Source organism: Streptomyces sp. 1-11 (assembly GCF_007176755.1).
In the GTDB taxonomy this organism is placed as follows: Bacteria; Actinomycetota; Actinomycetes; order Streptomycetales; family Streptomycetaceae; genus Streptomyces.
Map to the genome: position 1 here is coordinate 279336 of NZ_BJTV01000003.1, position 230686 is coordinate 510021.

The 230686-nt window shown below is 72.0% G+C and carries 203 protein-coding genes, 6 tRNA genes and 1 riboswitch (2 of these 210 only partly in view); of the genes, 96 read left to right on the forward strand and 113 right to left on the reverse strand.

Features of this window, described 5'->3' with window-relative positions:
- Positions 1-136, forward strand: partial view of an N-acetylmuramoyl-L-alanine amidase gene (locus tag TNCT1_RS08325; protein WP_143629987.1) — the end only. 1820 nt of this gene lie to the left of the window's left edge; 136 of the gene's 1956 nt are visible here — the last part of the coding sequence; its start codon lies off the left edge, out of view; it ends in the stop codon at positions 134-136.
- A gap of 164 nt (positions 137-300) precedes the next feature.
- On the forward strand, positions 301-1290 hold the full coding sequence (locus TNCT1_RS08330; RefSeq protein ID WP_143629989.1) for an NAD(P)-dependent oxidoreductase: 990 nt from the start codon (positions 301-303) through the stop codon (positions 1288-1290).
- 140 nt (positions 1291-1430) lie between these two features.
- On the opposite strand, the gene TNCT1_RS08335 is transcribed toward TNCT1_RS08330, so the two are convergent.
- Positions 1431-2543, reverse strand: a complete 1113-nt coding sequence (locus tag TNCT1_RS08335; RefSeq protein ID WP_143629991.1) for a sensor histidine kinase KdpD — start codon at positions 2541-2543, stop codon at positions 1431-1433.
- A 1-nt stretch (position 2544) separates the two neighbouring features.
- Positions 2545-3282, reverse strand: a complete 738-nt coding sequence (locus TNCT1_RS08340) for a response regulator transcription factor (protein ID WP_143629993.1) — start codon at positions 3280-3282, stop codon at positions 2545-2547.
- 87 nt (positions 3283-3369) lie between these two features.
- On the opposite strand from TNCT1_RS08340, the gene TNCT1_RS08345 reads away from it, so the two are divergent.
- From TNCT1_RS08345 to TNCT1_RS36185, 3 genes are all read left to right on the forward strand, one after another.
- Positions 3370-4107, forward strand: coding sequence for a glycosyltransferase family 2 protein (locus TNCT1_RS08345; RefSeq protein ID WP_174266194.1), 738 nt, complete (start codon positions 3370-3372; stop codon positions 4105-4107).
- A 63-nt stretch (positions 4108-4170) separates the two neighbouring features.
- Positions 4171-4782 (forward strand): DUF2064 domain-containing protein, encoded by a 612-nt coding sequence (locus tag TNCT1_RS08350; RefSeq protein ID WP_143629996.1) that lies wholly within the window; start codon positions 4171-4173, stop codon positions 4780-4782.
- Positions 4779-5510, forward strand: a complete 732-nt coding sequence (locus tag TNCT1_RS36185; RefSeq protein ID WP_143629998.1) for a methyltransferase domain-containing protein — start codon at positions 4779-4781, stop codon at positions 5508-5510. The genes TNCT1_RS08350 and TNCT1_RS36185 overlap by 4 nt, the downstream gene beginning before the upstream one ends.
- 343 nt (positions 5511-5853) lie before the next feature.
- Here the strand turns inward: TNCT1_RS36185 and TNCT1_RS08365 are convergent, their stop codons facing one another.
- Positions 5854-7092 carry a molybdopterin-dependent oxidoreductase gene (locus tag TNCT1_RS08365; RefSeq protein WP_143630000.1) on the reverse strand — a complete coding sequence of 413 codons (1239 nt, stop codon included), beginning with the start codon at positions 7090-7092 and terminating at the stop codon, positions 5854-5856.
- A 113-nt stretch (positions 7093-7205) separates the two neighbouring features.
- Between TNCT1_RS08365 and TNCT1_RS08370 the strand changes: the two genes are divergently transcribed.
- Positions 7206-8603, forward strand: a complete 1398-nt coding sequence (locus TNCT1_RS08370; RefSeq protein WP_373920463.1) for a hypothetical protein — start codon at positions 7206-7208, stop codon at positions 8601-8603.
- A gap of 129 nt (positions 8604-8732) precedes the next feature.
- Here the strand turns inward: TNCT1_RS08370 and TNCT1_RS08375 are convergent, their stop codons facing one another.
- From TNCT1_RS08375 to TNCT1_RS08405, 7 genes are all read right to left on the reverse strand, one after another.
- Positions 8733-9677: an MIP/aquaporin family protein gene (locus TNCT1_RS08375; RefSeq protein ID WP_143630002.1), complete on the reverse strand. Its 945-nt coding sequence runs from the start codon at positions 9675-9677 to the stop codon at positions 8733-8735.
- A gap of 100 nt (positions 9678-9777) precedes the next feature.
- A complete protein-coding gene (locus tag TNCT1_RS08380) occupies positions 9778-10452 on the reverse strand; it encodes an SDR family NAD(P)-dependent oxidoreductase (RefSeq protein ID WP_143630003.1) in 675 nt (224 codons plus the stop codon).
- A gap of 75 nt (positions 10453-10527) precedes the next feature.
- Positions 10528-11244, reverse strand: coding sequence for a DUF4328 domain-containing protein (locus TNCT1_RS08385; RefSeq protein WP_235902424.1), 717 nt, complete (start codon positions 11242-11244; stop codon positions 10528-10530).
- Between the two features lie 25 nt (positions 11245-11269).
- Positions 11270-12574, reverse strand: a complete 1305-nt coding sequence (locus TNCT1_RS08390) for a hypothetical protein (RefSeq protein ID WP_143630005.1) — start codon at positions 12572-12574, stop codon at positions 11270-11272.
- 54 nt (positions 12575-12628) lie between these two features.
- On the reverse strand, positions 12629-13126 hold the full coding sequence (locus TNCT1_RS08395; protein WP_143630007.1) for a SigE family RNA polymerase sigma factor: 498 nt from the start codon (positions 13124-13126) through the stop codon (positions 12629-12631).
- 145 nt (positions 13127-13271) lie between these two features.
- Positions 13272-15830 (reverse strand): hypothetical protein, encoded by a 2559-nt coding sequence (locus TNCT1_RS08400; RefSeq protein ID WP_143630009.1) that lies wholly within the window; start codon positions 15828-15830, stop codon positions 13272-13274.
- A gap of 79 nt (positions 15831-15909) precedes the next feature.
- Positions 15910-16596 (reverse strand): DUF6445 family protein, encoded by a 687-nt coding sequence (locus TNCT1_RS08405; RefSeq protein ID WP_143630012.1) that lies wholly within the window; start codon positions 16594-16596, stop codon positions 15910-15912.
- Between the two features lie 331 nt (positions 16597-16927).
- Here TNCT1_RS08405 and TNCT1_RS08410 point away from each other — a divergent pair, with 331 nt between their 5' ends.
- On the forward strand, positions 16928-17671 hold the full coding sequence (locus TNCT1_RS08410; protein ID WP_235902426.1) for a DUF4142 domain-containing protein: 744 nt from the start codon (positions 16928-16930) through the stop codon (positions 17669-17671).
- Positions 17672-17704: 33 nt separating this feature from the next.
- Here TNCT1_RS08410 and TNCT1_RS08415 read toward each other — a convergent pair whose 3' ends face one another.
- Positions 17705-19351, reverse strand: coding sequence for a glycoside hydrolase family 13 protein (locus TNCT1_RS08415; protein ID WP_143630014.1), 1647 nt, complete (start codon positions 19349-19351; stop codon positions 17705-17707).
- 256 nt (positions 19352-19607) lie between these two features.
- On the opposite strand from TNCT1_RS08415, the gene TNCT1_RS08420 reads away from it, so the two are divergent.
- Positions 19608-20564: an LAETG motif-containing sortase-dependent surface protein gene (locus tag TNCT1_RS08420; RefSeq protein ID WP_143630016.1), complete on the forward strand. Its 957-nt coding sequence runs from the start codon at positions 19608-19610 to the stop codon at positions 20562-20564.
- Positions 20565-20864: 300 nt separating this feature from the next.
- On the opposite strand, the gene TNCT1_RS08425 is transcribed toward TNCT1_RS08420, so the two are convergent.
- The gene (locus tag TNCT1_RS08425; protein ID WP_143630018.1) at positions 20865-21851 is read right to left on the reverse strand and encodes a nucleoside hydrolase; all 987 of its coding nucleotides are present in this window, start codon (positions 21849-21851) and stop codon (positions 20865-20867) included.
- Positions 21852-22059: 208 nt separating this feature from the next.
- Here TNCT1_RS08425 and TNCT1_RS08430 point away from each other — a divergent pair, with 208 nt between their 5' ends.
- On the forward strand, positions 22060-22839 hold the full coding sequence (locus tag TNCT1_RS08430; protein ID WP_143630020.1) for a hypothetical protein: 780 nt from the start codon (positions 22060-22062) through the stop codon (positions 22837-22839).
- Positions 22840-22896: 57 nt separating this feature from the next.
- On the opposite strand, the gene TNCT1_RS08435 is transcribed toward TNCT1_RS08430, so the two are convergent.
- A complete protein-coding gene (locus tag TNCT1_RS08435) occupies positions 22897-24240 on the reverse strand; it encodes a helix-turn-helix transcriptional regulator (protein ID WP_143630022.1) in 1344 nt (447 codons plus the stop codon).
- A gap of 112 nt (positions 24241-24352) precedes the next feature.
- On the opposite strand from TNCT1_RS08435, the gene TNCT1_RS35960 reads away from it, so the two are divergent.
- The 3 genes from TNCT1_RS35960 (at position 24353) to TNCT1_RS08445 (ending at position 26495) form a co-directional block, all read left to right on the forward strand.
- Positions 24353-24559: a hypothetical protein gene (locus tag TNCT1_RS35960; RefSeq protein WP_216856604.1), complete on the forward strand. Its 207-nt coding sequence runs from the start codon at positions 24353-24355 to the stop codon at positions 24557-24559.
- A gap of 179 nt (positions 24560-24738) precedes the next feature.
- The gene (locus TNCT1_RS08440; protein WP_143630025.1) at positions 24739-26313 is read left to right on the forward strand and encodes an LCP family protein; all 1575 of its coding nucleotides are present in this window, start codon (positions 24739-24741) and stop codon (positions 26311-26313) included.
- Complete coding sequence (locus TNCT1_RS08445) at positions 26310-26495, forward strand: hypothetical protein (RefSeq protein ID WP_143630027.1); 186 nt, start codon at positions 26310-26312, stop codon at positions 26493-26495. Before TNCT1_RS08440 ends, TNCT1_RS08445 begins: the two co-directional genes overlap by 4 nt.
- 6 nt (positions 26496-26501) lie before the next feature.
- Here TNCT1_RS08445 and TNCT1_RS08450 read toward each other — a convergent pair whose 3' ends face one another.
- Both TNCT1_RS08450 and TNCT1_RS08455 read right to left on the reverse strand, forming a co-directional pair.
- Positions 26502-27638 (reverse strand): hypothetical protein, encoded by a 1137-nt coding sequence (locus TNCT1_RS08450; protein ID WP_143630028.1) that lies wholly within the window; start codon positions 27636-27638, stop codon positions 26502-26504.
- Positions 27639-27714: 76 nt separating this feature from the next.
- Positions 27715-28866 (reverse strand): PP2C family protein-serine/threonine phosphatase, encoded by a 1152-nt coding sequence (locus TNCT1_RS08455; RefSeq protein WP_143630030.1) that lies wholly within the window; start codon positions 28864-28866, stop codon positions 27715-27717.
- Positions 28867-29009: 143 nt separating this feature from the next.
- Here TNCT1_RS08455 and TNCT1_RS08460 point away from each other — a divergent pair, with 143 nt between their 5' ends.
- Both TNCT1_RS08460 and TNCT1_RS08465 read left to right on the forward strand, forming a co-directional pair.
- A complete protein-coding gene (locus TNCT1_RS08460; protein WP_174266197.1) occupies positions 29010-29498 on the forward strand; it encodes a hypothetical protein in 489 nt (162 codons plus the stop codon).
- Positions 29499-30003: 505 nt separating this feature from the next.
- Positions 30004-30945 carry a hypothetical protein gene (locus TNCT1_RS08465; RefSeq protein ID WP_143630032.1) on the forward strand — a complete coding sequence of 314 codons (942 nt, stop codon included), beginning with the start codon at positions 30004-30006 and terminating at the stop codon, positions 30943-30945.
- Here TNCT1_RS08465 and TNCT1_RS08470 read toward each other — a convergent pair.
- Complete coding sequence (locus TNCT1_RS08470; RefSeq protein WP_143630034.1) at positions 30845-32191, reverse strand: PLP-dependent aminotransferase family protein; 1347 nt, start codon at positions 32189-32191, stop codon at positions 30845-30847. The genes TNCT1_RS08465 and TNCT1_RS08470 overlap by 101 nt on opposite strands.
- Positions 32192-32279: 88 nt before the next feature.
- Here TNCT1_RS08470 and TNCT1_RS08475 point away from each other — a divergent pair, with 88 nt between their 5' ends.
- The 9 genes from TNCT1_RS08475 (at position 32280) to TNCT1_RS08515 (ending at position 43098) form a co-directional block, all read left to right on the forward strand.
- Positions 32280-33083, forward strand: coding sequence for an alpha/beta fold hydrolase (locus TNCT1_RS08475; protein WP_143630036.1), 804 nt, complete (start codon positions 32280-32282; stop codon positions 33081-33083).
- 126 nt (positions 33084-33209) lie between these two features.
- Positions 33210-35159: a VWA domain-containing protein gene (locus TNCT1_RS08480; RefSeq protein WP_143630038.1), complete on the forward strand. Its 1950-nt coding sequence runs from the start codon at positions 33210-33212 to the stop codon at positions 35157-35159.
- Between the two features lie 139 nt (positions 35160-35298).
- The gene (metG, locus tag TNCT1_RS08485) at positions 35299-37014 is read left to right on the forward strand and encodes a methionine--tRNA ligase (protein WP_143630040.1); all 1716 of its coding nucleotides are present in this window, start codon (positions 35299-35301) and stop codon (positions 37012-37014) included.
- A gap of 209 nt (positions 37015-37223) precedes the next feature.
- Positions 37224-38129 carry a hypothetical protein gene (locus TNCT1_RS08490; RefSeq protein ID WP_143630042.1) on the forward strand — a complete coding sequence of 302 codons (906 nt, stop codon included), beginning with the start codon at positions 37224-37226 and terminating at the stop codon, positions 38127-38129.
- 69 nt (positions 38130-38198) lie between these two features.
- Positions 38199-38942: a hypothetical protein gene (locus TNCT1_RS08495; protein ID WP_143630044.1), complete on the forward strand. Its 744-nt coding sequence runs from the start codon at positions 38199-38201 to the stop codon at positions 38940-38942.
- 177 nt (positions 38943-39119) lie between these two features.
- Entirely contained in the window at positions 39120-39701 is a 582-nt protein-coding gene (locus tag TNCT1_RS08500; RefSeq protein WP_143630047.1) for a hypothetical protein, read from the forward strand.
- A 21-nt stretch (positions 39702-39722) separates the two neighbouring features.
- Complete coding sequence (locus TNCT1_RS08505; RefSeq protein ID WP_143630049.1) at positions 39723-41144, forward strand: peptidoglycan-binding protein; 1422 nt, start codon at positions 39723-39725, stop codon at positions 41142-41144.
- Positions 41141-41887 carry an ABC transporter ATP-binding protein gene (locus tag TNCT1_RS08510; protein WP_235902428.1) on the forward strand — a complete coding sequence of 249 codons (747 nt, stop codon included), beginning with the start codon at positions 41141-41143 and terminating at the stop codon, positions 41885-41887. The genes TNCT1_RS08505 and TNCT1_RS08510 overlap by 4 nt, the downstream gene beginning before the upstream one ends.
- On the forward strand, positions 41884-43098 hold the full coding sequence (locus TNCT1_RS08515; protein WP_143630051.1) for an ABC transporter permease: 1215 nt from the start codon (positions 41884-41886) through the stop codon (positions 43096-43098). The genes TNCT1_RS08510 and TNCT1_RS08515 overlap by 4 nt, the downstream gene beginning before the upstream one ends.
- A 121-nt stretch (positions 43099-43219) precedes the next feature.
- On the opposite strand, the gene TNCT1_RS08520 is transcribed toward TNCT1_RS08515, so the two are convergent.
- Positions 43220-44836: a cell wall metabolism sensor histidine kinase WalK gene (locus tag TNCT1_RS08520; RefSeq protein WP_143630053.1), complete on the reverse strand. Its 1617-nt coding sequence runs from the start codon at positions 44834-44836 to the stop codon at positions 43220-43222.
- Positions 44833-45555: a response regulator transcription factor gene (locus TNCT1_RS08525; protein WP_143630056.1), complete on the reverse strand. Its 723-nt coding sequence runs from the start codon at positions 45553-45555 to the stop codon at positions 44833-44835. Before TNCT1_RS08525 ends, TNCT1_RS08520 begins: the two co-directional genes overlap by 4 nt.
- Positions 45556-45938: 383 nt before the next feature.
- Here TNCT1_RS08525 and TNCT1_RS08530 point away from each other — a divergent pair, with 383 nt between their 5' ends.
- Positions 45939-46295, forward strand: coding sequence for an SH3 domain-containing protein (locus tag TNCT1_RS08530; protein WP_143630059.1), 357 nt, complete (start codon positions 45939-45941; stop codon positions 46293-46295).
- Positions 46296-46394: 99 nt separating this feature from the next.
- Here the strand turns inward: TNCT1_RS08530 and aspS are convergent, their stop codons facing one another.
- Complete coding sequence (gene aspS, locus TNCT1_RS08535) at positions 46395-48158, reverse strand: aspartate--tRNA ligase (RefSeq protein ID WP_143630060.1); 1764 nt, start codon at positions 48156-48158, stop codon at positions 46395-46397.
- Between the two features lie 177 nt (positions 48159-48335).
- Between aspS and TNCT1_RS08540 the strand changes: the two genes are divergently transcribed.
- Positions 48336-50456 carry a SpoIIE family protein phosphatase gene (locus tag TNCT1_RS08540; RefSeq protein ID WP_143630062.1) on the forward strand — a complete coding sequence of 707 codons (2121 nt, stop codon included), beginning with the start codon at positions 48336-48338 and terminating at the stop codon, positions 50454-50456.
- Here the strand turns inward: TNCT1_RS08540 and TNCT1_RS08545 are convergent.
- The 3 genes from TNCT1_RS08545 to TNCT1_RS08555 all read right to left on the reverse strand — a co-directional run bounded on the left by TNCT1_RS08545 (position 50426) and on the right by TNCT1_RS08555 (position 53274).
- The gene (locus TNCT1_RS08545; protein WP_143630064.1) at positions 50426-51472 is read right to left on the reverse strand and encodes an AI-2E family transporter; all 1047 of its coding nucleotides are present in this window, start codon (positions 51470-51472) and stop codon (positions 50426-50428) included. The two genes, TNCT1_RS08540 and TNCT1_RS08545, sit on opposite strands and share 31 nt — an antisense overlap.
- 203 nt (positions 51473-51675) lie before the next feature.
- A complete protein-coding gene (locus TNCT1_RS08550; RefSeq protein ID WP_143630065.1) occupies positions 51676-52653 on the reverse strand; it encodes a pirin family protein in 978 nt (325 codons plus the stop codon).
- Positions 52654-52800: 147 nt separating this feature from the next.
- Positions 52801-53274 (reverse strand): SseB family protein, encoded by a 474-nt coding sequence (locus TNCT1_RS08555; RefSeq protein WP_143630067.1) that lies wholly within the window; start codon positions 53272-53274, stop codon positions 52801-52803.
- A gap of 143 nt (positions 53275-53417) precedes the next feature.
- On the opposite strand from TNCT1_RS08555, the gene TNCT1_RS08560 reads away from it, so the two are divergent.
- The 4 genes from TNCT1_RS08560 (at position 53418) to TNCT1_RS08575 (ending at position 57594) form a co-directional block, all read left to right on the forward strand.
- On the forward strand, positions 53418-55244 hold the full coding sequence (locus TNCT1_RS08560; RefSeq protein WP_143630069.1) for an acyl-CoA dehydrogenase: 1827 nt from the start codon (positions 53418-53420) through the stop codon (positions 55242-55244).
- Between the two features lie 112 nt (positions 55245-55356).
- Positions 55357-56655 (forward strand): M18 family aminopeptidase, encoded by a 1299-nt coding sequence (locus TNCT1_RS08565; RefSeq protein WP_143630071.1) that lies wholly within the window; start codon positions 55357-55359, stop codon positions 56653-56655.
- A 131-nt stretch (positions 56656-56786) separates the two neighbouring features.
- A complete protein-coding gene (locus TNCT1_RS08570) occupies positions 56787-57041 on the forward strand; it encodes a DUF6458 family protein (RefSeq protein ID WP_143630073.1) in 255 nt (84 codons plus the stop codon).
- A 61-nt stretch (positions 57042-57102) separates the two neighbouring features.
- On the forward strand, positions 57103-57594 hold the full coding sequence (locus TNCT1_RS08575) for an LURP-one-related/scramblase family protein (RefSeq protein WP_143630075.1): 492 nt from the start codon (positions 57103-57105) through the stop codon (positions 57592-57594).
- 173 nt (positions 57595-57767) lie between these two features.
- On the opposite strand, the gene TNCT1_RS08580 is transcribed toward TNCT1_RS08575, so the two are convergent.
- Positions 57768-58586, reverse strand: a complete 819-nt coding sequence (locus tag TNCT1_RS08580; protein ID WP_143630077.1) for a carbon-nitrogen family hydrolase — start codon at positions 58584-58586, stop codon at positions 57768-57770.
- Positions 58587-58803: 217 nt separating this feature from the next.
- Between TNCT1_RS08580 and TNCT1_RS08585 the strand changes: the two genes are divergently transcribed.
- Positions 58804-59628: a maleylpyruvate isomerase family mycothiol-dependent enzyme gene (locus TNCT1_RS08585; RefSeq protein ID WP_143630079.1), complete on the forward strand. Its 825-nt coding sequence runs from the start codon at positions 58804-58806 to the stop codon at positions 59626-59628.
- A gap of 114 nt (positions 59629-59742) precedes the next feature.
- Positions 59743-60498 carry a cyclopropane-fatty-acyl-phospholipid synthase family protein gene (locus TNCT1_RS08590; RefSeq protein WP_143630081.1) on the forward strand — a complete coding sequence of 252 codons (756 nt, stop codon included), beginning with the start codon at positions 59743-59745 and terminating at the stop codon, positions 60496-60498.
- Positions 60499-60644: 146 nt separating this feature from the next.
- Here the strand turns inward: TNCT1_RS08590 and TNCT1_RS08595 are convergent, their stop codons facing one another.
- Both TNCT1_RS08595 and TNCT1_RS08600 read right to left on the reverse strand, forming a co-directional pair.
- Positions 60645-61940 carry a nitrate/nitrite transporter gene (locus TNCT1_RS08595; RefSeq protein ID WP_143630084.1) on the reverse strand — a complete coding sequence of 432 codons (1296 nt, stop codon included), beginning with the start codon at positions 61938-61940 and terminating at the stop codon, positions 60645-60647.
- Positions 61937-62587 carry a GntR family transcriptional regulator gene (locus tag TNCT1_RS08600; protein ID WP_143630086.1) on the reverse strand — a complete coding sequence of 217 codons (651 nt, stop codon included), beginning with the start codon at positions 62585-62587 and terminating at the stop codon, positions 61937-61939. The genes TNCT1_RS08595 and TNCT1_RS08600 overlap by 4 nt, the downstream gene beginning before the upstream one ends.
- A gap of 188 nt (positions 62588-62775) precedes the next feature.
- Here TNCT1_RS08600 and TNCT1_RS08605 point away from each other — a divergent pair, with 188 nt between their 5' ends.
- The 4 genes from TNCT1_RS08605 (at position 62776) to TNCT1_RS08620 (ending at position 66357) form a co-directional block, all read left to right on the forward strand.
- Positions 62776-63681 carry a D-alanyl-D-alanine carboxypeptidase family protein gene (locus TNCT1_RS08605; RefSeq protein ID WP_143630088.1) on the forward strand — a complete coding sequence of 302 codons (906 nt, stop codon included), beginning with the start codon at positions 62776-62778 and terminating at the stop codon, positions 63679-63681.
- 182 nt (positions 63682-63863) lie between these two features.
- Positions 63864-63938: transfer RNA gene (locus tag TNCT1_RS08610), tRNA-Lys, on the forward strand.
- 1 nt (position 63939) lies between these two features.
- Positions 63940-64012, forward strand: a tRNA-Pro gene (locus tag TNCT1_RS08615).
- Between the two features lie 2 nt (positions 64013-64014).
- Positions 64015-66357 carry a hypothetical protein gene (locus tag TNCT1_RS08620; protein ID WP_143630091.1) on the forward strand — a complete coding sequence of 781 codons (2343 nt, stop codon included), beginning with the start codon at positions 64015-64017 and terminating at the stop codon, positions 66355-66357.
- A gap of 144 nt (positions 66358-66501) precedes the next feature.
- Here the strand turns inward: TNCT1_RS08620 and TNCT1_RS08625 are convergent, their stop codons facing one another.
- The 3 genes from TNCT1_RS08625 to pdhA (TNCT1_RS08635) are packed head-to-tail and all read right to left on the reverse strand — an operon-like array spanning position 66502 to position 70095.
- Positions 66502-67917: a dihydrolipoamide acetyltransferase family protein gene (locus TNCT1_RS08625; protein ID WP_143630093.1), complete on the reverse strand. Its 1416-nt coding sequence runs from the start codon at positions 67915-67917 to the stop codon at positions 66502-66504.
- Positions 67918-67928: 11 nt separating this feature from the next.
- Positions 67929-68906, reverse strand: coding sequence for an alpha-ketoacid dehydrogenase subunit beta (locus tag TNCT1_RS08630; protein ID WP_143630095.1), 978 nt, complete (start codon positions 68904-68906; stop codon positions 67929-67931).
- Position 68907: 1 nt separating this feature from the next.
- Complete coding sequence (pdhA, locus tag TNCT1_RS08635) at positions 68908-70095, reverse strand: pyruvate dehydrogenase (acetyl-transferring) E1 component subunit alpha (protein WP_143630097.1); 1188 nt, start codon at positions 70093-70095, stop codon at positions 68908-68910.
- Between the two features lie 503 nt (positions 70096-70598).
- Here pdhA (TNCT1_RS08635) and TNCT1_RS08640 point away from each other — a divergent pair.
- The gene (locus TNCT1_RS08640) at positions 70599-71642 is read left to right on the forward strand and encodes a phosphotransferase (protein WP_174266198.1); all 1044 of its coding nucleotides are present in this window, start codon (positions 70599-70601) and stop codon (positions 71640-71642) included.
- An 80-nt stretch (positions 71643-71722) separates the two neighbouring features.
- Here TNCT1_RS08640 and TNCT1_RS08645 read toward each other — a convergent pair whose 3' ends face one another.
- A complete protein-coding gene (locus TNCT1_RS08645) occupies positions 71723-73303 on the reverse strand; it encodes a protein kinase (RefSeq protein WP_143630099.1) in 1581 nt (526 codons plus the stop codon).
- Positions 73304-73646: 343 nt separating this feature from the next.
- On the opposite strand from TNCT1_RS08645, the gene TNCT1_RS08650 reads away from it, so the two are divergent.
- Positions 73647-75251 (forward strand): Stk1 family PASTA domain-containing Ser/Thr kinase, encoded by a 1605-nt coding sequence (locus tag TNCT1_RS08650; RefSeq protein WP_143630101.1) that lies wholly within the window; start codon positions 73647-73649, stop codon positions 75249-75251.
- A gap of 107 nt (positions 75252-75358) precedes the next feature.
- On the opposite strand, the gene TNCT1_RS08655 is transcribed toward TNCT1_RS08650, so the two are convergent.
- Positions 75359-75895, reverse strand: coding sequence for a bacterial proteasome activator family protein (locus TNCT1_RS08655; RefSeq protein ID WP_143630103.1), 537 nt, complete (start codon positions 75893-75895; stop codon positions 75359-75361).
- Positions 75896-76059: 164 nt separating this feature from the next.
- On the opposite strand from TNCT1_RS08655, the gene TNCT1_RS08660 reads away from it, so the two are divergent.
- Positions 76060-76680, forward strand: a complete 621-nt coding sequence (locus TNCT1_RS08660; protein WP_143630105.1) for a hypothetical protein — start codon at positions 76060-76062, stop codon at positions 76678-76680.
- A 63-nt stretch (positions 76681-76743) separates the two neighbouring features.
- On the opposite strand, the gene TNCT1_RS08665 is transcribed toward TNCT1_RS08660, so the two are convergent.
- Genes TNCT1_RS08665 through pdhA (TNCT1_RS08695) form a run of 7 tightly spaced genes read right to left on the reverse strand, consistent with a single transcriptional unit; the run spans position 76744 to position 84683 of the window.
- Positions 76744-77724 carry an NAD(P)H-quinone oxidoreductase gene (locus tag TNCT1_RS08665; RefSeq protein WP_143630107.1) on the reverse strand — a complete coding sequence of 327 codons (981 nt, stop codon included), beginning with the start codon at positions 77722-77724 and terminating at the stop codon, positions 76744-76746.
- Between the two features lie 47 nt (positions 77725-77771).
- Complete coding sequence (locus TNCT1_RS08670) at positions 77772-78869, reverse strand: TrkA family potassium uptake protein (protein WP_143630109.1); 1098 nt, start codon at positions 78867-78869, stop codon at positions 77772-77774.
- On the reverse strand, positions 78866-80215 hold the full coding sequence (locus TNCT1_RS08675) for a molybdopterin molybdotransferase MoeA (RefSeq protein ID WP_143630111.1): 1350 nt from the start codon (positions 80213-80215) through the stop codon (positions 78866-78868). Before TNCT1_RS08675 ends, TNCT1_RS08670 begins: the two co-directional genes overlap by 4 nt.
- Entirely contained in the window at positions 80212-81120 is a 909-nt protein-coding gene (locus TNCT1_RS08680) for an NTP transferase domain-containing protein (RefSeq protein ID WP_143630113.1), read from the reverse strand. Before TNCT1_RS08680 ends, TNCT1_RS08675 begins: the two co-directional genes overlap by 4 nt.
- A gap of 46 nt (positions 81121-81166) precedes the next feature.
- Positions 81167-82537, reverse strand: a complete 1371-nt coding sequence (locus tag TNCT1_RS08685) for a dihydrolipoamide acetyltransferase family protein (RefSeq protein WP_143630115.1) — start codon at positions 82535-82537, stop codon at positions 81167-81169.
- Positions 82537-83541, reverse strand: a complete 1005-nt coding sequence (locus tag TNCT1_RS08690) for an alpha-ketoacid dehydrogenase subunit beta (protein WP_143630117.1) — start codon at positions 83539-83541, stop codon at positions 82537-82539. The genes TNCT1_RS08685 and TNCT1_RS08690 overlap by 1 nt, the downstream gene beginning before the upstream one ends.
- The gene (gene pdhA, locus TNCT1_RS08695; RefSeq protein WP_143630119.1) at positions 83538-84683 is read right to left on the reverse strand and encodes a pyruvate dehydrogenase (acetyl-transferring) E1 component subunit alpha; all 1146 of its coding nucleotides are present in this window, start codon (positions 84681-84683) and stop codon (positions 83538-83540) included. Before pdhA (TNCT1_RS08695) ends, TNCT1_RS08690 begins: the two co-directional genes overlap by 4 nt.
- Positions 84684-84873: 190 nt before the next feature.
- Between pdhA (TNCT1_RS08695) and TNCT1_RS08700 the strand changes: the two genes are divergently transcribed.
- On the forward strand, positions 84874-85356 hold the full coding sequence (locus TNCT1_RS08700) for an Lrp/AsnC family transcriptional regulator (protein WP_143630448.1): 483 nt from the start codon (positions 84874-84876) through the stop codon (positions 85354-85356).
- 41 nt (positions 85357-85397) lie between these two features.
- Here TNCT1_RS08700 and TNCT1_RS08705 read toward each other — a convergent pair whose 3' ends face one another.
- Entirely contained in the window at positions 85398-85985 is a 588-nt protein-coding gene (locus TNCT1_RS08705) for a TetR/AcrR family transcriptional regulator (protein WP_143630121.1), read from the reverse strand.
- Positions 85982-87496, reverse strand: a complete 1515-nt coding sequence (locus tag TNCT1_RS08710; protein WP_143630124.1) for a 3-hydroxyacyl-CoA dehydrogenase — start codon at positions 87494-87496, stop codon at positions 85982-85984. The genes TNCT1_RS08705 and TNCT1_RS08710 overlap by 4 nt, the downstream gene beginning before the upstream one ends.
- Before the next feature lie 160 nt (positions 87497-87656).
- On the opposite strand from TNCT1_RS08710, the gene paaN reads away from it, so the two are divergent.
- Entirely contained in the window at positions 87657-89363 is a 1707-nt protein-coding gene (gene paaN, locus TNCT1_RS08715) for a phenylacetic acid degradation protein PaaN (RefSeq protein ID WP_143630127.1), read from the forward strand.
- Here paaN and TNCT1_RS08720 read toward each other — a convergent pair.
- From TNCT1_RS08720 to TNCT1_RS08730, 3 genes are read right to left on the reverse strand one after another with little or no spacing between them, the layout of a single operon-like run.
- A complete protein-coding gene (locus TNCT1_RS08720; RefSeq protein ID WP_143630129.1) occupies positions 89360-90133 on the reverse strand; it encodes an RNA methyltransferase in 774 nt (257 codons plus the stop codon). The genes paaN and TNCT1_RS08720 overlap by 4 nt on opposite strands.
- Positions 90130-91401: an HTTM domain-containing protein gene (locus TNCT1_RS08725; RefSeq protein ID WP_235902430.1), complete on the reverse strand. Its 1272-nt coding sequence runs from the start codon at positions 91399-91401 to the stop codon at positions 90130-90132. The genes TNCT1_RS08720 and TNCT1_RS08725 overlap by 4 nt, the downstream gene beginning before the upstream one ends.
- The gene (locus TNCT1_RS08730) at positions 91398-92072 is read right to left on the reverse strand and encodes a DUF5819 family protein (RefSeq protein WP_373920465.1); all 675 of its coding nucleotides are present in this window, start codon (positions 92070-92072) and stop codon (positions 91398-91400) included. Before TNCT1_RS08730 ends, TNCT1_RS08725 begins: the two co-directional genes overlap by 4 nt.
- An 899-nt stretch (positions 92073-92971) precedes the next feature.
- On the opposite strand from TNCT1_RS08730, the gene paaA reads away from it, so the two are divergent.
- From paaA to TNCT1_RS08755, 5 genes are read left to right on the forward strand one after another with little or no spacing between them, the layout of a single operon-like run.
- On the forward strand, positions 92972-94000 hold the full coding sequence (gene paaA / locus TNCT1_RS08735) for a 1,2-phenylacetyl-CoA epoxidase subunit PaaA (RefSeq protein WP_143630133.1): 1029 nt from the start codon (positions 92972-92974) through the stop codon (positions 93998-94000).
- Complete coding sequence (gene paaB / locus TNCT1_RS08740) at positions 93997-94284, forward strand: 1,2-phenylacetyl-CoA epoxidase subunit PaaB (RefSeq protein ID WP_143630135.1); 288 nt, start codon at positions 93997-93999, stop codon at positions 94282-94284. Before paaA ends, paaB begins: the two co-directional genes overlap by 4 nt.
- Entirely contained in the window at positions 94281-95000 is a 720-nt protein-coding gene (paaC, locus tag TNCT1_RS08745) for a 1,2-phenylacetyl-CoA epoxidase subunit PaaC (protein ID WP_143630137.1), read from the forward strand. Before paaB ends, paaC begins: the two co-directional genes overlap by 4 nt.
- Positions 94994-95518, forward strand: a complete 525-nt coding sequence (gene paaD / locus TNCT1_RS08750) for a 1,2-phenylacetyl-CoA epoxidase subunit PaaD (protein ID WP_143630139.1) — start codon at positions 94994-94996, stop codon at positions 95516-95518. Before paaC ends, paaD begins: the two co-directional genes overlap by 7 nt.
- Positions 95518-96582: a 2Fe-2S iron-sulfur cluster-binding protein gene (locus tag TNCT1_RS08755; RefSeq protein WP_143630140.1), complete on the forward strand. Its 1065-nt coding sequence runs from the start codon at positions 95518-95520 to the stop codon at positions 96580-96582. The genes paaD and TNCT1_RS08755 overlap by 1 nt, the downstream gene beginning before the upstream one ends.
- 154 nt (positions 96583-96736) lie before the next feature.
- On the opposite strand, the gene TNCT1_RS08760 is transcribed toward TNCT1_RS08755, so the two are convergent.
- The 6 genes from TNCT1_RS08760 to TNCT1_RS08780 form a co-directional block, all read right to left on the reverse strand.
- Positions 96737-97084: a rhodanese-like domain-containing protein gene (locus TNCT1_RS08760; protein WP_143630142.1), complete on the reverse strand. Its 348-nt coding sequence runs from the start codon at positions 97082-97084 to the stop codon at positions 96737-96739.
- Positions 97085-97114: 30 nt separating this feature from the next.
- Positions 97115-97927 (reverse strand): hypothetical protein, encoded by an 813-nt coding sequence (locus TNCT1_RS08765; protein WP_143630150.1) that lies wholly within the window; start codon positions 97925-97927, stop codon positions 97115-97117.
- A 49-nt stretch (positions 97928-97976) separates the two neighbouring features.
- Positions 97977-98120, reverse strand: a complete 144-nt coding sequence (locus tag TNCT1_RS36190) for a hypothetical protein (RefSeq protein ID WP_235902432.1) — start codon at positions 98118-98120, stop codon at positions 97977-97979.
- Positions 98117-98452, reverse strand: a complete 336-nt coding sequence (locus TNCT1_RS08770; protein ID WP_235902434.1) for a hypothetical protein — start codon at positions 98450-98452, stop codon at positions 98117-98119. Before TNCT1_RS08770 ends, TNCT1_RS36190 begins: the two co-directional genes overlap by 4 nt.
- A 24-nt stretch (positions 98453-98476) precedes the next feature.
- Positions 98477-99904: a DUF2252 domain-containing protein gene (locus TNCT1_RS08775; RefSeq protein ID WP_143630151.1), complete on the reverse strand. Its 1428-nt coding sequence runs from the start codon at positions 99902-99904 to the stop codon at positions 98477-98479.
- Positions 99905-100119: 215 nt separating this feature from the next.
- Positions 100120-100203 (reverse strand) — tRNA-Leu (locus TNCT1_RS08780).
- A 405-nt stretch (positions 100204-100608) separates the two neighbouring features.
- Here TNCT1_RS08780 and TNCT1_RS08785 point away from each other — a divergent pair.
- The 6 genes from TNCT1_RS08785 (at position 100609) to pknB (ending at position 108788) form a co-directional block, all read left to right on the forward strand.
- Positions 100609-101460 carry a DUF3662 and FHA domain-containing protein gene (locus TNCT1_RS08785; protein ID WP_143630153.1) on the forward strand — a complete coding sequence of 284 codons (852 nt, stop codon included), beginning with the start codon at positions 100609-100611 and terminating at the stop codon, positions 101458-101460.
- A gap of 10 nt (positions 101461-101470) precedes the next feature.
- On the forward strand, positions 101471-101986 hold the full coding sequence (locus TNCT1_RS08790) for an FHA domain-containing protein (RefSeq protein WP_143630155.1): 516 nt from the start codon (positions 101471-101473) through the stop codon (positions 101984-101986).
- Between the two features lie 132 nt (positions 101987-102118).
- Entirely contained in the window at positions 102119-103657 is a 1539-nt protein-coding gene (locus TNCT1_RS08795) for a Stp1/IreP family PP2C-type Ser/Thr phosphatase (RefSeq protein ID WP_174266215.1), read from the forward strand.
- Positions 103658-103684: 27 nt separating this feature from the next.
- A complete protein-coding gene (locus tag TNCT1_RS08800; protein ID WP_143630157.1) occupies positions 103685-105136 on the forward strand; it encodes an FtsW/RodA/SpoVE family cell cycle protein in 1452 nt (483 codons plus the stop codon).
- Positions 105133-106611 carry a penicillin-binding transpeptidase domain-containing protein gene (locus TNCT1_RS08805; protein ID WP_143630158.1) on the forward strand — a complete coding sequence of 493 codons (1479 nt, stop codon included), beginning with the start codon at positions 105133-105135 and terminating at the stop codon, positions 106609-106611. The genes TNCT1_RS08800 and TNCT1_RS08805 overlap by 4 nt, the downstream gene beginning before the upstream one ends.
- Positions 106612-106784: 173 nt before the next feature.
- A complete protein-coding gene (pknB, locus tag TNCT1_RS08815; RefSeq protein WP_143630160.1) occupies positions 106785-108788 on the forward strand; it encodes a Stk1 family PASTA domain-containing Ser/Thr kinase in 2004 nt (667 codons plus the stop codon).
- A 101-nt stretch (positions 108789-108889) separates the two neighbouring features.
- Here the strand turns inward: pknB and TNCT1_RS08820 are convergent, their stop codons facing one another.
- From TNCT1_RS08820 to TNCT1_RS08840, 5 genes are all read right to left on the reverse strand, one after another.
- Positions 108890-109642 carry a class E sortase gene (locus TNCT1_RS08820; RefSeq protein WP_143630163.1) on the reverse strand — a complete coding sequence of 251 codons (753 nt, stop codon included), beginning with the start codon at positions 109640-109642 and terminating at the stop codon, positions 108890-108892.
- Positions 109643-109655: 13 nt separating this feature from the next.
- Positions 109656-110714 carry a class E sortase gene (locus tag TNCT1_RS08825; RefSeq protein ID WP_174266199.1) on the reverse strand — a complete coding sequence of 353 codons (1059 nt, stop codon included), beginning with the start codon at positions 110712-110714 and terminating at the stop codon, positions 109656-109658.
- Positions 110711-111349: an aminodeoxychorismate/anthranilate synthase component II gene (locus tag TNCT1_RS08830; protein ID WP_143630165.1), complete on the reverse strand. Its 639-nt coding sequence runs from the start codon at positions 111347-111349 to the stop codon at positions 110711-110713. Before TNCT1_RS08830 ends, TNCT1_RS08825 begins: the two co-directional genes overlap by 4 nt.
- On the reverse strand, positions 111346-111507 hold the full coding sequence (locus TNCT1_RS08835) for a hypothetical protein (RefSeq protein ID WP_143630167.1): 162 nt from the start codon (positions 111505-111507) through the stop codon (positions 111346-111348). Before TNCT1_RS08835 ends, TNCT1_RS08830 begins: the two co-directional genes overlap by 4 nt.
- 221 nt (positions 111508-111728) lie before the next feature.
- Entirely contained in the window at positions 111729-112517 is a 789-nt protein-coding gene (locus TNCT1_RS08840; RefSeq protein WP_143630169.1) for a DUF881 domain-containing protein, read from the reverse strand.
- A 140-nt stretch (positions 112518-112657) separates the two neighbouring features.
- Between TNCT1_RS08840 and crgA the strand changes: the two genes are divergently transcribed.
- Positions 112658-112912: a cell division protein CrgA gene (gene crgA, locus TNCT1_RS08845; RefSeq protein WP_143630171.1), complete on the forward strand. Its 255-nt coding sequence runs from the start codon at positions 112658-112660 to the stop codon at positions 112910-112912.
- A gap of 260 nt (positions 112913-113172) precedes the next feature.
- On the opposite strand, the gene TNCT1_RS08850 is transcribed toward crgA, so the two are convergent.
- Positions 113173-114060 (reverse strand): rhomboid family intramembrane serine protease, encoded by an 888-nt coding sequence (locus TNCT1_RS08850; RefSeq protein ID WP_143630174.1) that lies wholly within the window; start codon positions 114058-114060, stop codon positions 113173-113175.
- A 120-nt stretch (positions 114061-114180) separates the two neighbouring features.
- Entirely contained in the window at positions 114181-114714 is a 534-nt protein-coding gene (locus tag TNCT1_RS08855; RefSeq protein ID WP_143630175.1) for a peptidylprolyl isomerase, read from the reverse strand.
- A 240-nt stretch (positions 114715-114954) separates the two neighbouring features.
- Here TNCT1_RS08855 and TNCT1_RS08860 point away from each other — a divergent pair, with 240 nt between their 5' ends.
- A complete protein-coding gene (locus tag TNCT1_RS08860; protein ID WP_143630177.1) occupies positions 114955-115653 on the forward strand; it encodes a DUF5324 family protein in 699 nt (232 codons plus the stop codon).
- Between the two features lie 186 nt (positions 115654-115839).
- Here the strand turns inward: TNCT1_RS08860 and TNCT1_RS08865 are convergent.
- Positions 115840-115912: transfer RNA gene (locus TNCT1_RS08865), tRNA-Ala, on the reverse strand.
- A 181-nt stretch (positions 115913-116093) separates the two neighbouring features.
- Between TNCT1_RS08865 and TNCT1_RS08870 the strand changes: the two genes are divergently transcribed.
- Both TNCT1_RS08870 and TNCT1_RS08875 read left to right on the forward strand, forming a co-directional pair.
- Positions 116094-116642: a DNA-binding protein gene (locus TNCT1_RS08870; protein ID WP_143630179.1), complete on the forward strand. Its 549-nt coding sequence runs from the start codon at positions 116094-116096 to the stop codon at positions 116640-116642.
- 140 nt (positions 116643-116782) lie between these two features.
- Positions 116783-118462, forward strand: a complete 1680-nt coding sequence (locus TNCT1_RS08875; protein WP_143630181.1) for a serine/threonine-protein kinase — start codon at positions 116783-116785, stop codon at positions 118460-118462.
- On the opposite strand, the gene TNCT1_RS08880 is transcribed toward TNCT1_RS08875, so the two are convergent.
- Complete coding sequence (locus TNCT1_RS08880; protein WP_235902436.1) at positions 118426-119778, reverse strand: hypothetical protein; 1353 nt, start codon at positions 119776-119778, stop codon at positions 118426-118428. The genes TNCT1_RS08875 and TNCT1_RS08880 overlap by 37 nt on opposite strands.
- A 311-nt stretch (positions 119779-120089) precedes the next feature.
- Complete coding sequence (locus tag TNCT1_RS35965) at positions 120090-120218, reverse strand: DLW-39 family protein (protein WP_003999697.1); 129 nt, start codon at positions 120216-120218, stop codon at positions 120090-120092.
- A 349-nt stretch (positions 120219-120567) separates the two neighbouring features.
- On the opposite strand from TNCT1_RS35965, the gene TNCT1_RS08890 reads away from it, so the two are divergent.
- Both TNCT1_RS08890 and TNCT1_RS08895 read left to right on the forward strand, forming a co-directional pair.
- Positions 120568-120912 carry a DUF6344 domain-containing protein gene (locus TNCT1_RS08890; protein WP_143630182.1) on the forward strand — a complete coding sequence of 115 codons (345 nt, stop codon included), beginning with the start codon at positions 120568-120570 and terminating at the stop codon, positions 120910-120912.
- Between the two features lie 271 nt (positions 120913-121183).
- Positions 121184-121942 carry a glycosyltransferase gene (locus TNCT1_RS08895; RefSeq protein ID WP_143630452.1) on the forward strand — a complete coding sequence of 253 codons (759 nt, stop codon included), beginning with the start codon at positions 121184-121186 and terminating at the stop codon, positions 121940-121942.
- 20 nt (positions 121943-121962) lie between these two features.
- On the opposite strand, the gene TNCT1_RS08900 is transcribed toward TNCT1_RS08895, so the two are convergent.
- A complete protein-coding gene (locus TNCT1_RS08900; RefSeq protein ID WP_143630184.1) occupies positions 121963-122148 on the reverse strand; it encodes a ferredoxin in 186 nt (61 codons plus the stop codon).
- Positions 122149-122642: 494 nt separating this feature from the next.
- On the opposite strand from TNCT1_RS08900, the gene TNCT1_RS08905 reads away from it, so the two are divergent.
- Complete coding sequence (locus tag TNCT1_RS08905; protein WP_143630186.1) at positions 122643-127388, forward strand: WD40 repeat domain-containing protein; 4746 nt, start codon at positions 122643-122645, stop codon at positions 127386-127388.
- A 419-nt stretch (positions 127389-127807) separates the two neighbouring features.
- Here TNCT1_RS08905 and TNCT1_RS08910 read toward each other — a convergent pair whose 3' ends face one another.
- From TNCT1_RS08910 to dnaA, 10 genes are all read right to left on the reverse strand, one after another.
- Positions 127808-128602, reverse strand: a complete 795-nt coding sequence (locus TNCT1_RS08910) for a maleylpyruvate isomerase family mycothiol-dependent enzyme (RefSeq protein ID WP_143630188.1) — start codon at positions 128600-128602, stop codon at positions 127808-127810.
- Positions 128603-128785: 183 nt separating this feature from the next.
- Positions 128786-128859: transfer RNA gene (locus TNCT1_RS08915), tRNA-Ile, on the reverse strand.
- Between the two features lie 111 nt (positions 128860-128970).
- Positions 128971-129717, reverse strand: a complete 747-nt coding sequence (locus TNCT1_RS08920; RefSeq protein WP_143630190.1) for a DUF3566 domain-containing protein — start codon at positions 129715-129717, stop codon at positions 128971-128973.
- 18 nt (positions 129718-129735) lie between these two features.
- Positions 129736-132330: a DNA gyrase subunit A gene (gyrA, locus tag TNCT1_RS08925; protein ID WP_143630192.1), complete on the reverse strand. Its 2595-nt coding sequence runs from the start codon at positions 132328-132330 to the stop codon at positions 129736-129738.
- A gap of 42 nt (positions 132331-132372) precedes the next feature.
- Positions 132373-134454 (reverse strand): DNA topoisomerase (ATP-hydrolyzing) subunit B, encoded by a 2082-nt coding sequence (gene gyrB, locus TNCT1_RS08930; RefSeq protein ID WP_143630195.1) that lies wholly within the window; start codon positions 134452-134454, stop codon positions 132373-132375.
- A 378-nt stretch (positions 134455-134832) separates the two neighbouring features.
- Complete coding sequence (locus TNCT1_RS08935; protein WP_143630197.1) at positions 134833-135366, reverse strand: DUF721 domain-containing protein; 534 nt, start codon at positions 135364-135366, stop codon at positions 134833-134835.
- Positions 135363-136484, reverse strand: coding sequence for a DNA replication/repair protein RecF (gene recF / locus TNCT1_RS08940; protein ID WP_143630199.1), 1122 nt, complete (start codon positions 136482-136484; stop codon positions 135363-135365). The genes TNCT1_RS08935 and recF overlap by 4 nt, the downstream gene beginning before the upstream one ends.
- Before the next feature lie 52 nt (positions 136485-136536).
- Positions 136537-137412: a phosphogluconate dehydrogenase (NAD(+)-dependent, decarboxylating) gene (gene gnd / locus TNCT1_RS08945; RefSeq protein ID WP_143630201.1), complete on the reverse strand. Its 876-nt coding sequence runs from the start codon at positions 137410-137412 to the stop codon at positions 136537-136539.
- A gap of 208 nt (positions 137413-137620) precedes the next feature.
- Complete coding sequence (gene dnaN, locus TNCT1_RS08950; RefSeq protein ID WP_143630203.1) at positions 137621-138751, reverse strand: DNA polymerase III subunit beta; 1131 nt, start codon at positions 138749-138751, stop codon at positions 137621-137623.
- A 1133-nt stretch (positions 138752-139884) separates the two neighbouring features.
- The gene (dnaA, locus tag TNCT1_RS08960; RefSeq protein WP_143630207.1) at positions 139885-141858 is read right to left on the reverse strand and encodes a chromosomal replication initiator protein DnaA; all 1974 of its coding nucleotides are present in this window, start codon (positions 141856-141858) and stop codon (positions 139885-139887) included.
- Positions 141859-142254: 396 nt separating this feature from the next.
- On the opposite strand from dnaA, the gene rpmH reads away from it, so the two are divergent.
- The 6 genes from rpmH (at position 142255) to rsmG (ending at position 145788) form a co-directional block, all read left to right on the forward strand.
- Entirely contained in the window at positions 142255-142392 is a 138-nt protein-coding gene (gene rpmH, locus TNCT1_RS08965; RefSeq protein WP_003956500.1) for a 50S ribosomal protein L34, read from the forward strand.
- 21 nt (positions 142393-142413) lie between these two features.
- Positions 142414-142785, forward strand: coding sequence for a ribonuclease P protein component (gene rnpA, locus TNCT1_RS08970; RefSeq protein ID WP_143630209.1), 372 nt, complete (start codon positions 142414-142416; stop codon positions 142783-142785).
- The gene (gene yidD / locus TNCT1_RS08975) at positions 142782-143147 is read left to right on the forward strand and encodes a membrane protein insertion efficiency factor YidD (protein ID WP_143630211.1); all 366 of its coding nucleotides are present in this window, start codon (positions 142782-142784) and stop codon (positions 143145-143147) included. Before rnpA ends, yidD begins: the two co-directional genes overlap by 4 nt.
- Positions 143148-143150: 3 nt before the next feature.
- Positions 143151-144428 (forward strand): membrane protein insertase YidC, encoded by a 1278-nt coding sequence (yidC, locus tag TNCT1_RS08980; RefSeq protein WP_143630213.1) that lies wholly within the window; start codon positions 143151-143153, stop codon positions 144426-144428.
- 15 nt (positions 144429-144443) lie between these two features.
- Entirely contained in the window at positions 144444-144956 is a 513-nt protein-coding gene (locus tag TNCT1_RS08985; RefSeq protein ID WP_143630216.1) for a R3H domain-containing nucleic acid-binding protein, read from the forward strand.
- Between the two features lie 115 nt (positions 144957-145071).
- On the forward strand, positions 145072-145788 hold the full coding sequence (rsmG, locus tag TNCT1_RS08990; protein ID WP_143630218.1) for a 16S rRNA (guanine(527)-N(7))-methyltransferase RsmG: 717 nt from the start codon (positions 145072-145074) through the stop codon (positions 145786-145788).
- Between the two features lie 77 nt (positions 145789-145865).
- Here rsmG and TNCT1_RS08995 read toward each other — a convergent pair whose 3' ends face one another.
- Positions 145866-146213: a hypothetical protein gene (locus TNCT1_RS08995; RefSeq protein ID WP_143630220.1), complete on the reverse strand. Its 348-nt coding sequence runs from the start codon at positions 146211-146213 to the stop codon at positions 145866-145868.
- A 463-nt stretch (positions 146214-146676) separates the two neighbouring features.
- On the opposite strand from TNCT1_RS08995, the gene TNCT1_RS09000 reads away from it, so the two are divergent.
- The 3 genes from TNCT1_RS09000 (at position 146677) to TNCT1_RS09010 (ending at position 149772) form a co-directional block, all read left to right on the forward strand.
- Positions 146677-147750 (forward strand): ParA family protein, encoded by a 1074-nt coding sequence (locus TNCT1_RS09000; protein WP_143630453.1) that lies wholly within the window; start codon positions 146677-146679, stop codon positions 147748-147750.
- Positions 147747-148844 (forward strand): ParB/RepB/Spo0J family partition protein, encoded by a 1098-nt coding sequence (locus tag TNCT1_RS09005; protein ID WP_143630222.1) that lies wholly within the window; start codon positions 147747-147749, stop codon positions 148842-148844. The genes TNCT1_RS09000 and TNCT1_RS09005 overlap by 4 nt, the downstream gene beginning before the upstream one ends.
- Positions 148845-149154: 310 nt before the next feature.
- On the forward strand, positions 149155-149772 hold the full coding sequence (locus tag TNCT1_RS09010) for a GNAT family N-acetyltransferase (protein WP_143630224.1): 618 nt from the start codon (positions 149155-149157) through the stop codon (positions 149770-149772).
- A gap of 102 nt (positions 149773-149874) precedes the next feature.
- Here TNCT1_RS09010 and trxA read toward each other — a convergent pair whose 3' ends face one another.
- The 7 genes from trxA to TNCT1_RS09045 form a co-directional block, all read right to left on the reverse strand.
- Positions 149875-150207, reverse strand: a complete 333-nt coding sequence (gene trxA, locus TNCT1_RS09015) for a thioredoxin (RefSeq protein WP_143630226.1) — start codon at positions 150205-150207, stop codon at positions 149875-149877.
- A 48-nt stretch (positions 150208-150255) separates the two neighbouring features.
- Complete coding sequence (gene trxB, locus TNCT1_RS09020) at positions 150256-151227, reverse strand: thioredoxin-disulfide reductase (protein WP_143630228.1); 972 nt, start codon at positions 151225-151227, stop codon at positions 150256-150258.
- 170 nt (positions 151228-151397) lie between these two features.
- Positions 151398-152330, reverse strand: coding sequence for a hypothetical protein (locus TNCT1_RS09025; protein ID WP_143630230.1), 933 nt, complete (start codon positions 152328-152330; stop codon positions 151398-151400).
- Complete coding sequence (gene sigM / locus TNCT1_RS09030; RefSeq protein ID WP_143630232.1) at positions 152327-153052, reverse strand: RNA polymerase sigma factor SigM; 726 nt, start codon at positions 153050-153052, stop codon at positions 152327-152329. Before sigM ends, TNCT1_RS09025 begins: the two co-directional genes overlap by 4 nt.
- A gap of 22 nt (positions 153053-153074) precedes the next feature.
- Positions 153075-154775: a protein kinase family protein gene (locus tag TNCT1_RS09035; RefSeq protein ID WP_143630234.1), complete on the reverse strand. Its 1701-nt coding sequence runs from the start codon at positions 154773-154775 to the stop codon at positions 153075-153077.
- A gap of 118 nt (positions 154776-154893) precedes the next feature.
- Entirely contained in the window at positions 154894-157254 is a 2361-nt protein-coding gene (gene murJ / locus TNCT1_RS09040; protein WP_143630236.1) for a murein biosynthesis integral membrane protein MurJ, read from the reverse strand.
- A gap of 46 nt (positions 157255-157300) precedes the next feature.
- Positions 157301-159670: a DUF6049 family protein gene (locus TNCT1_RS09045; RefSeq protein ID WP_143630238.1), complete on the reverse strand. Its 2370-nt coding sequence runs from the start codon at positions 159668-159670 to the stop codon at positions 157301-157303.
- A 256-nt stretch (positions 159671-159926) separates the two neighbouring features.
- Here TNCT1_RS09045 and TNCT1_RS09050 point away from each other — a divergent pair, with 256 nt between their 5' ends.
- Positions 159927-161393, forward strand: coding sequence for a CCA tRNA nucleotidyltransferase (locus TNCT1_RS09050; RefSeq protein WP_143630240.1), 1467 nt, complete (start codon positions 159927-159929; stop codon positions 161391-161393).
- 49 nt (positions 161394-161442) lie between these two features.
- Here TNCT1_RS09050 and TNCT1_RS09055 read toward each other — a convergent pair whose 3' ends face one another.
- The 3 genes from TNCT1_RS09055 to TNCT1_RS09065 all read right to left on the reverse strand — a co-directional run bounded on the left by TNCT1_RS09055 (position 161443) and on the right by TNCT1_RS09065 (position 164679).
- Positions 161443-162759: an MFS transporter gene (locus TNCT1_RS09055; RefSeq protein WP_143630242.1), complete on the reverse strand. Its 1317-nt coding sequence runs from the start codon at positions 162757-162759 to the stop codon at positions 161443-161445.
- Between the two features lie 110 nt (positions 162760-162869).
- Entirely contained in the window at positions 162870-163952 is a 1083-nt protein-coding gene (locus TNCT1_RS09060; protein WP_143630244.1) for an inositol-3-phosphate synthase, read from the reverse strand.
- A 43-nt stretch (positions 163953-163995) separates the two neighbouring features.
- Complete coding sequence (locus TNCT1_RS09065) at positions 163996-164679, reverse strand: PadR family transcriptional regulator (RefSeq protein ID WP_143630247.1); 684 nt, start codon at positions 164677-164679, stop codon at positions 163996-163998.
- A gap of 717 nt (positions 164680-165396) precedes the next feature.
- On the opposite strand from TNCT1_RS09065, the gene TNCT1_RS09070 reads away from it, so the two are divergent.
- Complete coding sequence (locus TNCT1_RS09070; RefSeq protein WP_143630249.1) at positions 165397-167685, forward strand: transglycosylase domain-containing protein; 2289 nt, start codon at positions 165397-165399, stop codon at positions 167683-167685.
- A 131-nt stretch (positions 167686-167816) separates the two neighbouring features.
- The gene (locus tag TNCT1_RS09075; RefSeq protein ID WP_174266201.1) at positions 167817-169349 is read left to right on the forward strand and encodes a glycosyltransferase family 87 protein; all 1533 of its coding nucleotides are present in this window, start codon (positions 167817-167819) and stop codon (positions 169347-169349) included.
- A gap of 103 nt (positions 169350-169452) precedes the next feature.
- Here TNCT1_RS09075 and TNCT1_RS09080 read toward each other — a convergent pair whose 3' ends face one another.
- The 3 genes from TNCT1_RS09080 to TNCT1_RS09090 form a co-directional block, all read right to left on the reverse strand.
- A complete protein-coding gene (locus tag TNCT1_RS09080) occupies positions 169453-170484 on the reverse strand; it encodes an alanine racemase (RefSeq protein ID WP_143630251.1) in 1032 nt (343 codons plus the stop codon).
- 84 nt (positions 170485-170568) lie between these two features.
- Positions 170569-171690, reverse strand: coding sequence for a peptidoglycan bridge formation glycyltransferase FemX (gene femX, locus TNCT1_RS09085; protein ID WP_143630254.1), 1122 nt, complete (start codon positions 171688-171690; stop codon positions 170569-170571).
- Between the two features lie 178 nt (positions 171691-171868).
- Positions 171869-172186 (reverse strand): hypothetical protein, encoded by a 318-nt coding sequence (locus tag TNCT1_RS09090; protein WP_143630256.1) that lies wholly within the window; start codon positions 172184-172186, stop codon positions 171869-171871.
- A 286-nt stretch (positions 172187-172472) separates the two neighbouring features.
- On the opposite strand from TNCT1_RS09090, the gene rpsF reads away from it, so the two are divergent.
- From rpsF to rplI, 4 genes are all read left to right on the forward strand, one after another.
- Positions 172473-172763, forward strand: coding sequence for a 30S ribosomal protein S6 (gene rpsF, locus TNCT1_RS09095; RefSeq protein WP_004985983.1), 291 nt, complete (start codon positions 172473-172475; stop codon positions 172761-172763).
- A 73-nt stretch (positions 172764-172836) separates the two neighbouring features.
- Complete coding sequence (locus TNCT1_RS09100; protein ID WP_143630258.1) at positions 172837-173424, forward strand: single-stranded DNA-binding protein; 588 nt, start codon at positions 172837-172839, stop codon at positions 173422-173424.
- Between the two features lie 41 nt (positions 173425-173465).
- The gene (rpsR, locus tag TNCT1_RS09105; protein WP_003949403.1) at positions 173466-173702 is read left to right on the forward strand and encodes a 30S ribosomal protein S18; all 237 of its coding nucleotides are present in this window, start codon (positions 173466-173468) and stop codon (positions 173700-173702) included.
- An 18-nt stretch (positions 173703-173720) separates the two neighbouring features.
- Complete coding sequence (rplI, locus tag TNCT1_RS09110) at positions 173721-174167, forward strand: 50S ribosomal protein L9 (RefSeq protein ID WP_143630260.1); 447 nt, start codon at positions 173721-173723, stop codon at positions 174165-174167.
- A gap of 139 nt (positions 174168-174306) precedes the next feature.
- On the opposite strand, the gene TNCT1_RS09115 is transcribed toward rplI, so the two are convergent.
- Positions 174307-175644, reverse strand: a complete 1338-nt coding sequence (locus TNCT1_RS09115; RefSeq protein ID WP_143630262.1) for an MATE family efflux transporter — start codon at positions 175642-175644, stop codon at positions 174307-174309.
- Between the two features lie 459 nt (positions 175645-176103).
- Here TNCT1_RS09115 and dnaB point away from each other — a divergent pair, with 459 nt between their 5' ends.
- Together dnaB and TNCT1_RS09125 are read left to right on the forward strand one after the other, a co-directional pair.
- Complete coding sequence (gene dnaB / locus TNCT1_RS09120; RefSeq protein WP_143630263.1) at positions 176104-177582, forward strand: replicative DNA helicase; 1479 nt, start codon at positions 176104-176106, stop codon at positions 177580-177582.
- Between the two features lie 85 nt (positions 177583-177667).
- The gene (locus TNCT1_RS09125; protein WP_143630265.1) at positions 177668-179056 is read left to right on the forward strand and encodes a serine hydrolase; all 1389 of its coding nucleotides are present in this window, start codon (positions 177668-177670) and stop codon (positions 179054-179056) included.
- A gap of 55 nt (positions 179057-179111) precedes the next feature.
- On the opposite strand, the gene TNCT1_RS09130 is transcribed toward TNCT1_RS09125, so the two are convergent.
- Together TNCT1_RS09130 and TNCT1_RS09135 are read right to left on the reverse strand one after the other, a co-directional pair.
- Positions 179112-179564, reverse strand: coding sequence for a GNAT family N-acetyltransferase (locus tag TNCT1_RS09130; RefSeq protein ID WP_143630268.1), 453 nt, complete (start codon positions 179562-179564; stop codon positions 179112-179114).
- 9 nt (positions 179565-179573) lie between these two features.
- On the reverse strand, positions 179574-180032 hold the full coding sequence (locus TNCT1_RS09135; RefSeq protein WP_143630269.1) for a MarR family winged helix-turn-helix transcriptional regulator: 459 nt from the start codon (positions 180030-180032) through the stop codon (positions 179574-179576).
- A gap of 144 nt (positions 180033-180176) precedes the next feature.
- Here TNCT1_RS09135 and TNCT1_RS09140 point away from each other — a divergent pair, with 144 nt between their 5' ends.
- Together TNCT1_RS09140 and TNCT1_RS09145 are read left to right on the forward strand one after the other, a co-directional pair.
- On the forward strand, positions 180177-181385 hold the full coding sequence (locus TNCT1_RS09140; RefSeq protein ID WP_143630271.1) for an MFS transporter: 1209 nt from the start codon (positions 180177-180179) through the stop codon (positions 181383-181385).
- 124 nt (positions 181386-181509) lie between these two features.
- Entirely contained in the window at positions 181510-181929 is a 420-nt protein-coding gene (locus TNCT1_RS09145) for a heme-binding protein (RefSeq protein ID WP_143630273.1), read from the forward strand.
- A 50-nt stretch (positions 181930-181979) separates the two neighbouring features.
- Here TNCT1_RS09145 and TNCT1_RS09150 read toward each other — a convergent pair whose 3' ends face one another.
- From TNCT1_RS09150 to TNCT1_RS09175, 6 genes are all read right to left on the reverse strand, one after another.
- A complete protein-coding gene (locus TNCT1_RS09150; RefSeq protein WP_143630275.1) occupies positions 181980-182846 on the reverse strand; it encodes a GNAT family N-acetyltransferase in 867 nt (288 codons plus the stop codon).
- Between the two features lie 178 nt (positions 182847-183024).
- On the reverse strand, positions 183025-183507 hold the full coding sequence (locus tag TNCT1_RS09155; RefSeq protein ID WP_143630277.1) for an NUDIX domain-containing protein: 483 nt from the start codon (positions 183505-183507) through the stop codon (positions 183025-183027).
- An 86-nt stretch (positions 183508-183593) separates the two neighbouring features.
- Positions 183594-184499, reverse strand: coding sequence for a LysR family transcriptional regulator (locus TNCT1_RS09160; protein WP_143630279.1), 906 nt, complete (start codon positions 184497-184499; stop codon positions 183594-183596).
- Positions 184500-184713: 214 nt separating this feature from the next.
- Complete coding sequence (locus TNCT1_RS09165; protein WP_143630282.1) at positions 184714-185862, reverse strand: cystathionine gamma-lyase; 1149 nt, start codon at positions 185860-185862, stop codon at positions 184714-184716.
- Complete coding sequence (locus TNCT1_RS09170; protein WP_143630284.1) at positions 185859-186350, reverse strand: low molecular weight protein-tyrosine-phosphatase; 492 nt, start codon at positions 186348-186350, stop codon at positions 185859-185861. Before TNCT1_RS09170 ends, TNCT1_RS09165 begins: the two co-directional genes overlap by 4 nt.
- A gap of 7 nt (positions 186351-186357) precedes the next feature.
- Entirely contained in the window at positions 186358-186735 is a 378-nt protein-coding gene (locus tag TNCT1_RS09175) for a phage holin family protein (protein ID WP_143630286.1), read from the reverse strand.
- Between the two features lie 57 nt (positions 186736-186792).
- Between TNCT1_RS09175 and TNCT1_RS09180 the strand changes: the two genes are divergently transcribed.
- The 4 genes from TNCT1_RS09180 (at position 186793) to TNCT1_RS09195 (ending at position 189137) form a co-directional block, all read left to right on the forward strand.
- Positions 186793-187110, forward strand: a complete 318-nt coding sequence (locus TNCT1_RS09180; protein WP_143630288.1) for a cupin domain-containing protein — start codon at positions 186793-186795, stop codon at positions 187108-187110.
- A gap of 165 nt (positions 187111-187275) precedes the next feature.
- Positions 187276-187488, forward strand: a complete 213-nt coding sequence (locus tag TNCT1_RS09185; RefSeq protein WP_143630290.1) for a DUF5326 family protein — start codon at positions 187276-187278, stop codon at positions 187486-187488.
- 312 nt (positions 187489-187800) lie between these two features.
- The gene (locus tag TNCT1_RS09190; protein WP_235902441.1) at positions 187801-188598 is read left to right on the forward strand and encodes an IclR family transcriptional regulator; all 798 of its coding nucleotides are present in this window, start codon (positions 187801-187803) and stop codon (positions 188596-188598) included.
- A gap of 101 nt (positions 188599-188699) precedes the next feature.
- The gene (locus tag TNCT1_RS09195; protein ID WP_143630291.1) at positions 188700-189137 is read left to right on the forward strand and encodes an SsgA family sporulation/cell division regulator; all 438 of its coding nucleotides are present in this window, start codon (positions 188700-188702) and stop codon (positions 189135-189137) included.
- Between the two features lie 91 nt (positions 189138-189228).
- On the opposite strand, the gene TNCT1_RS09200 is transcribed toward TNCT1_RS09195, so the two are convergent.
- Complete coding sequence (locus TNCT1_RS09200; protein WP_143630292.1) at positions 189229-190629, reverse strand: YibE/F family protein; 1401 nt, start codon at positions 190627-190629, stop codon at positions 189229-189231.
- A 71-nt stretch (positions 190630-190700) separates the two neighbouring features.
- Positions 190701-190876, forward strand: a riboswitch (TPP riboswitch).
- Between TNCT1_RS09200 and thiC the strand changes: the two genes are divergently transcribed.
- Positions 190869-192653: a phosphomethylpyrimidine synthase ThiC gene (gene thiC / locus TNCT1_RS09205; protein WP_143630295.1), complete on the forward strand. Its 1785-nt coding sequence runs from the start codon at positions 190869-190871 to the stop codon at positions 192651-192653. Its footprint overlaps the riboswitch before it by 8 nt.
- A gap of 151 nt (positions 192654-192804) precedes the next feature.
- Here thiC and TNCT1_RS09210 read toward each other — a convergent pair whose 3' ends face one another.
- From TNCT1_RS09210 to TNCT1_RS09220, 3 genes are all read right to left on the reverse strand, one after another.
- Complete coding sequence (locus TNCT1_RS09210) at positions 192805-193668, reverse strand: hypothetical protein (protein ID WP_143630297.1); 864 nt, start codon at positions 193666-193668, stop codon at positions 192805-192807.
- 181 nt (positions 193669-193849) lie between these two features.
- The gene (locus TNCT1_RS09215) at positions 193850-194926 is read right to left on the reverse strand and encodes a metallophosphoesterase (protein ID WP_143630299.1); all 1077 of its coding nucleotides are present in this window, start codon (positions 194924-194926) and stop codon (positions 193850-193852) included.
- Positions 194927-195233: 307 nt separating this feature from the next.
- A complete protein-coding gene (locus TNCT1_RS09220; protein WP_143630301.1) occupies positions 195234-196346 on the reverse strand; it encodes a LacI family DNA-binding transcriptional regulator in 1113 nt (370 codons plus the stop codon).
- 440 nt (positions 196347-196786) lie between these two features.
- Between TNCT1_RS09220 and hisC the strand changes: the two genes are divergently transcribed.
- The 4 genes from hisC (at position 196787) to cydD (ending at position 204261) form a co-directional block, all read left to right on the forward strand.
- Positions 196787-197866 (forward strand): histidinol-phosphate transaminase, encoded by a 1080-nt coding sequence (gene hisC / locus TNCT1_RS09225; RefSeq protein WP_143630304.1) that lies wholly within the window; start codon positions 196787-196789, stop codon positions 197864-197866.
- A gap of 285 nt (positions 197867-198151) precedes the next feature.
- Positions 198152-199660, forward strand: coding sequence for a cytochrome ubiquinol oxidase subunit I (locus tag TNCT1_RS09230; RefSeq protein WP_143630306.1), 1509 nt, complete (start codon positions 198152-198154; stop codon positions 199658-199660).
- Positions 199661-199675: 15 nt separating this feature from the next.
- Positions 199676-200680 carry a cytochrome d ubiquinol oxidase subunit II gene (gene cydB / locus TNCT1_RS09235; protein WP_143630308.1) on the forward strand — a complete coding sequence of 335 codons (1005 nt, stop codon included), beginning with the start codon at positions 199676-199678 and terminating at the stop codon, positions 200678-200680.
- 59 nt (positions 200681-200739) lie between these two features.
- Entirely contained in the window at positions 200740-204261 is a 3522-nt protein-coding gene (gene cydD, locus TNCT1_RS09240) for a thiol reductant ABC exporter subunit CydD (protein WP_143630310.1), read from the forward strand.
- A gap of 160 nt (positions 204262-204421) precedes the next feature.
- On the opposite strand, the gene TNCT1_RS09245 is transcribed toward cydD, so the two are convergent.
- The 5 genes from TNCT1_RS09245 to TNCT1_RS09265 form a co-directional block, all read right to left on the reverse strand.
- Entirely contained in the window at positions 204422-205309 is an 888-nt protein-coding gene (locus TNCT1_RS09245; protein ID WP_174266202.1) for an HAD hydrolase family protein, read from the reverse strand.
- Between the two features lie 109 nt (positions 205310-205418).
- Positions 205419-206321 (reverse strand): LLM class flavin-dependent oxidoreductase, encoded by a 903-nt coding sequence (locus TNCT1_RS09250; protein WP_174266203.1) that lies wholly within the window; start codon positions 206319-206321, stop codon positions 205419-205421.
- A 108-nt stretch (positions 206322-206429) separates the two neighbouring features.
- Positions 206430-206978: an RNA 2'-phosphotransferase gene (locus TNCT1_RS09255; protein ID WP_143630316.1), complete on the reverse strand. Its 549-nt coding sequence runs from the start codon at positions 206976-206978 to the stop codon at positions 206430-206432.
- Between the two features lie 314 nt (positions 206979-207292).
- Entirely contained in the window at positions 207293-209047 is a 1755-nt protein-coding gene (locus tag TNCT1_RS09260; protein WP_174266204.1) for an SDR family oxidoreductase, read from the reverse strand.
- A complete protein-coding gene (locus TNCT1_RS09265) occupies positions 209044-209886 on the reverse strand; it encodes a M24 family metallopeptidase (RefSeq protein WP_143630317.1) in 843 nt (280 codons plus the stop codon). Before TNCT1_RS09265 ends, TNCT1_RS09260 begins: the two co-directional genes overlap by 4 nt.
- A gap of 239 nt (positions 209887-210125) precedes the next feature.
- On the opposite strand from TNCT1_RS09265, the gene TNCT1_RS09270 reads away from it, so the two are divergent.
- From TNCT1_RS09270 to TNCT1_RS09295, 6 genes are all read left to right on the forward strand, one after another.
- Entirely contained in the window at positions 210126-211091 is a 966-nt protein-coding gene (locus TNCT1_RS09270) for an ABC transporter ATP-binding protein (RefSeq protein ID WP_143630457.1), read from the forward strand.
- Positions 211081-211998: an ABC transporter permease gene (locus TNCT1_RS09275; RefSeq protein ID WP_143630320.1), complete on the forward strand. Its 918-nt coding sequence runs from the start codon at positions 211081-211083 to the stop codon at positions 211996-211998. Before TNCT1_RS09270 ends, TNCT1_RS09275 begins: the two co-directional genes overlap by 11 nt.
- A complete protein-coding gene (locus TNCT1_RS09280; RefSeq protein ID WP_143630321.1) occupies positions 211995-212906 on the forward strand; it encodes an ABC transporter ATP-binding protein in 912 nt (303 codons plus the stop codon). The genes TNCT1_RS09275 and TNCT1_RS09280 overlap by 4 nt, the downstream gene beginning before the upstream one ends.
- 10 nt (positions 212907-212916) lie before the next feature.
- The gene (locus tag TNCT1_RS09285; RefSeq protein ID WP_143630323.1) at positions 212917-213636 is read left to right on the forward strand and encodes an ABC transporter permease; all 720 of its coding nucleotides are present in this window, start codon (positions 212917-212919) and stop codon (positions 213634-213636) included.
- 88 nt (positions 213637-213724) lie between these two features.
- Entirely contained in the window at positions 213725-213967 is a 243-nt protein-coding gene (locus TNCT1_RS09290; protein WP_143630325.1) for a hypothetical protein, read from the forward strand.
- 274 nt (positions 213968-214241) lie between these two features.
- Positions 214242-214326 (forward strand) — tRNA-Ser (locus TNCT1_RS09295).
- 43 nt (positions 214327-214369) lie between these two features.
- On the opposite strand, the gene TNCT1_RS09300 is transcribed toward TNCT1_RS09295, so the two are convergent.
- The 9 genes from TNCT1_RS09300 to TNCT1_RS09340 form a co-directional block, all read right to left on the reverse strand.
- Positions 214370-215173 carry an HAD family hydrolase gene (locus TNCT1_RS09300; RefSeq protein WP_143630327.1) on the reverse strand — a complete coding sequence of 268 codons (804 nt, stop codon included), beginning with the start codon at positions 215171-215173 and terminating at the stop codon, positions 214370-214372.
- Positions 215170-216447 carry a serine--tRNA ligase gene (gene serS, locus TNCT1_RS09305; protein ID WP_143630329.1) on the reverse strand — a complete coding sequence of 426 codons (1278 nt, stop codon included), beginning with the start codon at positions 216445-216447 and terminating at the stop codon, positions 215170-215172. Before serS ends, TNCT1_RS09300 begins: the two co-directional genes overlap by 4 nt.
- Positions 216448-217010: 563 nt before the next feature.
- Positions 217011-217943, reverse strand: a complete 933-nt coding sequence (pheA, locus tag TNCT1_RS09310) for a prephenate dehydratase (RefSeq protein WP_143630331.1) — start codon at positions 217941-217943, stop codon at positions 217011-217013.
- A 102-nt stretch (positions 217944-218045) separates the two neighbouring features.
- Positions 218046-219344, reverse strand: a complete 1299-nt coding sequence (gene efeB / locus TNCT1_RS09315) for an iron uptake transporter deferrochelatase/peroxidase subunit (protein WP_143630333.1) — start codon at positions 219342-219344, stop codon at positions 218046-218048.
- Positions 219345-219352: 8 nt separating this feature from the next.
- The gene (locus tag TNCT1_RS09320) at positions 219353-221344 is read right to left on the reverse strand and encodes a copper resistance protein CopC (protein ID WP_143630335.1); all 1992 of its coding nucleotides are present in this window, start codon (positions 221342-221344) and stop codon (positions 219353-219355) included.
- 13 nt (positions 221345-221357) lie between these two features.
- Positions 221358-221837 carry a copper chaperone PCu(A)C gene (locus tag TNCT1_RS09325; RefSeq protein ID WP_143630337.1) on the reverse strand — a complete coding sequence of 160 codons (480 nt, stop codon included), beginning with the start codon at positions 221835-221837 and terminating at the stop codon, positions 221358-221360.
- Positions 221834-222487 carry an SCO family protein gene (locus TNCT1_RS09330; RefSeq protein ID WP_143630338.1) on the reverse strand — a complete coding sequence of 218 codons (654 nt, stop codon included), beginning with the start codon at positions 222485-222487 and terminating at the stop codon, positions 221834-221836. The genes TNCT1_RS09325 and TNCT1_RS09330 overlap by 4 nt, the downstream gene beginning before the upstream one ends.
- A gap of 90 nt (positions 222488-222577) precedes the next feature.
- Entirely contained in the window at positions 222578-223318 is a 741-nt protein-coding gene (locus TNCT1_RS09335) for a YcnI family protein (protein ID WP_143630340.1), read from the reverse strand.
- A 175-nt stretch (positions 223319-223493) separates the two neighbouring features.
- Positions 223494-224324 carry a hypothetical protein gene (locus TNCT1_RS09340; RefSeq protein WP_174266205.1) on the reverse strand — a complete coding sequence of 277 codons (831 nt, stop codon included), beginning with the start codon at positions 224322-224324 and terminating at the stop codon, positions 223494-223496.
- A 242-nt stretch (positions 224325-224566) separates the two neighbouring features.
- On the opposite strand from TNCT1_RS09340, the gene TNCT1_RS09345 reads away from it, so the two are divergent.
- On the forward strand, positions 224567-225013 hold the full coding sequence (locus tag TNCT1_RS09345; RefSeq protein WP_143630342.1) for an ATP-binding protein: 447 nt from the start codon (positions 224567-224569) through the stop codon (positions 225011-225013).
- A gap of 90 nt (positions 225014-225103) precedes the next feature.
- On the opposite strand, the gene TNCT1_RS09350 is transcribed toward TNCT1_RS09345, so the two are convergent.
- The gene (locus TNCT1_RS09350; protein ID WP_143630344.1) at positions 225104-226591 is read right to left on the reverse strand and encodes an aminopeptidase P family protein; all 1488 of its coding nucleotides are present in this window, start codon (positions 226589-226591) and stop codon (positions 225104-225106) included.
- Between the two features lie 212 nt (positions 226592-226803).
- Complete coding sequence (locus TNCT1_RS09355) at positions 226804-228240, reverse strand: PP2C family protein-serine/threonine phosphatase (RefSeq protein ID WP_143630347.1); 1437 nt, start codon at positions 228238-228240, stop codon at positions 226804-226806.
- Between the two features lie 604 nt (positions 228241-228844).
- Here TNCT1_RS09355 and TNCT1_RS09360 point away from each other — a divergent pair.
- Together TNCT1_RS09360 and TNCT1_RS09365 are read left to right on the forward strand one after the other, a co-directional pair.
- Positions 228845-229510 carry a bifunctional DNA primase/polymerase gene (locus TNCT1_RS09360; protein ID WP_143630349.1) on the forward strand — a complete coding sequence of 222 codons (666 nt, stop codon included), beginning with the start codon at positions 228845-228847 and terminating at the stop codon, positions 229508-229510.
- Between the two features lie 55 nt (positions 229511-229565).
- Positions 229566-230180, forward strand: a complete 615-nt coding sequence (locus TNCT1_RS09365; RefSeq protein ID WP_235902443.1) for a hypothetical protein — start codon at positions 229566-229568, stop codon at positions 230178-230180.
- 256 nt (positions 230181-230436) lie between these two features.
- Here the strand turns inward: TNCT1_RS09365 and TNCT1_RS09370 are convergent, their stop codons facing one another.
- On the reverse strand, positions 230437-230686 hold the 3' end of the coding sequence (locus tag TNCT1_RS09370) for a DUF5926 family protein (RefSeq protein ID WP_143630351.1). Its footprint extends 716 nt past the window's final position; the window shows 250 of its 966 coding nt (coding positions 717-966); the start codon falls outside the window, past its right edge — the gene reads right to left on this strand; the stop codon is at positions 230437-230439.

Genomic DNA, 230686 nt, shown 5'->3' on the forward strand with positions numbered 1-230686 from the left:
GAAGGGCCGCGAACGCTACTACGAGATCCAGTTGGGGCACCGCCTCGCCTTCGTCCGGGAGCAGGACGTGGACCTGGTCAAGGCGCCGTCCGCGAAGACCCCGGACCCCGCGACGGCGGCCGGCCCCCGGGACTGACGCCTCCCTTTCCGGCGGACGCCCGGTGCTCCGCCGCGCCGGCACCGTCCTGGTGGCCCGCCGCGCCCGTCCCGTCCCGGCCGCCGGCGGGGGAACCCTTACGGACCCGTGACGCGCCGCCCGCCGGACGGGGCCGGCGGGCGGACGCGGCCTAGCGTGGACGTATGCGCGTACTGGTCACCGGCGGCGCCGGGTTCATCGGGTCCCATGTCGTCGACGCCCTGCGGGCACACGGGCACGAGCCGGTCGTGTACGACGTCCGGGACGACCCCGGTGCCGACGTCCGCGACCCGGCGGCGGTCGCCCGCGCGCTCGCCGGGATGGACGCGGTCTGCCACCAGGCCGCTATGGTGGGCCTCGGCGACGGCGTCGCGGACGCGGCCGGGTACGTCTCGCACAACGACCTGGGCACCGCCGTCCTGCTCGCCGCGATGGCCGGGGCGGGCGTGCGGCGGCTGGTGCTGGCGGGCTCGATGGTGGTGTACGGGGAGGGCCGCTACGAGTGCCCGGCGCACGGCGTCGTACGTCCCGGACCGCGCGCCGAAGCCGGGCTGGCGGCCGGCCGCTTCGAACCGGACTGCCCGCTCTGCGGCGCCGAACTGGCCCCGGGACTGGTCGCCGAGGACGCCCCGGCCGACCCGCGCAACGTCTACGCCGCCACCAAGCTCGCCCAGGAGCACCTGTCCGCCGCGTGGGCGCGCTGCACCGGCGGCACGGCCGTCTCGCTGCGCTACCACAACGTGTACGGCCCCCGGATGCCCCGCGACACCCCCTACGCGGGCGTCGCCTCCTTCTTCCGCTCGGCCCTCGAACGCGGTGAGCCGCCGAGGGTGTTCGAGGACGGGCGGCAGCGCAGGGACTTCGTCCACGTGCGTGACGTGGCCGCCGCCAACGTGACCGCGCTGGAGGCCGGCGGGCGCCCCGGGACGCTCACCGCGTACAACACCGGCAGCGGTGAGCCGCACACGGTCGGCGAGCTGGCCGCCGCCCTGGCCGCGGCGCACGGCGGCCCCGAGCCGCTGGTCACCGGCGAGTACCGGCTGGGCGACGTCCGCCACATCACGGCGGACTCCTCCCGCCTGCGCGCGGAACTCGGCTGGCGGCCGAAGACCGGCTTCGAGGCGGGCATGCGGGAGTTCGCCCGCAACCGCTGAGCCGGCGCGGGCGGCGCGGCCGTGCGCCGACGCCCCGCGGGTGCCCCGGCGGGGACGCGCTCCGGTCCGTGCCGGGCGGCCGCGTTCACCCTGCGCCCGGCCGGCGCGCGGGCGGGCGGACGCGTCCGCGGACCCCGGCTCTACGGCCCGGCCGCCGGCAGGGTCACCTCGAAGCGGCAGCCGCCGGGGATGTTGCGCACCGAGGCGTGGCCCTGGTGTGCCTCCACGATGCCGCGGACGATCGCGAGACCGAGCCCCGCCCCCGCCGGGGGCGTCCGGGCGTCCGTGCCCCGCCAGCCGGTGTCGAAGACGCGGGGCAGGTCCTCCTCCGGGATGCCGCCGCAGCCGTCCGACACCGACAGCAGCACGCCCCCGGGCGCGCGTTCGGCGGCGACGGCGACCGTGCCGTCGGCGGGGGTGCGGCGGATCGCGTTCACCAGCAGGTTGGCCAGCACCCGGCTCATCTCCCTGCCGTCGACCTCCACCGGCACCGGCTCCACCCCGTCCCCCACCAGCCGCACGCCGTGCTCGCGGGCGAGCGGGCCGACGCCCGCGAGGGCGTCGCCGACCAGGTCGTACACGGAGACGCGGGCCGGACTGAGGGGGAGCGTGCCGGCGTGGATGCGGGAGAGCTCGAAGAGGTCGCCGACCATGTCGTTGAGGCGCTCCACCTCGGTGCGGATCTGCCTGAGGTAGCGGTCCGGGTCGGTGGCCACCTTGTCCTCCAGGGCCTCCGACATGGCGCGCAGCCCGGCGAGCGGGGTGCGCAGGTCGTGCGAGATCCAGGCGACCAGCTCGCGCCGGGAGGTCTCCAGCGCGCGTTCGCGGTCCCGGGACGCGGCCAGCCGGGCGCTGGTGGCGGCCAGTTCGCGGCTGAGCGCGTCCAGTTCGGCGGTGGCCGGGGCGGCGGGCGCGGCGAAGGCGCCGCCGTCGCCGAAGTTCCGTGCCGCGTCGGTGAGTTCCCGGCTGCGGGCGACCACCCAGCGGCCCAGCAGCAGTGCGGTGGCCAGCGAGACGACGGCCGCCATGGCGACCACCGCGGTCACGACCCGCAGGTCGTGGGCGGACAGGAACATCGCCCGGGCCACCGCCATGGTCCCGGCGAGCATGGCCACCACCCCGACGGCGGCCACCACGGCGAGCGAGACGGTGAGCGAGCGCCTGCGGATCAGACGCAGCACGGCCGCGCCCGCGAGGCCGGTGGCGGCGGCGCCGAGGAAGGCGTAGAGGGCGATGAGGAGGTTGTCGCGCACGTCAGACCGCCTCCTTGCCGGCGGTGTCGAAGCGGTAGCCGACGCCCCACACGGTCTGGATGAGCCGGGGCCGGGCCGGATCGTCCTCGATCTTGCCGCGCAGCCTGCGGACGTGGACGGTGACGGTCGACAGGTCGCCGAAGTCCCAGCCCCACACCTCCCGCATCAGCTCCTCCCGGCCGAACGCCCGCCCCGGGTGCCGCAGGAAGAAGGCGAGCAGGTCGAACTCGCGCAGGGTGAGCAGTAGTTCGTCACCGTCCTTGGTGGCGCGGCGGGCCTCCGGGTCGACGGTCAGGCCGGCCGCGGCGAGCCGGCCGCGCGGCACGGCGGGCCGGGCGCGGCGCAGCACCGACTCGACCCGCAGCACCAGTTCGCGCGGGCTGAACGGCTTGGTGACGTAGTCGTCGGCGCCGACCTCGAGGCCGAGGACGCGGTCGTCCTCGTCGCCGCGCGCGGTGAGCATGACGACCGGCACCTGACCCCGCTCGCGCAGCCGGCGGCACACCTCCAGGCCGTCCATGCCGGGCAGCATCAGATCGAGCACCACCAGGTCCGGCCGGTGCCCGGCGGCCCGCTCGAGCGCGGCGGGACCGTCGCCTGCGCGGTCCACGGCGAACCCGGCGCGGTCCAGATACCCCGCGACGACCTCGGCGACGGTCGGGTCGTCGTCGACGACGAGGATCCGGCCCCGGGTGTCCGGCCGCCCCCCGGTGTCCGGTGTTGTGTGTGGCTGCTGCATGTCCCCCACCCTGGCACCGCGCCGCCGCGGCGGCCCGGTGCCGGGCGCGACGTCCGGGTTTCGTAAGGAGCGGGTGTCCGGTTCGTCATGGTTCGGCTCCGTAAGGTGAACGCCGTGACCACCTCACCGTCCTCCACCGGCGTGGATGTCGTCCTGCCCTGTCTGAACGAGGCCGGGGCGCTGCCCTGGGTCCTGGAGCGCGTGCCGCCCGGCTGGCGCGCCCTCGTCGTCGACAACGGGTCCACCGACGGCTCCGCCGCCCTCGCCCGTTCCCTCGGCGCCACCGTGGTGCGCGAGGAGCGGCGCGGTTTCGGCGCCGCCTGCCACGCGGGGCTGCTGGCCGCCACCGCGGACGTGGTCTGCTTCTGCGACTGCGACGCCTCCCTCGACCCCGCGCACCTGGTCCCGTTCGTCCGGGAGGTGCGTGAAGGCGGGGCCGATCTGGTCCTCGGCCGGCGCCGCCCGCAGGCCCGGGGCGCCTGGCCGGCCCACGCGCGCGCCGCCAACCTGGTGCTCGCCCGCCTGCTGCGCCGCCGCACCGGGCTGCGCCTGCACGACCTCGGCCCGCTGCGCGCCGCCCGCCGGGAGGCGCTGCTGGACCTCGGCCTCACCGACCGGCGCAGCGGCTACCCCCTGCAGATGGTGGTCCGCGCCGCCGACGCCGGCTGGCGTGTCGCCGAGCACGACGTCCCCTACCTGCCCCGCGCCGGCGCCTCGAAGGTCACCGGCACCTGGCGCGGCACGTGGCACGCCGTGCGGGACATGAGGGCGGTCCTGGGCGAGCCGCCCGTCGCGCGGCCCCGGCCGCGGGCCGGCGGTGGCTGACCGCGCCGTGTCCCGTGTCCCCGAGGAGTCGCACCGCCCCGCGCCGCACAAGGAGAGCCCACCATGACCGTCCTCCTGGTCATCGCCAAGGAGCCCCTCCCCGGCAGGGTCAAGACCCGCCTCACCCCGCCCTTCAGCCCCGCCCAGGCCGCCGCCCTCGCCGAGGCGGCCCTCGCCGACACCCTGCGCGCCGTGGCCGGGGCCCCCGCCGGCCGCAGGCTCCTCGTCCTGGACGGCCGCCCCGGCCCCTGGCTGCCGCCCGGCTTCGACGTCGTGCCCCAGTGCGCGGGCGGCCTCGACGAACGCCTCGCCGACGCCTTCGCCCACTGCTCCGGGCCGGCCCTGCTGATCGGCATGGACACCCCGCAGGTCACCCCCGCCCTGCTCACCGTGGACTTCTCGGACTGCGACGCCTGCTTCGGCCCGGCCGAGGACGGCGGGTTCTGGGCGCTGGGCCTGGCCCGCCCCGAGCCCGCGCTGCTGCGCGGTGTGCCCATGTCGACGCCGGTGACCGGGGCCGTGCAGCGGGAGCGGCTGGTGTCCGCCGGGCTGCGGGTGCGCGACCTGCCGCGGCTGCGGGACGTCGACACCGCCGCCGACGCCCGCGCCGTCGCCGCCCTCGCCCCGCACGGCGCCTTCGCCGCGCGGCTGGCCGACTGCGCGGCGGGCCGGTGAGCCCGGCCGGCGCCCCGCCCGCCTGGGCGGCCTCCGACCCGTACGCGGCCGCCCTGCGCAGCGGCCGGGGCCCGCTGTTCCTGCGCCGCGCCGACGGCCGGCTGCTGCCGCTCGACGTGGAGCGCTGGTGCGCGCGGGCGGACGCCGTGGACCGGGCGGTGCTGGCCCGCTGCGAGGGCGCCGTGCTGGACGTCGGCTGCGGCCCGGGCCGGCTGGTCGCGGAACTCGCCGCCCAGGGCCGCACGGTCCTCGGCGTCGACGTCTGCGAGGCCGCCGTCACCCGGACCGTGACGGTGGGCGGCCAGGCGCTGCGCCGCTCGGTGTTCGGCCCGCTGCCCGGCGAGGGCCGCTGGGGGACCGTGCTGCTCATGGACGGCAACATCGGCATCGGCGGCGACCCGCCCGCGCTGCTGCGGCGGATGCGCCGGCTGCTGCGTCCCGGCGGCCTGCTGATGGCCGAGACCGACCCGGCGGACGTCGACGAGCGCGCCGAGGTGCGGGTCGTCGGCCACGGCCGGGAGGCGTCCGGGGAGCCGTTCCCGTGGGCCTGGACCGGCGCCCCGGCCCTGCTCGGGGCGGCGGAGCGGGCCGGGTGGCGGACGGTCGCTCAGTGGACGGCGGGCGGGCGGTGCTTCGTCGCCCTGCGCGCCCTGAGTCCCCGCAGCGCCAGCAGCAGCGCCGAGCCGCCGAAGAGCACCGCCGTCATCAGCAGCCAGCGGCCGAGGTAGACGTCCGCCGACTGCCCGGTGGCCAGGCGGTACCGCTCGTCCACCAGGTTCAGCACCAGCGGGAACCACACGAGCAGCAGCAGTCCCGACAGCAGGGCCGGCACCCGCACGTAGGAGGTCAGCTCGCGCCGCCCGGCCGCGCCGAGCCCGCGGACGACCGCCCGGTCCGCCGCCGTGTACAACGGCAGCAGCACCAGGTCGTGCAGCAGCGCCGCCCCCGCGATCCACAGTGCGATCGCGCGCCAGTCACCGGCGAACAGCCGCACCCCCGCATACCCGGCGACCGCGAACGTGCAGGCCAGCAGCAGCAGTTGGAACGGACTGCCGACCGGAGGGCGGCGCATCACAGGTCTCCGAAGGTCAGCCGGGCCACCCACTTGGTGTTGAGCACGCCGGGCGCTGCGGGCACGATGACGCGCGCCGGGCTGCCGTGGTCCAGGGACAGGTCCTCGCCGTTGACCGACAGGGCGAGCAGGGAGCGGCCGTCGGCCACCTGGTTGGCGCGCAGGGCCGCGCGGCGGAAGGCGCCGTGCCGCTGCAGGGACTCGACCAGCACGTCCGGCGCCGCGCCGTCGTGGCCGACGAGCGCCGCGAGATCGCGCAGCCGCACCCCGCGCCACCACTGGTCGGCGGTCGACCAGCCCTCCACGCAGGCGATGGGCAGCGACGAGCTGTGCTGGGGGAGCCGCAGCAGCTCGGCCCGGCTGAGGCGCACCGTGCCGGTCCGCCCGGTGACGACGAGCCGCCACGCCTCGGCGCCGGTCTCGGCCGGGTCGATCCCGGCGTACGCCGCCGTCTTGTTGATCTGGAAGCCGTTCGGACCGCCGCCCGGGTCGGGGCCGCCGTGCGGCGCGAGCGGCGCGGTACGCCGCAGCGGGCCGCCCAGGCTCTGGCCCACGGTGGTCAGGAACAGCAGCAGCGAGCCGCCGCCGGCCAGCCACAGCGCTCCGCGCCGGGAGACGGTGGGCGGGTCGGGGCGCGGGGCGGTCAGGTCGCTCTCCGGCTGCTCGCGCAGCCGCCGCCGCACGGTGCGCACGGCGGCCGGCGCCTTCAGCACGGCGTGCGCCGCGAACGCGGCGAAGAACACCCAGGCCCCGTAGAAGTGCAGCGGGTAGAAGGAGCCCGGGAAGACGTAGGCGAGCTGGATGTTGAGCACCCCGGTGGTGAACTCGAACAGCCCGCCGCCGACGAGCAGCAGCAGCGAGAGCCGCTCCAGCGCGTGCGCGAGGGAACGGGCCGGCGGCAGCGTGAACAGCCGCGGCACCACCGACCAGAGCTTGGCCAGCAGGACCGGGACCAGGGTGACGCCGAGGGTGACGTGGACGCCCTGGGTGAACCGGTACAGCCACACCGGGCCGGTCGGCCAGGGGAACAGGTAGAACCCGAGGACGCCCTTGTCCGGCGTGGTGTCGTTCACCGGGGACAGGTCCGGGTTGTAGGCGGCGTACGACACCAGGCCGGTCACGAACAGCACGGTGACGCCCGCGAGCAGCACGAGACCGAGTACCGAGGTGAACCAGGGCCCGCGCAGGGGGCTGCGCCAGAAGCCGGGGGCGGTGGGAAGCCGGGGATGGTCGCGCATGCCCCGACGGTAGGCCGCGAGGAGCCCCGGAAAGGCGCCTCGACCGGTGACGAAACGCTGACATCCGCCCCGTACGACGGCTTCGGCGCGGCCGTGCGGCCTAACGTGCCGACGTGACCCGCTCCCTCCGCAGTGACGCCGGCCGCGACCCGCGCCGTGCTCCCGGCCGCGGCCCGCGCGGCGACGCCGGCCGCGGCACGCGCCGTGACCTGTACGCGGCCTGCGCCGCCGCCCTGCTGGTGACGGCCGCCGTGCTGGCGGGCCGCCGCATCCAGGCCACCCGCCACACCCTGTTCGTGCACTGGCCGCCGCTGCTGGCCGAGTGGGACCCGCACCTGGGTCCCGGCACCCCGGCCGCCGTGCTCCTCGCCGCGGCCGGGGTGGCGTACGGGCCGTCGCTCGCCGCCCGCCTGCCCTGGCGCGCGCTGCTCGCGGCGGCCTGGGCGGCGGCGACGGCCTGGATCCTCTCCCTCGCGCTGGTCGACGGCTGGCACCGGGGCGTCGCGGGCCGGCTCACCACCCGCGAGGAGTACCTCCGGGTCATCGGCCGCTTCCACGACCTCCCGGCCGCCCTGCGCGACTTCAGCGGGCACATCGTCGCCGGCGCCCCCGAACCCTGGCCCGCCCATGTCGCCGGGCACCCGCCCGGTGCCACGCTCACCTTCGTCCTGCTCGACCGGGCCGGGCTGCACGGGGGCGGCTGGGCCGGACTGTGGTGCGTGCTCACCGGCGCCACGGCCTGCGTCGCCGTCCTGGTCGCGGTGCGGGCCCTGGCCGGTGAGACGCTCGCCCGCCGCGCCGCGCCCTTCCTGGTCCTGGCCCCGGCCGCGGTCTGGACGGGCACCTCGGCGGACGGCTGGTTCGCGGCGGCCGCCGCCTGGGCGGTGGCCCTGCTGGCGCTCGCGGTCACCCGGCGCTCCCTGCCGTGGGCGGCCGCCTCGGGCCTGCTGTTCGGCCTGACCTGCTACCTGTCGTACGGGCTCACGCTGATGGCCCTGCCCGGCGCCGCGGTGCTGTGGGTGGCCCGCGACGGGGTGCGCCGGCGTCCCGCGCTGCTCCTGGCCCTGCTCGCCGGACTGGCCGTCGTACCGGCGGCGTTCACGCTCGCCGGATTCGACTGGTGGACGGCGTACCGGCTGCTGGAGATCCGTTACCGCCAGGGCGTCGGCGGCATCCGGCCCTACGGCTACTGGGTGTGGGCCGATCTGGCCGCCGCCGTGCTCATCACGGGCCCGGCGACGGCCGCGGGCCTGCGCCGGACCGCCACGGTCCTCGCCCACCGCGCGCCCCCCGCCGCCGTCCGCCTCGCCGTCCTCGTCTGCGCCGCCCTCCTCGCCCTGCTGGCCGCCGACCTGTCCGGGATGAGCAAGGCCGAGACCGAGCGGATCTGGCTGCCGTTCGCGGTGTGGCTGCTCGCGGCCTGCGCGTACCTTCCGCGCCCCCGGGCCTGGCTCACGGCCCAGGTGCTGCTCGCCCTGCTCCTGAACCACCTGCTGCTGACCGGATGGTGACGGGGCGGAGCCCGGTGCCCGTGAAAGGGCGGGGAGCCGGTCCACAGGCTGTGGACGACGGCGTCCGGGTCCCGTCGCGAAGTCGGCCTCCTCACCCGGAGGGCGGCCGCTTCCGTGACCCGACAGGCCTCAGTAGCCCTCCTCCTCCACCGGCCGGCTGCGGCCCGGCTCGGGCAGTTCGGCCATCTCGGACCGCACCACCAGCACGTCGCCGATGAACAGGTCGTAGACCAGGATGCCGATCACGCCGCCGACCAGCGGCCCGACGATCGGGATCCACCAGTACGCGCTGTACGAGCCGGCCACACTGCCCGGGAAGGCCAGACTGTTCCAGCCCGCCGCCCAGGTGAACAGCCGCGGCCCGAAGTCGCGGGCCGGGTTGATGGCGTAACCCGCGTTCGCGCCGTACGACATGCCGATCGCGACGACGACGAAGCCGACGATCAGCGGTGCGAGGTTGGCCTTCACGGCCTGGTTGCGCAGGTCGAGGACGGCGGCGATCAGCATCAGCAGGAAGGCGGTGCCGACGATCTGGTCGATCAGCGGTCCCCAGATCCCGCCGTGGAAATACGGGGCCGGGAAGGTCGCGAAGATGGAGAACGTGGCGTTGGTGTGCCCGTTCACCTTCGGGCCCGGGACCGCGGCGTCGAAGGCGTTGATCGCCTGGTGGTAGACCAGGTAGACCAGCGCGGCCCCGGCGAACGCGCCCACGATCTGCGCGAACCAGTACGGCAGCACCTTGACCCAGGGGAACCCGCGGCGCACGGCCATGGCCAGCGTCACCGCCGGGTTGATGTGGGCGCCGCTGACGCCTCCGGCCACGTAGACGCCGAAGACGACGGCGAAGCCCCAGCCCCAGGCGACCAGCAGCCAGTCACCGGCCGCGAGGAAGATCGTCGTGGGGGTGGCGGCACGGCCCGAGCCGGGCAGTGCCGCGACGGCCATCGCGACCACGCCGCAGCCGAAGGAGATCAGGACGAAGGTCCCCAGGAACTCCGCCAGGCACTCGCCCAGCAGACCTCCCCGGCTTCTGAGCCGGGAGGGCTTGATGAGCGAAGGTATTTCCACAGCCATTGAGGCCCCCTCGAAGAGAGCGATGCGGCCAACATCACCATATTGGCCCACAAATGCTCTTCACGCAGGGCAGCGCTCGGTGGCCCGTCCGCCTGCGGCTTCAGCTGTCGAGGTCGTCGGCGTAGTGCCGGAACCCGCGCCGGTCGCGGTGCATGGCCCACAGGGTGTCCGCCAGCACGGACGGGTCCTTGCGCACGTGACCCGGCGTGATCGACCCCGGGATCACCAGTTGGGCGACGTGGATGCCCTCACCGGCCAGCCGGTCGTGCAGCAGGTGCCCGTAGGCGCTCTCCGCGGCGAACGCGATGGAGGTGCCGGCCCGGTCCGGATGGGGCACGGCCGCCGTACCGCCGTTGACGAGGAGGATGGTCCCGCGGCCCAGCTCCCGCATGCCGGGCAGCACCTGCTGCACCGCCGCGACCGGCCCGTACACCGAGAACTCGATGGGCCCGAGCAGGTCCCGGGGCCCGGTCTCCAGCACCGGCCGCATGAAGTCCCGGTGCGGCACCGGACTGTACTGCAGCACCTCCACGGTCCCCAGGGCGGCGCCCGCGTCGCGCAGCGCGGCCGTCAGCTCCTCCGGCCGGCGCACGTCGGCGGCGAAACCGCGCGCGGTGACCCCGTCCCCGGCCAGCTCGCGGACCAGGTCGTCCAGCCGGCCCGGATCGCGCGCGAGCAGCGCGACGTCGTACCCCTCGCGCCCGAACCGGCGGGCGACGGCGGCCCCGAGCCCGGGCCCGGCCCCGACGACGGCGATGACACTCACGCCAGGCATCCTCCTCGTACCGCGGCCGCCCCACCACCCGCACGCCGGCGGGACCGCCGTCCGGGCCGCGGCGCGGGTACCCCGTCACCCGCCGGCGACGCCCGCCAGCCCCTGCCGCGCGTCCTCTTCCCGGCCCTGCCGGATCCGCTCCACCTGCGCGGCGCTGACGGCCCGCACCGCGACCGCCCCCGCCACGGCGGCCCCGACCACGGCGGCGTCGGCGGCGAGCAGCGGCCATATCCCGTGGTAGGCCCGCGCGATGGTCTCGTCGGGGGAGTCGCGGGACACGATCCCGGCCCCGCCGAACATGCCGGCCAGCCAGAGCGCCCACCACACGTTGACGGAGCGGGGCAGCCTGCGTTCCGGGGCGGTGGCCCGGAAGGCGTCCGCGACAATCCCGCGCGGGAACCAGAGGTTCACGACGGGCACGATCCACCCGAGGTACACCCAGATCCCGAGGTACTTCGGCGTCCGCCCCGACAGCATCCGCGCGTTGTCCCGCACCCGCCACAGCCAGGCCAGGAACAGCAGCGCGCACACGAAGGCGACGCCACCGTCCACTGAGGTCACGACGTGGTACGAGTCCTCCAGCCCGTTGAGCGGCCGGTGCAGGCCGTCGCCCTGGTCCGGCGGCCCCGAGGCGGGCTCCCCCGCCGCGGCCAGCCTGATCTCCCAGATCCCCCGCACCAGCCAGGCGGCCCCGGCGGCCAGCAGCGCGCCGGCGGTCAGCGCGCCGAACGTCCGGACGGGCCGCGTCCCGGGCCGCACGCGCGCGGCCGCCTCCCCCATGTCTTCGTCCACGGGCCCATCCTGACGCATCGCCCGCTCAGCTCGTGAAGAACCCCTCGTCGAGCGCGATCTCCTGCAGCCGGTCCAGGCTCAGCTCCGGGCGGGGGCGGGTCACCGGAGTGCTCTCCGCATAGGAGTTGATCTCGCGGACCGTCACCCGGCGCCCGTCGGGGCGGAGGGTGTCGACCAGCCAGACCGAGGCGGGGCCGCCCTTCTCCGAACGGGTCCTGACCCGCTTGATCCGGGTGCCGTCGGGCAGGGTCCCGGCCTCGCAGCCGTCCGGAGCGCCGGCGCAGCCCATGCGGCGGGCGAGGAGCGCGGTCATGCCGTACTGGACGTCGACCTCCACCATGTTCCTGCCCCGGCCGTCGTCGTGGACCAACTGGACCAGCCCGGCGCCGCTGTTCACGTCGGAGACGGTGCCCCGGGGCAGGTGGGACCGCAGGACCCTGGTCAGGCGGGCGCCGTCGGCCCGGTCGGTGCGGGCCGGGCCGCCGGGGGCGCCGTCCCGGGCCGGCAGCGCGTCGATCGCCCTGTCCCACGCCGGGCTGCGCACGATCGCCGTGAGCTGGGCGGTCGACAGCAGCGGGTCGGCTCCCCCGGTGGCGCCCTTCTCACCGCCGCCGCCGAACTCCTGTGCCGTGACCTGCGCTCCGCCGGCGGTCGTCAGGACCACGTACCAGCGCTTCTGGCCGGTGTCGCTGCTGGGATAGGTGAAGGACTCGGTGGTGCTGAGCACGGCGCCGCCGGGGAGCCTGCGGGTGGTGCACTTGTCGTAGGGCCGCGCCTCCACCGGCAGGCACCCGCTCGCGCCCTGCTGGTCGGCGGGGAGGCCGGGGGACAGCCGCGCGACGCTGACGTCGACGCCGGACGATCCGGCCGCGGTGGAGTAGGTGAGCTGGGCCCTGGGCCAGACCTCCGGTCCGTCGGACCGGGAGCCCTGGCCCGAGGCCGCGGACACCGTGCCGCCGGGGGGCAGCAGGCTCTTCAGGATGCGGACCATCTCGTCGCCGCTGATCGACGACGGTGCCTGGGCGGAGGAGCCGGAGGAGCCGGGGGCGGAGGAGCCGGGGGCGCCCGCCGAGGCCTCGGCGCCGGTCCGGCCGCCGGTTCCGCGCCAGGTGCCGAGGGCGTCCGTGGCCGTCAGCGTGCCGCCCACGGCGACCACCGTGACGGCCGCGGCGGCGATCCGGGCGGCGCCGAGCAGGCGCATCCGGCGGCCCCGGGCGACGGAGCGCTTCACCAGGTCGGCCGAGTGGGGCGGGAACTCGTCGCTCGCCCCGCGCAGGGCGTGGGTCACGCGTTCCTCGAAGTCGTCGGTGCGGTCCTCGTCGCGTCGCATGGCGGGTGTGGTCTCCGTTCGTCGGGGGAGGTAGGTGGGACGGCGCCGGATCCGTCAGGCGGCCAGGTCGGCCAACTGGCCGCCGAGGAGCGTGCGCAGCCGTTGCAGGGCGCGCTTGCTCTGGGCCCGGACGGCTCCGGGGGACATCCGCAGGACCTGTGCGGTGTCGTCCACCGAGCGGTCCTCCCAGTAGCGGAGCACCAGCACGGCGCGGTCCCTGGCGGTCATCCGCGCGAGCCCGTCCAGCAGGGCCATGCGCAGTTCCGCGTCCCGGGCAGGTCCGGCGGCGTCCGGCAGCCGGTCGCTGGGGCGCTCGGTGGAGCTGCGGAGCCGGCGCTGGGAGAGGAAGGTCCGCACCAGCACGGTGTCGGCGTAGGCCACCGGTGAGCCCGCGCGGCTGACCCGCCGCCAGGAGCGGTACATCTTGGCCAGGGTCTCCTGCACCAGGTCCTCGGCGAGGTGCCAGTCGCCCGTGAGCAGGCACGCGGTGCGGAACAGCGGTCCGCTGCGGGCGATCGCGAACTCCAGGTAGTCCGCTGGTGCTTCCCTCACCGTGTGTCCCTTCGTGGTCGGACGTCACCCCTTACACGCGACGGGGGCACCGCCGCGTTACGGGTCCGCGGCCACCGCCCGGAAAAAGGCCCCGGCCCGGGCACCGTCGTGCGGTGTCCGGGCCGGGGCCCCGGTGCGGGAAAGGTCAGGTTCTGACCGTGAGGTGGAGCCAGGAGCTCCAGGTGGACAGGTTGGCGGTGTCCGTCTTGCCGTGCACGTACTCGGTGCGGACGCGGAAGCGGTGGCCCGTGGCGTTGGTGAGGGTCAGCTTCGTCACCGCGGTGCTGTGCGCGTCGAGGGCGAAGCAGCCCGACGTGGTGAGCGTGTGCCAGGCGCCGCCGTAGTGCTCCTGGGCCTGGAAGCGCTGGCACTGGCCGGGCTTGGCGGGCGTCACGGTCGCGGTCACCTGCGGCTTCACCGTGTGGTGGTAGACGCGGTAGGTGGTGCCGCCGTACGTGGTGCTCGTGTAGTAGCCGCTGAGCTTCCCGGTGACCTTCGCGTAGGCGGAGACGGCGCGGGCCGCGGTCGCCGGGGCGTAGCGGTAGTCGCCGGCGTAGGACGCCGTGAAGGTGGTGCCACGGCTGAGCCGGTACGTCGCCGACAGGTTGCCCTTGCCGTCCACCGTGCCGGTCTTCAGCAGGGTCTTGGCGCCGCCGCCGGGCTGGGCGTACAGCGAGACCGTGCGGCCGTTGTACGTGGTGCCGAGGTGGGCGGTGACGGTGGCCGTCGCGCCGTACGCGTACGTGGACGCGCCGGTCGAGACGGTCAGGGCCGTCCTGGCCCGGGAGACCTGGACGATCGCGGAGGCGGTGGCCGCCTGGTGGGAGGCGTCCCCGGGGTAGCCGACCGTGTAGGTGGCGGGGCCGCCGACGGTCGGTGTGTCCTCGACGGTGAGCGTGCCGTCGGTGCCCACGGGCGCGGTCCAGGTCACGGGCGTCGTGGTGTGCGCGGCGTCCGTGCGGGAGACGGTGACCTTCTCACCCGCGGTGTAGGGCGCGTCGTCGAGCGAGCCGGTGAAGGACAGGGCGGCGGCGCGGGCGGCGGTGCCGGGCGCCTTCAGCGTCAGCGCCGGGGCGTACGGCGAGACCTGCACGGACGCGTCGGAGGACGTCGGCTGGTGCGTGAAGTCCCCCGCGTACGACAGGTGGTAGGTGAACCTGCCGGAGGCGCCGGGGGCGTCCCGGACGGTGAACTCGGTGGTGGCCGGGTCCACCGGGACCGGCGGGAGGTCCTCGGTGTCCTGGGTGTCCTCGTTCGTCCTGGACACCTGGACGGTGGTGCCCTGCGGCAGGCTGCCGAGGCCGAACTGGCTGGTGAGCGAGCCGGTGAAGGCCACCGCGTGCGGCGACGCCGAGCTGATCTCCGGGAACGGGATGCTGGTGGCCAGCCGCGCCACGTGCACCGTCAGCGAGGCCGAAGCGGCCCGGTGCGCGGCGTCGCCCGCGTAGCTCACCTGGTAGGTGTACGCGCCCTCCTCCGGCCGGGTGTCGCCGATGGTGAACGATCCGTCGGCGCCGACCCGGGCGTCGGGCAGCGCCGTGCCGTCGCGGGTGACCTGGAGCGGGGCGCCGGCGGGGACGGCGCCCCCGGTGCTCAGCGACCCGGTGACCGTGTACTGCTCGGTGGGGACCGCGTACCCGGGGTGGGTCAGCGAGAGCTCGGTGTCGGTGAGCTTGGCGCCGCCGAGCACGTTGAGGGCGTAGGCGCCCGCGGAGTCCCGGGTGACGGCGTAGAGGGTCGCCCCGTCGGCTCCCCAGGCCAGCCCGTCCGGGGCCAGGGTGCCGGACGGGAAGGTGAGGTGGTTCTCCGCGACGGTCTTCGAGCCGGCGTACACGTAGACCCCGGCGCCGGAGCCGGCCGAGCTGCCCACGGCGATCGTCCCGTCGGCGTCGGCCGCGAGGGAGTTGGGGCCGGAGTACATCCCGCCGGCGTAGTACACGGCGGGATCGGCGGGGCTCAGGTCCGAGGTGCCGTAGACGTGCGGGGCCGGCTGCTGGACGGCGGCGAGCAGGACCCGCCCGCCGTCGCCGGTGACCTGGAAACCGGTCGCCGTGCCGCCGTACACCTCGGTGTCCGCCCTGACCGACGCGGTCGGGGCGGAGACGTCGAAGGTGGCCACGTGGCTGAGGTTGCCCTGCGGCTCCTCGGCCGCGAGCACTCCGCCGCCGGCGGCGAGCAGGGGCGCGACCGCCCACTGCGACATCGACGGCTGCCCGGTCGCGACCGGGTCGGCGGCCGACGGGTCCACGGAGCCGATGGCCCCCTTGCCGCCGGCCGTGTGCCCGTACCAGACCCGGCCGCCCGCCACCGCGACGGAGACCGGGGCGCTGCCGGCGCCGGTCGGCCAGCGGGTGGACTCGCTGAGGTTCGCCGTGTCGACGGCGGCGACGGCGTCCCCGTCGGCCAGGGCCGCGAAGAGGGTGCCGCCGTCGGCCGACAGGGCCAGGCCGGTGGCGCCCTGCTCACCGGTGATGGTGGTGACCGGGGCGCCGTTCAGGTCGGTCACCACGATGCCGTCCGAACCGGCGCCCTGGCTGAGGAAGATGTGCCGGTGGGCGGTGTCCACCAGCATGTGGGAGTAGTGGGCCAGCGGCAGCGGCGCGGTGCCGTCGGCCTGGGCGGCGGCTCCGGTGAGGCCCACGGTGGCAGTGGTCAGCCCCGCGACGACCGATATCGCCGTCGTGAGCGGGACCCGCTTGTGCATGGTGTTCCTCGGCTCGGGTGGAGTAGTGGATCAGGTCCGGACGATAGCGCCCGGCGCCGACAGCCCCGGGCGGCACGGCTCAGGCCATCCAGAAGAAGACCGCCGTCATCCGCTTCCGCGCCTGCTCGCGGCCGAAGTAACCCGTCGCGCTGTGCACCAGGTTGGCGTTGTACAGGAGCAGCCGGTTGTACCGGTGCGGGACGCGGACGTCCTCCTCGAAGGCGTCGGCGGCCACGAAGCGGGTGCCCAGCGCCTCTACGAGGTTGTTGTGCGGCGCCTGGACGACGTTGCCGCCGAGCCGGCCGCCGGGCAGGGACTGGCGGTAGAAGCTGGTGCCGCAGTCCCTGGGCCCGTCCGGGTTGAGGTACAGCACGGCCGCGTACCGGCACAGCGCGCGCGAGTCGGTGTGCGGGCGGGGCTCGCTCTCGCCCTCGCCGACCACCTGTACGCAGTTGTGGTTCAGGGTGCCGCCGCCCGGGGCCTGCTGGACCCACAGCCTCCCGGCCCCGGTCGCCTGCCGCACCAGCCGTTCCACGCGGGCGAGTTCCGGGGCTTGAAGGCCGGGCATGGCGCGCAGTCCGGGCCAGGTCTCGGCGGTGTACGGATAACCCCTGGTCCAGTCGTCCCGGGCCAGGCACCGCTCGCGTACGGCGCCGGGGTCGGGGAGGACGTCGTCCAGCACCCAGTAGTCACGGCCCCTGGTGGGCTTGCGGTAGGGCAGCACGGGCAGCGCGGCGGGCGTCCCGGGGGACGGCGGTGGGGGCATGCCGCGAATCTAGGACCGCCCCCGGTCTGCCTTCTCCCGGCGGAGGGTCAACCTTCGCCCAACCGTTTGCCATCTACATCTATCGATCGCCAACGGATCGCAATCACCGGGCGCCGGCGCCCCGCGCGGGAACCGCTCGGAGGGTCGCCGGGCCCCGCCGCCGGAACCGCGCGGAGTTTTTGCCCTCGGCACAGAGACGATCGGCCTCCGCGTCCGTACTGCTGTGCGTCCGAACTGCCCGCGTAGCGAAGGGGGCAGGCTCCACGACCGGGCAGGAGGCACGGTGCGCTTTTCGCGGAACGCGACGGGAACTCTCTTCGTGGGCGGTGCGATGGCCCTGACACTCGGCGCGCTCGCCTACCCGAGCATGCTCGGCCTGAACACCGTCTCCACGTCCCAGACACGGATCATCGCCCAGACCCAGTGGGGGCCGCTCACCGAGGGCGACCGGGACTTCGTGGTCAGGGTGCGGGCCGCCGGCCTGTGGGAGTACCCGCTCGGCCAGATCGGGCTGCAGAAGGGCGCCTCCAAGGGCGTCCTGGAGGCCAGCAAGCACCTGGTCGACGGGCACGCCGCACTGGACGCGAGCTGCCGCAAGATCGCGCCGATGCTGAACATCACCCTGCCCAACGTGGCCAGCCCCCAGCAGGAGGGCTTCGTCACCCAGCTCAAGGCGGAGAGCGGCAAGGCGTTCGACACCGACTTCGCCAACATCCTGCGGATGACGCACGGCTCCATCTTCAACTCGATCGCCAAGATCCGCTCCACCACCAAGAACTCGCTGGTGCGCGCCCTCGCGGACCAGGCGAACGACACCGTGCTGGACCACATGACGGTGATGGAGAAGACCGGCCTGGTCGACTTCGACCAGACCATCTTCCAGCAGACGACCCCGCCGAAGCTGCCCTCCGACAACCTCACCCCGCCCCCGCCGCCCGCGGGCCAGCCGGAGGTGGTGCTCACCCCGCCGCCGAACGCCACCTCCACCCCGCTGAACCTCAGCGGCCTGACCGGCGACGGCGGCGGCTCCGGCGGCAACGCCCCGGCGCCCACGCCCACTCCGACCGTGGGCTAGGTGTATTGATCACGAGGGCTCCCGCCGGATCCCCTAGCCCAGCCACACCGTGGTGTCCGGCGGGAGCGACCCGGCCGCCGGGAGCGGGGTGCTGGCGAGCAGCACCTCGCCCGGCGGCAGCGGCACGGGCCGGCCGGTGAGGTTGGTGACGCAGCGCCAGGTGTCGGTGCGGGCGAAGTCGAGGACGCCGGCCGGGGCGCCGGGCGTCCAGGTCAGCGCCTCGCCCTCCAGCAGCTTGCGGCGCAGCCGCAGCGCGGTGCGGTACAGCCCCAGGGTGGAGCCCTCGGCGCCGGCCTGCGCCGCCACGGCGTACGCGGCGAAGGACTCCGGCTGCGGCAGCCAGGCGGCCCCCGGGCCGAAGCCGTACGACGGCCCGTCCGGCGTCCAGGGCAGCGGCACCCGGCAGCCGTCGCGGCCCTTGCGGACGCGGCCGGTCTGCTCCCAGATCGGGTCCTGCAGCACCTCGGTGGGCAGGTCGGCGACCTCGGGCAGGCCGAGTTCCTCGCCCTGGTAGACGTACGCGGAGCCGGGCAGCGCCAGCATCAGCAGGGTCGCGGCCCGGGCCCGGCGCAGACCGGCCTCCGGGTCGACGGCGGGGGCCCTGCCGCCGGACAGCAGCCAGGCGTTCTCGTCGGTGCCGGGCGGCAGCAGCAGCCGGGAGGCGTGCCGTACGACGTCGTGGTTGGAGAGCACCCAGGTGGCCGAGGCGCCTGCGGTGCGGGCGGTGGCGAGCGAGCCGGCGATGACCTCCCGCAGCTCATCGGCGTCCCATCCGGCCTGCAGGTACTCGAAGTTGAATGCCTGGCCCAGCTCGTCGGAGCGGGCGTACAGCGCGCGGCGGCCGCCGGGGACCCAGGCCTCGGCGACCGCGGTGCGGGGCGGGGTGTAGGCGTCGAAGATCTTGCGCCAGTCCCGGTAGATCTCGTGGACCTCGTCGCGGTCCCAGTACGGATGGCTGCCGGGCGCCACCCGCAGCAGGGCCTCCTCGCCGGTCGCGCCGACGCCGCCGACGTCCCGGAGCGGTTCGGTGAGGTCCTTGGCCAGGCCATGCGCGACGTCGACGCGGAAGCCGTCGACACCGCGGTCGGACCAGAACCGCAGCGTGGTGCGGAAGTCGGCGCGCACCTCCTCGTTCTCCCAGTTCAGGTCGGGCTGTTCGGGCGCGAAGAGGTGCAGGTACCACTCGCCGTCGGCGGTCCGCCGCCAGGCGCTGCCGCCGAACACCGACTGCCAGTCCGTGGGCGGCAGTTCGCCATGGGCGCCGCGGCCGGGCCGGAAGACGTAGCGGTCCCGGGCGGCGGAACCGGGGCCGGCCCGCAGGGCCTCCTGGAACCAGGGGTGCCGGTCCGAGGTGTGGTTGGGGACGATGTCGACGACGACCTTCAGGCCGAGCCGGTGCGCCTCGGCCGCCAGGGCGTCGAAGTCGTCCAGGGTGCCGAGCCGGGGGTCGACGCCCCGGGGGTCGGCGACGTCGTAGCCGCCGTCGGCCAGTTCGGAGGGGTAGAAGGGGCTCAGCCACAGGGCGTCCACGCCGAGCGTGGCGAGGTGGTCCAGGCGCTGGGTGACGCCCCGGAGGTCGCCGAGCCCGTCGCCGTCGGCGTCGGCGAAGCTGCGCGGATACACCTGGTAGACGACGGCCTGGCGCCACCAGTCGGGGTTCCGGGACGAGAGGTCTGCCATGCGGGCTCCCTTCGGGAAGACGACAGTACAGAGACTGTCCACATTGCCCGGAAAGGGAACCTTCGGGTGCTGGGGGGAGGATCCTTCCCCGTGTGATGGAGTTGTGACGGCCCCATGAACGATCCCTGGATTCGCGCAGGTTGACAGGTTTCGGCAGGGCCGATCACCATGGCCTCACACTGTGGCGCATGTGACCAATGGGCCGCGTGTCTCTCTGACTTCTTTCGCTCACTCGAGCTTCTGCGATGGGATATCCATGTCCATAGCCAGACGTGTCACCGCGCGCCGCCTGCTGGGGACGGGCGCCGCGTCGCTCGCCCTGTGCGCCGCCTCGGTCGCCGCCGCCTCCGGCGCCTGGGCCCACGGCGGGCACGGCGGTGACGGCTGGAAGACCGGCGGCCACTACACGCCCGGCACCGGCGCGGGCACCGAGACCGTCACCGACCGCTGCCAGTTCTCGCTGGACGGCGTGAACTTCTTCGACTCGGTGAAGGTGGACGACCAGAACCTCCGGCCGACCGAGGACGGCAAGGTCCACATCAAGGTCCGGGCCGCCGGGGACGCGGCCGGCTGCACCGCCTCCCTCGCCTCCTACCTCGCCCACGGCGCGAGCTTCGCCACCTCCGGCGAGCAGGTCTTCGTCGACTTCGACACGGTGAACCTCAAGCCGGGCGCGACCGACTCCCTCGACATCGCGGTCCCGGACGCGGGCTGCTTCGCGCAGATCGACCTCTACCGTGGCGCGGTCAAGTTCGACGGCAGGACCGACGCGAACGACGGCTTCGAGCACGGGGACCTGCCCAAGGGCCCGGACCACCCGGTCATCAAGGACAAGCTGATCGCGGCCTGGAACGGCGGCACGAAGGACTGCACCGGCGCCGAGGAGTCGCAGTCCCCGTCGCCCAGCGCCCCCGCCGAGGAGACGGGCACGCCCACGCCGGGCGCCTCGGAGTCCTCCACGACGCCGTCCCCGGCGGCCACGGAGTCCGCGCCCGCCCCGTCCGCCTCCGAGTCCGCGCCCGCGCCGTCCGCCTCCGAGTCGCAGGCCGGCTCCGCTCCCACGCCGAACGGCGGCGGTGACACCGGTGGCGACCTCGCGGAGACCGGTGGCGGCGGCAACTCGGGCCTGATCGCGGGCGGGGCCGCCGTGCTGGTCGCCGGCGGCGCCGCGTTCGTGCTCCTCGCCCGCCGCAAGCGGGGCGCCCAGAGCTGACCGCTCCCCGCGGGACACGCTCCGCGGGGCACGCCCACAGGGCCGAGCGCCCGCCACGACCCCCGTCACCCGAAGCGGCCGCAAGGCCCACGGGCGGCGGGGGTCGTCGTGCTGGGCGGGCCTGACCGGCGGCGCGGGCGGCCGCTCCCCGGGAAGCGGCACGAGCGCGACGGCGGGCGGCCCGGCCTCCGGGGAGCGGCGCGGGCACTGCGGCGCGCGGGTGGGCAACGCCGTCCGGCGGAGCGCCCGCCACGACCCCCGTCGCCCGAAGCGGGCGGTCCCGGTCCCCCGGCCGGCGCCTCAGCCCGCCGTTCCCCGAGGTCCCTCGACGGTCTCCAGGTACAGCTTCACGTACCGGTCCACGTCCACCTGCAACGCCACGTCCACCAGGGCCTGTTCGCGGGCGCCCTCGTGGATCTCGGACTCGCCGGGGCGGGGGCGGCGGTCGACCAGCGTCTGCCCGCGGGCCGGGCCGGGGGCCAGGGAGACCTCGACCGGCAGGAGGCGGGTGGCGATGCCCGCCGGATCGGCGACCGCGCACACCGCGCCCGCGTCACCCAGTCCGCCCGCCTCCTCGGCCTCCGGCTCGCCGCCCTGCGCGGTGGGCCGGTGGGCGAGGAGTTCCCCGGCCAGCCGGGTGCCCGGGTCGGCGGCGGAGCGCAGCCGGTGCACATCGGCGCCGGGCACGACGACCCGCATGAACACGTCCAGTCCGTACATGGTGATCGGCACCCCGGCGGTGAGCAGCACCGCCGCCGCCTCGGGGTCGTGCCAGACGTTGAACTCCGCCACCGGGGTGGCGTTTCCGGTGGCGACCGCGCCGCCCATGAACACGATCCGCTCGATGTTGCGGGTCACCTCCGGGTGGGTGCGCAGCAGCAGGGCGATGTTGGTGAGCGGGGCCGTGGGCACGAGGGTGACCGGGCGGGGGGAGGCCAGGATCTCCCGGCGGAGCAGGCTCACGGCGTCCACGTCGGCCGGGGCGCGCCTGGGCGCGGGCAGGCCCAGGTCGCCCATGCCGTCCGCACCGTGCACGTGCCGGGCCGGCCGGGCCGGCTCGATCAGCGGGCGCTCGGCGCCGCGCGCCACCGGGATGTCGGGGGCGCCGGCCTGCTCCAGCACGGTCAGGGTGTTGCGGACCACCCCGTCCACGTCCGTGTTCCCGGCCACGCAGGTGACGGCCCGCAGGTCCAGCCCCGGATGGCGGACGGCGAACAGCAGGGCCAGGGCGTCGTCGACGCCGGTGTCACAGTCGATGATCACAGGAATACCGGACTGCCCGGTCACGACGGTCTCCTTCCCCCCACCCGGGGAACGCACCACGAAAGCCCCCTCAGCCTACGGCCGCCCGGCGTGCCCGGCCGCGCGGCGGCAGCCCGGAGCCGGGCGCGGGCGAGGGCCCCTCACCCGGACGGCCCGGAGCGCTGGTGGGCCGGTGGCAGCGGTGGTGGCGTGAGAGGTGGCACCACCACCGGCCCGCCCAGGAGGCCCCCCGATGACCGCCGCGATACGCACCCGCGCCCTCCCGCTCGCCGCTCTCGCGGCCGGCCTCCCCGCCCTCTCCGGCTGCGCGGCCCTCGGTCTGGAGCACCCGCCGACCGCGGAGCAGCCGCTGCCCACCGTGGCCGCGGCCTCGCCCACACCGAAGGCGTCCGGCGGCGCCGGGGTCCTGCTCAGCGACGATCAGGCCCGGGCCGCGCTCCTCACGCAGAACGACCTCGGCGCCCCGTGGACGGCCACGGGCGGGGCGGCCACCTGGCGCGACGGTCTGCTGAAGGCGTCGACCACGACGGCGGAGTGCCAGCGCCTGCTCGACGCGCTCTACACCGACGAACTCCTCGGCGCCCCCGCACGGGCCGCCGTCGGCCTGGACGACCCCGACACCGACGCCCAGCTCCGCTACCAGATCGGCGCCCGCCGCCCGGCGGACGTCGACGCCGCCCTCGCCTGGCTGCGCACGATGCCGGAGCGGTGCGCCCGGTTCACCGCCACCACGCAGAACGGCCTGGTGGAGGACGTCCAGGTGCAGGAGGCTCCGCTGCCGGAGGTCGGTGACGCGCGCCAGGGCCTGCGGCTCAGCCTCTACACCACGACGTCCGACAACCAGGACGTCACCCTCACCATGGACGTGGCCGCCGTCCGCGTCGGGCAGGACAGCCTCGCCCTCACCAACGGCGGCCTGGGCGACGTGCCGAACGAGGCGACCCAGGCCGCGGTCCAGGTCGGCGCGCTGCGCCTGGCGGCCGTGCGCAAGCAGGGCCGGGCCGAGGTCTGAGGCACCCCGGGCACCCCGGGCACCCGAAGGCCAGCCGGCCCGCCCCGCCGGAAGGGGTCACAGCGGGGGCTGGGCCGGGGCCGGGCCGAGGGTGGTGGTGCCGGGGGCGGTGCGGTGGCCCAGGCCGGTGCGGTAGGCGTCGAGGGCCGCCTCGACCCGGCCGGTACGGCGCAGCAGGTCGCCCAGCAGACGGCACAGGTCGGCGAGGTCACCGGCCGCACCGGCCCGTTCCAGCAGGCTGAGGGCGCGGACGTAGTGCTCCTCGGCCGCCTCGGTGTCGCGGGCGTCCTCGGCGATGATGCCGAGGAGGCGGTGCGCGGCGGCCGCGTGGACGGCGCCGCGCTCGGAGGAGAAGTCGCCGAGGACCCCGTTCAGCAGCTCGGCCGCCTCGGCGGACTCGCCCCGCCGGTGCAGCACGTCGGCGAGTTCGACGGCGGCCTGGCTGCGGTAGAGCGCCGCCCGGGTCTGGGAGAGCATGGTGAGGGCCTGGCGCAGCTCCGCCTCCGCGCGGTCCAGCTCGCCGTTCTGGGCGCAGACGTAGCCGCGCATCCAGTGGCAGTTGGCGAGTTCGGTGCGCAACTGGAGCTGCCGGTTCAGCTCGGCCGCCTTGGCCAGGGAGGCGTCCGCCTCGGCGAGGCGGCCCTCGGCGAGCAGGGTGCGGGCGACCGAGCGGTGCATGCGGGCGACCAGCGCGGGGTCGGCCACCTGCGGGGCGAGCGCGAGGGCGAACTCGGCGGCCTGCGCGGCGCGGGCGTGGGCGCCCATGTCCATGTACGGGCCGATGACACCGGCGTACAGGAGCAGCAGGGCGTCCGGGTCGTGCAGGCCGCCGCGGTTCAGCTCGTCGAGCGCGGACTCCAGGAGGTAGACGGCGTAACGGAGTTCGCCGGCGAGGTAGTGGGAGACCGCACGGCCGCGCACGGCCGGCACCCGGGCGGGCAGCGACTCACCGGCCAGGCGTTCCTCGGCCCGCTCGAAGTGCTCACGGGCCCGTTCCAGCTCTCCCGCCTGCAGGGCGGTCTCTCCGAGCCCGAGCAGCGCGGTGGCCTGCTCGGCGGGCAGCCCGTGGGTCTCCGCCTCGGCGAGCAGCCCGGTGTACCGGGTGGCCGCGTCCTCGCAGTCGCCGTCGGCGAGGGCGCGCTGGGCCTCGGCCAGCCGCAGCCGCAGGGCGGTGGCCAGGTGGGCGGGCCGGCCGACGGCGAGTTCCTCGAAGGCGACCCCGAGCCGGCCCGCGATGTGCCGCAGCGCCTCGTCGGAGGCGCGGACCCGGCCCGCCTCCAGGGTGGAGATGTAGGCGGGTGTGTAGGCGGGCTCCGCCAACTGCCGCTGGGTCAGGCCCCGTTCGGTGCGCAGTTGCTGTACGCGCCGCCCCACGACCTGCGGATCGTCTCGTTCCGGCATCGTCCCGCCGCCCCCAACTCGCCTGCCAGCCCTTGCCGTTAGCCCACGGCTGCCTCTAGGTTAAACGGCGGATTAAGCATGTTTAACAAGCCGCTGTCGTAGCGAGGTCGCCGTGCCCGGACGTACATCCGAACCCTACGGACGCCCCGTCGCACCGGCACCCGTCCGGCTCCGCCCGGGCGGCCGGACACCCACCGCCCGCGGAGTGGCCGCGGCCGTGCTCGCCGTCGCGGCGCTGGTCACGGCGGCCAACGTGGGACCGGCCAGGGGGGCCGACCTCCCGCCGGACCCGCCGGCCGTGGGCCAGACCCTGCCCTGACATCCCCGCACTCCCGAACAGCCGCAGTATCCAACCGAGTTCGTCAACCCCTTCGAAGGTTGTACGGCAGTGGCATATCTCACCAGCCACCCCAACTCATCCAGTCACGCCGATAATGTGTGCGATCCGGTGCAGCCGGAGACGCGGCAGGCGCCGTCGTCGGGGTGGGAAGGCAGAGGATGACGCTGGACGCACAGGCGCGGCCGGACGGCCACGGCGGGCACGACGAGGGCCACGGGGACGGCCGCGAGGACGACGACACCTCCGGCAGACCGCGCCGCTGGCGGCGGATACTGCGCTGGTCGGCCCTGGCCCTGGCGGTCCTCCTGTTCGGGGGCGCGGGCGCCGGCTACCTCTACTACGAGCACCTCAACGGCAACATCACCAAGGCCAGGCTGAACCTCGGCGACTCCGCGCCGCCCCAGGCGGCGCCGAACGCCGCGGGCCAGACCCCGCTGAACATCCTGCTGATCGGCTCGGACAGCCGGAACAGCGCGGCGGACCTGAAGCTCGGCGGCTCCAAGGCCGACGTGGGCCGCCCGCCGCTCGCGGACGTCCAGATGCTGCTGCACGTCTCGGCCGACCGCAGCAACATGTCCGTGGTCAGCCTGCCGCGCGACACGATGATCCCCGTCCCCAGGTGCACCGGCGCCGACGACGGCAAGGTGTACGGCGCGCTCACCCTGGCCATGGCCAACGAGTCGCTGGGCCGCGGCGGCCCGGGCTGCACGGTCGCCACCTGGCAGAAGCTCACTGGCATCCGCGTCGACCACTTCATGATGGTCGACTTCTCCGGTGTGGTCGCGATGGCCGACGCCATCGGCGGCGTCCCGGTGTGCGTCAAGGAGAACGTCTGGTCGCACACCGCCGAGGGCCACGGCTCGGGCCTGAAGCTGAAGGCGGGCACCACGTACGTCAAGGGCGAGCAGGCCCTGCAGTGGCTGCGCACCCGTTACGGCTTCGAGGACGGCACCGACGTCGGCCGCACCCACGCCCAGCACATGTACATGAACGCGATGGTCCGCCAGCTGCGCGCGAACGCGACCCTGGGCAACCCCGCCGAGATGCGCCGGCTCGCGGAGACCGCGACGAAGGCGCTCACGGTCGACGAGGGCCTCGGCACGGTCAAGAAGCTGTACGACCTGTCCACCGAACTGCAGAAGGTCCCCACCGAGCGGATCACGATGACGACCCTGCCCACCGTGCAGTGGTCCCAGGACCGCAACCGGCTGGTGCCCGCCGCGGAGGACGCCGACCAGCTCCTCGCCATGGTCCGCACCGACACCCCGCTCGACGGCAGGGCCGCGGCGCAGCTCACCGAGCAGGTGTCGGACGACCCCGCGGCCCCCGCCGGCACCCTCGCCGTGCGGGTCCGCAACGCCACCGGCACCGCCACCGAGGCCACCGTGCCGCGCCGGGCGGACGCGGTCGTCCGGGCGCTGCGCGCGAAGGGGTTCACCAAGGCGGAGGCGGGCGCCGCGGCCGCACCGGCGGCACGGACGCTTGTGCAGTACCCGGACCACCACCTGGAGGGCGACGCCCAGGCCGTGGCCAAGGCCCTCGGCATCCCGCTGACCCAGGTGCGCGTCTCCGCCGACGTCACGGGCGTCACCCTGACCGTGGGCGCCGACTGGCGCACCGGCGCCACCTATCCGAAGTCCGCGGCCCCGGCCAAGGCACCCGAGTCCGCCGCCGTCCTGAACGGCGACAAGACCGACGCCTGCATGCCGGTGCAGCCGGGTTTCACCTGGTGAGGCGGCTTCTCCGGGAAGAGGGAAACCCGGGGGCCAGCGGCACTCTCGTCGCACCGCCCTGCCGGCGGACGCGCGCCCGCTCCTCCTACTACGACTTCTCGTCCCACTACGACTTCTCGTCCGGCGACAACGTCAACTCGACGACGCACGGCGCCTGGAAGTACTTCGTCTTCACCGGCTGAGCAGGGTCAACCCGCCTGGAGCTGGCGCAGGTGCCGCTGGACGTTCTCCAGTGCGCCCCGGCGGCGGCCCGGTACCCGCAGCCTCAGCTCCGCGAGCGCGGGCCCGAGTTCACGGGCTCGCGCCGCGTCCTTCACACGGCTCCACTGGTGGTGCGCCCGGTCCACGGCAGCCTCCACGGCGGGCGCGTCCGGCGCCTGTCCCGCCGCCAGCCGCACCTGGGCCACCGCCAGCCAGGCCCGGCAGCTGCGTGCCGCGTCCCCGGCGAACATGGCGAGGTCCGCCCGGACCTCGGCCCAGTGCAGGGCCTCCCCGGAGGCGGGCCCGAAGGCGCGCACGGCGGCCTCCTCCTGCCGCGCGGCGAGCGAGTCGGCCTCGGCGTGCCGGCCGGCCCGGACGGCGCCGCTGATGGCCGCGTGCGGATCGCCCTGCGCGGCCGGCGGCGCGGCCACCGGGGCGCCCGGCGTGTACGGGCGGGGCATCACGGGCAGGTGGGCGGGCGCTTGGACGGGACCCCCGGGGCCGGCCAGCACCAGATCGCGTCCGGCGCCCTGCTCGGTGAGCCGGGCCAGCGCCTGCTCGTGCAACCGGGCGAGCGGTGGCCGGTGCCCACTGCGCAGCAGCGTCGCCACCGCCTTCATGTACGCCGGCTCGGCCGGGCCCCGTCCCCTGGCCGGGGGCGCGATCCGGCCGTAGACCGCGGTCGTGCGCCCGGAGTCCAGGGGGTGCTCGGCCAGCCGGCGCCAGGTCTCCGCGTCCGCGTGCAGGTCCACCAGGAGCGCGGTGTCGGCGGCGGAGCGCAGCCGCAGCTCCTCCCGGATCCAGTCCCAGGGCAGGGCCGTGTAGCGGACGGTCGCCGGGGTGGTGCGGGCCAGCGCGAGGTGGGGCCGGCGCTGACGCCGGTCCAGGTGGAGCTGTCCGGTGACGTAGACGGTGAGCGGCCCGGGCGCGGCCGCGGCGGCGCGCAGCCGGGTGAGGACGGCCTGCGGTTCGAGCGGGTCGGCGAGCTCGACCACGTTCGCGGTGTCGGTGCCGGACAGCACCGCGGGGGCGACCGCGGCCAGGACGGGCAGCACGCCGGCCGCGTCCACCAGACGCCCCCGGCCCAGCGGCGAGGCCGCGAGCAGCAGCACGGTTCCGGGCATCGTCCCTCCCCTGTGGATCGCCCCTGTGGCTCGCCTACAGCCAGCACCGTAGCCGCTGCTGCTGCAAAGGGTCGGCTCAGGACCGCAAACGTCCCTGTTCGGGTTGTTCGGGTGCCCGCCGGACCGCGAACGCCGTGGTGTCGTCCTCCAGATGGCCGCGGGTGTGTGCGAGCACGCCGTCGCGGACCCGGCGCACGAGGCGGTGCGGTTCGGCCCGGCGCGGGTCGGCCGCGACCGCCCGGGCCACCTCGGGGACGAGCGGGTAGAACTCCCCGGCCTCGTTCCGGGCCTCGGTCACCCCGTCGGTCACCATCAGCAGGGTCTCCTCGCGGCCGAACCGCACCCGGTGCAGCGGCGGGCGGCTGCCCGTCAGGTCGCCGAGCCCGAGCGGCAGGCCGTCCCCGGCCGGCAGCTCGCGCACCCCGTCCGGGCCGACCGCGAGCGGCGGCTCGTGGCCGAAGTTGATCAGCTCGACGGTCTCCGGGGCGTCGTCGGGGAAGCCGAGCAGCACGGCGGTGGAGAAGCGGTCGCCGTCGTCGGCGCCCAGCGCGATGCGGTGCATGCGGTGCCGTGTCATACGGGTCTCCAGCCGCTCGGCGACGACCGCCAGATCCGCCTCGTGGTAGGCGGACTCGCGGAAGGTGCCGAGCAGCGCGGCGGCCGTCTCCACCGCGCCGAGCCCCTTGCCCTGGACGTCCCCGACGAGGACCCGGGTGCCGTGCGGGCCGGGCTGGATGTCGTAGTAGTCGCCGCCGACCCGGGCGTCCACGTCGGCGGCCAGGTAGACGCCCGCGTGCTCCAGCCCGCCGAAGTCCGGTGGCAGCCTGCGCAGCACGGTGCGGCGGGTGGTGTCGGCGATGTCCCGCATGTGCAGCATCTGCCGCTCCCTGCGCACCCGCGCGATGGAGGCCAGGGTGGCGAGGGCGCCGCCGAGGGCGACCAGCAGGAAGTCCGGGAGTCCCGCCCGGTGCTCGCTGGGCCAGACGCGGTCCACGGCGACGTACGTGACCAGCGAAAGCACCGCGTACCCGGCGGTCGTCCACGCCCCGCAGACGGCCGCGGCCGTGCCCGGGACCAGCACGATCCAGGAGACGATCCGGAACCACTGCCCCGTCTCCAGGTCCAGCACGGTGATACCGGCGAGCAGCAGCAGAGGCAGCAGCTGCAGCGCGGTCCGCCCGAGTGACCACAGCGGCTGCCGCCGGCGCCGGGACTCCACTTGTGTCACGGCGGGCAGCGCTCCATGCCGTTCAGCGAAACACGGGATCACCACGGCCGCATCCGGGCACCCGGCCCGTCCGGCCGACTTGCCGGGCCGTCCCCCCAGGTGTGCCCTGGAGAGCGGGGGCGAGGAGCGAGAGGAGTGCTCTCATGGCTCATGCGGCACCCGCACCCGGCGGAATGCCCCAGCGGACGACGACGCCCCGGCCCGGCGGCCGGGACACCGGCGCGGTCCGCCGGCTGCCCGACGTCTTCAGCGAGCGGACCCACGCGGTCGCGCGGTGGGCGCTGCCCATCGTGCTCGGTGTGGTCTACGGCTACTGGGCGGCCGCCAACACCCGCTACGGCGGTCCCATCACCGGCTGGAACGTGCTGTTCGGCGTGGTGACGGGCGTCGTCTTCTTCGCCGTCTTCCGGGCCCTGGAGTCCTACGCCGTACGACGCCGGCGCGAGGTGCACGCGGTGCTGTGGGCGGCCTTCACGGGCATCGCCGTCGGCTTCCTTTACAGCCTGAGCGGGCGCGGCCACGGCGTGCTGGAGTCCGCGGTGCTGGCCCTGGCGGTCGCCGTGCCCACGTTCGTGGTGCTGTTCTACCGCTACTACACGCACGAGGACGCCGCGGGCCACCGCATCCGGTGACGGCCGGGGCCGCCCGCGCGCGCGGGCGGGCGGGCGGGCTGTGGACACGTACCGCGCGCCGTGCGGCACCGCGTCCGCCGGCGCGCGGTGAGCGCGCGGGCCCCGACCGGTGCGCGGTGAGCACGCGGGCCCCGGCCGGGCGATCCGGCCGGGGCCTGCGCCGGCCGTCGTGCCCGCGCCGTCACCGGTCGCCGGACCCGCGCACGCCGCTGTGCCCGCCGCCCTGACCGGTCGCCGGACCCGCGCACGCCGCTGTGCCCGCCGCCCTCACCAGTCGCCGGACCCGCGCGCCCCGCTGTACCCGCCGCCCTCACCAGTCGCCGGACCCGCGTCGCGGCGGCTCTCCCCGGCGCCGGTGCGCACCCGCCCGGGTGAACCCGCCGCCGGAAGCGCGGTCACCCGGATCCCGGCGGCGGGCGGCCCGGCTGGCCCGTTCGGTGGACTCCGTCCCCCGAATGCAGTCGTCCCGCTCGCGCGCCCGGGCACGCGGCTCTTGCCTTGAAGGGTGCCCCCACGCCTCAGGAGCGCCCTGTCGGCCGCCCTGATCGCCGTGTCCTGCCTCCTCGTGCCGTTCGGCGCGCTGGCGGCCTGGGCGGCGTACGGACTAGCCGACACGGGCCGGTACGTCACCGCGATGGCCCCGCTCGCCGCCGACCCCGACGTGCGGGAAGCCGTCGCGGACACCGTCGGGGACGGCATCCTGCGCGAGGTGGACCAGCGGATGCACGTGCGCCCGCTGGAGGGCTCGGTCACCCCGTTCGTGCACGACGCGGTGCGCTCCTTCACCCAGACCCGGGCCTTCCGGATCGCCTGGGACACCGGCAACCGGGTCACCCACGACGCCGTCCTGCGCGCCCTGCGCGAGGACGCGGGATCCGGCGCGGCGGACGCCGGCCCCGTCACCGTCGACCTCGCCCCCGTCACCGCCCAGGTCAAGCAGCAGCTCGCCGACGACCACATCACACTCGCCGAGCGCATCCCGGTCGAGCACACCGTGGTGCCGGTGCTCGAGGCGCACGAGGTGGCCCCGCTGCGGAAAGGATTCCACGTGCTCGAAGTCGCCGGTTTCTGGTGCCCGGTCGCGGCCGTCGTCTTCGCGGTCGCCGGAATCGCCCTGGCGGTCCACCGCCGGCGCGCGATCGTGGCGACCGCGCTGGGCACGGCCCTGGGCGGCGGGCTGCTCGCCCTCGCCCTCGTCGTCGGCCGCGGCCTCACCCTCGACGGCCTGGCCGACGGCGTGTCCCGCCCGGCCGCGGGAGCGGTCTACGACGCCCTGACCGGCACCCTGCGCACGGCCTCCTGGCTGCTGATCGGCCTCGGCCTCGCGGTCGCCCTCGCCGCTCTGCTCACCCGCCGGCTGCGGTCGTCCCGTCCCGCGCGACGCCGGCGAGGGTCCGCAGCGCCCACGCCAGCCGATGCTCCGGAGCCGAGCCGAGCCCGAGTCTGACCGCGTCCGGCGTACGGCTCGGGTCCACCCGGAAGGCCGTGCCCGGGGTCACCGCGATCCCGTGCGCCCGGGCCGCCGCGGTGAAGGTGTCCGCCCGCCAGGGCGCGGGCAGCCGCCACCAGGCGAAGTAGGCGGCCGGGTCGGACCGTACGGCGAAGCCGGCCAGCTCCTCGGCGACCAGCCGCTGCCTGCGGGCGGCGTCCCGCCGCTTGGCGTCGACCAGCCGCGCCACGGTCCCGTCGCCGATCCACCGTACGGCCGCCTCCAGCGCGAAGGAACCCGCGCTCCAGCCGCCGGACCTGATCGCGCGCGCCACCGCCTCCGCCCGCCCGGCCGGCACCGCGGCGAACCCCGCCGTGAGCCCTGGCGCGACCCGCTTGGACAGCCCGTCGACCAGGTGCACGAGGTCCGGGGCCAGGGCGGCCAGCGGCGGCGGTCCGGCCGGTCGCAGGAAGGACCAGATCCGGTCCTCCACGACCGGTATCCCCAGGCTGTGGACGACGTCGGCCAGCCGGGCCCGGCGCTCGGCGTCCATGGTCAGCGAGGTCGGGTTGTGCAGGGTCGGCTGGAGGTAGAGGGCGGACAGCGGGGCGGTGCGGTGGGCCGCCGCGACCGACTCGGCGAGCGGTCCGCCGTCGTCGGCCGCGAGCGGGACGAGGACGCAGCCGAGCCGGCCCGCGATCTCCTTGACCAGCGGATACGTCAGCGGCTCCACACCGACCCGGCCGCCCGGCCGGACCAGGGAGGCGAGGGTGGCGGCGATGGCCTGGCGGGCGTTGCCGGTGAAGAGCAGCCCCGCCGGGTCGGGCCGCCAGCCGTCCGTGGCCAGCAGCGCGCCGACCGCCTCCCGGGCGGCCTCGGTGCCGGCGGCCGCGGCGGGCCGCAGCGCCCCGGTCAGCGCGTCCGGCCGCAGCAGCGACGCGAGCGCGGGGGCCAGCAGCTCCGACTGGCCGGGCGCCGACGGGTAGTTCAGCTCCAGGTTCACGGGCGTGGCCGCGGACGCCTCGGTCAGCGACCGGCCCGGCTGCCCGTCCGGCTCGGCGGCCCGCACGAACGTGCCGCGCCCGACCTCGCCCACCACCAGCCCCCGGCGCACGAGTTCGGCGTACACCCGGCCCGCCGTCGAGGCGGCGATCCCGTGCCGCCTGGCGAACGCCCGCTGCGGCGGCAGCCGTTGTCCCGGCCGGAGCCGCCCGGAGCCGATGTCGGCGGTGATCCGGTCGGCGATGCGCCGGCAGTCCTCCACAAGTCCCCCTGTCGGCAGTCGCCTTGGATTGCACCGAGGGCAAAGATTTTATTGCACCGAGAAGACGGGGAACCCTAGGGTCGATCACATGCCCCCCTTCCTCGCATACGATGACAAAAACCTCGGAACCTCCGCCCGCACCCCGCTCGTGCTCGTCCACGGCCACCCCTTCGACCGCACGATGTGGGCTCCGCAACTGGCCTCGTTCGCAGACGGGCGCCGGGTGATCGCCCCCGACCTGCGCGGCTACGGCGCCTCCCCGGTGACCCCCGGCACCGTCCCGCTCTCCCGCCACGCCCGAGACATCGAGGAACTGCTCGGCTTCCTGGAGGTGGACGCCTTCGTCCTGGCCGGGCTGTCGATGGGCGGCCAGATCGCCATGGAGTGCTGCGCCCGCCTCGGCGACCGCGTACGGGGCCTGGTCCTCGCGGACACCTTCCCCGACCCCGAGACACCAGAGGGCAGGCGGGCCCGCACCGCCCTGGCCGGCCGGCTGCTCGCCGAGGGCATGCGCGGCTACGCCGACGAGGTCCTGGAGAAGATGGTCGCCCCCTACGCCGACCCCCAGGTCAAGGCCCATGTGCACGGCATGATGACGGCCACCTCCCCGGAGGGCGCCGCGGCCTCCCTGCGCGGCCGCGCCGAACGCCCCGACTACCGCCCGCTGCTGACCCGCGTCACCGTTCCGGCACTGGTCGTGGTGGGCGCCGACGACACCTTCACCCCGGTCGCCGACGCGCGGGCCATGCACGCGCTGCTGCCCGACTCCACCCTGCACGTGTCCGAGGGCGCTGCCCACATGCCGAACCTGGAGCGGCCCGAGGAGTTCAACGAGGTGCTGGGACGGTTCCTGGCCCGGCTGGACGCGGCGCCCACAGGCCCCACCGGGTGACCGTCACCCCGGCCGACGCCGCCCCCGGCTGTCGCAGGGACCGAAAAGCAACCTCGGGCCGCTAACCTTACGTGTCCGTCCTGGCCAGGGATTAACGGGTACCAACTCACGCAAAGGGTTGCGCACATGGGCATTCTCACTCTCCTGCGGAACGCATTCGGCCGGGGGCGCAAGGCGCGCACCGCCGAAGCAGAGGGTGCGGACCGACGTCCGTCGCAGGAACCGGAGCCGACGACCACCACCGACCCGGCCCCTACCGCCCAGGTCCCCGAGCCCCGCACCTCGTCCCCCGACGAGCACGAACTGGTCTCGGCCGCCTTCGACAACATCACGGTCCCCCACCAGGCCACCGACCGCGCCCCGGAACCCGAACTCGTCCTCGACCTCACCCCGGAACCGGCCCCCGAGCCGGAGCCGACAGAGGCAGCAGCCGAGGCCACCGAGGCAGCGGCCCAGGCCGAGACGGCAGCGAAGGCGGAAGCGACGACCGAGCCGGAGCCGACACCTCAGCCGGCCACCGACCCCGCCCCGACCGAACCCAAGCCCAACCCGACAGCCGAGGCCGAGCCGAAGACCGAGGCCACGCCGGAGGCAGAGGCCGAGGCAGAGGCAGAGGCCGAGGCAGAGGCAGAGGCCGAGCCTGAGGCGGAGGCCACGCCGGAGGCAGCAGCGGCAGAGACCGAGCCGGACGAAGCCAAGGCGGAACCGAAGGCCAAGGCCAAGGCCGAGCCTGAGGCGGAGGCCACGCCTGAGGCAGCAGAGGCAGAGCCGAGCGAAGCCGAGGCGGAGCCGAAGGCCGAGGCCGAGCCCGAGGCGGACGCGAGCGAGGCGAAGCCGAACGAGGCGACTGACGCAGACCCGGCGGCGGAAGCGAAGGCTGAGGCCGAGCCGGAGCCGGAGCCGGAGCCGGAGGTTAAGGCCGAGACCGAAGCCGAGGCGAAGCCCGAGCCCGAGCCCGAGGCTGAGCCGGAGCCCGAGCCCGAGGCGAAGCCCGAAGCCAAGCCGGAGCCCGAGGCAAAAGCTGAATCGAAGGCCGAGCCGGAGGTGAAGCCCGAGCCCGAGGCGAAGGCCGAGGCCAAGCCGGCCCCCGAGACGACGCCAGAGCCCGTGGCAGAGCCCGAGCCGACCCCGCAGTCCGTCTCGGAACCGGCCAAGGCGGCCACGGAGCCGGAGCTCCCCGCATCGACGCCGACGCAGGCCGAGGCGGAGCCGAAGGCCTCCACCCCCGAGCCGCAAGCCGCCGACGGCGAGGACACCCCACAGGCGTCACCCGCACCCGACAACGAGAGCCGCACGGGTGGTGCGGGTGGGAACGATCCCGCCGAAGGCGAAGCCGAGGCGACCGAGCCGCAGGCACCCTCCGCCGAAACAACTCCGGCACCCCCCGCCGAATCAACCCCGGCACCCGAACCCGCAACCCCCCTCACCAAAATCAACTCCCGCACCCCCTCCCTCACCACCGCCTACAACGCAGCCACCACCACCCTCGAAAAGCACAACCTCACCGGCACCCGAGCGAAGCTCTACCTCGTCCTCGACCGCTCCGCGAGCATGCGCCCGTACTACAAGGACGGCTCCGCCCAGGCCCTCGCCGACCAGACCCTCGCCCTCGCCGCGCACCTCGACCCCGAGGCCACGGTCCACGTCGTCCTCTTCTCCACCGAGATCGACGGCACCACCGACCTCACCCTCGCCGAGGGCCACGAGACGAAGATCGACGACATCCACGCGAGCCTCGGCCGCATGGGCCGTACCAGCTACCACGCCGCCGTGGAAGCCGTACTCGCCCACCACGAGAAGAACAACGAAGCCGGTACCCCCGTCCTGGTGGTCTTCCAGACGGACGGCGCCCCCGACGCCAAGACCCCCGCGACCCAGTCCCTCACCGAGGCCGCGAAGAAGCACCCCGGCGTCTTCTTCTCCTTCGTCGCCTTCGGCGAGCACGACAACAAGGCCTTCGACTACCTGCGCAAACTGAAGACCGACAACACGTCCTTCTTCCACGCCGGCCCCACCCCCCGCGAGCTCACGGACACCGAGCTCTACGAGGGCCTGCTGGCGGCCTGGCGCCCGTAACACCCGGTAGCAAAGCACAACGCGCCGGCACGACGGATGCCGCCCGCTTCTCACCCCGCAAAACGGGAGGCGGGCGGCATACACATGTCGGCTACGATTTCAAGGTTCGCAAAACAACCCGACCTGGGAGCAGCCCCCGATGGCTCGACACCTCATCACCAGCGCCCTTCCGTATATCAACGGGATCAAGCACCTGGGCAACATGGTGGGGTCCATGCTCCCGGCGGACGTGTACTCCCGGTACCTTCGCCAGCGCGGCCACGACGTCCTGTACATCTGCGCCACGGACGAGCACGGCACCCCCGCCGAGCTGGCCGCGAAGGAGCAGGGCCTCGCGGTGGACGCGTTCTGCGCCCAGGCGCACGACGCGCAGAAGGCGGTGTACGACGGTTTCGCGCTGGCCTTCGACTACTTCGGCCGCAGCTCCTCCGCGGAGAACCGGGACATCACCCAGCACTTCGCACGCAAGCTCAACGAGAACGGCTTCATCGAAGAGCGCGCCATCCGCCAGGTGTACAGCCCCGCCGACGGCCGCTTCCTCCCGGACCGCTATGTCGAGGGCACCTGCCCTCACTGCGGCTACGACAAGGCCCGCGGCGACCAGTGCGAGAACTGCACGCGTGTCCTGGACCCGACCGACCTGATCAACCCGCGTTCGGCGATCTCCGGCTCCACCGACCTGGAGGTCCGCGAGACCAAGCACCTCTTCCTGCTGCAGTCGAAGCTGCAGCACGAGGTCGAGGAGTGGGTTGCGCGGCACGAGGACGACTGGCCGCAGCTCGCCTCCTCCATCGCCCGCAAGTGGCTGAACGAGGGCCTGCACGACCGCGCGATCACCCGTGACCTGGACTGGGGTGTCCCCGTGCCCGCCGACACCTGGCCGGAGCTGGCGGCCGAGGGCAAGGTCTTCTACGTCTGGTTCGACGCCCCGATCGAGTACATCGGCGCGACGAAGGAGTGGGCGGACCAGGACCCGGAGAACCGGGACTGGAAGTCGTGGTGGTACGACGTGGACACCGAGGTCCGCTACACCGAGTTCATGGCCAAGGACAACGTCCCCTTCCACACCGTGATGTTCCCGGCCACCGAGCTGGGCGTGCGTGAGCCGTGGAAGAAGGTCGACTACGTCAAGGCCTTCAACTGGCTCACGTACTACGGCGGCAAGTTCTCCACCTCGCAGAAGCGGGGCGTCTTCACCGACCAGGCGCTGGACATCCTGCCCGCCGACTACTGGCGCTACTTCCTGATCGCCAACGCCCCCGAGTCGGACGACTCGTCCTTCACCTGGGAGCACTTCACCGCCACGGTCAACAAGGACCTCGCCGACACCCTCGGCAACTTCGTCAACCGGGTCCTGTCCTTCTCCCGCAAGCGCTTCGGCGACGACGTGCCCGCGGGCGGCGAGCCCGGCGAGGCCGAGGCGAAGCTCGGCGAGGAGATCGCACGCCTCCTGGCGGAGTACGAGGTGCAGATGGAGGCGCTCCAGTTCCGCAAGGCCGCGGCCGCCCTGCGCGCCCTGTGGTCGGCGGGCAACTCCTACCTCGAGGAGAAGGCCCCCTGGCTGGAGATCAAGACGAACAAGGACGGCGCGGCCCTCACCCTGCGCACGGCGATGAACCTGATCCACCTGTACGCGGTGGTCTCCGAGCCCTTCATCCCGACGACGGTGAAGGCGATGCGCGAGGCGTTCTCCCTCGAGAACGACACGGCGACGTGGGTGACGGCGGCCGAGGCGAAGTCCCTCCGCGCCGTCCCCGCCGGCACCCCCTTCACCGTCCCGCCGGTCCTCTTCGCCAAGCTCACGGACGAGGACCTGGCGAACTACAAGGAGCGCTTCGGCGGCGAAGAGGGCTGACCGTGACGGTCACCGGGGAGGCACTCCTCTCCCGGCGGCCGGCGTAACCCATCCGCACATCGGCAGAGGCCCGGAAACATCTCGTTTCCGGGCCTCCGCGTGTTCCCGGACCCCGGACAAGGAGACGTGAACGTTCCTTCCTTACCCGAACGGGTGAACCATCCTCATAGCGCAACATCGGGGCCCCTTGACCTGCCTACGTTGGCCGCATGGTCACATCCACCCACGAGGCGTCACACCGGATCTTCCAGGACAGACCGGAACTCCTCGCCCCCGTCTTCGACCTCCTCGGAGTCCCGATGTCCGCCAAGGCGTCGGTTTCGGTGCTCAGCGCCGACGTGACGGAGATCCAGCCTCTGGAGAGACGCGTGGACACCGTCCTGCGCGTCGAACCGTCCGACGGGGACGCCTTCCTCCTCGCCGTCGAGACGCAGGGCCGGCGCGACAACCGCAAGGCGACGAGCTGGTCGTACTACGTGGCATACCTCCAAGAGAAGTTTTGCCTTCCGGTATTGCTCCTCGTCACCTGCACCGACCGGAGCACGGCGGGGTGGGCGAGCGGCCCGTTCACCTGCGAGGTGCGGGGCTGGACCACTCACAGCACCCATCCGCTGGTTCTGAGCCCGGACAACGTACCGATGATCACCGACCGGCGCACGGCCGCCCGAAACCTGGCGATGGCGACGTTCTCCGCCATCACGCATAGCAAGAACCCGAAGGCCACAGCCATACTGGAGGCCCTGTTCGGCGCCCTACGGGAGACAGACCCGCTGACGGCTGTGTACTTCAGCGGCCTACTGGAGATCGGCCTTGGAGACACTCCGGCCCGACAGACATGGAGAAAGCTGATGGGTTTCACCAACTTCTTCCCCGGCCGGGGCACCCTGCTGGAGGAGACCTTCCTCGAGGGCGAAGCCAGGGGCGAAGCGAAAGCCATTCTTCGCTTCCTCGAAGCACGCGGCATCTCCGTACCCGAGGAGGCCCGGGACCGCATCGCCAGCTGCACCGACCTCGATCTTCTGAACCACTGGCTGGACCGAACGCCTCACGTGGAGAGCGTCGACGACCTCTTCGCCGAGGACCCGGAGGCCACCGTGGACCATGGCGGAGCCTGACCGCACGGCGCCGTCCTCCGGGCGGGGCGTCCACGCGTTCTGCCCGGCTTCTGGCAGAGTACGGATGCCGTGACCCCTTCCGAGCCCCAGCGGCGGCTTCTCGCGGACGTTCTCGGCGCAGGCAGCCCGTATGCGCTGGTGATCGCCGGCGGTTATGCCCTGCAGGCGCACGGGCTGGTGTGCCGTCCGCACGGCAACGTCGACTTCGCCACCGAGAGCCCCAAGGTTATGGAGCACATCGTGGCCGCCGTCGATTCCGCCCTGGAGGCGCGTGGGCGCCGGGTGCGGGTCGGGGCCGTCACCGCGCGCACCGCACAGCTCACCGTCACCGACCCGCCGAGCGGGGAGCCCCTCGTGCTCGCGCTGCACAAGGAGGCCTTCTGGCAGCCGCCCGAGCTGACCGGGTACGGGCCCGCCCTGTCCCTGGAGGACGCCGTCGGCACGAAGATCCGCGCGCTGTACGACCGGGGTGCGGCCGTGGATCTCGTGGACGCGCGGGCCGCCGCCGCCCGGTTCTCCCTGCCCCGCCTGGAGGAACTGGGCCGCCGCCACGCCCACGACCCCTTCGACCTGACCACCCTGCAGTCCCGGCTCACCGGCACGGACTTCTACGCCGACTCCGACTTCCGCCGTTACGGCCTGGACGAGCCCCAGGTGCTCGCCCTGCGCGCCTGGGCCCAGCACTGGTCCGACGACATCGCCGAACGGCTGATGGAGGACGGCGCGTCCCCGGACACCGAGCCCGATTCCGAGCCGGACCCGGACACGGACCCGGAGGCGGAGGCGGAACCCGGTCCGGACACCGGTGCCTGACCAGGCGCCCTCGGTGCCTGGTCAGGCACCGAGGGCGCCGGAAGAGCTCCCGGGAAAGCCCCTGCCGGAACAGTTCTTGACGGCTTCTTCATAGGTCCTTCATCACCCCCGATCTACATTCGTCGCCGCCCGGCCGGAACAGGCCGGGCGGCGACGGCGTGAAGGGGGCACGGGGTGATGAGTGCGCGGCGGCGGTTCGGGGCGCGGACCTGGCTGGTCGGGGTGGCGGTGGCGGCCGTGGTGGGCGTCGCCGGCTGCGGCGGTGACGGCGACAGCGGCGGCGAGGTCGCCTCGGCCGGCGGCGGCAAGGCGGGCGAGGGCGCCTCCAAGAACGCGTCGAGCGAGCTGACCGGGTACGTCGACGCCCAGCGCAAGTGGGTCGAGTGCCTGCGCGGCGCCGGACTCGACGCGCCCGACCCCGACGCCCAGGGCAAGGTGGACCTCGGCGACCAGTCCAAGTGGAAGCGCGACCCCAAGGCCCTCAAGGCGCAGGAGAAGTGCGCGGACCTCAGCGTGCCCGTCCCGGACAGCGTCGAGAAGGCCCAGCAGCCCGAGCTGTCCAAGGCGGAGATCCGCAAGAACCAGAAGTACGCCAAGTGCATGCAGGAGCACGGCGCCGCCGACTTCCCTGACACCGACTCCGGCGGCCACTTCCGCGACGTCACCTGGGACTCCACGTCCGCGGGCGCCAAGCGGGCGGCGCGCCAGTGCGCCTCCGTCATCGGTGTGCCGACCGACGCGCCCTCGGCCCAGGGCTGACGGGCCGGTGCCGTGGACGTGATGAAGGACGGTCCCCGTGATCCGGTGGCGGGCGCGGCGGGTCCCGGGGACCCCGAGGACGCGGGCCGGGACCGGGCCGTCGCCCGCCGGCGCAACAGGCTCGCTCTCGTCGTGGCCGGCTTCCTCGTCGTGACCGGCGTCAGCGTGGCCGGCGCCCTCGGCCTCGGCGGCGGCGACGGCCCGGACCACGGTGGCGGGGCCCCGAACCGCAGCAGCGAGGTCGTCCACGTCACCCGGGCGACCCTCACCGACCAGACCGAGATCGACGGACAGCTCGGCCACGGCCCCCAGGTCCCCTTCCCGGTCAGGGCGAAGGGCACGGTGACCTGGCTGCCGTCCACCGGCACGACCCTGCGGCGCGGTCAGGCGGTGATGCGGGCCGACGACCGTCCCGTGGTGCTGCTGTACGGCAGCCTGCCGATGTACCGCGACCTGGGCGTCGTCGAGCCGGAGCGCTCCAGCGCCACGGGCACGGGTGCGGGCGCGGGCGCCGCCACGGACGCGGGCACCGGCACCGGCACCGGCGACGGCGGATCGGCGGGCGGCAAGTCCCCGGCCGGGAAAGCTCCGTCCGCCCCGGCCGCCTCGGTCACCCGCCCGGCCGCGGACGCCGCGGCGCCCCTGCACGGCATGGACGTCAAGCAGTTCGAGAGCAATCTCAGCGCCCTCGGCTACTCGGGCTTCACCGTCGACGAGTCGTACACCGAACTGACCGCGAACGCCGTCAAGCGCTGGCAGAAGGACCTCGGGCTGCCGCAGACGGGCCGGGTCGGCGCCGGCGACGTCGTGTACGCGCCCGGTCCGGTCCGGGTCGCGGGCATCGGCGCCCGCGTCGGCGACGAGGCCGCCGTCGGCCAGGTCAGCTACACCAGCACCGCCCGCATGGTGACGGTCGCCGCTCCGGCCGCCGACACCGACTGGGCGCGGCGCGGCAGCGGGGTCACCGTGGACCTGCCCGACGGCCGCTCGGTCAGGGGGACCGTCGCCAGCCTGGGCTCGGACGCCTCGTCGGCGTCCGGCGGGGGCGGTGACGGCACCGGCGCGGGCGACGGCGGCGCGGGCGACGGCGGCGGCACGGACGGCGGGTCCGGCGGTGGTGCGGGCGGCAGGTCCGCGACGGTCTCGGTCGTGATCACCTTCGACGACCAGGACTCCCTGGGCCGGCTGCAGAGCGGACCGGTGACCGTCCGCTACACGCGCAAGCAGCGCAAGGACGTCCTCACCGTGCCGGTCGCCGCGCTGACCGCGCTCGCCGAGGGCGGCTACGGCCTCGAACTCGCCGGTGACGGCCCCCGGGGCGGCGGGGACGCCGGCGGCCCGGGACGTTTCGTCCCGGTGCGGACGGGGCTGTTCGCCGGGGGCAGGGTGGAGGTCAGCGGCCCCGGCGTGCGCGAGGGCATGAAGGTGAGGATCCCCAAGTGACCCAGCAGGACGTCGAGTACGCGGCTCCCGTCGCCCCCGTGGTCGAGTTCGCGGGCGTCTCCAAGACGTACGCCGGGGGCGTCCGGGCCGTGGCGGACGTCGACCTGAGCATCCGGTACGGCGAACTGGCCTGTGTGGTGGGCCCGTCCGGCTCGGGCAAGTCGACCGTGCTGCACCTGATGGGCACCCTCGACCGGCCGTCCGCCGGGCGCATCGTCATCGACGGCTACGAGGTCGCCGGCCTCTCCGACCGTGAGCTGTCCGCGCTGCGCGCACAGCGCGTCGGGTTCGTGTTCCAGCAGTTCCACCTCGCGGTCGGGGTGCCCGTGCTCGACACGGTCGCGGACGGCCTGCTCTACACCGGGGTGCCGCTGCGCGAGCGCAGACGCCGGGCCGCGCGGGCGCTGGCCCGCGTCGGGCTCGACCACCGGCTCGGCCACCTCCCGCACCAGCTCTCCGGCGGCGAGCGGCAGCGGGCCGCGGTGGCCCGCGCGGTGATCGGCGAACCGGCGCTGCTGCTGGCCGACGAGCCGACCGGCAACCTCGACTCGGCCTCCGGGGCGGCGGTGCTGGCTCTGCTGCGGGAGCTGCACGCGGCCGGCACCACGGTCGTCGTCATCACGCACGACCGGGAGATGGCCGAGGTGTTCGACCGCAGGGTGGAGATGCGCGACGGCCGCGTCGTGGCCGACAGCGGCAGCGGCCCGCGCACGTCCCCGGCGGGCACGGGGGAGCGCCGGTGAGGCCGGGCGTCGCGAGCGGGGGGACGCTCCGGCCGGCCCGGCTGCGGCCCGCCGACTTCCTGCGGCTCGGCGGCACCGGGCTGCGCACCCGGCCGCTGCGCGTCTTCCTCTCCGCGCTGGGGATCGCGATCGGGGTGGCCGCGATGGTCGCCGTGGTCGGCATCTCGTCCTCCAGCCGGGCGGAGGTGGACCGCCGGCTGGACGCGCTGGGCACCAACATGCTGCGGGTCGCTCCAGGGCGGACCCCGGACGGCACGGCGACCCGGCTGCCCCAGGAGGCGGTGCCGATGATCCGCCGGATCGGGCCGGTGGACAAGGTCGCGGCGACCGGTGAGGTCAGGGACGCGGCGGTCTACCGCAACGAGCACATACCGGTGGGGCGCACCGGCAGCGTGGAGGTGGCCGCGGCCGGGGCCGGGCTGCTGCCCGCGGTCGGCGGCGAGGTGCGCATCGGGCGCTGGCTGACCGAGGCGACCCAGGAGTACCCGGCGGTGGTGCTGGGCGCGCAGGCCGCCCGCCGGCTCGACGTCTACACCCCGGGCACCCGCCTGTGGCTCGGCGGCAAGTGGTTCTCCCTGGTGGGTGTGCTGGAGCCGGTGCCGCTCGCACCGGAGATCGACGGCTCGGCGCTGGTCGGCTGGCAGGCGGCCCGGACGTACCTGGGCTTCGACGGCCATCCGTCGACGGTGTACGTACGGGCCCGCGACGACCGGGTGGGCCAGGTGCGGGCGGTGCTCGCGGCCACCGCGAACCCGGAGAAGCCGAACGCCGTGCTGGTCTCCCGGCCGTCCGACGCGCTGGCCGCCCGGGAGGCCACCGAGTCGACGCTGACCGGGCTGCTGCTCGGCCTCGGTTCGGTGGCCCTGCTGGTGGGCGGCGTCGGGGTGGGCAACACCATGGTGATCTCGGTCCTGGAACGCCGCCCGGAGATCGGGCTGCGCCGCGCGCTGGGCGCCACCAGCGGGCAGATCAGGGGCCAGTTCGTCTCGGAGTCGCTGCTGCTGTCCGCGCTGGGCGGCCTGGGCGGCACGGTGCTGGGCACGGCGATCACCGCGGTCTTCGCGTCCGTACGGGGCTGGCCGACGCAGGTCCCGGTCTGGGCGACGGCGGCGGGGGTGGCCGTCACCCTCCTCATCGGAGCGCTGGCCGGCCTGTACCCGGCGGTCCGTGCGGGCCGCCTGACCCCGACGGAGGCCCTGGCGGCACCGTGAGCCCCACGACCGGCGGCCGTCCGTACGACGCCCGGCCGCCGGCCCTCCCCCTGAGCGGCCGCCCGGCCCCCTCGCCCTCGACACCCCCGGCGCCCCGCCTCCGTCGGCCGTGCCGCGCTCCTCACTCCACCGCGTCGAGCGTCACCGTGAACGTGGTGCCCGTGCCCGGTCGGCTCGTGGCCTCGATCGTGCCGTCGTGGTCCGTGACGATCTGGCGGGCGATGGCGAGGCCGAGGCCGCTGCCTCCCGTGGTCCGGCCGCGTGCGGCGTCCGCGCGCCAGAAGCGGTCGAAGAGGTGGGGCAGTTGCTCCGCGGGGATCCCCGTGCCCGTGTCCCTTACGCGGAGCACCGCCGTGCCGTCGAGGCGCTCGGCGCTCAGGGTCACCGTGCCGCCGGGCGCGGTGGCCCGCAGCGCGTTGCCGACCAGGTTGCCGACCACCTGCCGCAGCCGGTCGGCGTCGGCGTGCACCCGTACCGGCCGGGGCGCCTCCGTCCGCAGCGTCACGCCCGCGGTCTCCGCCTGGGCGAGGTGAGCGGTGCGGCTGGTCTCCAGCAGCTCGCCGAGGTCCACGACGGCCCGGTGGTAGGTGAGCGCGCCCGCCTCGGCCAGCGCCAGGTCCTGGAGGTCGTCGACGATCCGCTGCTGGAGCATCGCCTCCTCGTGCAGGGAGTCCAGCAGTTCGGGCGTCGGTTCGACCACACCGTCGCGCAGCGCCTCCAGGTAGCCGCGCAGATTGGCGAGCGGGGTGCGCAGTTCATGGGCGATGTCGGCGGTGAGCCTGCGCTGGCGCTCCTCGGCGGCCTGCAGCGAGCGGGCCATGCGGTTGAACGCCCGGCCCAGTTCGGCCATCTCGTCCCGCCCCGAGACCGGCACCCGCCTCTCCAGCTCGCCCTCGCCGAGGTCCCGGGCGGCCGAGGTCAGGGCCCGTACCGGGCGCAGCACCGCCCGGCTGAGCAGCAGCGCGCCGAGCACCGCGACCAGGGCGACGCCGGAGGCGACCGCCACGGTCGGCGCGGCGGCCAGGCCGGCCGGCGCCTCGCCGCGGAAGCCGAGTCCCACCTGGAGGCGCGGCGGGGCGAGGGCGGCCGTCCGTTCGTTGAAGACCCGCTGCAGGCAGGCGGTGAGGCGCTGTTCACCGGAGCACCGGGAGACGGCCGCGTGGTCCTCGCCCGCCCGGGTGTCGGCCCCGGGATCGGGCCGGACGCACTGGGCCCGGTCCCCGTCGGCGGTGATCCGCGGGATGCCGGTCCGGCCGGTCCGGGCGGTGATCCGCGCGCCGGCCCGGGTCAGACAGGCGGCGTAGGTGACGGCGGACCGGTAGTCGGCGATCGCGGTGACCGTCCGCTTGACCGAGGCGAGCGGCACGGAGGTCTCCGGCAGCCGCAGCCGGGGCCGGGGGTCGACGAGGACGGGCGGCTGGCCGCCGGCCGGGCGGGGGGTGCGGCCCGCCAGGGCGTCGGAGTCGGCGAGCAGGACGTCCGTCTCGGTGCTGACCCGGATCCGCTGGCCGGTGTCCGCCGCGAGTCTCCGCACGGTGGGGGCCACGCCGTCCCAGGTGCCGTGTTCGAGGCCGTACGTCTGGAGGGCACTGGTGATCCGCGCGACGTCCTGGCGCCCGGCGGTGACCGAGTCCCGGGCCTGGCTGGTCGCCTGACGCAGCGTCAGCCAGGCGGTGGCCCCGGTGGCGGTCAGGGCGATGAGCGCCAGCAGGGCCAGCACCCGCAGCCGGAAACTCACCGCGTCCCGCCGTCCGGCGCCGGCGCCCCGGGCGGCCGCGCCGCCAGGCGGTATCCCCGCCCGTACACGGTCTCCACGTACCGGCCGCCGTCGTGGCCGCGCTCCAGCTTCCGCCGCAGGTTCATCACGTGCGCGTCCACGGTGCGCTCCAGCACGTTCTGGTCGAACCCGAAGACCCGGTCGATGATCTGCGCGCGGGTGAAGACCCGTCCCGGCTCGGCCGCGAGCACGGCCAGGATCGCGAACTCCTTGCCGGTGAGCGGCACCGGCTCACCGGCCACCCGCACCTCGAAGCGCGCGGTGTCGACCTCCAGGCCGCCGGCCCGGAGCAGGGGCGGCCGGCCGTCCTCGGCGGCCCGCGCCCGGCGCAGCAGCGCCCGTACCCGGGCGGTGAGTTCGCGGGGGCTGTACGGCTTGGTCAGGTAGTCGTCGGCCCCGAGGTCGAGGCCGAGCAGCAGGTCCTCCTCGGTGCTGCGGGCGGTCAGCAGCAGGATCGGCACCCGGGAGTCCACGCGCAGGATGCGGCAGACGTCGAGCCCGTCGACGCCCGGCATCATCACGTCGAGGACGATCAGGTCCGGCCGGGAGGCGCGGGCGCGGTCGATCGCGGAGCGTCCGTCGGCCACGGTCTGGACCTCGTGGCCCTCCCGTTCCAGGTAGATACGGATGAGTTGCGCCTGTTTCACGTCGTCCTCGGCAACCAGTATGCGAGCGGGCAACGCGACTCCTTCGCCTGGGATTCCACACGGTACCGGATTACGCCCGCACTGATCAGGGGCGGATTCGGAGCATTCTCGTCCGCCGCTTCCCGGATAACGGGAATTGCGGAATCCGCGGATCCGCGGTCCGGCGGCCGAACATTTCGAGCCGAAAGGCGGCCCCGCCCAGGGTTGTACGAATGTCACACCACAGCGCAGGAATGGCCTATTCCCCCATCGTTCCTATTTCGGTCGCCCATCGAACAGAAATGGACATCCCTTGTCGGAAGCATTTCTTCAGCCTGTCCGGCACCGAATCGTACTAGTGCCACTCGGGGCCCGGACGATCCCGGGTGACACGAAAGGGAAAGCAAGACGACAGGAACAACGACGATGGGGGATCAATGAAGCGTCGATTCGCAGTCGTTCTGCCCACGCTGGTGGCGGTTGCCGCGAGCCTGCCGATCGCCCTGGCGACCACGCCCGCCTCGGCGGCCGCCTCCTGCGGCACGACCGTGGCGGACAAGGACGGCAGCGCCTGGAACAAGACGGCGAACGGGGCCAACGAGCGCAGCGGCTCCAGCACGGGCTGTGCGATCAACGGGGTGGCCTACTCGACCCAGCGGCTGGACTACCACTGCTACACCGTCGCGGGCGACTACACCTGGACGTACGTCCGCAACGACAGCACGGGCGTGTACGGCTGGATCCGCGACGACCTGCTGAGCGACTACGGCAGCGGGGTGTACTGCGGATTCTGATCCGCGAAACGGAATCCGGGCGGAAATCCGGAAAAGCGAAAAAGGGCGGCCCCCCGGTGGGGGCCGCCCCTGCGGGCCGCCGCGAGAACGGCGCCCGTATTACTTCGGCTGCGGCTTCCGGATGGAAAGGTGCAGCTCGCGCAGGCGGGACTCGTCCAGTTCGGTCGGCGCGCCCATCATCAGGTCCTGGGCGTTGCCGTTGAGCGGGAAGGAGATCGTCTCGCGAATGTTGGGCTCGTCCGCGAGGAGCATGACGATCCGGTCCACGCCGGGCGCGATTCCGCCGTGCGGCGGGGCGCCGAAGCGGAAGGCGCGGAGCATGCCGGCGAACTTGTCCTCGACCGTCTCGCGGTCGTAACCGGCGATCTCGAACGCCTTGAGCATGATCTCCGGCTCGTGGTTCCGGATGGCGCCGGAGGACAGCTCGACACCGTTGCAGACGATGTCGTACTGCCAGCCGAGGATGTCCAGCGGGTCCTGGTTCTGCAGGGCCTCCAGGCCGCCCTGCGGCATCGAGAACGGGTTGTGCGAGAAGTCGATCGCGCCCGTGTCCTCGTCCTTCTCGTACATCGGGAAGTCGACGATCCAGCAGAAGCGGAAGACGTTGTCCTCGAAGTGCCCGGCGCGCCGGGCGGCCTCGACCCGGACCGCGCCCATGACCTTCGAGACCTCGTCGAACTCGCCGGCCCCGAAGAAGACGGCGTGACCGGGCGCCAGCGACAGGCGCTTGGTCAGCTCGGCGACGTTCTCCTCGGTCAGGAACTTGGCGATCGGGCCGGACAGCGCGCCGTCCTCGCCGACGCGCACCCACGCCAGGCCCTTCGCGCCCAGCGAGACGGCGAAGTCACCGAGCTGGTCGAAGAACTTGCGCGGCTGGTCCTGGACCGCCGGCACCGGCAGCGCGCGCACGTGCTTGCCGGCGAACGCCTTGAACTCCGAGCCCTCGAACACGTCGGTGATGTCGACGAGCTCCAGCTTGGCGCGCAGGTCCGGCTTGTCCGAGCCGTACTTCAGCATCGCCTCGCGGAACGGGATGCGCGGGAAGGGCGAGGTGACGTGGCGGCCGCCGCCGAACTCCTCGAACAGCTCCGTCATGAGCTTCTCGATCGGCTGGAAGACGTCCTCCTGCTCCACGAAGCTCATCTCGACGTCGAGCTGGTAGAACTCGCCCGGCGAGCGGTCGGCGCGGGCGTCCTCGTCGCGGAAGCAGGGCGCGATCTGGAAGTAGCGGTCGAAGCCGGAGATCATCAGCAGCTGCTTGAACTGCTGGGGGGCCTGCGGCAGCGCGTAGAACTTGCCGGCGTGGACCCGGGAGGGCACGACGTAGTCGCGGGCGCCCTCGGGGGAGGTGGCGGACAGGATCGGCGTCGCCATCTCGTTGAAGCCCATGGCCGCCATCTTGTGCCGGATCGCGGAGATCACGGCCGTGCGCAGCATGATGTTGCGGTGCATGCGCTCGCGGCGCAGGTCGAGGAAGCGGTACTCCAGGCGCCGCTCCTCGTTGACACCGTCCTCGGCGTTGATGGTGAACGGCAGCGGGGCGGCCGCGCCGAGCAGCTCGACCTCGGAGACCTCGACCTCGATCTCGCCGGTGGGCAGGTCGGCGTTCACGTTCTCGGTGCCGCGGGAGACGACGCGTCCGTCGACGCGGACCGTGGACTCCTTGGAGAGCTTGTCCAGGGCCTCGTACGAGGGCGTGCCGGGACGGGCCACGAGCTGCGTGATGCCGTAGTGGTCGCGCAGATCGATGAAGAGGATGCCGCCCAGGTCGCGCCTGTTGTGCAGCCAGCCACTCAGCCGGACGTCGGTGCCGACGTCAGAGGCGCGGAGCTGGCCGCAGGTGTGGGACCTGTACCGATGCATCGTCGTTCATCGTCCTTCGTGGTGGGGTGATGACTGCCGGGACTGCCGCCCCGGCGGGGGCCGGGCACGGGGCCCGGACCCATCAAGGGTACCGGGCACCCCAAGATCGGCTCCCCACCTTTTCCCCGCGTCCGCCCAGGGTGGCAGTTATCGATCGCATCTTCCTAAAGTGGGTCAATGCGTACAGGCGAGCCCCTGCCGTCCGTCGGTGACGTCCTCGCCGCCCTCGCGACCGGGCTGTGGCACTGGGACACGGCCGCCGGCCTGGTCACCGTCGACGCGGAGGCGGCGCGGCTGCTCGGGCTGCCCGCGCGGCCGGTCACCCTCACGGAGAACGAGACCCGGGCCCGGCTGCACCCGGAGGACTGGAACGAGATCACCGGAGTGGTGCCGCTGGCGGTCGACGAGGGCACGCTCGCCGAGGTGCGCATCCGGATCATCGACGAGGAGGGCCGGGTCGTACGGGTCGTGCGCAGCCGGTCGAAGCCGTCCTTCGACCCGGACCGGCGGGCCTACGAGCTGATCGGCACGCTCCAGGAGGTCACCGAGCCCACCCCCGGCACGGCGGCGGCCCGCAACGCGGTGACCGGCGACTGGCGGCGCTCACGGGAGGCGTTCCTGCTGGACGCCGGCCGGGCCCTGGCGGAGGCGCGGTCCACGGCGGAGGTGCTGCGGGTCGCGGCCGGGCTGTCCATGCCCGGGTTCACCCCGGACGGGCTCGCGGTGTTCGGCGTGGAGGGCGACCGGCTGACGGTGATCGGCCACCACGGGCAGCAGCCCGGCGAGGACCGCCCCTTCCTGCACATGCCGCTCACCGCGGACTACCCGGCGGCCGAGGTGGTCCGCACCGGCCGGGCCGTCTACCTCTCCTCCCCCGAGCAGTACCGGTCCCGCTACCCCGTCACCTGGCCGCTCGCCCGGCACTTCGAGCGCCGCTCCTGGGCGTTCCTGCCGCTGACCTCGGCCGGGCGCACCATGGGCGCATGGATGGCGGCCTTCACCTACCCGGTGGCCTTCACCCCCGACGAGCGCGCGGTCCTGACCACGGTCGCCCGGATGCTGGCCCAGGCCCTGAACCGGGCCGGCGCAGCCGACACCCAGCGGGAGCTGACCGAGGGCCTGCAGCGCTCCATGCTGCCGTCCCTCGGCCCGGAGATCCCCGGGATGACGGTGGCGGCCCGCTACATCCCGACCGGTGGCGGGCTCCAGGTCGGCGGCGACTGGTACGACATGATCCCGCTGCCCGCGGGGAGGTTCGCGCTGGCCATCGGCGACGTCCAGGGCCACGACGTCCGCGCGGCCGGCCTGATGGGGCAGCTGCGGATCGCGCTGCGCGCCTACGCCTCCGAGGGCCACCGCCCGGACGCCGTGCTCTCCCGCGCCGCCCGCTTCCTGCACGGCATCACGCACGACGAGCACATGACCGACCTGCGCTTCGCGACCTGCCTCTACGTCGAGGCCGACCCGGCCACCGGCGTGCTGGAGATCGCCCGCGCCGGGCACCCGGACCCGGCGATCCGGATGGCCGACGGCACGGTGATGATGCGGCCGACGGCGGGCGGCGTGCCGCTGGGCGTCGACCCGGACGCCGACTACCCGACCACCCGGTTCCCGCTGGAGCCCGGCGAGACCCTGATGCTGTGCACCGACGGCCTGATCGAGACCGGCGGCCACGACATGGAGAGCGGCTGGCGGCGCATCCGCGCGATCCTCGAGGACCACCGGGGCGATCTGGAGTCGATGGCCGACGCGCTGGTGCAGGGCGTGCACGGGCCGTCCTCGCACCACACCACCGGACCGCTCGCCGACCGCCGCGAGGACGACATCGCGCTGCTGCTGCTGTGCCGTGGCGCGGGCGGCGGCCGCGACGGCGTCCCGGTTCCGCCGTCCCGGCTGCGGCGCACCCTGCTGCCGGTGGCCCAGGACGAGCCCGAGCGGATCGCCGAGGCCCGTCGGCACCTGCGGGAGCTGCTGCACGACTGGGCGTCGGCGGAGCAGGTGGACTCCGCGGTGCTGCTGGTCTCCGAGATGGTCACCAACGTCCTCGTGCACACCGACGCCGACGCGCTGCTGTCCGCCGAGGTCGCGGGCGAGCCGGGCGGGCGCCGGCTGCGGGTGGAGGTCACGGACTCCGGCGACGACCTCCCGCACCGGCGCCGGCCCGGGGAACTGGCCTCCTCCGGCCGCGGCCTGATGCTGATCGAACTGCTCGCGGACCTGTGGGGCGTGGACCCCCGGGGCAAGGGCAAGAGCATCTGGTTCGAGCTCTACGAGTCCGACGGCCCGGCCGCCGTGTGACGCTCGCGCAGCTCGCTGACGACCCCGACGGCGGCCGCGGTCAGCGGCACCGAGAGCAGGATGCCGACGATGCCCGCCACGGACGCCCCGGCGGTGATGGCCAGCAGCACCACCGCGGGATGCATCTGCACGGTCCGGCTCTGGATGACCGGCTGGAGCACGTGCCCCTCCAGCACCTGCACAGCGAGCACCACGCCGAGCGCCCAGAGTGCGATCACGAAACCGCGGTCGGCGAGCGCGACCAGCACGGCCACCGTCCCGGAGATGAAGGCGCCCAGGTAGGGGATGTAGGCGCCGACGAAGACGAGCGCGCCGAGCCCGATCGCGCCGGGCACCCGCAGGATCAGCAGGCCGACGGTGATGCAGACGGCGTCGATGAGGGCGATCACCGTGGTGCCCCGCATGAACCCCTGCACCGCCCCGAAGGCGCGCCGGGCCATCGCCTCCAGCGCCTCGCCGCGGGCGCCCGGCGCCACGGACCGCAGGGCGGCCACCGCGCGGTGCGAGTCGCGCAGGAAGAAGAAGACGAGCAGCAGCGCGAGCAGCGCCATCGCCAGGTACTCGCCCACGACGCCGACCCCGCTGAGGACGTTGGAGGCCGCGGTCCCGCCGTACTTGCCCAGCAGCTTCCTGGCGTTGCCGATCAGGTCGTCGAGACCGGTGCCGGCGGCCCCGAAGTGCTTCGTCAGGGCCCTGACGGCCTGCCGTACGGAGGCGATGATCTGGTCACCGGTGTCGACGAGCGCGGCGACCACGATGTACACGGCGCCGCCGACGACGGCCAGCACGGCGACGCAGGTCAGCCCGGCGGCGAGCGAGCGCTGCACCCTGGCCCGCAGCAGCCGCCGGTACAGCGGCCCGAGCAGCGCCGTGCCGAGCAGCGCGAGCAGGACCGGCACGACGGCGGTGCGCAGCACCTCGCACAGCCGGATCACGATCCACCCGACCCCGGCGACCAGCAGCAAGACGGCACACCAGGCGGCGAGACGGCGCACGGACTCGGGCAACAGCGGCACAGCCCCAGCCGACCACGCCCCGGGCCCGTCTGTCCTGCCGCACGGGCCCGGCCGGGTGAGGGGCGCGGCATCCGGCGCCCGGACGGCCGCCGCCCGGGCCGCTGGGTGCGCGGTCCGGGCGACGGGACGGGCGGATCAGGCCGTCGGGGCCTTCGGGGTCAGGCCTGGGGGCCTTCGGGGTCAGGCCTGGGGGCCGTTCAGGGTCAGGCCTGGGGGCCGTTCGGGGTCATGCCGTGGACGGCCGGGACCGTGCCGAGGCGGCCCTTCTGGAAGTCCTCGAACGCCTGCATCAGCTCGTCCTTGGTGTTCATGACGAACGGGCCGTAGTGGGCCATGGGCTCACGGATCGGCTGCCCGCCGAGCAGGACGACCTCCAGGTCCGGGGTGTTGGAGTCCTGCTTCTCGTCCGCCCGGACGGTGAGGGAGCCGCCCGCGCCGAAGACGGCGGTCTGGCCGAGGCGGATCGGCCGGCGCTCGGCGCCGACGCTGCCGCGGCCGGCCATGACGTAGGCGAGGCCGTTGAAGTCCTCGCGCCAGGGCAGGGTGATCTCGGCGCCCGGGGCGAGGGTCGCGTGGATCATCGTGATCGGCGTGTGGGTGATGCCGGGGCCCGCGTGGCCGTCGAGCTCGCCCGCGATCACGCGCAGCAGCGCGCCGCCGTCCGGGCTCGTCAGGAGCTGGACGCTGCCGCCGCGGATGTCCTGGTAGCGCGGGGCCATCATCTTGTCCTTGGCCGGGAGGTTCACCCAGAGCTGCAGCCCGTGGAAGAGGCCGCCGGACATGACGAGCTGCTCCGGCGGGGCCTCGATGTGCAGCAGGCCCGAGCCCGCGGTCATCCACTGGGTGTCGCCGTTGGTGATGGTGCCGCCACCGCCGTTGGAGTCCTGGTGGTCGAAGATCCCGTCGATGATGTAGGTGACGGTCTCGAAGCCGCGGTGCGGGTGCCAGGGGGTGCCCTTGGGCTCGCCCGGCGCGTACTCCACCTCACCCATCTGGTCCATCATGATGAACGGGTCGAGGTGCCGGTAGTTGATCCCGGCGAACGCCCGGCGCACCGGGAAGCCCTCGCCCTCGAAACCGCCCGGGGCGGTCGTGACGGTGAGCACGGGCCGTGCCACCGCGTCGGCGGGAGCGGTCACGCGGGGCAGGGTCAGCGGGTTCTCGACGGTCACTGCAGGCATGGTCGGTACCTCCTTGTGCGCCCAGTTTAGTTGAGCGTTGAACTTTCTGCCACCCCACAACAGAACGAGCCCGGAGGGCATTCCCTCCGGGCTCGCGACGGTGTGCGGGCGCGGCCGCCGGCCGCGCCGCAACGGCGGAGCCGGCGTCTAGCCGTACATGCGGCGCATGGCGAAGTCGACCATCTGCTCGACCGCCTTGGCGTCGAACACCATCCGGTGCTCGCCCTCCATGTCCAGGACGAAGCCGTAGCCGCTCGGCAGCAGGTCGATCACCTCGGCGCCGGTGATCACGAAGTACTTGGACTCCTTGCCCGCGTACCGGCGCAGCTCCTTGAGCGAGGTGAACATCGGGATCACCGGCTGCTGGGTGTTGTGCAGGGCCAGGAAGCCCGGGGTGTCGCCGCGCGGGCAGTAGACCTTCGAGGTGGCGAAGATCTGCTGGAAGTCCTCGGCGGGCATCTGGCCGGTGGTGAAGGCGCGCACCGCGTCCGCGAGTGAGGGTGGGGACGGCTCCGGATAGAGCGGCGGCTGCTGTCCGTACCCGCCGGCACCGCCCTGCTGCGGAGGGACGTAACTCTGCTGAGCGGCGCCACCGTCCATGGGCTGGCCGTATCCGTACATGCGCAGAAGAGTACTCAGTCACAGATGACCGGATCGGGCTTGCGTCTTATTACCGACGGGTAGCATCATCGGAACTACTTGTTGGTACGTGAACCAGATGCGAGGAGACAGTGCCTCGCCGAGTCCGATACGGAGCCGTCACCATGGGGCACTACAAGTCGAACCTCCGCGACATCGAGTTCAACCTGTTCGAAGTACTCGGACGCGACAAGCTGTACGGCACCGGCCCGTTCGGCGAGATGGACGCGGACACCGCCAGGAGCGTCCTCGAGGAGCTGACGCGCCTGGCGGAGAACGAGCTGGCCGAGTCCTTCGCGGACGCCGACCGCAACCCGCCCGTCTTCGACCCGGAGACGAACACCGCGCCGGTCCCGGCGTCCTTCAAGAAGAGCTACAAGGCCTTCATGGAGTCCGAGTACTGGCGCCTGGGCCTGCCCGAGGAGATCGGCGGCACCACTGCCCCGCCGTCCCTGATCTGGGCCTACGCCGAGCTGGTCCTCGGCGCGAACCCGGCCGTGTGGATGTACTCCTCCGGCCCGGCGTTCGCCGGCATCCTCTTCGACGAGGGCAACGACGTCCAGAAGAAGATCGCGCAGATCGCCGTCGAGCGCACCTGGGGCTCCACGATGGTGCTCACCGAGCCCGACGCGGGCTCCGACGTGGGCGCCGGCCGCACCAAGGCCGTGCAGCAGGAGGACGGCTCCTGGCACATCGAGGGCGTGAAGCGCTTCATCACCTCCGGTGAGCACGACATGGAGGAGAACATCCTCCACTACGTGCTCGCCCGCCCCGAGGGCGCCGGCCCCGGCACCAAGGGCCTGTCCCTCTTCCTCGTCCCGAAGTACCTCTTCGACTTCGAGACCGGCGAGCTGGGCGAGCGCAACGGCGTCTACGCCACCAACGTCGAGCACAAGATGGGCCTGAAGGCCTCCAACACCTGCGAGATGACCTTCGGCGACCGGCACCCCGCCAAGGGATGGCTGATCGGTGACAAGCACGACGGCATCCGCCAGATGTTCCGCATCATCGAGTTCGCCCGCATGATGGTCGGCACGAAGGCGATCTCCACCCTCTCCACGGGCTACCTCAACGCCCTGGAGTACGCCAAGGAGCGCGTCCAGGGCCCGGACCTGGCGAACTTCATGGACAAGACCGCGCCCAAGGTCACCATCACGCACCACCCCGACGTCCGCCGCTCGCTGATGACGCAGAAGGCGTACGCCGAAGGCATGCGCGCCCTCGTCCTCTACACGGCCTCGGTCCAGGACGCCATCGCCGTCAAGGAGGCGAACGGCGAGGACGCCAAGACCGAGCACGCGCTCAACGACCTGCTCCTGCCGATCGTCAAGGGCTACGGCTCCGAGAAGGGCTACGAGCAGCTCGCCCAGTCGCTGCAGACCTTCGGCGGCTCCGGCTTCCTGCAGGAGTACCCGATCGAGCAGTACATCCGCGACGCCAAGATCGACACCCTGTACGAGGGCACGACCGCGATCCAGGGCCAGGACTTCTTCTTCCGGAAGATCGTCCGCAACCAGGGCGCCGCGCTGAACTCGCTCGCCGAGGACATCAAGAAGTTCCTGGCGCTCGGCACCGGCGGCGAGGAGCTGGCGGGCGCCCGCGAGCACCTCGCGAAGGCGGCCGTCGAGCTGGAGGCCATCGTCGGCCTGATGCTGACCGACCTCGCGGCCACCGAGCAGGACGTCAAGAACATCTACAAGGTGGGCCTGAACACCAGCCGCCTGCTGCTCGCCTCCGGTGACGTCGTGGTCGGCTACCTGCTGCTGAAGGGCGCCGCCGTCGCCGCCGAGAAGCTGCAGACGGCCTCGGCGAAGGACCAGGCGTTCTACACCGGCAAGATCGCGGCGGCGAAGTTCTTCGCGGCCAACGTGCTGCCGGGCGTCACCCTGGCCCGCAAGATCGCGGAGGGCGTCGAGCTCGACCTGATGGAGCTGGACGAGGCCGCCTTCTAGGACGGACCCGGGCCGGCCGCGCGCCGGACGGCCCGTTCCGCGTCCACCGACCGCGGTCGTGGGCCCGCTCCCGTTCCGGGGGCGGGCCCACGCACGTCGTTAAGGTAAGCCCATGAGCGCAGCAGCCCGCTTCGACCGCGGCCACACCGACGACCTGATGTCCTTCCTGGCGGCGAGCCCGTCGCCGTACCACGCCGTGGCGAACACCGCCGAGCGGCTGGAGAAGGCCGGCTTCAGGCAGGTCGCCGAGACGGACGCCTGGGACGGTACGAGCGGCGGCAAGTACGTGCTGCGCGGCGGCGCGATCGTCGCCTGGTACGTCCCCGAGGGCGCCGCGCCGCACACCCCCTTCCGCATCATCGGCGCCCACACCGACTCGCCGAACCTGCGGGTCAAGCCGCTGCCCGACACCGGCGCCCACGGCTGGCGGCAGGTCGCGGTGGAGATCTACGGCGGTCCCCTGCTGAACTCCTGGCTCGACCGGGACCTGGGCCTGGCCGGCCGGCTGACCCTGCGCGACGGCAGCGCCGTCCTCGTCGACGTGAACCGCCCGCTGCTGCGGGTGCCGCAGCTCGCCATCCACTTGGACCGCGCGGTCAACAGCGACGGCCTCAAGCTCGACAAGCAGCGCCACCTGCAGCCCGTCTGGGGACTCGGCGACGACCTGCGCGACGGCGGCCTGATCGCCTTCCTGGAGGAGGAGGCCGGGCTGGCCGCCGGCTCGGTGGCCGGCTGGGACCTCATGGTGCACCCGGTGGAGGCGCCGGCCTACCTCGGCCGGGACCGTGAACTGGTCGCCGGCCCCCGGATGGACAACCTGCTGTCCGTGCACGCCGGCACGGCCGCCCTGGCCGCCGCCGCGTCATCGGGCGCCGCGCTCGGCCACATCCCCGTGCTGGCCGCCTTCGACCACGAGGAGAACGGCTCGCAGTCGGACACCGGCGCGGACGGCCCGCTGCTCGGCTCGGTCCTGGAGCGCTCGGTGTTCGCACGCGGCGGCTCCTACGAGGACCGGGCGCGCGCCTTCGCCGGCACCGTCTGCCTGTCCTCCGACACCGGCCACGCCGTCCACCCCAACTACGCCGAGCGGCACGACCCGACGCACCACCCGCGGGTCAACGGCGGGCCGATTCTGAAGGTCAACGTCAACAACCGCTACGCCACGGACGGTTCGGGCCGCGCGGTGTTCACCGCCGCCTGCGAGCGGGCGGGCGTCCCGTTCCAGAGCTTCGTGTCCAACAACTCCATGCCGTGCGGCACCACCATCGGCCCGATCACCGCGGCCCGGCACGGCATCCGCACCGTCGACATCGGCGTGGCGATCCTGTCGATGCACAGCGCGCGTGAACTGTGCGGCGCCGACGACCCGTTCCTGCTGGCGAACGCCCTGGTGGCGTTCCTGGAGGACTGAGCCGCGCCGTCCGGGCCGCCCCGGCCCGGCCCCTGAGCGACCGTCACGAGCCGCCCCCACACATGTTCGGGGCGGCTCCGGGTACCCGGAGCGCACCGGAGATTCCGGAACCGGAAGGGGAGGCGACGACAATGGGCCTCGGCGGTTGCATCATCCTCATCGCCCTGGGTGCCATCCTGACGTTCGCGACGGACTGGCACATGCAGGGAGTCAACCTCGACCTCGTCGGGATCATCTTCATGGCCGTCGGTCTCATCGGCATCGCCACGTTCAGCGGCATCGCACGGCGCCGCCGGGTCGTGGTGCCGTCGACGCCGGTGGTCGAGGAGGAACCGCACCACCACCACCACGCCCGCGACGGCTACACCGACGGCTACGGCGTGTGAGGGTCCCCCGGCCCGGCGACGGCTTTGTGACGACCGCCCGGCGCCGGGGAACGGTGACCGTATGAGATTCCTCGTACGCGACCGGCTCCTCGGCATCGGTGACGACTACTGGATCGAGGACGAACACGGCCAGAAGGTGTTCCTCGTCGACGGCAAGGCCATGCGGCTGCGGGACACCTTCGAGCTGAAGGACGCCCAGGGGCGCGTCCTCATCGACATCCACCAGAAGATGTTCGCCCTGCGCGACACCATGGTGATCGAACGGGACGGCGAGGGCCTGGCCACGATCCGGCGCAAACGCCTGTCCCTGCTGCGCAACCACTACCGGGTGTCCCTGGCCGACGGCACCGACCTGGACGTCAGCGGCAAGATCCTCGACCGTGAGTTCGCCGTCGAGTACGACGGCGAACTCCTCGCCGTCATCTCACGGCGCTGGCTGCACCTCCGGGAGACGTACGGCGTCGACGTCGTCCGGGACGACGCGGACCCCGCGTTGCTGATCGCGGTGGCGGTGTGCGTGATCCACCTTGCGGAGAAGGAGCGCGAGGACTGAGCACCGGGGCCGCGGCCGGGTGGGACCCCGGCGGCGGCCCCGGCCCCGTGACGGCCGAGCGGCGCGGCGGTTCAGCGGCGGCCGAGCGGCGTTGCGGTTCAGCGGCGGCCGAGCGGCGTTGCGGTTCAGCGGCGTTGCGGTTCAGCGGCGTTGCGGTTCAGCGGCAGCGGCGGTCAGCGGCGCGGCGGTTCCAGGCCCAGCACGCGGTCCTTCAGGGCCGGGAACTGCTCACGGGTGACCGCCACCTTCGCGGGGTCGAACTCCACCGTGAGGACCTCCTCGCCGGCGCCCGCCTCGGCGAGCACCTCGCCCCACGGATCGACCACGATCGAGTGGCCCGCCTGCGGGACCCCGGCGTGCGTCCCGGCCGTGCCGCAGGCGAGCACGAACGCCTGGTTCTCCACCGCCCGCGCCCTGGCCAGCAGCGTCCAGTGCGCCCGCCGCCGCTCGGGCCAGCCGGCCGGGATCACCAGCGTCTCGGCGCCCGCGTCGACCAGGGTGCGGAACAGTTCGGGGAAGCGGAGGTCGTAACAGGTGGCGACGCCGAGGGTGGTGCCGGGCAGAGGCACCGTCACCGCGTCCCGTCCGGCGCTCATCAGCACGGCCTCGCCCTTGTCGAAGCCGAAGCGGTGGATCTTGCGGTAGGCCGCGACGAGGTCACCGGAAGGCGAGAAGACCAGAGACGTGTTGTAGAGGGCGCCGTCCGCCGCGGCGGAGCCGCCGCCGGACGCGGCCCGCTCCGGGATCGAACCGGCGTGCAGCCACACGCCGGCGTCGCTCGCCGCCTTGGCCATCACCTCGAACGTCGGTCCTTCGAGCGGTTCGGCCTCCGTGCCGAACTCCGCGTAGGCGAATGCGCCGGTGGTCCACAGCTCGGGCAGGACCACGAGGTCGGAGCCGGCCTGCTCCCGGACCAGAGCGGCCGCCCGCCGCCTTCGGGAGGCCACCGATTCGCCCTCGTCCACGGCGATCTGGATCAGCGAGGCGCGCACACTACCACCGTCCTGGCATTCGAGTCGTCCATACAGGCCTACGATCGTCACACGAAAGCACTGCCGGGGTGCCTCGCAGCAGCGTAACTTGGGGTTCCCCCGCTCGAGCGCAGTCGAGAGCCGGGGGAGCGCCACGACACCCGCCGAGTGCAGCCACCGTCCGCCGGCAACGCCGCCACAACCTGCCCGTGTACCGACCGCCGAGGGGTCCCGTTCCGTGAGTCTGCATCCCACCCTCCAGCCCTACGCCGACGCCTGGACCCACTCCATCGAAGCGATATCCGAGCTGGTGCAGCCGCTCCCGGAGGCCGAGTGGAACCGGCGGACCCCGTGCCCGGGCTGGTCCGTGCGCGACGTGGTCTCGCACGTCATCGGCCTGGACTGCGAGATGCTCGGGGACCCGCGGCCCATCCACACCCTGCCCCGCGACCTGTTCCACGTCACCAACGAGCACCAGCGCTACATGGAGATGCAGGTCGACGTCCGCCGCCACCACACGGCGCCGGAGATGACGGCGGAGCTGGAGTACACCGTCATCCGCAGGAACCGCCAGCTGCGCAACGAGTCCCGCGACCCCGGCACCACGGTGCGCGGCCCGATGGGCCGCGAGATCACCCTCGAACAGGCGATGCGCAACAGGGCCTTCGACGTGTGGGTGCACGAGCAGGACCTGCGCGCGGCCCTCGCCCGCCCCGGCAACCTCGACTCGCCGGGCGCGCACGTCGCCCGCGACGTGCTGCTGGAGGCGCTGCCCAAAATCGTCGCGAAGGACGCGAACGCGCCGCGCAGCTCCGCGATCGTCTTCGACGTGCACGGGCCCGTCGAGTTCCTGCGCACGATCCGGGTCGACATCCAGGGCCGCGGCACCCTGGAGACCGCGCCCGCCCTCGGTCCGGCGGCCACCCTCACCCTCGACTGGGAGACCTACGTCCGGCTCTCCTGCGGCCGGGTGACCCCGGAGGCGGTGGCGGACCGGGTGAAGACGGAGGGCGAGCCCGAACTGACGTCGGCGATCCTGCGAAACCTCAAGGTGACGCCGTAACGGAACGGCCCGGGCACGACGCCTTCGGGGGCACGGGGCGGCTTCGGCGGCTCGGCGCGTGGGGTGGACGGATATTCCGGTGACCGGCGCCGTCCGGCTCACTAGCGTGCTCGTATGACCGACGATGGCCCTCCGCGGCTCACCCGCCTCTCCTTCCACGGCCCCCTCTCCGACGCCCGGGCGACGGCGCTGGTCCGGCGGCTGGCCGCGGCGCGGCCCCGGACCGTCCTGGACATTGGCTGCGGCTGGGGGGAACTGCTGCTCCGGGTGCTGGAGGCGGTGCCCGGGGCCCGCGGGACCGGCGTCGACGTCAACGGCGAGGGCCTGGCCCGCGGGCGGCGCGCCGCCGGGCCGCGCGGCCTGGCGGACCGCGTGGAGTTCGCCGAGGAGTCCGCGCTGGGCACCCGGCGCGGACCCGCCGACCTGGTGCTGTGCCTGGGCGCGAGCCAGGCGCTGAGCACGGCCGCGTCGCCGACCGCCGAGGCGCTGCACGAGCTGCGGCGGCTGGTGGCCGACGACGGGCGGGTGCTGCTCGGCGAGGGCTTCTGGGAGCGCCCCCCGGCCCCGCACGAGCTGGCCCGGATGTGGCCGGAGGCGTCCGCCGCGGACCACTGCGACCTGGGCGCCCTGCTCGACCTCGCCGTCGCGGCCGGCTTCCGGCCCGAGTGGACGGAGACCGCGAGCCGGGACGAGTGGGAGGCGTTCGAGTCCGGGTACCAGGCGGACGCCGAGGTGTGGCTCGCCGCCCACCCGCGTCATCCCTCGGCCGCGGCGGTACGCGACCGCCTGGACCGGCACCGGGCCCAGTGGATGGCCTACCGGGGCGTCCTCGGCCTCGCCTACCTCACACTGGTGCCGGTCGCCCGCTGACGCGCTCCCGGGCACGCCGGGCGTCACGCTGGTGCCGGTCGCCCCCTGACGCGCTCCCGGGCACACGGGCCCGCGCGGGACGCGTCCGCCGGCCCCGCACGCCGGGGCGGACGGCGACGGCCGCCCCGTACACCCGGGCGCGCGGTTCACGCGGGTACGTGGACCGTTTCCACCCGGCTCGCCACCAGGCGTTCCCGCTCCCGGCGGGCGGCCCGGCCGCGCAGGCGGAGGATCTGGCTGACCCCGAGTGCCTGCAGGACGAACACCGCGCAGAAGGCCACGGTGTAGTCGTCGCCGGTCGCGTCGAGCAGCACACCGATCGCGAACAGCGTCGTCATGGAGGCGATGAAACCGCCCATGTTGGTGATGCCGGAGGCGGTGCCCTGTCGCTCGGGCGGGTTGGCCGGGCGGGCGAAGTCGAAGCCGAGCATCGAGGCGGGGCCGCAGGCGCCGAGCACCGCGCACAGCACCACCAGCAGCCACATCGGCGCGTGCTCGGCCGGGTAGGCGAGCGTCACCGCCCACATCAGCGCCGTCGCGGCCACCGTGCCGAGCGCCAGCGGCAGCCGGGCCGCGTGGTGCCGGGCCACGACCTGGCCGTAGACCAGGCCGATCACCATGTTGGACAGCACGACCAGGGTGAGCAGCTCACCGGCCGTGGCGCGGCTCAGGCCCTGCGCCTGGACCAGGAACGGCAGGCCCCACAGCAGCAGGAAGACCATCGCCGGGAACTGGGTGGTGAAGTGCACCCACAGACCCAGCCGGGTACCGGGCTCCCGCCAGGCCGCCGCGATCTGCCGGCGGACGTAGACCGCGCCCTGGTGCGGGGACGGCGCGGGCTCGTGCCCCTCGGGGTGGTCCTTCAGGAACAGCAGCGTCAGGACGAGCACGACCGCGCCGGCCAGCGCGCTGCCGGCGAACGCGGCGGTCCAGCCGATGCCGTGCAGCAGCCGGGCGATGACCAGGGTCGAGACCAGGTTCCCGGCCATGCCCACCAGGCCCGCGAGCTGGGCGACCAGCGGCCCGCGCCGGGCGGGGAACCAGCGGGTGCCCAGGCGCAGCACGCTGATGAAGGTCAGCGCGTCGCCGCAGCCGAGCAGCGCGCGCGAGGCCAGCGCCGTGCCGTAGGAGGGCGAGAAGGCGAAACCGAGCTGGCCCAGCGTGAACAGCACGGCGCCGAGGCTCAGCACCTTCTTGGTGCCGAGCCGGTCGACGAGCAGGCCGACTGGTATCTGCATGCCCGCGTAGACCAGGAGCTGGAGGATCGAGAAGGTCGACAGCGCCGAGGCGCCCACGTGGAAGCGCTCGACCGCGTCCAGGCCGGCCACGCCCAGGGAGGTGCGGAAGATGACGGCGACGAAGTAGACCGAGACGCCGATCGACCACACCCCGACGGCGCGGCGGCCGCCCGGGGGGTCACCCGGCAGGGTGGCGCCGCTCATCGCACCTCACCCCGCGCGAGGTGGGAGAACCAGCTCACGTGCCGGTGCACGACCCCGACGGCCGCCTCCGCGTCACCGGAGCGCAGGGCCTCAAGGATCTCCTCGTGCTCGGCGAGCGTCTTGGCGATCCGGTCCGGGTGCGACTGCATGACGGCGACGCCCATCCGGAGCTGGCGGTCGCGCAGCTGGTCGTAGAGCCGCGACAGGATCTCGTTGCCGCCGCTGCGCACGATCTCGGCGTGGAAGCAGCGGTCGGTCACCGCGGCGGCGGCGAAGTCGCCGGCGGCGGCCTGCTCCTTCTGCCGCTCCAGCAGCTCCGCGAGCCGCTCCACCAGGCCCGGCGGGGCGGGCACGGCCTTGCGCGCCGCGTGCTCCTCCACCAGCAGCCGGGTCTCGACCACGTCGGCGATCTCCTGCGCCGACACCGGCAGCACCAGCGCGCCCTTCTTCGGGTAGAGCCTGATCAGGCCCTCCATCTCCAGCCGGAGCAGCGCCTCCCGGACGGGTGTGCGCGAGACGCCGACGGCATCGGCCAGCTCGCCCTCGGTGAGCAGCGTCCCGCCCTCGTAACGGCGGTCGAGCACTCCTTGTTTGACGTGGGTGTAGACGCGGTCGGCGGCGGGTGGTTGCTTCACGGGCGTGGCCATGTCCACAGGATAGATACAACACGTACGCATGAGGGTCCGCGTCCATCATGCGGACGTGACGCACATCGCCCCCAGCGCCCGCACAACCATCTGTGCTACTTACGTGTCACACTCGTGCGGCCCCACTCGCTCGCCACCTCAACTCGGCCGCATACCAGGGGCATTCCAGACAATCGGGGTACTTCACTTTGATTACCGGCATCAAGGGCACCCGCCGTTTCCGCCGAGCAACCGCCGTCGCCGTGACGTCCGGCGCGCTGCTCGCGACCGGGGCTCTCACCGCGGCACCCGCGCAGGCCGTCACCACGCCCTCGATCGTGGCCAAGGGCGGCTACGTGATGAACAACGCCAACGCCAAGACGCTGTACACCAAGGCAGCGGACACCAAGCGTTCCACCGGCTCCACCACCAAGATCATGACCGCCAAGGTCGTGCTCGCCCAGTCGAACCTCAATCTGGACGCCAAGGTGACGATCCAGAAGGCGTACAGCGACTACGTCGTGGCGAACAACGCCTCCCAGGCGCACCTGATCGTCGGCGACAAGGTCACCGTCCGCCAGCTGCTGTACGGACTGATGCTGCCGTCCGGCTGCGACGCCGCCTACGCGCTCGCGGACAAGTTCGGCACCGGCACGACGCGGGCCAAGCGCGTGGCGTCGTTCATCTCCAAGATGAACTCCACCGCCCGGAGCCTCGGCATGACGAACACGCACTTCGACTCGTTCGACGGCATCGGCAACGGCTCCAACTACTCGACGCCGCGGGACCTGACCAAGCTGGCCAGCAACGCGCTGAAGAGCTCCACGTTCCGCACGGTCGTCAAGACCAAGCACTACACGGCCAAGACGATCACCAAGACCGGCAGCACCCGCACGATGAAGACGTGGGACAACACCAACGGTCTGCTCAGCAGCTACAGCGGCACCATCGGTGTGAAGACCGGCTCCGGCCCGGAGGCCAAGTACTGCCTGGTCTTCGCCGCGACCCGGAACGGCAAGACGGTCGTCGGCACCGTCCTCGCCTCCACCTCCATCACCCAGCGCGAGTCGGACGCGAAGAAGCTGCTCAACTACGGCTTCGCCAAGCTCGGCTGACGGCCGCACCGGCCACCGGGGCCCGTCGCACCCAGTGCGGCGGGCCCTTTCACGTCCGGTACCGGGCCCGGCGAACGCGTCCCCGACGGCATGTCAGGGAGTGTGACCCTCACCGGGTGTGCCCGGCGGGGCACCGAAAACCCTTTGTGGCGGCGGCTCTAGGTCGCCTACTTTCGCCTCATCGACGTGTAGCTCAGCAGGAGAGCACCGGGCTTTTCACCCGGAGGGCGCGGGGGCGGAACCCGCCACGTCGGCCATCGACGTGTAGCTCAGCGAGCAGAGCACCGGGCTCGGGACCCGGAGGGCGCGGGGGCGGAACCCGCCACGTCGGCTATGAACGACGACGCTGAGCAGCAGCACCCCACTGAGGCGAACCCCGGATACGCGGCCGGCCAGCTGGCCGCCGCCCTCCGTACGGCCGCCCTCCACCCGGACCCCGCGACCCGCCGGCGCGGCGCGGAACGCGGCCGCAGGTGGCGCGCCGTGCTGGACGGCATGGCGAACGGCCTGCTGGCGATCGGTTCCCGCACACCCGTGGCCGGCCTGCCCGCCTGGGTCACGCCCGAGGTGGTCCGGGGCGGCTTCGCCACCGGCGAGCCGAGCGCGGGCGGCCCGCTGCTCGACCACGAGACCGCCGCCGCGCGCCGCGCCGGCGTGCCCGCGACCCGGCGGGCGCTGTTCGCGCACCACCTGTCCGACGACGGGCTGGCACGGCTGCAGGCCCTGCTCGACAGCGGCCGCTACGAGGTGACCGTCCCCGAGGAGGCCGCGCTGCTCACCGTCGCCTGGCTGGTCCGGGCCGGGGAGCCGGCGGCGGCGCTCGACCTGGTGGAGGAGCTCGCGCCGTTCGCCGACCGGCTCCGGTTCGCCCCGCGGCCGTCGGACCGGCCGGCGCCCCGGCCCGACGCCGTGCACCGCTCCACCGTCGCCGACGCCCGCGCGGCGCTCGCCGCCCGCCGTCCCAGCACGGCCGTCGAGACGCAGCGCGAGGCACTGGCGGTCTGGCAGCCGTTCGGCGACGAACTGCTGGCGCACTGGCTCGAGACGACGGACGAGCAGGGGCACATACACGTCCCCGGCCCCGCCGACCCGTGGCACGGCCGCTCCGCCGCGCTGCTGCGCCGCTACCGCGACCTCGCCCGGCGCCACACGTACTGCACCGGGCATCTGAGGGCCAAGGAGAACCTGGGCGTGCTGCGCGGCGCGCTGGAGGAGACCGTCGCCGCACGGGAGCTCGCGCCGCGGCGGCTCGGGCTGCTGCGCCACGCCGTCGCCTCGATGGTCCGCAAGCGCGGGCTGCCCGGCTCCGCCGAGCACACCGCCCTGCGCCGACGGCAGGCCGCCCACGCCGCGCTGCCCTCCCACCACGCGCTGGCCGGCGTCGTCCTGGACCGCCTGTCCGGCCTGCCGCGGGACGGCGGGATCGACGAGGTGGAGACCGTCCTGGCGCCGGTGAGCGAGCCGGAGGCGGACCGGACCGGTGTGCCCGCGGGCGCCGTCGTCCCCGCGGCCGTGCGCCGGCCCGTGGAGGCGGCGCTCAGCGCACCCGTCGGCACCCTCGTGGAGCGCGGCGTCGTGCCGTCGGCGGAGGTGCTGGCCGAGCTGGTCCCCCGGATCGTCGCCGCCACCACCGCCGGGGCCCACCGCGACCCGGCCCTGCGGTCGCTGGCCGCCGCCAACTACCGCGCCTTCCGCAACCGCCGCTCCCTGCTGCTGCTCGACCTCCAGCGGCAGGTCCGGGTGGAGGAGCTGCCCTGGGTGCGGGCCGTGGCCGGCCGGCGGGACGGATCCGGGGCGGACGAGGCGGCGGCCGGGGCGCTGCGGCGGCTCGGCGGGCTCGCGGTGCGCGCCTTCCCCGGCACGGTGCTGCCGAACCCGCTCGTCCGCGAGCTGGCGGTGCTGGGCCGCCAGGCCGAGCTGGGCGCGCCCTTCGTGGAGGAACTCGCGGCCGACATCTTCATGGGCGCCTTCACCCCGAAGTTCCTCACCGCCGCCCGGATCGCGGCCGAACTCCTCGGCGAGGGCTCGCTGTACGAGCGGTACTACGCCATCGACTACGCGGCGGTGCGCGACCTCGCCGTCGTCGAGGCGGCCGAGTCCCTCCGCGGGTCCCGGGGGGCCCGTACGTCCGCCGGGTTCGCCGCGCTGTGCCGGCGGCGGGCCGCGGAGTCGGCGCCGGGCACGGGGCGGTCCGGCTCCTCGGTCGCGAGGAACGGCACGGTGATCGAGCAGGCGCAGATCCTCACCACCCACAACCTGGCCACCCTGGTCCACCGGGTCGGCATCGACCCCGGCGCCGGCTGGGACGACCTGGCCCTGCGCTGCTTCGGCACCGTGTGTCGGCGGACCCGGCGCGTCCACCGCGACCCGCGGCCGCTCGGCGCCGTCAAGGACGCCGCCTACGCCTGGCGGCAGATGGTGTTCCACCTGTCCCTGTGCCCGCCGGACCGGCAGCGGCGCACCCTGGACCGTGTCGCCGAGGAGTGCGCGCGGCAGCCCTGGCACGTCGCCGGACGGCTCGCCCCCGCCCTCACCGGGCTGCGTCAGGTCCTGTCCGGCGGGCAGGCGGACGACGGCGCCGGCCGCCGTCTGCTGGGCTGGAGCACCGGCGGCCACTGGCTCCTGGAGGAGCCGGCGCCCGGCCCGCACGAGCGCCGGGCGGCACGGCGGCCGTGACCCGCGGGCACTCGGCGACCGGGGCCGCGGAGCCGACAGGAGAGGCGGCGGCCGGGGCCGCGAGGCCGACAGAAGAGGGGGTGGCCGCGATCCGGGATCGCGGCCACCCCCCTCATGACCCGGAGGGACTCCGGGCCAACGCCGTCAGGCCCAGGTCATCAGCCGCTTGGGCTGCTCCAGGATCGCCGCCACGTCCGCCAGCACCTTGGAGCCCAGCTCGCCGTCGACCAGGCGGTGGTCGAAGCTCAGCGCGAGCGTCGTCACCTGGCGCGGCTTCACCTTGCCCTTGTGCACCCACGGCTGGAGCTTGATCGCGCCGACCGCGAGGATCGCGGACTCGCCGGGGTTGAGGATCGGCGTGCCGGTGTCGACGCCGAAGACGCCGACGTTGGTGATGGTGACCGTGCCGCCCTGCATCGCGGCCGGCGAGGTCCTGCCCTCGCGCGCCGTGGACACCAGCTCGCCCAGCGACTGCGCCAGTTGCGGCAGCGTCTTGGCGTCGGCGTCCTTGATGTTCGGCACGATCAGGCCGCGCGGGGTGGCGGCCGCGATGCCCAGGTTGACGTAGTGCTTGACCACGATCTCCTGGTTCGCCTCGTCCCAGGACGCGTTGATGTCCGGGTTGCGCCGGATGGCGACCAGCAGCGCCTTGGCGATCAGGAGCAGCGGGTTCACCCGCAGGCCCTGGAACTCCTTGTCCTGCTTGAGTTCCTCGACCAGCTTCATCGTGCGGGTCACGTCCACCGTCACGAACTCCGTGACGTGGGGCGCGGTGAAGGCGGAGCCGACCATCGCGGCCGCCGTCGCCTTGCGGACGCCCTTGACCGGGATCCGGGTCTCGCGCGCGCCGTCCTGGGCCGCGACGGCGGGCGCGGCGGCCGGAGCCGGGGCGGCGGGCGCCTCCACGGCCGGCGCGGCGGTCTCGGCGGCTGCCTTCGGCGCGGCGGCCGCGTGCACGTCCTCGCGGGTGATGACGCCGTCCGCGCCGGACGGGGTGATCGTGGCGAGGTCGACGCCGAGGTCCTTGGCCAGCTTACGCACCGGCGGCTTGGCCAGCGGACGGGACTCCGCCGGGGCCGCCGGGGCGCTGTGGCCGTTCAGCTCCGCCTGGACCGCCTGGGCGGCGGCCGGGACGCTGACCTCGGGGCCCTTGCGCGGACGGCGCTTGGTGGAGGTGGTGGCCACGCCGTAGCCGACCAGGACCGGCTGGCGGCCCGTCGGCTCGGGCTCCGGCGCCTCGGGCTCCGGCGCGGCGGCGGCCGCCTCCGGCTGCCCGGCGGGTGCCTGCGGCGCAGCACCGCCCGAGACGTCCACCGCGATGATGGCCGTGCCCACGTCGACCGTGGTGCCCTCGGGGAAGCGGAGCTCGCGCACCACGCCGTCGTAGGGGATGGGGAGTTCGACGGCCGCCTTGGCGGTCTCGACCTCGCACACCACCTGGCCGTCGGTCACCGTGTCACCCGGCTGGACGTACCACTTGAGGATCTCGGCCTCGGTGAGTCCCTCGCCCACGTCGGGCATCTTGAACTCGCGTACGGATGCTTCCGTCATCGTCGTCACGAACCCTCTCCTCAGTACGCCAGGGCACGGTCGACGGCGTCGAGCACCCGGTCCAGACCCGGCAGGTACTCCTCCTCCAGGCGGGCCGGCGGGTACGGGGCGTGGTAGCCGCCGACCCGGAGCACCGGGGCCTCCAGGTGGTAGAAGCACCGCTCGGTGATCCGGGCGGCGATCTCGGCGCCGGAGCCGAAGAACACCGGCGCCTCGTGGACCACGACCAGGCGGCGGGTCTTCTCCACCGAGGCCTGGACGGAGTCGAAGTCCAGCGGGCTGACCGAGCGCAGGTCCAGCACCTCCAGGGACTTGCCCTCCTCGGCGGCCGCGGCGGCGACCTCCTGGCACAGCTTCACCATCGGGCCGTACGCGGCCAGGGTCAGGTCCGTGCCCTCCCGCACCACCTGCGCCTTGTGCAGCGGGCCGGGGATCGCCTCCGGGTCCACCTCGCCCTTGTCCCAGTAGCGGCGCTTGGGCTCGAAGTAGATCACCGGGTCGTCGCTCTGGATGGCCTGCTGCATCATCCAGTAGGCGTCCGACGCGTTCGACGGGGAGACCACCTTCAGGCCGGCCACGTGCGCGAACAGGGTCTCGGGGGACTCCGAGTGGTGCTCGACCGCGCCGATGCCGCCGCCGTAGGGGATGCGGATGACGACGGGCATCTTGACCTTGCCCAGCGAGCGGGCGTGCATCTTCGCCAGCTGGGTGACGATCTGGTCGTAGGCCGGGAAGACGAAGCCGTCGAACTGGATCTCCACCACCGGGCGGTAGCCGCGCAGGGCGAGACCGATCGCGGTGCCGACGATGCCCGACTCGGCGAGCGGGGTGTCGATGACCCGGCTCTCGCCGAAGTCCTTCTGCAGGCCGTCGGTCACCCGGAAGACACCGCCGAGCTTGCCGACGTCCTCGCCCATGACGACGACCTTGTCGTCCGTCTCCAGGGCGCGCCGCAGCGACTCGTTGATCGCCTTGGCCAGAGCCATCTTCTCGGCCATCTCAGTGACCCCCCTCTGCGTCCGCGAACGACGCCTGGTAGGCGGCGAACTGGGCTCGCTCCTCGTCGACGAGCGCGTGCCCGTCCGCGTACACGTTCTCGAAGATGGCGAAGTGGTCCGGGTCCGGCATGGCGCGGACCGCTTCACGCACCCGCCTGCCCAACGCCTCGGACTCGGTCTCGAGTTCCGCGAAGAATCCCTCGTCCGCGTGATTCGAGGCCTCCAGGAACCGGCGCAGGCGCAGGATCGGGTCCTTCGCCTCCCAGGCCAGCCGCTCCTCGTCGCCCCGGTACCGGCTGGGGTCGTCGGAGGTGGTGTGGGCGCCCATGCGGTAGGTGTACGCCTCGACCAGGGTGGGGCCCTCGCCGTTGCGGGCGCGCTCCAGGGCCCACTTGGTGACCGCGAGGCAGGCCAGCACGTCGTTGCCGTCCACCCGCACGCCCGGGAAGCCGAAGCCCTGGGCGCGCTGGTAGAGCGGCACCCGGCTCTGCTTCTCGGTGGGCTCGGAGATCGCCCACTGGTTGTTCTGGCAGAAGAACACCACCGGCGCGTTGTAGACCGCGGAGAAGGTGAACGATTCGGCCACGTCGCCCTGGCTGGAGGCGCCGTCGCCGAAGTAGGCGATGACGGCCGAGTCGGCGCCGTCCTTGGCCACGCCCATCGCGTATCCCGTGGCGTGCAGCGTCTGGGAGCCGATGACGATCGTGTACAGGTGGAAGTTGTTGCCGTTCGGGTCCCAGCCGCCGTTGTTCACGCCGCGGAACATCCCGAGCAGGTTGGTGGGGTCGACCCCGCGGCACCAGGCGACGCCGTGCTCGCGGTAGGTCGGGAAGACGTAGTCGTCGTCGCGCAGGGCCCGGCCGGAGCCGATCTGCGCGGCCTCCTGGCCGAGCAGCGAGGCCCACAGGCCCAGCTCGCCCTGGCGCTGCAGCGCGGTGGCCTCGGCGTCGAAGCGCCGGGTGAGCACCATGTCGCGGTACAGGCCGCGCAGCTCGTCGGGGGTGATCCCGTCGACGTAGCCGTCGTACTCGGCGTTCTTGACCCGCTCGCCCTCGGGCGTCAGCAGCTGCACCAGCTCCGGCTCCGTGCTCTTCCGGGTGGTGCGAGTGGTGCGCTTGGTGCCGGTGGTGCCGGCCTTGCCTGCGGCGCTGCGTCGCGGCTTGCGCGCGGCACTGCTGTCCACGGTCACGTGTGCTCCTCCGTCGTTCCGGCCCCCGGGGTTGCCGGTAGGCCAGTGCGGCTCACCTGTTCTCGACCACCGGGCACGGGGTGGGTGCCACTCGGCCGGGAACAGGCGTGACAGGTGCCCCGGCGAGCGCCCTGCGACGTTTACGTTACCCAGTGCTCCACATATCTGTGAAACCCCTCCTGACCTGCGTTTTTGCTTGGATTTCCAAGTAAATCCGCAGGGGGCGGAAGGTCGCTGGTCACAGCCTTGCAGGAGGCCGGAGCAACGGCACGTTATCCCGGCGACCCCGGACACGGGAAGAGTCGACTTGTGACTCGCGCCTCGCGGGCGAAAGTAGATAATTCCGGACATGACCGTTGCACCGTCTCACAATACGGGACGGAATCCTGGACAGCCGGAGGTGCGGTTCACGCGTGCGCAACCTGTGACCAAAAGCGATCACCGATGACAGAGTGTGACAAGCCGCAGCTCACAGCGTCTTTTGGTGCCCTAGCATCTGGGGCGTGCCGCGCTCTTGTGTACCACCCTCTGTACCCCACGCGCCCCCTCTGGGCGCTCTGCTGCGCCTCTACGCCGCCGGTACCGCCCTCGCCTGCGAACCCGTCGATCAGGGCCTGCTGAACCGCGGCTACCGGGTCCGCACCACCCGCGGACGCTACTTCCTCAAGCACCACTTCGATCCGGACACCGCCGACCCGGCCGCCATCGAGCGCCGGCACCGGGCCACCCAGCGCCTGGCCGACCTCGGCGTCCCCGTCGCCCAGCCGCTCGCCCACCGCGACGGCCGCACGGTCGCCGTCGTGCGCGGCCACGCCTACGCCCTGCACCCCTGGATCGACGGCCGGCACCGCCACGGCGGCCAGCTCACCCGCTCCGAGAGCGCCCGCCTGGGGGCCCTCCTGGGCGCCGTGCACGCCTGTCTTGAGCGGGTGATGCCGCCCAAGGGGCGCACCCGCCCGGCGAGCGGCCCGCATCCCGTCGAGAGCGCCGACCCGGCCGACACCTTCGCCCTGATCGACGAGCTGCTCGGCCGCGTCCGCCGCCACCGCCCCGCCGACGCCTTCGACGAGCTCGCCCGCCACCGGCTCCTGGAACGCCGCGACCTGCTGGAGCAGCACGCCGCGCGGCGCCCGCCGCGCGGCGGCCCGGTCGGCTGGGTGCACGGCGACTTCCACCCCTTCAACCTGCTCTACAAGGACGACGCGCCCGCCGCCATCGTCGACTGGGACCGGCTGGGCGTGCAGCCCCGCGCCGAGGAGGCCGTGCGCGCCGCCGCGATCTTCTTCGTACGGCCCGCGGGCGCGCTGGACCTGCCGAAGGTGCGGGCCTACGCGCGCGCGTACCGGCGCGCGGCCCACGCCACGGCGTCCGAGCTGGCGGCGGCCGTGCACCGGGTGTGGTGGGAGCGGCTCAACGACTTCTGGATGCTGCGCTGGCACTACGAGCGCGGCGACACCCGGGCCGACTGCCAGTTCCCGGCCGCCTCGGCGCTCGCGGTCTGGTGGACGCGCGAGTACGAGGCGGTGTGCGACGCCTTCGCCGGGTGAGGGCGCGGGGCGCGGAACGCCGCGCGCGCGGATGAGCCGTGGCTCATCCGCGCGCGCGGGAGTGGTTCAGCCGGGCCGGCTCAGGGCGACACCGGGGCCGACGGTGTGACGCCCCCGTCCGAGCCCTCCGTGGCGCCGCCGTCGGTGCCGTCCGTGGCCCCGCCGTCGGTGCCGCCGTCCGTCGGGTCCGTCGGCTGCGACTGCGTGGGCCCCGGGTCCGACGGCTCGTTGCTCGGCTCCGTGGTGGCCGTCTGGGACGGGGTGTACGAGGGGGTGTAGGACGGCGTTCCCCAGTTGGAGCCGCTGCCGTTGTCCGTCCCCTTGTCGGTGGCCGGGTCCGTGGCCCTGCCGGTGTTGTCGTCGGACGGCGACTCGGAGGCCGTCTCGTCCTTCGTGGCCTTGGAGTGGGTCGGCGTCGGCGTGGTCCCGCCGCCGCTGTCGCCGTTGTTGTGGTTGAGCGCCAGCGCGACACCGGCCGCGATCGCGATCACGGCGAGCACGGCGAGGATCCACAGCTTGCCGCGGCCGCTGCCCCGGTTGCCGTGCCCCTCGAAGCCGCCGTCGTCGCCCCCGTACCCGGAGGGAAGGATCGGCTGCGGGATCTGCGCGGTGCCGGCGCCGAAGTCGCCGGGCTGCTGCATCACCGCCGTCCCCGCGAAGCCGGCCGCCGCGGCGTGCCGGCCGTCGTGCGCGTCCACCGGCCCGGTGTTCCAGGTGCCGGTGTGGCCGCCCTGCTCGTACAGCATCTGCAGGCCGTACTGGATCAGGCCGCGCATCTCCTCGGCGGTCTGGAACCGGTCGTCGGGCTCCTTGGCGAGCGAGCGCATCACCAGGCCGTCCAGCTCCGGCGGACAGGCGTCGGAGGCCTCGGAGGGCGGGGTGGGGATGTCCTGGACGTGCTGGTAGACCACCGAGAGCGGGGTCTCACCGGTGAAGGGCGGCCGCAGGGCGAGGAGCTCGTACAGCAGGCAGCCGGTCGCGTACAGGTCGGAGCGGTGGTCGACGGCCTTGCCGAGCGCCTGCTCGGGGGAGAGGTACTGCGGGGTGCCCATCACCATGCCGGTCTGCGTCATGGTCGTCGACGCGCCGTGCAGCGCGCGGGCGATGCCGAAGTCCATCACCTTCACGGCGCCGTTGTCGGTGATGATGACGTTGGCGGGCTTGATGTCGCGGTGCACGATGCCGTGCTGGTGCGAGTAGGCGAGCGCCTCCAGCACCCCGGAGACGATGATCAGGGCCTGCTCGGGGCCCGGCGCCTCGGCGTTGAGCAGCAGGTCGCGGATGGTGCGGCCCTCGACCAGCTCCATCACGATGTACGGCACCGACTGACCGCCCACGACGTCCTCGCCGGAGTCGTACACGGCGACGATCGCGTGGTGGTTGAGCCCGGCCACCGACTGGGCCTCACGCGTGAAGCGGGCCTTGGAGACCGGGTCCTCGGCCAGGTCGGCGCGGAGCAGCTTCACCGCGACCGTGCGGCCCAGTCGGACGTCCTCGGCCGCGAAGACCTCGGCCATGCCGCCCCGGCCCAGCCGGTGGGTCAGCCGGTACCGGCCGTCGCCGACGAGCCCGCCGTTGCCCCACATCTCCGGCGTCTCTGACATGCCGCCGCCAGTCGCCTCGGGGTCGGACGGGCCCTGGGCGCTGTGCGTCTGTGCCATCGGTCCTCGCCGTCGTTTCTGCCCGCGGTGCGCGCGGTGTTGTCACGGTCTCCGTCGGCCACGCTACAGCCTCCGCGTCCGCCTCCGGTCCGGAACCGGAACCGGAAGCGGCCCGAGACGGACCGGTCATGAAACCCCCAGCACGCGCTCTCGTGCAAATTCTGTGCACCGCTCGTACGTCCGCTGTAACGCTTACGCGACGCTTCTTTCGCGTACGGTCACGGAACGGGCACCGAGCTTGACGTGTCGGTGCCCTCGGGCAGACTTGGCCGGGAATGAGACATTCGATCAAGGCATGTTCGCCCAGCGAAGGCGCCGGACGGCCAGTGGGGGACGCGGAGAGATGAGCCAGGACGGCGCACAGGAGCGGTACGCGGGGCGGACGCTGGCCGGCGGCCGCTACCAGCTGCGCGACCTGCTCGGTCAGGGCGGCATGGCCTCGGTCCACCTGGCCTACGACACCGTGCTCGACCGCCAGGTCGCGATCAAGACCCTCCACTCCGAGCTGGGCCGGGAACAGGCCTTCCGCGAGCGGTTCCGGCGCGAGGCCCAGGCCGTGGCCAAGCTCACGCACACCAACATCGTCTCCGTCTTCGACACCGGCGAGGACGCGCTGGACGGCTCGACCATGCCGTACATCGTCATGGAGTACGTCGAGGGCCGTCCGCTGGGCTCGGTCCTGGAGGAGGACGTCCGGCAGTTCGGCGCGATGCCCGCCGACAAGGCGCTGAAGATCACCGCGGACGTGCTGGCGGCGCTGGAGATCAGCCACGAGATGGGCCTGGTCCACCGCGACATCAAGCCGGGCAACGTGATGATGACCAAGCGCGGCGTGGTCAAGGTCATGGACTTCGGCATCGCGCGCGCCATGCAGTCCGGCGTCACCTCGATGACGCAGACCGGCATGGTCGTCGGCACCCCGCAGTACCTCTCGCCCGAGCAGGCCCTCGGCCGGGGCGTGGACGCCCGCTCCGACCTGTACTCGGTCGGCATCATGCTGTTCCAGCTCGTCACCGGGCGGCTGCCGTTCGACGCGGACTCACCGCTGGCGATCGCCTACGCGCACGTGCAGGAGGAGCCGGTCACGCCCTCCTCGATCAACCGCTCGCTGCCGCCCGCGGTGGACGCGCTGGTCTCCCGCGCCCTGAAGAAGAACCCGAACGAGCGCTTCCCGACCGCCGAGTCCATGCGCGACGAGTGCCTGCGGGTCGCCGCCTCCCTGCACACGGCCCCGCCCAGCATCGTGCCGGGCGCCGGGCCGGCGCAGAGCGGCGCGGGCGTGGGCGCCACGGTGTTCCCGCCCGTCGACCAGGCGGCCCCGGCCCCCACCGGCCCGGTGCAGACGCCGTACCAGCCGAACCCGTACGGCGCCCCGGCGCCCACCCCGGCGTACGGCTACCCCCAGCAGGGCGGCTACCAGACGCCGACCGCGTACGGGCAGTCCCCCTCGACCCCGCCGCCGTACAACATCACGCCGCAGACGGCCGTGCAGTCCCCGGGCGGGGGCGGCGGCAGGAGCAACAAGCCGGTGATCGTCGGCTCGATCGTGGTGTCCCTCGTCGCGGTCGTCGGCCTGGTCGTCGCACTGGCCCTGAACAGCGGCGGCAAGGACGACAAGGCCGGCGGCGACCCCAGCACCTCGGCCCCGGCCCACGCGGCGGGCTACCGGGGACCGGACACCTCCAAGACGGTCAAGGAGACCGACTGCACGGAGCCGGAGGAGTCCTACAACGACGAGAAGAAGATCCAGCTCCCGGACTTCCGCTTCAAGTACATCAAGTCCGTCAAGGAGTGCGCGGCGGCCGCGGGCTGGCGCGTGACCACCAAGGACGTCGACGAGAACACCTACGGCCAGGGCGCGGTCATCGACCAGTTCCCCAAGCCCGGCACGGACGTCGACCCGAAGGACGTGGAGATCCAGCTCAACGTCTCGACGGGCAACCCCTGACGCGGCCCGGCCGCGCCCCGCGGCCATGAGGGAGGGCCCGGCGGAACACCGCCGGGCCCTCGTCGTTCGCCGCCGGGCGGACCGGCCCGCCCGGCCCGAGGCAGGGACTACAGGTACGGGCCGCCCGAACGGCCGCCCGTGCGCGGGTCGTCGCCGCCCTCGTGGCCCACGCCCGGCGGCAGCGCGCGGCGCATCTGCTCCAGCTGGGCGCGCGCGGCCATCTGCTGGGCGAACAGCGTCGTCTGGATGCCGTGGAACAGGCCCTCCAGCCAGCCCACCAACTGGGCCTGCGCGATGCGCAGTTCCGCGTCGCTCGGCGTGGTGTCGTCGGTGAACGGCAGCGACAGCCGCTCCAGCTCCTCGACCAGCTCCGGCGCCAGACCGTCCTCCAGCTCCTTGACCGAGCTGCGGTGGATGTCCTTGAGCCGGGCCCGGCTGGCCTCGTCCAGAGGAGCCACCCGGACCTCTTCGAGCAGCTGCTTGATCATGCTGCCGATCCGCATCACCTTCGCCGGCTGCTCGACCTGATCCGTCACCGGCGTCTCACGGGAGTCCTCGTCCCCGCCGCCGATCGCCATGCCGTCCTGGCCCACGACCAGGATCTGGGGATTCTCCGGCGACCGTTCGTTCCTCGGCATCTCCATGCCGCCATTGTCTCGCACGCCCTCACCTCATCACCGTGCTGCCCCCTCATGGGGCAGATCCACCCTTTAGCTCCGACGGAGCAATCCGGAATGCCCGGTCTGCCCCACGATGTGAGGCTGGCTGGCGTCGATGTTCGACGACTGGGCTCCGGGAGGTCACCGACGTGACTCCATGGCTGCGACTCACGCTCCGCCTCATACCACTGCTGCTCGCCCTCGCGACGGCGCCGGTGTACGGCACGGCCCCCGCGTACGGCGCGCGGGCCGACCCACCGGAACCGCCCATACCCGCGGCCCGGCCCGCCACGCCGGTCGACCCGGCCGCTCCGGCCGCTCCGGCCTCAGCCTCCCCGGCCGCTTCGCACCCCGCGTCCCACCCCCACGGCCACTCCCACGACCACTCCCGTCCGGCCGACGAGCCGTCCCGGGCCGGAAGCAGGGCCGGTGAGGGCCGGATGCGTCCCGGCCGCCCGGACGGGCCGGTCGCCGAGGTGGAGGGCGACGACGGCTCCGGGACGATGACCGGTGTCCCCGACCCCGCGGGTCCGCAGGAGCCGGAGACCGCCGACCTCCCCGCGGTCTCGGCGACCGCCTCCCTCCCGCCGGAGGAGGCCGGCCTGGACCCCGCCCGGCCCCCGCGGCCGACCGCGACGCGGAACGACGCGAGCCAGGACGCCTCCCCGGCCGGGCCGACGCTGAAGATCCTGCCGCTGGGGACCGGGCTGGTCCTCATCGGTCTCGGACTGGGCCTGGCGTTCCTGGGCCTGCGGATCCGCCGGAGCTGACCGGACGGGAGCGGCACGCCCAAGTGCGGCACCGTCACCCGCGCACGGTCGCGTACGCCGAGGTCACGGGGCGATCAGCAGCACCTTGCCGATGTGGCCGCTGGCCTCGACCACCCGGTGCGCCTCGGCCGCCTCCGGCATCGGCAGCTCACGGTCCACGACCGGCCGGACGTGCCCCCCGGCCAGCAGCGGCCACACGTGCTCGGCCACGGCGGCCACGATCGCGGCCTTCTCGCTCAGCGGGCGGGCCCGCAGCGAGGTCGCGCTGATCGCGGCCCGCTTGCTCAGCAAGGTGCCGATGTTCAGCTCGCCCTTGACCCCGCCCTGCATGCCGATGATCGCGAGCCGGCCGTTGACGGCGAGGGCCTGGACGTTGCGGTTCAGGTACTTGGCGCCCATGTTGTCGAGGATGACATCGGCGCCCGCGCCGCCCGTGGCCTGCTTGATCTCGGCGACGAAGTCCTGGTCGCGGTAGTTGATCAGGATGTCCGCGCCGAGCTGGGCGCAGTAGTCCAGCTTCTCCTTGGTCCCGGCGGTCACCGCGACCCTGGCTCCGACGGCCTTGGCGAGCTGGACGGCCATGGTGCCGATGCCGCTGGAGCCGCCGTGCACCAGCAGGGTCTCGGCCGGGCGCAGATGGGCGACCATGAAGACGTTGGACCAGACGGTGCAGACCACCTCGGGCAGCGCGGCCGCCTGCCTCAGGTCGACGCCCTCCGGCACCGGCAGCAACTGCCCGGCCGGCACCACGACCTTCTGGGCGTAGCCGCCGCCCGCGAGCAGCGCGCACACCTCGTCGCCCACGGCCCAGCCGGAGACCCCGGGGCCGAGCGCGGCGATCTTTCCGGAGCACTCCAGGCCGGGGTACGGGGACGCGCCCGGCGGCGGGTCGTAGAAGCCCTGCCGCTGCATGATGTCGGCGCGGTTGACGGCACTGGCCACCACCTCGACCAGTACTTCGCCTTCGCCGGGCACCGGATCGGGGACCTCGTCCCACACCAGCGCCTCGGGCCCACCAGGTTCGGGAATCGTGATCGCATGCATGCCCGTGACGCTACTCCTCACCGGCGCCCTCCCCGGGGCAGGCCCGCTCAGTCGCTCGGCAGCGGACGGTGATGCGGGGTGACCCGGGCGCCCGGGCTCACCCGGACGATGGTGATCAGACGGTCCGTCAGCTCCAGCGATCCGATGGACGGGTCGTCATAGCCGAGCACCCGGTGCCCGCGGACCACGCTGACCACGAGGTCGTCCGTCTCGCGCGGGCCCTTGCCCACCTCGGCGCGCACGACTGGCCGTTCCATGATGTCGAGACCGCTGCCCTGCTGGATCAGGTCCTCCATCACCATGCCGGCGGCCGGACTGAGCACGGACAGGCCGAGCAGCCGGCCGGCCGCGCCCGAGCTGGTGATGACCGCGTCGGCGCCCGACTGCTTGAGCAGCGGGGCGTTCTCCTCCTCACGGACCGCGGCCACGATCTTCGCGCTCCGGTTGAGCTGCCTGGCGGTGAGGGTGACCAGCACGGCGGTGTCGTCGCGCTGCGGGGCGACGATGATCTGCCGCGCCTTGTGCACCTCGGCCCGCCGGAGCACGTCACTGCGGGTGGCGTCACCTATGACACCCGCGAAGCCCTCGGCCGTCGCGGCGTCGACCGCCTTGGAGCTGGGGTCGACCACGACCACCTGCTCCGCCTTCAGGCCGGTGACGCAGACGGTCTGGATGGCCGACCGCCCCTTGGTGCCGTAGCCGATGACGACGGTGTGGTCGCGCAAGGTGGACCTCCAGCGGTTCAGGCGCCACTCCTCCCGGGTGCGTTCGGTGAGGACCTCCAGCGTGGTGCCGACCAGGATGATCAGGAACAGCACCCGCAGGGGCGTGATGACGAAGATGTTGGTGAGCCGGGCGCTGTCGCTGACGGGTGTGATGTCGCCGTACCCGGTGGTGGAGAGCGTGACGGTCGCGTAGTAGAACGCGTCCAGCAGGTCCACGGAGTTGTCGGAGCTGTCGCGGTAGCCGTCCCGGTCGGCGTAGACGACCAACGCGGTGACGACCAGCACCAACAGGGCCATGAGCAGCCGTTTGCCGACCTGGCGGATCGGGCGCTCCACGACCTTCCTGGGGAGCTGCACCCGCTGGGCCACCAGATGCTCGTCCGCTCGGCGGGCGATGGCGTCATGACCCGGAAGTTTCACGTGAAACACACCCCGATTCCCGCTGCGGCCCACGGCAGGTCCAGCAGCTCCGTCTCCTCCCCCTGCTGTGCCCCGCCCGGCGGCACGACGGCCATCGCGTCGGCGACCGCGATCCCGCGCAGCATGGCCGGACCGTTGTAGTGCAGCGGCACGGCACGGTCACCGCGCAGCACCACGGGCACGAGCCTGGTGTCGTAGGGATGTCCGTGCACCGCCTCGTCCAGCGTCAGCGTGTACGGCTCCGGGGCCGGGCGGGCGGCGAGGGTGCGCAGCAGCGGCTCGGCGAGCGTGAGCAGGCCGGAGACGGCCGCGAGGGGGTTGCCGGGCAGGCCGACGAGGTGCTGGTTCTCCTTGGTGCGGGCCAGCAGCATGGGGTGGCCCGGGCGCACCTTGACCCCGTCGACGAGGAGTTCGGCGCCGATGCGCTCCAACGTGGGGTGGACGTGGTCGACCGGTCCGGCGGCGGTTCCGCCGGTGGTCACCACGAGATCGGCCCGGGAGCCGGTGAGCGCCTTGCGCAGGGCCCCGGCGTCGTCCCCCAGCCGTCGTACGCCGATGACGTCGGCGCCCATCGCCCCCAGCCAGGGCGGCAGCATGGGGCCGAGCGCGTCCCGGATCAGTCCGTCGTGCGGACGTCCCTCGCTGAGCAACTCGTCGCCCAGGATCAGGACTTCCACACGGGGCCGCGGGACGGCGGTGACGGTGTCGTACCCGGCGGCCGCGGCCAGGCCCAGGACGGCGGGGGTGACGAGGGTGCCGACCGGGAGGAGCTGATCGCCACTGCGGCACTCCTGGCCGCGGGGACGGATGTCCTGACCGTGGTTCATGTCGCGGGTGGCGTGCAGCCTGCCCTGGGGGTCCGTGCGGCCGTGTTCGCTGCGCAGCACGGCGGTGGTGTCGGCCGGCACGCGTGCGCCGGTGGCGATGCCCACCGCCTCGCCGTCGGTGAGCGGTTCGGGCTGCGCGTGCCCGGCGAGCGCGCCCTGCTCCCGCACCGCCCAGGGGCCGGGTCCGGCGACCGCCCAGCCGTCCATGGCTGAGGTGTCGAAGGAGGGCAGGTCGGTGAGGGCGTCGAGCGGGGTGGCCAGGACCAGGCCGAGGGCGTCGGCGAGGGGGACGGAGACAGGGGTCCGGCGGCTGCCCGAGCGGGCTGCGCGGGCGGCGATCTCGCGGGCCCGGGGCCAGGCGGTGGCGCGGTGCCGTTCGTGCCGCCGGTCCTCGCCGGTGGCGGCGGGCACGGCCGCGCCGCCGTCGTCCTTGGGTTCCCTCACGAGGGCCAGGGCCTCCTCGACGTCGAGGTCGTCGCTGTCCTCGGCGGGCGCTCCGGCCCGGGTGCCGGGACTCATCGCGGTTCCGGAGCGGGCGCGCCCCCGGCGCTTTGCTGATCGCCGCCGCTCTCTTCCTCCCAGCGCAGCGCCAGCGCGGCGGCCTTGCGGGCGGCCTCGGCGACGGCTTCGGGGCCGCCTTCGGCCTGGGCGGCGGCGTAGCCGACGAGGAAGGTGGTCAGCGGCGCGGCCGGCCGGGCGACGCCGTGCGCGGCGTCGCGGGCCAGGTCGAGCAGAAGACCGGTGTCGACGTCCAGGTCGATGCCCAGTTCGTCCTTGACTGCGGAGATCCATTCATCCAACACGTGCCCATGCTCCCTGATGCGTGCCCTGGCGTCGGCGATGTCGTCCCAGGTGTCGCAGTCGAAGGACGCGAGCGGGTCCGGGACGCGGGTGAGCTGGAGGGCGCCGGTCAGCCTGCGCAGGGGCAGCCCGGTGAGACCGCCGTGCCCGGCGGCCAGAGCGGCCAGTTCGCGGCGCAGCGCGGCGGTACGGTAGGCGGCCACGAGCGGCTGGTCCCGGCCCTCGGCGTCGGTGAGCAGCGCGCCGTCGGCGCCGGTGTCCCGCAGGGCCGTCAACAGCCGCCGCACCGTGGCCGCTTCGAGGAACGGCAGGTCGGCGGAGAGGACGGCGGTGTACTCGGCGGTGGTCAGCCGCAGCCCGGCCTCCAGCGCGGCGACCGGCCCGCCCCCGGCGGGTTCCTCGCGGGCCCAGCACACCGGCCGGGCGGTGGGGCGGGCGCCGGCGACGACGACGGTCGTGGCCGCGCCGGCGCAGGCCGTGAGCACCCGGTCGAGCAGTGCCCGGCCGCCCACCCGTACCGCGGGCTTGTCGGCGCCGCCGAGCCGCCGGGCGGCACCGCCGGCCAGCACGACGGCGTCGTACGGCGCGGCGGTCCCGGGCGCGGCGGGGGCGTTCTCGGTCACCCCCCGAGTATGTCCTCTCAGGTTCTCGTCATGGACCGGGTGGGGGTCACAGGGTGCGCAGCAGCACCGCCGGCTGTTCCACGCAGTCCGCCACGTAGCGCAGGAAGCCGCCCGCCGTGCCGCCGTCGCACACCCGGTGGTCGAAGGTGAGGGAGAGCTGCACGACCTGCCGTACGGCCAGTTCACCGTCGTGCACCCACGGCTTGGGGACGATCCGCCCCACGCCGAGCATGGCTGCCTCGGGGTGGTTGATGATCGGGGTGGAGCCGTCGACGCCGAAGACGCCGTAGTTGTTCAGCGTGAAGGTGCCGCCGGTGAGGTCGCCGGGGGTCAGCGTGCCGGTCCGGGCGGCCTCGGTGAGCCGGGCGAACTCCGCGGTGAGCGACTCGGCGTCGCGCGCGTGCGCGTCGCGCACGACCGGGACGACCAGTCCGCGTTCGGTCTGCGCGGCGAACCCGACGTGCACCTGCGGGAGTTGGACTATCTCCCGGGCCTCGGTGTCGACGTAGGAGTTCAGCTCGGGGTAACGGGCGAGGGCGGCGGTGCAGATGCGGGCGAGGAGCGCCAGCAGGGAGATCTTCGGTCCCCCGGCGGCGTTCATCGCGGCTCGCGCGCGCATCAGATCCGTGGCGTCGGCGTCGACCCAGCAGGTGGCGTCGGGGATCTCCCGGCGGCTGCGGGAGAGCTTGTCGGCGACGGCGCCGCGGACGCCCTTGAGCGTGGTGCGGAGACCGTCGCGGGTCGGCGCGGCCGGGGAGACCCCGGTGGCGGGTGCCGCGGTGCCGGGGGCGGGAGCCGTCCCGGCGCGCAGGGCGTTCTCGACGTCGGCGCGCAGGATCAGCCCCTCGGGCCCCGAACCGGCGAGCTGCCGCAGGTCGAGGCCGCCCTCCCGGGCCAGCCGGCGCACCAGCGGGGAGATCACGGGCACCGGGCCTCCGGCTGGCGCGGAAGCGGGGGTGGGCGCGGACGCGGACGACGGGGTGGACGCGGACGACGGGGCGGGCGCGGGGCCGGAGGCCGGCGCGGACGGTTGCGCGGGCCGTGTACCGGCGGCCTGCTTCACCTTCCCGTTGGCGCCGGCCGCGCGCACCCTGCGCCTGCGGGCCGGGGCCTCGGAGGTTCCGTAGCCGACGAGGACGTTGCCCGAGCCGGCGTCCTCACCGGCCGCAGCGGGGCCCACCGCCACCGTCAGCAGCGGGGCGCCGACGGGCAGTTCGGTGCCCTCCTCGCCGTAGCGGGCGGTGACCACACCGCCGTAGGGACAGGGGACCTCGACCATCGCCTTGGCGGTCTCGACCTCCACGACCGGCTGGTCGACGGCGACGACGTCGCCGACCCGCACCAGCCAGCGGACGATCTCCGCCTCGGTCAGGCCCTCGCCGAGGTCGGGCAGCTTGAACTCCAGCACCTGTGCCATCAGCCCTCGGCCTCCCACTGCAGGCGGGCCACGGCGTCCAGGATGCGGTCGACGCCGGGCAGGTGGTGCCGCTCCAGCATGGGCGGCGGATACGGGATGTCGAAGCCGGCCACCCGCAGCACCGGGGCCTCCAGGTGGTGGAAGCAGCGCTCGGTGACCCGGGCCGCGATCTCGCCGCCCGGACCGCCGAACCCGGTGGACTCGTGCACCACGACGGCGCGCCCGGTGCGCCGCACGGCCGCGCAGACGGTCTCCTCGTCGAACGGCACCAGGGAGCGCAGGTCGAGGACCTCGAGGTCCCAGCCCTCCGCCCGGGCGGCCTCGGCGGCCTCCAGGCAGACCGGCACGGACGGGCCGTAGGTGATCAGCGTCGCGCTGGTGCCGGGCCGCCGCACGACCGCGCGCCCGATGGGCTCGACGTCGGTGGGCTGCTCGGGGTTCCAGGAGTCCTTGGACCAGTACAGCCGCTTGGGCTCCAGGAACACGACCGGGTCGTCGGATGCGATGGCCTGGCGCAGCAGCCCGTAGGCGTCGGCGACCGTCGCCGGGGTGACGACGTGCAGACCCGGGGTGGCCATGTAGTAGGCCTCGGAGGAGTCGCTGTGGTGCTCGACGCCGCCGATGCCGCCGCCGTAGGGCACCCGGACGGTGATCGGCAGCGGCATCCGGCCGCGCGTGCGGTTGCGCATCCGCGAGACATGGCTGACGAGCTGCTCGAACGCCGGGTAGGCGAAGGCGTCGAACTGCATCTCCACCACCGGGCGCAGGCCGTACATGGCCATGCCGACGGCGGTGCCGAGGATGCCCGCCTCGGCGAGCGGGGTGTCGGTGCAGCGGTCCTCGCCGAACTCCTTGGCGAGTCCGTCGGTGACCCTGAAGACCCCGCCGAGGGTGCCGACGTCCTCGCCCAGGACGTGCACGCCCGGGTCGGCCGCCATCGCGTCGCGCATAGCGCGCGTGAGGGCCTGCGCCATGGTGGCGGGCTTGACGGCGACGGTGGTCATCGAAGGTCGCCTTCCTGGCCGTCCTGCTCGGCCTCGAGTTCGGCGCGCAGCTGGGCGCGCTGTTCACGCAGTTGCGAGGTGGTCTCGGCGTAGACGTGGTCGAAGATGTCCATGGGGTTGAGCTCGGGGTCCTGGTTCATGCGTTCCCGCAGATCGGCGGCCATCGCCTCGGCGTCCTGACGGGCGGCCTCGCGGCCGGCGTCGTCGAGCAGGCCCCGTGTGGTGAGCTCCCGCTCCAGCAGCTCGACCGGGTCGTGCGCCCGCCAGGCCTCGACCTCGGCGTCGCCGCGGTAACGGGTGGCGTCGTCGGCGTTGGTGTGCGCGTCGATGCGGTAGGTCACCGCCTCGACCAGCGTCGGTCCGCCGCCCGCGCGGGCCTGCCGTACGGCGTCGCTGAGGACCTCGTGCACGGCGGCCGCGTCGTTGCCGTCGACCAGCCGGCCCGGCATGCCGTAGCCGACGGCCTTGTGGGCCAGCGAGGGCGCCGCGGTCTGCTTGGCGAGCGGGACGGAGATGGCGAAGCCGTTGTTCTGCACCAGGAAGACCACCGGCGCCTGCCAGACGGCGGCGAAGTTCAGGGCCTCGTGGAAGTCGCCCTCGCTGGTGCCGCCGTCTCCGATCATGGCCAGCGCGACCACGTCGTCGCCCTTGAGGCGGGCGGCGTGCGCGAGTCCGACGGCGTGCGGGAGCTGGGTGGCCAGCGGGGTGCTGAGCGGGGCCACCCGGTGGGCCTGGGGGTCGTAGCCGTTGTGCCAGTCGCCGCGCAGCAGCGTGAGCACCTCGACCGGGTCCACGCCCCGGGCGACGACGGCGAGGGTGTCGCGGTAGCTGGGGAACAGCCAGTCGCGCTCCTCCAGGGCCAGGGCGGCGGCGACCTCGCAGGCCTCCTGGCCGGTGCTGGAGGGGTAGACCGCGAGACGGCCCTGCTTGGTCAGCGCGGTGGCCTGGGTGTTGTAGCGGCGGCCGCGCACGAGCTGTGCGTACAGCCGGCGCAGCAGTTCCGGATCGGCCTTCGCGGCGGTCTCGGTGCCGAGGACGCGATAGGGCTCGGCGTCGGGCAGCAGCGGCGCGGGGTCCATACGGGGCTGCCAGGCGGGCGGCGGCGATGGCCGGTACGCGCCCCGCTGCTCCATGACCGTCATGACGGCACCTCCTCGTGGGAGTGGCTACGGGAGGCGTGTCAGCTGTGACCCGCCTCACCTACCGATTGTTCGGTCGCCGGCACATTTTGGCTACAGGCCCGGGCAGGCTGTGGACAAACGGTTCTCCACATCCTGCAATGAACGCAGGACGTCCACGACGGCGAAGCGGGGGGACATGACAGCTGAACAAATGGCCGACGGGCCGCAGGACGGCACGGCCCCGCCCCCGCGCCCGCTGGACGCGATCGACCAGGACATCCTGAAAATCCTGCAGGCGGACGGCCGTGCCTCCATACGGTCCGTCGCCGAGCGCGTCCACGTCTCCCGCGCCAACGCCTACGCACGCATCAACCGGCTGATCGACGACGGGGTGATCAGGGGGTTCAGCGCGCGGGTGGACCACGAGCGGGCCGGGCACGGCACCTCGGCCTACATCACGCTGAAGATCGTCCAGAACACCTGGCGCACGGTCCGCGAGCAGCTCAGGCAGTTGCCCGGCGCCTCGCACATCGCCCTGGTGGGCGGCGACTTCGACGTGCTGCTGCTGGTGCACACGCCCGACAACAGGGCGCTGCGCGAGCTGGTGCTCACCCGGCTCCAGGCGATCCCCGAGGTGCTCAGCACCCGCACGCTGCTGGTGTTCGAGGAGGAGGACCTGGAGCCGGAGACCTGATTCCGCCCGTGCCCGAGGGCTGAGCCGCGGTGGACGGGGCCTCAGACCTGCCGCAGGCCCGAGAAGGCGACCCGGACCACCGCGTCGGCCACCTCGCGGCCGCTGACGCCCCGGCCGTCCGGCCGGTACCACTCCGCGATGGAGTTGATCATCCCGAAGACCAGCCGGGTGGCCAGGCGCACCTCCACGTCTCCGCGCACGTCCCCGTCGGCGGCCGCCGCCTTCAGCAGTCCGGCGACCCGGTGGTCGAAGTCGCGGCGCCGCTCCAGCGCCCAGCGCTCGGTCTCGGTGTTGCCGCGCACCCGCAGCAGCAGCGTCACGTACGGCAGCTCGGATATGAGCACCTCGACCATGCGCCGCACGACGTGCTCGAGCCGGTCGACGGACCGCCCCGCGCGCGCGGGCTCCTCCTCGAGGATCGCGAACAGCCCGTCCAGCGCCCGGCTGACGGCCCGCCGCAGCAGTTCCTCCTTGCCGCTGACGTGGTGGTAGATCGAGGACTTGGAGATGCCGGCGGCGCGGGACAGGTGCTCCATGGAGGTGCCGTCGTAACCGCGCTCGATGAAGACCTGCACGGCGACCGAGAGCAGCGTCTCGGGGGTGTACGTGTCGCGCTTGGCGGTGGTCATGGGGTGCCCTCCCGCTTGTCGGTGGCGTACGCGTGACGGTAGAGCGCGAGGGACGGCGCGTACCGGCCGGAGGGGTCGCGCAGGTGCAGGTCGTCCAGGAGGTCGTAGGCCCAGCCGTGGCCCAGCCGGCGGCTCCACTCGAAGGGGCCGAGCGGGTAGTTGACGCCCAGCCGCATCGCGGTGTCGATGTCCTCCTCGGTGGCCACGCCCTTGGCGACGGCGTCGTGGGCGAGGTCCACGATCCGGGCGACCGTGCGGGCGACGATCATGCCGGGGACGTCGCCGATGACGCTGACGTCCTTGCCGAGCGCCTGGAAGAGGCCGGTGGCCTCGGCGAGAGTGGCCGGCGAGGTGTCCTTCGAGGCGGACAGGGCGACGCGGGTGGCCCGGCGGTAGTCGAGGGCGAGGTCGAAGTAGACGACGTCGCGGAACTCCACGGAGGTCTGGCCGTCGGCGAGCACCAGCTGGCCGCCGCTCGGCAGCACCAGGCGGGTGCCGTGGTCCTCGTCCTCCTCGCGCACCTGGATGCCCGCCTCGCGGATCATCGCGAGCAGTTCGGCGGCGGGGCCGAGTCCGCCCTCTGCGGTGACGTGGGCGGGCGGCTGCCGCTTCTCGGCGGTGTGCGGCTCGGGGCGCTCGGCGCCCTCGGCGTAGTCGTACCAGCCGTGCCCCGCCTTGCGGCCGAGGCGGCCGGACTCCACGAGGCGGCGCTGGGCGAGGGAGGGTGTGAAGCGGACGTCCTGGAAGAAGGACCGCCACACGGAGTGGGTGACGGACTCGTTGACGTCCTGCCCGATCAGGTCGGTCAGCTCGAACGCGCCCATCCGGAAGCCGCCGCACTCGCGCAGGACCGCGTCGATGGTGGCGGGGTCGGCGGCCTGGGCCTCGTACACCGCGAACGCCTCGGCGTAGAACGGCCGGGCGATGCGGTTGACGATGAAGCCGGGGGTGTCCGCGCAGGCCACCGGGGTCTTCCCCCAGGCACGCGCGGTCTCGTACGCGCGCGTGGCGGACGTGACGTCGGTGGCGAACCCGGAGACGACCTCGACCAGCGGCAGCAGCGGGGCCGGGTTGAAGAAGTGCAGGCCCAGGAAGCGGCCGGGGTTTCGCAGGGCGCCGCCGATCGCCGTCACCGACAGGGAGGAGGTGTTGGTGGCGAGCAGGCAGTCCTCGGAGACGACGTCCTCCAGCTCGCCGAAGAGCTGCTGCTTGACCTCCAGCCGTTCCAGGACGGCCTCGACGACCAGCGCGCAGTCGGCCAGTTCGGCCATGCTCGCCGCGGGGGTGAGCCGGGCGCGGGCCGCGTCCCGCTCGGCGGCGCTGAGCCGGTCCTTCTCCACGAGCCGGTCGAGGCGGGCGCCGATCGCGTCGGCCGCCTCCCGGGCCCGCCCGGGCAGGGCGTCGTAGAGCCGCACGGGGTGGCCGGCCACCAGCGCGACCTGGGCGATGCCCTGGCCCATGGTGCCGGTGCCGACGACGGCCACGGGGCTGCTGAGGTCGAGTGCTGTCATGTGCGCGATCCTCCCGCACGGGGTTGTCCACAGATGCGGCAGGCCCCCTTGTCCCGACCGATCGTTCGGTTACTCTAGCCCTGTCCGCCCGTTCCTGCCTCTGTTTCCGCCCAGGTCATGAACTCGACGAAGAGTTCCTGAGACGAGGAGTTGGTCCCGCATGGCCGCCGAACTGACCGCGCACGACCTGATCGCCAGGCACCGGCCCACTCTCGACCAGGCCCTGGAAGCGATCCGCACGCGCGCGTACTGGTCCCCGCACCCCGAGCACCCCAAGGCGTACGGCGAACTGGGCAGCCTGGACGCGGCAGCCGGCAAGGCCGCCTTCGACGCCGTCCTCGGCACCCGTCTCGACCTCGGCCAGCCCGGCACGGACGACTGGGTGGGCGGCGAGGTCTCCCCGTACGGCATCGAGCTCGGCGTAACCTACCCGCACGCGGACCTCGACGTGCTGCTGCCGGCGATGCGGGCCGGACAGCGCGCCTGGCGGGACGCGGGCGCGGAGACGCGGGCGGTGGTCTGCCTGGAGATCCTCAAGCGGATCAGCGACCGGACGCACGAGTTCGCGCACGCGGTCATGCACACCAGCGGGCAGGCCTTCCTGATGGCGTTCCAGGCCGGCGGCCCGCACGCCCAGGACCGCGGCCTGGAAGCCGTGGCGTACGCGTACGTGGAGCAGGTCCGCACGCCCGACACCGCCGAGTGGACCAAGCCGCAGGGCAAGCGCGACCCGCTGGCGCTGACCAAGCGCTTCACGCCGGTTCCGCGCGGCATCGGCCTGGTCATCGGCTGCAACACCTTCCCGACCTGGAACGGCTTCCCGGGCCTGTTCGCCTCGCTGGCGACCGGCAACGCGGTCCTGGTCAAGCCCCACCCGCGCGCGGTGCTGCCGCTCGCGCTGACCGTGCGCATCGCGCGGGAGGTGCTCACGCAGGCCGGCTTCGACCCCAACCTCGTGGCACTGGCCGCCGAGCGTCCCGGCGAGGGCATCGCCAAGACCCTCGCCACCCGCCCAGAGATCCGCATCATCGACTACACCGGGTCGACGTCGTTCGGCGACTGGCTGGAGGCCAACGCCCGCCAGGCGCAGGTCTACACGGAGAAGGCCGGCGTCAACACGGTCGTCGTGGAGTCCACCGACGACTACAAGGGGATGCTGTCCAACCTGGCCTTCTCGCTGTCCCTGTACAGCGGCCAGATGTGCACGACACCGCAGAACCTGCTGATCCCGCGCGAGGGCATCCGCACCGACGAGGGCCACCGGACCTTCGACGAGGTGACCGCCGACCTCGCCCGCGCCGTCGACGCCCTGCTCGGCGACGACGCGCGCGCGAACGCCCTGCTGGGCGCGATCGTCAACCCCGACGTCAAGGCCCGACTGGAGGCGGCCGCCGGTCTGGGCGAGGTCGCCCTCGCCTCCCGGGAGGTCACCAACCCGGACTTCCCGGGCGCGGTGGTCCGCACGCCGGTGATCGTCAAGCTGGACGGCGCCCGCAAGTACTGGGAGAGGACGGACGACGAGGCCGCCTACATGAGCGAGTGCTTCGGCCCCGTCTCCTTCGCCGTCGCGGTCGACTCGGTGGCCGACGCGGTGGAGCTGCTGCGCCGCACGGTCCGCGAGAAGGGCGCCATGACGGTCGGCGCGTACACCACCGACCCGGAGGCCGAGCGGGCCATCGAGGAGGTCTGCCTGGAGGAGGCCGCCCAGCTCTCGCTCAACCTGACCGGCGGGGTGTACGTGAACCAGACGGCCGCCTTCTCCGACTTCCACGGCTCGGGCGGCAACCCGGCGGCGAACGCGGCCCTCACCGACGGCGCGTTCGTGGCCAGCCGCTTCCGGGTGGTCGAGGTCCGCCGCGAGGCCTAGGAGTCCGTGACCGCCGGGGGCGCCTTGGCCGCGCCCCCGGTGGCGCTCCAGTGGTAGAGCGTCATGGCCACGCTGGTGGCCAGGTTGTAGCTGGAGACCTGGGGGCGCATCGGCAGCGCCAGCAGGTGGTCGGCCCGCCCGCGCACCTCGGCGGACAGCCCGCTGCGCTCCGAGCCGAAGGCCAGCACGGCGTCGTCGGGCAGCGTGACGCCCCGGATGTCCTCGCCCTCCGGGTCGAGGGCGAACAGCGGTCCCGCGGGCAGTTCGCCGGCGCCGAGCCGCTCCACGGCCGTCGCGAAGTGCAGCCCCGCACCGCCGCGCACCACGGTGGGGTGCCAGGGGTCGAGGGTGCCCGTGGTGACGACTCCGGTCGCCCCGAAACCGGCGGCCAGCCGGATCACGGCGCCGGCGTTGCCCAGGTTGCGCGGGTTGTCGAGGACCACGACGGGCGCCTCGCGGGGCATGCGGGCGAGTGCGCGCAGGTTCGCCTCACGGGACGGCCGCACGGCCAGCGCCGCCACCCCGGTCGGGTGGGGCCGTGGCACGAGCGAGGCGTACGTCGCCTCGGGCACCTCGGTCAGCAGTTCGTCCAGGGCGTCCCTGACGTCCCCGGCCAGCTCCTCGGCGAGCGCGAGCGCCGCCCCGCGGTCGGTGGTGACCGCCACCGGGACCGGAGCGCCGAAGCGCAGCGCGTGCTTGAGGGCGTGGAAGCCGTCCAGCAGCACGGCGGTGCCGGCGCTCGCACGCCAGCGGGCCAGGGGATCGGTCATGCGCCGAACCCTACGCGTCCCGGCGCACGCTCCCCGGACGAGCCCGGCGCGCTCTGCCCGGACGGGCCCGGTTCGCCCTCCGCGGAGGCGCGCGGCGCCGGCAGCACGGGGTTCGCGTCCCGGCCGCGCCGCACCAGCCGCCCACGCGCGCGTGCCGCCCAGCCGCCGAGCAGCAGCAGGACGGACGTGGGCAGGAAGACGGCGTCCGCCGTGATCATCGCCAGCGAGAAGAACGGCAGCCCCAGGACGACCGCGATCACCGCGTGCTCGAGCATCATCAGGACCAGCAGGACGTTCTTCACCCGCCGGTTGAACAGCGTGAACGGGAAGGCGACCTGCACGATGACCGTGCCGTAGGTGACGGCCATCATGATCGTGCCGCTGGAGGACATCAGGTCGGCCAGGGCCGGCCAGGGCGAGAAGTAGTCCAGGTGGAGCGGGTAGTAGACGGCGGTGCCGTCCTGCCAGCGCGAGCCCTGGATCTTGTACCAGCCGGCCGTCGCGTAGATCAGGCAGGCCTCCGCCATGATTACGAACAGGGCGCCGTTGTGCAGGACGTTGGCGATCACGTCCAGCAGGATGCGGGGCTCCTCGGACCGGGCGCCGCGCCGCACGAGCGCCCACAGGCCGAGCGCGGCCCACACCGTCCACAGCAGCGAGGGCACCAGCCACCCGTTGTCGTACAGCCGGCCCGCCAGCGTCACCCCGGCGAGCATCAGGCCCAGCACCGCCCACAGCACGGGACCCAGCCGGTCGGGACGCGCCCGCTCCCCGCGCGCGCGTGCGGCCGCCTCGCGGGCCGCCCGCCGCGCGTCCAGCGACCACACCTGCCCGCAGCGGGTGAACACCAGGTAGAAGGACATCAGGTGCAGGACGTTGTCGCCGCCGTCGCCCATGAAGACGCTGCGGTTCTGCAGCGAGAGCACTCCCACCATGAAGAGCACGGAGGCGGTCCGGGTGCGCCAGCCGAGCAGCAGCGCCACGCTGGCGAGGATCGCCAGCAGGTAGAAGATCTCGAACCAGGCTCCCGCGCCGGACCACCTCAGGGCCGTGAAGGCGTGGTTCTCGTCGGTGAGCTGCCGGCCGAGGTCCCAGCTCCAGGGGCCGTCGGGGCCGTACATCTCCCGGCGGTGCGGGAACTCGCGCAGCAGGAACAGCAGCCAGGTGCCGGAGAAGCCGATGCGGATCACGGCGCTTTGGTACGGGCCGAGCGCCGACTCGGTGACGCGGGCGATGCCCCGCGACAGTGTCAGGGACGGGGCGTTCACGCCACACCTCCGGAGGCCTCGTCGGCGGTCACCGTCCACCAGGGCAGCACACGGTAGGCGGGCTTGTCGGAGAACTGTTCACGGCTCCACACGGGCGGCTGCACACCGGTGGTCCGGGAGCGGACCTGCACACGCTGGACGACGCCCTCCCGGCCGATCCCGTCCTCCCGGTGCAGGCGCATCACCACGATCCGGCGCATGTAGGTCTCGGACAGTGCGCCGCGCAGGCCCACCGGCCGGTTGTCGGTGCCGTGCGTGGCGGCGAGGAAGTCCCAGGCGCGGCGCAGCTCGTTCTGCTGGGTGTGGCTCGGCAGCAGGTTCCCGTCGATCGCTGCGCCGTCGCGCGCCGAGAGGTCCCGCCAGCCGGTGGTGCGCAGATCACCGTCCTTCGTCCGCACCTCGGCGCGGACCTGCACGGCTATGTTCTGCTGCAGCGGATTGGGGGCGAAGAGCTTCCAGTTCTGTTCGAACTCCGGGTAGACCCAGTCCTCGATCGCCTTGCCGTGCTGCTTGGTCACCGTGTTCGCGGGCGCGAGGCTCAGGAACACCATGCCCAGATGCACACAGGCGGCGACGGCGACGGCCGCCAGCGCCACCGCCGCTCCGACCTGGTAGCGGGGGGAGAGGGCGGCGACACCGGTACGGGGCGGGGCGGGCGGGCCCACCGCCACCCCGGCACCACCGGCCGCACGGTCCGCGCCCGAGGCGCCGGCCACGTCAGCACGGACGTTCGCCGACTCGCCCGCGTCTGTGCCCTCAGCCGCTGACTCACCAGCGTCCGTCCCCACGGCCGACGACTCCTCGGCAGCCGCTCCCGCAGCCGACGACTCATTCGCATTCGCGCCCGCGGCCCGCCGCTCACCCGCGTCCCCGCCTGCGGCCGGAGAACCCTCCCCGTCCGGGACCACGGCCGAGGATTCGCTCCCCTTCGCGACCACGGCCGAGGATTCGGTCCCCTCCGATCCGCCGGCCGGCGGTTCCTGGCCGTCCGCCCCGCCGGCCGCCGACGGCCCGCCGCTCCCCGCCGCGCCGGTTTCAGGAGGCCCCTGCCCGTCCGTGCCGCTCTCCGGGAGACGCGCCCCCCTCGACCCGTCCGGCCCCCGCCGGTTGTGCGAGTCCTCGTCGTACGCGTCCATTCCGCCCCGATCCCCGATTTCCGCCGACGTCGTACGGCCGCCCGCCACAGGCGCCGCGTGGTTCACGGGCGCCACTGCTCGGCGCCCGCACGGAACGGTACTCAGCCGCGCCCACCGGGCGCAGCCCCGGGGAAGCCACCGGCGCCCCGGCCGGTGCCACCTCGTCTCCCGGACGGGCGTCCGTCCGCCCTCCGCCCGTGCGGTGCGACCGGCCGTCCGCCACCGCACGGACCGTCGCGGGTGGGCCCTGCCCGGCCGGACGGACCTCGCCCGGAGGGTCCGGCCGTCACCGACCGACAGGTGGCCGGCGAGCCGCTCGCGGGGTTTTCCACAGCGGTTGACAGCGGCAGCGGCCCGGCACACCATTGACTCGCACGGACCGAACGATCGGTCGGGACAGTGTCCGCAGCAGAGCCCGAGGTCAGGGGGACCGCATGGCCACAGCAGCCGCGCAGCGCACGGCACGCACGAACGCCGACGGCACACCGGAAACCGCCGGAGACCCGGCGGCGTACCAGCACGCCTTCGACGCGGCCGTGGCCGCCGACGAACGCATCGAGCCCCGCGACTGGATGCCCGACGCGTACCGCGCGACGCTCGTCCGGCAGATCGCCCAGCACGCGCACTCCGAGATCATCGGCATGCAGCCGGAGGCCAACTGGATCACCCGGGCGCCCTCGCTGCGCCGCAAGGCGATCCTGATGGCCAAGGTCCAGGACGAGGCCGGGCACGGGCTGTACCTCTACAGCGCGGCCGAGACCCTCGGCACCAGCCGCGACGAACTTCTCGACAAGCTGCACAGCGGCCGCCAGAAGTACTCCTCGATCTTCAACTACCCCACCCTGACCTGGGCCGACGTCGGCGCCATCGGGTGGCTGGTGGACGGCGCCGCCATCACGAACCAGGTCCCGCTGTGCCGCTGCTCCTACGGGCCCTACGCCCGCGCGATGGTGCGCATCTGCAAGGAGGAGTCCTTCCACCAGCGGCAGGGCTACGAACTGCTGATGGCCCTCAGCAACGGCACCCCCGAACAGCACGCCATGGCGCAGGACGCGGTGGACCGCTGGTGGTGGCCCTCGCTGATGATGTTCGGCCCGCCCGACGACGCGTCCCAGCACTCGGCCCAGTCCATGGAGTGGAAGATCAAGCGCCACTCCAACGACGAACTGCGCCAGCGCTTCGTCGACATCTGCGTGCCCCAGGCCGAATCCCTCGGCCTCACCCTCCCGGACCCGGACCTGCGCTGGAACGAGGAGCGGGGACAGCACGACTTCGGCGCCATCGACTGGACGGAGTTCTGGGCGGTCCTCAAGGGCGACGGACCCTGCAACGAACAGCGCATCACCCAGCGCAGGCGCGCCCACGACGAGGGCGCATGGGTGCGCGAGGCGGCCGCGGCGTACGCGGCCAAGCACACCGGCAGCACCGGCAGCACCGGCGGGACGGGAGAGACACGAGGATGACCGACACCGACTGGCCCCTGTGGGAGGTCTTCGTGCGCTCCCGCCGCGGCCTCTCCCACACCCACGCCGGCAGCCTGCACGCGCCCGACGCCGAACTGGCCCTGCGCAACGCGCGCGACCTGTACACCCGGCGCGGCGAGGGCGTCTCGATCTGGGTCGTGCCGGCCGCCGCGGTCACCGCGTCCTCCCCCGACGAGAAGGACCCGTTCTTCGAGCCGGCCGCCGACAAGCCCTACCGGCACCCGACCTTCTACGAGATCCCGGAAGGGGTGAAGCACCTGTGACCGCCACCGTCCCCGTGACCGCCGCGCTCGCCCTCGGCGACGACGCGCTGGTGCTCTCCCACCGCCTGGGGGAGTGGGCCGGGCACGCCCCCGTCCTGGAGGAGGAGGTCGCCCTCGCCAACATCGCGCTCGACCTGCTCGGCCAGGCCCGCGTGCTGCTGTCGATGGCCGGCGACGAGGACGAACTCGCCTACCTGCGCGAGGAGCGGGCCTTCCGCAACCTCCAGCTCGTCGAGCAGCCGAACGGCGACTTCGCCCACACCATCGCCCGCCAGCTCTACTTCTCCACCTACCAGCACCTGCTCTACGGCGAACTGGCCGCCTCCGACGGACCGTTCGCGCCGCTGGCGGCGAAAGCCGTCAAGGAGGTCGCCTACCACCGCGACCACGCCGAGCAGTGGACCCTGCGGCTCGGCGACGGCACCGAAGACAGCCACGAGCGGATGCGGCGGGCCTGCGACGCGCTGTGGCGGTTCACCGGCGAGATGTTCCAGCCGGTCGAGGGGCTGGACGCCGACCGGGCGGCCCTGGAGCAGGTCTGGCTGCGCTCCGTGACGGACGTACTGGAGCGGGCCACCCTGGCCGTGCCGGAGGGACCGCGCACCGGCGCCTGGTCGGCGGGCGCCGGCCGGCAGGGCCTGCACACCGAGCCGTTCGGGCGGATGCTGGCCGAGATGCAGCACCTGCACCGCAGCCACCCGGGGGCGTCGTGGTGACGGCCACCGCGCTGGAGGCGGAACTGCTGGAGCTGGCCGGATCGGTGCCCGACCCCGAACTGCCCGTGCTCACGCTCCAGGACCTGGGCGTCGTACGCGCGGTGCACCTGCGCGGCGCCGACACGGCCGAGGTCGACCTCACCCCGACCTACACCGGCTGCCCCGCCATCGAGGCGATGAGCCTGGACATCGAGCGGGTACTGCGCGCCCACGGCATACGCGACGTCACCGTCCGCACCGTGCTCAGCCCCGCCTGGACGACCGACGACATCACCGCCGAAGGCCGCCGCAAACTCCGGGAGTTCGGCATCGCTCCCCCGCGCGCGACCCGTGAACGCGGCCCGGTGGCGCTGGCCCTCGGCCCGACGAGGACCGCGGAGGACGGCGACCCCGTCAGCTGCCCGCACTGCGGGTCCGCCGACACCGAGCTGCTGAGCCGGTTCTCCTCCACCGCGTGCAAGGCGCTGCGCCGCTGCCTGTCCTGCCGCGAACCGTTCGACCACTTCAAGGAGTTGTGATGGCGCGCTTCCACCCGCTCCAGGTGGCCGCGGTCGACCGGCTCACCGACGACTCCGTCGCACTCACCCTCACCGTCCCGCCGGAGTTGCGCGAGGAGTACCGGCACGCGCCCGGCCAGCACCTCGCCCTGCGGCGGCGCGCGGACGGCACCGAGATCCGGCGGACGTACTCGATCTGCTCCCCGGCCCCCGATCCGGCCGGAGAGGGCCCGAGCACACTGCGGGTGGGGGTGCGCCTTGTCGAGGGCGGCGCCTTCTCCACGTACGCGCTGAAGGAGATCGGTGTAGGGGACGAGCTGGAGGTGATGACCCCCGCCGGGCGCTTTTCCCTGGAACCGGCGCCGGGCCTGTACGCCGCGGTCGTCGGCGGCAGCGGCATCACCCCCGTGCTGTCGATCGTCGCCACGCTGCTGGCGCGTGAGCCGGAGGCCCGGTTCTGCCTGATACGCGGGGACCGCACGGCCGCCTCGACGATGTTCCTCGATGAGGTCGCCGACCTGAAGGACCGCTATCCGCAGCGGCTGCAACTGGTCACCGCGCTCTCCCGGGAGGAGCAGCAGGCGGGCTTGCCGTCCGGCCGGCTCGACCGGGAGCGGCTGACGGGACTGCTGCCCGCGCTGCTGCCCGTCCAGCGCGTGGCGGGCTGGTTCCTGTGCGGGCCCTACGGGCTGGTCGACGGCGCGGAGCGCGCGCTGCGCGAGCTGGGCGTGGACCGCTCCCTGATCCACCAGGAGATCTTCCACGTGGACGGGGGACCGGCCCCGTCTGCCGCCGCGTCGGCGCCCGCGCACAGCACCGTCACCGCCCGGCTCGACGGGCGCGGCGGCACCTGGCCGGTGCAGGACGGCGAGTCCCTGCTGGACACCGTGCTGCGCAACCGCCCCGACGCCCCGTACGCCTGCAAGGGCGGGGTGTGTGGAACCTGCCGGGCCTTCCTCGTCACGGGCGAGGTCCGCATGGACCGCAACTTCGCCCTGGAGACGGAGGAGACCGAAGCCGGTTATGTGCTGGCCTGCCAGTCGCACCCGCTGACGGAGAAGGTGGAGCTGGACTTCGACCGCTGAGCCTCCCGACCGGCACGGCGGGAAGCCCAGGAAGACAGACCCGAAGCCCCACCGGCCCGGCCGACCCGCTCGGCCCGGTCCGGCCGACCCGCTCGGGCCGGCCGGGCCGGACAGCGGGGATCCGGCCGACCGGCCGGGGTCGGGCCGCCTTGGCTCAGACGACGGCGCCCGGCGCCCCGGCGTCGGTGACCACGGGACGGCCCGCGGCCTGCCACACCTGCATGCCGCCGTCGACGTTCACCGCGTCGACGCCCTGCTGGATCAGGTACATGGTGACCTGTGCCGAACGCCCCCCGGACCGGCAGATCACATGCACCCGGCCGTCCTGCGGGGCGGCCTCGGTCAGCTCGCCGTAGCGGGCCACGAACTCACTCATGGGGATGTGCAACGCGCCTTCGGCGTGACCGGCCTGCCACTCCTCGTCCTCACGGACGTCCAGCAGGAAGTCGTCGTCCTTGAGGTCGGTGACCCCGACGGTGGGCACCCCAGCTCCAAAACTCATGCCTCCGACGCTACCGGAAGGACGGCCGGATCAGCCCTGGGCCAGCAGGGCGGCCAGCTCCGTCTCCCGCTGCTCGATGTCGGCGCGCAGCCGGCCGGCGATCTCGTCGAGCAGGCCGTCGGGGTCGTCCGGGGCCAGCCGCAGCATGCCGGCGATGGCGCCGTCCTCGAGTTCGCGGGCGACCAGCGTGAGCAGTTCCTTGCGCTGGGAGAGCCACTCCAGCCGGGCGTACAGCTCGTCGGCGGGGCTCGGCCGGCGCTCGGGCGGCACCGGGCCCGCCGCCCACTCCTCGGCCAGCTCCCTGAGCAGCGCCTCGTCGCCCCGGGCGTAGGCGGCGTTGACGCGGCTGATGAACTCCTCGCGCCGCTGCTGCTCCTCTTCCTCCTGGGCGAGGTCGGGATGGGCCTTGCGGGCCAGCTCGCGGTAGAGCTTGCGGGCCTCCTCGCTGGGCCGCACCCGCTCGGGAGGACGCACCGCCTGTTCGGTGAGCATGGCGGCGGCCTCCGGGAACAGGCCGTGGCCGTCCATCCAGCCGTGCAGCAGCTCCTCGACCCCGGGGATCGGCAGCACGTGCGCCCGGGCCTCCTCGGCCCGGCGGATGTCCTCCGGGTCCCCGGTGCGGGCCGCTCTCGCCTCGGCGATCTCCGCGTCCAGGTGCTCGATGCGCAGATAGAGCGGGCCGAGCTTCTGATCGTGCAGCCGGGAGAAGTTCTCGACCTCGACGCGGAAGGTCTCCACGGCGATCTCGTACTCGATCAACGCCTGCTCGGCTGCCCGTACGGCCTGTTCCAGCCGTTCCTCGGGCCGCGGTGCCTGGGACTGCTCAGCTTCCGGGGTCGTCACCCGCCCAGCGTAGGCCACGGCCGGAATCCGCCGCCCCGGACGGCCCGGTTCACCCGTGCGGCGCCGGGTCGGGGCAGTCGGCCGGTACCCACTCGGCCACCAGGTCCCGGCAGGCGACCACCAGCGTGCCCGGCCGGCGGGCCGGCTCGTGGGTACAGCCGGCCGGGGCCGGGAGCATCTCGTCGAGGATCACCTCGCCGAGGGAGGCGGGGTCGCAGCCGCCGAGGACGTCGGGCTGGAACCGGAGACCCCGGTGCAGCGCACGAGGAGGTCCTCGTCGCGCTCGAAGCGGTTGTGCCGGAAGCGGATCTCGACATCCACACCGCCGTGGCGGCGCACCCGGGACGGCAGCAGGTCCCGCACACAGCGTCTGCCGCCGGGGTCATAGTGCCCGGGGTCGGTGGCGAACGCACGGGCGCCCGGCGGAGGTTCCGCCGCGAGCGCGGGCAACCGCTCCAGGCAGGACCGGGGATCGGCGAGCCCCGTCTCCTCCCCCTCGCCGCCGCCCAGTTCGACGTGCCTCACCGCGCCACCCCCGTCACACCCCCGTCACACCCCGGTCTCGGCCGCGATCCGCCCCGCGCGCACCCCCGCCACCAGTTCCCCGTGGTCCGCCTCCGTGCGGTCGGCGTAGGCGACGGCGAAGGCGGCGACCGCCTCGTCCAGTTCCTCGTTCTTGCCGCAGTAGCCGGCGATCAGTCGCGGGTCCGCGCTGTGGGCGTGGGCCCGGGCCAGCAGGGCGCCGGTCATGCGGCCGTAGTCGTCGATCTGGTCGGCGGCGAGCGCGGCCGGGTCGACGCTGCCCTTGCGGTTGCGGAACTGGCGCACCTGGAACGGCCGCCCGTCGACCGTCGTCCAGCCGAGCAGGATGTCACTGACCACCTGCATCCGCTTCTGCCCCAGGACCACCCGGCGCCCCTCGTGCTCCACCGCCGGCGCCCGGAAGCCGGCCGCGGCCAGATGCGGGACGAGCGCCGACGGACGGGCCTCCTTCACCTGGAGCACCAGCGGCTCCCCGCGATGGTCCAGCAGCAGGACCACGTACGAGCGGGTGCCCACACTGCCCGTGCCGACCACCCGGAAGGCCACGTCGTGCACCGCGTGCCGGGCCAGCAGCGGCAGCCGGTCCTCGGAGAGGGTGGACACGTACGGCCCGAGCGCGGCGGCCACCGCGGCCGCCTCGGCGTCCGGGACCCGGCGCAGCACCGGCGGCGCGTCGACGAAGCGCCGCCCGCCGTCCTGCGTCTCCTCCGTCGATCTGGCCGCGAACCGGCCGCTGGTGTTGGCGCGCGCCTTCTCCGAGACCCGCTCCAGCGTGCCGAGCAGGTCGTGGGCGTCGCTGTGGGAGACCAGCTCCTCGTCCGCGATGGCGTTCCAGGCGTCCAGCACGGGCAGCCGGGCCAGCAGCCGCATGGTGCGCCGGTAGGCGCCCACCGCGTCCCGGGCGGCCTCCCGGCAGGTGTCCTCGTCGGCGCCCGCCTCACGGCCGGCCAGCACCAGCGAGACGGCGAGCCGCTTCAGATCCCACTCCCAGGGACCGTGCACCGTCTCGTCGAAGTCGTTGAGGTCGATGACCAGGCGGCCGCGGGCGTCGCCGTACAGGCCGAAGTTGGCCGCGTGCGCGTCACCGCATATCTGGGCGCCGATCCCGGTCACCGGGGTACGCGCCAGGTCGTACGCCATGAGCCCGGCGGAGCCGCGCAGGAAGGCGAACGGGGTGGCCGCCATCCTGCCCGCGCGTATCGGCGTCAGCTCGGGGAGGCGGCCGGCGTTGGACTCCGTCACCGCGGTGACCGCGTCCGGGCGGCCGGCGCCGGAGTCGAGCATGCGGTGCGCGTCACGCGGGACGGCGGCCCGCAGCGCCTTCCCCCGCTTCTTCGGCGAACCCTGCGCCGGCCACTGGGCGAACCCGCTCACCCGCGGCAGCCGGGACACCGGCACCGCCCGCTCCGCCGTCTCCACACCGGTTCCCGTCACCGAGACCGCCTCCCCCGCCCGCACCCTCGAACATCAACTCGTGCAGACCGTACAGCCGTCGACCGGAACGCGTCAGACCCTGTGGACAACCGGAAGCCGGTGGAAAAACCCCTCCCCCGGAGGACCGCCGCACCCCTGAGAGCTTCCTCACAGCGGCGGGAACACCAAAACGGCTACGGGCCCACCGTTTTCACGATGGGCCCGTAGCCTCTGTGTGCGCGAGGGGGGAGTTGAACCCCCACGCCCTTGCGGGCACTGGAACCTGAATCCAGCGCGTCTGCCTATTCCGCCACCCGCGCATTGGGTGTGTCTTCCGGCTTCTGCCCTTGCGGGCTGGCCCCTTCCGACATCCAGAACATTAGCACGTCGTACGGGGTGGGTTCACATCCCTTACCTGCCGCCCGGCCGGGTAGGGAGGTGGCAGGCGGCGGCCGCGTCTCGGGGAAGACCTGTTCACGTATCAACCTCGTACCGGTCCCGGCCATCTCCCCAGGAGGAGGCCCGGGTCCACAGCCGGGTGCGGGACACTGGTCCTTGCCCGCCTCTACGATCCTTGCCTGGAGGAGTTCGAAGGGGAGCCGCTGGGGGAACCGGCTGATTGCCGGACGCGTAGATACGATCAGTGAGCAGTACGGGCGGAACAGCGGCCCACAACAGGCACAGAGCAGGGCAAGGCATATCGGCAGCGACGGAGGAGGTGCCCCATGGGAGTCCTGAAGAAGTTCGAGCAGCGTCTCGAAGGTCTGGTCAACGGCACCTTCGCCAAGGTCTTCAAGTCCGAGGTCCAGCCCGTGGAGATCGCCGGCGCGCTCCAGCGCGAGTGCGACAACAACGCCACCATCTGGAACCGCGACCGCACGGTCGTGCCCAACGACTTCATCGTGGAGCTGAGCGCGCCGGACCACGAGCGCCTCAGCCCCTACTCCGGGCAGCTCGGCGACGAGCTGGCCGGCATGGTGCGCGACTACGCCAAGCAGCAGCGCTACACCTTCATGGGCCCGATCAAGGTCAACCTGGAGAAGGCCGACGACCTGGACACCGGCCTGTACCGGGTGCGCAGCCGCACCCTGGCCTCCTCCAGCAGCCAGCAGGCGCCCTCCGCCCCGCCCGCCGGACGCCCCGGCCCCGCCCAGAGCGGCTACGGCTACCCGCCCGCCGCTCCCGCCGGAGCGCCCCCCATGCCGGCCGCGCCGCCGCCCGGCACCCGCCCCGGCGGCTACGGTTACCCCCAGCCCGCCACCCAGCGGCCGGCGGCCGCACCCATGAGCGGCGGGCGCACCCGCTACTGGATCGAGATCAACGGCAGCCGCCACCAGATCTCCCGCCCGACCCTGGTGCTGGGCCGCAGCACCGAGGCCGACGTGCGGATCGACGACCCCGGCGTCTCCCGCCGGCACTGCGAGATCCGGACCGGAACGCCCTCGACGATCCAGGATCTCGGCTCCACCAACGGCATCGTGGTGGACGGGCAGCACACCACCCGCGCTACGCTCCGCGACGGCTCGCGGATCGTCGTGGGCAGCACCACCATCATTTACCGGCAAGCCGAAGGGTGAAGCGGGGGCAATGTCAGAGCTGACCCTCACGGTCATGCGGCTGGGTTTCCTGGCCGTACTGTGGCTGTTCGTGATCGTGGCCGTGCAGGTCATCCGGAGTGACCTGTTCGGTACACGCGTCACCCAGCGCGGAGCGCGCAGGGAGGCGGCACGGCCGCAGCAGGCCGCCCGGCAGCAGTCCGCGCCTCCGCAGCAGCGCGGCCAGCAGAGCGGCGGCCGGCGCGGCCGCAACGCGCCCACCAAGCTGGTCGTGTCCGAGGGCACCCTCACCGGCACCACCGTCGCGCTGCAGGGCCAGACCATCACCCTGGGCCGGGCGCACGACTCCACGATCGTGCTGGACGACGACTACGCCTCCAGCCGCCATGCCAGGATCTACCCGGACCGCGACGGCCAGTGGATCGTCGAGGATCTCGGCTCCACCAACGGCACCTACCTGGACCGGTCCCGGCTGACGACTCCCACGCCGATCCCGCTGGGCGCGCCGATCCGCATCGGCAAAACCGTCATCGAGCTGCGGAAGTAGTACGACAATGAGCGAGCGGAGCGAGCACGCAGCGGCAGGCCGCACCCCGGTCCCCGGCGCGCTCCCGACCGGAGGGTGGGCAGTGTGGCTCGACACGACCGGCTGTACCCGGAGCCGACTGGCGAGGTGCGCATGAGCCTGTCACTGCGCTTCGCCGCCGGATCGCACAAGGGCATGATCCGGGAGGGCAACGAGGACTCCGGTTACGCCGGCCCGCGCCTGCTCGCGATCGCCGACGGCATGGGCGGCCAGGCGGCCGGCGAGGTCGCCTCCTCCGAGGTCATCTCCGCCCTGGTCACGCTCGACGACGACGTGCCCGGCTCCGACATCCTCACCTCCCTCGGCCACGCCGTGCAGCGCGCCAACGACCAGCTTCGCGGCATGGTCGAGGAGGACCCCCAGCTCGAGGGCATGGGCACCACGCTCACCGCCCTGCTGTGGACCGGGCAGCGGCTCGGCCTGGTGCACGTCGGCGACTCGCGCGCGTACCTGCTCCGCGACGGCGTGCTCTCCCAGATCACCCAGGACCACACCTGGGTGCAGCGGCTCGTCGACGAGGGCCGGATCACCGAGGAAGAGGCCACCACCCACCCGCAGCGCTCCCTGCTGATGCGCGCCCTCGGCAGCGGCGACCACGTCGAGCCCGACCTGTCCATCCGCGAGGTCCGGGCCGGCGACCGCTACCTGATCTGCTCCGACGGCCTGTCCGGCGTCGTCTCCCACCAGACGATGGAGGAGACCCTCGCCAGCTACCAGGGCCCGCAGGAGACCGTGCAGGAGCTGATCCAGCTCGCGCTGCGCGGCGGCGGCCCGGACAACATCACCGTCATCGTCGCCGACGTCCTCGACCTGGACACCGGCGACACCCTCGCGGGACAGCTGTCCGACACCCCGGTCGTGGTCGGCGCCGTCGCCGAGAACCAGCACCACCTGCACGACAACGGGATCATGCAGACCCCGGCCGGCCGCGCCTCCCACCTCGGCCGCCAGGGCCACCCCGGTGGCGGCGGCGAGTTCGGCCCGCCCGGCTCCGGCGACACCACCGGCTACGCCCCCGCCGACGGCTACGGTGACTACACGGACGACGACTTCACCAAGCCGCGCAAGAACCGCAGGTGGCTGAAGAGATCGCTGTACAGCGTCCTCGCCCTCGCCGTCGTCGGCGGCGGCCTGTACGGCGGCTACCGCTGGACGCAGACCCAGTACTACGTCGGCACCAACGGCGAGCACGTCGCCCTGTACCGCGGCATCAGCCAGGACCTGGCCTGGGTGTCGCTGTCCAAGGTGGAGAAGGACCACCCCGAGATCGAACTCAAGTACCTGCCGCCCTACCAGCAGAAGCAGGTCAAGAACACGATCACGGCAGGCGGCCTCGACCAGGCCCGGGCGAAGATCGACGCCCTGTCCGTGCAGGCCTCCGCCTGCCGCAAGCAGGCCGAACGCGTGGCCGCCGACACCGAGAAGAACGCCAAGACGGGCGCGGGCGAGGCGGGAGGCACCACGGGAACCAACCAGGCCTCCTTCACGTCCAAGGCGTCACCCACGCCGAATCCGTCGGCGTCGTCGAAGTCCCCGACGTCCCCCTCGAAGTCCCCGACCGCCACGCCCAGCCCCGGCCCGAGCCTCTCCGAGAATGAGCAGAAGGTCGTCGATCAGTGCGGCAAGCAGTAAGCACGCCGTGAGAGGCCCTGTCACACGATGAGCAGTACTTCGAATACGCCGACGCACCACACGTCCACGATCGGCGCCATCGGCGCACCCAGCCGTCGCAACACCGAGCTGGCCCTGCTGGTCTTCGCCGTGATCATCCCGGTGTTCGCCTACGCCAACGTGGGCCTGGCCATCGACGGTTCGGTCCCGGCCGGCCTGCTCGGCTACGGCCTGGGCCTCGGCCTGCTGGCCGGCATCGCCCACGTCGTGGTGCGGAAGTTCGCCGCCTACGCCGACCCGCTGCTGCTGCCGCTCGCCACCCTGCTGAACGGCCTGGGCCTGGTGGTCATCTGGCGGCTGGACCAGTCCAAGCTGCTGCAGTCGCTGCGCGGCTTCTCGCCGTCCGCCCCCCGCCAGCTGCTCTACACCGCGCTGGGCATCGCCCTGTTCGCCGCCGTGCTGTTCTTCCTGAAGGACCACCGCGTCCTTCAGCGCTACACCTACATCTCGATGTTCTGCGCCCTGGTCCTGCTGATCCTGCCGCTGATCCCGGGCCTCGGCGCCAACATCTACGGCGCGAAGATCTGGATCCGCATTCCCGGCCTCGGCTCGCTCCAGCCCGGTGAGTTCGCGAAGATCGTCCTCGCCGTCTTCTTCGCCGGCTACCTGATGGTCAAGCGCGACGCCCTGGCCCTCGCCAGCCGCCGCTTCATGGGCCTCTACCTGCCGCGCGGCCGCGACCTCGGCCCGATCCTCGTCGTCTGGGCGATCTCGATCCTCATCCTCGTCTTCGAGACCGACCTCGGTACCTCGCTGCTGTTCTTCGGCATGTTCGTGATCATGCTGTACGTCGCCACCGAGCGGACGAGCTGGATCGTCTTCGGTCTGCTGATGTCCGCGGCCGGCGCCGTCGGTGTGGCGAGCTTCGAACCGCACATCCAGACCCGTGTCCAGGCATGGCTCAACCCGATGGGCGAGTACCGGCTCAGCCGCCAGATCACCCATGACGGCATCCTCCACTCCGACCAGCTCCAGCAGTCCCTGTGGGCGTTCGGCTCCGGCGGCACCCTCGGCACCGGCTGGGGTCAGGGCCACTCCGACCTGATCAAGTTCGCCGCCAACTCCGACTTCGTCCTCGCCACCTTCGGTGAGGAACTGGGCCTCGCGGGCGTCATGGCGATCCTGCTGATCTACGGCCTGATCGTGGAGCGCGGCATCCGCACCGCCCTCGCCGCCCGCGACCCGTTCGGCAAGCTGCTCGCCGTCGGCCTGTCCGGCGCCTTCGCCCTTCAGGTGTTCGTCGTGGCCGGCGGTGTCATGGGGCTCATCCCGCTGACCGGTATGACCATGCCGTTCCTGGCCTCCGGCGGTTCCTCCGTGCTGGCCAACTGGGCGCTGATCGCCATCCTGATCCGCGTCAGCGACACCGCCCGCCGCCCGGCGCCCGCCCCCGCCGCCAACCCCGACGCCGAGATGACCCAGGTGGTCCGCCCGTCATGAACAAACCCCTGCGCCGGATCGCGATCTTCTGCGGCCTGCTCGTCCTGGCCCTGCTGATCCGCGACAACTGGCTCCAGTACGTCAAGGCCGACCAGCTGCGCACCGACACGGCCAACCGCCGCGTGACCATCGAGCGGTACGCCAACCCGCGCGGCGACATCATCGTCGACGGCGACCCCATAACGGGCTCGGTCGAGGCCAAGAGCGGCGACTTCAAGTACAAGCGCACCTACAAGAACGGGCCCATGTGGGCCCCCGTCACCGGCTACTCCTCGCAGGCCTTCGGCGCCACCCAGCTGGAGAACATCGAGGACGGCATCCTCACCGGCAACGACGACCGGCTGTTCTTCCGCAAGACCCTCGACATGATCACCGGCAAGGACCAGCAGGGCGGCAACGTCGTCACCACGCTCAACGCCGCCGCGCAGAAGGCCGCGTACAACGGCCTGAGCTCCCAGGGCGGCAAGGGCGCCGTGGTGGCCCTCGAGCCCTCCACCGGCAAGATCCTCGCCCTGGCGTCCTACCCGTCGTACGACCCGTCGAGCTTCGCGGGCAACACGGACAAGGACTCCAAGGCCTGGAACAAGATCCTGAAGAAGAACAACCCGGCCGACCCGGCGCTCAACCGGGCGCTGCGCGAGACCTACCCGCCGGGCTCCACCTTCAAGGTGGTCACCGCGGCGGCCGCGCTGGAGAACGGGCTGTACAAGTCGGCCGACGAGAAGACGGACTCCCCGCTGCCCTACATCATGAAGGGCACCACCACCCCGCTGAAGAACGAGGGCAACCTCCCCTGCAAGGACGCCAACATGCGCGAGGCGCTGCGGGTGTCCTGCAACACCGTCTTCGGCAAGATCGGCGCCGACCTCGGCAACGACAAGATGCTGGAGGAGGCGAAGAAGTTCGGCTTCGACGCCGAGCAGTTCACCCCGGTCCGCTCCAGCGCCTCGGTGTTCTCCGACAACATGAACCCCTCGCAGACGGCGCTGTCCTCCATCGGCCAGTTCAACACCGCCGCCACCCCGCTGCAGATGGCCATGGTCGCCTCGGCCGTCGCCAACGACGGCAAGCTGATGAAGCCGTACATGGTCGACGAGCTGCAGTCCTCCAACCTCGACCCGGTCGCCAAGACCGACCCGGAGGAGCTGAGCCAGCCGCTGACCCCGCAGAACGCCCAGATCCTGCAGTCGATGATGGAGACCGTCGTCAAGAGCGGTACGGGTCAGCGGGCGCAGATCGGCGGCGGAGTGACCGTCGGCGGCAAGACCGGTACCGCCCAGCACGGCGTGGCGAACAGCGCGAACCCCTACGCGTGGTTCATCTCCTACGCCAAGCTCAGCGACAACAGCTCGCCGGTCGCCGTGGCCGTGGTGGTCGAGGACGAGAACGCCAACCGTGACGACATCTCCGGCGGCGGCCTGGCCGCCCCGATCGCGAAGAGCGTCATGGAGGCGGTCATCAACTCCAAGAAGTGAACCCGCTCACGTCCCCTCCACATCGTTGCACGTTGCGATACCGGTCCTGTATCGGGTTCCGGGCTTGGCCAGGGCACACGGAGCGAGCCGGGTACGGTAGGCCCGGACGGCAGCCTCCGGCCGCACACGACATGTGCGCGGCCGGGACCGACGGAGAGGGCTGGTAGGTAGCTATGGAAGAGCCGCGTCGCCTCGGCGGCCGGTACGAACTGGGCCAGGTGCTCGGCCGTGGTGGCATGGCGGAGGTCTACCTCGCGCATGACACCCGCCTCGGCCGCACGGTGGCGGTGAAGACGCTGCGCGCGGACCTCGCACGCGATCCGTCCTTCCAGGCCCGGTTCCGCCGGGAGGCCCAGTCGGCCGCCTCGCTCAACCATCCCGCGATCGTCGCGGTCTACGACACGGGCGAGGACTACATCGACGGGGTCTCGATCCCGTACATCGTCATGGAGTACGTCGACGGCTCCACGCTCCGTGAACTCCTCCACTCCGGCCGCAAGCTGCTGCCGGAGCGGTCCATGGAGATGACCATCGGCATCCTCCAGGGCCTGGAGTACGCCCACCGCAGCGGCATCGTCCACCGCGACATCAAGCCGGCCAACGTCATGCTGACCCGCAACGGCCAGGTCAAGGTGATGGACTTCGGCATCGCCCGCGCCATGGGCGACTCCGGTATGACGATGACCCAGACCGCGGCGGTCATCGGCACGGCCCAGTACCTCTCCCCGGAGCAGGCCAAGGGCGAGCAGGTCGACGCCCGCTCCGACCTGTACTCGACGGGCTGCCTCCTCTACGAGCTGCTGACCGTCCGGCCGCCCTTCGTCGGCGACTCCCCCGTGGCCGTGGCGTACCAGCACGTCCGCGAGGAGCCGCAGGCCCCCTCGGTCTTCGACCCCGAGATCACGCCCGAGATGGACGCCATCGTCCTCAAGGCACTGGTCAAGGACCCCAACTACCGCTACCAGTCGGCCGACGAGATGCGCGCCGACATCGAGGCCTGCCTCGACGGCCAGCCGGTCGCGGCGACGGCCGCGATGGGCGCGGTGGGGGCCGCGGGCTACGGCGGCTACCGCGACGACCAGGCGACGACCGCGCTGCGCTCGGACGCGGGAGCGGGTGCGACCACCATGCTCCCGCCGATGAACCCCGACGACGGCGGCTACGGCTACGACGAGCGCCCGGACCGCCGCCGCCAGCAGAAGAAGAACAACTCCTCGACGATCCTCCTGGTCGTCGCGGGCATTCTGGTGCTGGTGGGCGCGATCCTGATCGGGCAGTACATCTTCAGCGGCCACGACGGCGAGGGCGACACGTTCGCCGCCCCGACCTTCATCGGCAACAGCTACGGCACCGCCCAGAAGATGGCCGAGAACCGGGGCCTGCAACTGGCCGCGCCCACGCGGAAGCCCTGTGACAACCAGCCCAAGGGCAACGTCTGCTCGCAGGACCCGACGCCGGGCACGGACGTCAAGAAGGGCGACACCGTCAAGCTGGTGGTGTCCACGGGCGCGCCCAAGGTCACCGTCCCGGACATGCGCGGCATCCCGTACGACCAGGCCGAGTCGCAGCTGAAGGAGAAGGGCTTCGAGGTCGAGAAGAAGACCGAGGTCTCCGACCGGACGCCCGACGTGGTCATCGGCCAGGACCCGGAAGGCGGCACCAGCCGGCAGAAGGGCAGCACGATCACCCTGACGGTCGCCAGGGCCGAGGAGAAGATCGCGGTCCCGGACGTCACCGGCAAGACCTGTGACGAGGCCAAGGCCGAGCTGCAGTCCAAGGGCCTCGCCCCCAACGGAACCTGCAACGACACTCCCACCGACAACCCCGACGACGACGGCAAGGTCCTCTCGACCACCCCGGCGGCGGGCAGCGAGGTCGCCAAGAACACCCCGGTGGCGATCAACGTCGGCAAGGTGCAGAACCAGCAGGTGCAGGTCCCGAACGTCCAGGGCATGAAGCTCAAGGACGCCAGGAAGCTGATCGAGCAGAACGGTCTGAAGGTGGGCAACGTCACCCCCTCGCAGGACGACAACGCGATCGTCTTCACGGCGAACCCGGGCCAGGGAAGCACGGTCCAGCGCGGTTCGAACGTCGACCTGGTCACCGTCGGCGGCCAGAACGGCAACAACGGCGGAAACGACGGCGGCCCCAACTTCTTCGGCGGCGCCGGCGGCTGACGCCCAGCACGACGAGTGAGCCCCTGCCGGAACAGTCCGGCAGGGGCTCAGTCGTTCCCGGTCCTCACGGCGACGGGTCTCCTCGAAGGAGGCCGGTCACCTCAGCGCAGTTCCGCCGGTGGTGTCCGCTTGCTGTTCACCTTGTCCACGCGGACCAGTTCGCCCCACACCACGTACCGGTAGCGGGAGGTGTAGACGGGGGTGCAGGTGGTCAGCGTGATGTAGTGGCCCGGCTTCTTCCTGCCGGACTCCTCGGGGACCTGGGAGAGGACCTTGACGTTGTACTTCGAGGTCTCCGGGAGGATCGAGTAGACCTTGTAGACGTACCAGTCGTCCTTCGTCTCGAAGACGATCGGGTCGCCGTCCTTCAGCTTGTCGATGTTGTGGAACTTCGCCCCGTGGCCGTCCCGGTGGGCGGCGAGGGTGAAGTTGCCCTTCTTCCCGGTGGTGGGCAGGACGGCCTTGACGGGGTCCGTGTAGTAGCCGGCCACGCCGTCGTCGAGGATGTCCTCGTCGGTGCCCTTCTCCACCAGGACCGCGCCGTTGCGCATCGCCGGGACGTGCAGGAAGCCGATGCCGTCCTTGGTGTCCAGCGCGCCGGGACCCGTGTCGGTGGACCGGGCCCAGTGGTCGCGGACCCGGTCGGCCTGCCGGTCCGCCCTGCGGTCCGCTATGACGTTGGTCCACCACAGCGAGTAGACGACGAACAGCCCCATCACCACGCCCGCGGTGATGAGCAGTTCCCCGAAGAAGCTGACCGCCAGCGCTGCCCGGCCGGGACCGCGGCGGCCCGGGACGGGCGTCGCGCCGGACGCGTCCGTGTGGTCTTCGGTGTCGTCGGCGGTGGCTGCCACAGTCTTGTTGCCCCTACTCGATGAGCGCGTCCGGCTTGCCCTTGGTGCGCGGGCGTTCCTCGATCATCTTGCCCCAGACGATCAGCCGGTACTTGCTGGTGAACTCGGGTGTACAGGTGGTCAGGGTGATGTAGCGGCCCGGCCCGGTGAAACCGGAGCCCTTCGGGACCGGGTTCAGCACGCTGGTGTTGGACGGCGGGGTCACCGGCAGGGTCGAGGTCACCTTGTACACGAAGTACTCGTCCTGCGTCTCGACCACGACCGGATCACCGGGGACGAGCCGGTTGATGTACCGGAACGGCTCGCCGTGCGTGTTGCGGTGCGCCGCCAGTCCGAAGTTGCCCGTCTTCGCGTCCGGCATCGCCGTCTTCAGCGGGGCCTCGCCGTAGTGTCCGACCATGCCCTTGTCGAGGACGTTCTTGTTGCTGACGCCCTCGGCGATCGGCGCCACCACGTCCAGCTTGGGGATGTGGAGTATCGCGAAACCCTGCCCCGGTGCGAACACCCCGGGGGCCCGCTTGCCGCTCGCCCAGTCGTCCTGCAGCTGGTGCGTCTCGCTGCCCGCCTGCGCGTGCGCGCGGACGTTCGTCCACCAGAGCTGGTAGGTGACGAACAGCAGCATCAGCACGCCGGTGGTGATGAACACCTCGCCGATCACCCGGCTCGCGATGACCCCCGGACTCGCCTTGCGCAGCCGGGCCTGCCGCCGGGCCTCGACCCGGGACAGCGGCCGGCCGCTTCCCGGCTCCGCCGGGACCGCGGCCTCCCGGACCGCTCCGCCGTGACGCCCGCCGCGCCGCTTGGCGGCCTTCCTGCGGGCCGCGCGGCCACCCGGCGGGGTTCCGGGGGCGGAGGAGCCGGAAGAGGCTCCAGAGGCACGTGAGGCCCCGTTCTCGGGGCCCTGCGGCGGATCGGGGATGCGAAGCGCCATCGTCTCGTCGTCCAGGGCGGGCCGGTACGGCTCCGCCGGCGCCGACCTGGTGCCGTGCCGGTCCCCATGCGCACCGGAAGCCCCGTACGACTGATCCCCGTACGAGGCATCGGTCTCGCGCTCCGGGCGCAGCGCGGTCACGCCGTGGCCCTGCCCACCACCGGGGCGAGCCCCGCCGACCTCGCCACCGCGGCCTCGTCGCCGCACTCGGCCAGCCAGTTGGCCAGCATCCGGTGCCCGTGCTCGGTCAGCACCGACTCGGGATGGAACTGCACGCCCTCCACCGGCAGTTCGCGGTGCCGCAGGCCCATGATGATGCCATCGTGCGTGCGGGCCGTGACCTCGAGCTCCTCCGGCACGGTCGCGGGCTCCGCCGCCAGCGAGTGGTACCGGGTCGCCGTGAACGGCGAGGGCAGTCCGACGAAGACGCCCCGGCCCCCGTGCTCCACCAGCGAGGTCTTGCCGTGCAGCAGCTCCGGCGCCCGGTCCACCACACCGCCGTACGCCACCTGCATCGACTGCATGCCCAGGCACACCCCGAAGACGGGGACACCGGTCGCCGCGCAGTGCCGGACCATCTCCACGCACACGCCCGCCTGCTCCGGCGTGCCGGGGCCGGGCGAGAGCAGCACGCCGTCGAAGCCGTCCTGGGCGTGCGCGGTCGACACCTCGTCGTTGCGCAGCACCTCGCACTCGGCGCCGAGCTGGTACAGGTACTGGACCAGGTTGAAGACGAAGCTGTCGTAGTTGTCGACGACGAGAATCCGCGTGCTCACTGCTTGTCCACCGTCACATCGTTGAAGGGCAGCAGCGGTTCCGCCCAGGGGAAGACGTACTGGAAGAGGACGTAGACCACGGCCAGGACCATGACGAGCGAGACCAGCGCCCTGACCCACGTGTTCCCCGGCAGATGCCGCCAGATCCAGCCGTACATGCCGTCCCTTCCGTCTCACCACGGCACCGCCAACCCACGCCGTACGCCACCAGACTAACGGCGCGCAGCCCCCGGTTGGCCTGACTCGGCGGGCTGCGTGGTCAGTGCGGGGGACCACCCGGACGCGTGTACTGGGACGTACGGGAAAGGCGGCCGATCACCTCAACGCCGGCCGGAACGGCTCCGGCGCGCCACAGCCGCCTGCCGCGGGGCGCGGGCGGCTACGGCGCGGGCTGCGCGTAGTGCAGGTCCACGGTGCCCGAGTAGCCCGGCAGCGTCACCGTCCCGTCGTCGGTGACCTTCCAGCCGAGGCCGTAGACGTTGACGTACACCATGTACGTCTGGATCGCCTTGCTGGCGGCGAGCGCCTGCTGCAGCCGCTGCGGGTCGCCCACCGCGGTGATCTTGTACGGCGGCGAGTAGACGCGGCCCTGGAGGATCAGGGTGTTGCCGACACAGCGCACGGCGCTGGTGGAGATCAGCCGCTGGTCCATGACCTTGATCCCCTTGGCCCCGCCCTGCCACAGCGCGTTCACCACGGCCTGCAGGTCCTGCTGGTGGATGACCAGGTAGTCGGGCTGCGGCTCGGGGTAGCCGGGCAGCTTGGCGGTGGCGTTCGGCGGCGCGTCGTTCAGGGTGACGGTGACCGCCCTGCCCTTGACCTCCTGGGTGCCCGCGCTGCTCTCCAGGCCGCTCAGCTTCTCGTCCTGCGCCCGCGTGCTGCCGTCGTCGCCCTCGGCGAGCGACTCCACGTCGTCCCGCAGGGTGGCGTTGGACTCGTCGAGCTGCTTGTTCTTGTGGCTGCGCTCCTGGATCAGGTCGGACAGCTTGAGCAGGGAGGCGTCCTGCCGGATGTCGGTGCCCTTGGCCGTGTTGAAGCTGGTGAAGAAGATCAGCCCCGCCAGCGCGAACACGGCGACCGTGAGGATCCGCGCCGGACGCAGACGCGGCGTACGAACGGGTCCGGAACCCGTTGATCCCGTCCCGGGGGAGTCGGCAGAATTGCTCAACGTACCCTTATCTCCTTCGGCGCCGCGGAAGCACTACGCTAACGGACGCCCGGGGGAGCGCTAAGTGTCCCCTTGTACGCTGCCCCGGACCGACCCAGTTACCTGCGCGGCCACGCAGCGCATCGACAGGAGAGACCCTCGTGCCGAAGTCACGTATCCGCAAGAAGGCCGACTACACGCCGCCGCCCGCGAAGCAGGGGCAGGCCATCAAGCTCACCAACCGCGCCTGGGTCGCGCCGGTCATGCTGGCCATGTTCCTCATCGGCCTGGCCTGGATCGTCGTCTTCTACGTCACGGACGGCTCGCTGCCCATCGACAGCCTGGACAACTGGAACATCGTGGTCGGTTTCGGCTTCATCGCCGCCGGCTTCGGCGTCTCCACCCAGTGGAAGTAGCCAGGTCCGGGACAGCGCCGTCCGGGGTTGCCCACTGAGTTATCCACAGGATGCGCAGTCATCCACACCCTCCTGGGGAAAAGACTACGATCTGTGGATAACCCATCGGCCGTTGACGCCGGTGTGACTGCCCTACCGGCCCCCGTACAACCGTTCGCCCCCTGCCCGAGCTGCGAAAACGCATCCGAGCGGCAGGGGGCGCCGCCGTGGTCGCACAGTATGCACAAGATTCACCACACACTGTGGACAACGGTTCGACGTCAGGTGAGCTGAGCGGTTCTGACCAGCACCAGAACCACCACCACGACCAGTACGAGCGCACAGGTGCCGTACTGGATCAGCGACCGCCGTTCGCGCGGGGCGTGCACCATGGCGTACCCGGTGACGACGCCTGCGACCAGGCCGCCGATGTGGGCCTGCCAGGCGATACCGCCCCAGCCGAAGGTGATGATCAGGTTGATCACCAGCAGGGCGATGACCGGGCGCATGTCGTAGTTGAGCCGGCGCATCAGCACGGCCGTCGCCCCGAACAGCCCGAAGATCGCACCCGAGGCGCCGAGCGAGGCGGTGGAGGGTCCTTCGAGCAGGTACGTCAGGGCGCCTCCGGCCAGCCCGGAGACGAAGTACAGCGCCAGATAGCGGGCGCGGCCGAGAGCCGCTTCCAGCGGGCCGCCGATCCACCACAGGCTGAGCATGTTGAAGGCGATGTGCCAGATCGCCTGGTGCGTGAACATCGAGGTCACGAAGCGGTAGTACTCGCCGTCGGCGACGCCCATCGTCGCGTGGTACGGCTTCGGGGGCCACTCGCCGATGAGCACCAGGTCGTTGAGCAGCGAACTCTTGGCCTGGACCGCGAGGAACACGGCGACGTTGACCGCGATGAGGATCTTGGTGAGAAGCCGGGGGTCGGCCGTCACCGTGCCGCCCGCGACGGTGCGCGGGCGGGAGGCCGCCGGGTCGTGCCCGGTGCCCGAGCCCGTGCGGACGCAGTCGGGGCACTGGAAACCGACCGAGGCGCTGACCATGCACTCGGGGCAGATGGGGCGCTCGCAGCGGGTGCAGCGCACGCCGGTCTCGCGCTCCGGGTGCCGGTAGCACACGGGCGCGCTCCGGGCCTCGTGCGCGCTGCGGTCTGCGGCGTGGTCCATGAGCACCCCTTGCTGGTCGTGGGCCTTGTCCCGGCAGTACCCCGCCCCGCCCTTCCTTACGGACGAGCGGGGCGTTTGGTTCCCCGGGGCGGTGCCCGGCGGTGTGGGCGGGTCCTCCGCTCAGCTCGCGCGCTTGTGGATGACGACGGACTCGATGACGACGTCGTTGACCGGCCGGTCGTTCGGCTTGGTGGTGGGCACGGCCGCGATGGCGTCCACGACCTTCTGCCCGGCCGGGTCGCTGACCTCGCCGAAGATGGTGTGCTTGCGGTTCAGCCAGGTCGTCGGGGAGACGGTGATGAAGAACTGCGAGCCGTTGGTGCCCGGGCCGGCGTTGGCCATCGCGAGCAGGTAGGGCTTGTTGAAGGACAGGTCGGGGTGGAACTCGTCCTCGAACTCGTAGCCGGGGCCGCCGATGCCGCTGCCCAGCGGGTCGCCGCCCTGGATCATGAAGCCGCTGATCACCCGGTGGAAGACCGTGCCGTCGTAGAGCCGGTCGGTGCTCACGGCGCCGGTGCCCGGGTGCGTCCACTCGCGCTCGCCCTGTGCGAGTTCGACGAAGTTCCTGACGGTCTTCGGCGCGTGGTTCGGGAACAGCCGTACCTCGATGTCGCCGTGGTTGGTCTTCAGGGTGGCGTAGAGCTGCTCGGCCACGGTGTGCCTTCCGTTGTCCTCGTGTAACCCACAGATCCTCGCACGGTCCGTACGGGCGGCGCCCGGACGTGTCGAGTTCCGCGGAGAGGGAGCGCACGGCCGCGATTCGTGGCAGTGTCGTCGACAAGCCCCTCTTGCACCCATATGCCCGTCCGCGTGTGTCGCACTGGCTCCCGGCAGGCATGATCCGTAAAAGGGTGGAAAGTCGAATTACCGTACGCCACCGAGGAGGAGGAACCCGTGACCCGCATTGACAGCGTGCGCGCCGCGACCGGCTCGGCGAAGGACAGCGTGCTGCACGCCGCGGAAGTGGTGGCGCCCTACGCCGATACGGCCAAGGAGCGTGCCGCGTATTACGCGCAGGAGGCACGCGTACGGCTGGCGCCCGTGGTGTCGCAGGCCGCCGAACAGGCCCGCGAACAGTACGACGCCCGGCTCGCCCCGCGCCTGGAGCAGGCCCGTGCGCATGTTCCGCCGAAGGTGGACGCCGCCGCGCACGAGGCCGCCGTCCGTACCCGAAAGGCCGCCCGTCAGGCGGCCGTGTACTCACGTCCGAAGATCGAGCAGGCGGTGGCCGCGGCCGCGCCGGTGGCCGACGAGGCCGCCACGCGGGGCGCGGCGGCTCTGGCCGCGCTGCGCGGCCAGGTCACGGCGGAGGAGATCCGGAAGCTGGCGCGCAAGAACGAGCGGCGGCGCCGGACCGGCCGGGCCATGAAGGTGCTGACGGTGCTCGGTCTCGTGGCCGGCGGTGCGTTCGCGGCCTGGAAGTGGTGGGACAAGCAGGCCAACCCCGACTGGCTGGTCGAGCCGCCCGCCGCGACCGAGGTGCCGGAATCGGGCCTGAGCTCGGTGGACGGCAGCGGCTCCACGGTGCTGGACCCCGAGGTGCAGGCCAAGCAGGCGGAGGACGAGGCCACCGACGCCGACGACCAGGAGTGAGGCGGCGCTTCCTCATATTTTTGGAAACACCAGTGCTGGGAAACACCGGTGTGGGGCGGGCGGCCGCTTAGCCGCCCGCCCCACACCGGTGTTTCACGTGGAACCGAGCGCCCGAGCGTGTCGCCTTGCGCGCACGAGAAAGCCCCCCGACCGGCGTTTTCGCAGGTCGGGGGGCTTTTGTCGGAGTGGAGCCTAGGGGAGTCGAACCCCTGACATCCGCCATGCAAAGACGGCGCTCTACCAACTGAGCTAAGGCCCCGAAAACAAGCGTCCGGCCGGAAGAACTCGACCCGGGCGGGCGCCGGGGACCAGAGTACCGGGTCACCCCCCGTATCCCGCAAAAAGATTGGGGGTCCCGGCGCCTGACCACTCTCCGTAGGATGCTCGACGTGGTTCGCTACAGCGAACCGCGGTTTCAGGGGAAGCGATGGGGAGACGCAATGGACGCCGCACAGCAGGAAGCCACCGCGAGAGCGCGGGAGCTGCAGCGGAACTGGTACGGGGAGCCGCTGGGGGCGCTCTTCCGTAAGCTCATCGACGATCTCGGGCTCAACCAGGCCCGGCTCGCGGCGGTGCTGGGCCTGTCGGCGCCGATGCTGTCGCAGCTGATGAGCGGCCAGCGCGCGAAGATCGGCAATCCCGCCGTGGTCCAGCGGGTGCAGCTGCTGCAGGAGCTGGCTGCGCTGGTCGCGGACGGCAGCGTCAGCGCGGCCGAGGCGACCGAGCGGATGGACGAGATCAAGAAGTCCCAGGGGGGCTCGGTGCTGAGCAACACCACGCAGACGACGAACGGTTCGGGTGCGCCGACGGTGAAGCGCGTGGTGCGCGAGATCCAGTCGCTGCTGCGCTCGGTGGCCGCCGCAGGCGACATAATCGAGGCCGCCGACAGCCTCGCCCTGACCCACCCCGAGCTGGCAGAGTTCCTCCGGGTCTACGGGGCCGGCCGTACCTCCGACGCGGTCGCGCACTACCAGTCCCACCAGAACTGATCCCACGGCCCGGTCTTCGGAGGGGGTCCGGGACCGGGCCGGGCGGATCTCGGGGTGGTCGCAGAGGGACGACCGTTTCCCGGCGGGGCCGGGGTCGTATCACTCATCCAGGGGACTGGGGGGAGGAGCGGCGGACTGTCATGGGCGAGGTCTTCGCCGGCCGGTACGAGCTGGCCGACCCGATCGGGCGTGGCGGTGTGGGCGCCGTCTGGCGCGCCTGGGACCACCGGCGCCGGCGTTACGTGGCCGCCAAGGTGCTCCAGCAGCGTGACGCCCATTCCCTGCTGCGCTTCGTCCGCGAGCAGGCCCTCCGTATCGATCATCCGCATGTCCTCGCCCCGGCGAGCTGGGCCGCCGACGACGACAAGGTCCTGTTCACCATGGACCTGGTCGGGGGCGGCTCACTGGTCCACCTCGTCGGTGACTACGGTCCGCTGCCGCCGGGCTTCGTGTGCACACTGCTGGACCAGCTCCTGTCCGGCCTCGCCGCGGTGCACGCGGAAGGCGTCGTGCACCGCGACATCAAGCCCGCGAACGTCCTGCTGGAGGCCACGGGGACGGGCCGGCCCCGGCTGCGGCTGTCCGACTTCGGCATCGCGATGCGGTTCGGCGAGCCGCGCCTGACGGAGACCAACCTCGTGGTGGGAACGCCCGGTTATCTGGCGCCCGAGCAACTCCTCGGTTCCGAGCCGGACTTCCCCGCCGATCTGTTCGCCGCGGGCCTGGTCGCCCTGTATCTGCTGGAGGGCGCCAAACCGGACGCCAAGGCGCTGGTGCAGTACTTCGCGGAGCACGGAACACCCGGTCCACCCAGGGGAGTTCCGGAGCCGCTCTGGCAGGTCGTCGCCACTTTGCTCCAGCCCGATCCGGCGGCCCGTTTCCGCACCGCCACGGGGGCGCGCAAGGCGCTCGCCTCCGCCGTCGAGCTGCTTCCCGAGCCCGGCCCGGACGACGAGCTGATCGAGATCTTCGACCAACTCGGCCCGCTGCCGCCCGGGTTCGGCCCCGACGGCCCGCTGGAACCCGCCTCCGGGATACGGGTACGCCCGGCACAGGCGGCCACGGACAGGCACGCCGGTACCGGGACGGGTGCCGGTACCGGCGGCACGGGGAGCACCGGTGCGGAGCGCTCCGTCACCGGCTCGATGTCGGACACCGGCAGCTTCCACCTCCCGCCCCCGCAGCCGACGCCGAGCCCACAGCCGTACGCCGGGCTCGCGGGTCAGCCGGCTCCCCCGTCGCCGGGTGAGGACGGGCGCCCGGCCGGGCACACCCCGACTCCCGCCACCGAGCCCGCGCCCCACGCCCCGCGCACCCAAGCGCCCCAGCCGCAGCCCTCCCCCGAGGCCCACGCCCACGCCACCTGGCGTCCCGCACCGCAGGCCCCGGCGGCCCACGTGGCGCAGCAGGCTCCCACGCCCCCGGCGGCCCCGGGGGTCTTCGCGCCGCCGGTCCCGTGGGCTCAGCCGCGCACCGACTCCTCCACCGCCTCGTACACCGCCCAGGCCCCGCGCGTTCCCCAGCCCGACCGGGCGCCCGGCCCCGCAGCGGTCTCCGGGGGCATGCCCGGAGCCCTACCCGCCTCCGTACCGGCCGCCGGGCCCCCAGCCGGGCCCGCCGCCGGGCCCCCAGCCGGACACGCCTCCGGACCCGCCGACGGCCGCACGGCCGGGCCCATGGCCGGGCGTACGGCCGGGCACGGTCGCCGGGCGCGGCGTGGGGTCCGGCGCCCCGGTCCCCCGGCGAAGGCGGCGATCCCGATCCTGCTGCTGGCGCTGGCCTGCTACGCGGTGGGTTTCTGGGCGCTGGCCCGCGTCTGAGCCCGCCGGGCCGCCACCGTCCACCCGCCCAGCACCAGCAGCAGCACGGTCCCGGCGCCGATGCCGCCGCCCGCGAGAACCTTCATGCCGACGCCGCCGCCCCCCGCGTTCCCGGTCACCGCGGCCTCCCGGTCCCGCTCCGTGACGGTGAAGACGTCCCGCGGCTCTGGCCGGCCGTCGTACCGGGGCCCGTCGTGGGCCGGGCCGTCGACCCGTACCCGCAGTGTCACGTGGAACGGGCCCGTTCCGAAGGTGTCCGCCATCTTCTGGCTGAGGTGCAGCACGAGGTAGTAGTCGCCGGCGAAGCGCATCGCGTTCTCCCCGGTGAGGACGGCGTACCGGTTGGCGTACTCCACGGGCGGCAGCGGATCGAGCGCCGCTGACCTGCGGTTGCCGGTGTATCCGAGGGAGGCACCGTCGACGTATCCCCGCACGGGGCTGTAGAGGGACAGGTTCAGGGCGCCGCCGACGTAGCCGTGGCCGTTGGTGGCGGCGTCCAGTTCGGCGACGGCGTGCAGCCGGCGGCCCCAGTCGACCGGGACCTTGTAGAAGAGGGTCCCGCCGGGTGCGATGCCGGTCCGCCAGACCCCTTGGCCCAGCGGGCGGGCGGAGGTGAAGCCGGCCCCTCCGGTGCGGTCCCGGGGGTCGCCGGTGAGCGGCTCGGGGGAGGCGGGGTCCCGGTTCCGCGGTGCGGTGGTGGGCCCGGCCGCGGCCAGGCCGGGTTCGGTGACGGGCGCGATCTCCAGGTCCCAGGCGGGGGCCGGGGACGTCGTGCCGTTCGCCGGGCCGCCGGCGGCGAGGCGTTCGACGAGGAGGTAGTAGGCGCCGGCGCCCTGGCACAGCGAGCGGCCGGTCTGCCGTTGCCCCAGGGCCGTCAGCGGGCGGGCGCTGAGGCCCGCGCCGAAGAGCGCGGAGGCGGTGGAGCAGCGGGTGCCGCGCGCGTCCTCCAGGGACACCCGGATGCCGTCGGTGGCGTTGCCGGTGGTGCCGGCGGGAGGTACGGCGGTGACCGGGGCGTAGCCCGACTCGGCGGCGGTGAGGTCGAGGCGGTAGGTGAGCGTGCCGCTGCCCGGCAGGGAGTCGCGGTAGACGCGGCCCGCCTCCAGCAGCGGTGCGCCCGCGGTGCCCTTCGCGCCCGTGACGGACCGGCCGGCCGGGTCGAAGGCGTAGGAGTCCCGGGCCCCGGCCGCCGTCGCGGGTCCGCCCGGCAGCGCGGCCACGGCGCACAGCACGGCCGTCACGACGCCCGCCCCCGCCACGGCACCCGGCGGCCGGTCACCGGCCCGCCACCACGTCGTACGCCCTCGCCCCCGCACGTGCCGCTCCCTCACGTTCGCACCCGCGCACCCGGCCGGGGCTCATCCTGCCCCGAGCACCCCTGCGCCATCCGGGGAATCGGTGCGCCCGTCCGAAACGCCCGTACCGCCGGACCCGGCGCCACGGGCCCACTTGGGAACGCGTACACCACCGCTCAGGGACCGGCAACCCGAGCGGGAGGACCGGAACGGCGGACGGCGGGCCGCGGAGACGAGGGAAGGCCGGGGCCGCGGCGCCCCGTGCCCGCCCGGACAACACAAAACCCCGACCGCGAGGGCGGTCGGGGTCTGATCAGATTCTGAATCGGCACTCACGAACCCGTGGGCACGGAGTCAGTCGCCTCCGTCCACAGGTCCTGCTCGGCGCGATCCGCCTGGATCTGGCGGTACACGAGGAGCCCGCCGATGGCGGCCAGTGCGACCAGGAGCAGCTTCTTCACCGCGCGACCTCGTCTTTCCTTGACGGTAGGGGACCTCTGGCGCCCGACTATACACACCGGCCGATATCGATCGGTGACCTGTGTGGGGCCCCAACTCCCGTCCCCGACCACGCGATAGGGCAGGTCGGCTATGTCGTCGCCGGAGGGTGATCACGCCCGCACGGACGGTCACTTTTCTCGTGTTTCGCGCGACCTCGCCCGGTTTCGGGAGTTTTCAGGCTCTCTTACGTCCATCCGAGTGGTGTTGATCAGAACATCGCCGCGCCACGGCCGTGGGTCCACCACTTCGCGTCGCCGATACACATCATGAGGAAAGTACGCAAATCGCCCAACCCGAAAGTGAGGGGCCATGACCAAGAACAACAAGGTCGTGCAGCTGTGGACCGCCATCGTCACCGCCTTCCTCGCGCTGTGCACGGCGCTCGGACTCGTCACCGCGACCACCGCCCCCGCGGCGGCCGCACCCCGTACCGAGACGCCGCAGGAGCGCACCGCGGAACGGACCGTCCCGACGAGTCCGATGGCGAACCACCACTGGCTCCTGGCCCATGCCAGGGCCCTGCCCCCCACGATGAAGCAGCGCATCAGGGCCGAGGCCCACGGAAAGTCCCCGAGCTGCCGGCACCGCCCCCTCACCGAGACCGAAGCGGAGACGGACCCGGCACTGCAGTCCACAGCCCCGCTGAACTGCTGAATCCTCCGTAGTACGCAGAACGCAGACGTTTCGACACCAGGGCGACTTGCGTACGCATCAGTCGACACGGACAGACCCCCGGCCGGGCTCGGCCGGGGGTCTCGCGGTGCCCGGAAAGGCCGCGCGACGCCGCGACCGGCTCGTCAGCCCCGACTCTCCGCCGTAGCCTGGGCCGATCCCCGGGGTCGCGGGCCTCAAGCCGCCCGGCGGCCGTTCGAGGACCGCGTCCCGTCACACGCCCCACGTGCCCGGAAAGGTGGTGGATGCCGCCGTGCCCCGGCGCGTCACCGTTGTCACCGCTGTCCACGCCCCGTCCGCCCGCTTCCTGCCGGACGCCTACGAGTCCCTGCGCGAGCAGCGGCTGCCGGACGGCTGGGAGTGGCAGTGGCTGGTACAGGAGGACGGCCACAGCGACGGGGTGCGCCCGTACCTGCCGGACGACGCGCGGGTCAGTTTCCGTCAGGGGCGGCCGGGCGGCCCCGGTGTGGCCCGCACGATCGCGCTGGCGCGCGCGGACGGCGCGTACGTGAAGGTCCTGGACGCCGACGACCGGCTCACGCCCGGCGCGCTCGCCCGTGACCTGGCCGTCCTGGAGGCCGACCGCACGATCGGCTGGACCACCTCACGCACGCTCGACCTGCTCCCCGACGGCTCCACGGCCGGCTTCCCCGGTGATCCGGACGAAGGCCCCGTCGAGCGCGGCGCCGTGCTGCGTCACTGGAAGGAGCACGGGTTCCGGGCCCAGGTCCATCCGGCCTCGCTCTGCGTCCGCCGGGACCTGCTGACGGCCCTCGGCGGCTGGATGGCGCTGCCCGCCTCCGAGGACACCGGCCTGCTGCTGGCGCTGAACGCGGTCAGCCGCGGCTGGTTCATCGGGGAGGCCGGGCTGCTGTACCGGAAGTGGGAGGGGCAGGTGACCGGTCAGGCCGCGCACACCGACCCGGCCGAGCGGAACGCCCGCATGGCGGTGGCGGAGGCCCGGGCGCGGGCGCTGGCGGACCTCGGCTGGGCCTTCCCGGCCGGCCGGTGATCCCCGGCCGGCCGTGTCGTTCACGTGAGCACGACGGCCTGGGACGGGCACCTCTCGGCCGCTTCGCGCACCCGCGGGTCGTCCCCGGCGTCCTCCTGGCCGGGCCGGACCACGCCGTACCCGTCCTCGAACGCGAACACGGACGGGGCGCGGTGCGCGCACTCTGCGGAGCCGTAGCACACGGCTCGGTCCACGGAGACCTTCATGCGTCCTCCAGCCGTACGGGACCCCGGCGCCCTCCCGGGCCGGCCGGCGGTCGGTGACCGATCTGCCAGGACGTGACTGCCCGCTCCGGCCGCCCGGTGAACCGCCGCCGCGTACCCGGCCCGTCCGGCACCGGTCCCTCCCCTCGTGGGGACCGGTACCGAACGGATCGGGTGGCGTCGCCCGCACCGTGTCGGCGTATCGGCGCGGGACGAGGTGTCGGGTCCGGCAGTTCCGTCGTGTCGTCGGGTCCTGCCGCGCCCGGCGGGCACTTTGGCCGAGATCGTTCGCCACCTCGGGCCGTCCTCCGGGGTACTGGGCCGGTGGCCTGTCCGGACCGAGTGTGACGATTCCGCTACCGCGTCGTGATCCTGCCATTTCCGGCCCCGTACGAGGAGGCACCGGACCCCGATCGAGGGCTTAGCCGCAGGTCAGCCGTATAGGGTGAGTTTTCCGGTCCGGACGTCCTGAAGCGGGGGGAGTAAGGGGGAGGACCTTGAGTTCCGACTCAGGGACACGCACGGCCTTCGCCGAGCGGCTCGCGCTGCTGTACAAGGAGGCGGGCAATCCACCCCTGAAGAGCGTGTCCGAGGCGGTCGTACGCCTGCAGCGGGTGGACGAACGCGGGCGGCCGGTGCGGGTGTCCGCCCAGCGGATCAGCGACTGGCGACGGGCCAGGAACGTACCGGCCCAGTTCGCCGCGCTCGCGGCCGTCCTGCAGATCCTGATCCCCGAGGCGCGCCGCGCGCGTCCGGTCCCGGTGTCCAGCGGCCTGTACGACCTGACGCAGTGGCAGCGCCTGTGGGAGCGCGCCCTGGCCGACCCGGCCGGTGACCGCCCGGCGGTGCCCAGGCAGGAGAACCGGCGGCCGCCCGCCCAGGCGCCGCCGGCCGTCGGCGGTGTGTGCCCGTACCGCGGGCTGGCCTCCTACCGCCAGGAGGACGCCCGCTGGTTCTTCGGGCGGGAGCGGAGCACCGCATCCCTCGTGGCCCAGTTGCGCGCCGCGGAGCGGACCGGCGGGCTGATCATGGTGGTCGGCGCCTCGGGCGCCGGGAAGTCCTCCCTGCTGAACGCCGGTCTGGTGCCCGCGGTGCGGGACGGCGTGCTCGACGACGGCGCCGGCCGGCCGGCCGCCGTGCTCCAGCTGGTGCCGGGCGCCGACCCGCTGGGCGAGCTGACCCGCCGGGTACCGGAGCTCACCGCCCTCGCCGCCGACGCGCGCGTGGCCGAGGCGGAGGCGGACCGCCGGCCGGCCGCCCCGGGCCCCGGCACGCCGCACTTCGCCCGCGCGGTGCGCGAGGCGGTCATGGCGTGGGCGCTGCGGGAGACGTCCGCCCCGGACGAGGAGCCACCCGGCGACGCGACCGTGGTCCCACGCCCGGCCGGAACCGGCTCACCGGACACTCGTACGGTCCGGCCCGGGCCCGCGCACCAGGGCAACTCCGCATCCGGACCGTCGGGTTCGGAGGAAAACGGCGCCGGCCCTGACGCGGCGGACACGAGGCCACGCGAGGACGGCCGCGACCAGGCTGACCCGCGGACGTCCCGGTCCGGGGCGGCGGACACCCCGGCCCCCGGAACCCGCTCCCCGGACCCGCAGACGTCCGGGACGGGCCCGGCGGCCACTCGAGCGAACGAAACCGGTCCGGCGGACGCCCGGGCGGAGGGAAACGGCACAACCGGCACCCGGGCGGACGAGACCGGTCCGGAGGAAGCGCGGCCCTCGGAGACCCGTTCGCCGGACCCGGGCGTCTCGGTGACCGACCCGGCGGACACCCGGGGGCCCGGCACCGGCCCGGCGGACACCACGGCCTCCACGACCGGCCCGGCGGACGTGCGGGCGGGCGGCGCGCTCCCGGACCGGACCGGCTTGCGCCCGCACGACTCCCGCGCCTCGGTGACGCTCCCGATCCCGCACCAGGCGGACGCCCCGCACCTGCTACCGGACGACGCCACCACCCCGCTGCCGTCCCCGCGGCCGCCCGCCCCCGACACCCGGCCGGCCGCACAGGCACAGGACGCGCGGACCGGATCCTCCGCGCCGGCCGCGCGGCCGCGTGCGGTGATCATCGTCGACCAGTTCGAGGAGACCTTCACCCTCTGCCCGGACGAGGCCGCCCGCCGCGCCTTCGTCCAGCTGCTGCACGCGGCCTGCGCCCCGCTCCCCGACCCGCCCGGCCCCGCCCCCGTCCTGGTGGTCCTCGGCGTCCGCGCCGACTTCTACGAGCAGTGCCTCGCCCACCCGGAGCTGGCCGACGCGCTGCAGCACCGGCACATGGTGCTCGGACCGCTCACGACGGCGGAACTGCGCGAGGCGGTGACCGGTCCCGCCAAGGCCGTGGGCCTGGAGCTGGAACCCGGGCTGGCGGAGCTGATCGTGCGGGAGGTGAGCGCGGACGGCCCGCGCGGGGCGCACGACGCCGGAGTGCTCCCGCTCCTCTCGCACGCCCTGCTCGCCACCTGGCAGCGCCGCAAGGCGGGCCGGCTGACGCTGGCCGGGTTCCGCGCGGCGGGCGGTATCCAGGGCGCGGTGGCGGCGACCGCCGAGCGCGCCTGGACCGGCCTCGACCCGGCCGCCCGCAGCGCGGCCAGGCTGCTCCTGCTGCGTCTGGTCCGGCTGGGCGAGGACACCCAGGCCACCCGCAGGCGCGGCACCCGGCGCCAGCTCGCGCAGGAGTCGGTGGACCCCGGCAAGACGGAGGAGTCGCTGGAGGCGCTGGTCCGCGCCCGGCTGGTGACGCTGGACGCGGAGACCGTGGAGATCACCCACGAGGCGCTGTTGCACGCCTGGCCGCGGCTGCGCCACTGGATCGACGAGGACCGGGGCGACCACCTGCTGCGCCAGCGGCTGGAGGAGGACGGCCGCGCCTGGGAGGCCTCCGACCGGGACAGCGCGCTGCTCTACCGGGGGTCCCGGCTGGAACAGGCCCGGGAGTGGGCCAAGTCGGCCGGGGACACCTATCTGACCCGCGGCGCGGTGCAGTTCCTGGCCGCGTCGGTCCGGCTGCGCCGGCGTACCGTCCTGATCAGCCGAGCCGCCGTGGCGGCGCTGGTCGTGCTCGCCGTGCTGGCGGCCGGCTCGGCGGTGGTGGCCTGGCAGCAGCGGGACGACGCCGTGTTCGAGCAGGTGATCGCGGAGGCGGACCGGGTCCAGCACACCGATCCGTCGCTGGCCGCCCAGCTCGGCCTGGTCGCCCATGACCTGCGGCCGGACGACGAGGGCACCTACAGCAGGCTGATCTCGATCGTCAACGCGCCGCTGGCCACCCCGATGCTCGGCCACCACGGCGCCGTGTACCTCACCTCGTTCAGCCCCGACGGCAAGCTCCTCGCCACGGCGGGCTACGACCGCACGGTACGCCTGTGGAACGTGGCCGACCGCGGCCGTCCCGAACCGCTGGGCAAGCCCCTCACCGGCCACACCAGCTGGGTGAGCAGCGCGGTCTTCAGCCCCGACGGCCGCACCCTCGCCAGCGCCGGGGACGACGGCACGATCCGGCTGTGGGACGTCACCGACCCCGCCCGCCCGGTGCCGCTCGGCAAGCCCCTCACCGGCCATCGGGGCACCATCTACCTGGTCGCCTTCAGCCCCGACGGGCGCACCCTGGCCTCCGCGGGCGAGGACCGCAGCGTGCGCCTGTGGAACGTCTCCCGGCCGGACCGGCCCGAACCGCTCGGCGCGCTGGACGGCCACACGGCCGCGGTGCGCTGCGTGGCGTTCAGCCCCGACGGGCGCACCCTCGCGGCCGGGGGCGACGACGACACCGTCCGGCTGTGGAACACGGCCGACCCGCGCCACCCGAAACCGCTGCCGAAGGTGCTCACCGGCCACACGGACCTGGTCCACTCGGTGGCGTTCAGCCCGGACGGGCGCACCCTGGCCAGCGGCAGCGCGGACGACACCATCCGGCTGTGGAACGTCGCCGACCCGGCACGGCCGGCCCCGGTCGGCTCTCCGCTCACCGGTCACACGGGCCCTATCTGGTCCGTGGCCTTCAGCCCCGACGGCGAACGGCTCGCCGCCGCGAGCGCGGACAGCACCGCGAGCCTGTGGAACGTCGGCGACCCGGTGTCACCGTCCCAGGTCGGCGAGCCGCTGGCGGGCGGCAGCGGGGAGATGTACGCCCTCGGCTTCAGCCCGGACGGCCGCACCCTCGCCACCGGCAACGGTGACGGCAAGGTGCGCCTGTGGTCGCTGCCGACGTCGGACATGACCGGGCGCGGCGGGGCGTTCCGCCCGGACGGCAAGGTGCTCGCCACGGCCGCGCGCGACGGCGGGATCCGCATGTGGAATGTGACGGCCCCCGGCCGGCCCGTCGCCCTGGGCAAGCCCTTCATGCGCACGAACGGCGGGCAGCGCGCCCTGGTGTTCTCGCCCGACGGCCGCACCCTCGCGGTGCTGACCGGGAACCGGACGGTGCACCTGTGGAACGTCACCGACCCGGCCCGCCCGGCCCGGACAGGACCGCCGCTGGTCCTGCGGACCCGGTTCATGGGCCCGGACGCGCTGGCGTACAGCCCCGACGGGCGCACCCTGGCCACCGCCTACGACGACCGCACCATCCGGCTGTGGAACGTCGCCGACCCCGCCCACGCCGCCCCGCTCGGCAAGCCGCTCGGCGGTCACCGGGGCTTCGTCAACACCCTTGCCTTCAGCCCCGACGGGCACACCCTCGCCAGCGGCAGCGCGGACAGCACCGTGCGGCTGTGGGACGTCACCGACCCCGCCCGTACCGTGCCGCTCGGCAAGCCCCTCACCAGGCACTCGGGTCCCGTGAACGTGCTGGCGTTCACGCCCGACGGGCACACCCTCGCCAGCGGCAGCGACGACGACACCGTGCGGCTGTGGGACGTCACCGACCCCCGCGCGGCGAGCGAGCAGGGCAGGCCGCTCACCGGGCACACCGAGGCGGTCACGTCGCTGACGTTCGGCGGGTCCGGTCACATCCTGGCGAGCGGCGGCAACGACAACACCGTACGGCTCTGGGACGTCACGGAGCCGTCGTCGGCCACGCCCATCGGCCAGTCGATGAGCCCCTACGCCAAGACCGGCAACTTCCTGGCGTTCAGTCCCAACAGCCGACTGCTCGGCGTGTCCAGCGGCGCGGACACGGTCCGCCTGTGGCGCCTGGACGCCGACGCGGCGATCCGCCACATCTGCGCGGTCACCCGGGGCGTGCTGACCCCGCAGCGATGGCACGAGTACCTGCCCCGGCTGTCCTACGACCCACCCTGCCGGTGACCGATCAAGATCGGCCAACTCCCTTTCCCAACAAGCCGGTTGCCTCCCACAACCACCCCGGACTTGTTACCCTTGGCCATAGCCCGATCGCTGGTGCATCCCCCGTCGCCAGCGGTCGGGTTTTCACGTAGGCGCGGCCGCCGGACCGCCCGGCTCCCTGCGCGCGGTCAGCCGATGAGCGCGACGCCGACCACGGCCGCCCCGAGGGCCGCCCAGGCCCCGGCCGCCACTCTCAGACCCCGCACGGTGCGGGGCCATCGCCTGTGTTCGGGAATCAGTCCGTGGAATGTCTCCGCGGCCCCACGGACGTTGGCGGCCACCGCCGCTCCACCACCTACGGTGATGACGCCCCAGAGCACCAGGAACCCGAGATCCGCGGCCACAGTGGAAAGTCGCTTCGCCGCTGCCCGGCGCCCGTCCTATTCCTCCGGCTCCCACGCGCGGAGCAGATCGAACAAGCCTGCGTCTCCCTCGATCCGCAGGGAATCCACCGGGATCCGGTCGTACACGAAGAGCACCAGCTCACTGGCCGTGCCGCGAACGGAGACGCCGACCGCGTCCGGGCCCTCGTCGGCGCCGGCGGACGTCGTGCCGGGCGCGGGGATACGGGTGGAGCGTGCGCCGTCGCCGTCGACCGTGAGGCGCCAGGAGTGGCCCTCGGCGGCGTGGAAGTCGAAGGCGGTGGGCTTGTGCGGCCAGGCACTCGGCGTCGCGACGCAGGTGTACAGGAACTCCTCGACACCGTCGACTGCCACGTCGGCCGGCAGCGGCTCCGGGGCACCCACGGTGATCTGGGCGTCGTAGGTGTGCACCGCCAGCTGCTGGAGCTGGTGCCGGGCGACGGCGCCACAGGTCCGCGGCGACTGGGACGCACCCCACCACGTCCAGCAACCGCGGTCCGGGCCGGCCTCCCGCAGCGCGTCCAGCAGTTGCCGCGTCGACTCCGCCAACCAGGCCGTCAGCGCCTCGCGCTCCCGGGGCGCGGCCGGGGCGCCCTCCGCCGCGGACTTGGCCGGAGCGGGCCCCGCGGCGACGGTGGCGGCCCAGGCGCGGCGCCCGTCGCCGATGTGCTCCGCCAGATCGAACAGCGTCCACTCCGGGCAGGTCGGCACCTGCACGTCGAGGCTGGGCGCCGAGGCGACCACGGCGCGGAAAGCGCTCGACCGTTCTTCGATCAGTCGCAACAGAACGGGGAACGCGAGTGTCGTCGTCACACGGACTCTCTATCACCGGGCCCGGACAACCGGACAGTGATTTTCACAGCCGGGGCGACGGACACGCGGCCCGGGCCGGGACCCTCGGACGACGCCGCGCTCCGCACGATCCACTCATCGGCTGATGTCGGCCATGGATGCCGAAGACCCCCAGCCGGTACCGACTGGGGGTCTTCTCGCATGTGGGGCTAACAGGATTTGAACCTGTGGCCTCATCCTTATCAGGGATGCGCTCTAACCAACTGAGCTATAGCCCCGCCGCGCTCTGCGGTGTGTGTCCCGCGCGCTGACTCCTGAAGATTAGCGCACGAGGGCGGCAGTCCCAAAATCGGTTGTCGGGGGCTGCCCGGCGAGCACCGCAGGTGGGGTCACTCGTCCTCGGCCAGCGTCAGTTCGACGCCGCCCACGAAGCCCGCGGACAGGTTGTAGATGAAAGCGCCCAGCGTGGCGAGGGCGGTGGCGAGGACGACGTCGATGACCGCGATGATCGCCGCGAAGGTCAGGACGTGTGGCAGGGACAGGAAGGCCTGCAGGTCGAAGCCGTTGGCCTCGTTGGAGCCGGTCGCCTCCGAGATCGTGCCGCCGACCGTCGAGAAGACGCCCATCGCGTCCATGACCATCCACAGCACCGCCGAGGCGACGACCGTGCAGATGCCGAGCGCGATGGAGAGCAGGAAGCTGACCTTCATCACCGACCACGGGTCGGCCTTGGCCACGCGCAGCCGTGCCTTGCGGGTGCGCGGCGCGGTCCGCGCGCCGGTGCGCGGCCGGCGCACGGCACCGCTGGGCGCCTGCGAGGCCGGGTAGGCCTGCGGCGGGTGGTAGGGCCCGGACTGCTGCTCGGAGTGGCGCTCACCGGGGAGCGGGGAGGCCGCCTGCCCCTCGGCCGGGCCCGCGCCGGGCTGGATCTGCGGGCCTCGGGTGTCCGTCACGGTTCCCCCCTGGGATGCCGGCGTGTCGGTGGAGGACGAGTCCTTCGCCGAGGACCTGACCGCCCTCAGCTGGGTCGTGTGCGGGTCCGCCGCACCCGGCCCGTGCGCGGCGGAGCCACGACCGCCGCCCGTCTCCGTACCCGTGGGGGTACCGGCCGATCCGGCGCCCGTGGCTCCGCTCACCTTGACTCACTCCTCGTGCTACTCGGCCGAGGGCGCCTCACCCTCGTCCGTGCCGGTGGTCGCGGCAGCCTCGGCGGTCTCGTCGACCGCGTCCCCGCCGTCGACCTCCTCCGCCTCGCGCCCCGCCTCGGCGTTACGTGCGATGCCGACCACGGCATCGCGCTTGCCCAGGTTGATCAGTTGGACGCCCATGGTGTCACGGCCCGTCTCCCTGACCTCGCTGACTCGCGTACGAATCACACCGCCGGACAGGGTGATGGCGAGGATCTCGTCGCTCTCCTCGACAATCAGCGCACCGACGAGTGAGCCGCGGTCCTCCACGATCTTGGCGGCCTTGATGCCGAGGCCACCGCGGCCCTGGACGCGGTACTCGTCGACGGCGGTCCGCTTCGCGTACCCGCCGTCCGTAGCGGTGAACACGAACGTACCGGGTCGAACGACATTCATCGAGAGAAGCTCGTCCGCCTCCCGGAAACTCATGCCCTTGACGCCCGAGGTGGCACGGCCCATCGGTCGCAAGGTGTCGTCCGAGGCGGTGAACCTGATCGACTGGGCTTTCTTGCTGACCAGAAGGAGATCGTCGTCGGCCGAGACGAGTTCGGCGCCGATCAGTTCGTCGTCGGTTCCGTCCTCCCGCTCGCGCAGATTGATCGCGATCACGCCGCCGGCGCGGGGCGAATCGTAATCCTTCAGAGGCGTTTTCTTGACCAAGCCGGACTTCGTGGCCAGCACCAGGTAGGGCGCCGCCTCGTAGTCGCGGATCGCGAGGATCTCGGCGATCGCCTCGTCCGGCTGGAAGGCGAGCAGGTTCGCCACGTGCTGCCCGCGCGCGTCCCGGCCGGCCTCGGGCAGTTCGTACGCCTTCGCCCGGTACACCCGGCCCTTGTTCGTGAAGAACAGCAGCCAGTGGTGCGTGGTGGAGACGAAGAAGTGGTCGACGATGTCGTCTTCCTTCAGCTTCGTGCCGCGCACGCCCTTGCCGCCGCGCTTCTGCGCCCGGTAGTCGTCCGTCTTCGTCCGCTTGACGTAGCCGCCGCGCGAGACGGTGACGACGATGTCCTCCTCGGCGATCAGGTCCTCGATGGACATGTCGCCCTCGTACGGGATCAGCTTCGTCTTCCGGTCGTCGCCGTACTTCTCGACGATCGCGGCCAGTTCCTCGCTGACGATGCCGCGCTGGCGGACCGGCGAGGCGAGGATCTGGTTGTACTCGTTGATCTTCGCCTGGAGCTCGTCGTGCTCCTGGACGATCTTCTGCCGCTCCAGGGCGGCCAGCCGCCGGAGCTGCATCTCGAGGATCGCGTTGGCCTGGATCTCGTCGATCTCCAGCAGACCCATCAGGCCCGTGCGCGCGACGTCGACGGTCTCACTGCGCCGGATCAGCGCGATGACCTCGTCGATGGCGTCCAGCGCCTTCAGCAGACCGCGCAGGATGTGCGCCCGCTCCTCGGCCTTGCGCAGCCGGAACCGGGTGCGGCGGACGATAACCTCGATCTGGTGCGTCACCCAGTGGCGGATGAACGCGTCCAGGGACAGGGTGCGCGGCACGCCGTCGACCAGCGCCAGCATGTTGGCGCCGAAGTTGGTCTGCAGGTCGGTGTGCTTGTACAGGTTGTTCAGGACGACCTTGGCGACCGCGTCCCGCTTCAGGACGATCACCAGGCGCTGACCGGTACGGGACGACGTCTCGTCGCGGACGTCGGCGATGCCACCGATCTTGCCGTCCTTCACCAGGTCGGCGATCTTCTGCGCCAGGTTGTCGGGGTTCACCTGGTACGGCAGCTCGGTGACGACCAGGCACTGGCGACCCTGGATCTCCTCGACCTCGACCACCGCGCGCATCGTGATCGAACCACGGCCCGTGCGGTAGGCCTCCTCGATGCCCTTGCGGCCCACGACGAGCGCGCCGGTCGGGAAGTCCGGGCCCTTGATGCGCTCCATGAGCGCGTCCAGCAGCTCCTCGTGCGAGGCCTCGGGGTTCTCCAGGCACCACTGGGCGCCGGCCGCGACCTCGCGCAGGTTGTGCGGCGGGATGTTGGTCGCCATGCCGACCGCGATACCGGCCGAACCGTTGATCAGCAGGTTCGGGAAGCGGGCCGGCAGGACGGTCGGCTCCTGGGAACGGCCGTCGTAGTTGTCCGTGAAGTCGACGGTCTCCTCGTCGATGTCGCGGACCATCTCCATCGACAGCGGCGCCATCTTGCACTCGGTGTAGCGCATGGCCGCCGCCGGGTCGTTGCCCGGCGAACCGAAGTTGCCGTTGGAGTCCACCAGCGGCATCCGCATCGACCACGGCTGGGCCAGGCGCACCAGGGCGTCGTAGATCGAGGAGTCGCCGTGCGGGTGGTAGTTGCCCATGACGTCGCCGACGACGCGGGCGCACTTGTAGAAGCCGCGTTCGGGGCGGTAGCCGCCGTCGTACATCGCGTACAGCACACGGCGGTGGACGGGCTTGAGACCGTCCCGGACGTCGGGCAGCGCTCGGGACACGATGACGGACATCGCGTAGTCCAGGTACGAGCGCTGCATCTCCGTCTCGAGCCCGACGGGCTCGACACGCATCGCGAGTTCGCCGCCCTCTTGAGGGGTGACAGGGGTGTTCTCGTCGGCCATTGCTGGTGAAGATCCTTCCTGGTGCGGTCAGCTGAGACCGACTCAGATGTCGAGGAAGCGGACGTCCTTGGCGTTGCGCTGGATGAACGCGCGTCGGGCCTCGACGTCCTCGCCCATCAGGACCGAGAACAGGTCGTCGGCCTGGGCGGCGTCGTCGAGCGTGACCTGGCCGAGCACGCGGTGCTCCTGGTCCATGGTGGTCACCCGCAGCTCCTCGGCGTTCATCTCGCCGAGACCCTTGAACCGCTGGATCGAGTCCTCGCGGACGCGCTTGCCGCGCTGCCGCCCCATCTCGATCAGCGCGTCGCGCTCGCGGTCCGAGTACGCGTACTCCATGTCGTCCCGGCCCCACTTGATCTTGTAGAGCGGCGGGCGGGAGAGGTACACGTGCCCCGCCTCGACCAGCGGCCGCATGAAGCGGAACAGGAAGGTCAGCAGCAGGGTGCTGATGTGCTGCCCGTCGACGTCGGCGTCCGCCATCAGGATGATCTTGTGATAGCGGAGCTTCTCGATGTCGAAGTCCTCGTGCACGCCCGTGCCGAACGCGGAGATCAGCGCCTGGATCTCCTGGTTCTGCAGGATCTTGTCGATCCTGGCCTTCTCGACGTTGAGGATCTTGCCGCGGATCGGGAGGATCGCCTGGTACTGCGGGTTCCGGCCGGACTTGGCCGAGCCGCCGGCGGAGTCACCCTCGACGATGAAGATCTCGCACTTGGTGGGGTCGTTCGACTGGCAGTCGGACAGCTTGCCCGGCAGCGACGCCGACTCCAGCAGGCCCTTGCGCCGGGTCAGGTCACGGGCCTTGCGGGCCGCCACGCGCGCGGTGGCCGCCTGGATGCCCTTGCGGATGATGTCCGCGGCCTCGACCGGGTTGCGGTCCAGCCAGTCGTTGAGGTGCTCGTAGACCGCGCGCTGCACGAAGGTCTTGGCCTCGGTGTTGCCCAGCTTGGTCTTCGTCTGGCCCTCGAACTGCGGCTCGCTCAGCTTGACCGAGATGATCGCGGTCAGACCCTCGCGGATGTCGTCGCCGGTGAGGTTGTCGTCCTTCTCGCGCAGCAGCTTCTTGTCGCGCGCGTACTTGTTGATCAGGCTCGTGAGGGCCGCGCGGAAGCCCTCCTCGTGGGTACCGCCCTCGTGCGTGTGGATGATGTTGGCGAAGGAGTACACGCCCTCGCTGTATCCGCTGTTCCACTGCATCGCGACCTCGAGGGACAGGCTCTTGTCCTTGTCCTCCGCCTCCAGGTCGATGACGGTGGGGTGCACCACGTCGCCCTTGCGGGAGTTGAGGTACTTCACGAAGTCGACGATGCCGCCCTCGTAGTGGTACGTGACGGCCTTGACCTCGGCCTTCTCGTCCGCACCCGCCTCGTCCGCGCCGCTGGTCGCCTTTGCCGACTCACGCTCGTCGGTGAGCTTGATCGTCAGACCCTTGTTGAGGAACGCCATCTCCTGGAAACGCCGCGACAGCGTCTCGAAGGAGTACTCCGTGGTCTCGAAGATCTCCGGGTCGGCCCAGAACGTGACCGACGTACCGGTCTGCTCGATGGCCTCGTGCTTGGCCAGCGGGGCGGTCGGCACGCCCATCTTGTAGTCCTGCGTCCAGCGGTGCCCGTCGGTCCTGACCTCGACGGCGACCTTGGAGGACAGGGCGTTCACGACGGAGACGCCGACACCGTGCAGACCGCCGGAGACCGCGTAACCGCCGCCGCCGAACTTGCCGCCCGCGTGCAGCACGGTCAGCACGACCTCGAGCGCCGGCTTGCCCTCGGAGGGCACGATGCCCACCGGGATGCCACGCCCGTTGTCCACGACACGCACGCCGCCGTCGGGAAGGATCGTCACGTCGATGGTGTCCGCGTAGCCGGCCAGCGCCTCGTCGACCGAGTTGTCGACGACCTCGTACACCAGGTGGTGCAGACCGCGCTCACCGGTGGAGCCGATGTACATACCGGGTCGCTTGCGGACCGCGTCCAGCCCTTCGAGCACGGTGATGGCGCTGGCGTCGTACGAGGCGGGGGCCGTGCCGGATGCCGCGGCCCCGCCGGTGACGCCGGCGTCGGTGGACGGGATGTTCTCGTTGGGGTTGCCGGAATCGGCCACGAAGCGCCCTTTCTGGCACAGCACGAGCCGGGCTCCTGGGAATGCCCCCTCCGAGGAGGGTCACCGGAGCGGCTGCGGCATGTTGCGTCGGTAAGCCTTGATCAGCGTTGCTCAGCTTTTCCCGGACGTCCCCACGACTGGGGCGGGATTGTCTCCCAGTCTACCGGTAGCGCCGACAGTGATGGGGGTTTGCCGGTACCTGAGTCCCCATGTGCCGCCCTGAACCGGTCTCGGCCGGGTCCCGATATGCGGAAGGGGTCTCAGAGGGGCTCACAGCGGCACTCAGCGCTTTGGGCCGTCAACCCTTGGCTACTGGCGGGTCAGCAGGTGATCCACACCTGTGCACGGCGCCGCGGCGCGGCCCACGACGGCACCGCGCGAGACCATCGGACGTGAGTTACGTCACCCGTAGGTGTCGCCGGGTCCGGTGCTCCCCGGAGCCCGCAGCGGCCCGTAACGGCGGGCCGGACCGCCCGGGCCGTTCACCTTGATCAGCCGGACCGTGCCGTGCCCGAGGTCCTCGTTGAGCCGGGCCACCAGGGTCGGCGCGAGGAGCCGCAACTGGGTCGCCCAGGCCGTCGAGTCGCAGCTCACCGACAGCACCCGCTCGTCCTCGTCGTAGCGCTGCGGCACACAGTGCTTCGCCAGGTCCTCGCCGACGATCTGCGGCCAGCGGCCCATGACCCCGCCCACCGCGGCCGGCGTCTCCCAGCCCCGCTCGGTGAGCAGCCGGTTGATCGCCGCCCCGAGCGCCATCGGGTCACGGCCGTCCGCGCGCGCGCCCGAGCGCAACCCGCCGCCGCGCCGCGCCTGCTTCTTCTGCCGCGCCGCGTCCCCGCGCGCGCGTGCCTGCTCCTTCGCCGCACGCAACGCCACGCGCGCGAGGTCGACACCGGACGGCTCGTCCTTCTTCGGAGCGGGTTCCTCGGCGTTCATACGCGTTCCACCGTCCCGCCGGCCACCGCGTACCGCGCACCGGCCAGCACATGAGGCACGTCGTCGTCCACGGCGGCGGTGACCAGCACCTGCTCGCCCGGCGCGACCAGTTCCGCCAGCCGCTCCCGGCGACGGGCGTCCAGCTCGGCGAAGACGTCGTCCAGGACCAGCACCGGCTCGTTGCCCTCGGCGCGCAGCAGGTCGTAGGAGGCCAGCCGCAACGCGAGGGCGTACGACCAGGACTCGCCGTGCGAGGCATAGCCCTTGGCGGGCAGCTGACCGAGTCTGAGCACCAGATCGTCCCGGTGCGGGCCCACGAGGGTCACGCCCCGTTCGATCTCCTGCTTGCGCGCCTCGCCCAGGGCCGCCATCAGCTGACCGTGGAGATCCTCGCGCGTGTGGGCCTCACCGGGCGCCGACGGCTTGTACTCCAGCATCACCGGGCCGCCGCCGGGAGCGAGCTGCTCGTACGCCTTGTCCGCCAACGGCTGCAGCGCCGCGATCAGGTCCAGGCGGCGGGCCAGCAGCTCGGCGCCCGCGCGCGCGAGGTGCTGGTCCCACACGTCGAGGGTGGACAGATCCATGGAGCGTCCGCCGTGCCGGCGCGCGAGCGCCGCGGACTTGAGCAGCGTGTTGCGCTGCTTCAGCACGCGTTCGTAGTCGGAGCGCACCCCCGCCATGCGCGGCGAGCGCGCGGTGATCAGCTCGTCCAGGAACCGGCGGCGCTCGCCGGGGTCGCCCTTGACCAGCGCCAGGTCCTCCGGCGCGAACAGCACCGTCCGGACGATCCCCAGCACGTCCCGCGGCCTGACCTGCGAGGAACGGTTGATGCGGGCCCGGTTCGCCTTGCCCGGGTTCAGCTCGAGCTCGATGAGCTGCTGCCGGTCGCCCTGCCTGACCTGCGCCCGGACGACCGCGCGCTCGGCGCCCATGCGGACCAGGGGCGCGTCGGAGGCGACCCGGTGACTGCCGAGGGTGGCGAGGTAGCCGACGGCCTCGACGAGGTTGGTCTTGCCCTGCCCGTTGGGGCCGACGAAGGCGGTGACGCCCGGGTCGAGCGGGACCTCGGCCCGGGCGTACGAGCGGAAGTCGGCCAGCGAAAGATGCGTGACGTGCATGGTCGTCCGCCGACCTCCCCCAGGGTTGTGGATCGCGAGGCGACCCTGTGGATTACTTCTTCTCTACGGCGTGGCCGCCGAACTGGTTGCGCAGCGCGGCGATCATCTTCATCTGCGGCGAGTCCTCCTGCCGGGAGGCGAACCGGGCGAACAGCGACGCGGTGATCGCGGGCAGCGGCACCGCGTTGTCGATGGCGGCCTCCACGGTCCAGCGTCCCTCACCGGAGTCCTGCGCGTAACCGCGCAGGCCGTCGAGGTGCTCGTCCTCGTCCAGCGCGTTCACCGCGAGGTCCAGCAGCCAGGAACGGATGACCGTGCCCTCCTGCCAGGAGCGGAAGACCTCGCGCACGTCCGTGACGGAGTCGACCTTCTCCAGCAGCTCCCAGCCCTCGGCGTAGGCCTGCATCATCGCGTACTCGATGCCGTTGTGGACCATCTTCGCGAAGTGGCCCGCGCCGACCTTGCCGGCGTGCACCGCACCGAAGTCGCCCTCCGGCTTGAGCGCGTCGAAGACCGGCTGCACCTTGGCGACGTTCTCCGCGTCGCCGCCGTACATCAGCGCGTACCCGTTCTCCAGGCCCCAGACGCCACCGGAGACGCCGCAGTCGACGAAGCCTATGCCCTTGGCCGCCAGCTCCTCGGCGTGCTTCTCGTCGTCCGTCCAGCGGGAGTTGCCGCCGTCCACCACCACGTCGCCGGGCTCCAGCACCTCGGCGAGCTGGTCGATCGTGGTCTGGGTGGGCTCGCCGGCCGGGACCATCACCCAGACCACACGGGGAGCGGAGAGCTTGCCCACAAGCTCCTCCAGGCTGTGGACGTCCGCGAGGTCCGCGTTGCGGTCGTATCCGATGACGGTGTGGCCGGCGCGGCGGATCCGCTCGCGCATGTTGCCGCCCATCTTGCCGAGGCCGACGAGACCGAGCTCCATCAGTTGTGTTCCTTAGGTCGGTGTGTGCCGTGACAGGCACCTGAGTGCCGAGCCGAGCCTAAACCCGGACGCGCGCGCACAGTTGTGGGCATACGCGCTCATACGCACAGCCTGACCTGCGGAATCCAGCCTGCCGCGGGGCTCGTCACCCGGTCACGTGCCGGGCGCCGCCGAAGCGCCCGGCACCGTGCACAGACTGTGGACGGCCTCAGCCGCTGAGCCGCACCGGCATGATCAGGTACTTGTAGGCCTCGTCCGCCTCGGCGTCCAGCGCGGGCTTGCCGCTGAGCAGCGCCGGCTTGGTGGACGTCGTGAACGACAGCTGCGCCACCGGGGAGTCGATCGCGCTCAGGCCGTCCAGCAGGAACGTGGGGTTGAAGGCGATCGAGATGTCGTCGCCATCGAGCTGGGCGTCCACCCTTTCCACAGCCTGTGCGTCGTCGCTGGAGCCGGCCTCCAGGATCAGCACGCCCTGCTCGAAGCTCAGCCGCACCGGGGTGTTGCGCTCGGCGACCAGGGCCACGCGCTTGACGGCCTCCACGAAGGGGGCGGTCTCGATCACCGCGACGGAGTTGAACTCGGTCGGGAACAGCGTGCGGTACTTCGGCAGGTCGCCCTCGAGGAGACGGGTCGTCGTACGCCGCCCGGCGCCCTCGAAACCGATCAGGCCCTCGCCGGCGCCCGAGCCGGACAGCGCGAGGATGACGCTGTCACCGCTGGTCAGCGCCTTGGCGGTGTCCTGGAGCGTCTTGGCGGGCACCAGGGCGACCGCGGAGACGTCCGGGTTCTCCGGCTTCCACAGGAACTCGCGGACCGCGAAGCGGTAGCGGTCGGTGGAGGCCAGGGTGACGGTGTCGCCCTCGATCTCGATGCGCACACCGGTGAGGACGGGCAGCGTGTCGTCACGGCCGGCGGCGATGGCCACCTGGGAGACGGCGGCCGCGAAGACCTCGCCGGGCACGGTGCCGGTCGCGTTGGGCATCTGCGGCAGCGCCGGGTACTCCTCCACAGGCAGGGTGTGGAGTGTGAACCGCGAGGAACCGCAGACCACGGTCGCCCGTACACCGTCTGTGGAAATCTCCACCGGCCGGTTGGGCAGGGCGCGGGAGATGTCGGCGAGCAGCCGGCCGGAGACGAGGACGGTGCCGTCCTCCTCGACCTCGGCCTCGACGCTGACCTTCGCGGAGACCTCGTAGTCGAAGCTCGACAGGCTCAGCTGGCCGTCCTCGGCCTTCAGCAGCAGGCCGGCGAGGACAGGCGCCGGCGGACGGGCCGGGAGGCTGCGTGCCGCCCAGGCCACTGCCTCCGCGAGTACGTCGCGTTCCACCCGGATCTTCACCGTAAGCCGCCTCCTGCTGTTGCTACTGAGTCCTCCGACTCGGTGTCACCGCCCACTGCGACGGGAAGGACACCGGGGACCAGTCTGACGCACCGCACTGACAGTAGGTGCCTGTCGGGGTCAAGTCGCTCCGGGGGGCAGCCGGGCTCGAGACGGCGAGTTGTGCACAGGCCCCGCTTCGAAACGGATTCCCAGCTCTCTCTAGTCGGGAGTAGTAGTAGGGCCTGTGGATACCGTGGATAACCACGTTTGCCCAGCTCAGAGCCGGAATTTTGTCCACTGCCCCTGTGGGCGACGGCGGTGGACAACTCAGGGGTTCTGTGGAGAACGGAAAGTTCTGCACACCCCGCCCACAGGCCGAGCCGACTTCTCCCCAGCGGTGTCCCCAGGTTTACCCACGTTTCCCACACCCCAATCCGGCAGCCTCGTGTGACGGCTTTCACTCGACGCGGTGACCGGGGGCGTCGCGTTGCCGAACAGTGGACAGCGATGTGGAGAAGGCGGTGATCGCTGGGGACAACCGGCGCAGACCTGTGGGCTGCCCGTGGACAACTTCGTGCACAGCCTGTGGATCTCCCGTTCGTCCACAGTCTGTGGAGATCCTTCGTCCACGATTCCACAGGCTGCTGAGCTGCGCGGACGCTGCTTGCCCAGGGTCCCTGTGGACACGGTTCGGGACAACTCCACAGTCCCCAGCATGTGGAAGGAAGAAAGTCGGCGAATCTGTGGAGGGAGGCCGTAACCCGGCAGGTATTCGAACACCCGGTGACCGGGGAGGGAACGCGGCGAGCGGCGACGGCCCGCCCGCAGGCGGTCCCGGCGTGCCGCTCGGAGCCTGTGGGAGCCCCTTGCGAGGCGTCTGCGAGGCGTCTGCGAGGCGTCTGCGAGGCGCCTGAGGCGTCCGGATGCCGTTGGGAAGGCCTTGGGCACGGCGTAAGACGGCGGCCGATGAGGAGACGGGCAACGGCGACGGAGGCGGCCGGCTGCCGCGCGACGCGGGCGCCCTACGGCAACGCGGCGGGCGCCCCCGCACGTACACAGGAACGCGGAGGGCGCCCCGCCCGGACAGGAACGCCAAAAGCGCCCCCGGGATCTCCTCCCGGGGGCGCCCTCCGTGCGGCTGTGCGGCCTGCTCAGCCGTTCTTGATGCGGTTCGTCAGCTCGGTCACCTGGTTGTAGATCGAGCGGCGCTCGGCCATCAGCGCGCGGATCTTGCGGTCGGCGTGCATGACCGTCGTGTGGTCGCGGCCGCCGAACTGCGCGCCGATCTTCGGCAGCGACAGGTCGGTCAGCTCACGGCACAGGTACATGGCGATCTGCCGGGCGGTGACCAGGGCGCGGCCGCGCGAGGTGCCGCACAGGTCCTCCACCGTCAGCCCGAAGTAGTCGGCGGTGGCGGCCATGATGGCCGGCGCCGTGATCTCCGGGGCGGAGTCCTCGCCGCCGGGGATCAGGTCCTTCAGGACGATCTCGGTGAGGCCCAGGTCCACCGGCTGCCGGTTGAGCGAGGCGAACGCGGTCACCCGGATCAGCGCGCCCTCCAGCTCACGGATGTTGCGCGAGATCCGGGAGGCGATGAACTCCAGTACCTCCGGCGGGGCGTTGAGCTGCTCCTGCACCGCCTTCTTGCGCAGGATCGCGATGCGCGTCTCCAGCTCGGGCGGCTGGACGTCGGTGATCAGACCCCACTCGAAGCGGTTGCGCAACCGGTCCTCCAGCGTGACCAGCTGCTTGGGCGGCCGGTCGGAGGACAGCACGATCTGCTTGTTGGCGTTGTGCAGCGTGTTGAAGGTGTGGAAGAACTCCTCCTGCGTCGACTCCTTGTCCGCCAGGAACTGGATGTCGTCGACGAGCAGGATGTCCATCTCGCGGTAGCGCTTGCGGAAGCTGTCGCCCTTGCCGTCGCGGATGGAGTTGATGAACTCGTTGGTGAACTCCTCGGAGCTGACGTACCGCACCCGCGTGCCCGGGTAGAGGCTGCGCGCGTAGTGCCCGATGGCGTGCAGCAGGTGCGTCTTGCCGAGCCCCGACTCCCCGTAGATGAACAGGGGGTTGTACGCCTTCGCCGGCGCCTCGGCGACGGCCACGGCGGCCGCGTGCGCGAACCGGTTCGAGGCGCCGATGACAAACGTGTCGAAGAGGTACTTCGGGTTCAGCCGCGCGGTCGGCTCGCCGGGGCCGCTCGCCGGCGCGGGCTGCGCGGCCAGGGGACCGGGGGTGCCGCCCGCCCCGGCCTGGGGCCGGTCCGGGCGGACCGGGCCGCCGCGGTGCGCGTGGCCGGCGCCCGGCTGGTCGGGCAGCTCACGGCGGACCGGGTCGCGCTGGTCGTAGTCGGGGCGGTCGTAGTCCTGCCGGTCCTTGCGCTCGTAGTCCTTCCGGGAGTCGTACTCCGGCCGGTCGTAGTCGGAGCGGTCGTACTCGGAACGGGGGCCGTCGTACTCGCCGCGCTGCGGCTCGTACGGCGGGCGCTCCCGGCCCGGCGCCCGGTAGTCCTGTGACGGCGGGCCGTAGCTCTCCTGGGAGGGCCCGCCGTAGGAGTCCTGCGGCGGGGAGGCGTAGGGGTCGCGCTCGGGGAAGCCGAGCCGCGGCTGCTGCCAGCCGCCGTACTCGTCCTGCGCGGGGCGCGGCCAGGCGCCGGGTTCGGGCCGCTGGTACTCGGAGGGGTACGCGGGGCGCGCCGTGGGGAGCTGGTCCCCGCGGGACGGCGGCTCACCACCCGGCAGCGGGTCGGACGCACGGTGGCGGCCGTAGCCCTCGTACGGTCCGGAGGGCAGCTCGGGCTCCTCGTAGCGCGGCTGCGGCTGGGGCGACTTGGGGGCCGGCGGCTCACCCGCGGAGTCGTCGACGGTGATCGCGATGCGGATGGGGCGCCCGCACTCGCGGCTCAGGGTCTCGCTCACGATCGGCGCGAGACGGCCTTCCAGTACGCCCTTCGCGAATTCGTTCGGCACGGCGAGCAGGGCGGTGTCCGCGACCAGCGCCAGCGGCTGGCAGCGCCGGATCCAGTGCTCGTCTTTCGCCTCGACACCCTGACCGCGGCCCTCACCGAGGAGCTGCTCCAGAACTCGTGGCCACACTGCGGCAAGATCGGCAGGTACGTCAGCCACAGGGCACGCTCTCTCGCAGGTCCCACGAACGTGTGGTTCGGGGACGGGATCGGGATGAAAATCGGGTGGACGGGTCGGGCAATCCCGCTCGGGCGGGGACAAGGGAACGAATCGGAGTCCAGCCACGGTAGTCAGCGCGGCGGGTACGGTTCAAGTTGTTGTCCCCAGCCTGTGGACAGTGTCTCCCCGCTGCCGCCGGTTTGACCGGATGGCTCAGCCGCGCGTACCGTAACCAGGTCGAGTTGTCGATGGCTGCTGCCGCCTGCCTCCGATGGGCACAGATCACTTCAGGTGATCGGGAAGCGGTGCACTCGGGCGTGACGCGAGCTACTCGTGGGCGCACGGTGACAGCCAGGACGGCACCCCGCCACTACCGATTTTTTCTGGAGCCCCCGAGTGAGCAAGCGCACCTTCCAGCCGAACAACCGTCGTCGCGCGAAGACCCACGGCTTCCGGCTGCGTATGCGCACCCGTGCCGGCCGCGCGATTCTCGCGTCCCGCCGTAGCAAGGGTCGCGCCCGCCTGTCCGCCTGATCCCGATCAGGTCATGACGTCGTGCTGCCCACCGAGAACCGGCTGAGGCGGCGCGAGGACTTCGCGACCGCAGTACGACGAGGTCGCCGGGCAGGACGCCCGACCCTCGTCGTCCACCTTCGTAGCGGTGCCAAGGACCCGCACGCGCCTGGGGAGAGCGCTCCCCCGACGCGTGCGGGTTTCGTCGTGAGCAAGGCAGTGGGTGGAGCGGTCGTGCGCAACCAAGTCAAGCGCAGACTGCGCCACCTGATGCGTGACCGAGTCGCTCTTTTTCCCCCCGGTAGCCTGGTAGTCGTACGAGCGCTGCCCGGAGCGGGCGACGCAGACCACGCACAGCTGGCCCGAGACCTGGACGCCGCCGTGGAGCGGCTGCTGGGAGGGGGCGCGCGATGAAGTACCCACTGCTGGCCCTGATCAAGCTGTACCAGTGGACGATCAGTCCACTCCTTGGGCCGGTGTGCAAGTACTACCCGTCGTGCTCCCACTATGGCTACACGGCCATCGACCGGCACGGCGCGGTCAAGGGAACGGCACTCACCGCCTGGCGCATCCTCCGATGCAATCCGTGGTCGCTCGGCGGGGTGGACCATGTCCCGCCGCGCAAGCGCCCGCGGTGGCACGAACTGCTGCGCAACGCTTGGCGCGCACGCAAGGGCGGAACCTCCGCCGCCGGACCGGCCACCGAGGAGAAGACTCGATCCGAGCTTCCTTCGAGCCCGGCCGCAGAGACTTCGTCCCATGCCCAAGGAGCATGATTAGTGGACACGATTGCCAGTCTTTTCAGCTTCATCACGACACCCGTCTCATGGGTCATCGTCCAGTTCCACACGGTGTTCGGCGCCATCTTCGGCCCCAATACCGGATGGGCCTGGGGCCTGTCGATCGTGTCCCTGGTGATCCTGATCCGCATCTGCCTGATCCCGCTCTTCGTGAAGCAGATCAAGGCGACCCGGGCCATGCAGACGCTCCAGCCCGAGATGAAGAAGATCCAGGAGCGCTACAAGAACGACAAGCAGCGCCAGTCCGAAGAGATGATGAAGCTGTACAAGGAGTCGGGTACCAACCCGCTCTCCTCGTGCCTTCCCATCCTGGCGCAGTCGCCGTTCTTCTTCGCGCTGTACCACGTGCTCAACGGCATCGCCTCGGGCCAGACCATCGGCGTCATCAACCAGTCGCTGCTGGAGAGCGCCCGTCAGGCGCACATCTTCGGGGCTCCGCTCGCCGCGAAGTTCAAGGACAGCGCCGACACGATCCACGCGCTGAACGCCTCGGTCACCGATGTCCGGATCGTGACCGTGGTCATGATCGTCATGATGTCGGCGTCGCAGTTCTACACGCAGCGTCAGCTGATGACGAAGAACGTCGACACCACGGTGAAGACGCCGTTCATGCAGCAGCAGAAGATGCTGATGTACGTCTTCCCCATCATGTTCGCCGTCTTCGGCATCAACTTCCCGGTCGGTGTCCTCATCTACTGGCTGACCACCAACGTGTGGACCATGGGCCAGCAGATGTACGTCATCCACAACAACCCGACCCCGGGTTCCAAGGCCCAGGCCGCCTACCTCGAGCGTCTGACCAAGCACGTGACGCAGCACGGCAAGGTCCGCCGGCGGAGCGAGAAGACCATCGTCAAGGCGATCGTCGCCAAGGGCCGCGACCGCAACGAGTTCGAGCGGAAGTTCATCAACGGCCTGACCAAGGCGGGCCTCGCGGCCCAGACCGACGGCACCGTGGTGAAGAGCGAGAGCCCGGCACTGGCCCAGGCCGAGGACGGTACGACCGCCGCCACTGCCACCGCCGCGCGGCGTCAGCAGCCCAAGCGCCAGACCAAGGCCCAGCGTCAGTCCGGCACCACCAAGCAGCCGGGCGAGGCCGAGGGTCCCTCGCTGGAGAAGTCCGACGACGAGCCGCAGGACGTCAAGCCCGCCGCTGCCAAGCAGCCCCAGAAGCCCGGCTCCGGCACCCGCAGCAAGGCCCAGTCCGGGCAGCGCAAGGGTGGTCCGCAGCGGCCCAAGTCCCCGTCCAAGAAGTAAGAAGGAGCCCATCCCGTGACGGAAGGCACCACCTCCGCCGCTGCCGAGGGTGCAGACACCCTCACCCGCCTTGAGCAGGAGGGCGAGATCGCGGCGGACTACCTGGAGGGCCTGCTCGACATCGCCGACCTCGACGGCGACATCGACATGGACGTCGAGGCGGACCGCGCCTCTGTGTCGATCATCAGCGACGCCGGCAGCCGCGACCTGCAGAAGCTGGTCGGCCGGGACGGCGAGGTGCTCGAGGCTCTCCAGGAGCTCACGCGCCTGGCCGTGCACCGGGAGACCGGTGACCGCAGCCGGCTGATGCTGGACATCGCGGGCTACCGCGCCAAGAAGCGCGCCGAGCTGTCCGAGCTGGGCGCCAAGGCCGCCGCGGAGGTCAGGAGCAGCGGTGAGCCCGTGAAGCTCAAGCCGATGACGCCGTTCGAGCGCAAGGTCGTGCACGACGCGGTCAAGTCCGCCGGTCTGCGCAGCGAGTCCGAGGGCGAGGAGCCCCAGCGGTTCGTCGTCGTGCTGCCCGCCTGATCGGCACCTCTCGTTCCACGGCCCCGTCTGCCTGCAGGCGGGGCCGAACTTTGTCAGCCTGGTAGTTCTGGTGGCCGGTGCGCGAAGCCCGGCGCTGTACGGAAGGACGGTCCCCGTGACGGAGGCAGCGGAGCTTCCCCCCGCGCCCGAACAGGCGCGGGAAGTGTTCGGTGAGCGCTTCGCCGACGCGGTTCGCTATGCGGAGCTGCTCGCCGAGGCGGGAGTGCAGCGCGGCCTGATCGGCCCGCGCGAGGTGCCCCGCCTGTGGGAACGGCACCTGCTGAACTGCGCTGTGCTCTCGGAAGCGGTCCCCGAGGGGGTGACGGTGTGCGATGTCGGCTCCGGAGCCGGCCTGCCGGGCATCCCGCTGGCTCTGGTCCGGGACGACCTGAACATCACCCTGCTGGAGCCGCTGCTGCGGCGCACCAACTTCCTCACCGAGGTGGTCGAGCTGCTGGGCCTGGACCACGTCACCGTGGTGCGGGGCCGGGCCGAGGAAGTCATGGGCAAGTTGCCGCCCGTGCACGTGGTGACCGCCCGCGCCGTGGCCCCGCTGGACCGGCTGGCCACGTGGGGCGTTCCCCTGCTGCGTCCCTACGGCGAGATGCTGGCGCTCAAGGGGGACACCGCCGAGGAGGAGCTGAAGTCGGCCGCCACGGCCCTCAGCAAGCTCGGCGCGGTGTCGACGTCCATCCTCCATGTCGGTGAGGGCGTGGTGGATCCCGCGTCCACCGTGGTGCGGGTGGAGGTCGGCGAGAGCCCGGGCGGCGTTCGGTTCGCCGCCAAGCGTGCCAAGGCCGCTCGAACGGGACGGGCGCGGCGACGCCGCTGACCGTTTCGTCCGTGTGAAACGCCACAGGAGGCGGCTACCCGGTCAGGGGTGGCCGCCTCCTGCGGTGTGCTCTCTCGTTACGGCGTCTTCGTGAAGCAGACGTCCGGACGCAGGGAGATGGAGCGGCAGACCTTCTTGATCGTCACGGTGCCCCCGTGGCCGCTGTACGTGGTCGTCCCCTTGCCCTTCTTGTTCCACAGCGTGAAGATCTCGCTGCCGTGGCCCGCGCGGGTGTACTGCACATACACCTCGTTGTCGTCATCGGCGAGGTCCTTGACCGCAGCCACGCCGTGGTCGCTGTCGGTGCGGTAACCGTGACCCCAGATCACCTTGATGTCCTGGTCGGCGAAGGCCGGGGTGGCGGTGGCCAGAACGCTGAGACCCAGCGCCACGGCCACGAGACGGCCTATCGTCTTGGTCTTCATGGAGTGTTGCTTCCTTCGCTGGTCGAATCCGTTGGCAAAAATGGCACGGCGAACCGACAAAGGGATGTGATGTGCACCGCTGGTCATGCGGTGAAAGCCCCCGTCCCCGTACGTCTTCGACCCTAGCAGTTGTCGATCTTGGACGGTGTTGGAGGGCGTGTGAGGGGCGGGCAGCGGAGGCGGTCGGTGACTACTGACGGGTCACGCTGTGCTGTGAGTGAGGGATGAATGTCTCCGCGGAGAGGCTCCAGCGGAGTGTCGCTCTCGTCGGAGACGGATTGTTGTCATCGTGTTTCACGTGAAACGTCGCTCACTGCTGCACGGCATCATCAGTCGGGGACGCGCTGCGGCCGAACCTCGAGACCGCAAGCCCCTCGGTTCGCTCGGGAAGGCAGCGGAGTTGTCCACAGAGGTGGATTTCTCCACAGAACAACAGGCCTCACTGGTTCGCGACCCCGAAGGCATGGGAGGCTCTGTTCATTGCGAGCCTGAAGTCGAGGAGAGTGAATCCTTGCGGTCCGACGCCAACATCGCGGGACCGATGACCGATCCGGTCCCCGGCCCCCGTACCGAGTCGATGGGGACGGATGTTTCACGTGAAACACCGCCCCCGATGGACGACACTCCCATCGGTCGTGCTGCCCAGTTGGCGGTGGAGGCTCTGGGGCGGGCCGGTGAAGGCCTGCCACGCCCGGAGCAGACCCGAGTCATCGTGGTCGCCAACCAGAAGGGCGGCGTCGGCAAGACGACGACGACCGTCAACCTCGCCGCTTCGCTGGCTCTTCACGGCGGCCGCGTCCTGGTGATCGACCTCGACCCACAGGGAAACGCTTCCACCGCGCTGGGGATCGACCACCACGCAGAGGTCCCGTCGATCTACGACGTACTGGTGGAGAGCAAGCCGCTCGCCGATGTCGTCCAGCCGGTGCCGGACGTCGAAGGTCTCTTCTGCGCCCCGGCCACCATCGATCTCGCTGGTGCGGAGATCGAGCTGGTCTCCTTGGTGGCCCGGGAGAGCCGGCTGCAGCGGGCCATCCAGGCGTATGAGCAGCCGCTGGACTACATCCTCATCGACTGCCCGCCGTCGCTGGGTCTGCTGACGGTCAACGCTCTGGTCGCCGGCCAGGAAGTGCTCATCCCCATCCAGTGCGAGTACTACGCGCTGGAGGGGCTGGGTCAGCTGCTGCGCAACGTCGACCTGGTGCGGGGCCACCTCAATCCCACCCTGCATGTGTCGACCATCCTGCTCACCATGTACGACGGCCGGACGCGTCTCGCCTCGCAGGTCGCGGAGGAGGTGCGTACCCACTTCGGTGACGAGGTGCTCCGCACGAGCATCCCGCGTTCGGTCCGTATCTCCGAGGCGCCGAGTTATGGCCAGACGGTGTTGACCTACGATCCTGGATCGAGCGGCGCCCTCTCCTACCTTGAGGCCGCCCGAGAAATCGCGCTGAGGGGCATTGGCATCAGCTACGACGCCAGCCAGGCCCACATCGGCGCCCAGAATGATCCGAACATGGTGGAGGGGATCCAGTGAGCGAGCGACGGAGGGGGCTGGGCCGCGGGCTCGGCGCATTGATCCCCGCTGCCCCGACCGAGAAGGAGCCGGCTGCGACCGCATTGGGGGGCACAGCTTCCACGTCCCCGGCTGCGGTGCCGCTGATGTCCGACCGTGGGGTGGCCGCGGCGAAGGTGACCACACTGCCGCCTGTCTCCCACGAGGCTGAGGAGCCCTCGGCAAGCACCGCCGCAGAGGCGCCCGCGCCTCCCGTGGGGGCCCACTTCGCCGAGCTTCCGCTGGACTCCATCACGCCGAACCCTCGCCAGCCGCGTGAGGTCTTCGACGAGGACGCGCTGCACGAGCTGATCACCTCCATCAGGGAGGTCGGTCTCCTCCAGCCCGTCGTAGTACGGCAGCTCGGACCCGGCCGCTACGAGCTGATCATGGGCGAGCGGCGCTGGCGGGCCTGTCGTGAGGCGGGCCTGGAGGCGATCCCGGCGATCGTCCGGGCCACCGACGACGAGAAGCTCCTTCTCGACGCGCTGCTGGAGAACCTGCATCGCGCGCAGCTCAATCCGCTGGAAGAGGCGGCCGCCTACGACCAGCTTCTGAAGGACTTCAACTGCACCCATGACCAGCTGGCCGACCGGATTGGGCGTTCGCGCCCGCAGGTCTCCAACACTCTGCGCCTGCTGCGTCTCTCACCGGCCGTGCAGAAGCGGGTCGCGGCCGGTGTTCTCTCGGCCGGCCACGCACGGGCGCTGCTCTCCGTCGAGGACTCCGAGGAGCAGGACCGGCTCGCGCACCGCATCGTGGCGGAGGGGCTGTCCGTCCGGGCCGTCGAGGAGATCGTGACCCTGATGGGCTCGCGGCCCCAGAAGGCCACGCGGTCCAAGGGCCCTCGGGCCGGGGGGCGGGTGTCGCCGGCGTTCAACGAGCTGGCTACGCGCCTGTCGGACCGTTTCGAGACGCGGGTGAAGGTCGAGCTGGGTCAGAAGAAGGGCAAGATCACCGTGGAGTTCGCCTCCCCGGAGGACCTTGAGCGGATCCTGAACACGCTCGCCCCGGGTGAGCGCCTGGCTCTCCAGCAGAGCCTGCAGGGTGGCGCGGCCGACGACGCCGACCACTGATCGGCATCAGCGCCCACTGAGCTGAAGAGCGGACGGCGTCCGGTTCTACCGGAAGGCGGTCCGCTCTTTGCTTTGAGGCGGTATCGAGGTCATCGCATCGTGGCTACGATGCGATGGGTATGGCGCATCCACCTTGCGGATCTCTGAGTGGGAAGACAGGGGCCATGCGATCGATGAGCCGCACCGGACTGATGAGCGCGGGCCTGGGTATCGGAGTGGTCGGCGGATTCGTCGGCAGTCTGCTCAGGGAACGAAGCGTCCTGACAGCAGCTCGCGATGCGGCGGGCGAGGGAAGCGAGGATCAGGCTTCATGGGGCGTCGGCTCGTACCGCTCACGCTGGACAACCTCGAGGATCTTCCCCGGCGCTGCCGCTCCTGCGTCTTCTGGGAACTGGATCCCGTCAGCGGCGAAGCCGCGGTGAAGGCCGGCACGTCCGCGCTGGAGAAGGAGTCCTGGATCTCCGCCGTGCTGCTGGACTGGGGGTCCTGCGGCCGGGTGGTGTACGTCGACGACCTTCCCGTCGGCTTCGTGCTCTACGCGCCGCCGGCTTACGTGCCGCGCTCCACGGCCTTCCCCACGAGTCCGCTTTCACCGGACTCTGTGCAGCTCATGACGGCGTTCATCCTGCCCGGCTACCAGGGTCAGGGGCTGGGCCGGGTGATGGTGCAGACGGTCGCCAAGGATCTGCTGCGCCGGGGCTTCAAGGCGATCGAGGCGTTCGGTGACGCCCGTTGGAAGGAACCCGCCTGCCTGCTGCCCGCTGACCACCTCCTGGCCGTGGGCTTCAAGACGGTCCGACAGCATCCCACGCATCCGCGTCTGCGGCTGGAGCTTCGTTCGACGCTCTCCTGGAAGGAAGACGTGGAACTGGCGCTGGACCGGCTGCTGGGGGCGGTACAGAAGGAACCCGCACTGCGGCCGCTGTGACAGCGAGCCAGTGCCCCATCATGCGAATGGGCCAACCCATTGGGGTTGGCCCATTCGTGTTTCACGTGAAACATGCGCCGTCGGTTTGACGGCGTCCACCGACTACTCGGCGATGAACTCCTCAAGGTCCCGCACGATGGCGGCCTTCGGCTTGGCGCCGACGATCGTCTTGGCGACCTCGCCGCTCTGGTAGACGTTCAGCGTCGGGATGGACATGACGCCGTACTTGGCCGCCGTACCCGGGTTCTCGTCAATGTTGAGCTTGACGATCTCGATCTTGTCACCGTACTCGGCGGCGATCGCCTCCAGCGACGGGGCGATCTGGCGGCACGGACCGCACCAGGCTGCCCAGAAGTCCACCAGGACGGGCTTGTCGTTCTTGAGGACGTCCTGCTCGAAGGAAGCGTCGGTCACGTTCTTCAGAGTGCCGGCCACGGCGGGCTCCTTAACTTGATCGTGCGGTGAGGCGGGAGAAGGCGAGGATCAGACGGCGGGGGTCTTCTCGGGCTCTGCCTTGTCCTCGTCCGCGAGGGCGGCGAGGAAGCGCTCGGCGTCGAGAGCGGCGGAGCAGCCGGTGCCGGCCGCGGTGATCGCCTGTCGGTAAGTGTGGTCGACCACGTCACCGGCGCCGAAGACTCCGGTCACATTGGTGCGGGTGGACGGAGCGGCGACCTTCAGGTACCCCTCCTCGTCCAGGTCCAGCTGGCCCTTGAAGAGCTCGGTGCGCGGGTCGTGGCCGATCGCGATGAACAGACCGGTCACCGGCAGCTCCGACAGCTCGCCGGTCTTGATGTTGCGCAGCTTGAGCCCGGAGAGCTTCTGGTCGCCCTGGACCTCGGCGACCTCGCTGTCCCAGACGAACTTGATCTTCGGGTCGCCGAAGGCACGCTCCTGCATCGCCTTGGAAGCGCGCAGCGTGTCCCGGCGGTGGACGATCGTGACCGACTTGGCGAACCGGGAGAGGAAGGTGGCCTCCTCCATCGCGGTGTCGCCACCGCCGATCACGGCGATGTCCTGGTCCCTGAAGAAGAACCCGTCACAGGTGGCGCACCAGGAGACACCGCGGCCGGAGAGGGCGTCCTCGTTCGGCAGCCCGAGCTTGCGGTGCTGGGAGCCGGTCGTGACGATCACGGCCTTGGCACGGTGGACCGTACCGGCGGTGTCCGTGACGGTCTTGATCTCACCCGTCAGATCGACGGAGACGATGTCGTCCGGGATCAGTTCGGCGCCGAAACGCTCGGCCTGGGCCCGCATGTTGTCCATCAGGTCGGGACCCATGATGCCGTCGCGGAAGCCCGGGAAGTTCTCCACGTCGGTGGTGTTCATCAGGGCGCCACCGGCGGTGACGGCACCCTCGAACACCAGGGGCTTCAGCGACGCGCGCGCGGTGTAGAGCGCCGCCGTGTAGCCTGCGGGCCCGGAGCCGATGATGATCACGTTACGGACGTCGCTCACGGCTTGATTCCTCGTCTCTGGTCTCTGTCAGTCGACCGGTGGAGCCCCTTTCGGAGCTCTCACCCCACCCAACGGATCCTAGGGGGTTCGCATTCCCGGTGTGTTCGGGCACACGGGGATCGCACAGGGTACGGATGACCGCGCGGGCGCCGGGGAATCCTTCGGCGAACTCAGGACCGGGGGAACGACTGTGTCATCAGTACTTCACCGGCGGAGTCGGACTGCTGATGGACGCACTTGGCGTCGACGACATAGGCGGTGACGCGGGCCTTGTCGTTGGCATCGGGCACCACGACTAGATAGGCGCTCTTACCGGCGTAGACACCGGTCTTGGAGCCCAGAACGTCCTCGCGGCTGTTGATCGCCTGGCGGACGCAGTCGGGAACCGGGGGCTGGGACTGAAGCAGCGTGTTGGCGCTCTGGGTGGACCCGGGGCTGGTCTGCTCGGTCCCGATGCCGGACCGCGGCTCGTTGGAAGCGGGCTTCCGGGCCCTGCCCGCGGTCAGCAGCCCCTTCACCTGGCTCTGGACGCTGTCGCCGGAGAAGCGGCCGGCGGACGGTGTCATCGTGCCCTGAGCCGTCGTTCCAGAGCCATCGCCGCCCAGGGACTGCAGAACGAGGGAACCGGCACCGAGGACCGCGGCGGTGAGCAAGGAGCCCAGGACGACGGTCCTCCGGCGTCGCCCACGCCGGGAGCCCTTGCGCCCCGGTCCTGTGGGCGCAGCTGACCGTCCAGCAGGGCGGCCTGAAGAGAGCGAGGTTTCACGTGAAACATGGCCACCGTTCTCCTCGCCCGGCCCGTCCACCCCGGCAACCAGAGCCCGTGCGTCCCCGGTTCCCGGCGCGGTGGATACGGACAGCGCCTCGGCGGCGAGAGCGGCGTCGATGCGGCCGACGACATCCGCCGGCATGTGCGGGGTCTCGTCGACAGTGCCCAGCAGCCCGCGGATCTCCTCCAGGGAGGCGTGGACGTCCGCACACAGTTCACACGATTCCAGGTGCCGGCGTACCTCTGTGCCGCGGTCCGACGTGAGCAGGCCTTCGGTGAGATCGGCGATCTCCGCGACGTCCGGGTGCCCTGCCGTGTCTGTCGTGGAACTCACGCTCGCCCACCTCCGCCCTTCACTACGGCTGAACCACTTGGACCCGCACCGTCGGCGTCCCCGCGACGAAGGTCCGTTGCAGATGGGACGGATGTCCCCTGCACCCGGTTCCGTCCCGCACCGGGTTCTTTTTCATCACTGCCGGTTCCGGGCCGCAGATGCCCCAGCAACGGCAGCAGCCTGGCCCTGCCCCGGGCACAGCGGCTCTTCACCGTTCCGGTCGGCACATCGAGGATCTGGGCGGCCTCGGCGACGGGGTAGCCCTGCATGTCCACGAGGACCAGGGCCGCACGCTGCTCGTGGGGGAGCGTGCCGAGCGCCTCCAGGAGCTGCCGGTACAGGTCGTTCCGCTCGGCGGGGGCCGAGGCCGACTCGTGCGGCTCCAGCAACTGCTCCAGGCGCTCGGTGTCATCGACCGGGGCGGTCTTCCGGGAGGCCGCCTTCCGCGCCCGGTCCAGGCAGGCGTTCACGGTGATCCGGTGCAGCCAGGTCGTGACGGCCGACTGCCCCCGGAAGGTGTGCGCGGCCCGGTAGGCGGACACCAGGGCGTCCTGGACGGCGTCAGCGGCTTCCTCGCGGTCGCCCAGGGTTCGCAGCGCCACGGCCCAGAGCCGGTCCCGATGCCGTCGGACGATCTCGGCGAAGGCATCGGGGTCGCCTTCTACGTGTCGGGCGAGGAGGTCCTCGTCCCGTGCGTCGCCGTATCCGGCGCCATCTCCCATCGGCCCCTCCCGAGTGGAGACCTCAGCTGGTCACCTTGATGTCTGCCACTCGGCCTCGCCAGTGGCCCTGGTTGTCCGCGGGCAGCTTGGTCAACCACACGAGGAGGTACTGCGTCTTGAGGGACTTGCCGGGCTTGAGCGTCACCGTGGTGCCCGAGCCGTCGGCAACCTTGCTGTAGGCGTTGAAAGTCGACGGTTCGGATCCCGTGTTCGCGTCGGCGGCGCGGAGTTCGACCGAGGTCTCGCCCACGAAGGTGACGGTCACCTTGCCGACCTGCTGGACCTTGCCGAGGTCGAGTCTGACGCCGACGCCCGACTTCAGATTGCCGAACTCGGGGCTCAGGTAGTAGTCCGTCTGCCAGTAGGAAGCCGTGCTGCCGTCGTAGACCTTGTCTATGTCGGCCGGCTTCTCGGACTGGTCGGTTCCGAACGGGTCGAAGTCACGGGCGCCCTTGATGGCGATGGGCCGGCCGGCCGTGGGCTTCTTCGGGCTCTTGTCGCCGCCGTCCTGCGTCTGGGTGTTGTTGGTGTCGTTGGAGTTGTCGCCCCGGTCCATCAGGGCGTCCGCGAGTTGCCAGCTGCCCAGGCCCAGCGCGGCGATGAGCAGGGCGGAGACCGCCCACTTCAGGACCTTGCCGGTGCGGCTCTGCAGCGGGGGCGGCGGGGACGCGAGCGGCTGGGTCACTCCGGGGTGCGGCGCGGGGCGACCGTAGGAGCCCTGCTGGTACGTGGTGCGCTGGTACTCCGGCGGCGCGGTGAAGGCCGGCTCCGGCGGGCGGATGCGGGGCATCTCGCCGATCGCCTTGACCAGTTCCTCCGGCGTGGTGCACGCGGCCTCGTGGCGGGATGCGGTGGCGCCGTCGTTGACCAGGGCCCGCATGGCCAGCTCGGACAGGCCGCGGTGCACACCGGCCCGCACCTGGTCCGGTGCGATCAGGCCGATGTCCTTGGGCAGCCCCGACAGGCCGTAGGCGTCGTTCTCGTACGGCCAGCGCTGGGTGAGCGCCGCGTACAGCAGGGCGCCGATGGCCTCGGTGTCCGTGCGCTGCGGGGTGTCGGAGCTGATGCCGCGCAGCGCCGCGTTCACGGCGAGACCGCGGATGCGCCACTGGCCGGTGGAGGTGCGCAGGACGGCGTTCGGGTTCAGCCGGAGGTGGGCGAGGCCTTCACGGTGGGCGGCGGCCATCGCGGACGCCACCTGACTGACCATCTGGTAGGCGTCGTGCGGCTCCAGCGGGCCGGCCGCGAGCAGGGCGGTCAGTTCGGTGGCGTCGGGCAGCCATTCGTGCACGACGTAGACGAGGTCGTTCTCCTCGACGGCGTCGAGGACCTGGACGAAGCGTGGGTCGCCGAGCAGCGCGGAGGAACGGGCGGCGGCCAGCACCGACCGTGCCCGCACATGGTCCGCGGGCAGGATGTGGACGCCGACGGCACGACGCAGTTTCTCGTCCACCGCACGCCAACTGCTGAATCCGTCCAGACGGGTGACGCACTCCTCGAGACGGTAGCGTCTGGCGAGCTTGTGACCGCTGTGCAGTTCGGGTGGCGAAGCTTTCTTGCCGGGGCCCTCCGTCCCGCCGCTCCCCTGCGCCTCGTCGCTGTCCGGGTCCCGCTCCGGGTTATGGGCCACCCCGTCGGCCGTGGACTGGTCCGCCTTCGCGGTCAGCGGCTCATCACCGCTGTTGTCTGCCACGTCGACGGCAGCCGTGCTCCGTTCCGCCACCGTCGTCCCTGCCTCCCCATCCGTTGCACGCTGTCCGACGCCGAAACCAATTGTGCCCACAGTCCGGCGCTATGCACGACACACAGCCGCGGACGATGGTTGTGCGCCTACCCCCGGCTCAGCGCCCCAGACGCCCGCGCACCATACCCACGAGCGAGTTGAGCTCCTCGATCCGCATCCTGCGGGCGGCGACGAAGAAGACACCGAGCAGGACCGCGCCACCGGCGACCAGCGCGGCGAACGAACCGACGACGCCCTGGCCGAGGGTGTGCCCGATGCCGTAGCAGGCCGCACCGCTGAGCAGGGCCGCCGGCACCGAGGCGATGCCGAGCCGGGCGTAGGTCCGCAGCACCCGGGAGCCGTCCAGGTCGCCGCCGAGCCGCTTGCGCAGCCGCCGCCAGGCGACGCCTACACCAATGGCGTAGGCGAGGCCGTAGGCGGCCGCCATGCCCGCCACGGCCCAGCGGGCCGGCAGCAGGAAGTAGCAGAGTCCGGAGGCGGCCGCGTTGACCGCCGCCACGATGACGGTGTTGTAGAAGGGGGTGCGGGTGTCCTCGTACGCGTAGAAGGCGCGCAGGACGACGTACTGCACCGAGTAGGGGATCAGGCCGAGGCCGAAGGCCATCAGCATGTAGCCCATGTTGGTGGCGGAGCCGATGCCGGCGGAACCGAAGATCAGCGTGCACATCGGGATGCCGAGGGCGAGGAAGCCGAAGGCGATGGGCACGATGGCGACCGCGGTGGTGCGCAGCCCCTGGGAGATGTCGTCGCGGACGGCCCCGCCGTCACCCTCGGAGGCCGAGCGCGAGATGCGCGGCAGCAGCGCCGCCATCAGGGACACCGTGATGATGGCCTGCGGCAGGCCCCAGATCAGCTGGGCGTTGGCGTAGGCGGCGAAGCCGGTGCCCTTGACGCCGGAGTCGTCGCCCGCCGCGGTGGACAGCTGGGTCACGACCATGGCGCCCAACTGGTTGGCGAGCACGAACAGGACCGTCCACTTGGCGAGCATCGCGGCCTTGCCGAGGCCGTGACCCTTCCAGTCGAAGCGCAGCCGGATCCGGAAGCCGGTCTCCCGCAGGTAGGGGATCATCGCCAGCGACTGCACCACCAGCCCGAGCAGCACACCGGCGCCGAGGAGCCGCTGGCCCTGGGGCGGGATGGACTCGACGGCCAGGTGGGAGTTGGCGGCGGTGCCGTAGACCCAGATGAACATGCCGAGCGAGATGATGATGACGATGTTGTTCAGGACCGGGGTCCACATCATCGCGCCGAACTTGCCGCGGGCGTTGAGAATCTGACCCATCACCACGTGGATGCCCATGAAGAAGATGGAGGGCAGGAAGTAACGGGTGAAGGTGACCGCGACCTCGTTGGCCGCAGGGTCGTCGGCGATGGTGGGCGACAGCAGCCGCACCAGCAGCGGCGCAGCGAACATCGCCAGGCCGGTCAGCGCGGCCAGGGCCACCATCACGAGGGTCAGCAGCCGGTTGGCGAATGCCTCGCCGCCGTCCTCGTCCTCCTTCATGGAGCGCACGAGCTGGGGCACGAAGACGGAGTTGAGGCCACCGCCGACGGTGAGGATGTAGATCATCGTGGGCAGCTGGTAGGCCACCTGGAAGGAGTCGGCCAGCAGGCCGAGCCCCAGGGCGGCGGCGATCAGCGCGGAGCGGATGAACCCGGTGAGCCGGGAGACCATCGTGCCCGCCGCCATGACCGCACTGGACTTCAGCAGCCCCGCGGCCTTACCGCCCTTCTTCGGGGCGGGTGCGGGGGCGGGCGCGGTGGCGGTGGCGGCGGCCGTACCGGCGGGCTCCGGAGCCCCTGCTGGGGACGGCACCGAAGACGGCACGGGACCGCCGGGAACGGACGGCCCGGGCTGGTAGGAGGCGTCCGCGTACCCGCTCGGCTGCTGCGGGCCCTGGGCGTAGGGCGCAGCCGGGTACGGGTTCACGGGGCCCTGCCCGGGGCCCGGCCCCGAGACCGGGCCGGGGGCGGCCGGGGGATCCATCGGCGCGGGCCCGCCGCCCTGCTGCTGGTCCCGGAAGAGGTGCGCGAAGGCGTCCGGCTCGTGGTACTCCTCACCGGAGTGCGTGACCAGGTCGTCCACGCCCACGAACTGGGTCTTCCGGGGATCGTCGCCGTAGGGCAGGTAGGGGGCGGCGCGGTCCGGCTCCGGTGCCGGCGTCTGCGCCCAGACCCGCGGGTCCGGAGCGTGCGGCGACTGGGGCGGCGGGGCGTACAGCGGCTGCTGCTGCTCGTACGTGCCCGGGGGCGGCGGCGGGTGTGCGGCACGGTCGTACAGCGCCTCGGTCACCGGGTCCTGGGCGGCGAGGTCCTGGGCCCGGTACGGGTCCTGGTCGTAGGCGTCCTGGAGGTACATGTCGTGCTGCGGCGGCACCTGGCCGGGCTCCGGCGGCGACTCGGGGTAGCCCGAGCCGGCCGCGCCCTGGCCGCGGTCACCGTCGTACGGCGCGTTCATGGTTACCCCACCTCATCGTCCCGGGCCACACCGGCCACGACATCGCTCAACGGTCCACTCTCTCACCCGTCCCGGACGGGTCGGCGTTTTCCGATGCGGTGTCCGGCGCAGGGTCACTCGGCTGCTCCGGGCCCTCGGCACCGGGCGGGGCGTCCGACTGGTCGGTGAGACGGTCCGAGGGGGCGCCGGGGTTCCCCGGTTCGCCGTCGTTCTCCCCGCCGTCCGGGCCGGGGCCGTCGTCGTCCGCCTGGCGGGCCGCCGCGCGCTTGCGCTGGGTGTACATCCGGAACCCGGCCAGGACCAGCAGCAGGACACCGCCGCCGATGACCAGCATGACGGTGGGGGTGACCTCGGTGACCTTCACGTCGAAGCTGACCGGGTCGCCGTACTCCTGGCCGTCCTGGGTGTACAGCTGGGCGATGACCGTGACCCGGCCGTTGGCGTTGGCCGCGGTGGGGAACTTCACGGACTGGCTGTGGCCGCCGGAGACCTCGACGGGCTGCTCCTCGTAGGCCTTGCCGCCGATCTTCAGGCGGGTCGGCATCGTCGAGGTGACCCGCAGGACGAGGTGGCTCACGGGCTGCACGAGATTGTTCTGGACGGTCACCGGGATGGTGGCGCTGCGCCCGGAGAGCTTGGTCTCGGACTTGTCGATCAGTTTGACCTGGTCGGTCAGGTCGTCGAGCCAGGCCTCGACATCGCCCCGGAAGCTGTCCGCGTCGTCGCCGCGGCCACGCCAGGACGTGGACATCTCACGGTTTATGGCCCGCCCGAACGGGGTGATCACCCGGGACTGGTCGCTGAGGACCACCTTGAAGTTGTCGAGCTTGTCCTGCGTGCGCGCGATCTGCTCGAACGCCGTCCTCGGCAGCTCCCGCTTGCGCAGTGAGGAGGGGTAGGAGGACGTCGACGGAATGCGCGTGGCGGCGTCCGGGTCCGGCTTGGCCTTGGCGGCCGCGGTGAGGTTCTGCGCCTGGGACCAGGTCCCGCCCTGGAGTGCCTGCACCGCCTTGGCCATCGCCTGGGCCTGGCTCGCCGAGGGCATGCGCTGAGGGGCGACGACGATGCTCCGCTGGGCGTCGGTCTGCGCGTTCACCTCCAGGCTCTGAGCCAGGAACTGCTGGACGGCGAGCGTCGCCGAGCCCGCCTTGGTCAGGTCGTCCTCGAAGGCGGTGGACAGCCGTGCGTCGGAGACCACCGCCGTCGTACCGCCGCCGACCGGGCGGGCCGCGGACGGGGTGTACGGCAGTCCGGCGGTCTCCTGGAGGCTGTCGCTGCGGGCGAGCACGCGGTCGGCGCCGGCTGAGGTGGCGACCTTCATGATCGACGGGTCGACGGCACCGTCCACGGGCCAGGCGAAGTCGGTCGTCGGTGTGACGTGCAGCACGGTCTTCACGGTGGTGGCGGCGACGTCGGTGGCGTCCTTGAGATGGCTGAGCGAGCCGGTGACGCTGGTACCGCTGTGCGCCAGGGAGGCCAGGTCCGGGTCGGCGAAGGGCAGCGCGACGACCTCCTTGCCCACGACGGCCTTCTGCAGTTCGGCCAGCCACTGCTTGGCGACGGCCTGGTGCGAGCCGGCCCTGGTGGTGCCGTCGTCGTTCTGCAGCCGGTAGCCGCCCGCCATGGCGTCCACCGAGGCCAGCAGGTCCGGGTCCATCACCCAGGTGACGTCGAGGTCCTTGCCCAGAGCCAGCATTTGCGCCAGCCGGCCGCCGGGCGAGATCTCCTTGGCCAGGTCGTCGTCCTTGAAGACCGGCGTCTGCAGTTCACCGGCGCCCGTCCTCGCCGTCATGTGGGACGTGGAGAGCAGCGGCCACAGGAACGTCGTCCTGGTCTTGGTGTCCGCGTCGGACGGCTGCCACGGCAGGAACGTCCGCTGGACGCCGAGCACCTGGTCCCATGGCTGGGCGGAGGTCTGGCCGGACAGGGCCACGCCGAACTCGTAGACGCCGTCCTGGCCGAGGTCGAGCTGGTCCACCGGGACGGAGATGCTGAAGTGCTGTGCGACTCCGGGTGCGAGCTGGGAGAACTTCGCCTCGTACTTGTCACCGACCTCGGAGCCGGTGCGTGCTCGGAGATCGTCGGGGTGCCGGGCGACGGCGTCGATCGCCGAGCGGGTGTTGAGCAGGGGGCCCACCCGCAGGCCCACGTGGGCGCCGGTGACGTTCTGCTTACCGGCGTTCGTCACCGTGCCGGACACGGTCACCGTGTCCCCGTCCGTGGGGGCGCTGGGGCTGAGCGAGTCCAGGGAGACGGACACCGGACTGGACGAGGCGGCCTGTGCGGGCGCCGCGGCGGGCAGCTGGAGGAGTCCCGCCAGCAGGGGCACACCGGCGCACAGCGCTCCGGTGCGCCGCAGCCAGCGGCGGGCAGGTGAGGAGGCACTGGTCCCCTGGAAGTCAGCCGCCTCGGCCACGCGCTCGCCCGTCCCTCGTCGTCGTCAGTGGTCGTCGGAATGTGCGTCCACGCATGGTAACGAGGCGCGCAGAGTGGAAGTGCCGCGGTCTGCTCCGCAAGACCAGGGAGCGGCGGCGGCACGTCCTCTATATCCAGTATCGAGGGGAGAGCGGTTGTACGTCGTAAGCACAGCGCTTGTGCAGGTATGAGGGGAGGCGTCCGCACCGCTCGGTGGAGGCGACCGGGGCGGCCGGGGACACGTACCCTCTTCTGTTGTGCCGAACGCCAACGAAGACACTCCCACTGCCCTGAGCCAGGCGCAGCACCGCGCGGTCAGCGAGCTGCTGCGGGTGGCCCCCGTCGCCGACGACCTCGCCCGCCGATTCCAGGCGGCCGGGTTCTCGCTCGCCCTGGTGGGCGGCTCGGTCCGGGACGCGCTGCTCGGCCGGCTCGGCAACGACCTCGACTTCACCACCGACGCGCGTCCCGAGGACGTACTGAAGATCGTGCGGCCGTGGGCGGACGCCGTCTGGGAGGTGGGGATCGCCTTCGGGACGGTCGGCGCGCAGAAGAACGCCCGGGTCGCGGACACCGACTGGCAGTTCCAGATCGAGATCACCACGTACCGGTCGGAGGCGTACGACCGCACCTCGCGCAAGCCCGAGGTGTCCTACGGCGACTCGATCGAGCAGGACCTCGTCCGTCGCGACTTCACGGTCAACGCGATGGCCGTGGCGCTGCCGGAGAAGGAGTTCATCGACCCGCACGGCGGCCTTCAGGACCTCGCGGCCCGGGTGCTGTGCACCCCCAGCACGCCCGAGGAGTCCTTCTCGGACGATCCGCTGCGGATGATGCGGGCCGCCAGGTTCGCCGCTCAGCTCGACTTCGATGTCGCTCCCGAGGTCGTCACCGCGATGACGGAGATGTCCGCGCGGATCGAGATCGTCTCGGCCGAGCGGGTCCGGGACGAGCTGAACAAGTTGATCCTCTCCGCGCAGCCGCGCAAGGGCCTGGCGCTGCTGGTCGACACCGGGCTGGCCGACCATGTCCTGCCCGAACTGCCGGCTCTGCGGCTGGAGAGTGACGAGCACCACCGGCACAAGGACGTCTACGAGCACACGCTGATCGTGCTGGAGCAGGCGATGGCGCTGGAGCAGGAGGGCCCGGACCTGGCGCTCCGCCTGGCCGCGCTGCTGCACGACATCGGCAAGCCGCGCACCCGGCGATTCGAGAAGGACGGCCGCGTCTCGTTCCATCACCACGAGGTGGTCGGCGCGAAGATGACCAAGAAGCGGATGACCGCCCTCAAGTACTCGAACGAGCTGGTGAAGGATGTCTCACGGCTCGTTGAGCTCCACCTGCGGTTCCATGGCTACGGCACCGGCGAGTGGACGGACTCCGCCGTGCGGCGCTACGTCCGTGACGCGGGCCCGCTGCTGGAGCGTCTGCACAAGCTGACTCGGTCCGACTGCACGACGCGGAACAAGCGGAAGGCGGTCGCGCTGTCGCGGGCCTACGACGGCCTCGAGGAGCGCATCGGCCAGCTTCAGGAGCAGGAGCAGCTCGACGCCATCCGCCCGGATCTCGACGGCAACGAGATCATGGAGATCCTGGGGGTGGGCCCCGGTCCCGTGATCGGCAAGGCGTACAAGCACATGCTGGAGCTGCGCCTGGAGAACGGCCCGATGGTGCACGACGAGGCGGTCGCGGCCCTCAAGGAGTGGTGGGCCGAGCAGAACTGAGAAACGCCGGGACGGGGTCGTGTTTCACGTGAAACACGACCCCGCTGCCCTACCGAGGGGGTGATGTTTCACGTGAAACATCACCCCCTCGGCTGTTCCGGGTGCGGTGGCGCTCGAAGCGGGCCATGCCCAGGGCCACAGCGCCGTATACCAGTGCGACGAGGACCACCAGCAGTGCGGAGCGCCCGTCCGGCGGGAGAATCAGTGCGGCGACTCCGGCGGCGCCGACGAAGGCGATGTTGAAGAGGACGTCGTACAGCGAGAAGATCCGGCCCCTGAAGGCGTCCTCCACCGAAGACTGCACGACGGTGTCCGTGGCGATCTTGGCTCCCTGGGTGATCAGGCCCAGGACGAACGCGGCCGCCAGAAGCGGACCGGTGGCGAACGGGAGGCCGAGGGCGGGCTCCAGCACGGCGGCCGTGCCGGCGCACACCGCGATCCAGCGGCCCGGCCCGATCCGTCCCACCGTCCACGGTGTCACCACGGCGGCCGCGAAGAAGCCCGCGCCGGACACGGCCAGACCGAGTCCGAGCAGCCTCAGTCCGTCCTCAGGTGTGGTGGAGAGGGCGTAGCGGCACAGCATGAGCAGCAGGACGAGGAGCGCTCCGTAGCAGAAGCGCATCAGGGTCATGGAGGTCAGCGCCCAGGCCGCCTCCCGGCGTCGAGGTGCGGCCAGGTGCCGGACGGCCGCGAGCAGGTCGCGTGCGGTGTCCACGAGTGCGGTGCGCAGGTGGGGCTGTACGGGCTCCCGGTCGGGACCGAGCAGAGCGGGAGCCATGCTCAGGGCGGTGAGCGCCGCGCACAGGTAGAGGAAGGACCCCAGCAGCACCACCGCGGCGTCGGAGTCCGAGGCCACCAGCCGGACGGCGAAGGCGAGGCCGCCCCCGGCGGTCGCCGCGAGCGTTCCGGCCGTGGGAGACAAGGAGTTGGCGAGTACCAGGCGCTCGGTGTCGACCACGTGTGGCAGGGCTGCGGACAATCCGGCGAGGACGAAGCGGTTGACGGCCGTGACGCACAGCGCGGAGGCGTAGAACAGCCAGTTCGGCACATGGCTGACCATCAGGACGGCGGTCGCCCCCGCCAGCAGGGCGCGCAGCAGATTGCCGTACACGAAGACCTGGCGGCGCCGCCAGCGGTCCAGCAGCACGCCGGCGAAGGGCCCGACCAGTGAGTAGGGCAGCAGCAGGACCGCCATAGCCGAGGCGATCGCCGCCGCCGAGGTCTGTTTCTCCGGTGAGAAGACGACGTACGCGGCCAGAGCGACCTGGTAGACGCCATCGGCCCCCTGGGACAGAAGGCGCACGGACAACAGCCGGCGGAAGTCCCGCAGACGCAGCAGGACGCGCAGGTCACGGACGACGGACATGGCCCCACCCTCACATATGCGAAGGGTCCCCAGGTCGGGAGACCCGGGGACCCTTCGCAGCCCTGGCAGGAGCGTTCTCTTCGGCGCGCCGGGCGGCCGAACCCGCGTGCTTAGCGCTCGACCTCGCCGCGGATGAACTTTTCGACGTTCTCGCGGGCCTCGTCGTCGAAGTACTGGACCGGCGGGGACTTCATGAAGTACGAGGACGCGGACAGGATCGGGCCACCGATGCCGCGGTCCTTGGCGATCTTCGCGGCGCGCAGGGCGTCGATGATGACACCAGCGGAGTTCGGGGAGTCCCAGACCTCGAGCTTGTACTCCAGGTTCAGCGGGACGTCACCGAAGGCGCGGCCCTCGAGGCGGACGTAGGCCCACTTGCGGTCGTCCAGCCAGGCGACGTAGTCGGACGGGCCGATGTGGACGTTCTTCTCGCCGAGGTCCCGGTCGGGGATCTGCGAAGTGACGGCCTGCGTCTTGGAGATCTTCTTGGACTCCAGGCGCTCGCGCTCGAGCATGTTCTTGAAGTCCATGTTGCCGCCGACGTTCAGCTGCATCGTGCGGTCCAGGATGACACCGCGGTCCTCGAACAGCTTCGCCATGACGCGGTGCGTGATGGTGGCGCCGACCTGGGACTTGATGTCGTCACCGACGATCGGCACACCGGCCTCGGTGAACTTGTCCGCCCACTCCTTGGTGCCGGCGATGAAGACCGGGAGGGCGTTGACGAAGGCGACCTTGGCGTCGATGGCGCACTGGGCGTAGAACTTCGCCGCGTCCTCGGAGCCGACGGGCAGGTAGCAGACCAGGACGTCGACCTGCTTGTCCTTCAGGATCTGGACGACGTCCACCGGCTCGGCGTCGGACTCCTCGATGGTGGCGCGGTAGTACTTACCGAGGCCGTCGAGGGTGTGACCGCGCTGCACGGTGACACCGGTGTTCGGCACGTCGCAGATCTTGATGGTGTTGTTCTCGGAGGCGCCGATCGCGTCCGCCAGGTCGAGGCCGACCTTCTTGGCGTCCACGTCGAACGCGGCGACGAACTCGACGTCCCGCACGTGGTAGTCACCGAACTGCACGTGCATCAGGCCGGGGACCTTCGACGCCGGGTCGGCGTCCTTGTAGTACTCGACTCCCTGCACCAGCGACGCGGCGCAGTTGCCCACGCCGACGACGGCTACGCGAACCGAACCCATTCCGGTTGCTCCCTGTGTGTACGAGTGAGGCCCTGAGTGGGACTCACGTGGCGGTGTCGCCGGGCGTATCCGTGCCGGGGTTCTCCCCGGCACGGGGCAGGCCGCCCGTCGATCCAGTGGTGGTGTCCTGCTGAGCGGACCCCCCGGACGCGGAACCCTTCAGGTCCCGTCCGGCCCGCTCGCTCTCGATGAGCTCGTTCAGCCAGCGCACTTCGCGCTCCACGGACTCCATCCCGTGGCGCTGGAGCTCGAGTGTGTAGTCGTCGAGGCGCTCCCTGGTGCGCGCCAGAGAGGCGCGCATCTTCTCCAGACGCTCCTCCAGGCGGCTGCGCCGGCCCTCCAGCACACGCATGCGCACATCCCGCGAGGTCTGCCCGAAGAAGGCGAACCGGGCGGCGAAGTGCTCGTCCTCGTACGCGTCCGGACCGGTCTGCGAGAGCAGCTCCTCGAAGTGCTCCTTACCTTCTGCCGTCAACCGGTAGACGATCTTGGCGCGGCGCCCGGTGAGGGGAGCGGCCAGGGCGTCCTCGTGGGTGCTGCCCGGTTCCTCGATCAACCAGCCGTTGGCGACCAGCGTCTTGAGACACGGGTACAGGGTCCCGTAGCTGAACGCCCGGAACACACCCAGTGACGTGTTGAGTCGTTTGCGCAGCTCGTAGCCGTGCATAGGGGACTCGCGCAGCAGGCCGAGGACGGCGAACTCAAGGATGCCGGAACGCCGACTCATGATCGCCTCCTCTCGGTCCGCCGCGTCTTTATCTCACGCTGATGTATCGACTCGATACATCACGACGATAGAACGGCCTCCCGCACGCGACAAGAGGGGGGACGGTGAACGGGATCACATCACCGATTCGTAGGAGGCAAGTTGCCTGGTTTGGGGTGAACTTCGGGACTCGGCGGGTTTTGGCGGTGCGTAGTCTGTGCGGCATGCACATCACCGGGAACCGAGTGACGTCTGGGGGCGTCCTCGTCCCTGGAGCAGTACGGGTGAATGCGGGACCGACCACATCCGTACTTCGGGGGGACCGGAAACCAGCCGCCGTTTCCAGGCGCGCAAGGGTGCGCCTGCCCGAGGAGTAGTCGTTCGATGAGCGAGCACCGTCGCAAACCGCCGCAGCCGCAGGGAGGCGGACGTGCCGCGGCCCGACGCGGCCAGTCCGGCTCGGCCTCCGGCCGCCGCGCGGCACCGCGAGGCGCCACCGGGTCCTCTGCCGACTCCTATGGGTCCACTTCCTATGGGGCGGACTCCCAAGGCTCGGGGGGTGAGGAACGTGCCTACGGCGGCCGTGCCGAGGCCCGCCGGGCGGCGCAGAAAGGCGGCGGCCGGCGCAGGGCCGCCGACCCGGCCGGCCCCGGGCGCGGCAGAGGCCGGGCGGCCGACCCCGGCAAGAAGCGTTTCGTCGACTACCCGCGCTACGACAGGGACGGGTGGCACCGCTGGGTGCCGTCCTGGAAGCTCGTCACCGGGCTGTTCATCGGCTTCGTCGGCAGCCTCGTGGTCATGGTGGGCGTCGGCTACGCGATGGTCTCCATCCCCAACGAGAACGATGCCGCCAAGTCCCAGAACAATGTCTACTACTGGGCCGACGGCTCGCAGATGGTCGCGACGGGCACCGGCGTGAACCGTCAGAACGTCACCATCGACAAGATCCCCGAGGCCATGCAGTGGGCGGTGATCTCGGCCGAGAACAAGAGCTTCTACCAGGACTCGGGTGTCGACCCCATGGGTATCGCGCGGGCCCTGGCCAACATGGCCCGAGGCGGTCAGACGCAGGGCGGTTCGACGATCACCCAGCAGTACGTCAAGAACACGTACCTCAGCCAGGACCAGACCGTCACCCGCAAGTTCAAGGAGATGTTCATCTCCATCAAGGTGGGGACGAAGCGGACGAAGCCGCAGATCCTCCAGGGTTACCTGAACACCTCGTACTACGGACGTGGCGCCTATGGCATCCAGGCCGCCGCGCGGACGTACTACAACAAGGACGCCGTCGATCTCAAGCCCAGCGAGTGCGCCTTCCTCGCGTCGCTGCTCAAGGGAGCGACGTACTACGACCCGGCGGGAAACGAGAGCCTCGACAAGGCGGCTACGGCCAGTGCCAACCTCAAGCGGTCCAAGGAGCGCTGGTCCTGGATCCTCGGCGAGATGCACAAGGACAAGCACCTCTCGGACGCCCAGTACCAGGACGCCATCAAGAAGTACCCCATGCCCCGGGACCGCAAGGCGACCAAGGGCATGACCGGCCAGATCAGCTACCTGGCCGACACGGCGAAGAAGTACGTGCTGAGCCACTCGAACATCTCTGAGCAGGAGTTCGACAGGGGCGGCTTCCAGATCTACACGACCTTCAAGAGGGACAAGGTCAACGCCCTGAACGCGGCCGTCAAGAAGATCCAGAAGGAGCGCCTCAACCCGAAGCGCGAACTCGACAAGTACGTCCAGTTCGGTGCGGCGTCCGTGGTCCCCAACGACGGTGCGATCGTCGCTCTCTACGGCGGTGACGGCTACGAGAACGGCCACTTCACGAACAACGCCGACACCCAGGGTGTCCCCGTCGGCTCGACCTGGAAGCCGTTCGTGCTGGCCGCGGCCATGCAGTACGGCACCTACGACTCAGGCGGCGAGGGAATCTCCCCGCTGAGCAAGTACAACGGCGACGACCACCTCAAGGTGAAGAAGCCCGACGGGTCGTACTACCTCAACAAGGACAACTCGTTCTTCTTCCAGAAGAACGAGAGCCCGCACAAGTGGGGGTACATCACCCTGCGCAAGGCGATGGAGCAGTCCATCAACACCCCCTTCGTGCAGCTGGGCGTCGACGTCGGCATGTCGCACGTCCGCGACGTGGCCCGCTCGGCCGGCATTCTCGACGGGAGCATGTCGGTGGACCTCAACCCGTCGTTCGCCATCGGCACCTCCACGCCCAGTGCGATCCGCATGGCCGACGCCTACGCGACGTTCGCCGCGTCCGGCAAGCAGGCGGATCCGTACTCGGTGACCGCCGTCAAGAAGGACGGCCAGGACCAGCCCGGCTTCGCCAAGCCCAAGGTCAAGCAGGCGATGCAGGCGAACATCGCCAACAACGTCACGGACGTCCTGGAGAACGTCATCCAGAACGGTACGGCGCAGAACGCCAAGGCGCTGGGCCGTACGGCGGCGGGCAAGACCGGTACCACCGACAAGAACAAGTCGGCCTGGTTCGTCGGCTACACCCAGCAGCTCTCGACGTCGGTGGCGATGTTCCGGGAGAACCCCAAGAACCACAAGCTGCTCTCCATGAACGGCACCGCGGGCAAGGACTCCATCCACGGTGGTGACATCCCGACGCAGGTGTGGACCGAGTACATGAGGGCGGCGCTGAAGAACGCGAACGACCCGGGCTTCCCGGCCGCCGTGAAGATCGGCAAGGTCAATGACGAGGCCGGTGCGCCTTCTCCGACCCCGTCGATCACCATCACCCCGAGCCAGACGCCGAGCGAGTCGCCGAGTCCGTCGCCGAGCGTGACCGAGACGTCCCCGTCCCCGTCGGCCAGCGAGACCTGCCAGTGGGGCTGGGGCACCAACTGCAACGGCGCCAACGGCGGCAACGGCGCCAACGGCGGCACGGACACAGGTGGCACGAACGGAGGGACGACACCCTCGCCCTCAGCCACGGACACGACCGGAACGGGCACGACCAGAGGCAATGGCAACGGCAATGGAGGCCTCTTCGGGGGCCAGAACGGCTAGACAGCAGGCCTGACCGGTTGGCGGTCATTTCGCCCGCCACGTCACGTTTCACGTGAAACACGGGGCCGCCGCACTCACCGAGTGCGGCGGCCCTCGGCGTATTCCCAGACATGTACGGCAGGATGTGCCCCATGCCCAGTGCAGAGATGACGCCCGCGGGCGTGCACGAGCCCGAGCCCCCACGGTCCGCCGGAGCGGAGCCGGTGCGGCCGACCCGCGAGGACGAGGTCGCCGCGGCCGGCAGTGAGCTGATCGGCGGGCCCATCGGCCGGCGCGCCCTGCTCGGGACGACCTGGTGGACCCCGGTACGGGTCATCGCGCTCGTGGCGATCGGCATGTTCGCCCTCGGCCTGGTGCAGAAGGCTCCCTGCTACCAGAGCGCCTGGTTCTTCGGCGCGAGTTCGCAGTACACGCACGCCTGCTACTCGGACATCCCGCACCTCTACCAGGGGCGCGGCTTCGCCGACGGGCTGGTCCCGTACTTCGACCGCCTCCCCGGTGACATGGACTACCTCGAATACCCGGTGCTGACCGGCGTCTTCATGGAGGTGGCCGCCTGGCTCACGCCGGGTGGTGGCGGCATCCAGCACCAGGAGCAGTGGTACTGGTTCGTCAACGCCGGAATGCTGATGGCGTGCGCGGCCGTCGTCGCCGTCTGTGTCACCCGCACCCATGCCCGGCGTCCCTGGGACGGGCTGCTGGTCGCCCTGGCGCCCGCCGCCGCCCTCACCGCCACCATCAACTGGGACCTGCTGGCGGTGGCTCTGACGGCCGCCGCGATGCTGATGTGGTCGCGGGGCCGCTCAGTGGCCTTCGGTGTCCTCCTGGGGCTCGCCACCGCCGCCAAGCTCTACCCGGTGCTGCTGCTCGGCCCGCTGCTCGTGCTGTGCTGGAGGGCCGGCAAGTGGCGGGAGTTCTTCCAGGCCGTGGGCGGCGCGGCCGTCGCCTGGCTGGTGGTGAACCTGCCGGTGATGCTCTTCGCCTACGAGGGCTGGTCGAAGTTCTACACGTTCAGCCACGACCGGGGCGTCGACTTCGGCTCCCTGTGGCTGATCTGGGCGCAGAACTCGAGCAACCCGCCCTCCACCGACTTCGTGAACAACGCAGCCGTGGTGTTGGTGGGCCTGTGCTCGCTGGGTATCGCCGCGCTGACATTCACCGCCCCGCGCCGGCCGCGCTTCGCCCAGCTGGCCTTCCTGATCGTCGCGGTCTTCATCCTGACCAACAAGGTCTACTCACCGCAGTACGTCCTGTGGCTGGTGCCGCTGGCCGCCCTCGCACGCCCCAAGTGGCGGGACTTCCTGATCTGGCAGGCCTGCGAGGTGGCGTACTTCCTGGGCATCTGGTTCTACCTCGCCTACACGACCAGCGGAGACGCCCACAAGGGACTGCCCACGCTGGGGTACGACTGGGTGATCGCGGTCCATCTGCTCGGCACGCTGTACCTGTGCGCCGTCGTCGTGCGGGACATCCTGACGCCCGAGCGGGACGTGGTGCGCCGGTCCGGTGACGACGACCCCTCGGGCGGAGTGCTCGACGGCGCCGAGGACGTCTTCGTGCTCGGCGCGGCGGCCCGTCCGCCCCGTGACGCCGCCCACTTGGACGCGCCCCAGGTGGCCTGGGGCAGGCCCGAGCCGCTGCCGAACGAGGGGCGTTCGCTCTGAGCGAACGGACGCCCGGAGCTCGGACGCACACGAAGAAGGCCGTACACGCGCGCAGCGTGTACGGCCTTCCTGGTTCGGAGCCCTTGGTGTCCGGCGGTCCGGGCTAACGGTCCACGATCCGGTCGAACTGGGTGGTGGTGTGCCGCAGATGGGCCACCAGTTCGTCGCCCACCTGCGGCTCGGGGGCGTCCGAGGGGACGAAGAGGATCGACACCTGCATGTGCGGCGGCTCCGCGAACCAGCGCTGCTTGCCGCCCCAGACGAACGGGGACAGGTTCCGGTTGACCGTGGCCAGTCCGGCCCGTGCGACGCCCTTGGCACGCGGCATGACGCCGTGCAGCGCCTTCGGGGCCTCCAGGCCCACCCCGTGCGACGTACCGCCCGCCACGACCACCAGGAAGCCGTCGGAGGCCGCCTTCTGCTGCCGGTAGCCGAAGCGGTCGCCCTTGGTCACCCGGGTGACGTCGAGGACGGCGCCGCGGTACTCGGTGGCCTCGTGGTCCCCGAGCCAGAGCCGCGTCCCGATGCGGGCGCGGAACCGGGTCTGCGGGAACTGCTGCTGCAGCCGGGCGAGTTCGTCGGCCTTGAGGTGGCTGACGAACATCGTGTGCAGCGGCAGCCGGGCCGCGCGGAGCCGGTCCATCCAGCCGATGACCTCCTCGACGGCGTCCGAGCCGTCGGTGCGGTCCAGCGGCAGGTGGATCGCGAAGCCCTCCAGCCGGACGTTCTCTATGGCGGCGTGCAACTGCGGCAGGTCCTGCTCGCTGATGCCGTGCCGCTTCATCGAGGACATCACCTCGATGACGACACGCGCTCCCACGAGGCCGTAGACGCCGTCGATGGACGACACCGAGCGGACCACCCGGTCCGGCAGCGGGACCGGCTCCTCGCCCCGCCGGTACGGCGTCAGCACCAGCAGGTCGCCACCGAAGTAGTCCTTGATGCGCGCGGCCTCGTACGTGGTGCCGACGGCGAGGATGTCCGAGCCGAGCCGGGTGGCCTCCTCCGCCAGCCGTTCGTGTCCGAAGCCGTAGCCGTTGCCCTTGCAGACCGGGACGAGCCCCGGGAACTGCTCCTGCACGTGCTTGTGGTGCGCCCGCCAGCGCGCGGTGTCGACGTAGAGCGTGAGCGCCATGGCCGGACCCGGACCCTTTCTCGTGGCTGCCGTGTGTCAGTGAGGTGGAGAGCTGTGAAGCCTATGCAATCAAACGCTCCGCGATCAGCGGCGCGACATGTAGATGTCGAGCGCCTTGTGGAGCAGCTTGTTCAGCGGGAAGTCCCACTCGCCGAGGTACTCGGCGGCCTGGCCGCCGGTGCCGACCTTGAACTGGATCAGGCCGAACAGGTGGTCCGTCTCGTCCAGCGAGTCGGAGATGCCGCGCAGGTCGTAGACGGTGGCGCCGAGCGCGTAGGCGTCGCGCAGCATCCGCCACTGCATCGCGTTGGAGGGCCGGACCTCACGGCCGATGTTGTCGGAGGCGCCGTAGGAGTACCAGACGTGGCCGCCGACGATCAGCATGGTCGCGGCCGACAGGTTCACGCCGTTGTGGCGGGCGAAGTACAGCCGCATGCGGTTGGGGTCCTCGGTGTTGAGGGCCGTCCACATGCGCTGGAAGTACGACAGCGGGCGCGGCCGGAAGTGGTCGCGCACGGCCGTGATCTCGTACAGCCGCTGCCACTCGGCGAGGTCCTGGTAGCCGCCTTGGACGACCTCGACGCCGGCCTTCTCGGCCTTCTTGATGTTGCGGCGCCAGAGCTGGTTGAAGTTCTTGTGCACCTCTTCCAGGGACCGGTTGGCCAGCGGCACCTGGAAGACGTAGCGGGGCTGGACGTCGCCGAAGCCGGCGCCGCCGTCCTCGCCCTGCTGCCAGCCCATGCGGCGCAGCTTGTCGGCGACCTCGAAGGCGCGCGGCTCGATGAAGTCGGCCTCCATGTCGCGCAGGCGCTTCACGTCCGGGCTCTGGATGCCCTTCTTGATGGTCTCCGCGTTCCAGCGGCGGATGATCACCGGCGGGCCCATCTTCACCGAGAAGGCGCCCTGCTGCTTGAGGTGGGCCAGCATCGGCTGGATCCAGTCGTCCAGATTCGGCGCGAACCAGTTGATGACCGGGCCCTCGGGCAGGTAGGCGAGGTAGCGCTTGATCTTGGGCAGCTGGCGGTACAGGACCAGGCCCGCGCCGACCATCTCGCCGCTGCGCTCGTCGAACCAGCCCAGGTGCTCCGAGCGCCACTCCGCCTTCACGTCGGCCCATGCCGGGACCTGCATGTGGCTCGCCGACGGCAGGCTCTGGATGTAGGCCAGATGTTGCTCGCGGCTGATGGTCCTCAGGGTCAGGCTCATGTCGGGGCGCTCCTCGGGCTGGTGTGTCCCCATGGGTTCAGGGGCTCCGGCTCTCGCGCCGAAGCCTACTGCGCCTGGCGGGCGCCCCGACTGGGCGCACGGCACCTTCGCCCCGGCCGGTCGGTCGCCGGGGCGTTCGCGCGGTGCTCGGCGGCGCGTCTCGGGCGGGCCGGCGGTGTCAGCCGATGAGCCCGCCGAACAGCCCGCCGTTCGCCATGCCGAGCATGAAGCCGACGCCGGAGGCGCCCAGGCCGAGGATCAGGCCGAACCGTTCACGCGTCGTGATCGAGATCCACTGGCCGTACGCCCCGATCACGAGCCCCACCAGGCCGGCCCAGGAGGCGATCAGGTGGAGACCGGAGAAGAAACCCGTGATGAAGGCCAGCACGCCCAGGACCAGCGTCACGGCCATGAGGGCGTCCTGGAGCGGATGGGGCTTGCCGTCCGAGGCGAAGAGGGATCCGGCGGTGTTGGGTCGCAATGCCTGCTGTGCCATGGGGCACCTCCTGCGGATCGCGGCGCACTGTAGCGCCATACACACCCGATGTGTACAGACTGAGGGTGCCCACCGCCGGATTTCAACCGGAAGCCGGTGTGCAGGTAGTCTGTACCGTCTGCACCGGTGTCTGCCCAGGCCTGCCGGAAATTATCGGCGGCCGGCACTGCGGGATCCCGGCGGAAGCCCTTGATTGTCAGTGGCGGCCGATACCGTTGCGAACGCATCACGACCCTCCTGCCACGGAACGACCGTGGCCGCTGAGTCCAAAGGAGGTGGGTTCCACATGCGTCACTACGAGGTGATGGTCATCCTCGACCCCGATCTCGAGGAGCGCGCTGTCTCCCCGCTGATCGAGAACTTCCTGTCCGTCGTCCGCGATGGCGGCGGCAAGGTTGAGAAGGTCGACACCTGGGGCCGTCGTCGTCTCTCGTACGAGATCAAGAAGAAGCCCGAGGGCATCTACTCGGTCATCGACCTGCAGGCCGAGCCTGCGGTCGTCAAGGAGCTCGACCGCCAGATGAACCTGAACGAGTCGGTCCTCCGGACCAAGGTCCTCCGTCCCGAGACCCACTGAGCTTCCGCTCAGCTGATCTCGGGATTCGAGTAGCAGCAAGCAGCCAGCAGCAAACCCGCCGAGAGGTTCCCCCATGGCAGGCGAGACCGTCATCACGGTCGTCGGCAATCTTGTCGACGACCCCGAGCTGCGCTTCACCCCGTCCGGTGCGGCGGTCGCGAAGTTCCGCGTCGCGTCCACTCCCCGCACCTTCGACCGCCAGACGAACGAGTGGAAGGACGGCGAGAGCCTGTTCCTGACCTGCTCGGTCTGGCGCCAGGCGGCGGAGAACGTCGCCGAGTCGCTCCAGCGAGGCATGCGCGTCATCGTGCAGGGCCGGCTGAAGCAGCGGTCCTATGAGGACCGTGAGGGCGTCAAGCGCACGGTCTACGAACTGGACGTCGAGGAAGTCGGCGCCAGCCTGCGCAACGCCACGGCGAAGGTCACCAAGACCTCCGGTGGCGCCCGCGGTGGCCAGGGCGGTTACGGCGGCGGTGGCGGCCAGGGTGGCGGCGGCTGGGGCGGCGGCTCCGGTGGCGGCCAGCAGGGCGGCGGCGCTCCTGCCGACGACCCGTGGGCGACCGGCGCTCCCGCCGGTGGCAACCAGGGCGGTGGCGGCTGGGGCGGTGGCTCCGGCGGCTCCGGCGGCGGTGGCGGCTACTCGGACGAGCCCCCCTTCTAGGGCTCGCAATCCCCACTTCTTGATCACACAGGAGAAACACCATGGCGAAGCCGCCTGTGCGCAAGCCGAAGAAGAAGGTCTGCGCTTTCTGCAAGGACAAGGTCACGTACGTGGACTACAAGGACACGAACATGCTGCGGAAGTTCATTTCCGACCGCGGCAAGATCCGTGCCCGCCGCGTGACCGGCAACTGCACGCAGCACCAGCGTGACGTCGCCACGGCCGTGAAGAACAGCCGTGAGATGGCGCTGCTGCCCTACACGTCCACCGCGCGCTAAGGGAAGGGTGACCGACTAATGAAGATCATCCTCACCCACGAGGTGTCCGGTCTCGGTGCCGCCGGCGACGTCGTCGACGTCAAGGACGGTTACGCTCGCAACTACCTGATCCCGCGGAAGTTCGCTATCCGCTGGACCAAGGGTGGCGAGAAGGACGTCGAGCAGATCCGTCGTGCTCGCAAGATCCACGAGATCCAGACCATCGAGCAGGCCAACGCTGTGAAGGCCCAGCTCGAGGGCGTCAAGGTCCGCCTGGCCGTCCGCTCCGGCGACGCCGGTCGTCTCTTCGGTTCCGTCACCCCGGCCGACGTCGCTTCCGCGATCAAGGCTTCCGGTGGCCCCGAGGTCGACAAGCGCCGCATCGAGCTCGGTGCGCCGATCAAGACGCTGGGCGCCCACGAGACGTCCGTGCGTCTGCACCCCGAGGTTGCCGCCAAGGTCAACATCGAGGTCGTCGCGGCCTGACGCTGCGCTCGGCTGAAGAGCTGAGAGAGGGGCCATCCCAACGGGGTGGCCCCTCTTCGTATGGGCTGCGGCTTGCCGTGCGCAGGCGTGTAGCTCGTGTTTCACGTGAAACCGGGCCATCGCGGGCCCGCTGCTCCGCTCAGCGGGTCGCGCCTGTCACGATCCATCGGCCGGAGCGCGACCGCAGCCACAGGGTGAGCATCCGGACCGTCATCATCAGCGTCATGGCTGCCCAGAGAGCGGTGAGGCCGCCGCCGACCGCGGGGACGAGCAGCGCCACCGGTGCGAACACGACCAGGGTCACGACCATCGCCCCCGCCAGATAGGGTCCGTCGCCGGCGCCCATCAGGACACCGTCCAGAACGAACACGATCCCGCAGATGGGCTGTGAGAGAGCCACCATCAGCAGGGCGGGCAGTGCGGCGTCCCTGACCACGGAATCGCCGGTGAACAGGGGCAGGAACAGGGGCCGAGCGGCCACCACCAGCAGGCCGAGGCCGGTACCGGTGGCGATGCCCCACTGGATCATCCTGCGGCAGGCCAGCCGGGCGCCCTCGGAATCGTTCGCCCCGAGGTAGCGGCCGATGATCGCCTGCCCGGCGATGGCGATCGCGTCGAGCGCGAAGGCCAGCAGGCTCCACAGGGACAGAATGATCTGGTGGGCGGCGATGTCGGCGTCGCCGAGGCGTGCGGCCACCGCCGTGGCGATCATGAGAATCGCCCGCAGGGACAGGGTGCGGACCAGCAGAGGGGCTCCCGCCTGTGCCGAGGCCCGGATACCGGCCGCGTCGGGCCGCAGCGAGGCCCCGTGCCGCCGGGCTCCGCGGACGACGACGGTCAGATAGGCCGCCGCCATGCCGCACTGGGCGATCACGGTGCCCCAGGCCGATCCGGCGATGCCGAGTCCGGCACCGTAGACGAGGCCCGCGTTGAGCACGGCGTTGGCGACGAAGCCCGCGATGGCGACGTACAGGGGCGTCCTGGTGTCCTGCAGACCGCGCAGCACACCGGTGGCCGCCAGGACGATCAGCATGGCCGGGATGCCGAGTGCGGAGATCCGCAGATATGTCGTGGCGTAGGGCGCCGCGGTGTCCGAGGCGCCGAACAGGTTCACGATGCCTGGGGCCAGGGGGAGAACCGTCGCGATGACCGCCGCACCGAGGAGGAGCGCGAGCCAGATGCCGTCCATGCCCTGGCGGATGGCCGACTGGAGATCGCCCGCGCCGACCCGCCGGGCCACAGCGGCCGTGGTGGCGTACGCGAGGAAGACGAAGACGCTCACCGCGGTGGTGAGGAGAGCCGACGCCACGCCCAGTCCGGCGAGCTGGGCGGTCCCGAGGTGGCCGACGATCGCGCTGTCCGCCATGACGAACAGAGGCTCGGCGACCAGCGCACCGAAGGCCGGAACGGCCAGCGCGATGATCTCCTGGTCGTGCCGGCGGCGGGTGGCCTTGGGGATCGCGGGAGCCTGTGTCATGAGCACCAATCTAATCGTCCACAGGTAAGACATGCAATCGCCAAATGACCCTTACTTGCGGTCGTCGGTCATGTGACTGTGCGCACCGTTCGAAGCGATCTTGATCCGACTGGGAAAGTTTTTCTTCTGCACAGCCAGTGGACGGTAAAGCAGCAGTTCAGAGCGGTGGTGTGCACCACAGGGAGGGCTTGTTCACAGGGCTGTCCACCGGGTCGTGCACAGGTTTCGGGGAGTTCTCCACAGCATCTGGGCCGTCGTCCACATGGCCTGTGGATAACCAGATTGGCTGACGCTGCCGACAGGCCTAACGTTGTCCGGCGCCCGCTCCTTCCCCCCGACCCGGGAAACGTCACAAACCCGACGCGCGTGAACCGGAGTTGGGCCTCTTAGTTGTCAGTGCCGTGCCGTAGAACTGAGGACACGGCTAGGTCCGCCGTGCGGACGGGAGGAGGTGGCTCGGTGAGCATTTCCGAGCCCTTGGACGATCCGTGGGCCGAGGCCGGGCCCAGTGATCGTCTGCCGGCCTCCCGTCGGCGGAGCGACGGCGGCCGGGGCCGTGACGAGCAGCACGACCGGGGCCGGGAGAGCGGCGGCTGGGACGGCGGGGGCTCCTCGTTCGAGCGGCTTCCCCCGCAGGATCTGGACGCCGAGCAGTCCGTGCTGGGCGGCATGCTCCTGTCCAAGGACGCGATCGCCGACGTCGTGGAGATCCTCAAGGGCCACGACTTCTACAAGCCCGCGCACGAGACGATCTACCAGGCGATCCTCGACATCTACGCCAAGGGCGAGCCGGCCGACCCGATCACCATCGCCGCCGAGCTGACCAAGCGCGGCGAGATCAACAAGGTGGGCGGCGCGTCGTACCTGCACACCCTCGTGCAGACCGTGCCGACGGCGGCCAACGCCGAGTACTACGCGGAGATCGTCCACGAACGCGCGGTCCTGCGCCGTCTGGTGGAGGCCGGCACCCGCATCACGCAGATGGGATACGCGGCCGACGACGACGTGGACGAGATCGTCAACCGTGCCCAGGCCGAGATCTACGCCGTCACCGAGCAGCGCACCAGTGAGGACTACCTCCCGCTGGGAGACATCATGGAGGGCGCCCTCGACGAGATCGAGGCGATCGGCTCGCGCAGCGGCGAGATGACCGGCGTGCCGACCGGGTTCACGGACTTCGACTCACTGACCAACGGCCTGCACCCCGGCCAGATGATCGTCATCGCGGCCCGGCCCGCCATGGGTAAGTCCACCCTCGCGCTGGACTTCGCCCGGGCCGCGTCGATCAAGAACAACCTCCCCAGCGTCATCTTCTCCCTCGAGATGGGCCGCAACGAGATCGCGATGCGCCTGCTGTCGGCGGAAGCCCGCGTCGCCCTGCATCACATGCGGTCCGGCACGATGACCGACGAGGACTGGACCCGGCTCGCCCGGCGCATGCCGGACGTCTCCGCCGCCCCGCTCTACATCGACGACTCCCCGAACCTGTCGATGATGGAGATCCGCGCCAAGTGCCGCCGGCTCAAGCAGCGCAACGACCTGAAACTGGTGGTCATCGACTACCTCCAGCTCATGCAGTCCGGCGGCTCCAAGCGCGCCGAGAGCCGGCAGCAGGAGGTCTCGGACATGTCCCGTAACCTCAAGCTGCTCGCCAAGGAACTGGAGATCCCGGTCATCGCGCTCTCCCAGCTCAACCGTGGACCGGAGCAGCGCACCGACAAGAAGCCGATGGTCTCCGACCTCCGTGAGTCCGGCTCCATCGAGCAGGACGCCGACATGGTCATCCTGCTGCACCGTGAGGACGCCTACGAGAAGGAGTCCCCGCGCGCGGGCGAGGCCGACCTGATCGTGGCCAAGCACCGAAACGGCCCCACGGCGACGATCACGGTCGCCTTCCAGGGCCACTACTCCCGTTTCGTGGACATGGCCCAGACCTGACCTGCGGCTCTGCGCTCACGGCCGACACGCGCCGGGTCGGTGAAAAGGACTCGACGTGCGTCGGCCCAGCCGCTGGACTGGGCGCATGACGACATTCCAGGAAGAGCTGCTCCCCGGTACCCGGCGTGCGTTGCTGCACCGCATCGCCGTCGCTCAGACCGAGGGGCGGACACCCTCGTTGGTCGCCGCGGTCGTCCGGGACGGGCGGACCGTGTGGCACGGCTCGCGGTCCTCGGTCGACGGGCACGCGCCGGACGAGAACGTGCAGTACCGGATCGGTTCGATCACCAAGACGTTCACCGCCGTCCTGGTCCTGCGACTGCGTGACGAGGGGCTGCTCGACCTCGACGACCCGCTGGAGAAGCACCTGCCGGGTACGGGCGCGGGGGAGGCGACTATCGCCCAGCTGCTGGCGCACACCGGTGGGATCGCGGCGGAATCACCGGCGCCCTGGTGGGAGCGGACCCCCGGTTCGCTGCGTCCCGAGCTGAGTGACGTCCTCGGAGAGCGGCCGGTGCTGCATCCCGTCGGCCGACGGCACCACTACTCCAATCCCGGCTACACGCTGCTCGGTGCCCTGGTGGAGCGACTGCGTGGCGCTGCCTGGACGGACGCGCTCGGCAGGGAGGTGCTGGAGCCCCTGGGGCTGACCCGCACCAGTGCGCAGCCGCAGGCGCCCCACGCCGGTGGCTGGGCCGTGCACCCGTGGGCCGACGCGCTGCTGCCCGAGCCCTTGGAGGACCTGGGCCGGATGGCTCCGGCCGGACAGCTCTGGTCCACCACGGCGGACCTGGCGCGCTTCGCCGTCTTCCTGGCCGGCGGGGACGACCGTGTGCTGAGCGCGGAATCGGTCCGGGAGATGCGCACTCCGGCGGCCCCGGCCGAAGCCTCTGACGTCGTCGACGGTGCGACCTACGGCCTCGGCATGCAGATCCAGCGGCGTGACGGCCGGCTGATCGTGGGGCACTCCGGCTCGCTGCCGGGGTTCCTCGCGAACCTCAGCATCAGTGTGGAGGACGATGTGGCCGCCGTGGTGCTGACCAACTGCACATCAGGCCCGGCGGTGTCAGCGGTGGGCGCCGATCTCGTCCGCATCGTCGCCGAGGCGGAGCCCCGGATCCCCGCTCCCTGGCGCCCGTTGGGCGAAGTCGACCCGGCTGTGCTGGAGTTGGCCGGACAGTGGTACTGGGGGACGAATGCCTTCGCCCTGCGGGTGACGGCGGACGGCCTCGTCTCCCTGGGTCCGCTGACCGGCGCCGGGCGTCGGACACGCCTGCGGCCCAACGGTGACGACACCTGGACCGGACTCGAGGGTTACTACGCCGGCGAGGTCCTGCGCGCGGTGAGGCGTCCGGACGGGTCCGTCAGCCACCTGGATCTCGGGTCGTTCGTGTTCACGCGGCAGCCGTACGAGGAGAGCGCCGGGGTTCCCGGCGGAGTGGACCCGGCGGGCTGGCGAGGGATCGCGGACTGAAGCGAAAGCGGCCGGGGGCGGGCGTTTCACGTGAAACGCCCGCCCCCGGCCGTTCTTACAGCGGCAGCTTGAAGCCCACATGGGAGGCGGTGAAACCGAGCCGCTCGTAGAAGCGGTGGGCGTCCGTGCGGCTGCTGTCGGAGGTCAGTTGCACCAATTGGCAGCCCTGCCGCCTGGATTCGTCGATCGCCCACTGGATGAGCTGCGTACCCAGGCCGCTGCCGCGCTCGTCGGCGTGGATGCGGACGGCTTCGATAACCGAACGGGTGGCTCCCCTGCGGGAGAGGCCGGGGATGATCGTCAGCTGGAGAGTTCCGACGACCCGATCCTCGCGAACCGCGACGACGAGCCGCTGGTTCGGGTCCGCGTCCAGCCGCTCCAGGGCCGTCCGGTACGGCGACAGGTCGTCGGGCGACTCGCGCTGGGCTCCGAGTGGATCGTCGGCGAGCATGGCCACGATCGTCGGCAGGTCGGGCGCGGTCGCCCGGCGTATCTCAAGATCTCCCATGCCCGCACCCTATGCGGGCACGTTCACGGACTCCACGACCTTTACCAGCGGCGCCAGTTCGGGGCTCCTGGCCGCCTCGTCCAGGGCCTCGCGGAGAGCCGCGTCGTTGGTGGGCCGCGCCTCGGCCAGCAGCCGCAATCCGGCCTCAGTGACGTTGGTGTAGATGCCGCGACGGTCGGTGGGGCACAGGTAGCGCTCCAGGAGGCCGCGGTCCTCCAGGCGGGTCACCAGCCGTGTGGTCGCGCTCTGGCTGAGGACGACGGCGTCGGCGACCTGCTTCATCTGCAGATGGCCGCCCTCACCCTCGTGCTGGCGGCTGAGCACGTCGAGCAGGGAGTACTCGCGCACGCTCAGGTCGTGCTTCGCCTGCAGTGCGCGCTCGATGTGCGCCTCGATCCTCCCGTGCAGCAGGGAGAGGGCGCACCAGCCCTGGGCGAGGGCGGTGAGCGCAGGGTCCGTCGCTGTCATTGGCGTCTTCCTCCGTCCCGGAGCGGCTGACTCAAGAGTAGAGCATCGGTGCAATAGTCCTCGGTTGCATATAGCCCGCGTCTGCAACTATTGTGAACGCACGCAAAGCGCTCCTGCAATCGTCTGGGAAGGGTGTACCCCCACATGCCTCTCGCGCTTCTGGCCCTCGCGATCGGGGCCTTCGGAATCGGCACGACCGAGTTTGTGATCATGGGACTGCTGCCCGAGGTCGCGGGCGACTTCGGAGTCTCCATCCCCACGGCCGGCCTGCTGGTGACCGGATACGCCCTGGGCGTGGTGATCGGTGCTCCGCTGATGACCGTGCTGGGCACCAAGGTCCCGCGCAAGCGGATGCTGATGGTCCTCATGGGTCTCTTCATCGTCGGCAACCTGCTCTCCGCGGTGGCCCCCGCCTTCGCGGTCATGCTGATCGGACGCGTGGTCGCGTCCCTCGCCCACGGCGCCTTCTTCGGCATCGGTTCGGTCGTGGCCGCCGAACTGGTGGCTCCCGACAAGAAGGCCGGAGCCATCGCGATGATGTTCACCGGACTGACCGTCGCCAACGTCGTCGGTGTCCCGCTGGGCACGCTGATCGGCCAGAACGTCGGGTGGCGCGTCACCTTCGGCATCGTCGCGGCCCTCGGTGTCGTCGGTCTGGCCGGCATCGCCCGGCTGGTGCCGGACCTGCCGAAGCCGGAGGGTGTACACCTGCGGCATGAGCTGGCCGCCTTCAAGAACGCCCAGGTGCTGCTCGCCATGGCGATGACGGTCCTCGGCTTCGGCGGGGTCTTCGCGGCCATCACCTACATCGCGCCGATGATGACGCACATCGCCGGCTTCGCCGACGGCTCGGTCACCTGGCTGCTGGTCCTGTTCGGACTCGGCATGGTCGGCGGCAACCTCATCGGCGGCAGGTTCGCCGACCGCGCGCTGATGCCGATGCTGTACGTCTCCCTGGGCGCCCTGGCCGTGGTCCTCGCGCTCTTCACGCTCACGGCGCACAACAAGATCGCCGCCGCGGTGACCATCGCCCTGATCGGCGCCCTCGGCTTCGCCACGGTCCCGCCCCTGCAGAAGCGTGTCCTCGACCAGGCGCACGGGGCGCCGACGCTCGCGTCGGCCGTCAACATCGGTGCCTTCAACCTGGGCAACGCCCTCTCCGCCTGGCTCGGCGGCATGGTCATCGCGGCCGGGTTCGGCTACACGGCGCCCAACTGGGTCGGGGCCGTCCTCGCCGCGGCCGCCCTGGTCCTGGCCGTGTTCTCGGCCGCCCTCGAGCGCCGACACGCGACGCGCGGCACCGCGAGCGCCCCGGCGGCGCCCACCGCCCGGCGAACCCCGGTCCACCACTGAGCCCACCCGGGTCCCGGACAGCACCTCCGTACCCGCTCGCCGCCCGGAACACCGGGGCGGAGACGCCCCGGCCCGTGCGGGCACCACGTCACCTCACGCACCACGCACAAGGAGAACGCTCCACATGAGCACCACCACCGTCGCCCCCCTCACCATCGAGGACGCCGAGTCGCTCGTCGCCACGGCACGCCGCGCGGCCGAAGAGGCCGGGGTCGCCGTCAGCGTCACCGTCCTCGACGCAGGCGGCAATCTGCTCGCCTTCCGCCGGGACGACCGTGCGGTACTGATCTCCGGTGAGACCAGTACCCGCAAGGCCTACACGGCGCTCCAGCTCGACGCGGCCACGGCCGACCTCGTGGACGCGGTGCAGCCGGGCGGCCTCTTCCACACGCTGCCCACCGCTCTGGACCGGCCCCTGCTCTTCATCGCGGGCGGTCTCCCGGTCCACCGGGACGGGCGTCTGATCGGCGCGATCGGTGTCGGTGGCGGTGCGCCCGAGCAGGACCACGGTTTCGCCACCGCGGCCGTCGCGGCACTCGTCTGACCGTATGCCCGTCCGGCAGCGCCGGCGCCGCCAAGGAGCGGTGCCGGCGCTCAGCCCGCGGCCACGGTCAGGGGTGCGAACCGGCGTTTCCAGTCCCCCGGCAGGTCCGTGATGCCGTAGGTCATGACCGCGTTGTCGGTCACGGGGGCCAGCCCCCGGGCCTCGGCCCAGGCCAGCAGTTCCTCGTGCCGTATGTCGATGTCGGTGCGCAGGGGGCGGTGTGTGTGGGCCGCGAGCGAGGTGATGAGGGCCTTGGCCGTCTCCGTGTCCCGGGCGATCAGCGGTCCGACGACGTGGGTGTCCATGTTGGGCCATGCGGCCGTGTAGCCGGTGATCCGGCCGTCCTCCTCGGCCACGCGAAGCTGGTCGGCGAAGGAGGGGAGACGTGCGATGAGGGGCATGCGATCGACGCCGAACGCCTCCTCGTCGAGCCGGAGGATCGAGGACAGGTCCTCCGCGGTGGCCGGACGTGTCGCCACTCGGGGTTCCGGTCCACCGGTGGTGAACCGCCCCCTCAGCATCTTCGACTGTCCCGTGACCTTGAAGCCCAGTTCCTCGTAGAGCGGGCGCCCGAAGGGAGTGGCGTACAGGGTCAGCGGGGTGGTGCCCATGAGTGACACGACGTGCCGCATGAGGCGGCGCCCGACGCCCTGGCGGGCATGGCGTCCGGCCACGAGGACCATGCCGATGGCGCCGAGGGCCGGGCGCTCCCAGGAGCCGTATTCGGTGACGACACACGCCGCGACGAGTCCGCCGTCGGGGTCGTCGATGCCGTAGCCCTTTCCGGCCGTGAGGAGAAAGCCCCACTTGTGCTCCTCGCGTGGCCACCCCCGGTCCTCGGACAGGTCGGCGCAGGCGGTGAGATCGCGGAGCGTCAGAGGCCGGATGGGCAGGGCGGCGAGTGATGGAGTCGGCACGCAGGTCAGGCTGTCCGACCAGGGCCCTGTCCGTCCACCGGTTTCGACGCGGACGTGGACGCTTTTGGCCACGTCGTGGTCCGATCACGCAGGGCCCGGGCGCGAGGGTTTCACGTGAAACACCGGTGAGCCCTGGACCGCGCGGCCCCGGCGGCGATCCGGGACGTGTCGTACGTCCCTAACCGAGGTCGGGGGCGTGCATCGCGCGAACGCCCTCGATGTTGCCGTCCAGGTAGTGCCGCAGGGACAGCGGTACGAGGTGGACGGAGGCGATGCCGACCCGGGTGAAGGGGATACGGACGATCTCGTACTCACCCAGCGGTTCATCCACCTCGGGTCCATGACGCAGTGACGGCTCCATGGACTCCAGCCGGCAGACGAAGAAGTGCTGCACTTTCACCCCGGTCGCGCCGCCGTCCTCGCCGATGTGCTCCACGGTGTCCACGAAACAGGGCACGACATCGGTGATCTTGGCGCCGAGTTCCTCGTACACCTCTCGGTGCAGGGCGTCGACGACGGTCGGGTCCGCGGCTTCCACCCCGCCTCCTGGGGTGACCCAGTAGGGATCGACGCCGGGCTTGGTGCGCTTGATCAGGATCAGGTCGTCACCGTCCAGCAGAACGGCACGGGCGGTGCGCTTGACCACGGGTCGGACGGTCATGGAGGAAATGTGGCCCGGCTCGTTCCACGTGAAACCTCCCGCCCGCGACCCCGTTCGAGTGCGAGCCGTGCAGCGGTACGGCTGGTTCAGCCCCAGCCGTATGCCGCCCTCTGGAGCCACTCGTGCGCCCGGGCGATGTGCGGCATGGCGAGGGCGCCGGTACGCACGGCCAGGAAGTAGGTGCGCAGCGGTGGGACCGCCGGGTCGTACAGCGTCGTGATCTCACCGCGGCCGAGGGCGGAGGCGCTCAGATAGCGGGGCAGTACGGCGAGCCCGGCGCCGGAGATCGCGCAGGAGAGCACCGCGCGCAGATCGGGAACGATGACCGTCCCCGAGGCGGCCGGACGGGAGTCGAAGACGGAGGCCCAGTAGCGCGAGACGAACGGCAGCGACTCATGGACCTCCACGACGGGCAGGCCCTCCAGGGCCGCTGCCCCCTTGAGGCCCAGGGCTCCCGGGCCGATCCGCTCGGCCCAGCGGGGAGCGGCCACCAGCACATGCTCCTCGTCGCAGAGCGGGGTGGCGGTCAGCAGGGTGCCGCGCGGGCGGGCGGTGCTGATGGCCAGGTCGTGGTGTCCGGCGGCGAGCCCTTCGAGAGACTCCTCCGCGGTGCCGAAGGTGGCCCGCAGCGCCAGGCCCTGGCCGTCGTCGCCGGTCAGCTCGGTCAGGGCGGGGAGGGCACGCTCGGCGGTGAACTCCGGCGGGCCGGCGAGGTGCAGCGTTCGTGACGAAGCTCCGTCGTCGGGGGAGCTCTCGGCTATCTCGACCAGGGCGTCGAGGTGGGGTGCGGCCTTGTGGGCGAGTTCGTCGCCGATGGTCGTCGGCGTCACCCCGCGGGCCTGTCTCAGGAACAGGGGACGGCCGAGCTGGCGCTCCAGGGTGCGGATCTGGGAGGTGACGGCCGGCTGGGAGAGGCCCAGCAGGGCCGCGGCGCGGGTGAAGGAGCCGGCCCGGTGCACGGTGACGAAAGTGCGCAGCAAGGCCAGGTCCATGGTGCGCCCTCCCCCTTCCCGGCCCTCCTCGGGCCTAGGGCAGGCACCAACTATAAATAAGTCGATAGGTCTCTGTCGCTACCGTGATTGGACACTGACGGAGAGTCAACTAGCCTTGTTGGCGCGGTTCTTCACGTGCGGAACCGAGGACGGTCCGAGCCACGAGGGGGGAGGCTCGGACCGTCCGCCGATCAGGGCCGGTCCGTCGACCGGCTCACTCAGCCGACTCGTCGAGCGCGCGCAGCACGTCCGCCACCAGGTCCTCGGGGTCCTCCGCGCCGACGGACATGCGGATGAATCCCTCCGGGACCGCGTCCCCGCCCCAGCGACGACGGCGCTCGGCCGTGGAGCGCACCCCGCCGAAGCTCGTCGCGTCCTCGACCAGGCGCAGCGCCTCGAGGAAACGCTCGGCACGCGCGCGCGTGGGCAGCGTGAAGGAGACCACACAGCCGTAGCGGCGCATCTGCTGCGAGGCGATCTTGTGCGAGGGGTCGTCGGGCAGCCCCGGGTAGCGCAGCCCGGAGATGTCGGCCCGCTGCCGCAGGGCCTCGGCGACGGCGAGCGCGGTGGCGTTCTGCCGGTCGACGCGCATCTGGAGCGTGGCGATGGAGCGGTGGGCGAGCCAGGCCTCCATCGGTCCGGCGATCGCTCCGACGATCTTGCGCCACCGTCGTACGGCGGTCATCGCCTCGCCTTCGCGTCCGGCCGCGTAGCCCAGCAGGACGTCTCCGTGCCCGGTCAGCTGCTTGGTGCCGCTGGCCACGGCGAAGTCGGCGCCCAGCTCCAGCGGGCGCTGGCCGAGGGGGGTGGCGAGCGTGTTGTCGACGGCGACCAGGGCACCGCGCGCGTGCGCGGCCTCCACCAGCCGCTTGATGTCGCACACGTCGAGTCCCGGGTTCGACGGCGACTCGATCCACAGCAGCCGCGCGCCGTCGAGGACGTCCAGCTGGGCGTCCCCGCCGGTGGGCGCGATGCGCACCTCGACGCCGTAGGCCTCGAGCTGGGCGCGGACCAGAGGCAGCACCTGGTAGCCGTCGGAGGGCAGGACGACCGCGTCGCCCGCGCGCAGCTGGGAGAAGAGCACCGCCGAGATCGCGGCCATGCCCGAGGCGAACACCAGCGTCTCGACGTCGTCCCGTCCTGGGGCCTCCAGCTCGCTGATGGCGCGCTCCAGGTTGGTCCAGGTGGGGTTGTCGTCACGGCCGTAGGAGTACGGTCCCGTCACCTCGCCAGGCAGGTGGAAGTGCGCGGCGAACACGGGCCCGGGCAGGGTGGGCTCGTGCTTGACCGGCTCGGGGAGCCCGGCCCGTACCGCGCGCGTGCCGTCGCCGGTGTGGTCCGCGCCCTTGGTGGATTCGCTCATGCGATCCGTCCCTCCAGTTGTTCCCGTACGGCGGCGAGCAGACCGGTACTCGCCTCCTCCACCATCTCAAGGCATTCCTGGAAGCCCTCGGGGCCCCCGTAGTACGGGTCCGGCACGTCGAGGTCGTCGGGCGTGGGCTGGGCGTAGGAGCGCAGCAGACGGACCTTGTGGGCGTCCTCCTCGGTGGGCGCGAGGCGGCGCAGGGCCTTGAGGTGGCCGGTGTCCAGGGCGACCACCAGGTCGAGGCGGGCGAACCAGGAGGGCTGGAACTGCCGTGCCACGTGCCCGGTGCGGTAGCCGTGCTCGTCGAGGACCGAGACGGTGCGCGGGTCGGCGGCCTCCCCCTCGTGCCAGCCGCCGGTGCCGGCGCTGTCGATCTCCACCCGGTCCTCGAGGCCCGCGTCCTCCACGCGCGCGCGGAAGACCGACTCGGCCATCGGGGAGCGGCAGATGTTGCCGGTGCACACGAAACAGACGCGGTAGGTCATGACCGGTTCAGTCCTCGTCGGGCAGGACGAGGTTCAGCGCCCAGGAGACCACGGAGATGATCAGGCCGCCGAGCACGGCCGTCCAGAAGCCCTCCACGTGGAAGCTCAGGTCGAGCTTGCCGCACACCCAGGAGGTCAGCAGCAGCATCAGCGCGTTGACGACCAGGGTGATCAGTCCCAGCGTCAGCAGGAACAGCGGGAAGGTGAGCACCTTCACGATCGGCTTGACCAGGAAGTTGACCAGCCCGAAGATCAGCGCGACGACGATCAGCGTCCCGGCCTTCTTGCCCGTGCTGTCACCTGTGAGAGTGATCTTGTCGAGCAGCCACACGGCAACCGCGAGCGCGGCCGCGTTGGCGATCGTCTTGACTAGGAAATTCTTCATGTGTCTGATCGTGGCAGACCGGATCAGACCGAGCAGGGGCGAGGGCGGACGACGGCGATGAAGGCATTCCGGCTGGATGAACTGGAGGCGGAGCGCGCCTCCCACGACGGGGCCTATCTGCAGTTCCTGCGGGAGCGGAACATGTCGGTGGGCCTGTACGCGCTCGACGCGGGCGAGCACGACCCGCAGAAGCCGCACAACCAGGACGAGGTGTACTTCGTCGTCAGCGGACGCGCGTCGATCACGGTCGGCCTGGAGACCACCCAGGTGGCGCGGGGCAGCGTGGTGTACGTGCCGGCCGGCGTCGCCCACAAGTTCCACCACATCAGCGAGGACCTGAGGGTACTGGTCGTCTTCTCTCCGCCTGAGGCCTGAGCCCCGGGGTCGGGGTTCCCTAGGGGTCGGGTCAGGGGAGGACAAGGGATGCGAGGCGCCCGCCGGCCCCCGTCCCGGCCCTAGCATCGATGGCAGACATCAGGACTGGGTCCAGGACGGAGCACAGGACGTCGTGGACGCAACGGAACGCAAAGGACGAGGGCGATGCGAGAGATCTTCGCTGGGCTGCCGTGGTGGGTGAAGTGGGTCGCGGTGCCGGTCATCGCCCTGGTCGTGTTCGGCAGCCTGATAGCGACCGTCATCGGGTTCGTGATCGGCCTGCTCTTCAAGGCGCTGGTCTTCGTCGCGCTGGTCGGCGGGCTGATCTACATCGTGCGCAAGTTCATGTCGAGCTCCTCGTCGCGCAGCGACTGGTGAGCGGCGCGGGAGCCGGTGACCGGTAACGGGGGCCACCGGTTCCCTCGGGGGAGGGAAGTTTCCCCGGTGGACCGTCCGTACACGGGGGCGGACGGTTAGGTTCGGACCCACGCGGGGTCTGGCCCCGCCAGCGGCACACACCCCACCCGTGTTCCACCGCACGGGCGGCCCCACCTCGCGCCCCCGGAGTGACCCTTGGCCACGGTTGACACCGCACCGGCAGAACCCCAGGCACCGCCGGCTCCGCCGCGTCCCCGCGTGCCCCATGCGCAGCGGTCCTGCGCGGCGGCCGTCCCGGGGCAGCCGCGTCCCGTGAGCGGTCCCGGACGCGGGCGCTCACCGGAGGTCCCGGAGCAACCGCAGGCGGCGACCCTGATCGGCTCCGTCCAGCGGGCGATGCGCCTGCTGGAGACGGTCGCGTCCCACGACTACGGCGCCCCCGCCAAGCAACTCGCCCGGGAGACCGGCCTCGCCCTGCCCACGGCCTATCACCTCCTGCGCACCCTGGTGCACGAGGGTTACCTGCGCCGGGACAAGGGGCTCTTCTTCCTGGGTGAAGCGGCCGAGCAGCTGAGCGGCAGCGGAGCGCGGCAGAAACGTCGCGGCGCGGTGGCGGACACCCTCGCGTACTGGCGGGATTCCATCGGGGTCCCGGTGTACTACGCCATGTACCGGGCCGGTGAGATCGAGGTCGTCTGCGTCTCCGACTCGCGGGAGACCCCCGCGGTCGAGGAGTGGGCCGACTTCCGCGAGACCGGGCACGCCCACGCGATCGGACAGTGCCTGCTCTCCCAGCTGGACGAGGAAGCCCGCAGGGACCATCTGAGCCGCTACCCGGCGCGGTCCCTCACGCCCTACTCGGTGCGGGACGACGACGCCCTCCTGCGCCGGCTGGCCAGGACACCGCGGATGGAGCCGGTGGTGGAGCGGCAGGAGTACGCGCTCGGGACGGTCTGTGCGGCGGTCCCCATCACGGTCGGCACGACGGCGGCCACGATGGCCATCTCACTCCCCGTACATCAGAGCGAACGGCTGCTGCCCGCGGCCCGTCGCCTGCAGGCCGGGATCGGGCGGCATCTGGGCGCGCTGTCACTCTCTATCAGTATCTGAAAACTCACTCCTTGTGATTCGGCATGCACGTTGAGCAAGATTTGAGGCACAGTCGAGGGGGATCAATCTCGGCCAGTCGACGTCATACGACGGGGTAGGCGATGCGCGAATCCGTACAGGCAGAAGTCATGATGAGTTTTCTCGTCTCCGAGGAGCTCTCCTTCCGCATCCCGGTGGAGTTGCGCTACGAGACCTGTGATCCCTATGCCGTGCGGCTCACCTTCCACCTGCCCGGTGACGCCCCGGTCACCTGGGCCTTCGGGCGGGAACTGCTGATCGACGGTGTGGGGCGGCCGTGCGGGGAGGGCGATGTGCACATCGCTCCCGCCGACACCGAAGTGCTGGGCGAGGTGCTGATCCGGCTTCAGGTCGGCAGCGACCAGGCGCTGTTCCGCTCCTCGACGCCGCCCCTCGTGGCCTTCCTCGACCGCACGGACAAGCTGGTGCCGCTCGGCCAGGAGGGCGCCCTCGCGGACTTCGACGCCCACCTCGACGAGGCGCTCGACCGCATTCTGGCCGAGGAGCAGAGCGCCGGCTGAGGCCTTGGGGCAGCCGGGCGCCGGACGCTCGGGCACTGCCGCCCGGGACACCGCAGGAACGGTTCTTCAGCGCCCCCCGGCGCCCGATGCGCTAGCGCTTGCGCCGCCGGCCCCGGCCACCCCGGGCCGGGGGGACGGGCTGCGCCCCCGTGCCCGCGGCACCGGCCGCTGCGGGGCGGTCGGCCGCGACGACCAGGGCGGCGAGGGCGGTGGTGACCGGGACCGAGGCGACCAGGCCGATCGACCCCACCAGCGTGCGCACGATCTCCTCGGCCACCAGCTCGCTGTTGGCCACCGTGCCCACGCTGCTCTGCGCGATCGAGAACAGCAGGAGCAGCGGCAGCGCGGCGCCGGCGTAGGCGAGCACCAGGGTGTTGACGACCGAGGCGATGTGGTCGCGGCCGATCCGGATGGCCGCCCGGTACAGGTCGCGCCGGCCCATCGCGGGGTTGGCCTCGTGCAGCTCCCAGACCGCGGACGTCTGGGTCACCGTCACATCGTCCAGGACGCCCAGTGAACCGATGATGACTCCGGCCAGCAGCAGGCCGCTCATGTCTATCGACGGGAACAGCCCGTGGATCAGACCCGTGCTGTCGTCCGTGTTGCCGGTCAGCGCGGCCCAGCCGATGAAGCCGGAGCCGAGAACGCCGATCAGCAGCAGGGAGGCCAGGGTGCCGAGCACCGCGACCGACGTACGCGCCGACAGCCCATGGCACATGTAGAGCGCGATGAGCATGATGGCGCTCGAGCCGACGACGGCCACCAGCAGCGGATTCGAGCCCTGCAGGATCGCGGGCAGGATGAAGAACGTCAGCACCATGAAACTCACGGCCAGTGCGACCAGGGCCATGATCCCGCGCATTCGGCCCACCACCACGACGGCGAGCGCGAAGACGCCGGCGAGCAGCGCCATGGGGAACTTCCGGTTCACATCGGTCACCGAGTACTGCAGCTCCCTCGGCGCCGAGGGCTCGTAGGCGACCACGACCTTCTGGCCCTGGTGCAACTGCCGTGACTGGTCCGGCTGCACGATCTCGGTGAAGGTACGGCCCCGGTCCTTGCCGGTGTCGACCCTGATGGTCGCCTTCCTGCAGGGGCCCTTCGCCTCGTGCTGTGCCGAGCCGTCGCCTGGAGGGGAGGTGCCGCCCACCGCCGTGCCGCCCGAGGCGTTGACCGACTTGCAGTTCAGCTCGACCACCTGAGCCACCGTGGCCTGCTGGGTCTGGCGGTCGAAGCCGACGCCGGTGCGCTCGTGCGGCGGTGCTCCTCCCGGCCAGAGAACCACCAGGCCGACCACGACGGCGGCGGTGAACGGGACCAGGATCGCCGCGATGACCTTGCGCAGATGCTTCGAGACGGGCGCGGCGGGCCCGTGGCTGTGACTGTGACCGTGTGAGTGGCCGGGCCCACGGCCGTGGCCGTCGCCTGGGGCGGAGCCGCCCTGGCGCGGCGGCTCGGAGGGTGGGTAGGGGTACTGCTCCGTCGTGGTCACCGCCCGATCATCGCAAGAACGAAGGAGGCCCTCTGTTCAGCGCGCCCGAACTGACGCTAGCGTGGAGGCACCTTTGCACACGCGGGAGCTCGGAGCACCGGGCTGAGAGGGCGCTGACCTCCGTACACGCGATGTTTCACGTGGAACGACGTTTTCACAGGGGACATCCGCGGTCGGAGAACCGCTGCGTCGACCGCCGAACCTGTTACCGGGTAATGCCGGCGTAGGGAGTAGGTCTCATGACCAACAAGGACGCGCGCACGCCTGCCTCCGTTCAGGACGAGAAGTCCCAGGAGGCCGGGAAGTCCATCGGCTGGCACAAGGCGTACGTCGAGGGCTCACGCCCCGATCTGCGGGTGCCGGTCCGCCAGGTGCACCTCACCAACGGGCAGTCGGTCACGCTGTACGACACTTCGGGCCCGTACACCGATCCGCTCGTCGACACCGATGTCCGCAGGGGGCTGTCGCCGCTGCGGGAGAACTGGATCGTCGCCCGCGGCGACACCGAGGAGTACGCGGGCCGACCCGTCCGCCCCGAGGACGACGGGATCAAGCACACCTCGCCGCGCGGCGGGCTGCGCAACCTGGACGCGGTGTTCCCCGGGCGCCCGCGCCAGCCGCGCCGTGGCCGAGCGGGCCAGGCGGTCACACAGCTCGCGTATGCGCGCAGGGGTGAGATCACACCGGAGATGGAGTACGTGGCCATCCGGGAGGGCGTGGCTCCCGAGGTGGTCCGGGACGAGATCGCCGCGGGGCGCGCGGTGTTGCCCGCCAACGTCAACCACCCGGAGATCGAGCCGATGATCATCGGCAAGAGCTTCCTGGTGAAGGTCAACGCCAACATCGGCAACTCGGCGGTCACCTCCTCCATCGAGGAGGAGGTCGAGAAGATGACCTGGGCGACCCGCTGGGGCGCAGACACGGTCATGGATCTCTCCACCGGCCGCAACATCCACACCACGCGCGAGTGGGTGCTGCGCAACTCCCCCGTGCCCATCGGCACCGTCCCGCTCTACCAGGCGCTGGAGAAGGTCGATGGCCGGGCCGAGGAACTGACCTGGGAGATCTACAAGGACACCGTCATCGAGCAGGCCGAGCAGGGCGTGGACTACATGACCGTCCACGCGGGCGTGCGCCTGCCGTACGTGCCGCTCACCGCCAACCGCAAGACCGGCATCGTCTCGCGAGGCGGCTCGATCATGGCCGCATGGTGCCTGGCTCACCACAAGGAGTCGTTCCTGTACGAGAACTTCGAGGAACTGTGCGAGATCCTCGCCGCGTACGACGTCACCTACTCGCTGGGCGACGGCCTGCGGCCCGGCTCGATCGCGGACGCCAACGACGAGGCACAGTTCGCGGAGTTGCGCACGCTCGGGGAACTCAACCGCATTGCCAGGCGTTTCAACGTACAGACCATGATCGAGGGCCCGGGACACGTCCCGATGCACAAGATCAAGGAGAACATCGACCTTCAGCAGGAGATCTGCGATGAAGCTCCGTTCTATACGCTCGGCCCGCTGACCACGGACATCGCGCCGGCGTACGACCACATCACCTCCGGCATCGGCGCCGCGATGATCGCCTGGTGGGGCACGGCGATGCTCTGCTACGTCACGCCCAAGGAGCACCTGGGCCTGCCCAACCGCGACGACGTCAAGACCGGGGTCATCACCTACAAGATCGCCGCCCACGCGGCGGACCTCGCCAAGGGGCACCCGGGCGCGCAGGAGTGGGACGACGCGCTGTCCGACGCCCGCTTCGAGTTCCGGTGGGAGGACCAGTTCAACCTCGCCCTGGACCCGGACACGGCACGGGAGTTCCATGACGAGACCCTGCCGGCCGAGCCCGCCAAGACGGCGCACTTCTGCTCCATGTGCGGGCCGAAGTTCTGCAGCATGAAGATCTCCCAGGACATCCGCCGGGAACACGGCGGCACCCGGGCCGAGGTCGAGGAGGGCATGGCTCAGAAGTCGAAGGAGTTCGCGGCGTCGGGCAATCGGGTGTACCTGCCGATCGCCGACTGATCACCTCGCGCTGACTACCGCCGGCCCCGGGGCGCGCCAAGTCCCGGGCCCGGTGCGGCAGGAGCGACGCGGCGACCCGCCCGCGGGCCCCGCGTTCCCGCCTCTCGGCGGCCCGGGCCGGGCGGGCGCACCGTGAACGGGTGTGAGCCGGCTACTCCGGCTGGTGTTCCGGGCCGCCGAAGTCGGGACTGGTGTAGTCGGGGCTGCTGAAACTCGGGCGGTCGGAGCCGGAGCCGTCGTCCGGGCTGCTGAAGCCGGGCCGGCCGTAGCCGAGGCGCGGCATGCGGCCGGTCGGGGCCGAGGGCGCCGTGGGGTGCAGCGGTGCGGCGCCGGGCTGGGCGAGCGCGTCCCGCAGGAACGGCAGCACGCCGCGTTCCAGCAAGGCTTCCCGCCAGGCCTCTCTGGCCCGTGCCACCTCAGCGTCGGCCGCCGCATGGGTTCCGGCTTCCGCCGCGGCGCTGTTGCGCAGGGCGGTGAGCAGCAGCCCGGCGCCGGCGACGAGGATCGCGGCGGCGGTCACGGCGCCGAACACCCAGCCCGCGGTGAGCATGGTCCGGGCGAAGGCCTGCCCGGGGGCCAGCATCTTCAGGATGTAGCCGACGAGCAGGAAGATCGCCGCGGCGGTCCCGGCGAGGACGGGAGCCAGCACCGCGATCACGGCGACGGCGCCCGCGCCGGTGGTGTCGGCGGCCTCGCCGAGGGCGGCGGCGAGCCCGACCGGGTCCGCGCCCGGCTCCGTGGAAGCGGTGTCGTCGGCGGCCGGCGCGACGGCCGGCGCGGGGCGGCGCAGTTCTTCTCGGACCTTCACGTAGTGCTGGTACTCGGTCGCCGCGGCCGCCGTGATGAGCGCGGTGGCGTTGAGTGCCATGGTGCGCAGTTGTTCCGGGTTGAGCCGCTGTCCCACAGCGGCCAGTTCGGGTCGCTGGGGTGCGGAGCGCAGCGCCTCATCGAGGACCCGCTCGAATTCCTGGCGGTCCTCGCTCAGCAGGTGCTGCGGAACGCTGTTCATGTGCATCCCCCGATGCTCCGTAGGGCTTGGGGCTCGCACGCCGGCGAGCCGTCGGGCAGAAACGGAGGGGAGCCTGCTACGGATAAGCCGATGGTAGAGCCGCGACGCCACGCGGTGACAGGGGGTTGCCGGAAATTGCGTGCCGACCTGGGCGCATCCGGTCGGACCCGATCAACGCCCCGAACGCTCAGACTCCCAGCGGAAGTTGCTGGACCAGCAGCTTGCCGGCCATGGTCACGCCGCCGTCCATGGCGATGGCGAGCCCGTCGGCGTAGACGTGCGGTCCTTCCACCGAGGGGCGCTCGTCCTCCTCGGTCTCCTCGGAGCCGACTTCGCCGAGCAGATAGGGAATCGGGCTGTGGCCGTGAACGACGCGGGTGCCGCCGTACGTATCGAGGAGGGAGCGCACGGCTTCCGCGCCGCCCTCGTCCCGGAAGGAGAAGCGCTTGGTGAACTTGCGGAACAGATCCCAGACTTCGTCCGCGTCGTTACGGGTCAGGGTCTCGCGGACGGTGTCGTTGACCGCCTCGATCGAGTCGCCGTAGTCGAGGTAGGCGGTGGTGTCGGAGTGGATGAGCAGGTGCCCGTCGACCTCCTCGACGGCGTCGAGGCGGGACATCCACTGCAAGTGGTGGTCCTGGAGGCGGTCCATGTCGGTCTTCTGGCCGCCGTTGAGCAGCCAGGCCGCCTGGAAGGTGGCGGTGCCCGCGCCGGAGTGGACCGGGGTGTCGCCGAACCGCTTGGCGCCGAGCAGCAGCAGCTCGTGATTGCCCATGAGGGCCTTGCAGTAGCCGCCGGCCGCGGCCGCCTCGGCGGACAGCCGCATGACCAGGTCGATGACGCCGATGCCGTCGGGGCCGCGGTCGGTGAAGTCACCGAGGAACCACAGCCGGGCGGTGCCCGCGCTCCACTGACCGGCGTCGTCGACCAGCCCCTTCTCCCGCAGGGCGGCGAGCAGTTCGTCCAGGTAGCCGTGGACGTCACCGACGACGTACAGCGGGCCCGGGCCGGTCGCCGGCTGCGGGTCCGGGGCCGCCGGGCCCGGCTCGACGGAGACCTGCAGCGTGTCGCCGCGGTTGATGACGGGCAGGTCGCGCTGGGTGGGCGTGTAGCCGTCGGGGTAGGCCTCGTCCATGGGGGGCACGGTGTCACCGGGGTGGGTGCGGACGTACGGACCGGTCTCGTTGACGTATGCGGGCACCCGGAAGTCGCGCAACGTCGCCGTTCGCTCCACCTCGGGTCCTTGACCGGCCCCCTGAGTCATCAGACCCCTCCACCATCGCGCCGCAGCTGCACCGCTTCGGACTGCCTGGTCGCAGCGGCCCGCGGTGTCGTGGGCCCATCATAGGAATGCGCGTCGTTCCGTGTGGTGACCCAGGGGTAGTCAATCGGAGCGAGACTCCGGTTCACCGCGGCTTTCATCCCGTTTGGGCAGGTGTTCGACCGGTTGCCGGACACCCGGTGGGAGCGTACACGGGCCGGCCTCGCGCCCCGCGCACCTTCGGCGGCCTGCCGCCCGGCGGCGGTCACCGCGTGGTCCGCGGTCGTCCGCCGGGCTCGGTGCCTGTCCGCTATCCCGCCTCCGGGGCGCGCGGCGGGCTGACGGTGGTGCGCGGAGGGCGTCGCTGGGACGAGGTACGCACGATCAGTTCGGTCGGTATCACCTGTTCGACGGGCCGGTCCGAGTCGACGCCCTCGATGGCGTCGATGAGCAGTTGCACCACCGCGGTGCCGATCCTGCGCGGCTTCAGGGAGAGCGTGGTGATGGGCGGCTCGGTGTTGGCGTACACCGTGGACTCGCTGCAGCACACCAGCAGCAGATCTTCCGGGACGCGCAGGCCGTAGCGGCGGGCGGCGGCGAGGAGGTCGGTGCCGTTGGGGTCGAAGAGGCCGTAGACGGCGTCGGGCCGGTCGGGCCGGGCCAGCAGCCGGTCGGCGGCGACGGTGCCCGCGCAGGGGTCGTGCGCGGGGTAGGCCTCGTACACCGGGTCCTGGCCGACCCGCTCGCACCAGCGCAGGTAGGCGGTGGTGGACAGATGGGTGTAGGTGTCCGTCGTGGTGCCGGTGAGGAGGCCGATGCGGCGGGCGCCGGCGTCGGCGAGGTGATCGAGGATGTCGAGGACGGCGGCCTCGTGGTCGTTGTCCACCCAGGCGGTGACCGGGAGCGAGCCGGCCGGGCGCCCGTCGGACACGACCGGCAGGCCCTGGCGGACGAGCTCGCTGACCACCGGATCCTTGTCGGAGGGGTCGATGACGACCGTGCCGTCCAGGGCGACGTTGGACCAGACGTCGTGACGGGAGGTCGCGGGCAGGATCACCAGGGCGTAGCCGCGGGCGAGCGCGGCGGAGGTGGCGGCCCGGGCCATCTCGGCGAAGTACGCGAACTCCGTGAAGGTGAAAGGTTCATCCCCGTACGTCGTCACGGTCAGGCCGATCAGTCCCGACTTGCCGGTACGGAGGGTGCGGGCGGCGGCCGAGGGGCGGTATCCGAGCCGGTCGGCGACCTCGCGGACATGGCGCCGGGTGGCGTCCGGGAGCCGGCCCTTGCCGTTGAGGGCGTCGGACACGGTCGTGATGGAGACCCCGGCGGCGGCGGCCACGTCTCTGATGCCAGCCCGGCCCGGTCGGCTGCCTCGACGTGAGGTTTCCGCGCGGCTCACCTGGTGCTTCCCTGCTGCTGTCATGGCGAGCCGATAGTAGGGCTCATGCGGTGGGGTAGGGCGGACGCATATGCACGCGTTGACAGGCACGTTTCTGCATGGCGAACCGCCCGCAACTGCCTTGGAAAGCAAGGCAGTTGAACGATCCAATGGCAGGACGTGACGTGCCGACGGGCGTGGGCCTGCCAAGAGGCCGATGTCTCGAAGAGGTCTCAACTCACCTGCACGAGGGATGCGCGCCAGGGCGCGAGCCACCGGCGCGTAGATATATGTGCGGCACGCCCCCTGGTACGTACGCCTTCGTACGGTCATGCCCCCCGATGCCCCCCGATGCCCGCCGGGCCGAAGAGACCGGACTCCTGTCCTCCCGGACCTGTACGCAGCGAGGCCGAATCCTCATAAGGTGTGGAGTATTGGAAGCCGGCGGCGTCGACGGGCCGCCGGTGGTCGCGAGGAGGACTGCGGTGAGCGAGACGAGCCCCAAGCTGCGCGCCGAGCTGGAGGGTATCCCCACCTACAAGCCGGGCAAGCCGGCCGCGGCCGGCGGGCCGGTCGCCTACAAGCTGTCCTCCAACGAGAACCCCTACCCCCCGCTCCCCGGCGTGCTGGAGAGCGTGTCCGCGGCCGCCTGCAACTTCAACCGCTACCCGGACATGGCCTGCAGCGGGCTGATGGAGGAGCTGTCGGAGCGGTTCGGCGTCCCGCTCGCCCACCTCGCCACCGGCACCGGCTCGGTGGGCGTCGCCCAGCAGCTGATCCAGGCGACCAGCGGGCCCGGTGACGAGGTGATGTACGCCTGGCGCTCCTTCGAGGCGTACCCGATCATCACGCAGATCAGCGGTGCCCGTTCGGTCCAGGTGCCGCTCACCCCGGGTGATGTGCACGACCTGGACGCCATGGCGGACGCGATCACCGAGCGGACGCGGCTGATCTTCGTCTGCAACCCCAACAACCCGACCGGCACGGTGGTGCGCCGGGCCGAGCTGGAACGGTTCCTCGACCGGGTGCCGAGCGACGTCCTGGTGGTCCTCGACGAGGCCTACCGCGAGTTCATCCGCGACCCCGAGGTGCCCGACGGCGTCGAGCTGTACCGGAAGCGGCCGAACGTCTGCGTCCTGCGCACGTTCTCCAAGGCCTACGGGCTGGCCGGCCTGCGCGTCGGTTTCGCGATCGCCCATGAGCCGGTGGCGGCGGCGCTGCGCAAGACGGCGGTGCCGTTCGGTGTCAGCCAGCTCGCGCAGGAGGCGGCGATCGCCTCGCTGCGGGCCGAGGACGAGCTGCTGGGCCGGGTCGGCTCGCTGGTGTGCGAGCGCACCCGCGTGGTCGACGCGCTGCGTGCCCAGGGCTGGACGGTGCCGGAGACCCAGGCCAACTTCGTGTGGCTGCGGCTGGGGGAGCGCACGGCCGCCTTCGCCGCGGCCTGCGAGGAGCACGGAGTGGTGGTCCGGCCGTTCCTGGGCGAGGGTGTGCGGGTGACGATCGGGGAGAACGAGGCGAACGACATCTTCCTGAAGGTCGCCGAGGCGTTCCACAAGGAGAGCTGAGAGCGGGCCGCCGACGGGACGTCGGCGGTCTGTACCGGGCCCCGCCGTGTGCGGGGCCCTTCTCGTTGCCGGGCCCGGCTCTCTCTGCCGGGTCCGGCTCTTCCTGTCCGGCCCAGGCCCGGCCCGGACCTGGAGGGGTACCCCCGTGCGGTTGCCGAATGCCAGTGCGTCATAATGGCTTGTGAATGTGAACGCGTTCACAAGCGCGTCCCGATTGCTCCCGTATGTACGTGACAAAAGGAGCAAACCGCCGCTGTACCACGGCGTAGTAAGGAGAGTGACGACGTGGACCTGGCTCTGGCGCCGGAGACACTGGCGCGCTGGCAGTTCGGCATCACCACCGTCTACCACTTCCTGTTCGTCCCCCTGACGATCTCCCTGGCCGCCCTCACGGCCGGGCTGCAGACGGCCTGGGTGCGCACGGAGAAGGAGAAGTACCTCAGGGCGACGAAGTTCTGGGGCAAGCTCTTCCTGATCAACATCGCGATGGGCGTGGTCACCGGCATCGTGCAGGAGTTCCAGTTCGGCATGAACTGGTCGGACTACTCGCGCTTCGTCGGTGACATCTTCGGTGCCCCGCTCGCCTTCGAGGCCCTGATCGCCTTCTTCTTCGAGTCCACGTTCATCGGCCTGTGGATCTTCGGCTGGGACAAGCTGCCCAAGAAGATCCACCTGGCCTGCATCTGGCTGGTGTCGATCGGCACGGTCCTGTCGGCGTACTTCATCCTCGCGGCCAACTCCTGGATGCAGCACCCGGTCGGTTACAAGATCGACAGGGCGCGGGGACGAGCCGAGCTGACCGACTTCTGGGCCGTGCTGACCCAGAACACCGCACTCAGCCAGGCCTTCCACACCCTGTCCGCGGCCTTCCTGACCGGTGGCGCGTTCATGGTCGGCATCGCCGCCTACCACCTGGCCCGCAAGAAGCACGTCCGCGAGATGAAGACCTCGCTGCGGCTCGGCCTGATCACCGTGGTGATCGCCGGTCTGCTCACCGCGGTCAGCGGTGACGTGCTCGGCAAGGTCATGTTCAAGCAGCAGCCGATGAAGATGGCGGCCGCCGAAGCGCTGTGGGACGGCCAGGCACCGGCGCCGTTCTCGGTCTTCGCCTACGGCGACGTGGAGAAGGGCCACAACAGCGTGGCCATCGAGGTACCGGGCCTGCTGTCCTTCCTCGCCAACGACGACTTCACCTCGTACGTGCCCGGCATCAACGACGTCAACAAGGCTGAGCAGCAGAAGTTCGGGCCCGGTGACTACCGGCCCAACATCCCGGTCACCTTCTGGGGATTCCGCTGGATGATCGGCTTCGGCATGGCCTCCTTCGCCATCGGCATCGCCGGGCTCTGGCTGACCCGCAAGAAGTTCCTGCTGCCGCAGCACCTGCGGGTGGGCGACGACGAGGTGCCGAACCTGGTCCTGTTCCGGAACAAGGCGCTCGGCCCGAAGCTGACCTTCTGGTACTGGCGCATCGCGGTCTGGACCCTGGCCTTCCCGCTGATCGCCAACTCCTGGGGATGGATCTTCACCGAGATGGGCCGGCAGCCGTGGGCCGTCTACGGCGTGCTGCAGACCCGCGACGCGGTCTCCCCCGGAGTCTCCCAGGGTGAGGTCCTCACCTCGATGTTCGTCTTCACCGCGCTGTACGCGATCCTCGCCGTCGTCGAGGTCAAGCTGCTCGCGAAGTACGTCAAGGCCGGCCCGCCCGAGCTGACCGAGGCCGACCTCAACCCGCCCACCAAGATCGGCGGCGACACCCGTGACGCCGACAAGCCGATGGCCTTCTCCTACTAGGCCGAGGGAAAAGTCATGGAACTTCACGACGTCTGGTTCGTCCTGATCGCCGTCCTGTGGACCGGCTACTTCTTCCTCGAGGGCTTCGACTTCGGGGTCGGCATCCTCACCAAGCTGCTGGCCCGCGACCGGCCCGAGCGCCGGGTGCTCATCAACACCATCGGGCCCGTCTGGGACGGCAACGAGGTGTGGCTGCTCACCGCGGGCGGCGCGACCTTCGCCGCCTTCCCGGAGTGGTACGCCACGCTCTTCTCCGGCTTCTACCTTCCGCTGCTGGCCATCCTGGTCTGTCTGATCGTCCGGGGCGTCGCCTTCGAGTACCGGGCCAAGCGGCCCGAGGAGAACTGGCAGCGCAACTGGGAGACGGCCATCTTCTGGACCTCGCTCGTCCCGGCGTTCCTGTGGGGCGTGGCCTTCGGGAACATCGTGTACGGCGTGAAGATCGACCGGCACTTCGAGTACGTCGGCAGCGTCCTGGATTTGCTCAACCCCTACGCCCTGCTCGGCGGCCTGGTGACGCTGACGCTGTTCACCTTCCACGGTGCGGTGTTCACGGCACTGAAGACCGTGGGAGACATCCGGGTGCGGGCGCGGAAGCTGGCGCTGAAGGTCGGGCTCGTCACCGCCGTGGTGGCGCTCGCCTTCCTGCTGTGGACGCAGTTCCACAGCGGTGACGGCAAGAGCCTGGTGGCGCTGATCGTGGCGGTCGCCGCGCTGGTGGCCGCGCTGGTGGCCAACCAGGCCGGGCGTGAGGGATGGTCGTTCGCCCTGTCCGGCGTGACCATCGTGGCGGCCGTGGCGATGCTCTTCCTGTCGCTCTTCCCGAACGTCATGCCGTCCACGCTCGACGGTGACTGGAGCCTCACGGTCACCAATGCCTCGTCGAGCCCGTACACCCTGAAGATCATGACCTGGTGCGCGGCCGTCGCCACGCCGCTCGTGCTGCTCTACCAGAGCTGGACCTACTGGGTGTTCCGCAAGCGGATCGGCACCCAGCACATAGCCGAACCTGCGCACTGAGACCGCCGAGGGAGCGTTTCACGTGAAACGCTCCCTCCGGACGGAAGGGCATGTTTCACGTGAAACCAATCGATCCGCGTCTGCTGCGATACGCCCGCGCCACCCGCCTCTTCCTGGTGGCGGCCGTCGGCCTGGGAGCCGTCGGGGCCGGACTGGTCATCGCCCAGGCGATGCTCATCGCCGAGGTGGTCACGGGGGCGTTCCAGCGCGGCCAGGCGGTCTCCGAACTCCGCACTCCCCTGCTGCTGTTGGCCGCCGTGGCCGTGGGCCGGTCGATCGTCGCGTGGCTCACCGAACTCGCGGCGCACCGGGCCAGCGCGGCCGTGAAGTCGGAACTCCGAGGGCGCGTCCTGGAGCATGCCGTTCACCTCGGCCCCGGCTGGCTCGGCGGGCAGCGGACTGGTTCGCTGGTCACCCTGGCCACGCGGGGCGTCGATGCCCTGGACGACTACTTCTCCCGCTATCTCCCGCAGCTGGGGCTCGCGGTGGTCGTCCCGGTCGCCGTGCTGGCGCGCATCGTCACCGAGGACTGGGTGTCCGCGGCGATCATCGTCGGCACGCTGCCGCTCATCCCGCTCTTCATGATGCTGATCGGCTGGGCCACCCAGTCCCGCATGGACCGCCAGTGGCGGCTGCTGTCCCGGCTGTCCGGTCACTTCCTGGACGTGGTCGCGGGACTGCCCACGCTGAAGGTGTTCGGCCGGGCCAAGGCCCAGGCCGAATCCATCCGGCGGATCACCGGTGAGTACCGCCAGGCCACCATGCGGACCCTGCGGATCGCCTTCCTCTCCTCCTTCGCCCTGGAACTGCTGGCCACGCTCTCGGTCGCGCTGGTCGCTGTGACGATCGGCATGCGCCTCGTCCACGGCGACATGGACCTGTACACCGGCCTGGTCATCCTCGTCCTGGCGCCCGAGGCCTATCTGCCGCTGCGTCAGGTGGGGGCGCAGTACCACGCGGCGGCTGAGGGGCTCGCCGCCGCGGAGGAGCTCTTCGACGTGCTGGAGACGCCGGCGCCGGAGTCGGGCACCACTGCCGCGGGCCCGGGCGCCATCGCCTTCGACGGGATCACGGTCCGCTACCCGCAGCGCTCGGCCGATGCCCTGACGGGCGTCTCCTTCACCGTCGAGCCCGGTGAGACCGTGGCCCTGGTCGGACCGAGCGGCGCGGGCAAGTCCACCCTGCTGAACGTGCTGCTGGGCTTCGTCCGGCCCACCGAGGGCCGGGTACGCGTGGGCGGTACCGACCTCGCCGACATCGACCTCAAGCAGTGGCGTGCACGGATCGCATGGGTGCCGCAGCGGCCGCACCTGTACGCCGGCACCATCGCGGAGAACGTACGGCTGGCCCGGCCCGACGCGGACGACGCCGCCGTGCGCCGGGCACTGCGGGACGCGGGCGCGCTGGAGTTCGTGGAGGCGCTGCCCGAGGGCGCGGGGACCGTGCTCGGCGAGGACGGCGCGGGGCTGTCCGCCGGCCAGCGCCAGCGGCTCGCGCTGGCCCGTGCCTTCCTCGCGGACCGGCCGGTCCTGATGCTGGACGAGCCGACGGCAGCGCTGGACGGGGCGACGGAGGCCGATGTCGTGGCGGCGGTGCGCCGGCTGGCGGTGGGCCGCACGGTCCTGCTGGTGGTGCACCGGCCGGCGCTGCTGGAGGTGGCGGACCGGGTGGTCCGGCTTGAGCTTCCCGCTCCGGCGGCCGTCGAGGCGCCCGCGGCCGTCGCATCCGCCTCGGCCGCCACCGGGGGCGCCGAAGCGGGCACCCGGCCGGTCGAGCCGGGCGGCCCTGCCGACGCCGGGCCGGAGCCGGAGACCGGCGTGCCGGCTCCGCGCGGCCGGATCCTGGCCCGGGTACGGGCCCTGGCGGGCCCCCGGCGCGGCCGGCTGCTGCTGGCGCTCCTGCTCGGCGGTCTCGCGCTGGGCAGCGCTGTCGGCCTGATGGCCACCTCCGGCTGGCTCATCTCACGGGCCTCGCAGCATCCGCCGGTGCTCTACCTGATGGTGGCCGTGACGGCGACGAGGGCCTTCGGGATCGGGCGGGCCGTCTTCCGGTACGCCGAGCGGCTCGTCTCGCACGACGCCGTGCTGCGGATGCTCGCCGACACCCGGGTCGCCGTCTACCGGCGGCTGGAGCGGCTGGCGCCCGCCGGGCTGCGCACGGCCCGCCGCGGTGATCTGCTCACCCGGCTGGTCGCCGACGTCGACGCCTTCCAGGACTACTGGCTGCGCTGGCTGCTGCCCGCCGGGGTCGCGGCCGCCGTCTCCACCGTCTCCGTCGCCTTCACGGCCTGGCTGCTGCCCGAGGCCGGGGCCGCCCTCGCCGCCGGGCTCCTCGTGGCCGGCGCCGGCGTCCCCGTGGTCACCGCGGCCGCCGCGCGGCGCGCCGAGCGACGGCTGGCACCGGCCCGCGGCGTACTCGCCACCCGGGTCACCGACCTGCTCACCGGCACCGCCGAACTGACCGTCGCCGGCGCGCTGCCGGCCCGTACCGAGGCGGCCCGGCGGGCCGACGGCACCCTCACCCGGATCGCCGCGCGCGGCGCCGGCGCCACCGCCCTGGGCGACGGACTCACCGCACTGGTCTGCGGCCTGACCGTCGCCGTGACCGCGTTGCTGGGCGCCCAGGCGGTGGCCGCGGGACGGCTCGGCGGGGTGGCGATGGCCGTGGTGGTCCTCACCCCGCTGGCCGCCTTCGAGGCCGTACTGGGGCTTCCGCTCGCCGTGCGCCATCGTCAGCGGGTGCGCCGGAGCGCGGAGCGGGTGTTCGAGGTGCTGGACGCCCCGGACCCCGTCACCGAGCCGGAACGGCCGCGGCAGGCCCCCGTCTCGCCCTTCCCGCTCGTGGTCCGGGGCCTGACCGCCCGCCACCCGGAGCAGCGGCGCGACGCCCTGGCCGGGCTGGACCTCACCCTGGAGCAGGGCCGGCGGATCGCCGTGGTCGGCGTGTCCGGCTCCGGCAAGACGACGCTCGCCCAGGTGCTGCTGCGGTTCCTCGACCCCGGGGCGGGCTCGTACACGCTCGCCGGTGTGGACGCGTGCGCCCTGGGCGGCGACGACGTGCGGCGGCTCGTCGGGCTGTGTGCCCAGGACGCCCACCTCTTCGACAGCTCCGTGCGGGAGAACCTGCTGCTGGCCCGGAAGGACGCCACCGAGGCCGATCTGCGGGACGCGCTGTCCCGGGCCCGGCTGCTGGACTGGGTGGACGGACTGCCGGACGGGCTGGACACGCTCGTCGGCGAGCACGGGGCACGGCTGTCCGGCGGACAGCGGCAGCGCCTCGCGCTGGCCCGCGCGCTGCTCGCCGACTTCCCGGTGCTCGTCCTGGACGAGCCCGCGGAACACCTGGACCTGCCGACGGCCGACGCGCTCACCGCGGATCTCCTGGCCGCGACCGAGGGCCGTACCACGCTGCTGATCACCCACCGCCTGGCCGGACTCGACGCGGTGGACGAAGTGCTCGTGCTGGACGAGGGCCGGGTGGTGCAGCGGGGGCCGTACGCGGAGCTGGCCGCCGCGGCCGGGCCGCTGCGGGCGATGGCACGGCGGGAGGCGGCCGCCGAGGCGCTGGTGGCCGCCCGCTGAGCGGAGCGGGCACCACGTCCGCCCGTTGAGCGGCGCGGGCACCACGTCCCGTCCGCGCCAAAGGCGCGTGCACCACGTCCCGCCCGCTCAGACGTGCAAGGGCACCGGGCCGGCCCGCTGAGACGCGCAGCAGCCCGGTGCGGTCGGACCCGGTCCGGTGTCAGCCGCGTTCGGCGAGCATCCGCTCGATGACGATGGCCACGCCGTCCTCGTTGTTGGCGACCGTACGGCCCGACGCGGCGGCCAGTACGTCCGGGTGGGCGTTGCCCATCGCGTACGACCGGCCCGCCCAGGTCAGCATCTCGACGTCGTTGGGCATGTCACCGAAGGCGACGACCTCCTCGTGCGAGATGCCGCGCTCCGCGCAGCACAGGGCGAGGGTGCTGGCCTTGGAGACGCCGGGGCCGCTGAGTTCCAGCAGGGCGCTGGGGCTGGAGCGGGTGACGTTGGCGCGCTCGCCGACCGCCAGCCGGGCCAGCGTGAGGAAGGCGTCCGGGTCGAGTTCGGGGTGGTAGGCGAGGATCTTGAGCACCGGCTGGTCGGCGTCCGGGCCGTCGGCCGCGAGCAGGTCCTCCGCGGGCAGCAGGTTGTCCGGCGTCTCCATGTGCAGCTTGGGATAGGCCGGCTCCTGGTGGAAGCCGAACGTCTGCTCGACCGCGAACACCGTGCCCGGCGCCGCCTCGCGCAGCAGCAGCACGGCGTCCAGCGCGTTCCGGCGGGCCAGTTCGCGCACCTTTACGAACCGGTGGGAGCCGGGGCCGCCGTGCAGGTCGACCACGGCGGCGCCGTTGCCGCAGATCGCCAGGCCGTGGCCGTGGACATGGTCGCTGACCACGTCCATCCAGCGGGCCGGGCGGCCGGTGACGAAGAAGACCTCGATGCCCGCCTCCTCCGCGGCCGCCAGCGCGGCGACCGTCCTCGGGGAGACCGACTTGTCGTCGCGCAGGAGAGTGCCGTCGAGGTCGGTGGCGATCAGCCGCGGCCGGAAGGCGGCGGCCGGGGTCCCGGGCTGTCTGGTCGCTGAGGTCACCGGGCCATTCTGGCGCATATGCCCGCACGCCCGTGCGAGAGTCCGCACAGATGAGTCCACCGACACACCGAGGTTGGCCGGCGGACGACGTCCGCGGCCGCCGGCGGAGCCCACCTCCGGCACCGGATCACGAGAGCTGGGCGAGGCCCTCCATGGCGATCCGCTCGAAGACCTTCTCGTCGGCGGCGAAGTCGGAGTCCGGGATCGGCCAGTGCAGGACGATCTCGGTGAAGCCCAGCTCCTGGTGACGGCCCGCGAAGTCCACGAAGGCGTCCACCGACTCGAGCGGCCTGCCGCGGTCCGGGGTGAAGCCGGTGAGCAGCACCTTGTCCAGCCCGGCCACGTCCCGGCCGGCCTCCGCGCAGGCCGCGGCCAGCTTCTCCACCTGCCCGCGCAGCGCGGCGACGGACTCCTCCGGGGTGCCGTTCTCGTACAGCTTCGGGTCGCCGGTGGTCACCCAGGCCTGCCCGTGCCGGGCGGCGAGCCGCAGTCCGCGCGGGCCGGTGGCCGCCACGGCGAAGGGCAGCCGCGGCCGCTGCACGCAGCCGGGGATGTTGCGGGCCTCGAACGCCGAGTAGAACCGGCCCTCGTGGGACACCGAGTCCTCGGTGAGCAGCCGGTCGAGCAGCGGTACGAACTCGGCGAACCGGTCGGCACGCTCGCGCGGCGTCCAGGGCTCCTGGCCGAGGGCGGTGGCGTCGAAGCCCGTGCCGCCCGCGCCGATGCCCAGGGTCACCCGGCCGCCGGAGACGTCGTCCAGGGAGATCAGCTCCTTGGCGAGGGTCACCGGATGCCGGAAGTTCGGCGAGGTGACGAGCGTGCCGAGGCGCAGCCGCTCGGTGACGCCCGCGGCGGCGGTCAGCGTCGGCACGGCACCGAACCACGGGCCGTCGCGGAAGGTGCGCCAGGACAGGTGGTCGTAGGTGTACGCGGTGTGGAAACCGAGCTCCTCGGCCCGTACCCAGGCCGCGCGGCCGCCCTCGCTCCAGCGGCGGTAGGGCAGGATCACGGTGCTCAGACGCAGACTCATGGGTCCGAGCGTACGGGGGCGGCCCGGCATTGGCCGAAATCGATCACCATGTGTGGCCGCCTTGCGACGGCGTGACCGGGCCCGGGGCGGGCGGCACCCGCCGGAAGGTCAGTGCGCGGTGGGAAAGCGCAGGTAGCGGGGTGGTACCGCCCGGGTGAGCCACACACCGTTGGCACTGACGTGGAAGACGTGGCCGTCGCGGTGCATGGCGCCCGCGTCCACGGAGAGCACGACGGGCCGACCGCGGCGGGCGCCGACCCGGGCGGCGGTCTCGCGGTCCGCAGACAGATGGACGTCGTGCCGGGCCATGGGCCGCAGTCCCTCGGCGCGGATGGCGTCCAGGCTGCGGGCGACCGTGCCGTGGTAGAGGTACGGCGGCGGGGTCGCGGGCGGCAGGCCGAGGTCGACCTCGACGCTGTGTCCCTGGCTGGCGCGGATACGGGTGCCCTCGACCGCGAAGCGCAGCTTGTCGTTGGCGGCCACCACGTGGTCGAGTTCCTCCCGGGTGAAGCGGAATCCGTGCGCGGCGGCAGCGGCGATCAGCGTGTCGATCTCCACCCAGCCGGCCGGGTCCAGCGTCAGACCGATGCGTTCGGGCTGGTGGCGGAGGTGTTTCGAGAGGTACTTCGACACCTTCACGGTGCGTCTTTCGTCCATGGCTTCAGGGTGGGGGAGAGACGCGGATCACGCAGGTTGTTTTCGGCTGGAGGTTTGGTCCACAGCCAACACGCCTTATCCACAGGCTACTTGGGCAAATTGTGGACAACGCGCGGCCGTTTCGCGGAGGTTGATCAACTACGGTTCTCTAATATCTGGTTGCGATCGGAATGTCCAACGTCACGACCGGCAGCCCGCGTTCGCTTGCGATGAGTTCGATGTCGACGTCATCGTCATGACAACCCCATTACCGAGTAACCCTCTTGCGAGCTGCAGCCGTGAACGTCCGCAATCCTGCCGCTGCTTGCCGGTGATCACAGCCTCGGATTCACGCGGGCGATTCTGCGCAGTGCTCCCGGCATGAAGCGGGACAGGAAGTGGGCGCCTCGGGCTTCCGGGGTCACCGGGACCACCGCTCTGTTGTGGGTCACCGCGTCCAGAACCGCGCTCGCGACCTTCTCCGGTGGGTAGTTGCGCAGGCCGTACAGGCGGGCCGAGTTCTGCCGGCGGCGGCGTTCCTCCGCCTCGTCGACGCCCGTGAAGCGGGCCGTGGCGGTGATGCCGGTGTTGACCAGCCCCGGGCAGATGGCCGTGACTCCGATGTCCTGTCCGGCCAGTTCGGCCCGCAGGCACTCGGAGAGCATCAGCACGGCCGCTTTGGAGGTGCTGTAGGCGGGCAGTGCGCGGGACGGCTGATAGGCGGCGGCCGAGGCGATGTTGACGATGTGACCGCCCTGTCCGCGCTCGGCCATGCGCGCGCCGAAGAGCCGGCAACCGTGGATGACCCCCCACAGGTTGACGTCCAGGACCTTGCGCCAGTCGTCGGTGGTCGTGGTGAAGAAGGAGCCCGAGAGGCCGATGCCCGCGTTGTTGACCAACACGTCCACCACGCCGTACGCGTGGTGCACCTTCTCGGCCAGTTCCTCCATGGCCTGCTCGTCCGAGACGTCCGTCGTCTCCGCCCAGGCCTCGGGGGCGCCGATCAGCCGGGCCATCTCCGCGGTGCGGGCCGCCGCTTCGGCGTCCCGGTCGACGGCGACGACCCTCGCCCCCGCTTCCGCGAAGGCGAACGCGGTCGCCCGACCTATGCCGCTGCCCGCGCCGGTGATCAGCACCAACTGCTCGCCGAACCGGTCGGCATGGCGTCCCCCGGCCTGGGCGCCGGTCCGGCCGCTCTCGACGCTTGTGACGAACTCCGTGATCCACGAGGACACTTGGTCGGGCCGGGTGCGCGGGATCCAGTGCTTGGCGGGCAGCGTGCGGCGGGTCAGCCGCGGTACCCACGCGTCCAGGTCGTCGTAGAGCCGCTCCGACAGGAAAGCGTCGCCCAGGGGCGTGATGAGCTGCACGGGCGCGTGCGCGAAGGCGTCCGGGCGGGGCCTGCGCAGGCGGGCGCGGACGTTGTCCCGGTACAGCCAGGCGCCGTGGGCCGCGTCCGACGGCAGGGAGCTGGTCGGGTAGTCGCCGGACGGTACCTTCTCGGTCCGCTCCAGGATCTTCGGCCAGCGCTTGCCGAGGGGGCCGCGCCAGGCCAGTTCCGGCAGTGCCGGGGTGTGCAGCAGGTAGACGTACCAGGACTTGGCGCCCTGGCCGAGGAGTTGGCCCACCCGGCGGGGCGTCGGGCGCTTCACGCGCGTGTTGATCCAGTGCCCGAAGTGGTCCAGGGACGGTCCGGACATGGAGGTGAAGGAGGCGATGCGGCCCTCGGTGCGGCCCACCGTGACGAACTCCCAGGACTGCACCGATCCCCAGTCGTGGCCCACGAGGTGCACCGGCCGGTCCGGGCTCACCGCGTCCACCACGGCCAGGAAGTCGTCCGTGAGCTTGGCCAGGGTGAAGCCGCCGCGCAGCGGCCGCGGCGCCGTGGAGCGGCCGTGGCCACGGACGTCGTACAGCACCACGTGGAAGCGGTCGGCGAGGCGTGCGGCCACCTCCGACCAGACCTCCTTGCTGTCCGGGTAGCCGTGCACCAGCACCACCGTGGGCGCTTGCGGATCGCCCAGCTCCGCCACGCACAGCTCGACCCCGCCGGTGTGCACCCGGCGCTCACGCGCCCCTTCCAGTGTCACTTCGCCTCCGCCCAGCGCCGCACGTGCGGCAGATCGTCGTCCAGCCAGAAGGCGCTCTGCGCGGGGTCCCGGGAGTCGGTGACCACCAGGATCTCCTCGAACTTCGCGCCGGTACCCCGGAACCCGAGGTGGGGTTCGACCGCCCACAGCCCCGGCTGCGGCGGGTGGTCGGAGAAGCGGTACGGCGACCACAGGGGCGACCAGCCCTCGCGGTGGCCGTGCAGGGCGTCGGCGGCGAGCCCCTTGAGGGACTGCGCGCCGAACCCGAACAGGTGCGGCGAGAAGCGGCGGGCCCGCACCCGGTCCACCTTGTGGGCGATCACCCCGAAGGGGTACGCGCGGTGCCGGTTGGCGTAGCCCTGGCGGACCATGAGGCGGTCCACGTCCTGGTAGATCTCGCGCAGCGGGCGCCGCTCGCGCACCTCCCGCAGGATCAGCTCGCGGTGCGCCTCCAGGTCCGCCATCAGCCGGTCCTGCACCGGGTTGACGCCGAGCGAGCCCGAATAGCCGATGTCCGCCGTGCACCCCTCGTACACCGGGGCCATGTCCAGGATGAACGGCATCCCGGGCTCCAGCCGGCGGCCGGTGGGGAAGAACTGCAGCGGCAGGCGGAAGCCGGTGAACGCCGTGCGGTCGCCGAACCAGGCGAAGGGCAGGTGGAACCAGTCCCGCACGCCGCGCCGGCGCAGCCACTCGCGCTGCATCCGGGCCGCGTCACGCTCGGTGACGCCCGGCTCCAGACGCGCCGCGACCGCTTCCGCGCACTCGTAGGCGGGGCGCTGCACCCGCCTGAATCCCCGCAGCTCCGCGGAGAGTTCGTTGCTCACTGCCGTCGCCATGCCGTCCCGTCCGTCGACTGCGGTACGTGTCCGTAACTTGACATTGGTGAATGTGACAGTTGTTAGAGGTGGCGTCAATAGGGTGGATCAAGACCTGTGGACGACGGCCTGCGCGCGGCCGCCGGGTAGGTCCGGGGCAGGGGGTGGCTCGGGGTTCTGTCCTACTCGAGTCTGATGTCAAGACGGCTCTGAGGTCTGACGACCGGCGTGGCCCGCGTCACTACGTTCTAAGCGTGACTGTGATCGCGACCGAAAGCCTGAGCAAGCGGTTCCCCCGGGTGACCGCGCTCGACCGGCTGTCCGTGGACATCGGGCCCGGTGTGACCGGACTCGTCGGAGCCAACGGCGCCGGCAAGTCCACCCTGATCAAGATCCTGCTGGGTCTGTCCCCGGCCAGCGAGGGCCGAGCCGCGGTGCTCGGCCTCGACGTGGCCACCGAGGGCGCCGCCATCCGCGAGCGCGTGGGCTACATGCCGGAGCACGACTGCCTGCCGCCCGACGTCTCGGCCACCGAGTTCGTCGTGCACATGGCGCGCATGTCCGGGCTGCCGCCCACCGCGGCGCGTGAGCGCACAGCGGACACGCTGCGCCACGTCGGCCTGTACGAGGAGCGCTACCGCCCCATCGGCGGCTACTCCACCGGCATGAAGCAGCGGGTGAAGCTGGCCCAGGCGCTGGTGCACGACCCGCAGCTCGTCTTCCTGGACGAGCCGACCAACGGCCTCGACCCGGTCGGCCGGGACGACATGCTCGGCCTGATCCGCCGGATCCACACCGACTTCGGCATCTCCGTCCTGGTCACCTCGCACCTGCTGGGCGAGCTGGAACGCACCTGCGACCACGTCGTCGTCGTCGACGGCGGCAGACTGCTGCGCTCCAGCTCCACCACGGACTTCACCCAGACCACGACCACCCTCGCGATCGAGGTCACCGACAGCGACAGCCACCCGGACGGCACCCGCGCGGTCCGCGAGGCGCTCTCCGCGCGCGGGGTGGACACCCACGACGAGGGCGGCGGCCTGCCCGGCGCCGGACGCATCCTGCTGCTGACCGCCGCCGGCGAGGAGACGTACGACCTGGTGCGCGACGTCGTCGCCGACCTCGGTCTCGGCCTGGTGCGCATGGAACAGCGCCGGCATCACATCTCCGAGGTGTTCACCAGCAGCGACGAGCAGCAGAAGGAGGCCGTCGGCCATGGCGGTTGAGCAGCCCGCGCCGGTGACCGCCGGCGGCGACCAGTCCCGCATCCACGACATCGGCTACCGCGGCTACGACGGGCCCCGCCTCGGCCGCGGCTACGCCGTGCGCTCGCTGTACTCGCAGTCCCTGCGCGGCGCCTACGGCCTCGGCCGCTCGGTGAAGTCCAAGGTGCTGCCGATGCTGCTGTTCGTGGTGATGTGCGTGCCCGCGGCCATCATGGTGGCCGTCGCGGTGACCACCAAGGCACACGATTTCCCGCTCGCCCACGCCTACACCCGCTGGGCGATCGTCATGCAGGCCGTGATCAGCCTGTACGTCGCCTCGCAGGCGCCCCAGTCCGTCTCGCGCGACCTGCGCTTCAAGACCGTGCCGCTGTACTTCTCGCGGCCCATCGAGACCGCGGACTACGTGCGGGCGAAGTTCGCCGCGCTCGCCTCGGCCCTGTTCGTTCTCACCGGCGCGCCCCTCGTGGTGATGTACGCGGGCGCGCTGCTGGCCAAGATGGGCTTCGCCCATCAGACCGAGGAGTTCGCCCAGGGACTGGTGTCCGTGGCCCTGCTGTCGGTGCTGTTCGCCGGCATCGGCCTGGTCATCGCCGCCGTCACCCCGCGCCGCGGCTTCGGCATCGCCGCCGTGATCGCCGTGCTGACCATCTCCTACGGCGCCGTCTCCACGCTCCAGGCCATCGCCGACGTCCAGGGCAACACCGGCGCCGTGCCGTGGATCGGCCTGTTCTCGCCGGTCACCCTGATCGACGGGGTCCAGTCCGCGTTCCTCGGCGGCGGCTCCGGCTTCCCCGGCGGGACCGGCCCCTCCAGCGGCGAGGGCGCGGTGTACGTCCTGGTCCTCCTGGGCGTGGTCGCCGCGTGCTACGGCCTGCTGATCCGCCGCTACCGGAAGGTCGGACTGTGACGACCCTGAACATCGACCACGTCTCCCGCTGGTTCGGCAACGTGGTCGCCGTCAACGACATCACCATGACCATCGGCCCCGGCGTCACGGGTCTGCTCGGTCCGAACGGCGCCGGGAAGTCCACCCTCATCAACATGATGGGCGGCTTCCTCGCACCCTCCACCGGCTCGGTCACCCTCGACGGGCAGCCGGTGTGGCGCAACGAGGCCATCTACCAGCACATCGGCGTCGTCCCCGAGCGGGAGGCGATGTACGACTTCCTCACCGGCCGCGAGTTCGTCGTCGCCAACGCCGAGCTGCACGGACTCGGCGCGAAGGCCGCCCAGCGCGCGCTCGCCACGGTCGAGATGGAGTACGCGCAGGACCGGAAGATCTCCACGTACTCCAAGGGCATGCGCCAGCGGGTGAAGATGGCCTCCGCGCTGGTCCACGACCCCTCCCTGCTGCTGCTCGACGAGCCGTTCAACGGCATGGACCCGCGCCAGCGCATGCAGCTCATGGAACTGCTGCGGCGGATGGGCGACGAGGGCCGCACGGTGCTGTTCTCCTCGCACATCCTCGAGGAGGTCGAGCAGCTCGCCCGGCACATCGAGGTGGTCGTCGCCGGACGCCACGCCGCCAGCGGCGACTTCCGCCGGATCCGCCGCCTGATGACCGACCGGCCGCACCGCTACCTGGTGCGCTCCAGCGACGACCGTGCCCTCGCGGCCGCGCTGATCGCCGACCCGTCGACGGCCGGCATCGAGGTCGACGTGGCCGAGGGCGCGCTGCGCGTCCAGGCCGTCGACTTCGGCCGCTTCACCGCGCTGCTGCCGAAGGTCGCCAGGGACCACGGCATCCGGCTGCTCACGGTCTCGCCTTCGGACGAGTCCCTGGAGTCCGTCTTCTCGTACCTGGTCGCGGCGTAGGAGGCCCATGATGTACGACCCCACCGTCGCCCGGCTCACCTACCGGGCCCTGCTCGGCCGCCGCCGGGCCCTCATCCTCGGCGCGCTGCCGCTGCTGCTGATCGTGATCTCCGTGGCGGTTCGCGCCCTGACCGGCGCCGACGACCAGACGGCCGCGGACGTCCTGGGCGGCTTCGCGCTCGCCACCATGGTGCCGATCATCGGAGTCATCGCGGGCACGGGCGCGATCGGCCCGGAGATCGACGACGGCTCCGTGGTGTACCTGCTGTCCAAGCCGCTGAAGCGGCCGACGATCATCCTGACGAAGCTGATCGTCGCCATCGCGGTCACCATGGTGTTCTCCGCGGTGCCGACCATGATCGCGGGCCTGATCCTGAACGGCAACGGCCAGCAGATCGCCGTCGCCTACACGGTGGCCGCGCTGGTCTCCTCCATCGCCTACTCGGCGCTGTTCCTGCTGCTGGGCACGGTCTCCCGGCACGCGGTGGTCCTCGGGCTCGTGTACGCGCTGGTCTGGGAGGCGCTGTTCGGCTCCCTGGTGCCGGGCGCGCGCACGCTGAGCGTCCAGCAGTGGTCGCTCGCCGTCGCCCAGAAGCTCGCGGGCGGGGACCTGGTGACCTCCGACGTCGGGCTGACGACGGCCACGGTGCTGCTCGTCGTCGTCACCGTCCTGGCCACCTGGTACGCCGGCCAGAAGCTGCGGGCGCTGAAGCTGGCGGGCGAGGAGTAGGCCGGTCAGGGCCCCGGCAGTCCTTGACGGGGCCCTCACCTCCGCCGGAGCACACTGGACGCAGCGGGAGCACGGCTGGGAGGACCGGATGGCTGAGCGGACACCGGAGGACGGCGGAGCCGGGCGGACCGGCGGCGACGACTGGGACGAGACCGTCCTGGACGAGGCGTTCGTGCGGGCCGCGGAGACCTCCGAGCCGTCGGCGCGGGCCCGGATGCTGGCCGCCCGCTGGCGCGCCGAGTCCCCCGAGCCGCAGCCCTGGCGGTCGGACGAGCCGCCCGCGGGATGGTTCTTCAGCAAGGCGCGCCGGCGCAGGTGGCGCCGCCGGTAGCCCCGGACGCCGCATAGCCCGTGCCCGGTTTATTCGGTGGCGTCCGGATCCCGGCCGGGGCACAGTGGTCGTGCCCCATCCGCCGGGACGGACCCGGCGGCACGGACCGGGAGAGGAGCCGGGCGCTGTCCATGCACGACAGTACGTCCAGCTCCCGTCAGGGCAGTCCGAGGCGGGCTCCGGAGTGATCGCCACGACTCCGTGGAGCTCATGTCAGCTGCCCGGGGCGGCCGCTTCGAGCACGCGATGTCGCTCTCGCGTGGGCCGCCCACCCGGAGGATTGGCCGAGTGGCAAGGCACTGGCTCGCTGAGCCATGGTCGGGCGCAAGCCCGCGCACGTTCGATCCGTGCATCCTCCGCCGGACGTCGTCACCGGGACCCGGGCGGATCTTGAGGAGCGGACTACGGCAGCAACCGCTCCAGGACCGTCGCGATGCCGTCCTCCTCGTTGGAGGCGGTGACCTCGTTCGCCACCGCCCTCAGTTCCTCGTGGGCGTTGGCCATGGCCACGCCGTGGGCGGCCCAGGCGAACATCGGTATGTCGTTGGGCATGTCGCCGAAGGCGATGGTGTCGGCCGCCTTCAGACCCAGGCGGCGGGCGGCCAGGGAGAGGCCCGTGGCCTTGGACAGGCCGAGCGGCAGCAGTTCCACGATGCCCGCGCCCGCCATGGCCACCGTGACGAAACCGCCGGCCACGCGCCGGGCCACGTCCGCCAGCTCGTCGTCGCCGAGCGTCGGGTGCTGTATGTAGACCTTGTTCAGCGGCGCGGACCACAGGTCGGCCGCGTCCGTGAACGGGGTGGCGGGGAGGTTGCCCGTGACCGCGTACCCCGGGCCCACCAGCACCTCGCCGTCCAGGCCGTCCCGGCTCGCCGCCAGGTACAGCGGACCCACCTCGGCCTCGAGCTTGGCCAGGGCCACGCCCGCGAGCTGCCGGTCCAGGGTGACCGAGGTCAGCAGGCGGTGCGTGCCGGCGTCGTACACCTGGGCGCCCTGGCCGCAGACGGCGAGACCGTCGTAGCCGAGGTCGTCCAGGATGTGGCGGGTCCAGGGGACCGCGCGGCCGGTGACGACGATGTGGGCCGCGCCCGCCGCGGTGGCCGCGGCGAGCGCGTCACGGGTGCGCCGCGAGATCGACTCGTCGGAACGCAGAAGCGTTCCGTCGAGGTCGGTCGCGATCAGTCGGTACGGGAATCCGGCGCTCACTTGGCGACCGGCTCCAGGACCTCCCGGCCGCCCAGGTACGGGCGCAGCACTTCGGGGACCCGCACGGAGCCGTCGGCCTGCTGGTGGTTCTCGAGGATCGCCACGATCGTGCGCGGCACGGCGCACAGGGTGCCGTTGAGGGTGGCCAGCGGGCGGACCTGCTTGCCGTCGCGCATGCGGATCGACAGGCGGCGGGACTGGAACTCGGTGCAGTCCGAGGTCGAGGTCAGCTCGCGGTACTTGCCCTGCGTCGGGATCCAGGCCTCGCAGTCGTACTTACGCGAGGCCGAGGCGCCGAGGTCGGCGGAGGCGACGTCGATGACGCGGAACGGCAGCTCCAGCGAGGTCAGCCACTGCTTCTCCCACTCCAGCAGCCGCTTGTGCTCCGCCTGGGAGTCCTCGGGGGTGACGTAGGAGAACATCTCGACCTTGTCGAACTGGTGCACGCGGAAGATGCCCCGCGTGTCCTTGCCGTGCGAGCCGGCCTCGCGGCGGAAGCAGGGCGAGAAGCCCGCGTACCGCAGCGGCAGCCGGTCGGCGTCGATGATCTCGTCCATGTGGTAGGCCGCGAGCGGGACCTCGGAGGTGCCGACCAGGTACAGGTCGTCCTTGTCGAGGTGGTAGACGTCCTGGGCCGCCTGGCCGAGGAAGCCGGTGCCCGCCATGGACTGCGGACGCACCAGCGCCGGGGTCAGCATCGGGGTGAACCCGGCCGCGGTGGCCTGGGCGATGGCCGCGTTCACCAGGGCCAGCTCCAGCAGGGCGCCGACACCGGTGAGGAAGTAGAAGCGGGAGCCGGAGACCTTGGCGCCGCGCTCGACGTCGATCGCGCCGAGCACCTGGCCGAGCTCCAGGTGGTCCCTGGGCTCGAAGCCCTCAGCGCCGAAGTCCCGGATGGTGCCGTGCGTCTCCAGCGTGACGAAGTCCTCCTCGCCGCCGACGGGCACGTCGGGGTGGACGAGGTTGCCGAGCCGCTGCAGCAGCCGCTGGGTCTCGGCGTCGGCCTCGTCGCGCTCGGCGTCGGCGGCCTTGACGTCGGCCTTGAGCTGCTCGGCGCGGGCCAGCAGCTCGGCCTTCTCCTCCGGGGTGGCCTTGGGGATCAGCTTGCCGAGCGACTTCTGCTCGGCGCGCAGCTCGTCGAAGCGGACGCCGGAGGACCTGCGCCGCTCGTCGGCGGACAGGAGGGAGTCGACGAGCGCGACGTCCTCTCCACGGGCGCGCTGGGACGCGCGCACACGGTCGGGGTCCTCACGGAGCAGGCGAAGGTCAATCACGCGAGCAAGGCTACCGGTGCGAGCTCGCAGGTCACGACTCACTATCGCGACTCGCGCCTTACGTGCCGTTTCGGGGCAATTGCGCAATGTGGTGGAAGAGGTCAAGAAAGAATGTCCCACTCCCTGGAACGAGGCAGACGGCGGATTCTCGGTTGACCGGATTTCCTTGTGGAGGGCGGGACTTGGAGAGCCCGTCCGCAGGCCGTTGTCCACAGCGATCCGCTCTGTGGGGGAAGTTATCCACAGGCTGTGCGGAAAGTCTGTGGATTCCGGAATTGATCACTCCGGAAGTTTCGGCCAGGTGGAGGAATTCCTGGCCCAAGCAGGGATGACACCTGCTTTCGGGTGGAAAGGGGTCGCCCCAAAAGATGAACCAAAGGAAACGGGTGGACGAAGGGTGACGTGCCGGGCGGTGGTCGCAAGGGGGACTTCCGGGGCGATTTGTCGATGGGACCGCCCGCCCTTGTCGACTTGTCCCCAGGTCGAGAAGCGGACCTGTGGATAACTTCTGTGGATAACGAAGATATGCAGGTAGGACTGACCGGAAGCAGTCTACGGCCGCCTCAGAACCGGCCGTCCTGGCAGCGCGCCACCCAGTCGGCGGCGGCCATGAACTCCTCGTCCGAGGTCCCCGGCGAAGTGGCCCGGGCCTCGGCGGGCGTGATGTCGGCGCGCGGATAGGAGCCGAGGAACCGGACCTGGAGGCAGATCCGCTTGAGGCCCATCAGCGCCTCGGCCATGCGCCGGTCGGAGATGTGCCCCTCGGCGTCCACGCAGAAGCAGTAATTGCCGATTCCCGCACCGGTCGGCCGGGACTGCAGCAGCATGAGGTTGATGCCCCGGGTGGCGAACTCGCCGAGCAGATCGCGCAGCCCACCGGGGTGGTCGTCCCGCTGCCACAGCACCACCGAGGTCTTGTCCGCTCCGGTCGGCGCCGCGGGCCGGGCCGGGCGGCCGACCAGCACGAAGCGGGTCTGCGCGTTCTCCGCGTCGTGGATGCCGGTCTCCAGGGCTTCGAGGCCGTACCGGGCGGCGGCGAACTCGCCCGCGAAGGCGGCGTCGTACCGGCCCTCCTGGACCAGCCGCGCGGCGTCCGCGTTCGAGGCGGCCGACTCCCAGTGGACGTCCGGCAGGTTCCTCCTGAGCCAGTTGCGCACCTGCGGCTGGGCCGCGGGGTGCGCGGAGACCGTCTTGATGTCCGACAGCCGGGTGCCCGGCCGGACCAGCAGTGCGAAGGTGATCGACAGCAGCACCTCGCGGTAGATCGTCAGCGGCTCGCCGGCGACCAGCTCGTCCAGGGTGGTGGTGATGCCGCCCTCGACGGAGTTCTCGATCGGCACGAACGCGGCCTCGGCCTCGCCGGCCCGGACCGCGTCCAGCGCCGACTGCACCGACACGTACGGCACCAGCTCCCGGGTGGCCGCCTCCGGGAGCGTGCGCAGGGCGACTTCGGTGAAGGTGCCTTCGGGACCGAGATACGCATAGCTCGCTGGCATGTCCTCACCCTAATGGCCGCCGGGGCGGGCGGCTTCCGTGTCTCATGGAGGCCACCCGACCGAGTGGTTTGAAACCCCGGGCGGGTGGTTCTCCAGCCGGATTCACCCCTCGAGGAGCCGCTGGCCCACGTACTCTCCCTCGGCCGCTCCGCCGGGCACCGCGAACAGGCCGCTGGCCTCGTGCCGGATGAACCTCGACAGGGCGTCGCCCCGGTCGAGCTTGCGCTGGACCGGTACGAAGCCGCGCAGCGGGTCCGCCTGCCAGCAGATGAAGAGCAGCCCGGCGTCCGGCGTCCCGTCCTGGTCGATGCCGTCGTGGTACGAGAACGGGCGCCGCAGCATCGCCGCGCCGCCGTTGCGGTCCGGGCGGGTGATCCGGGCGTGGGCGTTGATGGGCACGGCCGGTTCGCCCTTGGCGTCGGTCTTCTCCAGGTCCATCGGCGTCGTCTCGTCACCGCCCGACAGCGGCGCCCCGGTGTCCTTGCGGCGCCCGATGACCGCTTCCTGGGCGGAGAGCGACAGCGCCTCCCAGTCGTCGAGGAGCATGCGGATGCGGCGTACGACGGCGTAGGAGCCGTTCGCCATCCACGCGGGCTCGGCCGAGGCGGGCACGAAGATCCGCCGGTCGAAGTCGGCGTCGGCGGGCTTGGGGTTGCGGGTGCCGTCGATCTGGCCCATGAGATTGCGGGCCGTCATGGGGTGGGCGGTGGCGCCCGGGGTGCGGTTGAAGCCGTTCATCTGCCAGCGGACGCGGGCCGCGTGCCCGGCGTCCTTCTGGATCGCGCGCAGGGCGTGGAAGGCCACCAGCGCGTCGTCGGCGCCGATCTGCACCCACAGGTCGCCGTCGCTGCGTGCCCTGTCGAGCCGGTCCGAGGAGAAGTCGGGCAGCGGATCGAGCGCCGTCGGCCGCTGCTTCTCCAGGCCGGTCCGCTCGAAGAAACTGTGGCCGAAGCCGAAGGTGACCGTCAGCGAGGACGGGCCCGCGTCCCTGGCCACACCGGTGTCGCCGTGCGGAGCCGCCTCGCCCGCCATCAGCCGTCCGGCCGTCGCCGACCAGCGGCGCAGCAGGGCCGCGGCCTCCTTGCGGCCCGCCCCCGCCGCCAGGTCGAAGGCGACGAGGTGGCCGCGGGCCTGGAGTCCCTCGGTGATGCCGGGCTGATGTTTCCCGTGAAACATCGCCCGGCCGGCGCCCACCGAGGTCAGCGGAGCGGCCCCGGCGGGCGCGGAGGCGTATCCCACGGCCGCGCCGGCCGCGCCGAGCGCCAGCCCGGTGGCACCGGCGGTGCCGAGCAGCGCGCGCCGGGAGACTTCCCGGGCGCCTCCGGCGCTGCCGCCGCGGTTACCGGGCTCGTGTGCCGGGGAGCCGGGGGCACGGGTCTCGGAAGTGGTCTGGTCGGGCATGGTGCGGTTCAGCCGATCTGCGCGTTCTTGGAGACGGTGGCCTGGTCGATGTCGGAGGTCCGCACGGTCACGGCGACCTTCCAGTCGCCCGCCATGGGGATCTGCACTCCGCTCGCGGCCCAGTGGCCGGTGGTGATGTGGTCCGGGGTGACCGGGAGCGGTCCGATGCTCTTCGCCGCGAGGGTGAGGGCGACCTTCACCTCGGGGACGTCGAAGGCGCGTCCGTTGGGCCGCTGGACGTAGACGTGCATCTCGTTGCCGCCCACCCGTGCGGGGTCGAAGTCGATCCGGACGAGGCCCTTGCCGTCCGTGCCGCCGGTGTCGAAGGGCATGTCCAGGGTCAGCGCGCCGGACGAGGACGACGACGAGGAGCTGGAGGACGAGGAGGCCGCCTTGGCCTCCAGTTCGGTGCGGCCCGGCTCGGTCTGGGTCAGCCAGGTGGTGACCGCGAGCAGCACGACCGCGACGCCGGCCTCGGCGAGCACCGAGCGGCGCAGCCCGAAGCGGTTCGGGTCGGCGTCCCGCAGCCGCTTTTGCCGGGCGGCGTCCACCGCGGCCCGCTGCCGGGCGAGCTGGACGGCGCGTTCACCGTCACCGGGGGCGCCACCGGTAACGGCACCGGGGGCGGCCTCCTGGCCGGCGGACGCCGGTGCGGAGACGGAGTCCTGGCCGGCGGACGCCGGTGCTGAGACGGAGTCCTGGCCGGCGGACGCCGGTGCGGAGACGGGTTCCCTCTCGGGCTCTTCCGGCCGTCCGGCCTCGGCGGCCGGGTCCGCGAGCCGGCCCGTCCACCGCCGCGAGATCCAGGCGATGCCGACCAGCAGCGCCACCAGCGCGATCTTGACCAGCAGCAGCTGTCCGTACCGGGTCTCGGTGAACGCCGACCAGGAGCCGAGCTGGCGCCAGGACTGGTAGGCGCCGGTGGCGACCAGGGTGAGGACGGAGGCGAAGGCGAGCTGGGAGAAGCGGTGGACGGCGGCGGCCTCGACCGGGATGTCCGCGGGTGCCCGGTACAGGGCGACGAGCAGGGCGGTGAGTCCGCCGAGCCAGGCGGCGACGGCCAGCAGGTGCAGTACGTCGACGGGCATGGCGAGACCCGGCTGGAGCCCGGTGGAGGCGTGCTCGGCCATGGCCCAGCTCGCCGCGAGCCCGGCGGCCACGACCACCCCGCCGACGGCCAGCCCGAAGGTCAGGTCGCGCTTCTCCACCTCCTCCTCGCGCCGGTCGTAGGCGCCGAAGAGGACGGCGATGAACAGCGCGGCGGCGGCGAGCAGCAGCAGCCGCGAGACCAGCGCCGCGCCGGTCTTGGTCTGCAGCACCTGGCCGAGCAGGTTCAGGTCGAGGACGTCGCCGAACTTCCCCGAGGAGGTGTAGGAGCCGCGCAGCAGCAGCAGCCACAGGGTGGAGGCGGTGAGCGCCAGCCAGCCGCCGACGACCAGCCGCTGCAGGGGCCGCACGCCCGAGCCGCGCTGCCAGCAGGCCAGCACGAAGGCGGCGCCGCCCGCCAGCACGATGAAGCCGGCGTAGGAGACGTACCGCCCGACGGAGTAGAGCCGGCCGACGGCCGAGTCGCCCGCCGCCGTCGCGACGCCGGAGACGACCGTCTGCGAGGGCGCCCCGATGGAGAAGGTGTAGGCGCCGGCGACCGGGTGGCTGTCGGCCGAGACGACCTGGTAGCCGACCGTGTAGGTGCCCTTGGCCAGGCCGCCCTTGAGCTTCACGGCGTACGTGGTGCCGCTCACGTTGACCGGCGGGCCGGCCTGCACCTTCCTGCCCCTGGGGTCGAGCACCTGCAGGGAGTCGTCGCTCATGGCCACCTTCTCGGAGAAGGTGAGCGACACCTGGGTGGGCGCCTTGGCGACCACCACCCCCTGCGCGGGGTCGCTGCCGGTCAGCGCGGCGTGCGCGGAGGCCGGGCCGGCGCCCGCGAGCAGCGCGCCGGTGACGGCGATGAGCAGCAGCACCAGGGTGCGCAGGCGGGGGGTGATGGTCCGCGTCAAGGTGGTCCCTCCCTCAGTGTCCGGTCGACGGGTTGTACGTGGCGGACTTCACCGGCATCTCGACGGTGAGGGGCCCGGACTCGGCGAAGGTGAGCTTCAGGGTCACGTGCTGGCCCTGCTTCGGGGAGCGCTTCAGCTCCTCGAACATCAGGTGGTTGGCGCCGCTTCTGAAGACCAGCCGGCCGTGGGCGGGTATCGCGAAGGAGGTCTTCTCCCGCATGGCTCCGCCGACGGTGCTGTGCATGGTGACCTTGCCGGCGACGTCGCTGCTGACCGAGGTCAGCGCGTCCTTCCCGCCGCCCCGGTTGGTGAGGGTCAGGAACCCGGCGGCCATGTCCGGGGAGACCGGCTGGGGCATGTACGCCGAGCTCACGGACAGCTCCGCCTTCGAGGCGTCCCGGCCGGCGTCCGCTCCCGTGCCGGCGCCGGATCCGCAGCCCGTGAGCGCGAGGGCGCCGGCGAGGGCGGCCGCGGGCAGGACGGCACGCCTCACGGCTTGGCTCCCCGGACGAGCTTGGGCAGGTCCTTGGTGTAGTCGTCGACGGTGGTGTCCTCGCCGTAGAGGACGTAGCCGCCGTCGGTCTTCGGCGAGAACGCGATGACCTGGGTGCCGTGCACCGAGACGACCTTGCCGTCCTTGTCCTTCGTCGTCGGCTCGATGGAGATGCCCAGCGAGCGGGCGCCGGCCTGGATGGTGGCGAAGTCGCCGGTCAGGCCGGTGAACTGCGGGTCGATGCCCTTGAGCCACTTGCCCAGCTCGGCGGGCGTGTCGCGGCCGGGGTCGGTGGTGACGAAGACGACCCTGAGATCGTTCTGCTCGGCCTTGGGCAGCGCCTTCTTGGCGACGGCGATGTTGCTCATGGTCGTCGGGCAGATGTCGGGGCAGTGGGTGTAGCCGAAGTAGACCAGGGTCGGGTGGCCCTTGGTCTCGGCACGCAGGTCGTACTTCTTGCCGTGCGTGTCGGTCAGGACCAGGTCCGGCTTCTCGAAGGGCTGGTCGAGGATGGTCGCGGCCTTGCCCGAGTCGGACTCCTCGGAGACCACGGAGACCGGCGACTTGGCGTCGTCGCCGTTGCCGCAGGCGGAGAGGGTCACGGTGGCGGCGGCGAGCAGCGCGGCCGCGGCGAACGTCTTCTTGCGCATAGAAAAATTTCCCAGATGTGAAGAATCCGGCGCGCACCGGGGGTCGTACGAAAGGGTCGCACGACCCCCGGCGCGTGTGCGGAACGGTGATCAGGCGGCCCGGCGGCGGCCCGCGAGGACGCCGTAGGCCACACCGGCGGCTCCGAGGACGATGCCGGCCACGCCGAGCACGCGCGCGGTGGTGTCGCTGCCGCCCTTCGGGTCCTCGCCGGCTGCGGTCTGCCTGGACTTGCCGTCGGCCTCGGCCTTGGCGTCGGTCTTGTCCGCGGCGGCCGAGGCCCCGTGGTGGTCGTCGGTGGCGGCGGACAGCTCCAGCACCGGGGCCGGGTTCTCGGGCTCGTCCTGGCCCTCCTGCGGCACCTCGATCCAGCGCACGACCTCCTTGTCGGAGTACGTCTGGATCGCCTTGAAGACGAGCTGGTCGGTGTCCTCGGGCAGGGCGCCGACGGAGAGCGGGAACTTCTGGAAGTAGCCCGGCTCGACGCCCTTGCCGTCGGCGGTCCAGGTGACCTTGGTGACGGCCTCGTCGATCTTCTCGCCGTGCATCGTCAGCGGCTTGTCGAGCTTGGACTTGGTGACCTTCACGCTCCAGCCGGGCAGCGGCTGGGGCATGACCGAGGCCAGCGGGTGGTCGGTGGGGAAGTTCACCTCGAGCTTGGTGGTCGAGGAGTCGTCGCGCTCGTTCGGGACCTTGAAGTCGATGACCGCGTAGCCGCCCTTGGCCGCGGTTCCTTCGGGCTGCACGCTGACGTGCGCGAAGGCGGTGCCGGACAGGGCGAGGACGGCCGTGCCCGCGACGGCGGTGGCGGCGGCGATACGAGAAGCCTTCATGGCAGGGAGCACTCCACTTGGGTCGATTTCCGGTGGTGATCGGGAGTACGCGTGCGCGTGGCGGTGCCGTTCGCTGTGCCACCGGGTGATCGCGCGCGCGTGTGCCGCACGACGGCGGCCCCTCCCGTCCGGCTCGTCCGTTTCCGGCTTCCGGTGCGGTGGCGCTCGCGTCGTGTCAGGCGGAGAGGAGGAAGGCGGCGGCGGGCGGGCCGCGCCGGATCACCGTGTGCTGGAGTGCGGTGGTGTGCGGGGCGGGCGGTTCGTCGCGGGCGGCCCGCCGGGTGCGCGGGCGCGGCTCGGCCGCGGGCAGCAGCCCGGCGCACAGGGCGCGGGTCAGCGCGAGCGCCGCGCGCAGGGAACGCACGAGCGCCCCCTCGGTGACTCCGTGCGCCGACAGCTCGATCAGCCGGAGCACGGCCAGGTCGCCCCGGCGCAGCAGCCAGCCGGCGGCGACGGCCGCGAGGACGTGGCCGAGGACCATCGGCAGGGAGGGCAGCAGCGACGCGGGCGAGCCGCCGGAGCCGGCGGCCATGTGGTGCATGGCCGGCATGGCGCCCACGGGCCGGCCCGAGGAGTCGATGAGATGCGCGTCGAGCAGGAGCCGGTAGGCGTGCCCGGGGGTGAGCGCCGACGCGCTGGACCCGCACAGCAGCCGGGCGGCCCGTTCGACGAGCACGCCGTCGCTGTCCGGCGTGGTCATCGGGCCCATGGACATCGTGCCCGCGGTCCCGTGCTGGCCCAGTCCGAACAGCGTGTGCAGCACGGTCTGGCCGAGCGCGAGGAGTGCGGCGATGCCGGGCAGCGAGCGGACGCGCCCGGCGAGCGGTGCCACGAGCAGCAGGGAGCCCGCGAATCCCGCGCCGAGCGTCCACAGGGGCACGGACGCGCAGGAGGCCATGGTGTGCCCGGCCGCGGCCAGCACGACGCAGACCGCGGCGAACACCGCGGCCCGTAGCATCCGGAGCCCGGCTCCGTGGCGTGCCGTGCGGGGGTGGGGGGCAGTCATGGCGGGGTCATCATCGCACTCGACCCGCCCGCGCCCCGCGGCAGGTCGCCCGATTCGGTCACCGTGCCGACGCCGCCGGAGTGACCGGAAGATCCCCTTCCGTCGGAACCCGATCTTCCGTACATAGTCCCCGTACGCGGCGCGCCGTCCGTACGGGCGGCGTCATGAGAACTGCGTGCTTACGGCCGGGCACGCGCGGCAATACGTAACGGTATGTCGAGCCGCGGCCGGGAGGCTGGAGCATGAGCATCTGGTGGTCACTCCATCTGCGCCGCGAGGCCGCTAGCGTCCCGCTCGCCCGCCGTCTGTTCATCGGCACCATGGAGACCGCGGGCGTCGACCCGGACGTCTCCTACGACCTGTCCGTGGCCCTCAGCGAGGCCTGCGCGAACGCCGTCGAGCACGGCGGGGACGGCACGCACGCGGGCTGCTCGGAGGCGTACCGGGTGACCGCCTACCTCGACGGCGAGAAGTGCCGGATCGAAGTGGCCGATTCCGGGCCCGGCTTCACCCCGTTCCAGGACGTGAGGCCCGTGCGCTCCGACGCGGAGCACGGCCGCGGGCTCTGTCTGATCAGGGAGCTCGCCGACCACGTGCACATCGGCGGCAAACCCGGCCGGGGCGGGACCGTGGTCAGCTTCGACAAGATCCTCAAGTGGAAGAAGGACCCCTCCCTGCTCACGGCGTGATCGCGGCCGGTGCGGCCGTGGGCCTTCCGCACGGCCGAGGGCCGGGCACCCGCGCGGGTGCCCGGCCCTCGGTGCGGCTCGTGAGCGCGATCAGCCCTTCAGGGACGCCATCCACGCCTCGACCTCGTCGGAGCGGCGCGGCAGGCCCGCCGAGAGGTTCCGGTTGCCGTCCTCGGTGACGAGGATGTCGTCCTCGATGCGGACGCCGATGCCCCGGTACTCCTCCGGGACGGTCAGGTCGTCGGCCTGGAAGTACAGGCCCGGCTCGACCGTGAGGACCATGCCCGGCTCCAGGGTGCCCTCGACGTACGTCTCGGTGCGCGCGGCGGCGCAGTCGTGGACGTCCATGCCGAGCATGTGACCCGTGCCGTGCAGCGTCCAGCGGCGCTGCAGGCCCAGCTCCAGGACACGCTCGACCGGGCCCTCGACCAGACCCCACTCGACGAGCCGCTCGGCGAGCACGTGCTGGGCGGCGTCGTGGAAGTCCCGGTACTTGGCGCCCGGCCGCACCGCCGCGATGCCGGCCTCCTGGGCCTCGTACACGGCGTCGTAGATCTTCTTCTGGATCTCGCTGTACGTGCCGTTGACGGGCAGCGTGCGCGTGACGTCGGCGGTGTACAGCGTGTGCGTCTCCACACCGGCGTCCAGCAGGAGCAGGTCGCCGGAGCGCACCGGGCCGTCGTTGCGCACCCAGTGCAGCGTGCAGGCGTGCGGGCCGGCCGCGCAGATGGAGCCGTAGCCGATGTCGTTGCCCTCGACCCGCGCGCGGAGGAAGAACGTGCCCTCGATGTAGCGCTCGCTCGTCGCCTCGGCCTTGTCGAGGACCTTCACGACGTCCTCGAAGCCGCGGACCGTGGAGTCGACGGCCTTCTGCAGCTCGCCGATCTCGAACTCGTCCTTGACCAGCCGCGCCTCGGAGAGGAAGACGCGCAGCTCCTCGTCGCGCTCGGCGGTGACCTTGTCGGTCAGCGCGGCCTCGATGCCCGCGTCGTGGCCGCGCACGACCCGCACCGGGCCGGTGGCCTCGCGGAGCCGGTCGGCCAGCTCGCGCACGTCGGCGGCCGGGATGCCGTACAGCGCCTCGGACTCGGTGAGCGAGTGGCGGCGGCCCACCCACAGCTCGCCCTGGCCGGACAGCCAGAACTCGCCGTTCTCGCGGTCCGAGCGGGGCAGGAGGTAGATCGTCTCCTTGTGCCCGTCGGCGGTGGGCTCCAGGACGAGGACGCCGTCCTCGGTCTGGTTGCCGGTGAGATAGGCGTACTCGACGGAGGCGCGGAAGGCGTACTCCGTGTCGTTCGAGCGGGTCTTCAGGTTGCCCGCGGGGACGACCAGACGCTCGCCGGGGAAGCGCGCGGAGAGCGCGGCACGGCGGCGCGCGGTCTCGGCGGCCTGCGGGACCGGCCGCAGGTCACGCATCTCCGTGTCGGCCCACCCGGACTTCATGTTCTCGGCCAGCTCGTCGGAGACGCCCGGGTACAGGCCGTTCTTCCGCTGCTTGATGGGCTCCTCGGCCTCGGCTTCCGGACCCGCTGCGGTAGCAGCCTCGTCGGGGACAGCCGGGTTGAGCTCGTCGGCCACGTGATCCTCCTCGATACGCCATGTGATCTCCCCCGGGGCCCGCGACGCTCCGCTTGTGGCCGAGCGGGGACCTCCATCATCGTACGGTCGCACCGCGGGCGGACCCGGGCCGGAACACCTGTTATGGCCGGTCATGCCAGACGGCTCGCGGCCGGTCACGGCGGGTGGTCGGCCGCGAGCCGGGGCCCGCCGAAGCGGGCGGCCGACGGGGCTCAGTCGAAGCGGGCGGCCAGCAGGACCACGTCCTCCGGGCTGTCCGCCGTGTCCCGGCCGTCCGGCAGGACGGTGCGCAGCACGTGGTCGGCGACCGCCTCGGGGTCGTGTCGCAGCGCGCGCGGGACGCTCGCGGCCGCCGCGTGCAGCCGGGCGAAGGCGCGGTCCATCGGGTCGCCGGTGCGGTGCAGCAGCCCGTCGGTGTAGAGCAGGACGGTGTCGCCCGCCTCGGCCTGGACCTCCACGCTGGGCGCCTCCCAGCAGGCGAGCATGCCGAGCGGCGCGGAGACGGAGGTCTCGGCGAACTCGGTGCGCCGTTCGCCGATCAGCAGCGGCGGGCTGTGTCCGGCGCCGGCCAGGGTGACGCGGCGCAGCGCCGGTTCACAGTAGGCGAACAGCGCGGTGGCCGAGCGCGCGGGCTCGGTCAGCCGCAGCAGCAGTTCGAGGTCGGACAGCACGGCGACCGGGTCCTCGCCCTCCATCACGGCGTAGGCCCGCAGGGAGGCGCGCAGCCGGCCCATGGCGGCCACCGCGCTGGGCCCGGAGCCGGTGACGGAGCCGACGGACAGGCCCAGGGCGGCGTCGGGCAGCGGCAGCGCGTCGTACCAGTCGCCGCCGCCGCGCGGGGAGGTGCGGTGGCGGGCGGCGAGCTGGACACCGGCCATCCGGGGCAGCCGGGACGGGAGCAGTTCCTCGGTGATGGTCGCCATGCGCGCGCGTGTGCGCTCCACTTCCAGCAGCCGGGCCAGGTGCTCGCAGGCGTGGCGGACGTACAGGCCGGCCAGGTGGCGGCGGCGCTCGTCCGGTTCCGCGGGCTCGTCGTAGAGCCAGCCGACGGCGCCGAGGTGACCGGCGGACTCCGTGGACAGCGGCAGGGCGTAGCTGGCGGCGTAGCCGAGGCGGGCGGCCACCTCGCGGTGGCGGGGGTCAAGGCCGTCCTCGGCGAAGAGGTCCGGGTGGGCGATGCCGTCGTGCGCGCCGGCGCTCCGGCCCGCGTCGAGGAAGGCGCCGTGCGGGAGGGCCTCGCGGGGCACGGTCTCCAGGTGGCCGAGATCGGCGCGGCCGAGACCGAGTCCGGCGGTGGTGCGGGGGCCCAGTCCGTCGCCGGGTTCCAGGGCGACCAGGCCGCGGCGGGCGCCCACGAGGGCGCAGCCGGCGCTCAGCAGTTCCTGCAGGGCGGGTTCGAGCGCGTTCGTCGCGGACAGGCGTTCGGTCAGTTCGTGGAGGGTCGTCAGATCCGAGACCCAGCCGGCCAGCCGGTCCTGGAGCAGCGTGCCGGGGTCGGGGCCGCCGGGGGCGGGGGCGTTCCTGACCGGAAGCGTGGTCTCCGGGGCGTGGGCGGCCTCCGGGGCGGGCGGTGCGGGCGCGACAGTGTGTGCGGGAGTGGGAACCGTTGAATCGATTCCAGCCACTTTCGGGGGATGGGGGGCGCTCATGGCGTCCGGCCTTCAGACCGGTGCGTATTGCTCAGAAGCATCGCAAACCCCCATGTCATTCTGCACCGCTAGCAGTGTCTCCACATGTACACGCACTCGTGAGGGGATGTCCAGCATTGTCCTGCGGGGATTCCTGGTGTCCATGGGTTTGAAGTGGCTTTCTCTCGAAACCCTTGCCTTACTGCCAAGTTGGCCTAAAACTGCCTCGGGTGACGGCTCGCTGCGGTCGACTGGCGGTGCTCCACGGAGCGTCACAACGGTCGTGATGGGTACGTACTCGATGAAGGCCAGGGGTGGTTGGGGGCCACCCGGAACCTGGCGCCGGACCCGGACGTCATAACCACCGACGGCCGAGCCCCATCCTCCCGTGGCGGAGGCGGAGAGAACCACGCGCGACAGCAAAACGCCAGACTTCGCCACCCCCGCGCCGCGCCCGTGCTTCCGGTGGACGCACCGAGGACGCGGCCGACGACCGACCCCTGGGGTCCCCCTGCCGTGCGCAGGGGTGTGATGCGCCAACAGGTACGCACAGTGCAGTGATCGACACATGGTGTGATGTGGTCCACGGTGTTGCCAGCGGTGCAACGGAAAGGAACGAGCGCTCATGCGCGAGATCCTCGGAAGGCGACGCAGGCTCCTGTCCAGGCGGAACGACGGGAGGCCTGAGCCGATCGACGCGGCCCTGACCTTCGCGACGGAATGGCAGTGGCCGGTACTCCCGGGTGTGGCCCCGGACCCGCAGGGCCGGGCCCGCTGTGCCTGCCCGGACCCGGAGTGCACGGTGCCCGGCGCCCACCCCTTCGACCCCGGTCTGCTCGCGGCCTCCACCGACGCGCGCATGGTGCGCTGGTGGTGGACCAACCGGCCGGGCGCGCCGATCGTCCTCGCCACCGGCGGCAAGGCGCCCTGCGCGGTCAGCCTTCCGGCGTCCGCGGCGGCCCGCGCCCTCGACCTGCTCGACCGGCGGGGCATGCGGCTCGGCCCGGTGGTCGCCTCGCCCACCCGCTGGGCGGTGCTGGTCAAGCCGTACTCCATGGAACAGCTCGGCGAACTGCTCTACGCCCGGGACTTCGTGCCCGGTTCGCTGCGCTTCCACGGCGAGGGCGGCTATCTCGCCCTGCCGCCGTCCGAGACCGGCCAGGGCGCAGTCCGCTGGGAGCGGGCCCCGCTGCCCGGTTCGGCCTCGCCCTGGGTGCCCGACGTGGAGGCCGTGGTGGACGGTGTGGTCGACGCGCTCACTCGTACGGGTGTGAGCGCGCCCGAGTTGTAGGAGTGTCCGGCGCGGACGCGACCCCGGTCCGCCGGCGGTCGTTATCTTCCGCTACATGCTGCGCATTTCAGGGGGCAACGGCACGCGGTCGCCGCACCGCGGCGGGCCGGACTCCCGAAGGCTTCGTCTGCTCGCCCTCGCGGGCATCGTGGTGGCCGTGCTCGCGCTGCCGCTGGCGGTGGCGTCCACGGGGCAGGCGGGCGACGCCGCGGCGCCCCGGCGGGCGGGCGGCCGGGCCGTCGCCGGCGTGCCCGCGGGCGGCGACGGGAAGGTTCCGTCCGCCGCCCCCTCGCGCTCGCCCCTGCTGCTCGGCCTGGGGCTGGCCACCGCCGTCCGCTGCGGTCCGGAACTCTCCTCCGCGGACGGCGTCGAGGCGCAGACCTGTGTGATGACCCAGGGCGAGGACACCTGGGCGCGCACCTATTACCGCAATGCCACCGGCGAGGCCGTGGATCCCGTGCTGAGCATCATGGGGCCCGGCGAACGGACCGTGCAGATCCACTGCGCCGCCGGCGCGGACGACGAGCCCGCCACCTGCGAGACGCCCCGCGAGCACACCCGGGGCGCGCTGGACGCCTACACGGCCGTCACCGAGTTCGCCGTGCGCGGGTCGGACGAGCCGCTGCTCCTGCGTTCGGGCAGCAACTCCGAACTGGCAAAGGCGAGTTGACGCTTCGCGGCGAACTGTCCGGCGGACACGGACGCGGATGCGGACATGGAAAGGCCCGGTTGCTGGCGACGGGGGATGCACCAGCAACCGGGCTACTGGAACGGTAACAAGAGATCGGCGGTTCGCAAATTCGATCTCGGCTATTCGGACACCGATTCCACTGTCGCGGCGGTCAGTTGTGACAGGAGTCACCTGACGCCGGCACCCCTCCTGAGGCTGACCGGTCGGTCAGCCGCAGGAGGCGCGCCACGGCGCGTCAGCTCAGCGTGACCTGCCGGTTGGTCAGTCCGCCGCGGGCCCGGCGCTCCTCGGGCGTGAGCGGTTCCCCGGAGGCCAGGGCGGTGGCGAGCCGCTCGGCGAACTCGGCGGCCGGCTTCTCCACGTCCTCGGCCGTGACCCCGCTCGGCAGGTCCCAGACCGGCACCGTGAGCCCGTGAGCACGGAAGGAGCCCACCAGCCGGGTGCCCTCGCCGAGGCTGGACCGGCCCGCCGCGTGCAGCCGGGCG

Excerpts from the sequence above, each read along its gene's own strand:
- TNCT1_RS09090 (WP_143630256.1), bottom strand. The coding sequence starts at position 172,186 with ATGGCACAGCAGGCATTGCGACCCAACACCGCCGGATCCCTCTTCGCC.
- recF (WP_143630199.1), bottom strand. The coding sequence starts at position 136,484 with ATGCACGTCACGCATCTTTCGCTGGCCGACTTCCGCTCGTACGCCCGG.
- TNCT1_RS08760 (WP_143630142.1), bottom strand. The coding sequence starts at position 97,084 with ATGAGTTTTGGAGCTGGGGTGCCCACCGTCGGGGTCACCGACCTCAAG.
- murJ (WP_143630236.1), bottom strand. The coding sequence starts at position 157,254 with ATGAACGCGCCGTACGACGGTGACCGCGGCCAGGGCGCGGCCGGCTCG.
- TNCT1_RS09215 (WP_143630299.1), bottom strand. The coding sequence starts at position 194,926 with ATGACTCAGGGGGCCGGTCAAGGACCCGAGGTGGAGCGAACGGCGACG.
- paaB (WP_143630135.1), top strand. The coding sequence starts at position 93,997 with ATGACCGACACCGACTGGCCCCTGTGGGAGGTCTTCGTGCGCTCCCGC.
- TNCT1_RS08645 (WP_143630099.1), bottom strand. The coding sequence starts at position 73,303 with ATGGCACAGACGCACAGCGCCCAGGGCCCGTCCGACCCCGAGGCGACT.
- TNCT1_RS08500 (WP_143630047.1), top strand. The coding sequence starts at position 39,120 with ATGAGTGCGCGGCGGCGGTTCGGGGCGCGGACCTGGCTGGTCGGGGTG.
- TNCT1_RS09275 (WP_143630320.1), top strand. The coding sequence starts at position 211,081 with ATGGCGGTTGAGCAGCCCGCGCCGGTGACCGCCGGCGGCGACCAGTCC.
- TNCT1_RS08375 (WP_143630002.1), bottom strand. The coding sequence starts at position 9,677 with ATGGCTGTGGAAATACCTTCGCTCATCAAGCCCTCCCGGCTCAGAAGC.
- TNCT1_RS08410 (WP_235902426.1), top strand. The coding sequence starts at position 16,928 with ATGGCCCTGACACTCGGCGCGCTCGCCTACCCGAGCATGCTCGGCCTG.
- TNCT1_RS09175 (WP_143630286.1), bottom strand. The coding sequence starts at position 186,735 with ATGAAGAATTTCCTAGTCAAGACGATCGCCAACGCGGCCGCGCTCGCG.
- TNCT1_RS08650 (WP_143630101.1), top strand. The coding sequence starts at position 73,647 with ATGAGCCAGGACGGCGCACAGGAGCGGTACGCGGGGCGGACGCTGGCC.
- TNCT1_RS09290 (WP_143630325.1), top strand. The coding sequence starts at position 213,725 with ATGGCTGAGCGGACACCGGAGGACGGCGGAGCCGGGCGGACCGGCGGC.
- TNCT1_RS08560 (WP_143630069.1), top strand. The coding sequence starts at position 53,418 with ATGGGGCACTACAAGTCGAACCTCCGCGACATCGAGTTCAACCTGTTC.
- TNCT1_RS08655 (WP_143630103.1), bottom strand. The coding sequence starts at position 75,895 with ATGGAGATGCCGAGGAACGAACGGTCGCCGGAGAATCCCCAGATCCTG.
- paaA (WP_143630133.1), top strand. The coding sequence starts at position 92,972 with ATGGCCACAGCAGCCGCGCAGCGCACGGCACGCACGAACGCCGACGGC.
- TNCT1_RS08430 (WP_143630020.1), top strand. The coding sequence starts at position 22,060 with ATGACCGCCGCGATACGCACCCGCGCCCTCCCGCTCGCCGCTCTCGCG.
- TNCT1_RS09170 (WP_143630284.1), bottom strand. The coding sequence starts at position 186,350 with ATGACCTACCGCGTCTGTTTCGTGTGCACCGGCAACATCTGCCGCTCC.
- TNCT1_RS09160 (WP_143630279.1), bottom strand. The coding sequence starts at position 184,499 with ATGGACCTGGCCTTGCTGCGCACTTTCGTCACCGTGCACCGGGCCGGC.
- TNCT1_RS09065 (WP_143630247.1), bottom strand. The coding sequence starts at position 164,679 with ATGAGTCGGCGTTCCGGCATCCTTGAGTTCGCCGTCCTCGGCCTGCTG.
- TNCT1_RS08805 (WP_143630158.1), top strand. The coding sequence starts at position 105,133 with ATGAACAAACCCCTGCGCCGGATCGCGATCTTCTGCGGCCTGCTCGTC.
- TNCT1_RS08995 (WP_143630220.1), bottom strand. The coding sequence starts at position 146,213 with ATGAAGACCAAGACGATAGGCCGTCTCGTGGCCGTGGCGCTGGGTCTC.
- aspS (WP_143630060.1), bottom strand. The coding sequence starts at position 48,158 with ATGCATCGGTACAGGTCCCACACCTGCGGCCAGCTCCGCGCCTCTGAC.
- TNCT1_RS08620 (WP_143630091.1), top strand. The coding sequence starts at position 64,015 with ATGAACGACGACGCTGAGCAGCAGCACCCCACTGAGGCGAACCCCGGA.
- paaN (WP_143630127.1), top strand. The coding sequence starts at position 87,657 with ATGGCCGCCGAACTGACCGCGCACGACCTGATCGCCAGGCACCGGCCC.
- TNCT1_RS09330 (WP_143630338.1), bottom strand. The coding sequence starts at position 222,487 with ATGCGCAAGAAGACGTTCGCCGCGGCCGCGCTGCTCGCCGCCGCCACC.
- TNCT1_RS08800 (WP_143630157.1), top strand. The coding sequence starts at position 103,685 with ATGAGCAGTACTTCGAATACGCCGACGCACCACACGTCCACGATCGGC.
- TNCT1_RS08405 (WP_143630012.1), bottom strand. The coding sequence starts at position 16,596 with ATGCCCCCACCGCCGTCCCCCGGGACGCCCGCCGCGCTGCCCGTGCTG.
- TNCT1_RS08900 (WP_143630184.1), bottom strand. The coding sequence starts at position 122,148 with ATGAAGGTCTCCGTGGACCGAGCCGTGTGCTACGGCTCCGCAGAGTGC.
- sigM (WP_143630232.1), bottom strand. The coding sequence starts at position 153,052 with ATGGGAGATGGCGCCGGATACGGCGACGCACGGGACGAGGACCTCCTC.
- TNCT1_RS08440 (WP_143630025.1), top strand. The coding sequence starts at position 24,739 with ATGACGCTGGACGCACAGGCGCGGCCGGACGGCCACGGCGGGCACGAC.
- TNCT1_RS08720 (WP_143630129.1), bottom strand. The coding sequence starts at position 90,133 with ATGACCGATCCCCTGGCCCGCTGGCGTGCGAGCGCCGGCACCGCCGTG.
- TNCT1_RS09130 (WP_143630268.1), bottom strand. The coding sequence starts at position 179,564 with ATGGGAGATCTTGAGATACGCCGGGCGACCGCGCCCGACCTGCCGACG.
- TNCT1_RS09145 (WP_143630273.1), top strand. The coding sequence starts at position 181,510 with ATGAGCACCACCACCGTCGCCCCCCTCACCATCGAGGACGCCGAGTCG.
- TNCT1_RS08595 (WP_143630084.1), bottom strand. The coding sequence starts at position 61,940 with ATGAGCGGCGCCACCCTGCCGGGTGACCCCCCGGGCGGCCGCCGCGCC.
- gyrA (WP_143630192.1), bottom strand. The coding sequence starts at position 132,330 with ATGGCCGACGAGAACACCCCTGTCACCCCTCAAGAGGGCGGCGAACTC.
- TNCT1_RS08575 (WP_143630075.1), top strand. The coding sequence starts at position 57,103 with ATGAGATTCCTCGTACGCGACCGGCTCCTCGGCATCGGTGACGACTAC.
- TNCT1_RS08570 (WP_143630073.1), top strand. The coding sequence starts at position 56,787 with ATGGGCCTCGGCGGTTGCATCATCCTCATCGCCCTGGGTGCCATCCTG.
- TNCT1_RS08690 (WP_143630117.1), bottom strand. The coding sequence starts at position 83,541 with ATGACCACCGTCGCCGTCAAGCCCGCCACCATGGCGCAGGCCCTCACG.
- pdhA (WP_143630119.1), bottom strand. The coding sequence starts at position 84,683 with ATGACGGTCATGGAGCAGCGGGGCGCGTACCGGCCATCGCCGCCGCCC.
- pknB (WP_143630160.1), top strand. The coding sequence starts at position 106,785 with ATGGAAGAGCCGCGTCGCCTCGGCGGCCGGTACGAACTGGGCCAGGTG.
- TNCT1_RS08890 (WP_143630182.1), top strand. The coding sequence starts at position 120,568 with ATGACCAAGAACAACAAGGTCGTGCAGCTGTGGACCGCCATCGTCACC.
- TNCT1_RS08435 (WP_143630022.1), bottom strand. The coding sequence starts at position 24,240 with ATGCCGGAACGAGACGATCCGCAGGTCGTGGGGCGGCGCGTACAGCAA.
- TNCT1_RS08935 (WP_143630197.1), bottom strand. The coding sequence starts at position 135,366 with ATGAACGCCGAGGAACCCGCTCCGAAGAAGGACGAGCCGTCCGGTGTC.
- TNCT1_RS09250 (WP_174266203.1), bottom strand. The coding sequence starts at position 206,321 with ATGAGTCTGCGTCTGAGCACCGTGATCCTGCCCTACCGCCGCTGGAGC.
- TNCT1_RS08755 (WP_143630140.1), top strand. The coding sequence starts at position 95,518 with ATGGCGCGCTTCCACCCGCTCCAGGTGGCCGCGGTCGACCGGCTCACC.
- TNCT1_RS09100 (WP_143630258.1), top strand. The coding sequence starts at position 172,837 with ATGGCAGGCGAGACCGTCATCACGGTCGTCGGCAATCTTGTCGACGAC.
- rpsF (WP_004985983.1), top strand. The coding sequence starts at position 172,473 with ATGCGTCACTACGAGGTGATGGTCATCCTCGACCCCGATCTCGAGGAG.
- TNCT1_RS08505 (WP_143630049.1), top strand. The coding sequence starts at position 39,723 with ATGAAGGACGGTCCCCGTGATCCGGTGGCGGGCGCGGCGGGTCCCGGG.
- TNCT1_RS08850 (WP_143630174.1), bottom strand. The coding sequence starts at position 114,060 with ATGGACCACGCCGCAGACCGCAGCGCGCACGAGGCCCGGAGCGCGCCC.
- TNCT1_RS08475 (WP_143630036.1), top strand. The coding sequence starts at position 32,280 with ATGCCCCCCTTCCTCGCATACGATGACAAAAACCTCGGAACCTCCGCC.
- efeB (WP_143630333.1), bottom strand. The coding sequence starts at position 219,344 with ATGCCCGACCAGACCACTTCCGAGACCCGTGCCCCCGGCTCCCCGGCA.
- TNCT1_RS08480 (WP_143630038.1), top strand. The coding sequence starts at position 33,210 with ATGGGCATTCTCACTCTCCTGCGGAACGCATTCGGCCGGGGGCGCAAG.
- TNCT1_RS09155 (WP_143630277.1), bottom strand. The coding sequence starts at position 183,507 with ATGACCGTCCGACCCGTGGTCAAGCGCACCGCCCGTGCCGTTCTGCTG.
- TNCT1_RS08590 (WP_143630081.1), top strand. The coding sequence starts at position 59,743 with ATGACCGACGATGGCCCTCCGCGGCTCACCCGCCTCTCCTTCCACGGC.
- pheA (WP_143630331.1), bottom strand. The coding sequence starts at position 217,943 with ATGCCAGCGAGCTATGCGTATCTCGGTCCCGAAGGCACCTTCACCGAA.
- TNCT1_RS09115 (WP_143630262.1), bottom strand. The coding sequence starts at position 175,644 with ATGACACAGGCTCCCGCGATCCCCAAGGCCACCCGCCGCCGGCACGAC.
- cydB (WP_143630308.1), top strand. The coding sequence starts at position 199,676 with ATGGAACTTCACGACGTCTGGTTCGTCCTGATCGCCGTCCTGTGGACC.
- TNCT1_RS09185 (WP_143630290.1), top strand. The coding sequence starts at position 187,276 with ATGCGAGAGATCTTCGCTGGGCTGCCGTGGTGGGTGAAGTGGGTCGCG.
- TNCT1_RS09255 (WP_143630316.1), bottom strand. The coding sequence starts at position 206,978 with ATGGACGAAAGACGCACCGTGAAGGTGTCGAAGTACCTCTCGAAACAC.
- TNCT1_RS08415 (WP_143630014.1), bottom strand. The coding sequence starts at position 19,351 with ATGGCAGACCTCTCGTCCCGGAACCCCGACTGGTGGCGCCAGGCCGTC.
- TNCT1_RS08835 (WP_143630167.1), bottom strand. The coding sequence starts at position 111,507 with ATGTACGGCTGGATCTGGCGGCATCTGCCGGGGAACACGTGGGTCAGG.
- TNCT1_RS09140 (WP_143630271.1), top strand. The coding sequence starts at position 180,177 with ATGCCTCTCGCGCTTCTGGCCCTCGCGATCGGGGCCTTCGGAATCGGC.
- TNCT1_RS09010 (WP_143630224.1), top strand. The coding sequence starts at position 149,155 with ATGGGGCGTCGGCTCGTACCGCTCACGCTGGACAACCTCGAGGATCTT.
- TNCT1_RS09335 (WP_143630340.1), bottom strand. The coding sequence starts at position 223,318 with ATGAAGGCTTCTCGTATCGCCGCCGCCACCGCCGTCGCGGGCACGGCC.
- TNCT1_RS08400 (WP_143630009.1), bottom strand. The coding sequence starts at position 15,830 with ATGCACAAGCGGGTCCCGCTCACGACGGCGATATCGGTCGTCGCGGGG.
- TNCT1_RS08340 (WP_143629993.1), bottom strand. The coding sequence starts at position 3,282 with ATGCAGCAGCCACACACAACACCGGACACCGGGGGGCGGCCGGACACC.
- TNCT1_RS08490 (WP_143630042.1), top strand. The coding sequence starts at position 37,224 with ATGGTCACATCCACCCACGAGGCGTCACACCGGATCTTCCAGGACAGA.
- TNCT1_RS09180 (WP_143630288.1), top strand. The coding sequence starts at position 186,793 with ATGAAGGCATTCCGGCTGGATGAACTGGAGGCGGAGCGCGCCTCCCAC.
- TNCT1_RS08875 (WP_143630181.1), top strand. The coding sequence starts at position 116,783 with ATGGGCGAGGTCTTCGCCGGCCGGTACGAGCTGGCCGACCCGATCGGG.
- gnd (WP_143630201.1), bottom strand. The coding sequence starts at position 137,412 with ATGGAGCTCGGTCTCGTCGGCCTCGGCAAGATGGGCGGCAACATGCGC.
- TNCT1_RS08350 (WP_143629996.1), top strand. The coding sequence starts at position 4,171 with ATGACCGTCCTCCTGGTCATCGCCAAGGAGCCCCTCCCCGGCAGGGTC.
- TNCT1_RS08365 (WP_143630000.1), bottom strand. The coding sequence starts at position 7,092 with ATGCGCGACCATCCCCGGCTTCCCACCGCCCCCGGCTTCTGGCGCAGC.
- yidD (WP_143630211.1), top strand. The coding sequence starts at position 142,782 with ATGAAGTACCCACTGCTGGCCCTGATCAAGCTGTACCAGTGGACGATC.
- TNCT1_RS09340 (WP_174266205.1), bottom strand. The coding sequence starts at position 224,324 with ATGACTGCCCCCCACCCCCGCACGGCACGCCACGGAGCCGGGCTCCGG.
- TNCT1_RS09055 (WP_143630242.1), bottom strand. The coding sequence starts at position 162,759 with ATGTCCGTCGTCCGTGACCTGCGCGTCCTGCTGCGTCTGCGGGACTTC.
- TNCT1_RS08665 (WP_143630107.1), bottom strand. The coding sequence starts at position 77,724 with ATGCATGCGATCACGATTCCCGAACCTGGTGGGCCCGAGGCGCTGGTG.
- TNCT1_RS09060 (WP_143630244.1), bottom strand. The coding sequence starts at position 163,952 with ATGGGTTCGGTTCGCGTAGCCGTCGTCGGCGTGGGCAACTGCGCCGCG.
- TNCT1_RS08870 (WP_143630179.1), top strand. The coding sequence starts at position 116,094 with ATGGACGCCGCACAGCAGGAAGCCACCGCGAGAGCGCGGGAGCTGCAG.
- femX (WP_143630254.1), bottom strand. The coding sequence starts at position 171,690 with ATGAGCCTGACCCTGAGGACCATCAGCCGCGAGCAACATCTGGCCTAC.
- TNCT1_RS08785 (WP_143630153.1), top strand. The coding sequence starts at position 100,609 with ATGGGAGTCCTGAAGAAGTTCGAGCAGCGTCTCGAAGGTCTGGTCAAC.
- TNCT1_RS09125 (WP_143630265.1), top strand. The coding sequence starts at position 177,668 with ATGACGACATTCCAGGAAGAGCTGCTCCCCGGTACCCGGCGTGCGTTG.
- TNCT1_RS08420 (WP_143630016.1), top strand. The coding sequence starts at position 19,608 with ATGTCCATAGCCAGACGTGTCACCGCGCGCCGCCTGCTGGGGACGGGC.
- TNCT1_RS08700 (WP_143630448.1), top strand. The coding sequence starts at position 84,874 with ATGGCCGACGGGCCGCAGGACGGCACGGCCCCGCCCCCGCGCCCGCTG.
- TNCT1_RS09080 (WP_143630251.1), bottom strand. The coding sequence starts at position 170,484 with ATGGCGCTCACGCTCTACGTCGACACCGCGCGCTGGCGGGCGCACCAC.
- TNCT1_RS08345 (WP_174266194.1), top strand. The coding sequence starts at position 3,370 with ATGGTTCGGCTCCGTAAGGTGAACGCCGTGACCACCTCACCGTCCTCC.
- TNCT1_RS08555 (WP_143630067.1), bottom strand. The coding sequence starts at position 53,274 with ATGTACGGATACGGCCAGCCCATGGACGGTGGCGCCGCTCAGCAGAGT.
- TNCT1_RS08460 (WP_174266197.1), top strand. The coding sequence starts at position 29,010 with ATGGCTCATGCGGCACCCGCACCCGGCGGAATGCCCCAGCGGACGACG.
- TNCT1_RS08630 (WP_143630095.1), bottom strand. The coding sequence starts at position 68,906 with ATGGCCGAGAAGATGGCTCTGGCCAAGGCGATCAACGAGTCGCTGCGG.
- TNCT1_RS09365 (WP_235902443.1), top strand. The coding sequence starts at position 229,566 with ATGCTGCGCATTTCAGGGGGCAACGGCACGCGGTCGCCGCACCGCGGC.
- TNCT1_RS09195 (WP_143630291.1), top strand. The coding sequence starts at position 188,700 with ATGCGCGAATCCGTACAGGCAGAAGTCATGATGAGTTTTCTCGTCTCC.
- TNCT1_RS09285 (WP_143630323.1), top strand. The coding sequence starts at position 212,917 with ATGTACGACCCCACCGTCGCCCGGCTCACCTACCGGGCCCTGCTCGGC.
- TNCT1_RS08710 (WP_143630124.1), bottom strand. The coding sequence starts at position 87,496 with ATGACAGCACTCGACCTCAGCAGCCCCGTGGCCGTCGTCGGCACCGGC.
- TNCT1_RS08795 (WP_174266215.1), top strand. The coding sequence starts at position 102,119 with ATGAGCCTGTCACTGCGCTTCGCCGCCGGATCGCACAAGGGCATGATC.
- TNCT1_RS08705 (WP_143630121.1), bottom strand. The coding sequence starts at position 85,985 with ATGACCACCGCCAAGCGCGACACGTACACCCCCGAGACGCTGCTCTCG.
- TNCT1_RS09165 (WP_143630282.1), bottom strand. The coding sequence starts at position 185,862 with ATGAGCGAATCCACCAAGGGCGCGGACCACACCGGCGACGGCACGCGC.
- TNCT1_RS09075 (WP_174266201.1), top strand. The coding sequence starts at position 167,817 with ATGCCCAGTGCAGAGATGACGCCCGCGGGCGTGCACGAGCCCGAGCCC.
- TNCT1_RS09210 (WP_143630297.1), bottom strand. The coding sequence starts at position 193,668 with ATGCACATGAACAGCGTTCCGCAGCACCTGCTGAGCGAGGACCGCCAG.
- thiC (WP_143630295.1), top strand. The coding sequence starts at position 190,869 with ATGACCAACAAGGACGCGCGCACGCCTGCCTCCGTTCAGGACGAGAAG.
- TNCT1_RS08685 (WP_143630115.1), bottom strand. The coding sequence starts at position 82,537 with ATGGCACAGGTGCTGGAGTTCAAGCTGCCCGACCTCGGCGAGGGCCTG.
- TNCT1_RS08565 (WP_143630071.1), top strand. The coding sequence starts at position 55,357 with ATGAGCGCAGCAGCCCGCTTCGACCGCGGCCACACCGACGACCTGATG.
- metG (WP_143630040.1), top strand. The coding sequence starts at position 35,299 with ATGGCTCGACACCTCATCACCAGCGCCCTTCCGTATATCAACGGGATC.
- TNCT1_RS08675 (WP_143630111.1), bottom strand. The coding sequence starts at position 80,215 with ATGAGTCCCGGCACCCGGGCCGGAGCGCCCGCCGAGGACAGCGACGAC.
- TNCT1_RS09245 (WP_174266202.1), bottom strand. The coding sequence starts at position 205,309 with ATGCGCCAGAATGGCCCGGTGACCTCAGCGACCAGACAGCCCGGGACC.
- TNCT1_RS09000 (WP_143630453.1), top strand. The coding sequence starts at position 146,677 with ATGGGAGGCTCTGTTCATTGCGAGCCTGAAGTCGAGGAGAGTGAATCC.
- TNCT1_RS08600 (WP_143630086.1), bottom strand. The coding sequence starts at position 62,587 with ATGGCCACGCCCGTGAAGCAACCACCCGCCGCCGACCGCGTCTACACC.
- TNCT1_RS09135 (WP_143630269.1), bottom strand. The coding sequence starts at position 180,032 with ATGACAGCGACGGACCCTGCGCTCACCGCCCTCGCCCAGGGCTGGTGC.
- TNCT1_RS08390 (WP_143630005.1), bottom strand. The coding sequence starts at position 12,574 with ATGCGACGCGACGAGGACCGCACCGACGACTTCGAGGAACGCGTGACC.
- TNCT1_RS08330 (WP_143629989.1), top strand. The coding sequence starts at position 301 with ATGCGCGTACTGGTCACCGGCGGCGCCGGGTTCATCGGGTCCCATGTC.
- rplI (WP_143630260.1), top strand. The coding sequence starts at position 173,721 with ATGAAGATCATCCTCACCCACGAGGTGTCCGGTCTCGGTGCCGCCGGC.
- TNCT1_RS09265 (WP_143630317.1), bottom strand. The coding sequence starts at position 209,886 with ATGGCGACGGCAGTGAGCAACGAACTCTCCGCGGAGCTGCGGGGATTC.
- TNCT1_RS09355 (WP_143630347.1), bottom strand. The coding sequence starts at position 228,240 with ATGAGCGCCCCCCATCCCCCGAAAGTGGCTGGAATCGATTCAACGGTT.
- rpsR (WP_003949403.1), top strand. The coding sequence starts at position 173,466 with ATGGCGAAGCCGCCTGTGCGCAAGCCGAAGAAGAAGGTCTGCGCTTTC.
- TNCT1_RS08450 (WP_143630028.1), bottom strand. The coding sequence starts at position 27,638 with ATGCCCGGAACCGTGCTGCTGCTCGCGGCCTCGCCGCTGGGCCGGGGG.
- TNCT1_RS09220 (WP_143630301.1), bottom strand. The coding sequence starts at position 196,346 with ATGACAGCAGCAGGGAAGCACCAGGTGAGCCGCGCGGAAACCTCACGT.
- TNCT1_RS08550 (WP_143630065.1), bottom strand. The coding sequence starts at position 52,653 with ATGCCTGCAGTGACCGTCGAGAACCCGCTGACCCTGCCCCGCGTGACC.
- TNCT1_RS08380 (WP_143630003.1), bottom strand. The coding sequence starts at position 10,452 with ATGCCTGGCGTGAGTGTCATCGCCGTCGTCGGGGCCGGGCCCGGGCTC.
- TNCT1_RS08540 (WP_143630062.1), top strand. The coding sequence starts at position 48,336 with ATGCGTACAGGCGAGCCCCTGCCGTCCGTCGGTGACGTCCTCGCCGCC.
- TNCT1_RS08790 (WP_143630155.1), top strand. The coding sequence starts at position 101,471 with ATGTCAGAGCTGACCCTCACGGTCATGCGGCTGGGTTTCCTGGCCGTA.
- TNCT1_RS09360 (WP_143630349.1), top strand. The coding sequence starts at position 228,845 with ATGCGCGAGATCCTCGGAAGGCGACGCAGGCTCCTGTCCAGGCGGAAC.
- TNCT1_RS09345 (WP_143630342.1), top strand. The coding sequence starts at position 224,567 with ATGAGCATCTGGTGGTCACTCCATCTGCGCCGCGAGGCCGCTAGCGTC.
- TNCT1_RS08530 (WP_143630059.1), top strand. The coding sequence starts at position 45,939 with ATGAAGCGTCGATTCGCAGTCGTTCTGCCCACGCTGGTGGCGGTTGCC.